Origin of the sequence: Acinetobacter sp. CE-15 (assembly GCF_051059255.1) — a bacterium.
GTDB classification, from domain to species: domain Bacteria; phylum Pseudomonadota; class Gammaproteobacteria; order Pseudomonadales; family Moraxellaceae; genus Acinetobacter; species Acinetobacter guillouiae.
Map to the genome: position 1 here is coordinate 4,496,941 of NZ_CP192737.1, position 164,294 is coordinate 4,661,234.

A 164,294-nucleotide genomic window follows, 5' to 3' on the forward strand; every position below is an offset into this window, starting at 1 on the left:
AACTCATACTTTCTATCCTGTAAATAAGTCGTCTGAACCCCAATTACATGAGATCTAAAAACCCCTTTGCGTACTGACTCTATAGACCCGTCATAAAGTCGTTGCTCAAGGTAAGGCTTATGAAGCCAAATTATAGATTGATCATTAGATTTATAATCCCAATCTATTCGAGAAACATTCGAGTTTGGTAAAAAACTCTTAATTACGAATCCAATTTCCTGCATTTTTAATTTTTCTAAACCAGAATGGGTCATAGGTAGTTTATCTAAAGCAAATATCTGACTAGAAAAAATAAGCACCCAAAAAAATAAATAAATTTTATTCATTTTTAACCTAAAGAATATTAAAAAACCTAAAGAATATTAGAAGTCAAGTTATATTAACGCTTAAAATTATATAATAAATTTTATTGAATTTCTTCCATTTAAAATTATTGAATCCCAACAAAAACTCAAACCATTTTTATGGAAAATTGCGTTACTTAAACTCTGCCATCCGAAATAAATTTAAACAATATAAATTAACACTCCTTTTAAATGATTAATTACTTCTTAATCAATCGCATAATTGATGGTCACGACAACACGCGCAATTTTATTAATGGTGGCTTTGTCATAAGCACCGCCATAATCGCTATCATCATCAGAACCACTTTCAGGTAAAATATAAAACGCACCCTGACTTGCAGAACGCATCGCACCGACTTTTACCCCACCCACTTTTGCAAACTCATTGGCACGGCTATGCGCATTTTTAGTTGCATTGGCGATCAATGACATTTTTATTTCTTCTAGATTCGACACCAAATACTGCGGTTTTTGCTCGATGGAGATGCCTTTTTCATCTAATAAATACGCATCTTTTGCGGCTTTCTCAATCTTTTGAATATCACGACTATTTATCACTAGTGATTGCATCGCAGTATAGCCTCTAAACTCGCGGGTAAATTTCCCCTCGCCTTGATTCACTTCTTCATAATAGGGTTGAGAACTTTTATTGCCCAGTTTCATTTCTGTTGCCTTAAACCCGTGCTCAATAAAGAAATCTTGTAGTGCTTTTATTTCTTGATCTAACAATTGATAGGCGGCTGAAACACTGTCTGATGCACGGCTGGTTTGCAGATGAATTTCCCAGCGTGCTAGATCCGCTTGTATGGGTTTTTCAGCCAACCCTTTGACCACTATTGAATTTTTTTCACCATTAAACTGCTTAAGTGCATAGCCCATGACACTTGCCGAAATAATGAATCCTAAACTTAGAATGAGTGCAAAGACCCATAAAGTTTTATATGTGATTGATTTATTTTCCATTATTGTAGTATCGCTAAAATTATTATAAATAAGTTATAGTAAGGATCCTACAACAAGTCAACCTACTTTGATCCTATAAACAATATTGCGTTATAGTTTGCGTCATCTATAAAGATTGATCACGCCTTATAAAAATCAAAATAATTCATCTAATCATCATATGAAATATACATGATCTGATTCAGCGCTTAAAATCACTGCTAAAGTGCATTTAAGCCATCTAAAATTGCTCTGAAACGAATGAATGAAATTTCAGTTTGGATCTTGTGGGCTTAAAATAACAAATTTAGCAATCATCTTATCGGTAATTTTATCTCTTACTATTTTGTAGTTCTATTTAGTTAATCTTACGCATCATACTCGGCGATATACCATAATGTTTTCTAAACTCACGTGAGAATTTCGACATATCATCAAATCCACACTGATAGGCAATTTGATTAATCTTATGCGTATGTTCATTGGTCTGTATCAACATCTTCTTGGCTAATTGCAGACGACTTTGCATCACATAACGGCCAAATGTGGTTTCGTCCTGTTGAAAAAGTTTACTGATATATCGCGAACTAATACGAAGATCTTGAGCAATATCATGAATACTAAGCCCACTATTGTCTAAGTGCTCCAAGATTAAATGCTTGACCTGTACGAGCATGCTGTGGCTACTGGATCGAGGCGTTTTATCTTTGATCTGATCGAGAACCACATAACGCAGTAAATCAAAAAATTTATGCAGTACAATCTGCTGAAGTTCAGTTGAAGCCTGCTCAGGGAACCAAAATAAATCATGTGCGTAATTTAATAATAAAATTTTCAGTGGATGCCCATCACCAAAAGCATGACCGCACAACTGGTCAGGTCGCCCAAAATACTGTTGAAATTGTTCACGAGGGAACATGAGAACCAGTTGATTGAATTGTCCATTCAAATACAAATCATACGGCTGCTGGGTATCATGAAAAATAAATTGCCCTTGGCTGAGACATTGTTCACGACCATGATATTGAACACCCATTTGACCTTCTATTAGGAAGATAAATAAAATCTCATCATGGTGACTATGTCTAATATTGGAGGCATGCCGTTCAACATGTTGACCATAGCCCTTGATTTCAACCAGTTGAATATTACCTATATGTTTTGCAGACAAAGCACCAAAAAAGCCATCCTGTACAGAAACATTACAGGTCAATGGTACAAATACTTGACTAATCGCATCCTGCCAATAGTCACGTTGCAGCTTATTTTTGACACGCCTTGTGTCATAGTTAAACATCATTGTCTCTCTTATTCTTAGACGCTTATACAATAAAGCTAATCCGTTTAGCATAATTTGTAAACCCTCAACTCAGCGCCCCCTAACTTTAAGATCAAGCAAAAATTATCTCTTTTAAATTTGGATTTTTAGTTCCGTATAGATCTATTTTTTGTTCCTGCTCAGCATACCCCCTGATCAATCTTTGGCTTTATAACCAAAAGTGCAATATTGCTTAGTTATTGAGAAAGGATCACTCATGAAAACTTCAATTAAAGTCGCTTGTGTACAAGCGGTTCCTGCATTTCTCGACTTACAAGGAAGCGTAGACAAAACCATCAAAATTATTGCCGAAGCAGCAGAAAAAGGGATTGAACTTATCGCCTTTCCAGAGACTTGGATTCCTGGTTACCCATGGTTTTTATGGTTAGATTCTCCCGCTGCAAATATGCCATGGGTATATCAATACCATCTCAACTCACTTGAGCTTAACAGTGACCAAGCCAAACAAATTGCGGATGCTGCAAAAAAATATAATATGCATGTGGTTTTAGGCTTGAGTGAGCGTGATCATGGCAGTCTGTATATTTCCCAATGGATTATTGATCATCATGGGGAAACCATCGCTGTTCGTCGAAAATTAAAAGCCACTCATGTAGAGCGGACTTTATTTGGTGAAGGTGATGGTAGTTCTCTGCAAGTCTATGACACTGCACTTGGTCGCATTGGGGCGCTGTGCTGCTGGGAACATTTACAGCCTTTAAACCGTTATGCAATGTATTCGCAGCACGAACAAATCCATATCGCAGCATGGCCTAGTTTTAGCTTATATACGGATATGACTGCCGCACTCGGTGCAGAAGTTAACAATGCGGCTTCACGTCTGTATGCAGCTGAAGGACAATGTTTTGTGCTTGCATCTTGTGCGATGGTTTCTCAGGAAATGATTGACGCTTTATGTAGCGATGACACAAAGAAACAGTTACTAAAAACTGGTGGCGGTGCATCACGAATTTATGGCCCTGATGGCGGTGATCTTGTCACTCCACTTGCCGAAGATGAAGAAGGTCTGTTAATCGCTGACATTGATCTTAATCATATTATTTTTGCCAAAAATGCTGCAGATCCTGTTGGGCATTATTCTCGTCCAGATGTTTTTCAATTGGTCTTTAATGCTCAACATAAACCCAACGTGATTTATTCAGCACCCGCTGTACGTTCCTCTATAGAGCCAACAAATGTAGATGTGACAGCAGAATTGGAGGTTGAAGGAGAATAAGTGAGGATTTGCTATTTTTGGTTGTGAAGGCGAACTCAATCTTGGTCAATTTTTAATTAAAGGAAGGTTCTATAAGGACCTTCTTTTAATAGAGGGCTCCTTGGCTATAAAATAATTTATTGTTTAAAATAAATTCTAAACCATGTCTCAAATAATAATTTCCTAAATTTTGATAACATTTTTCTATCAAATTAAATTATTTCTAATTAGCATCCCACTGTTGCGATGTATGTAAGACTCTTAAAATACGGACTGTATCTACAATGTCATACACCACAACATAATGTGGATGAACAACCAATTCTCTTGTTTCTTTCTTTTGTCCAATTCGTCCCATGAGATTATTATGGGCAAGTAAACTTACTTTCTCTCGAATTAACTCATCTAATTCAATTGCAGCAAGTGGATTCCTTTCATCAAGATAATCATAGATTCTCTCACGATCTAATTGTGCATCTACGGTCCAAAGAATATTCATTACTTTTTAGCAGTCAACCGTGCCAATGTTGCAGCTCGTTTTGCAGCAAATTTAGCTTCTACGTCCTCATGAGAAATCAGATTCCCCGCATTCGCCTGATCTAAGCCAATTTGTACTTGCTTTTGAAACCAGACATCATAAGATGCCGCTTCTTGTTGTTGCTTTACAAAATCGCGCATGAAATCACGTAATAATTGTGCTCCGCTACGATCCATATCTTTCGCAAAACTAGAAAACTCTTTCTTTAAAGACTCATCCACTCGGAATGTGAAAGTCGCTTCTGTCATAGTTTCAGCTCCAATGTGTTACATTTGAATTCAAATATAACACAAAGCAATATATGACGCACAAAAAACCTTTAGATGGATCTTGAAGTAAATGACTGCTTGATTCATAGATATTTAGCTATAAAAACGAACTAGTTGCCATTAAACAATTGGATATATTGGTTTGTGTAAATTACTACATCAATCAAATAGCACTGATTTATTTGAAACAAAGCCAGTATGATCCCTTAATGAGCCAAAGTTTTGATATATTCTTTCAAACCAAGGACAATTACTATTTTAGTCATGTTCCAAATACTCAGGATGAGCCATTGGAAGTTAGAGGGTTTTAACCAAACCAGTAAAAAAGCGATTCAATCTAGTATGTTCAAAAATATTGGGTAAAAAAAAGTCTATATGATTTTCAATTATACGAAAATTTGATTTTAAAAAATCGTGGGACATAAAAATCTCAAACAAAGCCGTTCTAGTAGGTTAACCCCTAGAGCGGCTTTAATTAAGACATTGATGCGAAAAGAAAAAATTAGCATTTCGCATAAACGGTATTATGTTATTTTTAGGAAAACTTAAAAATCCTATATCTTTATTAGTGAGTATTATTTCATTAAATTCAGTTCTTTAACCATAGATATTAAATCTTCCTCTAAATTATCATTTCTCCATCTCCACTCACATTCTTTTAAATGTAAATCAAAATATTTGGAAACCCCATTAAATTTAGACAAGCGGCATTCACAAAAAATCCAAAATAATTTAAGTTCCCTTGTATCAGATGAAAATGAAATAAATTTTGAATATTCCAAAGAAATTAAAAAAATGTAATTAATATTTTTATTAATAATTTTATTAGTGTTTTTTCTAAAAAAAAAATTAACATATGATATTCATCAATAGGAGTGAAATCTATAAAAATATTATTTTCTTTTTTATGAATGGATAATACCAATTTATGAAAATTTAAATTTGAATTGTCTCTGTATTCAAAACTAGATCTCTCTTTTTTTCTTTTTAAGTAAATTAAGTTTCTAAATTTATTATACCAATAATTTACAGTATTTCTATTTATTCTCGTTAGCTCTGCTGTTTTAGATGCAGTGTTATCTAGACAGAACATATTTATCAGCATTGTTATTTTTTGCGGACTTAGTCTCATTTTTAAAAACTCTTTATATAAAAGGAAGTCCTAATTTAATAACCTATTTTTCAACTAGATACATGCTTATATTGAAGCCAACTAGTCTAGGTCTGTTTTTTTTAAATTCTATTTCTTAGAAAATTATTATAAGTTTTTACTTCCAGAAAAATATATTTAAGGGCTAAAAATATTATTTATATAGTGTGTGAAAATTATTATTATGAGTTGCTGATTTTATATTTATAATGGCGAAAACCAATCATTACTTACAATGATAAGACACCATTATCTTATGAAAAAGTTACTTATGAAAAAGTCTAAAAACACTAAAAAATAAATATTGGATAGGCTTAAATATAATAATTTTTTAAAAAAGATCGATTAGGATCTTCATATGAGGTAATACCATGAATTCTGATACTAAAACAAATGTACAAAAACTTAATGCTGCCTGGAAAGAGGTAGTAACTAAAGCCCTCGGCCTAGATAGTTCGTTTAAACTAGCTCAGGGCAGTTTGGGTCTTCAAACCACCGACAGCAGCGGCCTATTCAGTATGGCTGATGCTATTCCACCCAACACAGATCTCTACGATGCAGGTAGCGTGGTAACGTTTTCTGGTAGTTACAAGATGCTCTTGCAAGCGCTCCTTGCTGAGCACGGCACAGATCTCGCTGCCTATCTCGGTGATAATTATATTAATTGGATCAATTACAGGAATGCTTACTTTACAGCAAACCCACTTAGCGAAGAGGCACAAGAGGTGGTCTTCAAGAAGTTCGCTAACCAACGCCTGGATCCTCAGAGTATCCCTGGAGCCCTTTCTGCATTCCAGAAACAGGCTCAGGCACCACTGAATTTAGCCTTAGATGCGGTCCGTAAAACATCAAATTACCAGCAATTCACCAGTACATCAGGCCAAATTACGACTTTGCCAATCTATGCCCCAACCCTTGACAATGCTAAGATTCAGCTCAATGAAGGGGCTGGCCCGTTCACGATCGACTTCAACTCGACTGAAACAGAGAAAACACTAACTCAAACCCAAATTGACGGCGCCGCAAGTGGATTCTGGAATATATTTGATGGTGGTGTGAAAGGAGACTTTGAGAAGCTAAATGCAAAAGCTGCTACTTCTGGTTTTACCATCCAAGGTCAAATTAACAAGATGGCAACACTTAGCGTTACTCGCGGTAATTGGTACTCAGATAATGAATACAAACGTGCCATCAATGCCAAAAATGATATGAGCATCTGGGATCCGCAAAGCAACGCAGGGAATTGGGATTCATTTTTCCAGCAGCCTGACGGTAGTCTTGCCCGTCGGGTAAGTCAGATAGTCCTAGTCAGCGATTACGAATTCACTGTTACGAGCAATGCAACATATAGTGATCAGGAATATCAACAGATTAAGACCTCAGCGACATTCGGTATTTGGCCATTTTTCTCTGCGAGTGCTTCAGCAACTCATACCACTGACGTACAACATTCCAGCTCTGGTAATTTAGTGACCACGTTCAAACTAAATAAAGGACTATTCCAAATTTGGGGAGTAACAGTCCAGGATGCTTCCTAAGCGCTTCTGCTTTGTACGTTAGTTAGTCATACCATTGTCGTTGTAGGGACTATTAAGCAACCAAGATTGAGCCCAGTTATCCATGATAAGGTAACTCTTATTAACCCAAACAATCCAAATGGTTAAAATTTCTAGGTTGGAAGGCTGTAAAAAGTAAAGTTTATGAAAAAGACAGCAGTGTTAGGCTTCCATCCAACAAGCTAGTCTATGCCATTCACGGCACTAGACTAGCAGAATAGATATATCGGTCTAGAGGCACGGACATTCATGTCTGTTGCGCTTCGTCTTAGGACCTATGTTTTAAAGGCTGCCGATTTATCTGCATTAATTTTATAAGGAATTAATTATGAAAATGAATATAAGATGTTATCCCATATTAATCATTTCAGTATTTTTTACATCATCTGTTTTTGCTGCAATTCCAAATTGTAGCAAACTACCAAGCTATATTAGAGAGTTTGATCGTAGTATGAGAGTCTGTGTAAAAGATACAAGTATGTGTGGTACAGGTAAGGAAAAAATCGTAACACAGATATTCTCAAATAATGAAGGTAAACTTCCAAAATTAAAAAGTCCTTTTAGTTACATAGAAGGAAAATATTTTGAACAAGGTGAATATGATAAATATAATAAATTTAGGGTGGTTGCTAAGGTAGATGGAAAAAATAATTTTTCAGAAAGATACTATACTTCTGATCATTATATAAATTTCTGTAAGCTTTAAACCTTATACCAACTATAGCAATAGGATAATGCTAATCTAAACTTTTTAAGCCATTGAAATAAAAGGACATAATCCAATTTAATTTTCGACCAAGAAAAGCAAAGTAAGTTATGTCCGTCTCTGAATTTAGGCTCTGTCACATTAAAAGTTTAAAGATAACAAGAGTGCGAGATAGTGCAGAAAAACTTCTAAATATTCATTAATTTTGCAATCTTAAAAAACTCTTATTCAAAATCCCAAACAATGGAATCCCCCCACTAATTTCAAATCCATTTAACATAAAGCCTCTTATACGAAGCCTACATCTGCCTTTAACTTATAGACCCCATCACATTCATACCAACTCAACTTCCCCCATATATTGTGTAACTAAAAATTACGCCCATCGAAAACCTAACTTCATCAATCTCAAACTCCCATCGCCCCCTAACCAATAGATTACTTAATCCTATTCAGCTCATTAAAACGACCTGCTAAACTGCCGCTAATGCATTTATAAAATCAGTCTGGTCATGATCGAAATTCACTCCAAACTCCCTGCTCAAGGCGTCACCATTTTTAGCATCATGACCGCTATGGCACATCGTCTTAACGCCCTTAACTTGTCACAAGGTTTCCCCGACTTTGACGCACCACCTGCATTACTACAAGCACTGAGCCAAGCCACATTAGACGGTTTTAACCAATACGCAGCTGGCGATGGTTTATTAGCGCTAAGAGAACAACTGGCTCAATTGTTTTTAAAACGGGATCAATTACAACTCGATCCCATAACCGAAATCACCATCACCCCGGGGGCAACGATCGGGATTTTTAGCGTAATACAAACCATCATCCACCAAGATGATGAAGTGATTATTTTTGATCCTAGCTATGATAGTTATGCTCCGAGCGTGCAATTGGTCGGTGGTAAAGCCATTCATATCCCACTCAATGCGCCTGAGTTTTCTGTAGATTGGAATCAAGTCAAATCTGCGATTACAGATAAAACCCGTATGGTCATTGTAAATACTCCACACAATCCAACTGGGGCGATTTGGTCTAAACAAGACTGGCTAAATTTAATTGAACTGATTCAAGATAAAAATATTATTGTGCTTTCAGACGAAGTCTATGAACATCTAATTTTTGACGGCGAAAAACATTATTCGGCATTGTCATTTCCAGAACTCAGAGATCGTAGTTTTGTGGTGGGTTCTTTTGGTAAGACCTTTCATGTGACAGGTTGGAAAACAGGTTATTGCATTGCGACACCAGAGCTCATGAAAGTATTCCGTCAAATTTATCAATTTGCCAACTTCTGTGGGGTAACCCCCGTGCAAATGGCACTTGCCAATTTTATGCAACAACATCCTGAACATATTGATGGCTTATCAAGCTTTTATCAGCAAAAGCGTAACCTGTTTATTTCAGGTATTGCGGATTCAAAATTCAGTTTAATCCCCTCTCAAGGCACATTCTTTCAAAATGTTGACTACAGCCAAATTCGCCCAGATTTAAATGATGTAGAGATGTGTAAATTCTTAGCGGAAGAACATAAAATTGTGGCGATTCCAGTTTCTGTTTTTTATAAGCAAGCCCCTGAAAACTTACGTTTAGTGCGTTTTTGTTTTGCCAAAAAGGAACAAACTTTAATTCAGGCCTGTGAAATTTTAAATCAAATTTAATCCCGATCCATACAGATCATCTCTGTAAAATTAAAGCCTGAGTTACTCAAATACTCAGGCTTTTTACCCAGCGTTTGTTATATTATCAATAAGATAAAGACACTCGAAATAGACAGTAGAATAAAAGATGCCAGCTCGTCCCGATATGCTTCACCAACCCAAATTCTGGAAGGTTTTTTTAATCTTCCTTGGCCCACTGATTCTAACCAATATTCTGCAAAATCTGTCTGGAACAATTAATACCATTTTTGTTGGGCAGATGCTCGGTGTAGAAGCGATTGCCGCGATTTCGGTATTTTTCCCGATTCTATTTTTATTGCTGGCTTTTGTGATTGGTCTATCTACAGGTGCAACTGTGCTGGTTGGGCAAGCGTGGGGCGCCAAAGATATCGAAAAAGTGCGTACCATTGTTGGCGCATTGTTATTTATGACCCTCATTGGTGGATCAATCATTGCCTTTTTAGGGGTGTTTTTTGCCAAAGAAATTCTATTGCTTTTGGGTATAGATCCCAAAATCATGCATCTTGCACTGCCCTATGTTCAATGGATGCTAATGAGTAGTCCTTTTCTATTCATCTACATCACCTACACCTCTATTTTACGTGGTGTGGGCGACAGTACCACACCCTTAATGGCTTCAAGTCTGACGATCATTGTGGGTGTGATTGTAACCCCAGCCTTGATTGGCGGTTATTTTGGTCTACCTAAGCTTGGCATTATTGCTCCAGCGATTGCCAGTGGATTAGGCTTTATTTCGACCTTAGCTTTCCTCTATATCTATTTAAATAAAAAAGATCATGCTTTAAGACCAGATTCAGCGTTAATCCAACATATCCGCTATCACCCACAATTTAGTCGCAGTATTTTGCGCTTGGGCGTGCCGACAGGTATTCAAATGGTGACCAACTCGGTCGCAGGTCTGGTGGTGATTGGACTGGTTAACCAACATGGTGCACATGCAACAGCGGCATATGGTGCAGTCAACCAAGTGCTCAACTATATCCAATTCCCTGCATTGTCGATTGCCATTGCAGGTTCCATCTTTGCGGCGCAAGCGATTGGTGCTGGGAAGTCTGAGCTGTTGGCAAAAGTGACGCGAACAGCGCTGCTGAGTAATATTGTGATTACAGGTTCATTGGTACTCTTGGCCTATATTTGTTCAAAATATTTGATGGCGTTGTTTATTACAGATCCATCAGTGATTGAATTGGGTCAACAATTATTATTTATCGTGCTGTGGTCGATTATATTTTTTGGTGCAAGTGCAATTTTTGCCTCAATCATGCGGGCTAGCGGAACCGTGACTGTTCCTATGATTTTTAATATTTTATCCATTCTGCTCATTGAAGTTCCATGTGCTTATTTATTTAGTCAGTGGTTTGGTTTACAAGGCATTTGGTATGCGCTTGCACTGACCTTTTTCAGTCTATGTCTCATGCAAGGTTTGTATTATCAATTTGTTTGGAAAAAGAAAACGATTGAGATCTTAATTTAAATGGATGGATGTTGAGTTCTCATTCAACAGATTATTTCGCAATGTCTAATTCGCGATGTCTAAAATGAAAAAAACCGTCAGCTTGACGGTTTTTTCATTTTATAAATCAATTATTTTGGTTCTAGCTTTTTACTAAACTTGGTCGCAAAACCTGTAATTTTTTGATATCCAGTCGGTAAAATACGCTGAATTAAATCCAAAGTTTTTGCATCATTTCCAATAAGCAAACGACGTTTGTCTTTTAGTACAGCATCCAACATCTGTTGAGCAGCATCTTCTGGTGGCATACGTAATAGTTTATTAAATGCTTTTGCTGATTTGTCAGGATTCATTCCCAAAGAACGTAAACTGTCATTCATACGCGCATCATTTGCAATATTGGTACGAATGCCGCCTGGGTGAACACATAGCGCTGATACACCACACTTTTCGATATCTAATTCTTGACGTAATGATTCAGTAAAACCACGTACCGCAAATTTAGATGCATTATATGCAGATTGAGTCGGTTGAGCGGTTAAACCAAACAAGCTCGAAATGTTGATGATATGCCCATCACCTGTTTTCTTGATATAAGGTAAAAATTCTTTTGTTCCGTATACAACGCCCCAGAAATTGATATCCATGATCCATTCTAGTTCGTCATAAGATGCACCTTCCACGGTAGAACCTAAAGCTACACCAGCATTGTTAAAAATCATGTTTACAGAACCATGATTTTGCACCGTATCCGCAGCCCAAGCTCGCATTTCTTCAACTTTGGCAACGTTCACTTTCTTCGAGGTCACACGAACATTATACGGTTTGACCAGTTCAACAGTTTCAGCTAAACCTTTTTCATTCACATCACTAATGGATAAATGACAACCTGCTTTTGCCAATAAAATAGCAAGTTGTTGTCCCATACCAGAGCCAGCACCAGTAATTGCAGCGACTTTGTTTTTAAAATTTTTCATTGTCTATCCTTTTTTAAACCCGCACAAAGCATTCAGAGTGATGTGCAGCTCACTTGCTCAATATAATTTTGACAATCATTATTGTCAATATTATATTATGATTTAGCCGATGTTTTTTTATACAAAAATTCTAGAATAGGTTTCAATGGCTTTTATTGCTAAAATAAGCGCTTCTTTGTGACAATCAAATATGACACGAGTAATTTTTTACAATGAATGAGCCACTTTCCACTGAAAAGAAAACTATAAATAAAGCTGCCAAAGAGCGTCAATTTAAAGGCATGTCCTTATCTGAGCGGAAACTTGCACGTCGAGAAAAGTTGATCGAAGCAGGGATTGAAGCTTATGGTACACATGGCTTTTTTTCTGTCACCGTCAAAGATATTTGTAATGAAGCCAAGCTAACTGAACGTTATTTTTATGAGTCCTTTAAAAAAAGTGAAGAACTGTTCCAAGTCATCTTTCTACAACTGATTGAACAATTACAACAAACCGTGATGCAAGGCGTCATGCAAGCAGCACCTGATCCTAAAAATATGATCCGTGGTGGCTTAACTGCAATCTTTACCATGTTAAAAAATGATCCACGTGTGGCGCGTATTATTTATATCGATGCCATGCTGGTTCAAGAGCTGCATAATCATGCCACGATCCATGAAACGATGGGCCGTTTTGACCGATTAATTCACTCCTTTGTCACCCTGATGATGCCGCATATTGAACGTAGTGAACAAGAAATTTCCTTGGTAGCCACAGGTTTAAATGGCTATGTGACTCAAATTGCGGTTCGCTGGGTCATGGGCGGATTTAAACAATCGCTTGAAGAAATTGTCTCAGCATGTGAAATTGTATTTATATCGCTGATTGATTCATTTTCATCTAAATAAGCTTTTTAGCCTGAATGACCCTGTCATAAAATCGTCACAAAACTATCAAATAGCGTATTTTTATGTTCAGTTTAAATAAATTTCTTTTCTCAAAATGGAACATTTATTTAAAAATGTCATGGATTATTCATCATATCGACGATTATTTGTCACATTTTTTTGCAAAAATTCGTCAACATCTTCTTTTTGCAATGATACTGTCATAATTAATCTTTGTAATAAGCCTGTCATAAATAAAAGACGGTACACCGTTCATACATAGGATATTGCGTTGTGAAAGATGACTATATATTAATCGTCGATGACGAACTTCCGATTCGAGAAATGATTCATACCTCATTGGATATGGCAGGTTTTCAATGCCTGCAAGCTGAAGATGCAAAACAAGCCCATCAAATGATTGTTGACCAACGACCATCTTTGATTTTACTCGATTGGATGATGCCTGGCGGTGTGAGCGGTGTAGACTTATGTCGTCGCTTAAAACGTGATGAAAACTTGGCAGAAATTCCAGTCATCATGTTGACAGCACGTGGCGAAGAAGACCATAAAGTTCAAGGTCTTGATGCTGGTGCAGACGACTATATGACCAAACCATTCTCTACCCGTGAATTGGTTTCGCGTATCAAAGCTGTCCTTCGTCGTGCCAATGCACTCAGTGGCGAAAAAACCATTGATGCCAATGGATTAATACTTGATCCAGTGAGCCAACGTGTTAGTTTTAGTGATAATATTTTAGAAATGGGTCCAACAGAATACCGCCTATTGGCATTCTTTATGACACATCCTGAACGTGCTTATACACGTGCCCAGTTACTTGATCAGGTCTGGGGTGGTAACGTGTATATTGAAGACCGTACCATAGACGTACACATCCGCCGCTTACGTAAAGTGCTTGAACCTTATGGTGCTGATCGCTACGTACAAACTGTACGTGGAACGGGTTATCGCTTCTCTACCCGTGCAGATGTTGCTTTAGGTTAAGCATTCTCAAGGTAAATAAATTTCTATGTATGAACCCTACCCCGTCCCAGATCTTGCACGAGAACATAAAAAATTCCGTTACAGTAGCTTGTGGGAATTTGCAAAACAAGATTTACGCCTGCTTGGTTTTTTACTCATCATTGGCGGATTTATTGGTTTAGGGATAGGGTATTTTTGGATTTGTATTTCCATTGGTTTTGCTGTTTTTTTTCTATTTCAATTACGCTCTTTATACTTGGTGAATGAGTGGATTTCAAATCGTCCTTACGACTCTCCACCCAATCTAGAAGGTATTTGGGGAGCGCTGCTTTTTAATGTTTATCGTGCTCAACGCCAAGAACGGGTTGTTCAAGCTGAAATGGTCGGATTGATTGACCGTGCGCAATCCTCACTGATTGCTTTAGCTGAAGCTGTGGTTTTAACGGATGAATTACATCAAATTGAATGGTGGAATCCTGCTGCTGAAAGACTGTTGGGCATTCAACCGCTAGATCGTGGTCGTAATATCTTGACCATTATCCGCCAGCCGAGCTTTATTGAATATTTTAATAATATCGACCAATCTCCAGATGGCATTAAAATAAAATCTTCGGTTTATGAGGAGCATTATGTACAGATTAAACTGACACGTTTTGGTAGTGAAAGTCGTTTGCTCGTCGCTTACGATGTCACACGTGTACATAATCTGGAACAAATGCGCAAAGACTTTGTTGACAATATTTCACATGAACTTCGTACTCCGCTAACTGTACTCAGTGGCTATATCGAAACCTTTACCGACCAAGAAGATTTAAATCCGCGCTGGAAACGTGCCTTTGAACAGATGCAATCGCAAACACGTCGAATGAATGCGTTGGTCAATGACTTACTCTTGCTTTCACGTTTGGAAGGCAATAAACAAGTTGCAAAAAATCAAATCATCGATATGCCAAATTTGATGAATCAGCTTTTTGATGATGCACAAGCCTACAATGTCGATTATGGCCATACTTTAAATTTAGATATCGACAGTCATTGTGACTTAATTGGCTCTGATGCAGAGCTTGCCAGTGCGTTTAGTAATTTAATCACCAATGCGATTAAATACACCCCTAAAGGTGGCACTGTTACAATCGGCTGGCATGATGACAGTGAACATGGTTATTTCACTGTTGAAGATACCGGGATCGGGATTGACCCAAAACATATTCCACGTTTAACCGAACGCTTTTATCGTGTAGACAGTGCACGAAGCCGCCAAACAGGTGGAACAGGTTTAGGGCTTGCCATTGTGAAGCATGTTTTAATGCAACATAATGCGTATTTAGAAATTGATTCTAAAGAAAATCGGGGGTCTATTTTTAGAGTGGTTTTCCCCAAAGAGCGCCTTGATTTTGCAGGTTAATATTTGATTTTTTGATTAATTCGAATGAAACTATTTCTAGATTGTGAGTTTAATGGCTTTGGCGGTGATTTAATTTCGCTGGCATTGGTTGATGAGAATAATCAACATTTTTATGAAGTTTTAGAATGCGCTGACCCAATTACTTGGGTTAAAGACCATGTCATGCCTCGTTTAAATCAAAAACCGATTTCATTAGCGCAATTTCAAAGTCACTTACAGATTTATTTATCTCAATATACAAGTCTTGAAATTGTGGCAGATTGGCCAGAAGACTTTGCCTTGTTTACCCGTAGTCTGGTACTTTCTGCAGGAAAATGTATCCGAACACCTCCGCTGACCATGCAGTTATGGATGCAGGATCCAATCGAAACCCATGTTGCCTCTGAAAACCCACACAATGCCTTAGCAGATGCACAGGCTTTAAAGCTGTCTTATTTCAATGCATCGAAATTAATCTAAAATCTATTCCAGATTTAGCCGCACATTTTTATCAGGTTGCTATTACATAGAAAGAACCACCAAATAGCTCACACTGCTTGTGTATTTACCATTGGAAAGATGCTTTGACTCGGCAAAAGTATATTTGGAAATTAATACTAAAAAATCGATGTCCAACTTTTAAAATCGTTTTCCTCAAAAAGCACTTATGCCATAACGAAAATCTATTCTTAGACGTGTGCTGTATGTCTTCATAATAAAATTCGAGATCAAGTTGAATAAATGACTTTAGATTATAAAAATAAATCCTACTTATATTAATGTTGACCAAGTCACACTAGTGAAATATATTGAGAAATATATCTGATTTTAAGCGTTATTTTATCATCGGCTATTTTTATAAAAATCTATTCATAAATATCAACAAATCAAAAATGGACATTACAATGAATAAATATAAATTTTCTATTGCAGCTGTTTTAGGATTATTACTAAGTGGCTGTGACACGACCATGGCAAAACTCTCTTACAACAATCTAACAGGGAAAACTGCAAATGAGATGATGAATACCACTCGTGAAGGAAAATACGGTCCAGTATGGGGAAAGCCTTATACGACTGGCGTTGACAAGGATGGAGGTCAATTATTTTTTTATTGGATACGTTCCGATATGGGAATAACAACCGAACAATGTGGACAAGGCATGGATCAAGGTGTTGTGATCCAATATATGTGTAGTTATTCCAATGTCTGGTGGAAGGAATGGAAGATTAAATTTGGACAAGACGGACGAGTCTCTGAATGGAAAGTCGTTTCTTTTAAGGCGGAAAAGAACCGCTTATAACAGGCTTACATCAAATCTTATTCGGCTTTGTGAGATTGACTCTGTTACTCAAAGTGATACAGAGTTAATCTCAATCAACCATTTGAAAAATATAATGATCCATTGATCTCTATTATATTTGATGTCCTAAAGCTTCACCCATCACCACAATAGAATTGGCTTTAAACTGTTCATCCCAAGTGATTTTATTCTGTTCAAACAATACAACTGCGGTTGAACCTAAATAAAAACGTCCAAGTTCAGCACCCTTTTCTAAGGCTAAATCATGCTGGTTTAACTCTAAACGCCCTGTTGGTTTTACTTTGCCAGTCGCCACAGTTTCAATTCCTGCCACGATCATTGCACCCACGAGAACAACCGCCATACGTCCCAATTCGGTATCAAACAAACATACCATACGCTCATTACGCGCAAATAAACCAGGAATATTCTCTGCTGTCGTTTGGTTTACTGAAAATAACTCACCAGGGATATACAAGGTTTCGGTCAACGTTCCTGCAAATGGCATATGGACACGGTGATAATCACGTGGTGACAAATAAACCGTGGCAAATTCACCATTGATAAATGGTGCAGCCAATTGCGGATCGCCAATCAGTTTGTCTACAGAAAAACTTTGGCCTTTGGCCTGAAAGACATCACCATCTTTAATTTTACCCAACTGAGAAATTGCACCATCTGCTGGAGAAACAATACTGGTCTGATCTGCGTCAATTTCTCGAACACCGTCTTTTAAGGCACGGGTAAAAAATTCATTGAATGATTTATATTTTAAAGCATCACTTTGCTCAGCAATAGAAAGGTCTATCCCGTACTGTGCTTTAAATGCTTGAATCGCTAAATTTTTAACAATTGGATTTTCACTGGCTGCAACTTTACCAACAACACGGCTGAGTTGCTGTTGCGGAATGACTTTTTGTGCTTGGATAAAAATTTGTTTTTTTAACGCTGATGTAAGACTCACGCAGGTGATTCTCCAGTAATAATTGGACTATCGAGGCGATTGCCCCACTCGCTCCACGCACCATCATAGGCTTGAATATTCCAATCCAATAACCGACCCAAGATATAAGCCAGACCAGAACGATGATGTGACTGACAATACACCACCACAGGCTGGTCAAATTGAAAGCCTAATTGTTCTAGACGTTGTTGCGTGCGTTCTAGAGGATGCAATTTTAAATGATTTTGACGATTAATTGCAGTACTCCATTCAAAATGTTGTGCACTTGGAATGTGACCGCCGCGTCGCGCTGCTAAACGCTGTCCTGTATATTCTTCTGAAGTTCGACAATCCCAAACTTGAATCGCTTGCTGTTCAACCTTTTGCAACAGTTTGGCATATTCAATTCGGTGTTGATCAAGATGTTGTAAATTGACAGTAACTAAGGGTTCAACTTTGCTAAAGCTTTCCGCTTCAGCCGAAGTCGGGTAGCCTGCTGCCAACCATGCATGAATTCCGCCATTGAGGAGGCTAGTATTATAAAAACCAAGGCAATGTAAATTCCAAATCAAACGCCCAGCCCAAGCACCACCTTCATCATCGTAGACCACAACATGATGTTCGGGAGAGATGTTTAAATACTCAATCAGCGCTTTTAAACCGTCCTCATCGGGCAATAACCCTGAAGCTTGTTCTTCCTGTCGAACCAACAGTTGTGGTTTAACATGTAAGGCATGTGGAATATGTAATTGATCATACACAGAGCTACGACTTAGATCGACAATACGAATTTTGTCATGCCCTAAAAATGGCACAAGTTGTTCCGCTTCTATGAGTAATTCGAAGTTAAAGGCTGATGTAGTCATACGTTTTTCTATTTTAAGACCTTGAGCACAAATGATCTTAGCACAGTGTTTTTTAGCAATATGCTGATTTTTCACATTCTTTTAGCAAAAATTCAGATATCAATTTTCACTGCTTCGACAACTTCAGGTATTTCAAAGACCTGTCGTAAGTAAGCCAAGAAAGTATCATTATCCGTCATGGTTTTTCCGGGACTATCTGAAATTTTCGCCACAGATTGACCATTACACTCCACCAGTTTTAACACAATATTGAGTGGCGTTTGCCCCATATCATTGGTCAAATTGGTACCAATACCAAAACTAACTTGAAAACGATCTTTAAAGTATTGATATAACGCCCACGCACGCTCAATATCTAATCCATCACTAAAGGTCAGCATCTTGGTTTTGGTATCAATTTTCAGTTTTCGGTAGTGCTGATAAGCTTTATCGCCCCATTCAAATGGGTCACCACTGTCATGACGTAAACCATCGAATAACTTGGCAAAATACAAATCAAAATCTTGTAAGAATGCATCCATACCAACCACATCGGTCAAGGCAATGCCCAGATCACCACGATACTCTTGTACCCAGGTTTCTAAAGCTGCTTTTTGAAAATCTCTTAAACGGACATCTAGCGCTTGGAATGCTTGTAGAAACTCATGCGCCATGGTTCCAATGGGATGAATATTTAATTCCTTTGCCAAAAGGACATTACTGGTACCTCTAAACACATTGGGTACAGCTGCATGGAAGGTCTGGATCACATGTCTTTGCCAATCTAGACTATAACGACGACGAGTACCAAAATCTGAGACTAAAAATGGAGGAGCCTGTGTGCCTTGTTGTTGTTCAAATTTCTTTAATAATTCAACTTTGGCGTATAGACGACGTTCACCTTCAACATAAATGTCATCATTACGAATCCGGCTAAAATAAAGTTCATTGACAATCGCCAGAACAAAAATTTCAAACATCATCGCCTGAACCATTGGGCCTTCAACCCAAATGTCTAAACGACCTTGTTCATCAATACCCGCTTTAATAAAACGGCGTTTGAGTTGGAATAATTCTAAATAGTCGACAAAATCACTTTTGATAAAACGCATACTGCGTAAATATTGCAATTCATCTTCTTGGAATTTGAGTAAGCAGAGATGATCAAGCTGCTCGTTCAAGTCATCCAGAATATCCGTCAGGGGATAAACCGTAGCATCTAGATTACGACAGCGAAAGTGATACACACTGTGCGTTTGAGGAAATTTATGTAGCACCACTTGTAACATGGTAAATTTATATAAATCTGTATCGAGCAAGGATTGGATGATTGGCGCCATATCTATTTTAATTTCGCTATGCTGTTTTTATTAAAGCATATTTTTCACTGAGATAACGTAATCATTTATAAGTGATGAACTATATTTTCAGTTAAGCTCAACAGAAATCTCAGCAGAATTATTTTTTCAATTTATCTACTCACATGATAATTTTATAAATTCTATTTTTATTCAAAAGCTTATCAATAGCTTCAACTTTTCACCAATAGCGTACTCGCATCATCTTGATGGGTTTTCCCTGTTAGAATAGCGCTATCGTATTTTAGTCTTATTGTTTATATGCGCGCATTATTACAAAGAGTGTTAGAAGCCAAAGTCGTTGTTGATGGTGAAACCACTGGCGAAATTCAAAAAGGAATTTTGGTTTTTCTAGGCTTAGCGAAGGAAGATAATTTTGAAAAAGGTCAAAAATTAATTGATAAAATTTTGAAATATCGTTTCTTTGATGATGAGCAAGGCAAAATGGGCTGGAACGTCAGCCAAGCCAATGGCGGGATTTTATTGGTCTCTCAATTCACCTTAATGGCACAAACGCAAAAAGGCTTGCGTCCAGACTTTGGGCCAGCCATGCCGCCCGCTGAAGCCCAGACACTGTATCAACAATTGGTTGATTATGCTCGATCACAATTTAAAAATGTTGAGACGGGTATTTTCGCAGCGGATATGAAAGTGCATTTGGTCAATGATGGGCCTGTGACCTTTAACTTAGAAGTTGAATAATTAAAAGCTGAATAATCAAAAGCTTGAGCTTAATGCCAATGTTTAAATCTTAAAAAGCCCGATCTGATCGGGCTTTTTAAGATTTTCGATTCGCTTAGCGTCCAATCTTCTCTTTTAAGAATTGGCGTGCCAATTTAATTTTGTCTTTTACTGGTTTTGGAACTTTTGGTGGAATCAGTTTAGCCACTTGGTTAAACCAGACCAACAAACTGAAATCGCCTTCCATTTTGATGCTGCCGTTTTGCATACCCGTCATAAAAGCCGTTGGATCGCCTTTTACCAAAGTTTTTACACCTTGCTCACTGTCAGCAAACTGTAAAACAAAATCAGCTTTTTGTTCAGCACCTGAAACTGTATCAATTTGACCATTGTTCACAATAATTTGGCGTGCCACGCCCAAGTCGGTACCAATCTGAATACGGAACTGACGGTCATGGGTCAATTCAATAAATTTTGGACTGATACGAGCCAATTGTTTCATACGAAGTGCTAAACCCAATACAAGCAAATCCAGTGGATCTGTACTTGCATCAACGATTGGTAACTTCACAACTGGAATTGCAGAAAGTTTCATGACATTTAAGCCTGTTGTTTTTTAAATTAGATTCGAATTTGCTCATCCTAGCATAACTTGTCATTGCGTAGACATGGCTTTCAGAGCAAAGTATAAACTGAAAAAAAGGTATACCATTATGATATACCTTGGAATGTCTAAATTGATTTTTTTCGTGTAATTAAAGTCACTATTGTTATCTTAGCGTTCATATTGACTGAAGTTTTCACTCAAAACTTATTCATCTTCATAGACTGGGGTATGTTCAATATATTGGCGATTTGCCAATGCTTTTTGTGCACGACTGTCTTCACGCAATAAGAGTGCAATCAATGCTGACATCGCCAACATAATCGCGGTTAAATAGCTATATGCGACCGAAATATCAAAGATGTTCTGTACACTATAACGCATTGCTTCCAAGGTGCCCCAGAAGATCATGCCTGCAAACATAAACCCTAACCAATGACGATAAGGGGAAAAGAAAACGGTAGCCAACGCTGCAGCAATTAGACCGAATCCAATCAATGTTGCAAATGTTGTTGATACCATAACAACCTCCGTCAAAATGATGCCTTATAAAAAAACCGTTTAAATAGGTGTTTCACAACAATTTCAAGCTTTATAATTTTTCTTAAATCACCTTATAGAAGCTTATGCTTTGCATTATGTATAGTTTTTAAGAGAAGGAAAGCGCTGTTTTCTGCTTAAACGACACACTTTGTCGCAACATTCATTTGTCATTACATTTTTTAAGAATCCTGTTTTTCTCACAATCTAATTACCATCAATCATGCAGTGTCATTACAAAAAAATACACACAGCTTTTAATCCCTGAAAAACTTTTTTTAAGTTCTAAAACGAATATTTTTATCAAGCTGTTTTATTGAGCGCGAATGGCAGCAAAGTGATTCATTTTCAAATAAAAAATAGCGACTTAAAGTCGCTATTTGTCATGATTCTGCAATATAACCCATGTCATTTAAGCACGGGACAAATCTTTATCATGGACGCCTAAAAGATAAAGCACACCATCTAGGCCTACACTTGAAATGGCTTGATTGGCATTTTGACGAACCACAGGTTTCGCACGGAATGCGACTCCGAGCCCTGCAATTGAAAGCATCGGCAAATCGTTTGCACCATCTCCAACCGCAATCGCTTGCTCCGGTGAAATCCCCATTTTCCCAGCCAACTCAGTTAACAAATACGCCTTGCGCGCACCATCAACGATATGGCCTTTAACCTCACCTGTCACAACACCATTTTCAACATCAAGGATATTGGCATGCACTTCATCAATGCCCAATTTTTCTTGTAGATATTCAGCAAAGTACTGAAAACCACCAGATAAAATCGCAGTTTTATAACCCAATGATTTCAGTGTCGAGATTAACCGCTCGGCACCTTCTGTCACGGTTAGTCGTTCAGCAATTTGAGGCAATACTTTGGCATCAAGGCCTTTAAGTAACGCAACGCGTGCACGGAAACTTTGTTGAAAATCCAACTCCCCTTGCATTGCACGTTCAGTGATTTCAGCGACTTTATCGCCCACCCCTGCTTCTTTAGCAAGTTCGTCAATCACTTCTTGCTCAATCAAAGTTGAGTCCATGTCGAAGCAGACTAAGCGACGATTACGGCGATAGGCATTGTCTTCCTGCACCGCGACATCAATATTTAATTCAGCAGAAAGCCGTAAACATGCGGCACGCATCGCCTGTGCATCCAGCATTTGCCCACTCAAACCGAATTGAACACATGAACGTTTCAGCCCATCTTGGTGTCCATTACGTTCGGGACGACCCGACAAGCGCGTCACTGTTTCAATGTTAAAACCTTGACTTGAAACAATATTGGTTACCGCTTGTAGATGTTCGGCTGTGAGCTCTGGTGCTAAAGCGGTCACGATATAACGTGTGCGCCCACCTTCACTCACCCATTGGTCATATTCTGCGCCTGAAATCGGCTTAAAACGAACAGTTAAACCAATATCATGTGCTAAAATAAGGATGTCTTTCATGGCTAAAGCTGTTGCAGTTTGATCGTTTGACGACACTACAATACCTAAAGTCAATTGATTATGGATGACCGCCTGTCCTACATCTAATATTTGCAAAGAATGTACGGACAACACTTGCATTAATCGAGTAAACTGATTGGGTTGGTCAGGTCCTAAAAATGAAATAAGAATGATTTCTCGCATGAATTGACTCGGGTCTGAGCTACAACAATTGGAAGAATCATAATCGAAATCGAAATTTTTTGCTTTGGAAGTTTACGTTGAATGCGCCAAGACAAGGGCTATTTGCTAGCCTACTTATTGTAAGTTTTGCATTTCATACCTTTTTATTGGTAGTTGCAACAACACATCAGTTAAATGAAAACCGTGCCAGCCAAGGCCAACTCATGACCAGCCAATTGGTCACGGACAGCCTATCTGAACTCGAACCCGCAAATACGGTGTCATTGGCGCTGTTGGCAAATCGCTATGCGACCAATCCAAGCGTGGCTTCGATTCGAATACTGGATGCTAAAAAACAAGTGCTGGCAACCAGTGGTATGGCAAAAACTCGTCAAGGTGAAGTTTTTGTTCGTGATGCATTACAGAACGAGAAAAAAGTCGGCACAATTGAAATTACCTTGATCAAGCCAAGTATTGGTGAAATTTTACGGACCCAATGGCTGGCTATTTTAGTGTCCTTATTAATTCATACCTTTTTATGGTTGGCCTACCGTGCCATCGCTCGCCCAACGCGCAGTGAATTTTTGGCTCGCATCAACAATGAAGCCCGTTTAAAACACGAGATTCAACAACTGACTGAAGCACTTGAAGCTGAGAAAGCCAACCGCACGATTGCGATTGCGCAAGCTCAACAACAAGCGCAAGCCAAAGCAAAACCTGAACCCAAAACGCCTGTAACCGCGACACTGGAAAATGACCAAGAGATTTTGGCACTGAATATTCAGTACTATGATCCAAAGCAACTGATGAATACGGTCAACCAGTCGGTTTCACTGCCTTATTTTAATTTATGTCAGATTTTTCTGAATAAAAGTATTGAACTTTGCGCACAGCATTTCAAATTGAATGCAAAAGATTTCACCATTCATCAAGAGTTTAATCAGAATGGCGCAATCCTGAGTATTGATGCTGAAACACCCAATGCAGCACAATCTATATTAATGGTTGGTTCGGTATTTCAATTATTGTCAGAAGTTCTGTATAAACGTTACCGTGAAGACAAACGCTTTGTGTTACAGACACGTTGTGCAGTCACCACCTCAGTAGAAGCGATGCAACTTGATGCATCTCAAGCGGCTGAGCGCTTGGTGAATCATTTAATTGCCAAAGAAATGGCATTGTATTTAAGCAATGATCAACTCAAGCATATTGGTGATTGTTATCAATTGGTTGCCTTACCAAATCCAACCAATGTGTTGACCCGTCACTCATTTATGATCAATGGTATGAATAATGACTGTGCTGAACTTGCACAAAATATTCGTACTGAGATTTTAAAAGGTAAGAAAAATACACCGAATTCTGAAGCAATCTCAGAGAATTAAATATTTACCATCTATTAACCCTCCTCTTTTTTAAAGTGCGAGGGTTTTTCTTTTATTACGCTCAATTTCCGATAAGTTAATCTTATTTTTTTCGAAATGAGTGTCTGATCTTTATACTAAATCACGATAAATCAATTTTCTTCTCTTTTCATTGCCCTACAAGCTTGTGTATAACTATCTATCTCAAAGGAAGATGATAAGCATAGGCAAAATACGTAAAAACACGTTAGACTATGCTCCGAATGTACTCAATGAAAATGTCATACGACAGAACAAAAAGGTGAAGGTTGATGCCGCTCAATACTGTTGAAGAGCTTGTAGCAGATATCCGTGCAGGTAAAATGGTTATCCTGATGGATGACGAAGATCGTGAAAATGAAGGCGATTTAGTCATTGCTGCAACACACGTACGCCCTGAAGACATCAACTTTATGATCACCCATGCTCGTGGTCTTGTATGCCTAACACTGAGTCGTGACCGCTGTAAGCAACTCGATCTACCATTAATGGTCGACCATAATGGCGCACAACACAGTACAAACTTCACGCTTTCTATTGAAGCGGCAAATGGTATTACCACTGGTATTTCTGCCGCAGAACGTGCCCATACCATTCAAACTGCCGTTGCAGCACATGCCAAACCTGCTGATATTGTACAACCTGGACATATCTTCCCATTGATGGCACAACCAGGTGGTGTATTACACCGTGCTGGACATACTGAAGCTGGCTGTGACTTATCTCGTTTAGCGGGTTTAGAGCCTGCGTCGGTGATTTGTGAAATTATCAATGAAGATGGCACGATGGCACGTCGTCCAGATCTTGAAGTATTTGCTGAGAAACATGGCTTAAAAATTGGTACAATTGCTGATCTGATTCATTATCGTATGACCAATGAACAAACCGTAGAACGTTTGGATCAACAAAGTATAGATACTGAATACGGTACCTTTGATTTATACCGTTACCGTGAAATTGGTAATCCAGACATTCATTTGGCTTTGGTCAAAGGTGAACCAAAACAAGGGGTGACGACTGTCCGTGTACATGGTTTCAATCCTGTACGTGATTTATTGAAACTCAATAAAAAAGATGGTGAGCCTGCTTGGAACCTTGATAAAGCACTCAAAACGATTGCCGACAGTGATCGAGGGGTTTTGGTCTGGATTGGTCAACGTCATCTATCTGACTTAGGCCCTGCTTTGGCAGAACTTGGTAAGCCAAAACCAACAAAATCAAATGCTGCACTTTCACAGCAATACCAAACAATTGGTGTTGGTGCACAAATTTTACGTGATCTTGGTGTTGAAAAGATGAAACTTCTTAGCTCACCATTACGTTTCAATGCATTATCAGGCTTTAATTTAGAAGTGGTGGAATACATCACTGCTGACCAAAAAACTGGTCAATAATTTTTAATCAGACTGCATTTATTGCTCAATTAGGTTTTTAGTCGGGAAATAAAAGCAGTCGGTACAACCACTTATCTGTTAAATTATCGAGGTTGCCATGGCGATTCGCCGAATTGAAGGTTTATTACATCTCGCGAGCGAAGACCGTTACGCGATTTTAGTTGGTCGTTTTAACAGCTTTGTTGTTGAACATTTATTAGAAGGTGCAATTGATACATTGCATCGTCATGGTGTAAGCGACGATAATATCACTGTCGTTCATGCACCGGGCGCATGGGAACTTCCAGTTGTGGCTAAAAAACTAGCAGCTTCTGGTAAATTCGATGCAGTGATTGCACTTGGCGCAGTGATTCGTGGTAGTACGCCACATTTCGACTTCGTTGCAGGTGAATGTGCCAAAGGTTTAGGTGTAGTTGGTTTAGATACTGGCTTACCTGTAATCAATGGTGTATTGACTACGGATAGTATTGAACAGGCGATTGAACGCTCTGGTACAAAAGCAGGTAATAAAGGTGGTGAAGCTGCCCTTACTGCTATTGAAATGGTTAACCTGTTAAAGGCAATTTAAAGCATGTCGCAAACACTCCAAGCTACTTATGCAGCAAAACGTAAAGCACGTCGCTTTGCTGTGCAAGGGATTTATGAATGGCAAATGAGCCACAACCCAGTGCATGAAATTGAAGCACGTACCCGTGTTGAAAACGCAATGCATAAAGTGGATCTCGGCTATTATCATGAGTTGCTCACAGCCGTGATCGCAAACCATGAAGCATTGGATGCTTTACTTGTTCCTGTTCTGGATCGTGAACTGAGTGCATTAGACGGTGTAGAACTTGCTACATTACGTTTAGGTGCATACGAACTCAAAGACCATCTTGAAGTCCCTTATCGAGTTGTACTCGATGAAGCCATTGAGCTGGCAAAACACTTTGGTGGTGCTGACAGTCATAAATACATCAATGGTGTATTAGATCGTTTAGCAACAAGCCTGCGTGAAGCAGAAAAGCAACAAAGCAAATAAGTTGTTTTTACATGGCTGAGTTTTCAATTATTGAGACCTATTTCAATCGTCAGCAGCAAACTGATGTTGATTTAGGCGTCGGTGACGACTCAGCTCTGCTCTCCCCACCTTTGAATCATCAATTGGTGATTTGCACAGATACCCTTGTCGCTGGTCGACATTTTCCCTTAGAAACCTCTCCACATGCCATTGGCTGGAAATCTGTTGCTGTCAATCTGTCAGATATTGCTGCAATGGGTGCGAAACCCCACAGTATTTTACTCGCATTGAGCCTATCCCAAATTGATCATGACTGGCTAAAACAATTTAGTCAGGGTTTATATGATTGTTGCGATCAATTTGGCGTACGTTTAATTGGTGGTGATACCACGCAAAGTCCACATCTCACCATTACCGTCACCGCACTGGGCTGGATTGAAACAGGCAAAGCCATTACCCGTTCTGGCGCACAAGTCGATGATTTAATTGTAGTCAGTGGCTCAATTGGTGATGCCGCTTTTGGGCTAAAACATTTAGGACATCCCCTACAACAACGTCTAGATTACCCAACACCGCGCTGCGAATTAGGCGCCATGTTAAAAGACTTGGCGTCCAGTATGATTGATGTTTCAGATGGGCTTGCTCAAGATCTCGGGCATATCTTAGATGCCTCTGGTGTCGGTGCAAAAATAAATTTAAATCAACTCCCGATTCAGCCAGCTTTAAGGCAACTCAGCGACAATGAGCAATGGAAATATGCTTTAGCGGGCGGAGATGATTATGAGTTATGCTTTACAATAACTATGCAAAATTATGCTAAACTTTTGCAATTAAAACCAAATGTAACCACTACAATCATCGGCCAAGTTACACAAAAATCTGGGATTGTATTTGAGAAAGATGGCTTAGACCATCCACTTCAACTTCAAGGGTACCAACACTTTGCATAAACCTCCGATTGTCTTTAAAAGTATGACATGGGCTGAACGCTTTATTGTGTTCTGCGGTGTGGGCTTTGGTTCAGGCTTAGCGCCTAAAGCACCAGGTACATTTGGCTCAGCGTTTGCGCTTTTGTTTATTCCGATTTGGCTTGCAATTGGTTTTTATGGCTCCATATTGGCCATCATAATCATGTCATTGGTCGGTATTTGGATTTGTGGGAAAACCGCAGAGATTATCCATGTGCATGATGATGGGCGTATTGTTTGGGATGAATTTGCTGGGCAATCAATCACGTTCCTGCCTTTGATTTATTTAGGGCAAATGAATTGGATTTGGGCACTGGTTGGATTTGCACTGTTCCGTTTATTTGATGTCTGGAAACCATGGCCTATTCGTGTCATTGACCAAAAAGTTGATGGTGGCTTTGGGATCATGCTTGACGATATTATTGCAGGCCTCTGGGCAGCAATATGTATCGTGATTTATTTATATTTTAAAATGGCTTAAGCCAGATCTGTTAGGTGTGATATGTCTACAACTGTGATCATTCTTGCTGCAGGTAAAGGAACACGTATGCGTTCTAGTTTACCCAAGGTACTCCAACCGTTAGCAGGACGCCCACTACTCGGTCATGTGATTGAAACAGCAAAACAATTACAAGCAAAAAATATCATTACAATCTTTGGTCACGGTGGTGATCTGGTTCAAAATGCATTTGCACATGAAAATATTCAATGGGTAGAGCAAACAGAACAACTTGGTACGGGTCATGCAGTTAAAGTGACTTTACCTGTTTTACCCCAAGACGGCATTTCTTTGATCCTTTCTGGTGATGTGCCTTGTGTACAACAAAGTACCCTACAACGTTTGCTTGATGTATCCAGTCAAACAGGCATCGGTTTAGTCACATTAACGCTTGAAGATTCTACAGGCTACGGTCGTATCGTACGTAAGGATGGAAAAATCCAAGCGATTGTTGAACATAAAGATGCTTCTGATGAACAACGTCAAATTAAAGAAATCAACACAGGTATTTACTGTGTCAGCAATACCAAATTACATGAATGGTTACCGAAACTCAGCAATGACAATGCTCAAGGCGAGTACTACCTGACCGATATCGTGGCAATGGCTTTAGCTGATGGTATGGAAATCGCATCCATTCAACCAGAATTGGCTTTTGAGGTTGAAGGCGTAAATGATCGCATTCAACTTGCAGCATTAGAGCGTGAATTTCAAAATTATCAAGCCAAATCACTGATGCAGCAAGGCGTGCATTTGATTGACCCTTCACGTTTTGATTTACGAGGTCAACTCACGGCGGGTACTGATGTTCGTATTGATATTAATGTGATTATTGAAGGTCAATGTACTTTCGGAAATGGCGTTGAAATTGGTGCAGGATGTATTATCAAAAACACCCAAATTGCGGCAGGAACCAAAGTTCAACCATATAGTGTTTTTGAAGATGCGGTAATTGGTGCAGATGTACACATTGGTCCTTTTGCACGACTACGTCCAGGCGCAAAATTGGCAGATGAAGTTCATATCGGTAACTTTGTTGAAGTGAAAAACTCTTCTGTTGGTCTAGGTTCAAAAGCCAATCATTTCACCTATTTAGGCGATGCAGAAATTGGTGCGGGTTCAAATATCGGTGCAGGTACAATTACCTGTAATTATGATGGTGCCAATAAACACAAAACCATCATTGGTGATAATGCCTTTATTGGAACCAACAACTCACTGGTTGCACCGATTAAAATTGGTCATGGCGCAACCACAGGTGCGGGTTCAGTGATTACCCATGATGTAGCAGACAACAGTCTTGCATTTGAACGTGCAAAACAAATTTCGAAAGAAAATTATCAACGTCCCCAAAAGGTCAAGAAATAAGAGGATATTATTATGTGCGGTATTGTTGGTGGCGTTGCTGAACGAAGCATTACAAATATTTTAATTGAAGGCCTAAAACGTCTTGAATATCGTGGTTATGACTCTGCGGGTGTTGCACTGGTTGATCAGGGGCAAATCTTACGTGAACGTCGTGTCGGTAAAGTTGCAAATTTAGAAGGTGCGGTTGCAGAGTCGAATATTTTAGGTTCTGTGGGTATTGCACACACACGTTGGGCAACCCATGGTAAACCAACTGAAAATAATGCCCATCCGCATATTTCTGGCCATGTTGCAGTGGTACATAACGGTATTATTGAAAACTACCAAGAGCTTAAAGATGATCTTGAAGCTTTGGGTTATGTGTTTACATCACAAACCGATACTGAAGTCGTTGCTCACTTAATTACTGAAGCACTGAAATCATCGCCAAATTTATTAAAAGCCGTTGAAGAAATCGTACCTCAACTGAAAGGCGCTTATGCACTGGGGATTGTGCATACCGATTACCCAGATGAATTAATTGCTGTTCGTGAAGGCTCACCTTTAGTCATTGGTGTCGGTATCGGTGAGAACTTTATTAGTTCAGACCAATTGGCACTATTGCCTGTGACCAACCGTTTTATCTATCTTGAAGAAGGTGATATTGCGCGTTTAACTCGTGAAACGATTGAAGTTTTTGTTAATGATCAATTGGTTGATCGTCCAGTGAAAGAACTGGATGCAACCGTGAGTAATGCCTCTAAAGGTGAGTATAAACACTACATGCTCAAAGAAATTTTTGAGCAACCTGAAGCAATTCAACAAACGATCTCTCAAGCTTTGAATGGCAATACACTACGAGAAGATTTCTTACAAAATGCAAACATAGATTTTAAAAATGTTCAGCAAATTCAGGTGCTTGCTTGTGGTACCAGCTACCATGCAGGAATGATTGCAAAATATTGGTTTGAACAGCTGATTGATCTGCCTTGCCAAGTCGAAATTGCCAGCGAGTTCCGTTATCGCTCGCCTGTGATTGTAGATAACACCTTGTATGTCTGTATTTCCCAATCAGGTGAAACTGCAGATACCTTGGCTGCATTACGTGATACACAAAAGCGTGCTAAAGCAAAAGGCTTAAATATCTACACCATGACGATTTGTAATGTCGCGACCTCGTCTATGGTTCGTGAAACAAATCATCATTTATTAACTCTGGCTGGTCCTGAAATTGGGGTCGCATCAACCAAAGCGTTCACCACACAGCTCGCAGCTTTGATGCTATTGACCCTTAAACTTGGTCAGGTTAAGCAAACCATTTCAGCTGAACGTCTTGATGAAATCACTTCTGCGCTGTGGCATATCCCTAAAGTCATTTTAGATACCTTACAAAATGATGCAGAAATTTTACGTTTGTCTGTTCTGTTTAAAGAGAAACAGCATTGCTTATTCTTGGGTCGCGGTACAGAATTCCCAATTGCGCTTGAAGGTGCATTAAAACTTAAAGAAATTTCATATATTCATGCTGAAGGTTATGCTGCAGGTGAATTGAAACATGGCCCACTGGCATTGGTCGACAATGATATGCCTGTGGTGATTCTTGCACCGAATGATGACATGCTGGATAAACTTAAATCCAATATGGAAGAAGTCCAAGCACGTGGTGGTGAACTGTTTGTTTTTGCAGATGAAAATAGCGGTATCGTGGCTAAAGATCGTCAACATGTTGTCTATGTTCCAACAGTAAATACTTGGTTAGCACCGATAGCTTACAGTATCCCAGTACAGTTACTGTCTTATCATGTTGCGGTATTACGTGGTACTGACGTAGACCAACCAAGAAACTTAGCAAAATCAGTTACGGTTGAATAATCAATCAGTTACTTATTGTAGTGTATGAAATAAATTAAGTTTCATACACATATCAATAGCTCAAGCAATCCACACAAAGCATGCGCTAAAATTGCATGAATGTGTGGATTTTTTTATGCCTGATTTTTATAGATCCATCAATTTAAAATAACCTCAACCAGAACAATCACCCTAAACTAAACTTGAACCAACAAGATCCTTTAGCGAAAAATAGCCTCCTTTTTTACTTCGCATTAAATTAAATAAACTCGAAAGTGAATCCAGTCCGTTTTAAAAACTTCATTCTGTTTTGTTAAACCTAAGTGCCTTATGACATCAGTTTTTTGAAATTTTGATTCACAATGCAATAAAAAATTAACATGAAGCTATTTGACAAAACAAACATATGAACATATATTCATATGTAAATAATCCAATTCAGAGGTCCTTATGGGACACAATCATAATCACCCCCATAATAGCCATAGTGATCACAACCACGCACATGTACCTGAAGCAACTACAGGAAATGAAAGAAAAATTCTGATTTCTTTCTTCATTATTTTCAGTTTTATGCTTGTTGAAGCTGCTGGGGGAATCATATCTGGTTCACTGGCACTGTTAGCTGATGCAGGCCATATGATGACGGATGCACTTGCATTAGGATTAGCATATGCAGCGTTTCGCTTTGGCCGTCGTACTGCGGATAAATCACGTACTTTCGGCTATATGCGCTTTGAAGTGATTGCAGGCCTGATCAATTCTCTAACCTTGTTTGGGATTGTTGGATGGATCGTCTATGAAGCCATTGTACGCTTTCAATCACCTCAACCCGTACTTGCAGGACCGATGTTTATTGTCGCAATTGTTGGTATGTTGGTGAATATCTTTGTTTTATGGTATCTCACACGAGATGATACGGATCATGTAAATATCAAAGGTGCAATTCTGCACGTGATGGGTGACTTATTGGGTTCTGTTGCTGCAATTATTGCTGCAATCGTCATCTGGTACTCAGGCTGGACACCGATTGATCCTATTTTATCTGTGCTTGTATCATTACTTGTATTGCGCAGTGCATGGTCTTTGTTTAAACAAACCATTCATATTTTGTTAGAAGGTGCGCCTGCCAATGCGAATACAACAGATATCACCACTCACTTATTAAAATCGGTTCAAGGCATTCAGAAAATTAGCCATATTCATGTATGGATGATTACTTCAGGAAGAGCAATGGCAACATTACATGTCCAACCTGAAGCAGGTGTTGATATCAAGACACTCACCGAACAAATTGAACATGAATTAAAAACCAAATTTGATATTGAACATCCAACTGTCGCGATTGATTGGCAAGGTGATAGCAGCTGTAGCCTTGAAAAACCGACAAAAATTGATCCTCATGCTGGACATAGTCATTAAGATCAATATGGATCAAGCACAAATCGCCACAAGGTCATTGATTGTTGCCTTGTGGCATCCACATTTTGAAATTCACTTTACTTTTAATAATCGATTTGAAAAATAGAAAATTTAACCACACTGCTCTTCTGCAATATGTTTTGCCATATCAGACAAAACATGGCTGACATGCGTATCAGCGATTTCATATAAGACTTGTTTGGCCTGACGCTCACTTTTCACCAAGCGTGCTGAACGTAATAAACGTAAATGATGACTAACCAAAGATTGCGACAAATCGAGTGCTTCACAGATATCGCCAACTGGGCTAGGTCCACGCATACAGAATAAAAGAATTCTGAGACGTGAGGCATCTCCTAAAAGTCGAAAAGTTTCAGCCAGAATAATAATCTCGTCTTGCGATATTTCTGTTGAGCCGTCTTTAAAAGTCATATATTAATCACAATCGTTGTTCATAATTTTTCATCATAAAAGATTCTACTCTTGTGCTTCTCATAAGGACAAGACTTAATCGCGATAAAGTATTTTTCTGGAGGTTCGGTTTTATCAAGCTTAAATAAAAAACCAATTCTTTATAAAGATTGGTTGAGTTGTAACTTCAGTTTCTTTCCACAAGCAATAATGGTTTTTCGATCGGCATCTATTGCGCCATAAGCAATCGCCATCACACGCATTTGCAGGGTAATATCATAATGCGGATAAGAGGCAGAGCGATGAAATAAACGGGCATCGATTTCCAACATTTGCGCAAAGTGATGTAATTCCTCCAGTGTATCTGCCATCAAATGACACCATTCTTGGCCTTTAAAAGGAACTTTTGCGCGATCGACATACACACTCATAACAAGATTCATTTTCCCTATTTCGGATTGATTATCCCATGAAACTCATCCATGATTGAATACAAATTCAAGGTATAGCAAAGCGTCATTTGATGACAACATATAATGAAAATTTATCCAGCCACGCCAATCCATCTCAAGCAACTCAATCAGTTTGCCTGCACCACATATCGTCAACATTTTGCTGATCTTTGGTCAGAACAAGGTCTACAAAACTTTCTCAATCAAAATTTTAGTTTAGAAAATTTGTCCGAATCTCTGCGAGATCCTGATCAAGTTTGGCTATTGCTTGAAAATGAACAAGCGCAAATTATTGGATATGCCAAGCTAAATCTCAATCAATATGAACCCCATCTAGATATTATTGGTGCAGAATTACAGAAAATTTACTTGCTTAAAGAGGCGGTTGGGAAAAATTTTGCATCTGCGCTTATGCAAAATGCGATTGATATTGCACGTGAACAGCAACAAGCTTCTGTATTTTTGGAAGTATTAACAACCAATACCCGTGCAAAAAAATTCTATCAAAATTTTGCTTTTACAGAGAAATTAAGCATCGACTTTAAAACAGATTTATATGATATTGGTATGGATTTAATGCAACTCGAATTAACCTCAAGATAATGAAAAAATATCTGATTAGTGCATGTCTTGTAGGTGAAAATGTTCGCTACGATGCCAAGAACTGCCTACAACACAAGCTTAAACAACTGCTAGACACTCAACAAGCCGTGGTGATTTGCCCTGAAGTTTCAGGCGGCTTAAGTACACCTCGGCAACCTGCTGAAATCGTAGGTGGTGATGGTTATCAGGTTTTAAGGGGACAAGCCAAAGTAAAAGACGCCAATGGTGATGATGTTTCAGCTGAATTTATTCTAGGTGCAGAAAAAACCCTAAAACTCGCCCAATACCATCAAGTGACACATATTATTTTAAAAGCCAACAGTCCTTCTTGTGGTTCACAAATGATTTATGATGGATCATTTTCAGGGCATAAAATATCAGGCAAAGGGGTTACTGCAGCCCTACTCGAACAACATGGCTTTAGCGTGCTCACTGAGGATGAATTTTTAAAACAGTTAGCGTATGAATAAGCACTATAAATAAAAAGAGAGCCAAAGCTCTCTAAATGAAACGTAAATTTTAAAATAGTATTATTGTTTATTTTCAGCCATTTTATCGGCTTTCGCTGCCCAATAGGTGGCTAAAACAGGTCCAGAAATATTATGCCATAAACTAAAAATAGCACTTGGCACTGCGGTTATTGGAGATGCAGCAAAATGTATCGCAGCTAAGGTCACACCTAAACCAGAATTTTGCATCCCCACTTCAATCGCAACAGCTTTGGAGTCAGGATAAGATAAGTTGAATAGACGACTTGCCCAATAGCCTAATAAAAAGCCTAAACCATTATGTAAAATCACCACACCCAAAATTAGCAAGCCCGATTGCAAAATTGAAGCCTTACTGGCTGCAATAATTGCTGCCACGATCACCACAATGGCAACCACAGAGATCAAAGGCATTACTTGAATATATTGCTCGGTCTTTTGTTTAAATAGGCTTCTTAAAATCACGCCCAAAATAATTGGAAAAATCACCACTTTAAGAATATCGATAAACATTGAACCCGCATCAATCGGAATCCACTGGCTGGCTAACACATAGAATATTGCAGGTGTCAAAATAGGCGCTAAAAACGTTGAAACAGATGTACATGTGACGGATAAAGCAGTATTTCCTTTGGCCATATAGGTGATGACATTGGATGCTGTCCCTCCAGGGCAACAGCCGACAAGGATTACCCCTACCGCAATTTCGGGTGGTAAATTAAAAACTTTACAGAGAAAGAATGCCACACTGGGCATCACCACAAAATGTGCAACGACACCGATCACAACTGCTTTGGGATTTGACAAGACATTCTTAAATTCGTCCACGGTCATGGTCATGCCCATTCCCAGCATGATAATCCCTAAAACCCATGGAATATATGCTTTCATCCAGACAAATGCTGCTGGAAAACATAAGGCAATAAAGGCAAATACCACAACCCACAGGGCAAAAGTTTTTTGTACAAACTGACTAAAACGTAAAATTGCTGACATTGTCCCTACCCAAGCAGATTGAGGATTTCGGCTTATCTTAAAGCAAGATGTTTTAAAGCAGTAATATTTCTCAAATGATGCAAGTCTTGGTACTTATACTTCGTTGAAAATATCTTTTGAGATCATGCGTTTTACACCGACAGCCAGCATTTCCTGCCATGCGTGTTGTAAAGAACCGTGTAAATCAATCGCTTTGGTCGCGTCCGAAATCACAAAGGCTTTAAAGCCTAACTTGGCAGCATCCATGGCCGTCCATGCGACGCAGAAATCTGTTGCAATCCCCACGATATACACCGTATCTATACCGCGTTCTTTAAGATAGCCCGCCAAGCCTGTAGTGGTTTTATGATCGGCTTCCATAAAGGCTGAATAGCTGTCAATTTGAGAACGAAAGCCTTTACGAATGATCAGTTGTGCAGTTGGTATGTTTAGATCAGGATGAAATTCAGCATCTTTACTCCCTTGTACACAGTGTGATGGCCACAATACTTGCGGGCCGTAATCTAACTGAATCAGGTCATAAGCTTTACTGTTGGGATGATTCTCAACAAATGAAATATGGTTTTCAGGGTGCCAATCTTGAGTCAATACAATATTGTCAAAATGTCGTGCCAATTGATTGATAGTTGGAATGATTTGCTCAGCATGGGCAACTTCTAAATTTCCCCCTGAAGTGAAACCATTTTGTACATCAACAACGATCAAGGCACTACGCTCAGATTGCAACATTTCCCTACCCTTATATTGGCCAAATGACTATTATTTTAATCGTAAAAATTTAAACACTCGATGGCTCAACATACAATATAACAGCGTACATTTGCGAGCGTCTTATCAAAATCAACCAAGAAATCATCTAGAACGGTTCGCTAGATTCTAAACGGCGAGACTCCGCCGCCCAATAGAAAATTGTTTTCTAGCGCGAATAGATTTTACCCAGCATTGGGATTAAAACTGCACGCTGTTCATGTTTGATAAAAAACTGAAAATAAAAAAAATTGCTTGGAAATGTGAGTGATTTGTTGCTTTTGTTAAAGAATTTCCAAGCTTTGACTAAAGCATATTGTTCTGACACGCTGAATCAGTCATAATTTGCATAAGCATTAGGCAATCTTTAAGATGATTGTTTCACGCTCAAATCAAAATACTGCAACCATCCCAATCCTTGTTTACTCAAACGCATGTGGATGGAAAAATAGGATATTTTTTTAAAATGACTCAGCAAGCACAGACCATTCAAGGCTCAATTGTCGCAATCGTCACCCCTATGTTTGAAGATGGCAGCGTAGATTGGAAGGGTCTCGAGAAGCTCGTTGAGTGGCACATAGAACAAGGCACTAATAGTATCGTTGCTGTTGGTACAACTGGCGAAGCATCTACTCTTAGCATGGCAGAACACACAGAAGTAATTAAAGAAATTATCCGTGTTGCCAATAAACGTATTCCAATTATTGCCGGTACTGGTGCAAACTCGACACACGAAGCGATTGAACTCACCAAAGAAGCCAAACAACTCGGCGCAGATGCCGCACTTTTAGTTACCCCTTATTATAACAAACCAACGCAAGAAGGTTTATTCCAACACTATAAGGCAGTTGCTGAAGCTGTTGATTTACCTATCATTCTTTACAACGTACCTGGTCGTACTGGTGTAGATCTGCACAACGACACCGCGATTCGTTTAGCAGATATTCCTCAAATCGTAGGAATTAAAGATGCGACTGGCGATGTTCCCCGTGGTAAAGAGCTGATTGATGGCTTAAAAGGCAAAAACATGGTGGTGTATTCAGGTGATGATGCGACTGCGAGTGAATTGATTCAGTTAGGCGCCCACGGCAATATTTCAGTGACAGCAAATATTGCACCAAAAATCATGAGCGAACTTTGTGCCGCTGCAATTGCAGGTGATGCTGCAACAGCGAAAAGCAAGGATGACCAAGTTGCAAAATTAAACAATATTCTATTTTGCGAATCGAACCCAATTCCAGTGAAATGGGCACTTCATGAAATGGAATTAATTGGTACTGGCATTCGCTTACCATTAACTCCCCTAGCAGAACAATACCGTGCACCACTGCGTGAAGAACTCAAAGCAGTGGGTCTCATTTAATAAGAGCTTAGTATTATGCAATTACGTTTAGGTTTAACTCTTGCCATTTCAGCTTTAAGCTTGGCGGGTTGTAGTTCCCTTGGAATCAGCAATGGTTCTTTAGATTATAAAAACACGACCACTGTAGAGCCACTTAGCTACCCTGAAGGTTCAACAGTTAGACCTGCAACGCCAATGTATCCAGCTCCTATTGTTGACCCTCTTGCACTTCAGCATGCACCAAAATTTGAAAATAAACGAGGCAACCGTTACGAAGTTCCTCGTCCAGATGTTGCTCAAATCAGTGCACCTGCTGATGAAGTTTCTGCATCAACTGAAAGTGTTGGTCGTCCTCAAATTTTAACTGATGGAAATGGCAATCCACTGATCAAAATTGATGGAAATTCTGCTACAATTTGGCAGTACGCACTTGCGACCCTCAGTAGCTTAAATCATAAGGTTATCGGCCAAAGCAAAAATGCCAATGAGGCAACTGTAAAAATCGATAATTCAACTTATGTATTGAAACTTAATTCTGTAGGTTCAAGTAACACACTTGCTGTGTTTAACGCCGATAATAGCTTTGCAGACAAAGAAAAAGCTGCAGAACTATTAACCCAGATTTACCAAAACTGGCCAGCCTAGTCGTTCTAGGCAATTTTTTTTTGCAAAAGGTTCCCCCATGTTAAAACAAACCTTGCTCTATACTGGTAAAGCGAAATCTGTTTATGAAACAGATAGCGCGGATCATCTAATTCTAGTTTTCCGTGACGATGCTTCTGCATTTAATGGCGAAAAAATAGAGCAACTAGACCGTAAAGGTAAGGTGAACAACCGTTTTAATGCCTTTATCATGGAAAAACTGGCTGCAGCTGGTATTGAAACACACTTCGAAAAACTTCTTTCTCCAACTGAAGTTTTAGTGAAAAAATTGCAAATGATCCCTGTTGAATGTGTAATGCGTAATTATGCTGCAGGTTCATTATGCCGTCGTTTGGGTGTTGAAGAAGGTTTAGAGCTTGTTCCACCAACATTTGAATTGTTCTTCAAAGATGACGCTTTAGGCGATCCTATGGTGAACGAGTCTCAAGCAATTGCATTGGGTTGGGCAAATGCTGAACAATTGGCGCAAATGAAAGAATTGACTCAAAAAGTCAATGTTGTGCTGAAAGACTTATTCGCTCAAGGCAACATGCTTCTTGTTGATTTTAAACTTGAATTTGGCGTGTTCCATGACCGTATCGTATTGGGTGACGAATTTTCTCCAGACGGTTGCCGTCTATGGGATAAAGACACCAAGAAAAAACTCGACAAAGACCGTTTCCGTCAAGGTTTAGGTGGTGTTGTTGAAGCTTATGAAGAAGTGGCTACACGCATTGGTGTAGATCTTTCAGATATCTAATTTTAGATACTGATTCTTCAGAAACCGAGCTTTTTAGCTCGGTTTCTTATTTTAAGATACTGATTTTTCTAATAGGTAATCATATAAATTTTCACCAGCTTTTTTCTGAAAGCGGTTTTCAAATAAAGGCACTAAAAACTCAGGATTAATTTGTGGGAAACTGATGTCCTCAAAATCTTCATCGGATGAGTCTGCATATTGAATAATGACAATAATTTCTTCACCCTGTTGGTTTTTTAATTTTCCTTGTGTTCTTAAATCTTGTAATGCTTGAATAATGGTCTTTTGATAGTGCGCTTGCAATTCGCTATATTGCTCATCTGTATAATCCTCTCCCAAGTCCTGATACAAAGCCGTGATTGCATCGTGAACACGATTATTGGCAGTACTTGAACAACTCCATTCTGAAATCCACCATGCTTCATAGACGTCTTCAAAGGTTTTTAATTGTTCTAATGTGCATCCTACATAAAAGAAACCACAGAAATCCTCAACCATTCCCAAACCAATAGCACATAAATGCTGATCTTGTGTAAGCTGCTGAATCTCAGCGAAAGCATCTTGAATGTCTTGGTAAATCACTGAATATAAATGGTCTTTATTCATCATCATGTTCTTATCATTCACAATTTCAATGCAGAGTTTACTATCAAAGCATAAATTCTGTATATAAACCATTCGCCTATGTTGGCATTTAGCATTCGTAAAAAATTGAGCAATCGACGACTTAAAAATACTGTAAATTATTTTTGAAAAAGCGTTGCGATGAAACTTTAAACATTAAAACTTGACCTTACAATTATGGTAAGGTTTATCTTAAGTTTAAGTCTTCTTAGAGCAGGGTGAGATATGGAATTTTATATTGAAAATATGACCTGTGGTGGTTGTGCACGTGGTGTAACCAAAGCAATTCAATCTGTAGATGAAAATGCCAAGGTGATTGCCGATCCACCAAGTCACAGTGTTAAAGTTGAAACAACAGCAACACAGCAACAAGTGGTTGATGCTTTATCAGAAGCGGGCTTTCCTCCACGCTAAGCTGATTGGATAAAGTGAAAAGGGCTATCAATTTAAGGTAGCCCTTTTGCATTAAAGCAAATATAAACTGATCAAACGGGGCTCTGTCATGGGATTTATACGTCTGTATAGCATTGATCAAACCCAGCTTTTGCTGATGTGAATTGTTGATCATCACTATATTCATCAACTTGATTCAATATCATCGCCTCATCACTGAGCCATTCAAAATCATACGCTTTATCAATAATTTCAAAAGATTGTGTATCAAACTTCCCATAAAACATCGCATGATAAAATCTAGATTTCTAAACTGAGAACACTTTAAATAACCATACACTTTGCAGATTTTATTCTATTTATATTTTTAAAAGTTGTTTTCTAAATAATCTCAAGCTCACTATGATCACAACAAACCGTTACAAAAAGAGCTACAAAATAGAGTTATGCGTACATTATCAAAACGATATTCATTAAGCCTGACCGCCAGCTTAGTTTTTACATTTCTGTATCCACATGCCTACGCTGCGGAACAGATTCCAGCCAATCAAGAAGTTAAAACACTTGATACCATTGTTGTCACAGGTACACGTTCGCTAAAACGTTCTAAAACAGATTCCTTACAACCGATTGATGTGATTAGTGCAGCGGAATTGACAGAACGTACAGGTTCAAGTGAGTTAGGTACGGCGCTGGCTAAAATTATCCCCTCGATTAACTTTCCTCGTCCAACCGTTGTCGATGGAACAGAACTCGTTCGCCCAGTGCAACTAAAAGGGCTTTCTCCTGATCAAGTTTTGGTCTTAGTGAATGGTAAACGTCGCCATACTGGGGCATTTATTAACCTTGGGGGTACCATTGGACGTGGTTCAGCACCGACCGATTTAAATGCCATTCCGATTTCTGCCATCAGCCGTATTGAAGTACTTAGAGAAGGTGCGTCTGCTCGCTATGGTTCAGATGCAATTGCTGGTGTCGTCAACATTATCTTAAAGTCTGATCCTAAAACAGGTGATGCAGGTATTCGCTACGGTATTTATAACAAAGGTGATGGTGAACAAAAACAATCCTATGTCTCTGGCGGTACTCAACTGGGCAATTATGGTTATGCCATTTTTTCTGGTGAATGGCAGGACAATGAAGCAACCAATCGCGCAGGTTTAGACCTTCGTGATCCAAACGCCACTACATACGGACAAAGAACTTTCCGTTTTGGTGATCCAAAATCTGATGAGGTAAAAGCTTCTGTTAATGCTGGTTTTGACCTCAGTGATACTGTTGAATTATATGGTTTTTCAACCTATAGCCATCGTAATGCAGAAACTGCTGGATTCTATCGTTTGAGTAATGCCTCGAACAATGTACCTGCATTATTTCCAAATGGTTATTTACCGCTGATTCGCGGTCAATTAGATGACTTTAGTGCTGTTGCAGGCTTACGTGGGGAAGTCGCAGACTGGCGCTATGATGTTTCAGCCAATTATGGCTTAAACCAATATGATGTAAATACAAAAACCATCAATGTCGATCTATACAAAGATACAGGTTCAACACCAAATTCATTCCATAATGGACAGTTAAAGAATACCCAAGCTGTTTATAATATTGATTTGTTAAAAGAATTTGAGATCTCTGCTTTTGCAAGTCCATTAAATGTCGCGTTTGGTGCTCAATATTTAAACCAACAATATCAAATCAAAGCAGGCAATCCTGCCTCTTATTATAAAAGTGGTTCTTCAGGTTTATCAGGCTTTCGCCAAGCAGATGCTGGGAAATGGACACGTGACAGTTATGCAGGATATCTCGATTTAGAAACAGATATTACCCAAAAACTTTCAGCATCTACAGCCTATCGTTATGAGAAATATGATGACTTTGGGGACACCAATAATGCATCTCTTTCGTTACGCTATAAGCTTTTACCTCAAATTGCGGTACGTGGCTCAGTTTCTACAGGCTTTCGAGCACCGAGTCTAGCACAACAATATTTCACTCAAACCTCTTCGCAATTGGTCAATGGACAGTTTGTTGAGGCTGGAACATTTCCAAGTTCTTCACAAGTTGCACAATTGCTCGGTGCAGAAGACTTAAAAGCTGAAAAATCAAAGAACTATAGTCTTGGCTTGGTATTTACCCCAACTAAAAACCTATATGTAACTTTGGATGCCTACCAAATTGATATTGATGACCGTATTAGCTTATCTTCAAATATCAATGCCAGCAGCCCCACTGTTCGCGCTTATTTGGTGTCTAAAGGGATTACCGATACCAATTTCAGCACGGTTCGTTTCTTTAATAATGCCAGTAATACCCGCACTCGTGGTGTAGATTTAGTTGCCAATTACCAATGGCAAAACTTGCCTTATGGCGAGTTAACCACATCTTTGGCTTATAATTTTAATCGCAATAAAGTCACCGATGTCGATAAAAACCCTGAGATTTTAAATGCCTTGGGTGTCAACCTCACCCGTTTAGACCGTCGTGAACAATATGGTTTATTGGCTGGAAGCACACCTGAACATAAATTCAGTTTAGCCAACGATTATAAAATTGGAAATTTTGGTATCAATACCAATATCACACGTTATGGAAGCTTCGAAACTTACAGTAACTCAGGTGCTGCCAGTGATCAAAAATTTTCTGCAAAATGGCTGTTGGATTTAGCACTGACATACCAATTAAACAATTGGAAATTTACTGTTGGGGGAGACAACATTACCAATGTTTATCCTGATAAAGATGTTTATGACATCAACAAACCTACTGGCGGAAGTTTGCAATACAGCCAGTTCTCACCGTTTGGCTTTAATGGCGCATTTTATTACGGCAAAATTAATTATAAGTGGTAGAGGTTAAAGTTAACCAAGGGCTTCAAACCGAGTTGAATGACTCGGTTTTTTTATGTGTATCGTTATTGGGTATATCCTCAACCTGTTGAGAAACGCATAGACTAGAATATAATTTTTCTTCATTCATAATTTTAATTAAATCAATTTGCGTAGACGCTACCTAACTTTTCAGAGATGAACAGAGACGAGTGACAAAATCTCCTGTTGGATCAGCGAGTATCGTTAAGCTTGGATTGCTGATGAACTTTTTTTAAGAAACTTATATACTCAAAACAAACGATATTCAGATTTAATCCAACATGATAAAAACAATTTATGCTGTCATTTTATTCTTGATCATTTTAAATCCTGCACAGGCGGAAGAGTTAAACTGTCAGCAAGATTATCCTAAAATTATTGCGCCTGACTTAGATCAATTAGGACAAGATTTAAAGAAAAATGATTATTCATTTATGCAACAAAAAACCCATCCATCTCTGATCAATTATGTTGGTGGTGCAGAAGCTTATCAACAGCTGCTTAAATACGCTCAAAATCTGCTTACCAAATCACAGGTAGAAATTGTCAATGTACAATCAAAGCCGCCACTTTATAGCTATATCGTAGATCGTGAAGAAATTTGCTTTGTACCCAAAACCATCACCATGAAAGTTGCAGGTCAAATTCAAGCGGCATCACCCTCATTTATGGTCGCCATTCGTTCACTACAATCACATCAATGGACCTATCTGGACGGTGCAGGACTAAAGAATAATCCTCAGATCCTGTTTACACTTTTTCCAAATTTCCCCAAAGATGTAAAACTCCCATTTCAAACAGATACCATAAAATAAGCTATTGGATGATGACCTTTATCGGGGCTGAAAAGATTTGATAGAAGTTTTGTGCATCAATCTGATATTTATAACCTGCCAAAACATATGCAGTGCCCTTTTCAGAGAAACTCAACTGACCATTTTTAATCTCATGTTTTGCAGAACCTGATAAAACGACAAAATTACTGAGTTGTTGATTGAGTTTCACGCCATCTTGCTGAACCAATTGCGCATTGAGTAATACCGGCTGTTCAGCTTTTACTTTGACATTTTTGGGTGCTTGAATATCAACGATGTATTTTGCATAAAGTTGCGCAGAATTTGTGGTTATCCCGTAGGTCCCTGCAATATATAATTTTTTAAATGTTTCATCATTCAATGCCCAAGGCCAAAAACTGATTCCACGGTGCTTGGTCGTTTCTAAAAGATTGATCAAATCAGCACGATAAGCAGGGTTATACGTTGAATTATATTTCTGAACATCGGTATTGATTTGTTTGGCCGCAATTAAAGTATTGCGACTATTGGGCATACTTCCAACCAATAACCCTCGTGGTATCTCAGACAATTGTGACTGTGCACGCGCAACTTGATCTGCATTAAATGAGGTCGTGACGACTTGATTTTCAACTTGGTACTTTTTAATTTCATCCTGCATTTTTGCAACCAATGCTGGATTGGCACTTTTCATTTCGATCATTAGTACAAAGTTTGGATTGTGCTTAAATGTAGTGAAATATTCTGCAAGGGTCGGTATTGGATAAGCTTTGTTTTTAGATTTTAATTGCTGAACCTGCGCAAGGCTCATTTCTTCAATTTTACCTGTTGAACGCGTAGTGCGATCCACTGTTGCATCATGCATCACCACAAGATGCTGATCTTTGGTTAAATAAATATCGTTTTCAACAATATCTGCACCCAAAGCAACTGCATGTTTTGCACTTTCTAAGGTATTTTCATCTTCTAAACTAGGTACACCACGATGCCCAATAATAAAGGGTTTACGCAATAAAGTGTTTTTTGGAAATTGTTTTAAGACACTAGCAAATAGCGTACTTTGCGTTGTAATAATCCCATTCACACCTGAAGTCAAAATACTGGCAACATCCTGCGGATCATGTGCTGGTGTATCAACCCACACTGTCATTAAATGACGTTGAATAAAGCTGACACTCGATTTGTTGGCAAGGCGATGCGGAAGAACCACGATGCGTGCATAGGCCTGATTAGTACGACGCATAATTTCAGAAAGACTTGCATGGCTGTCCTTTAAATTTTCGCGACTTAAATCTAATGCTGTGCGAAGCGTAGGTACAATTTGATGCGCAGACTTGAGTAAATCATCACTTTTCGACAATACAGTAATATCGCTCATATCGTTAGATTTAGAGAGTAATTTTAAGGCTTCAATACTTTTGGGATCTTTGATTTCTAAAACAGGAATGGTATTGCGCTGTGGATTGGATAAATATTGTTGTAATGTTTCAATCACCTGCCCTGTCTGATCAAGCAAGTTTAAATTGGCATCTAATTGATAATATAACTGATTGGTTGAATTTAATGGACTGCTGGTATTTTTAACTTTTTGAATCAGCGTCGGTGCCAAACCAACATTAGTTTGAATTTCTTGTACTTGAGTGACTTTATTGGCTAAGTCTGGCAATGCACTGGTTTGTTCAGAGACTTGAATATTTTTAACTTTTAAGACTAGGCCTGTTGCTGAAAGCCCGATGCCGCCTTTGGCAGATCCTTGGTCAAGTTCTACGTCCTGCATTAACTGGTGGTTTAAATAGTGTTGTACGCGTTGCCCAGAGACCACAATGCTGGCTTTATACCATTGATTTGCTTTGATGTTCTCCGAAAATGCTTTCGTTTCAGAGACGTCCCATTGCCCATTACTTTTATGCCGACCAAACTCCGTACCATTTTTTGCAGTGGTGTCTGTTCTGAGGGTAAATTGATAATAACTGCTGGGAATCACCCCCTGAGTTTCTGTGACATCATAAATCACACTGCCCCAACGTGAGTTATTGACAGCTTGGTCTAAAGTAAATTCGAGATCAATGCGATAGTTTTGTTGTTTTTCAAGATTTTGCGGTAATAAAATTGAGGTCGGACTGACTGAATTTGCTCGACCATCAATATGAAGTATCCCATTTTCAACATAGACGTTGCCGGCATTGTTGCCAGGAATACGCCAGCCTTGAGGGATTGTTTTTTGCTGAACAAAACTTTGTTGATAAAGTGTTTTAAGCGACTGCGAAGCAAGTTTAGGCTGATTTTGGGTCGAAATTTTACTTGCTAGTTCAGCATGGCTCAACATCGACAAAGAAATTAAAACAGCAAAAGATAAAACGGATAATTTCATAAAATTTCTAAACCATTTAGAAGCACTTTGCTCAAGCGTATTTCTAAAATGATGTCAGCCTAATTTAAATTTTGCCGATATTTTAAACCTTTATATAAAATAGAACATCTATTTAAAAGATGCCTAAGCAAATAAACTTCTCAACTACTGTTGCTGCTGTTCTTGTTGCCAACGACGTTGCTGTAAACGCTCACCTTCAACTTCACGCTTATTACGAGCAGACTCATATAATTTTGTGCCTTTCAATTCAGGTGGTAAATATTCCTGTAGCACAAAATTTTCAGGGTAGTTATGAGGATAAAGATAATCCACACCATAGCCTTGTTGTTTCATAAGCTTGGTCGGTGCATTACGTAAATGGAGTGGCACAGGTAGGTTGGACGTTTTTTCTGCAAGTTCTAAGGCTTTATTGATCGCCAAATAAGTGCTGTTACTCTTTGCACTGGTTGCCAGATAAACTGCGCATTGGCCTAAAATAATTCGACACTCAGGCATGCCTATCGCTTGAACCGAGCGGAAACATTCGCCCGCTAAAAGCAAGGCATTTGGATTTGAGTTTCCAATATCTTCTGAAGCAGCGATCAACATACGACGAGCGATAAAAACCGGATCTTCACCGCCTTTAAGCATACGTGCCATCCAATACAACGCTGCATCAGGATCACTACCTCGAATAGATTTAATAAACGCAGACACAAGATCATAATGCTGCTCACCTGATTTGTCATAGCGTGCAATATTCTGTTGCGCAACTTTGACCACGATCGCATTGGTCACAATATTTTCAATATCGGACTCAAAGGTACTGGCAATTAAATCGATTAAATTAAGTGCCTTACGTGCATCACCCGCAGCAAATTGAACCAATGCATCAAATTCTTCAATCTGGATATGGCGGTCTTTTAAAAATTTATCTTGTTGAATCGCGCGTAAAATGAGTTCTTGAATCGCCTCATTACTTAATCCATTTAAGGTATACACCTGACAACGAGACAGCAAAGCACTGTTGACTTCAAATGAAGGGTTTTCAGTGGTCGCACCGATCAGGGTAATTTTGCCTTTTTCAACCGCATTCAATAAGGCATCTTGTTGCGACTTATTAAAACGATGAATTTCATCAATAAACACCACCGGTGTTAATAAATCACCACTGTCAGCAATCACCTCACGGAGCTCTTTTACCCCTGTATTTAAGGCAGATAAGCTAATAAATGTACGATCGACTGCTTGAGCCAATAACAATGCGATGGTGGTTTTTCCAACACCAGGCGGCCCCCAAAAAATAATCGAGGGTAAATGCCCTTGATCAATCATTTGACGGAGTGGTGCTGCAACACCGAGTAAATGATCTTGCCCAATAATTTCAGACAAATCACGTGGACGTAAACGTTCTGGAAGCGGAATTTGAGTGTCTGACATACTGCTTTTTTAATTGATGAATGCTGTCCTTAGTCTACTATGGAAAATCATCAATATTGCACTTTCAGCTTTAAAATAATCGATTCTGCAAAACATCCATTAACGAGGCCTGAAATACTTGACCATGACTAAGATGTGGATAAAGCATTAATTTGCCATCTACGCCTTTACTGGCCAAATCTAAAACCAATTGACGGTTATTTTGAATCATATCCCGATCTGCATTTGGGCTGATTGGTCTCGTTGTAGACTGAATGATGTCACCTTCCATCACCCATAATTTTTTATTTTTTAATTGCTCAGGCGGGGCTTTTTCAACGGCTTTGAGTAATCGAGAATCTGCCCATGTGAGAGATGGACTGGCTGAAAAATAGTGTGAAAACTTATTATCTGTGCTTTGACTATTTAAAAGGGTATCTAAAACAAATAAACCAGCATAAGAATGTCCCCACAATGCGGTACGTTGCTTATCCAGTTTTACTTGCGTATTGACCCACGGCATAATTTTTTCAAACAGCACCTGTCTAAATTGTGCACTTCCGCCAGCCATACGTTCAGGATTGCGTGGGTCAGCCGCTACTTTTCCAGATTCATCAGCAGGTGTGTAGTCTACAGACCGTGAAGCGGACTCAAACGGTAACTGGGTTTGATAGCCTATAGCCACCAACACAGGGCTGTCTTGTTCGGATAGTTTTTTTAACAGTGACTCATCTAAACGCGCCATAGCAGAGTTGCCATCTAACATGTAAACAGCAGGTAAGATCTTATTTTTATTGATATGTTTAGGAATACCGACCCAAACTTTATAATGCCGTTGTTGATCTGCGGATTGAAAATTTTTTACTTGAAATTGATAATAACTGGAGCCTTGGTCCGCAATATTTGGCCCTAAAGCTTGCAAATCTGGTTTTGCATAAACATTGGAGTAAATACCGAAACTCAGGCTGATTGCACATAAACAGAATGTACTTTTTTTGAATAACCAAGATAAAGCAAACATTTTAAAAACACATCAAACTGGAGGGCTTGGTTATCATATTACTATTTGATAATGATTATCAATTCATAATTGATTCAAAGCATTTACCGCACCCATCTTACAATGTATTCATCGATTTCTTCTTCATTGACTTCTGTTTCGGAGATACAACGCCCAGCAGCAGATTTTCTGGCTTTAATCACATTGCTTCTTGAGCCTGTGATCAGATAGTGCCATGCCGGTAAATTTTTACCTTCATTCACCCGACGATAAGCACAACTTGAAGGCAACCAATGAATATTGGCTAATTTTTCAGGGCTTAATTGAATACAGTCGGGTACATAATCTAAACGATTAGGATAGTCAGAACATTGTGCTGTTTCACAATCGAGGAGTTTACAAGACACTTTGGTATAGGCTATTTCATGTGTGTCATCATCTTCTAATTTCACCAAACAGCACAACCCACAACCATCGCACAACGCTTCCCACTCGGTCGGATTTAACTCAGACAGTGTATAATTCTTCCAAAACTGGGGGCGGATCTCAAAGGTCATGGCATAACATTAAAGTTATTTAAGGCGAAATAATTATATCAGTATATAAGCAGAAATTAGAAAATTTAAAACAGAACAAACCTTTACATATTGCTTTATTAATCACACTTTTTAAACACAACTTCACAAGTCCCTTAGATTTTTCTGCCTATACTGAAAATACATAACAAAAATATGGAGATGAATCTTATGTTTCGTTGGGCAATTATTTTCGCTGTGATCGCCTTAATCGCAAGTTTATTTGGTTTTGGTGGTGTTGCGGGAATGTCTAAAGACTTCGCAGTCATTCTTCTCGTTGTCGCGGTAATCCTCGCGATTGTTGGTTTTATTTCGAGAGGAAAAGTTTAGCTTTTCCTGATCAATTTTCATGAAAGAGAAGAACCTTGGTTCTTCTCTTTTTCATTTGAAAACGACCTTTTTCATTCATAAATTTTCACATTTCTATTGTAAATATTCGAAATTTAGTCATTTGAATCTTATATATTTATGCTTTAATCAATCTCATTCTCGCCGATACACAAGGATTAACAGATGGCTCTTGCAATCAAAACTCGTGAAATTCAATACCAAGCAAAAGATGGAACAACTTTAATCGGTTATTTTGCTGCGCCTGAATCCGCACAACCAGTTGCAGGTGTGATTGTTGGTCCAGAATGGTGGGGCCGAAATGAGTATTCTGAACAACGTGCTCGAGAGTTGGCACAACATGGTTTTGCTGCGCTGGCAATTGATATGTATGGCGATAAAAAAACCACGGCTGTTGCGACTCAAGCCCATGAGTGGATGATGCAAACCTTCCAACATGAGCAAACCATTGTTGAGCGTTCAGCCGCGGCTTTGGCTGCTTTAGCAGCACAACCAGAAGTCGATGCAACGCGTTTGGCTGCGATTGGATTCTGTTATGGTGGTAAAGTGATATTAGATTTGGCACGCTCAGGTGCTGACTTAAAAGCTGCGATTACTTTCCATGCAAATTTATCTGCGCAAAAAGCAGCGGAAGCAGAAAAATTTAAAGCGCAAGTGTTAGTGCTACATGGTGAAAAAGACAGCATGGTGTCTTTGGCAGATGTCGAATCGTTTAAACAAGAAATGCAGCATGCTCAGGTAAAATCTGAAGTGATCATCCTCAAAGATGCTAAACATGGCTTTAGTAACCCACAAGCAGATGAAAAAGCAAAAGCCAATGGCGTAGATCTAGGTTATAACGCCGAAGCAGAAAAAGCAGGATTAGCAGCAATGTATGATTTATTAGATCGCACCTTGGCTTAACCTACTCTGGCTTAATTAAAATACGTTCTACGTCGATTAAGACAACAAAACGAGGGATTAGAAATGACTGAAAAAGTATGTCCTTATTGTGACTTTGAAGAATTTGATATCATTGATAAAAATGAATTTGGTGCAATTTTGCCTGAACATAACCCTTTGTCTAAAGGTCATTCAGTGATTATTCCTTTGCGCCATATTGCTTCTTTTTTTGAGGTTTCAGAGAAAGAACGTAAAAGCCTTTCCTCTTTATTGGAACTGGCACGTAACGAGCTTAAGATTCGCCATCAACCTGAAGGTTTCCATATCGCTTTTAATGATGGTCATGTGTTTGGTGAAGACCAAAGTGAACATTTCCATATTCACATTATCCCACGTTATAAAAACGAACCGCTTAAACTGGATAAGCGTTGGGGTATCATCAACGAAAACTAAGTTGTGGCTATAAACGCATTTGAAAAGACGCTTTGGCGTCTTTTTTTATGTAGATTACTGCTCAAGTTTAAGATAATTTTCCGCAATAAATTTATCTTGGTTATACTGAGCATCCAATTTTTACGCTAGATTGTTATGTCGCAATTTTCATTTTCAGATGCGCTATTGACTTGGTTTGATCAACACGGGCGCCATGATTTACCGTGGCAAGTGGCTGATGATCCATACAAAGTTTGGGTGTCTGAGATTATGTTGCAACAAACACAAGTCAAAACTGTACTACAATATTTTGATAAATTTATCCAACGTTTTCCGACTGTCGATGATTTGGGTAAAGCTTCATGGGATGATGTTGCCCCCTATTGGGCAGGATTAGGCTACTACGCCCGTGCGCGCAATTTGCATAAAGCAGCAGGCGTGGTCAGCCAGCAAGGGCATTTTCCACAAAGCTTAGAACAATGGGTGGAACTTTCAGGTATTGGTCGCTCTACTGGTGGCGCACTGATGTCGCTTGGCTTACGCCAATATGGCGTCATTATGGATGGCAATGTAAAACGTGTTTTGGCCCGTTTCTTTGCCATTGAAGATGACCTGAGTAAACCCATCCATGAACGAGCCATGTGGCAACTGGCGGAAAGCTTATGCCCAACTGAACGCAACCACGACTATACCCAAGCAATTATGGATTTGGGCGCAACCATTTGTACGCCCAAAAAGCCACTCTGCTTATACTGCCCTATGCAACAACATTGCCAAGCCCATCAACAAGGGCTAGAAACTGAACTGCCTTATAAGAAAGCTAAAAAGCCTGTTCCTGTTAGAACTGGCACAGTGTTATTAATTGAGTCAGATCAACAATGGTTATGGGAACAGCGTCCCAACAGTGGTTTATGGGGAGGCTTATGGAGTTTACCGATTTTTGAAAATGAGCTCGCGTTTCAACAGCTTTGTCAAAGTCTAAAACTTATTTCAACTGTTGAACCTGTCCAAATCTCGCATAGCTTTACCCATTTCACATGGATTTTAAATGCGCATATTGTTCGAGTTGAATCAGACCAAAAAGAATACCTCCAGGCTGAACTTGGGGGCGAATGGTTAACACCACAAAAAGCTACACAAATGGGCATCCCCACAGCCATGAAAAAATTGATCTCAGCAGTAAAAATATGACATAGTCAGACACGGGTATTCGAAGCATATTTCAATTTTAATTTGCCCTTTTGAAACTTGAAAAAAGGATTTCTCGTGTCACGTAGCATCCAATATTGCTTGATGGCCTTGCTTGCCATTATTTTAACTGCATGTACCACTGCACCTAAAAAGCCAAGCTCATCTAAGCCTCAGCTTCCACAAGCTCAAATTAACCGCCTAAAAGCAATGTCAATGCCAACCCGATTGGCAATTCCTGTAGATGGAGTAAAACCACAAAACCTCACAGATACTTGGGGTGCATCTCGCAGTGCTGGGCGAGCACATGAAGGAATTGACATCATGGCTTCACGTGGAACCAAAGTTTATAGTAGTACTGAAGGTGTGATTGCCAGCTTAAAGAGCAATAATCTGGGGGGTAAAGTGATTTGGCTCATCGGACCAGGTGGGGTTTATCACTATTATGCTCATCTAAACGATCACAAACGTGGTCTACAAGAAGGCGATTACGTTAAAAAAGGTCAGTTAATCGGCTATGTGGGCAATACGGGAAATGCACGACATACTGCACCGCATTTGCACTATGGACTATACTTAAGGGGTAAAGGCCAAGGTGCAGTCAACCCCTACCCTTATTTACGTTAATTTTAGATTGAATCAATTTAGGAATATTCCATGTCAGAAGCATTGCTTGAGCGTTTAGTTGAATTTGCAGAATCAGGCAATCAACAAAAAATTGCCCTCAATGGACAAAATCATCAAGGCTGGATTATGGAAATCACCGATGAAGCATTAATGATCAGTACTGGCTTTGCAGACAAAGCGGGTAAAGATATTTGGGTAAGTTTTAAAGATTTACAACATGCGCAACTTTCCTATTGGGACAACAAACAAGATCAATGGGTCGAATTTAAACTTTAGACAATTAAAACTTAAATCAATCAGAACAATGGTAGATCTTTTATGACAAATAAACGCTGTGGTTGGTGTTCAGATGATCCTCTTTATATTGAATATCATGATCAAGAGTGGGGTAAGTCCAATCGAGATGAACAGCATTTATTTGAAATGCTTTGCCTAGAGGGGCAACAAGCAGGTTTATCTTGGATTACTGTTTTAAAAAAGCGTGAAAGCTACCGCGCCCAATTTTTTAACCACCCGATTCAAACCATCGCCAATTTTACTGAACAAGAGCTTGCGCTAAAATGTCAGGATGCTGGGCTGATTCGCCATATTGGGAAATTAACGGCAATTCGTGACAATGCTATTGCATGGCAAAACATGAAAGCTCAAGAGATTGATATGGTGAACTGGTTATGGGATTTCGTCGACCAGCAAGTACAACTCAATGATGTCCCTGATTATAAATTAGCGCCAGCACAAACCGAAACCAGTCAAAAGCTTTCTAAAGCGTTAAAAAAGAATGGTTTTAAATTTGTTGGTCCAACCACTTGCTATGCCTTTATGCAAGCAGTGGGTATGATCAATGACCATGAAAATGATTGTATATCCCGCTAAAAGTTTAACTGAACAAACAGGAAGGATTCACATGTCAAATAATACGTTTCATGCTTATGCTGCCTTAGAGGCAGGTGCAGCACTTGTGCCCTATCAATTTGATGCAGGTGAATTACAGCCTCATCAGGTCGAAGTCAAAGTTGAATATTGCGGTTTATGCCATTCCGATGTTTCAGTGATTAACAATGAATGGGGAAATTCAGTTTTTCCAGTGGTTGGCGGTCATGAAATTATCGGTACCATCACTCAACTGGGTTCAGAGGCGAAAGGATTAAAAGTCGGTCAACGTGTTGGTATCGGCTGGACTGCGGAAAGTTGTCAGCACTGTGATCCATGTGTTAGTGGTCAACAAGTGCTTTGCACAGGGGGTTCAGTTGCAACTATCGTTGGTCATGCAGGCGGGTTTGCAGATAAGGTTCGTGCAGGTTGGCAGTGGATTATTCCTTTTCCTGAAGATTTAAATCCTGAAAGTGCTGGTCCTTTATTGTGTGGTGGTATCACTGTTTTTGACCCAATCTTAAAACATCAAATTCAAGCAGTTCACCATGTTGGTGTCATTGGGATTGGTGGTTTAGGTCATATGGCCATTAAAATACTCAAAGCGTGGGGTTGTGAGATCACTGCCTTTACATCAAGTTTGGACAAAACAGATGAACTTAAAGCAATGGGCGCAGACCATGTGGTCAATAGTCGCGATGCCAATGCGTTAAAAGCGCAACGTGGCAAATTTGATTTATTGCTGTGTACGGTAAATGTGAGTTTGGACTGGAAAGCATATCTCAATACACTGGCACCAAATGGCACAATTCATATGCTAGGTTTAGTCCTCGAACCGATGCCGATTCCTGCGGGCGCACTGATTGGCGGTGCAAAATCAGTGACCGGTTCACCAACAGGCTCCCCTTTTGCATTGCGTCAATTATTACAATTTGCCGCACGCAAAAACATTGCACCACAAATTGAAGTTTATCCAATGTCAAAAATTAATGAGGCTTTGGAGCGACTTCATTCTGGAAAAGCCCGTTATCGTATCGTATTAAAAGCGGATTTCTAATTTAAGTCTGACCATCCATCACGGTTTATCAAGAACCGTGAATGGAATAAGCCTGTCGTGGTATGCGTTTGCTCACAAATCAGTTTAAGCCACACTCTTGGCTAACAATTCACCCCTGACCCAATCTGCCAATAACATAATTGCATCCTGAATTTCCTGAGACAATTCATGCCCTGCATTTAAACGAATACAATTGTTATAACGGTGATCCTCACCAAAAATAATCCCTGGCACAATATTGATACTGTATTGCTGTGCATAGTAATACAACGCCAAGCTATCAATCTGCTCTGGGAACTGTAACCACAAGGCATAACTTCCCTGCGGTTGATTTAAACGGATCTCTACCCCATAAAAAGCATGTTGAATAAACTGTAAATATTGCGCAACTTGAGCCATCAACTTAGGGCGTAACTCACTCAAATGCTGACGATAGGCTCGGCTATAAATCAAATCAGCAAGACCCAATTGCAATGGTGTATTGACCGAAACATTTTGTAAAATCAACTTGGCATGTAAGTGCTGTAAACGTTGTGGCAAACAGAACCAACCGACCCGATAAGAGGTCGACAACGACTTGGAAACCGATCCGCAATAAACCACATAGCCCTGTTGATCCCAATATTTAATCGGTAAAGGGCGTTTGGCATTAAAGCTACATTCAGCATAAATATCATCTTCAATTACGTAACACTGATACTGCGCTGCCAGCTGTGCGATTTTTTCTTTCTCGGCATTAGTCAAACAGAAGCCTAAAGGGTTTTGAAAATTGGCCGTTAATAAACAGACTTTTGCAGCTGAGTTTTGCATCTCTTGTTCTAAACGATCCAGATCAAAACCTTCGGTATTGGCGGGGATTTCAATAATTTTTCGTTTGAGCAACGCCAACAATTGCAACTGACCATTATAGTTTGGTGTGGGCACAATCACACTGTCACCGATTTGGCTCAGGCTTTGAATCATCACAGACAATGCCGGCATACAACCATTGCTGATATAAATATCTTCTTTGGCAATATAAAAGCCATCTTCAGCCCAATGTGCTGACAAAGCCTCTCTTAACTGAAGGTGCCCTTGGCGGTCATTATATAAAAAGTCTTCTGGTTTACTGTGCTTTAAAGCACGTTGTATTGAACGGCGTAAGGCCTCTACAGGAACTAGATTAGGCGATAACTGAATCGAACCTAAATGGATCAGCTTATTATTGATTGCTGCTTCATGAATTTGAATTTGTAAGTCTAGATTTGAAACCTCACGTGCTCTCGACTTAAAATCAGGATGGTCAGGTACAGCAATCTGCGAGGCTTTTTGCTGCGATTGAACAAAATAGCCAGACTTTTCTTTGACATAAATCAAGCCTTGCGCTTCAAGCAATTCATAACAACTCTTTGCTGTATTCAGACTAATATTTTGCAATGCTGCAAATTTTCGCAAAGAACTGAGTCGTTGCCCAACGGCCAACTCACCACAATAAATTTTCTGTGCAATTTGTTGTGCTAATGTTTGATATTGAAACGCCATATCTGTACTCAAATTTTAATATTTGTTGTATCTGTATCTATAAAGTTAACAGATTTATGCTTCATTCACAGCCAATTTTTACAAACAAATTGATTTGAAAGGAGAAAAAAATGAGAACGATCGCTTTAATCAGTATTGTCTTTGGATTAACTGCTTGTCAGCCTCAGCAGGTCAATCAAGCTGCTCAGAAACAACATTTTGTATGTAAATCTTTGATTGAAGGCTTTTTAAAAACACAAAATTTAGCTGAGTATCAACTTGATCATCTAGAACCCACCCTACATCAGACTGCTGCTGTGCGAAACTACCGCTACCATACCAGTAGTGATCAACGGATGAAAATTAATATCCCAGTGCAAAAAGACTTGCAGTTCAAATGCCTTCAGACAGCAACTGATCATTTTGAAATCCAATTGGTCAATCCACAACAACCCAGTAGCCAAACTTTACTGAGTCTGGATTTACCACCACAAAAGACTATCGAAACTTTGACAGCTTTTGCGTTAAAAACTCAATAAATAAACGGACACGCTTTGGTAAATGTTCCTGTTGATAATACACCGCATGGATGTGTTGCTCATAAAGCTCTATTTGATCTTCAAATAGAGCGATCAAGCGTCCTTGCTTTATATCTTTTAAAATTTCAAACTCAGACAATCTCGCAATTCCATGCCCGCGTAAACACAGTTGGCGGACAGTTTCACCACTGGATGCTTTGATTTTTGGTTTGACAGTAAGCCTTTCTCCATTGACTCGAATCGGCCAAGTATTTAAACGGCTGACTTTGCTAAAGCCAATTTGCGTATGATTTAAAATATCTTGCGGTGTTGCTGGATAACCATGTGTGGCTAAATACTCAGGACTGGCAACGATATATAATCGGCTTTTACATAACAAACGTGCATGTAAGCTCGAATCATTAAGATCCCCAAAACGTATTGCAACATCTGTCTTATGTTCTAATAAATCGATGATCTGATCGTTACTGTTTAACTCTATTTCAATTTCAGGATACAACTGAGAAAACTCTTGCATCAACGGTGCAATCACATGCAATACAAAAGGTGTCGCGGAATCCACACGAATCAGCCCAGATGTATCACTGTCAGATTTTAATAAAGCATCTTCTGCTTCATTGAGGTCATGCACAATTTTTCGGGCTTTTGCTAAAAATAATTGCCCCTCTTGAGTCAACTTAAGTTTACGTGTTGTCCGCTCTATTAAGGTGACATTCAGTTTAGATTCAAGTCGTTGCAAGGCTCGACTTACACCTGAAGTGGTTTGTTCAAGATGCGTTGCAGCTGCAACAATCGAACCACTATCAACAATATTAATAAAAGCCTGTAATTCTTCGAGTGTAGATTTCATTGCTGTCAGCGCTCTGCTTATTGTTGATTTCTAGTCAACAATATTTTGCATATTCCTATATTTTTCCGCAACAATTAAAGTTGCAAAATACACCCAATCTCAGAAAATAAAGTGAAATCCAGCATGACAAACATCGTTCCTCAATTTGGTGTCGGTACTTTCCGTTTAACAGGACAAACTGTGATTGACTCGGTCAAAACAGCCTTAGACGTTGGTTATCGTGCTGTAGACACTGCTCAAATCTATGGCAACGAAGCAGAAGTCGGTCAGGCCATTGCTGAAAGCCATATCCATCGTGATGATTTATTTATCACAACAAAGATATGGACAGATCATTATCAAGCCGACAAACTTATTCCAAGTCTTAAAGACAGCTTACAGAAACTGGGTACTGATGCAGTCAACTTAACCTTGATTCACTGGCCAGCGCCAAGTCTCGGAATTTCTGTTGCAGAAATGATGCATAACCTGTTAGAAGCGAAAAAGCTGGGCCTAACTGAACATATTGGAATTTCAAACTTCAATATCGACTTATCGCAACAAGCCATTGCTGCTGTAGGGCTTGAAAATATTGCCACCAACCAAATTGAACTTAGCCCTTATTTGCAAAATGATAAGTTGGTGAATTTTTTACAGTCACAAAATATTGATGTGACCTCTTATATGACCTTGGCGTATGGCAAAGTTTTAAATGACCCAACATTAACTGAAATTGCCAAACAGCATCAGGCTTCTAGCGCTCAAATTGCATTGGCATGGGCATTGCAGAAAGGCTTTGCTGTCATTCCGTCATCGACTAAACGTGAAAACTTAATCGCCAACTTAAAAGCACAAGAGATTCAGCTATCTGCTGAAGAAATGCAATTAATCGCGCAATTGGAACGTAATGGCCGTGAGGTTGATCCTGAAAACTTAGCACCTCAGTGGGATGTTTAATTCACTGCTGGAGTAAAAGTGATTTAAAGCAGCGCAAATCTTGGCTCAGGCTTTGATTAGCAAAGTTGGGGTACTAAGTTTTACTTACTAGGCTTCAAAACAGGCTTTACCCCCTTTTGATCATGACTTAGATTGCTTCGCAAGATTATTTTCTTGCGAAGCTTTATTTTGTCACTTCATCAAAATAGCGGCTGAAAAGTAAATGACCATCCCAGTGATTGACTAAACGCTGTTACACCCCATCATTTTCAATATGCTGTATATTTGAGATTCCTCATGAAATTAAATTTTCCCTTACTCGCATTAGCGATTGGTGCTTTTGCAATAGGAACAACAGAATTTTCTCCTATGGGCTTTCTTCCCCAAATTGCAGAAAATTTGAATATTTCAATCCCTACCGCAGGTATGCTGATCACCGCGTATGCACTCGGTGTCATGATTGGTGCGCCGTTTATGACCTTATGGTTTGGACGGTTTCCACGACGTAAAGCGCTTATTTTAGCCATGATTATTTTTACCATTGGCAATATTCTTGCTGCAATTGCCCCCAATTACTGGGGCTTAATGGCCGCTCGAATCCTGACCAGTCTCAATCATGGGGTGTTTTTCGGGATTGGTTCCATTGTTGCAACAAGCGTCGTACCTAAAGACAAGCAAGCCAGTGCTGTTGCCACCATGTTTATGGGCCTCACCATTGCCAACATCGGTGGTGTTCCTTTAGCCACATGGGTTGGGCAGAATATTGGCTGGCGTATGTCATTTGCAGCAATCGCCTTACTCGGCGTGATTACTATGCTGTCACTATGGAAAGCCTTGCCTGAAGATAAAGCAAGTCAACGGCCTGATGTCAAAGCAGAATTAAAAGTGCTGACTCGGCTGCCTGTGGTTCTTGCATTGCTCACCACGGTGATGAGTGCAGGTGCAATGTTTACCCTCTATACCTATATTGCGCCTAGCCTACAAAACATCACCCATGCCAGCCCGATGTTTATTACCTTGATGCTGGTACTGATTGGAATTGGTTTTTCAATTGGTAATCACTTAGGTGGGAAATTTGCAGACTTGTCACTGACCAAAACATTGACCAGTTTCTTGCTGTTACTGATGGTGAGCATGTTGCTGTTCCCTATACTGGCTCAAACTCAAATTGGTGCAGCATTGGCACTGATTGTCTGGGGAGCAGCAGCCTTTGCAGTGGTCCCACCTTTACAGATGCGTGTCATGTCTGTTGCACATGAAGCACCTGGATTGGCATCCTCTGTGAATATTGGGGCATTTAATTTAGGCAATGCTTTAGGTGCAACAGCTGGTGGCGCAGTATTGAGTATGGGCATGAGTTATGCTGCGGTGTCTATTGCAGGTGCGGTACTCACAGCTTTAGGGCTAGTGCTGGTTTTTATTCAAATGAAAATGAATAAAGCACCTGTACAACAATATAGCCATTCAGCCTAGCGATTAACAATCGTGACAAAGACTGCAAGTAACCTTTCTTTCTACATCAATACCTTAAGAAAGGTTACTTTCAATAGTTAAATGGAAAGATCTGCTAAGCATTATTTTTTCGAATATAAAGTTGTTTCGTCAATAGGGTCTGCTTCAGGATTATTGATCAAACAACGTCTATTTTAAAATATCAGGCAAAGCTGCAAAGGGTTTATTCTTTGCCAATTCTGTTTTCATTTTCTGCAACATCTGATAAGGCTGCTGTTCGACCAAAATATTGGTTAAGCTTGCAGGAATAGAGCCTTCTGGATTGGCGTGTCCAGAGGTAATGACTTTGACTTTATTGGCACCCAGTTTTTGAAAGGTCCAATCACCTGAATAATCTTTTAAACGCACATAGTCAGGATTCAGTGCTTTACCTTGCTGAATCGCAGAATTTTTAATAAAAATACTGCCATTTGCATCTTTAGACATGGTTCCTTTAACCACCATGTCGCGATCTTTTAACGGAAAGGGAAAATCTAAAACCATATAAATGCTGAATTCACCTTTTTTATCATCGCGAGATAACACTTCAGCTTTGGCAACATTGGGGACCCATTTCGGTGAGTTTTTAACATCCAATACCAAAGCAACAGCACGATCAATCGGCACATCTAATGTTGTTTCAGCTTTATAAGACAACACAGAATTACTGGCATCCTTGTATGTCCATACCTGAATGTTATTTTTATTCAAACTCAATTTGGCATTGTTTGGTAAAGCAGCTTGTGTAGTCAGGCCAAAAGCACTGATTACACAAGCAAATAACATCACTGTTTTTTTCATTTTTGAATGTTCAAAATTTGACTAATTGTTTTAATTCTATCGCATCAGATTTTAAGCTTAAATATCATTTAAGCCTAAAACGTCTTTCATATCGTATTTTTTTGCATCTTTGCCGACAACCCAAGCGGCTGCACGTACAGCACCGGCAGCAAAATTCATACGATTCGTGGCTTTGTGTGTCACTTCTACACGCTCACCTTCGCCAATAAACATCACTGTATGTTCGCCCACAATATCACCACCACGAATCGTTTCAAAACCAATGGTTTCACGTTCACGTGGACCTGTATGCCCCTCACGACCATAGACAGCAACTTTCTTTAAATCACGACCCAGTGTGTCAGCAACAGCTTCACCCATCATCAGTGCAGTACCTGATGGTGCATCTACTTTATGACGGTGATGAGCTTCAATAATTTCAATATCCACAGTATCGCCAAATACTTTAGCTGCCAGCTCAAGTAATTTAATCGAAACATTCACACCCACTGAATAATTTGCCGCATAAACAATCGGTGTCTGAGTCGCAGATTGATTTAATAGCTCTTTTTGTTGATCCGAGAAACCAGTTGTACCAATCACCATTGCAACACCAGCAGCACTGCATAGTTTTAAATTATGTTCAGTGGCAACAGGCGCAGTAAAATCAATTACCACATCCACATCTTTGAGGATCTCTTCCAAGTTGCCAACCACTTTAATCCCCACAGCACCAATTCCTGCAAGCTCTCCTGCATCTGCACCAATTAATGTGCTTTCCGGGCGCTCTACTGCAGCAGCAAGTTGAAAACCTGCTTGTTGTACAGCTTGAATCAATGTACGGCCCATACGGCCACCTGCACCTACAATACCAATGCGTGGAGCTGCTGACATACGATCTTCCTAAATCTGAATTTGAAAATTTGGCTCTACTATAACAAAACTCGGTTCTAAGACGACGTTTCAATATAAAAAAATACTGTGATCTTTTTGCTTGCTTTGGGATCTGATGCGCTCATTGGTCCGGAATAGCCTGAACGAATAAATAGATTAATTTTATAAAATATATCGGTAAAACTTTGAAAAATTTACAACTTTTCAAATTTATTTCATCAAAATGCAAGAATCCCACAGCAGACTACATGCCACGAATGAAAAGAATATGGCTTATAAGGAGATCAATATGCATTCGAATAAAATGGCTTTCGCTCTAGTACTCGGCATGATGATGACAAATGTTTGGGCTGAATCAGCACCTACAACAACATCAGCAACAACTGAAGAAAAAACACTTGTTCAATCCAATAGCAGCACAGCATCTGAACCTCAAACAGAAGTTCGTGTTGAAGATATTGATGCACCAATCATCGAGTAATAAGTACCTATTTCTCAGCGGTTGAGGGTATGTCCAATATCTTCGACCTGTCTTTTTTAAAATAGCTCAATTCAATTGTAATCATCATCATAAAAATCAGGCTTTATCGCTAAACATTAACAGTTATATTATTTTTAAATCATCTAAAAACTGCTTGAAATGTATATTAAATTACAGCTAAAAATAACTAAAAAGTAAAAATTAAATTCTTCAGATCTATTAAACTAAAAGCGCTTGGATGCAATCATAAAAAGCAAATATCAAAGGAAATACCATGCAACTCAAAAAAATCATTTTAGGATTGGTGATGACAACAACTGTTTCACTCGTTTGGGCCGAAGACACAACGCCTACATCCACTCCTGCCCCAACATCGGAATCATCGACACCAGCAACACATCCCGCGGTGATACTCCCCCAAGATGATAATTCAATAGATGCGGCCCCAGATGACAACGAATTTGATTTATCACCATCAGATCAAGCATCAAAATAAAAAAACGGAGCAACAAGATCTGTTGCTCCGTTTTTACATCTTCAATGTTTAGCTTGCTAAATGAAAAGGTCTAAACTCAATTAGTCAAATAAACGATCGAAGAAAGATTTTTTCTTCGGTGACGATTTATTGTCATCACTTTCCATCGTGGCTTGAAGTTCTTTCAATAGCTCACGTTGGCGGCTGGTCAAATGTACAGGTGTTTCCACCACAATACGGCAAAGTAAGTCACCTTGCATACTGCTACGTACAGGTTTTACCCCTTTACCGCGTAGTCGGAACATTTTACCGGTTTGTGTACCTTCAGGCACTTTCAAACTGACACGGCCATCCAATGTTGGAATTTCAAGTTCTTTACCTAAAGCAGCATCTGCGATACTAACAGGTACATCCATATATAAGTCTGCACCATCACGTTGGAAGATATCGTGCTCACGCACTACGACTTCAACGTATAAATCACCAGATTGACCATCACGGATCGCTTCACCTTTACCTGTTAAGCGAACGCGATCACCATTATCAACACCTGCAGGAATAGTAACTTCAAGGGTCTGCTGACGATCTGATACACCTGAACCATGACATTTGCTGCATGGATTTTTAATAATTTTACCTTGTCCACGACAGGTACTACATGTCTGCTGAACAGAGAAGAAGCCCTGTTGCATACGCACTTGACCTGCACCATGGCAAGTCTTACAGGTTTCTACATCATTTGGATTTTTTGAACCTTTACCATCACACACATCACAAGGTGCTGGTGCAGTAAAGGTAATGGTTTTCTTAACGCCTCTCACCGCTTCTTCAAGCGTTAATTCCATAACATAACGCAGGTCGGAACCACGACGCGCACGTTGCTGACCACGGCCACCACCGCCAAAAGCGCCACCGAAGATGTCACCAAACTGACTGAAAATGTCTTCGGCACTGAAACCACCACCAAAGCCACCGCCGCCCATACCACCTTCAAAGGCGTTATGACCCATACGGTCGTACATGCTACGTTTTTCACCGTCAGAAAGAATTTCATATGCTTCCGCACATTCTTTAAACTTTTCTTCAGCTTCTGAGTTGTCAGGATTACGATCTGGATGATACTTCATCGCCAACTTACGGTAGGCTTTTTTAATTTCATCATCACTAGCGGTTTTAGCAACACCTAAAACCTCATAATAATCACGTTTAGCCATGATTGGCGATGCTCCACAAAATTTGATAATACTTCTATGCAGAGTAAATTGGGGGCGATGTTATTTTTTACAAGCGTGAAATGTGGTTTTTTTTAAAAAACAGCTTTTTTCTGTAAATATTTAGTAAAACCTTTGAGCCATATATTGAGTAAATATAACCATGCAATGGCACTAAATACCACACCAGCCACAGTGCACGCTTTTACCCAAATGAAACTGTCCCAATAGAAAAAGATTAACGGAATAAACCATAGCGCAGCAAAGGCTGCCAAAATCAAAAAAATGAGAGCATTGCGCATAATCCACAACGCTTGCGCATGTATCCATACCTCTGCATTATCTGCCACTGCTACTTTACGTGCTAACCAATACGCCAACACGGCTGTAATCACCGTAAACAATGCAAGAAACATAAACAAATAAGAGCTCGTAATAAATTTACGATGCTGTTCTGGATTTGTTTGCCCCATGGGTGTTTTTGACCTCAAATTTATTGCATACCGATTTACTTATTATGCAATAAAATTTCCTATGTTATTTTCTGTTAAAGATTAAGTGCTACTATATTGAAGTTTTCAATTTTTCGCACCTAATATTCTCAACAATTTATGTATTTTCTGTAGTTTTTTTAATCTTAAACCAAGTCGCATACAACGCTGGTAAGAAAAATAACGTTAAAAGTGTCGCAATAATTAAACCACCCATAATGGCCACTGCCATTGGCCCAAAGAAAATACTCCGAGAAAGCGGAATCATGGCCAATACCGCTGCCAAGGCGGTCAGAATAATGGGGCGGAATCGGCGAACTGTAGCATCCAAAATCGCATCCCATTGATTCTGCCCAGCTCGAATATCTTGTTCGATCTGATCAATCAGAATCAGTGAGTTACGCATAATCATTCCAGATAATGCAATGGTGCCTAGCATCGCCACAAAACCAAAAGGCTTATTGAATAAGAGCAGGAATAACACTACCCCAATTAAACCTAACGGCGCTGTCAAAAATACAATGAATGAACGCGAAATACTCTTTAACTGCAGCATCAGCAAAGTAAATACCACCGCAAGGAATAATGGCATCCCTGCATTTACAGAAGTTTGCCCTTTTGCCGACTCCTCTACCGCGCCACCAACTTCTAACAAATAACCACTTGGTAAGGTTGTACGAAGCTGATCCATTTTTTCAGCCAGCTCATTGACCACGGTTGCAGGCTGTAACTTGGTCCGAATATCTGCCCGTACAGTAATGGTCGGTAAACGATTGCGGTGCCAAATCAAACCATCTTCAAATTTATATTGAAGTGTAGCGATTTGCGCCAAAGGTACAGTGGTGCCTTTACTTGTTGGAACAGCAAGACTGGATAATGCTTCAACATTGACACGTTCAGCCTGATCACCGCGGATACGAACATCAATCAGCTCACGTTTTTCACGATATTGATTGATAATTGCACCCGATATCGAACTGTTTAAAAAATTCGCCAAATCTTCTGAGGTTACACCCATTTGACGGGCACGGTCTTGATCAATCACCAACGAAATGATTTTACTTTGCTCACCCCAGTCCAAATGAACATTTGCGGTATTTGGATTTTCGCCCACCAGTTGAGCAACTTTTTGCGCCTCCTGACGAACAATTGCAATGTCTTCACCCGATACACGAAATTGCAATGGATAGCCGACTGGAGGACCATTTTCTAATAAAGAGACACGGATACGTACCTGTGGCAATAATTGGCGAATTTGCGTATCTAAGGATTTACGAATTTCATCACGATCATCCAGTGACGATGCTAAAACCACAAATTGTGCAAAACTGGCTTGTGGCATCTGTTGATCTAAAGGCAGATAGAAACGTGGTGTACCTGTTCCTACATAAGCAACATAATTATCAATACCCTTTTGCTTAGATAAAAATGCCTCGACTTTCTTCACGGCATCTTCAGTTGCAGTCAGTGATGCGCCTTCTTCCAATTTTAAATCGACCAAAATTTCAGCACGGTTTGAAGACGGGAAAAATTGTTGGGGTACAAATTTAAACATCACCACAGACAGGACAAAAACCCCAACCGTAATTGAAATGACGGTTTTTCTATAAGTCACGCACCAATTCACCAACTTTCTAAAGCTTTGATAAAATTTAGATTGATATGGATCAAAATGCTCACCAGTATGATGAATCACGGGCTGAGGTTCTGGTTGCTTTCGTAATCTTGCGAGAAGACGCTGATACCACGGCGCTTTTTGTGGCACTTTGTTAAAATCTGGAAGTAACTTATCGCCTAGATAAGGAACAAAAACCACAGCAGCAATCCATGAAACAATTAAGGCAATGGTCACCACTTGGAAAATTGAACGAGTATATTCCCCTGTGCTTGATGCGGCTGTAGCAATAGGTAAAAAACCTGCTGCGGTAATTAATGTTCCTGTCAGCATCGGAAATGCGGTACTGGTCCATGCAAAACCAGCTGCCTTCATCCGGCTATAGCCCTGTTCCATTTTAATGGTCATCATTTCGACGGCAATAATGGCATCATCAACCAATAACCCTAAGGCCAGAATCAAGGCTCCTAGAGAAATCTTATGTAAGCCAACATCAAATAAATTCATGCCTGCAAAAGTCATCGCAAGCACCAGTGGAATCGAAAATGCCACCACCAAGCCGGTACGAAAACCCAGCGAAAAAAAGCTCACCAATAAAACGATAATGACTGCTTCTGCAAGAACTTTGACAAATTCATGAATACTGCGTTGAACAGCCACTGGCTGATCTGAAACTTTTTTCAGTTCCATACCTAAAGGCAGTGATTTTTGTAAGGTTTTAAATTCCGTTTCTAGGTTTTTACCCAATGCGATGATGTCACCACCTTTACGCATAGAAACCGCTAAACCAATCCCATTCTCGCCCATAAAACGCATGCGAGGTTGTGCAGGCTCACTAAATCCACGATAAACGTCAGCAACATCGCCCAGTTGAATGGTTCTATTTCCCACCAACAAGGGCATTTTTTTCAAATCATCGACACTTTTTAAAGCACCACTGACTCGCACTTGAATACGGTCAGTGCCTGTTTCAAAAAAGCCTGCACTGGTCACACTGTTTTGCTTTGCCAAGGCTTCTTGGATTGCAGTAACTGGTACGCCCATTTGCACGGCTTTGGTGTTGGAAAGCTCAATCCAGATTTTTTGATCTTGTAGCCCCACCAGATTGACTTTACTGACATCTTTGACCCGTTGTAAGCGAAGCTGTAAACGATCTGCATATTCTTTTAACGTTGCATAATCAAAATCTTTGCCTGTTAAGACATAGATATTCCCGAAGGTGTCACCAAACTCATCATTAAAGAACGGCCCCTGAACACCAGAAGGTAACTGTGTTTTGATATCGCCTACTTTTTTACGCACTTGATACCAAACATCTGGAATTTGGTTAGATTTTAATGAGTCTTTTGCCATAAACATGACCATAGACTCACCCGGACGCGAGTAAGCCATAATCTTGTCATAGAGCCCTGTGCTCATCAGTTCTTTTTCAATTTTATCGGTAACTTGTAAAGAAACCTCTTGAGCTGTTGCACCAGGCCAATAGGTTTGTACCACCATGACTTTAAAAGTAAAGGGTGGATCTTCACTCTGAGAGAGTTTTGAATAGGAAAATAGCCCGACAATACCCAATAGGATCATAAAATAAAGTACTAATCCTTTATTTTTGAGTGCCCATTCTGACAAGTTAAAGGCGTTAAATGGACTCATGATCATGCTCCTTTTTGAACAGTTACAGCACGATTTTCACGGTCTACCGGTTTTATTTTTTGCTTTTCACGAAGTAAATGTACCCCTCCTACAACCACCCATTGCCCAGGATTTAACCCTTTCACGACAGTAACACTGTCACGACCATAGCTGCCCAGAGTCACTGAAACTTTAGCAATCGTTTGGTCTGGATTCACCACCCAAATATAGGCTTGATTATTATTTGCTGAGACGCTAGATAAAGGCACACTCAATACATTTTGAATATTTTGATTAAAGAATACCCGCGCACTTTGCCCAAGTTGAATTGCGGACTGCCCTTCTTTTAAAGCCACTTTAACCATAAATGTACGTGATTGATCGGCTGCTGGAGAAATTTCTCGAACATAGGCAGCAAATTGATCTTGAGGTTTAGACCATAAAGTCACCCATGCATTTTGACCGACTTTAATCTCTGCAATGGCTTGTTCAGGTACACCTATCACCACTTCACGATCACCATCAATCGCCAGTTGGTACGCCGCCTGCCCTGCTGAAATCACTTGCCCAGTTTCAATATTACGTTGGGTAATCACCCCATTTTTATTGGCAATCAATTGGTTATAACCTGTTTGATTGGCGCTCACATCATAATTAGATTGGGCTTGTTTTAAACTTGCCTGGGCAGCATCATATTGATTTTTGACTGAATCATATTGTGAGCGACTCACAGCATTGATCGGTAAGAGCTGCTGAAAGCGTTTAAATTCATCTGCTGCAGCCTTGGCCGCAGATTGCGCACTTTCAAGTTGTGCTTTGGCTGAGTTCAATTGTAGCTGGGCATCTTTCACATCAAGCTTTGCTAAGACTTGCCCTACTTTGACACGAGCCCCAACATCGACATAGCGTTCTGTAATTTGTCCCCCGACACGGAATGCCAATGCTGTTTGCTGTCGGGCTTGAACATCCCCCGCATAACTTTTTTGATCTTCATGTGATGTTGCAGGCTGGGTGACCATCACCAAGGGAATTTGTTCCGCTTCAGGTGCTGGTTTGCTACACCCCACTATTGTTACACTACACAATACCAATAGGCTCGTGATCATTAAATTTAAACTACGCATAGGCAAGGCTCTTAATCAAATGCATTTTTTCGGGCAAAATAGAATGAGTATATTTATTTGCTCATTTTTTAATTAATATACTGTATGGTACAGTAATTGTGAATCGTGTATAGAGTAATTAACCTATTTTTTTTTGGAAATTATTGTGCAAACAACCGCTGGACGTCCAAAGGACTTAGAAAAACGGAAACACATTTTGGAAGCCGCCAAAAAGCTCTTTCTAAAATTGGGTTATCATGGTTCAAGCATGAACCAAATTGCCAAAGAAGCAGGCGTCACAAAGCTGACGGTATATAACCATTTTCAAGATAAAGAAACTTTATTTTGCTGTGCCATTGAAGCAACCTGTGAAGCGTCTATCGATGCTCGACCATTACGACTCAATCTTCAAAGTGATTTTTATGCGCATTTTTTTCAGGCGTGCGAGTTGGCACTCACTGTCATTAGCCTACCTGAAGCCATTAAACTTGAGCATTTGTTGTTAGAACTTGCCGCAGAGAAAAATCCTTTGGCTTTACAGTTTTATAATTCTTCCCATCAAAGAATGTGTGCAGTCTGGCAAGATTTTTTCCAACAAGCGGGCACGCTTAAATTTATTCAAGCAGATAACATTGAAAAACAAATCAACCTGATTCTGTCATTATTATTGGGTGTTCGACACCACGAGGTTTTATTGGGGATCCGCCAAATTCCTACGGAAGATGAAAAACAACAAATCATCACCGAAAGTATTGATTTATTTATGATGAAATATAAAGCCAACTGAAATTATTTAAAAACAAAATAATGCCCAATTGTTGTTTAAGGCATACTCAATGCATATCGCATAGGCTTGTTGATATCAAAAGGGCAAAAACTAAAGCTAAATATCCAAATTAAAATTAAGTCAAAGTCGACTTCTTGCACAGTCATTTACATACTTTTGTAGGGAGTCACTTGGATTGTGGTGGAATCACGTTATATTCGAGATAACAAGAACTGGAGAGTAACAAATGGTTCAACAAATTGATGCTCCGCTGCGTGAAGATGTACGCTTACTCGGAAACCTTTTAGGCGAAACGCTAAAGGAACATGCAGGACAAGATTTGTTTAATCAAATTGAACAAATTCGGGCTTTAGGTAAAGGCGCTCGAGATGGTCAAATTGAAGCAGAAAAACAACTTGAACAATTATTTTTAAATTTAAAAGATGATGAGATTCTGCCACTCACTCGCGCCTTTTCACACTTTCTAAATTTTGCCAATATTGCTGAACAATATCACGTTGTGCGTAGTCGTCGACAAAGTGAGTGCGATGAAAACTCACCATCACCCAATGTGCTGGATCATTTATTTAGCAAATTCAAAGATCAGCAAATTTCAGCAGAAACGCTCTATAAACAAATTTGTGAATTAAAAATTGAATTGGTTCTCACAGCGCATCCAACCGAAGTCAGTCGTCGTACTTTAATCCAAAAATATGATGGCATTAATCATTGCCTGTCTACTTTTGATCAGCAAAAACTGACACCTAAGCAACGTGCAGATGTGTTAACCGATTTAAAACAACTGATCTGTTCTGCATGGCAAACTGACGAAATCCGTCAGCATCGCCCAACCCCGATAGATGAAGCAAAATGGGGCTTTACCACGATTGAACAGACTTTGTGGAATGCGGTTCCAAAATTCATCCGTGAATTGGATGACCTCGTTCAGGACAATTGTGCAAAGGTTTTGCCTTTGGATATTTCTCCAATTCGTTTTGCATCTTGGATGGGGGGTGACCGTGATGGTAACCCGAACGTCACCCATAACATTACTCAAGAAGTTTTGTGGTTGTCACGCTGGAAAGCGGCTGACCTTTATGTGCGTGATATTGAAGATCTTCGTTGGGAACTCTCGATTGAAGCCTATTCCAATGAGCTACTTCAAGCTTTGGGTTATAGCCATCCTGAACCTTACCGCGAATATTTGCGTGCGACCCGTGAACGCCTCAAAGCAACCCGTCAATGGTTGGCAGATAAATTACGTGGTCAGCATTCAGATGTCGATCGCAGTTTAATCATTCGCCATAAAGATGAATTATTACAACCGTTATTACTTTGCTATCGTTCTCTAATGGCATGTAATTTACCTGAGATTGCCAATGGTAAATTGCTCGACTTTATCTATCGAGTAAATTGTTTTGGTATTGAGTTGCTTAAACTGGATATTCGCCAAGAGTCAGGTCGCCATCGCCAAGCTATCTCAGCAATTACCGAATACCTTGGTTTGGGTAATTTTGAGACATGGACAGAACAAGCGCGTCAAAATTTCTTATTGCAAGAATTACAAAGCAAACGCCCGTTATTGCCTAAACATTTAAATGAGCCTTCAGGTAGTCTGATTGAAAACCCTGATGTTCAAGAAGTCTTTGCAACCATGCGTACTTTGGCTGAACAACCCAAAGAAAGCTTAGGTGCTTATATCATCTCAATGGCTGAATATCCGAGTGATGTTTTGGCGGTATTGTTACTGCAAAAAGAAGCGGGAATTGAGCATCCATTACGCGTTGTTCCTTTATTTGAGACCTTGAAAGACTTGGATGGTGCGGCAAGTACCATGAGTACCCTGTTCAATATGCACTGGTATAAACAGCATATCCAAGCTAAGCACGAAGTCATGATTGGCTATTCGGATTCTGCCAAAGATGCTGGTTTTATGTCCGCAAACTGGGCCCAGTATCGTGCGCAAGAAGAGCTGACGGCAATTGCCAAACAACATGGCGTTCAACTGACCTTGTTTCATGGTCGTGGTGGTTCAATCAGTCGTGGTGGTGCACCAACCCAACAAGCATTATTTTCTCAACCGCCGGGCTCAATTTCAGGTGCAATCCGTGTGACTGAACAAGGTGAAATGATTCGCTTTAAATTTGGTCTAGAAGAAATTGCCTTACAAAATTTGGAAATTTATGCTGCTGCGACCTTAGAAGCGACATTATTACCACCACCTGTGCCAAAACAAGCATGGCGAGATTTGATGCACAGCATGACGGATTTATCTGTTCAGGTATATCGTCAGACCGTGCGTGAAAATCCTCATTTTGTTAAATATTTACGCACCGTCACCCCTGAGCTTGAGTTACAAATGTTGCCGCTTGGTTCACGCCCTGCGAAGCGTAAAGTCAGTGGTGGGATTGAATCTTTACGTGCCATTCCTTGGGTTTTTGCCTGGACCCAAATTCGTTTAATGCTTCCTGCTTGGCTGGGTACTGGCGCAGCGATCAACCAAGTGATTGATCAAGGTCAAAAAGCGGTATTGGATGAAATGTTAAAGGAATGGCCTTATTTCCAAACATTAATTGATATGTTGGAAATGGTCCTCTCTAAAGCTGACTCAAATATTGCACTGTATTATGAATCTCATCTTACCGATGATGAAGACTTAAAAGTACTTGGTGCTGAATTACGTCAACGCTTGCATGATGCAGTACAAACCCTGTTGGCGATGAAAGGTGAATCGCAGCTGTTAAGTTCCAATGATGTGCTTGATCAAGCCATGAAAGTACGTAAGCCGTATTTATTACCCTTGCATTTATTACAAGCCGAATTGATGAAACGTCGTCGTGCATACTTGGCTGAATGTCAGGCAGAACATACCCCTGTAGATCATGCACTGATGGTCAGTATTGCTGGTATTGCGGCAGGTTTACGTAATACGGGTTAAGTTCAAGTTTCTTTGAAGGGGTACATAGGTACCCCTTCAACTTAGTGACCCTCGATAAAGTCATTTCTTTGATTATGGATATAAGCAGAAAAGCATTGGTTTCTTGTTTGGAAGCAAATATTAAAACTGCTACTCATCCAAGTATCGACTTGACTTTGTTTATAGAAAATTTCTGCAATAGGATGAAGATAATAATTAAACCCATCTGCTTGTTGCTCAAAAGAACTATAACTTCGTGCTTTGCTATACAAGTTGTTTAAATCTTGCGTTATTTCCTGAATATTTTGGTTAAAAAACCAAACGATTACATCGTTATTTTGAAATTCACGAGTTCGATAAACGCCTGTTTCATCACATTCAACAGCAAAAATTTTTGCACCTGAATCACTAAAGCTTGAATAGAGCAATTTGGATGATTGGATTTGCTCATGCTGACCAACCTCCATTTCACGAATTTGTCTGGATATATTTAAACATTCTGGTAATTTTTTAAGATCAGATTCAGCATTATTAATAAAAAGTCTTATTGCTTTATCAATGACATACATTTCACCTGTTCCCGTGATAACACCACCATCCCACCCATACAACTTTACATCGTCATATTCCTCAAAATCATTGATATTTTTATCTTTTAATTGAATGTTTTTGTTATCTACAGCAACCACTACACCATCCTCAAGTTGTATAGCAATGATAAAAGTCATATTGTTCATTTTTGTAAGATATGCTAAACATATAATATCAACAAACTAATAAATGGTATAGTCATGGCTGGTGGTTCACAAATCATCATTTCAAAAAATGGCATAACAATTAAAACACCAAATGATTTTAAAGTTTTTGCCGGGCAACATCAGTTTAAAACGGGAAGTCGTGTTAAAGCTGAAATTCCAACACTTCCTATCTTAAAAGAAGAGACTCTATTTAGTAATAAATGGGATTTTTATGATCTTTTTTACCAGACTGATTTTTCTAATGTGAAATATAAACTCATCAATAATAAAAATAACACCTATGTTTCAGGGACACTGGATCAGCATGGACGAACTCAAAGACTAAGCTCGGACCATAATGATGACTACGATATTCTCATTGGTACAGAAGAAGATTGGACCGTGTCTGTAGATGATGGTCTTGACGATGAGGACGCGTTTGAATACCTATGCCGTTCACATGACCAGCATGATCAAGAGGTTTAATGATGGATTGCTTAGCAAATATTAAATTTCTTGATGCATTAGAACAACCTATTCAAGGATTAGTCCATCAACTTTGGGTGGGGTCTTCTCTTATATCTGATCATGTTACTCCTGCCAGTGGTGAATCTGTTTGGTTTAAGCGACCTATAGGCACGATGATTGATGTGAGGATCAGGAGTAGTACATCTGGGGAATATCAATCTAAAGTCAAAATACAGCTGGTTGGAGAAAAAACAATTTTTATTGTTCGTAGCCCAAAAGTTTTACTGAAAGGCGTGAATCTTTCTACAAAGGATGTGGCAACTGGTACTTATCTAAGATCAACCTATATTGTGGCTGAAGGTGATTATTTATCTCGAATAGCGAATGATAATCAAACAACGACATCAGAATTGATCAAAATAAATAATTTAAAAAGTGATACAGATATTCATCCTGGGCAAGTGCTAAAAATCCCTGTCAAAAAAACAGCAACTCCTGAAAATAAAACTAAGCCAGTAGAAACAAAGCCTCGTCAGCAAGAAAAAACCACGATCATTGTAGTTCAGTACAAAGATACATTAACTTTAATTGCAAAGCTTACAGCTAATATGGTCGATGAAATTAAAAAGCTTAATGGGCTAAGCGATGATCATCTCCGTGAGAACCAAAAGTTAAAAGTCTATGACCGAAAAGTAGGGCTCACTCAAGCAAAAGCTAAAATTGAGAGCAAGAAAGATAAGAAATCTACGCCACCAAAAGTAAAACAGAATGCTTCTCAAAACAAAGAAGAATCTCCTGTGGCTGAAGTGGAAGCATCTGATCCTGTCAATACTAGTGGCTTATTACCAGAGGCATGTGGAGGAGAAAAGCATTATAAAAGGACTTTAGCGCGAATTGCTGAGTTACATGCTACCTACCAACCCTATGTTATTGAATTGATAAATACAACATATGAACAGCTTGGCATCACTTGGGTTATTACAGATGGATACAGAAGTCCTGCTGCTCAAGGTTCTTTGTCTGGAGGTGTAACAAATGCAGGGCCATTACAAAGCTATCATCAATATGGTTTAGCTATAGATATTGTATCCGTGAGAGATAGTAAAATCACTTATCTTTCAGACGGCAAACAGTCTATAGCTGATAGTAAGGCATTAGGTTTAATTGGTGAGCAATTAGGCTTAGTATGGGGAGGTCGATTTAAAACAAAAAACGGGCCAGATTACCCACATTTTGAATTACATCCCAATGGAAAAACATGGCGTAACTTGAAACCACAGCTGTTAAAACTGGGTGTGAGTAATTATAAGAAATTAATTTTTTAAAAGGAGACACTCTTGCATATATTTTTTAGACTTTTGACTATAGTTTTCTTTCTTATAAGCACAAATGTCGAGGCAAAACAAAAACTCTATACTGGTGAAGAAATACCAAAAACTTATAAATTATTACAGTCAATCACAATACCCGCTATATATGAAAATGGAGTGGTACTTACTAAATATGCTAATTTTTATAAAGCAGAAGGTGGAGAATGTATTATTGTTTCTAGATTAGATAATGAATCTAACTTTGGTGGGTACGAGGATGTCATATATTTTAAAAAAAGAATAATGTTGCGTAGTTCAAAACAAAGTTTTTTTTCCATTTTTTTAGATGATGATGCAAAGATAAAATCTAAAAAAATCAAATATAGCGATTATTTAAATGGTAAAGAGGTACAACAAGGCCTAAAAGAAGATTTCATTTTATATCGGAAAAAAATGAATAAAAACACATTAAATCAATGTTAAGGATGATTAAGATCAAACTATTAATAATATTATTTAATTATGCTGACACTGACTAATGTTAATTTAGAAGCAACTTCACACAAATAAAATGCCTAATTCATCAACAATTGCAAAAAATCTCAATTTGAATGGAAAAAATTTAAGCAGTTACAAAATCCTGAATTATTCTTCTTTTTTATATTTATATTTTTTAATACTTTGATTTTACGAACTAACATCATTCAAATATTTGACCAAATGGTACAAAACATCAATTTTCCCTAATAAATGCAAGTGCTTAGTTTGACTAAAATGATTAAAACTCTCGAAAAGAAAGCGTATGATGTGTCCAATTTGTTTTTTGAGTGCTCAATTTATGTCCAACTGGTTTCCCAAATGGCGTCCTTATTCTGGCAGCATTGATGCAAGACCTGTCGGTACCAATGAGTATTTACCTCCTGCGCAAAGTGTCGTTTTAGGGATTCAACACGCATTTGCCATGTTTGGTGCAACTGTACTCGCACCCTTTTTAATGGGCTTTGACCCAAACCTTGCCATTTTAATGTCAGGGATTTGTACCATCTTATTCTTTATTGTTACGGGTGGTCGTGTTCCAAGTTACCTAGGTTCAAGCTTTGCCTTTATTGGGGTGGTGATTGCTGCAACTGGCTATGCTGCATCAGGTACAGGTACGCCAAATGCAAATTTAGCTGTTGCAGCTGGCGGGATCATGGCATGTGGTGTGTTGTATGCAATGTTCGGCTTGCTCGTCATGGCAACGGGGACCAAATGGATTGAAAAACTCATGCCACCAGTGGTGACTGGTGCAGTGGTCATGATCATTGGTTTAAACCTTGCGCCTGTTACGGTGAAAGGTGTCGCTGGCAATGACTTTAATATGTGGATGGCCTTGGTCACTGTACTGTGTATGGGTTCAATTGCTGTATTCACAAAAGGGCTATTACAACGCTTATTGCTCTTGGTTGGGTTGTTATTGGCTTATTTGATCTATTTCATTGTTGCAAATGTAATGGGAAATGGAACACCGATTAATTTCACGCCTATTCAACAAGCCGCATGGTTTGGTACACCCACTTTCCATTCACCTGTTTTTGATCTCAATGCAATGTTAATTATTGCCCCGATTGCTTTAATTTTAGTGGCAGAAAACTTGGGTCATATCAAAGCAGTCAGTGCCATGACTGGCGAAAACCTAGATCCACAAATTGGTAAAGCTTTTGTTGCAGATGGTATTGCAACCACGCTTTCTGGTGGTGTCGGCGCACCTGGTATGACCACCTATGGTGAAAATATTGGTGTAATGGCCGTTACGCGTGTTTATTCTACGATTGTTTTTGTCATTGCTGGTATTTTTGCAATTTTCTTAGGGTTTTCACCTAAATTTGGCGCAGTTATTCATACCATTCCAACGGCGATTTTAACAGGTGCTTCAATCGTGGTCTTTGGTTTAATTACCATTGCAGGTGCGAAGATTTGGATTGAAAATAAAGTCGATTTTTCTCAAAATAAAAACTTGATGGTTGCCGCAGTAACAATCATTTTAGGAACAGGTGACTTTGCCCTTCAATTTGGTGATTTCAACTTGGGTGGTATTGGTACTGCAACGTTTGCAGCATTGATTCTCAACTGGTTCTTTAGCTTAAAAGATAAATCATAATTATAAATTGAACCTATTTTAAGCAGCCAAAAGGCTGCTTTTTTTTATTTTATATAATGTGAGCATCTACCCACAAATAAACGTTTTTTATTTCTTGGAGCGAGGTCTTACTCGCTACATTTGGATGATCAAGTTCTTTTAACAAGTATTGAAACGCTGCTTTTTGTTCAGGATATACATCTATCGCTTGTGCCACAGTATCGTTTAAATTGCCTGGCCATCCTTCTATATTGTTCAATGTCAAAGGGAGCAGTCGTATTATCCGTTTAATTAAAGATTTTTTAAGGTTGATTAATTCTTTTGTGTTTGATCAGATGCATCTAATATACGTAAATAACCTTGTATATCTGCATCATAACCACTATTTATCGCCTTAATTACATCTCGATCAATCTGAACATCGTTAAAAAGCGCAGATAAATCTTCTCCATAAATGTGCTGACAAAAGAATTTGATCCATGCTCCCCAACTTTGTAGGGAATGCTCATTTAAAACCTCGTCTAGAAAACCAATATCGACATCAACTTTAGGCAGAAATGGGTGTAAAACCTTAAGATTTGCGCTTATTTCAGCAATCGTTTCATTTAAATTTTTAGGTTTATTTTTAAAAACAACACAAAGGTCTAAATCTGATTGACCGATAATTGCAATGCCTTGAGCGACACTGCCATAAACATAGATACTATGTAAATCTTCGGCAAAGCTGCGACTAAAAGCGTTAATCACCTCTTCTAGCACGGGCTGAAATGCTTTTTGAATCCTCATTGATTGAAACATTCATCCATTTTTAAATTTTCTCAAACCAACATCATACTGCTTATATAGCATTTATTTTGTATTTCAATATTAAAAAGCCCAACTGTAATCAATAGACAATTGGGCTTGGGCGATTTTATCATGGGTTCTTAATGATTATTTTATAGACTGACCAACAAGGTTTTCTGTTTATTCACGTTCTAAAAAAGTCTTTAAACAAGGAGAAAAAAACAAATTCCCTTGATACATTCCCCGCAAAGTTTTGCTCATCACCATCACCCACAACATCATCAAAATTGCAGCAAATGCTAAGCCTGTATCTACAATAAAACTGAGATGCAATTGGTGACCTAAACTCAATATTGCCAAGGTAAATACACCCAGTGGGAAAGTTAGCCCCCACCAACCGAGATTAAATGGTAGCTCGGTTGCCGCATGTTTGAGTGTGGTTAGAACTGCGATTGCAACCCACCACACACCAAAGCCAAGCAAAATAAAACTTGCCACAATCCCAGCATTTTGAAAGAACACACCTAAATTTTCTAACTGAATCAATGCCAAAACTTGAGGAGCCTGAGCACCTAGAACCAACAGTGCCAATGCACCTGTACCAATTGGCCCTAAAGCTAACCAGCTCGTAATTGCCAACTCTTTGCTCGGCAATTGATGTACAGCCAAACGTAACATCAGAATGGTGAGAATCCCAAAAGCAGGCAATACAGACATCCCCCACAGCATATAACTGGCGAATAAAATAGCCACTGCCTGTTGACTAGCATGCATATGCGCTAAAAGTAAGCCGCCTGATGTTGCTGCAACTTCACAGGCCACAATTGGCAATAACCACATTGCAGTCATTGTATGCAATTGATGATCTTGTTTATGGAACATACAAAATGGTACCAGCACCCCGATACCCACCGCTAAAACTACATCGACGTACCACAACAACTGCGCAATTTGGAACGCAACATCACCATACATAGGTATGCCATATTTTAAAAAGCCATTTAGTACCGTTGCCAACCCCATTGGAATTGCACCTAAAAAGAGTGCCATTGCGGGATGGGAAAAAATCTGCTTCGCTTCTTGAGGATAGATGAGCCAGCGTAAGACATACAGTATGATAAATACAGTAAACAATAGCGTGTTGAACTGCCATAAAATAGTTGCCAGCTGCCATAAAAAATCAGATGCAAACGGAAACTCAGGCAAGATCAGTGCAACAACCCCTGTTCCCATGGTCATGGTGAACCAGTTTGGCGTAAACTGTCGAATCACATCACCTGTTTGTTCAAGTTGGTAAAATGGCTTTTTCATCGCATCATCCTCATTTCAGCAGATAAATTGATTATAAAAGCACCTTTTAATAAATAAAATTGATTTAATTTAATAAAATGAATCAATTTTACTGATATAAAAGTATTCTCAGTCATTTTTTTCTGGATAAAAACACAACAACAAAGACGAAACTGTGAGATTATGGCAATATATAGTCCTTTCAAATTTTAAGCTTATTTTGAAACCATGCAGCTGTTACGTCTAAATGCCTTAGCACCAAATTTTCAATTGCCCCAAACCGCTGTGACGATTGGCAATTTTGATGGTGTCCATTTGGGACATCAGGCGATGGTTTCTCAACTCAAAGAAGTGGCTAAAGCCCAAAATTTAAAAACCTTGGTGATGATTTTTGAGCCGCAACCTTTAGAGTTTTTCAAAGGTTATGAAGCACCACCACGGATTTCATCACTCAGAGAAAAAGTAGAATATTTATCTGAATTGGGTGTCGATTATATTGCTATCGCTAAATTTGATAATCAATTCCGTAGCTTAAGTGCTGAAAACTTTGCGAGCCTGTTAAAAAACAAACTCAATGCACAAAGTTTGATCTTAGGTGATGATTTTCACTTCGGCAAAGACCGTCAAGGCAATAGTGAATTTTTAAAACAATATGGTTTTGATGTCACCAATCTCAATACCATTGAATTTAATGGCGAACGTGTCAGTTCAACCCGTATTCGCCAAGTTCTCCAAGCGGGTGACTTATCACTTGCAGCAAAATTATTGGGTCGCCCATACAGCATGATTGGTCGTGTGCAATATGGTGATCAAATTGGTCGTACTTTGAATTTTCCAACCATCAATGTTCGACTTGGCCGTCATAAACCCTGTTTAAGTGGTATTTATGCTGTCGATGTTATTTGCGAAAGCACCTCATTGACACAGAAAGTCAAAACTGAGAACCCCAATAAAATAGGTGTTGCTGGCTATCAAATAGATGCATTATTTGGTGCGGGCCATGTGGGAACACGCCCTGCAATCAAACAAGAACATCCAGAATGGCGATTAGAAGTACATTTTCCAAATGTTTCTGCTAATCTGTATGGTCTGTTAATGCGGGTCACTTTCCTCGACTATTTACATGGCGAATTAAATTACCCATCACTTGAAGCGCTTCAGGCGGGAATTGATGATGATGTCGAGCGTTTGCTTGAGTTTCGCAAAAACACCCCCAAATTTCCTTTTTAACTTAAACTTTTATTGTAAAACGCGTCAGCAATGGTGCTGATAATATTGGATGACAACTTGCATGAGCGATAAGCAAACTTCTGAAAATGCAGTGGATTATAAAGCCACGCTAAACCTACCAGGTACTGAATTTGCAATGAAAGCAAATCTCGCAGTACGTGAAGCAAAATGGTTAGAAGAGTGGTATGCCGACAACATTTATCAGCAGATTCGTGCTTCGCGTATTGGCAAGAAAAAATATATTCTGCATGACGGTCCTCCATATGCAAATGGTTCATTGCATTTAGGTCATGTCGTCAATAAAGTTTTAAAAGACATTATTGTTAAAAGTCGCACTTTAGATGATTTTGACGCACCTTATGTTCCAGGTTGGGACTGTCATGGTCTACCAATCGAGCTCAAAGTCGAAGAAAAAATCGGTAAAGTTGGCGTAAAAGTTGACGCATCGACTTTCCGTAAAGCCTGCCGTGAATATGCATATACCCAAGTCGAATTACAGAAAAAAGACTTTGTTCGTATGGGCGTGTTTGGAGATTGGGATAATCCATATCTCACCATGAACTTCAAACAAGAAGCAGATATTGTTCGCGCGCTCGGTGAAATTGCCAAAGCAGGCCATATCGAACCTGGTCTAAAACCAGTGAACTGGTGTATGGATTGTGGATCATCACTTGCTGAAGCAGAAGTGGAATATGAAGATAAAAAATCTGATGCAATTGATGTGGGTTTCGGTGTTGTAGATCTTGCTGATTTGTCTGCAAAAGTTGGTGTCAGCGTTAGTAATCCAACAGATATCGTGATTTGGACAACGACACCGTGGACATTACCCGCGAACCAAGCAGTTGCCTTACATGCAGATATTGCCTATCAATTGGTGGAAGTTCAGTCTGAGCGTGGCACACAAAACTTAATCTTAGCCAAAGATTTAGTTGAATCTGCATGTGAACGTTACAAACTTGAACAACCAAAAGTATTGGCTGACTTTGTTGGTGCGACGCTCGAAAACTTACAATTACAACATCCATTGATTGTAGATCGTCAAGTACCTGTAATTTTAGGTGAACATGTCATCGCAACCAGTGGTACAGGTGCTGTGCATACTGCACCTGGACATGGTGTGGACGATTATAAAGTTGGCTTAATCTATAACTTAAAAGTAGAAAACCCTGTAAGTGGTAATGGTGTATATTTACCGACTGCGCCTCTTTTTGCAGGCGAGCACATTTATAAAGCCAATCCAAAAATTATTGAAGCATTAACAGATGCTGGCAAACTCTGGGCGCATCTGCCAATTAAGCACAGTTACCCACATTGCTGGCGTCATAAAACACCAATCATCTTCCGTGCAACCCCACAGTGGTTTATCAGCATGGATGCGAATGGGTTACGCCAAGATGCTTTAAATGCGATTGAAAATGACATCGACTTTGTCCCTGATTGGGGTAAAAACCGTATCAAGTCAATGATTGAAGGCCGCCCAGACTGGTGTATCTCTCGTCAACGGACTTGGGGTGTGCCGATTCCATTCTTTGTACATAAAGACACCAATGAATTGCATCCTCGTACCGCAGAGCTCATTGAAGATGTGGCGAAGCTCATCGAAAAAGAAGGCATTGATGGTTGGTATAACCGTGAAGCCAAAGCATTTATCGGTGATGATGCTGAACAGTACAATGCTGTTCGTGACACACTCGATGTATGGTTTGACTCAGGTACAACGCACTATGCAGTATTGCGTGAACGTGCAGAACTGCAAGATCCTGCTGATTTATATCTTGAAGGTTCTGACCAACATCGTGGTTGGTTCCAGTCTTCATTGCTCACGTCGATTGCGATCCATAAACGCGCACCTTATAAAGCCCTGCTTACGCATGGTTTTACCGTGGATGAAAAAGGTCGTAAATTATCGAAATCATTGGGTAACTTTATCCCACTTGAAGACATCATCAAGCAGTTAGGTGCTGATGGTTTACGTTTATATGTTGCATCAAGCGATTATCGTTATGAAATTGCCGCAAGTAACGAAATCTTTAGCCGTGTAAGTGACAGCTATCGTCGTATTCGTAATACTTTACGTTTCTTATTGGCAAACTTGAACGGCTTTAAACCATCAACAGATGCGTTACCTGTAGACCAATTGATTGCATTGGATCAATACATCTTACAACGTGCAGCAGACGTACAGAAAACCATTCAACAAGCTTATGAAGATATGAACTTCCATGTCGTCACCAATGCTTTGACCAGTTTCTGTATCAATGATTTGGGTGGTTTCTATTTAGACATCATCAAAGACCGTCAATACACCACTAAAGCAGATTCAACAGCACGTCATTCTGCTCAAACTGCGTTGTATCATTTGGTTCAAGCCTTTGTTCGTTGGATGAGCCCTATCTTAAGCTTTACAGCACAAGAAGCGTGGCCATTGATTCCAGAACAAACTGAAAAATATGTATTTACTGCGCATTGGTATGATATTCCAGTGGCATCAAGCACCAACTTGATCTCTGAAGCAGATTGGCAAACCTTAATTGAAGTCAAATCTGCGGTTAATAAACAGATTGAGACAGCGCGTAATGCGAAATTGGTCGGTAGTAACCTGTCTGCTAAAGTTGAACTTTGGGCAAATACAGACCTACAAAACGTCTTGAAGCAATTGGGCGATGAGCTTCGTTTTGTCTTGATCACCTCTCAAGCAATTGTTTATGACTACGCTGAGCAAGGTGAAGCAACAGAGCTTGAAGGCCTACGTGTTAAAGTTTCTGCTGCTGAAGGCGAAAAATGTGCACGTTGCTGGCATGTCCTTCCAGATGTGAATACACATCATGCACATCCAGGGCTTTGTTCTCGTTGTATTATTAACCTTCCTACAGGTCAAGGTGAAGAGAGAAAATATGCCTAATCCGCAAAATAAAAAGGGCTTATTACAGTTTTATCCGCATAATTTGATGTGGCTTGGACTTTCTGTCCTTGCCATTATCATTGACCAATGGACAAAAAATATTGCAAGTGCAGAGCTGACTTATGCTCAACCTGTACCTGTACTGCCCTTCTTAAATTGGACATTACTGCATAATTACGGCGCAGCATTTAGCTTCTTGTCTGATGCGGGTGGTTGGCAGCATTATTTATTCACAGGCCTTGCAGGCGTTGTATCGATCATCTTTATTTTTTGGCTTATGCGTATGCCAAAAACCACGCTGATCTTACCTGCTGCAATCGCATTGATTCTTGGCGGCGCATTGGGGAATTTAATTGATCGTGTGACATTAGGTTATGTGGTCGATTTTATTCATTTGCATTACCAAGGCAGTAGTTTCCCTGCATTCAACATTGCCGATAGTGCGATCACTCTCGGTACGATTTTATTGTTAATTGATACCTTCTTTTTAGAAAAGCATCGTATTCAACGTGCGGAAGCGCAAAATGACTGAACAAATGATTAACCCCAATGACGAAACGCGTGTTGCGGATGGCTCAAAAGTAGAACTGCATTTTTCTGTTGCTATCGAAAGTGGTGTTGAAATTGATAACACACGTAGCCGTGAAGAGCCTGTAAGCTTAGTGATCGGGGATGGCAGTTTATTGCCAGGTTTTGAAAAAGCCTTATTTGGTCTTCGTGCAGGTGACCGTCGTACAGTTAGCCTTCCACCAGAAGATGCTTTCGGTCCGTGGAATTCTGAAAATGTGCAAAAATTCGATACAGTAAAATTCGAACAACGTCCTGTTGAAGGCCACATGATTGAGTTTGAAGACAAAGCCAAACAAAGTCTATTTGGCGTGGTTAAAACTGTCGGTGAAGATATCACTGAAGTGGATTTCAACCACCCACTCGCAGGTAAAAATATCACTTTTGAAGTAGAAATCTTCAAAGTTACCCCTGCGGGTCAACAAGGTGTGAAAATTATGTAAGCCTTTGCTTATATAATATTTAAAGCTCCTTCGGGAGCTTTTTTATTGATACAAATACCCACTTCAAAAAGGTCAAGACAAAGCAAAATCCACAGCAGCTTGCACATGGATCGATGTTGTATCGAACAGCGGAACAGAAAACTGAGTATCTCCAATGAGCATACAAATTTCTGTACATCCCAAAATAATGCCTTCAGCACCCTCTAATATTAGCTGCTCAACAATATGGATGTATTTTTGACGAGATTCTTCCTTGATCACACCTAAACACAATTCATCATAAATAATATTGTGAACCATCTGTCGATGCGCTTGGTTAGGCACCAGTACATTGATGCCTTGTTGTTCTAACCGATGCTTATAGAAGTCTTGTTCCATGGTAAATTGAGTACCTAACAAACCGACTTTGCCAATGTTCTGATTTAAAACGTCTTTTGCTGTTGCATCAGCGATATGAATAAATGGAACTGAGACCGAGCTTTCAATAGCAGAAGCAACTTTATGCATAGTATTGGTACACAGTAAGATCCCTTCTGCCCCTGCTTTCTCCAACTGAATTGCCTTCTCTGTTAAATACAGCGCTGCATCGTCCCATAAACCTTGACGCTGTAATATTTCTATCTCAGCGAAATCAACACTGATTAAAACAATTTTTGCAGAGTGTAATTTTCCTAATTTTTGTTGAACGCTTTTATTCAGCTGCTGATAGTACAAGTCTGTAGATTCCCAACTCATTCCACCTAATAAACCAATCGTTTTCACTTTTTTTTGCTCGCTTAGAATTTTCATCTTTTCTAGGGTATTTTGAGATTTCATAAATGGTTTGCGTTTTAGACTCAAATTGAGCAAGTCAGGCATATGATCAATATCGATCAAGTCACTTTTGTTTCAAGCCCATATATTTTCCAATACAAGCACTTTAAATATCCAGTGACTATTGTACGATATCGTCGTAATCAAGCCTTCATTCATAGTTTCAATTTAAATCTCGTCTTACTCATCGCTGAAACAATCTACACGATATCGCATATTTGTATGATTATTCAGCTATACTTTGATCTCATTTCAGCTCTTTATGATTCGCATGCGCCTAGACTTCTTCGATTTGCAACTGTTTATCAATATCGTGGACACAGGAAGCCTCACCAAAGGCGCAGAACGCTCGTCGATTTCACTACAGGCAGCCAGTGAACGTATTAAAAAACTCGAACAACAATATGCCACAAGCCTTTTTACCCGCCATGCCTCTGGGGTCAAACTCACAATTGCAGGTCAAACTTTTGCAGAACAGGCTTTACGTCTAATACAACAAAGTAAACAGCTTGAACAAGCGATGTCACCCTTTGCAAAAGGTCTAAGCACACAGATGACTTTGTGGTGTAATTCATCTGCACAAAGTGAATATCTGCCCTTATTACTTCCTCAGTATTTAGTTGAAAACCCACATATTCAGATTGATCTACAAGAAGCTGAAAGTAATGAAATTATTCAGACCCTTGAAAAAGGCAATGCAAAACTCGGCTTAATTTCGAGCTTTTTTAATGCACATCAATTACAGACTTTAACCTTTTCAGATGATCCGTTAGTGCTGATTTGTCCTTCAAATCATGAATTAAGCCAGCGAACACAACTTAGACTGGTCGATACACTGAACTATGCCTTTGTGGGTTTAATGCAATATCACTCTTTACAGCAGTCGATTGAAAACCAAGCCAAATTGCTCAATTGTGCAATTCAGTATCGTTTAAGATTGCCAAATTTTGCTGCGATCGCTCAAGTGGTTGCGAGTGGTGTCGGCATTGCCATTATGCCCAAACGGGCAGCAATGCGACTCAATCAACTCTATGCATTTGATCAAATTGAGCTGGTTGGAGAATGGGCAAAACGCCAACTACAATTGGCTGCTCAAAATTTTGATGAACTTCCAACAGCATATCAACACTTTGCCCAATTCTTAATTTCACAAAAATCGAAACTGATTTTAGTTTAAAGACTTAAGCACCACGCTGATATTGATTTTTAAAACTAACTAAATCGCTATCATCTGCTTTGATTTTTTCAGTTTACCCAATAGGGTCATAGCTTCACATTTGCGGAAAGCGCGATTACACGACCATTTGTCCTCAGACTAGATCACGCCAAATTGATGCAATACCGAATATAAGCCAAAAATCACCAAGCCACAGAAGAAAACTTTACGAAATTTTTGCTCTGGAATACGGTAACGAATTTTTGTTCCCACCCACATTCCTATTAACGCAGGTACTAAGGCAATAAGAGATAACTGATAATCAATTGGTGTATCTTCAACAGGGTTTTGATGTAAAAAAACGGCAAGGCACAGTGTTGAAACGGTAAAAGCTAAACCTAGAGATTGAACCAAATCATCACGCTTTAACTGCAAAGATTGTAAATAAGGGACCACAGGAATCACCACCACCCCCGTGGCAACAGTTAAAGCACCGCCTAAATATCCAATGATTGGGGAAAGCCATTTTTCATGCGGTGCAAGATTTGGCATACGTTTGGAAAATAAGCCATAGAGTCCATACAATGCCAGCATTCCCCCCAGTAATGCTTCACTATGAAAACCACCACTAGAGTGGCCTAAAGTGGGAAAAATACTCCAAATTGAACCGATAATAATCCCCAACAATAAGGGATAAAAACGGCGAACCAACCGCCATACATGACCTTCAGCAAACAATTGCCAAAAGTTGGTCACCATAGATGGAATGATCAATAAAGTTGCGGCTTGGAATGGGCTAATCACAAGGCTTAAAAGTCCCATTGAAACGGCAGGTAAGCCGAGACCAATTGTGCCTTTAATCATGCCTGCAATTGCAAATACACCAATTACAAATCCCATCATGTCGTTTTACCTCAATATTCTGAGACAATGCTACGCCAAAGCTTTGCTTTGAAATATCACTGTTTTTAGGATAGAGCCTCAAGCAATGATTGAGGCTTGATGTTGAGTGTTTTGGCTAAGTGTCTAAGAAAAGAATTTACGATCATTTTACGTTACTCAAGTAAGCAAGCTTTCTATAATTTTTTTACCCCATTTGGATCTATTCACAATGAATATGTCGCTTGCCAGTTCTACAAAAATATTCCCCACAGCACTGATCCTAGAAAATCAGGACATGCATGATTTCAACAAAGAAATTCAACAATATTTAGAAGATTATCCAGAGACCCAGTTTATTGATATCTGCTTACATGATCTCAATGGTCATCTTCGTGGTAAGCGTATTGAAGTAAATGCCCTCCACCAATTGCAGAAAGGTTGTTATTTTCCATTGTCTATTTATGCGATGAGCTTGGATGGTCAAGTGGTTGAAGAAAGTGGGCTGGGAAAATATATTGGTGAACCCGATCGCTTATGTATGCCCGTCTTGGGCAGTCTAAAGCCTTGTGCAGATCAACCCAATCAGCATGCCCAGCTGCTATTAACCATGAAATCCGATGATGGTTCAGATTGTGTGATTGAGCCTCGCAATATATTAAAAAGAATTTTATTGACACTGCATCAGATGCACTATTTTCCAATGATGGCCGGTGAAATCGAGTTTTATTTGTCTAAAAATATCCAAGATGCCCCGTTTTCTCCCCAATCTGATCCACTTTCTACCCAATGTTTCGATGTCGATACTCCGCATAATTTTCAAACTGTCATTCAACAAATTGAATTAGAAGCAAAACGACAAGATATTGATTTAACAGGTGTTGTAGCTGAAAGTGCTTCTGGACAATTTGAATTGAATATTCAGCACAGTGACAACATTTTAAAACTGTGTGATGACATCATGAGTATTAAACGAATGATTCGTCAAATTGCGATGCAACATGGTTTAAAAGCCAGTTTTATGGCAAAACCAAATATGGCTAAAGCAGGCAGTGGTATGCACTTTCATATGAGCATACGTAACCAATGGCAAGACAATCTTTTTAAAATAGATCAGTTGAAAAATCCAAATCCCATCATGCAGAACGTGATTGCAGGTTTACTTGACTTAATGCCCGCATCCATGGCTATTTTAGCACCCAATATTAACGCATTCCGCAGATTTCAACTTGGCAATCATGTTCCACTAGAAGCCAATTGGGGCTTCAATAATCGCAACGTTGCGATTCGTATCCCCTGTTCAGATCAGAACAATCAACGCTTGGAATATCGTGTTGCGGGTGCAGACGTCAACCCTTATTTGTGTGTTGCAACGATTCTGACGGGGGTACTGCATGGCTTACATGTAGCACTGGATTTACCTCAATCAATCCAACAAGTAAAAGTGATTAACTCACAGCATTTCTTACCCTCTCATCAGCTTGAAGCACTGCAATTATTTGAAAAACATGCAGTCTTTAAACAATATTTTGGTTCAGATTTCATCCAATTATGGTGTGCATGTAAAAAATTTGAATATCAATCTGTCATCAATAAAATCACAAATGCAGAATTGGAATGGGGCATATAAAGGGCTGATTCAAGAATGAAAATGCCTAAATCAAAATATAGTCAACTTGTCAAAAACGCATACACAAGAATATAATTTCTCTTAATTTATATTTTTAATTAAATCAATTAAATGGGGGAATAAATTGTTTGATTATAAAAAACGTTCATTGCCACATTTTGCTTTGAAAGTTTGAATAAGTTTGTGTAGGCGATGCCTAACTTTTCAGAGATGAAAAGTAACAAAAATCTTCTGTTGGATGAGAGGTACGTCCTGTACCTCCATCCAACGGCGATATCCATGTCGCCCCACGATAGGATAACCATCTATGATTCAAAAGTACAAAAAACGAATTGATAACCAATAGTTTCTAAGAGTTGATACAAGAACATAAGTTCATTTATGATCAATGACTTGATGCAAATCATTTATATGAATAATTAGGTGGTTTGGCTATAGTATGATGACCATAAATTGACAGTAATCAATAAAAAATCCCTTTTATATAAAAGGGATTTTAAGCAGCTTAGACTGAATTGCCTTAAAGCTGATTATGCTTTAAGTATTCAAATAAATAACAATTTAAAAATTATTTACATACGACTTTAAAAAATGCCAGATTAATTTCATCATCATCGATATTACTTGGATCTGAATCTTGTGGATCGCTATTGATCAATTGACCATTTTTTTTATAATCTTCAACTAAGGTGATATTTGTCGTACGATCAGCACATTGGTCTAAATTATGAGAAAGTGTATAGTCACCCTTTTTCATATCCAGTTCTTCACTGTCTGCATCAGCAACAAACTTAGCCCAATAATTAACCGTTTTGTCTTTTTTCACAATACGATCGGTATCTAGATAAAAACTGCCATCCTCATCTTTGACAATAAATTTCCAATTTTCTGCAAGTGCGTACTGACTCAACATTGTTGTAATGCAGATTAGAATAATTTTTTTCATACCGTTCTCTAAAATAAATATTTTTATGGGCAAAATTAAAATCACATCACCGTTATGGACGGATTTCTTTTAATTCTCTTTGGATAAAATGCTGGATCATTTCCCGATAGAGCATTTCCACCAAATCAGGGTTGGTGCCAACATCTATGGCTTTCTGACGTACTTTATTAATCACTTGTTGTACACGCTCTGGAGACTGTACGTCATCTACATTACGTTTAAATCGGACAGCTTGATCAACATAAAATTGGCGGGTTGCAATCAGTTCAATCAGCTCCTGATCCAACTGATCGATTCGATCACGTACTTGTTCTAATGATTCACATTTCTCTTTTTTAATCATCTGTTTTTTCTGCATCCTGTGCTTCTATATGATGTTGAGCGCGTTCCAACTCATTCTCGGCTTTATACTTCTGTTCTAACACATTACTAAAAATACTTTCAATCATCCAAACCCGATATAGGCTATTAAAAACGTAACGCTTTCCTTCAATACGCAATTCTAAAACAGGAAAATCAGGCTGATGTTTCTCTGCACATTGCTGATCATTGGCTATTAATAAAGCTTCAACGTCAATATCTGTTAGATTTTCAATCCCTAAATCATGTTGCATTTGCTGTAAATGCGGCTTGAATGATAAATCACGCCCCTTGGTCCAAACCGCCTGTAAAATGTCATACATCACATCTACACGTTGCTCTTCTGCTACGCTGTAATAAAGCTTTGCCATATTTAAGGTGCTTTCGGCAGTCGGACGACAGAACGGGGTAAATTTCACTTCTGAACGCTTGGAAAGACGGGTCGCCAAACTCCAGTCAAAAAAGTCCCGACCGTGATAACTCAGCGGAAATAGGTTCAACTGAATATTATAATAATTTGCGAGTTCTTCTTTGATATATGCCAATAATAACCAACTGATCGGGTCTTCTAAGGCAATATATAAATCAAGTTCAGGATGCATGGCCTGAATTTCAGCAAGCTCTTCTGCATCACTCATCAAATGCTCACGCCATTCAATGTGATTGATCAGAAAAATAGGGTTATCAATCAATAATTTTTGTTGTTTTAAACGACGAGTTAACCGTAATAAATCATCCACTGCATGATATTTACGTCCACCAAATTCAAAATAGCTTTCTAAAATTGGACTTTGACCAAACACACGTTCTGGAAAATTCTGTGGTTTTTGATGCTGACTGGCCATCACGAATAAAGTACGCAATTTGCCATACTGCTGCTGCCACAGCATATGAAATACATCTTCGAGTAAATAAAGAAAATTTTGACCGGTTAGCGGTGTATTTCTAAGAATTGTTTCCGCTTGTTGTAATGCTTCTTGAGTCGGTTGTTCTGGTTTTTCATCATCATAACTAAAGCGATGTTGATTGGCTAAGATTTTGGCGTCTTCTAAACTATAATTGCGCCATTCTTCTATGGTCATGCCATTGGGGGGTTCTGCTGCGGTATTGGAAATAATCACTTTAAGTGGCTTTAAATCATCACTTAAAAGATCTTCCAATTGGGTCAGTTGCTGTACAGCAAGATAGCTATACACATCATCTAAACGCAGATAAATACTCAGTCCCTGTTCCGTAGATAACACCTCTTGACGAATCGGCTTTTGGTAAAACCAACTCGATCGGATTGGATCAAACCAACGGCGTAACAGTGACATGCGTAGAGCCTCGAAATAAGCACTGAAAAATAAAAGAAAATCTGATTGAAACTCGCTCAAGCATACCATTCATTCACGGGTGATGCTGAGAAAATTAATTCTAACCAGTCATAACAAAACTTATAACAATTTGAATCTGAATGATCAATATCCCAAAACTCGATAAAATTTAAATCGTTAGGTCAATGCAATAAAAAGCACCCAATCCATGAGTGCTTTTATTTTGTTTGGGAATCTTATTTTAACGCTTAGATTTCACGCACCGCACCTTTCGACGCACTGGTGGTATGCATAGCATAAGCTTTTAATGCTTTTGAAACCTTACGTGGACGTTCTTCAGCTGGCTGCCAACCTTTTTGGTCTTGAACTTTACGGCGTGCAGCCAAGGTTGCATCATCAACAGCGAGATGAATTGTACGATTTGGAATATCGATTTCAATCAAATCGCCATCTTCAACCAATCCAATAACACCGCCCTCAGCAGCTTCTGGCGATACGTGACCAATGGAAAGACCTGAAGAACCACCAGAGAAACGACCATCTGTAAGTAAAGCACATTCTTTACCTAAGCCTTTCGATTTTAGATAGCTGGTTGGGTAAAGCATTTCTTGCATACCCGGACCACCACGCGGACCTTCATAACGGATGACAACCACATCACCAGCTTTGATTTCATGACCAAGAATTGAATCTACAGCAGCGTCTTGGCTTTCAAAGACACGAGCCGTACCATTAAATTTCAGGATCGAATCATCTACACCAGCAGTTTTTACAATACAACCATCTACAGCGATGTTTCCGTACAGTACAGCCAAGCCACCGTCTTTAGAGAATGCATGTTCAGCATTACGGATTACACCTTTTTCACGGTTACCATCTAAAGTTTGATAATAACGGTTTTGTGAAAATGCTGTTTGAGTCGGAACACCGCCTGGTGCTGAACGGAAGAACTCGTAAACCTCTGGATCTTCGGTACGAATAATATCCCATTTATCTAAGGCATCTTTCAACGTATTTTCATGTACGGTATAGACTGATGTATCCAATAGGCCAGCACGATCCAATTCACCTAGAATTGACATGATACCGCCTGCACGATGGACATCTTCCATATGGACATCTTGTTTTGCAGGGGCAACTTTACACAACACAGGCACTTTACGCGATAAACGATCAATATCGTCCATGGTAAAATCAACACCTGCTTCATGTGCCGCAGCCAATAAATGCAATACGGTATTGGTTGAACCACCCATTGCAATATCTAGCGTCATCGCATTTTCATAAGACGCTTTGGTCGCAATTGAACGCGGTAATATGGTGTAGTCATCTTGTTCATAATGGCGCTTTGCCAACTTAACAATCAATTGACCAGCTTTTTCAAATAATTTTTGACGATTTGCATGGGTTGCTAAAGTTGAACCATTACCCGGTAAAGATAAACCAAGGGCTTCTGTCAAACAGTTCATTGAGTTGGCTGTAAACATACCTGAACATGAACCACAAGTTGGGCAAGCTGAACGCTCATATTGTTTTACTTCTTCATCGGTAAAACTATCGTCAGCGGCAACCACCATCGCATCAACGAGATCAATCGCATGTTCTGTACCACGGATTTTAACTTTACCCGCTTCCATTGGACCGCCAGAAACAAATACCACAGGAATGTTCAGACGCATTGCCGCCATTAACATCCCTGGTGTGATTTTGTCGCAGTTAGAAATACACACCATGGCATCTGCACAATGCGCATTGACCATGTATTCAACAGAATCTGCAATCAAATCACGCGAAGGCAATGAATACAGCATGCCATCATGCCCCATTGCAATACCATCATCGACTGCAATCGTATTGAATTCTTTTGCCACACCACCCGCTGCTTGAATCTGTTCAGCAACCAGCTGACCTAAGTCTTTTAAATGCACATGACCAGGGACAAACTGAGTAAATGAGTTGACTACCGCAATAATCGGTTTACCAAAATCTTCATCTTTCATTCCTGTTGCACGCCATAAGCCACGTGCACCAGCCATATTTCTTCCATGTGTCGATGTTTTTGAACGATAGTCAGGCATTTGTATTTCCAACATTGTTTGAGCTTGAAATGAATATCAATTCACTCTGGCTAAATAAAACTGATGATATAGCAATAAATCAGTCGAAATATGAACACATCATACTATAACTTAGCATATAACCAATGATCTTGAGCATGATCTTTTTTTAAACAAGACGTGTCTATTGATATTCCAACAAGCTTTATAGATAAATAAAACATTAGAATTTAATATAACGCTATCGTGTTGGATAAAACACAAAACTTCTATGAATAATTTTTTATTTTTTAATAAAAAATATTTATCATTTAACAAAATTCACTAAATTTTATTTTATAAAAGGCATCAAAAAGAAGCCCGTTCATTCATTTTGCACAGATTATTTCTGTTTAATTAAAATGTTTTGTTGCTGATGTTTCTGCTGGGTTAACTTGGCAATCAATATTATTTGGTGATGTATGATTTATTCAAAATAAACCAGAACAGTAAATAATTTAAAACGCCCGATAAATTTCATCGGGCGTTGGTATGCAATAAGGTTCAATCTATTTGAAGAATAAACACCTTCTTTTAAACTGAAGGTATTTGATTATGCATTCAGTTTTACCAAGTGATGTTTACTCGGCGATTAGGTGCTAAACACTCAACCAATTGAATTTTTTTGTTCATTCCATTGCATTTCTGATACACATCCGTTTTATTTTCTGCTGAAAATTGAATTTGATCCGCAGGAATACCCTGTTGTTTCAATAAATCTACAACGGTATTGGCTCTCGCCGCTGATAAACGTTGGTTATACGGAAATGAACCTAAACGGTCGGTATAACCAGCAACAAAAATCTTGCTATTCCCATCAGTTTGCTTAATTTGATCAGCAATTTTGCTAATCACTTCAGGATTTTTTACCCCATTTTTATCTGAATGATCAAAATAGAATAAAACACTGGCTGATTGGCCTGTAGCGGATAGAGCCGTTTGTTCTGTCGCGGATTGGTTATTGATGCCCCAAGCCATCAGACCTTGGCATTGTTCACCTTTCCAATATAGATTTTCTGAACGGTAGTGCTTATCAAAGTCTATGCGTAACTGGCAACGTTTATATTGATTGGAACTCGGCTCTCGAACATCCAATACATAGTTCCAAGTTTTAACAGCAAAAAGGCCCTCAGAAAATTGTGGATTCCCCAAAACATGGCGAATCTGATCTTTGCTTAAACCTTTGTCTAAACGTGCCACGTCATCATATTCATAACGATTCACTTGCTTTAAATAACTGTCTTTTACTTCAGGAAAATGAATTTCTTGGGTATTTGATGTTTCAACTTCAGCAGCATGACTCAATGACATCACAAGACCACTGAATACACTGAACATAATTTTTTTGTTAAATGCTTTCATTTTTTCTCTCTTAAAAATTTGCGAAGAAAAAGGAAGACCGTTCGATCTTCCTTGTCTCGTGATTTAGTCAATTACACCACTGATACCGATACGAACACTTGGATCGCCTTGAGATGCTGCTGCAACACCACCTGTAATCGACCAACGTCCGTTGTCTGCAGTTTTACGTAAGGTCACACCTACCGCATTCTCACCACCATGGTATGCCGCACCTGCTGCATAGGTATATTTACCAGGAATATATGGTGCTGATTCAAGTGCCATTGCTGCTGCAATACCCGCATTGGCTTTTTTCTCTACATCATCAATCCGGTTATTGGTAATACGGAAAGCGTTGTCTAACTTGTTGCTGACATTGTCAATTTTGCTATTCAATGCTTGATCCGCTTGGTTCAATGCATCGATTGCACCACCGACATTGTTATACTTAGAGTCACCTACATTGTAAGTTGGCGCAGTGAAGCTACCCGTAATGTTGTCATAACCAGCACCACCGCCAAGATAATTCACAACTGCTTGGTTGGTGGTATTCAATTGGCTACCGTTGACTGCATCTTTTGATGTTGCATTGACTGCGCCATCTTTAACACCTGTCACAACACGGTTACCGTCTGTACCCGCCACACTCACACTTGTACCACCAGTATCTTTCGCAACTGTAACTGTTGCGTCTTTACCTGCTTGTTGAACTAAGCCGACAGTACCATTGTTAATATCATTTTTGATATTGCTGATATCCGTTGAGTTTTGATCAACTTGTTGCTGAACATTCCACAATTGACCGCCATTTACAGCATCTTTAGAACCTTGAGTGACTGCACCATCTTTTACATTGCTAATGGTTGTACCATTTGTACCACCACCAAGTGTGATCTTATCTTTTGATGCATCGTCATATTTAACGGCATTATTGGCAAGCTCATTGACATTGTTATTCACATTGCCAATTGCGCTATCTAACTGCCCTTTATTGACTGCATCTGTAGCATTTACAGCATTTGCCACGTTGGTAATTGTTTTATTACCCGCGTTAATACCTGCCACCGTTACACTTGGTCCACCGGCAATGGTTAATCCTGTGTTGTTTATCACAACCGCATTATTACCAATTGAGATTCCAGCATTATTGAGAACCGTATCACCTGCTTTCACAGAATCAACTGTTAAATCTTTTGCTGTTGATACTTCATAGTTGTCTGAACCATCAGCATTTTTGCTCTTATTCACAACAATATTCTGACCATTAGAAACAGTCGTTTTAGATGTTGTTGCCGCAGAGCCAATGGCTTTATCCAATGCTGTTAAAGCATCACCAACATTCGACTGATTACCTTGTGCAACATTATAGGTTGGCCCAGTAATGGTACCATCAGCATTGACCTTCGCATTACCGCCCAAACCATTTACAAGTGCGTTTTGAGTGGTAACAACTTGGTTACCAACAGCTTTTAACTGTGCTACGTTTACAGCATCAGCATCTGCGCTACCCGCTGCAACACCTGTAATTTGACGATAAATACCGCTTGCCGCATCACCAACAGCTACTGCACCAGTTGTTGATGTTGTATTGCTAATCGCTGTTTTGTCTGCACTTGTTGCAGCTGACAGCGCATAACCTGCAACACCTGCACCAGTTGTCGCCGCTGAGCCATTGCCTAACACAACTGAACCAGCAACTGTTTTGGTCACATTGTTTCCAAGTACAAACGTATCATCTGTAAGCACTTGGTTATTATTACCTACAGAATAACTGTTCGCACCATCAACAATGGTCGGGTCACCAATCGCACCAGAATGGTTGCCTTTCACTTTATTGCCCGTACCAATACTGATTGATTGTGTACCTAATGCCTCAGCACCTTGACCAATAGCAATGGATTGTTTGCCCTCAGCTTTTGTATTGTGACCTAATGCAACAGCACTATCTGCACCCGTTGCCACAATTGCATTTACACCAATCGCTGTAGAGTTTAAACCACCCGCACTTGAGTCATTGGTTGTACCTAAATCACCTTTCGACATATCGGCATTGGTATGGAAGAACTTAATACCATTAGTATTCATCTTCTGTACTGTTTGACCAATCGTCAAGCGATCTGTGGTTTCTTGACCTTGCTTATCGTAAGTTAAGAACAATGAATCTTGGTTCTTATTGTCAGGTTTTGTATTTACAACTTGATCAATAATATTCACTTTGTTGCCATTACCATCTACAACTTCAGTGATGTTTTTCGTGACAGCTTGCTTCAATTGCTCTTCAGTCGCTGCTCTACCTTTAGTCGCAAAATCACTTGCTCTTAAGTCAGTATTACTTAAGCCTTCGATTGTATTGCTGGCTTTATTTACAACAACATTACCTACAGTCACTTTGTCGAAGTTTACATCTTTCGCTGTTGCAACTTGATAGTTACTTGAACCATCTGCATTGGTACCAGCAGTCACTACAACATTGTCTCCTGCCGTAACTGTGGTCTTCGCTTTGGTTGCTGAATCTTTAATGCTGTTGATTGCACCATCAATTGTGTTTGAACCCGTGCCACCAATGTTGCTTGTCGTAATGATGCCAGTCGTTGCATCTCTCGTGGTCAAACCGCCAATTGCATTTTTCAGACTATTACCAACATCATACAATTGACTACCGTTGATCGCATCAGTTGATGTTGCGTTAATAGCGCCTGCTTTAACATTGGTGATTGTTGTTCCACCTGTACCTGCAAGGGTTACGCTATCGTAGTTTGCACTACCATCAGCATTCTTGTCGTACTTCACTGCAAACTTATCAGTTTCACCTTGCGATGCATTGAGAGTATTGATCGCTTTGTTAATGCTGGTTTCTGTGTTGCCACTACCATCTTTCACTGTCAACGCTGTGTTATCTAAACCTACAATCGTATTGCCTGAACCATCTTTAACTGAGATACCATCTTTACCGATCACTGTAGAACCATTTGTACCGTTGGTGCCATCATTCACTGTAATGCCAGTTAAGTTATTGAGGTTTTTATTTAACTCAATCGCAACTTGACCATTTGCAACCTTCGTAGTGATGTTGCTATCTGCACCAACAACTTCAACCGCTTCGCCTAGGTTCTTCTGAACTTTAGCGCCATCTGCTGCTTGTAATGCAAAGCCTTTACTGGTCGCTGCATTAGTCGCGTCAACAACTGCATTGTTCAAATCACCAGCGTTAACACCTTTACTCGCATTGGCCTCTTTAGTGTAGTCACCCGCACTCGCAACATTGTTTAAGCTTGTACCACCTGTTGTGGTGATCTTGCCTGTCGTTGCATCTTTAGTACTACTTGAAGCACTACCTGCTAATGTGATGTTGTTATAGTTTGCACTACCATCAGCATTCTTGTCGTACTTCACTGCAAACTTATCAGTTTCACCTTGCGATGCATTAAGAGTATTGATCGCTTTGTTAATGCTGGTTTCTGTGTTGCCACTACCATCTTTCACTGTCAACGCTGTGTTATCTACACCTACAATCGTATTGCCTGAACCATCTTTAACCGAGATACCATCTTTACCGATCACTGTAGAACCATTTGTACCATTGGTGCCATCGTTCACTGTAATGCCAGTTAAGTTATTGAGGTTTTTATTTAACTCAATCGCAACTTGACCATTTGCAACCTTCGTAGTGATGTTGCTATCTGCACCAACAACTTCAACCGCTTCGCCTAGGTTCTTCTGAACTTTAGCGCCATCTGCTGCTTGTAATGCAAAGCCTTTACTGGTCGCTGCATTAGTCGCGTCAACAACTGCATTGTTCAAATCACCAGCGTTAACACCTTTACTCGCATTGGCCTCTTTAGTGTAGTCACCCGCACTCGCAACATTGTTTAAGCTTGTACCACCTGTTGTGGTGATCTTGCCTGTCGTTGCATCTTTAGTACTACTTGAAGCACTACCTGCTAATGTGATGTTGTTATAGTTTGCACTACCATCAGCATTCTTGTCGTACTTCACTGCAAACTTATCAGTTTCACCTTGCGATGCATTAAGAGTATTGATCGCTTTGTTAATGCTGGTTTCTGTGTTGCCACTACCATCTTTCACTGTCAACGCTGTGTTATCTACACCTACAATCGTATTGCCTGAACCATCTTTAACCGAGATACCATCTTTACCGATCACTGTAGAACCATTTGTACCATTGGTTCCATCGTTCACTGTAATGCCAGTTAAGTTATTGAGGTTTTTATTTAACTCAATCGCAACTTGACCATTTGCAACCTTCGTAGTGATGTTGCTATCTGCACCAACAACTTCAACCGCTTCGCCTAGGTTCTTCTGAACTTTAGCGCCATCTGCTGCTTGTAATGCAAAGCCTTTACTAGTCGCTGCATTAGTTGCGTCAACAACTGCATTGTTCAAATCACCAGCGTTAACACCTTTGCTCGCATTGGCCTCTTTAGTGTAGTCACCCGCACTCGCAACATTGTTTAAGCTTGTACCACCTGTTGTGGTGATCTTGCCTGTCGTTGCATCTTTAGTACTACTTGAAGCACTACCTGCTAATGTGATGTTGTTATAGTTTGCACTGCCATCAGCATTCTTGTCGTACTTCACTGCAAACTTATCAGTTTCACCTTGCGATGCATTAAGACTATTGATCGCTTTGTTAATGCTGGTTTCTGTGTTGCCACTACCATCTTTCACTGTCAACGCTGTGTTATCTACACCTGCAATGGTATTGCCTGAGCCATCTTTAACCGAAATACCATCTTTACCGATCACTGTAGAACCATTTGTACCATTGATTCCATCGTTCACTGTAATGCTGGTTAAGTTCAAATCTTTACTTAAAGCAAACGCGACATTGTTACCTGTCTTGGTCGCTGTAAGGTTAGTATCCGCTGGAGTTGCTACACCAATATCAATCGTGTCACCCGCTTTAATCGCACCACTATTCTTACCGTTGGTTTGTAAGTTAAAGCCACCTTTTAAGGTCGTGATGTCAGATGTATTGGTCGCAATATTTGATGTATTCGTTGCGATATTCGACGTATTGGTTGCAATGTCTTTGCTATTCTGAGCTACATTCTGGTTTGTCGTATAAAGCTGACTGCCATTGATTGCATCTGTTGAGTTTGCAGAAACATCACCCGCTTTAACATTTGTCAGCGTTGTACCTGCCGCGCCACCGCCTAAAGTCACTTTATCTTTAGTTGTGGCGTTGTCGTATTTCACTGCCGAATTATCTGTTGCTGTTTGTTGTCCCGCCAAAGCGTCTAATTGACCTTTGTTTACAACATCTTTCGTATCAGTTCCTGCTTCTACACCACTGATCTTGTTGGTTGTTTTATCTATAACAACATTGCCAACCGTCACTTTATCCGCAGTTATACCAGCAGTGTTAATCACTGTGTTACCTGTAGTAATGCTGGTTAAGTTCAAGTCTTTGCTTAAAGCAAACGCAACATTGTTACCTGTCTTGGTTGCGGTAAGGTTGGTATCCGCTGGCGTAGCTACACCAATATCAACCGTGTCACCCGCTTTAATCGCACCACTATTCTTACCGTTAGTTTGTAAGTTAAAGCCACCTTTTAAGGTCGTGATGTCAGATGTATTCGTTGCGATATTCGACGTATTGGTTGCAATGTCTTTGCTATTCTGAGCTACATTCTGGTTTGTCGTATAAAGCTGACTACCATTGATTGCATCTGTTGAGTTTGCAGAAACATCACCCGCTTTAACATTTGTTAGCGTTGTACCTGCAGCACCACCGCCTAAAGTCACTTTATCTTTAGTTGTTGCGTTGTCGTATTTCACTGCCGAATTATCTGTTGCTGTTTGTTGTCCCGCCAAAGCGTCTAATTGACCTTTGTTTACAACATCTTTCGTATCAGTTCCTGCTTCTACACCACTGATCTTGTTGGTTGTTTTATCTATAACAACATTGCCAACCGTCACTTTATCCGCAGTTATACCAGCAGTGTTAATCACTGTGTTACCTGTAGTAATGCTGGTTAAGTTCAAGTCTTTGCTTAAAGCAAACGCAACATTGTTACCTGTCTTGGTTGCGGTAAGGTTGGTATCCGCTGGCGTAGCTACACCAATATCAACCGTGTCACCCGCTTTAATCGCACCACTATTCTTACCGTTAGTTTGTAAGTTAAAGCCACCTTTTAAGGTCGTGATGTCAGATGTATTCGTTGCGATATTCGACGTATTGGTTGCAATGTCTTTGCTATTCTGAGCTACATTCTGGTTTGTCGTATAAAGCTGACTACCATTGATTGCATCTGTTGAGTTTGCAGAAACATCACCCGCTTTAACATTTGTTAGCGTTGTACCTGCAGCACCACCGCCTAAAGTCACTTTATCTTTAGTTGTTGCGTTGTCGTATTTCACTGCCGAATTATCTGTTGCTGTTTGTTGTCCCGCCAAAGCGTCTAATTGACCTTTGTTTACAACATCTTTCGTATCAGTTCCTGCTTCTACACCACTGATCTTGTTGGTTGTTTTATCTATAACAACATTGCCAACCGTCACTTTATCCGCAGTTATACCAGCAGTGTTAATCACTGTGTTACCTGTAGTAATGCTGGTTAAGTTCAAGTCTTTGCTTAAAGCAAACGCAACATTGTTACCTGTCTTGGTTGCGGTAAGGTTGGTATCCGCTGGCGTAGCTACACCAATATCAACCGTGTCACCCGCTTTAATCGCACCACTATTCTTACCGTTAGTTTGTAAGTTAAAGCCACCTTTTAAGGTCGTGATGTCAGATGTATTCGTTGCGATATTCGACGTATTGGTTGCAATGTCTTTGCTATTCTGAGCTACATTCTGGTTTGTCGTATAAAGCTGACTACCATTGATTGCATCTGTTGAGTTTGCAGAAACATCACCCGCTTTAACATTTGTTAGCGTTGTACCTGCAGCACCACCGCCTAAAGTCACTTTATCTTTAGTTGTTGCGTTGTCGTATTTCACTGCCGAATTATCTGTTGCTGTTTGTTGTCCCGCCAAAGCGTCTAATTGACCTTTGTTTACAACATCTTTCGTATCAGTTCCTGCTTCTACACCACTGATCTTGTTGGTTGTTTTATCTATAACAACATTGCCAACTGTCACTTTATCCGCAGTTATACCAGCAGTGTTAATCACTGTATTACCTGTAGTAACGCTGGTTAAGTTCAAGTCTTTGCTTAAAGCAAACGCAACATTGTTACCTGTCTTGGTTGCGGTAAGGTTGGTATCCGCTGGCGTAGCTACACCAATATCAATCGTGTCACCCGCTTTAATCGCACCACTATTCTTACCGTTAGTTTGTAAGTTAAAACCACCTTTTAAGGTGCTGATATCAGACGTATTGGTCGTAATTTGATTACCTTGATTGGTAACAGTGGTATTTAACGTACTAATGTCTGATGTGTTTTTCGCAACATTTTGATTAGTCGTAAATAATTGACCACCATTCACAGCATCTGTTGATGCTGCTGTACTGATATCACCTGCCGCTACATTGGTAATCTTTTTACCACCTGCATTGATCCCAGTCGTTTTATCAACCACCACAGTACCAACAGTCACTTTATCTGCGGTTACACCAGCATTGTTAATCACTGTGTTACCTGTAGTAACGCTGGTTAAGTTCAAGTCTTTGCTTAAAGCAAACGCAACATTGTTACCTGTCTTGGTTGCGGTAAGGTTAGTATCTGCTGGCGTAGCTACACCAATATCGACCGTGTCACCCGCTTTAATCGCACCACTATTCTTACCGTTGGTTTGTAAATTAAAGCCACCTTTTAAGGTGCTGATATCAGATGTATTGGTTGCGATATTCGACGTATTGGTCGTAATTTGATTACCTTGATTGGTAACAGTGGTATTTAACGTACTAATGTCTGATGTGTTTTTCGCAACATTTTGATTAGTCGTAAATAATTGGCCACCATTCACAGCATCTGTTGATGCTGCTGTACTGATATCACCTGCTGCTACATTGGTAATCTTTTTACCACCTGCATTGATCCCAGTCGTTTTATCAACCACCACAGTACCAACAGTCACTTTATCTGCGGTTACACCAGCGTTGTTAATCACGGTATTACCTGTAGTAACGCTGGTTAAGTTCAAGTCTTTGCTTAAAGCAAACGCGACATTATTACCTGTCTTGGTTGCGGTAAGGTTAGTGTCCGCTGGTGTTGCTACACCAATATCAACCGTGTCACCCGCTTTAATCGCACCACTGTTCTTACCGTTAGTTTGTAAGTTAAAACCACCTTTTAATGTACTGATATCAGTACCTTGGTTGGTAACAGTTGTCGTCAAATTACTTACATTTTGATTAGTCGTAAATAATTGACCACCATTCACAGCATCTGTTGATGCTGCTGTACTGATATCACCGGCTGCAACGTTGGTAATCTTTTTACCACCCGCATTGATCCCAGTCGTTTTATCAACCACCACAGTACCAACAGTCACTTTATCCGCTGTTACACCAGCGTTGTTAATCACGGTATTACCTGTAGTAACGCTGGTTAAATTCAAATCTTTGCTTAAAGCAAACGCAACATTATTACCTGTCTTAGTCGCTGTAAGGTTGGTATCCGCTGGCGTAGCTACACCAATATCAACCGTGTCACCTGCTTTAATCGCACCACCGTTCTTACCGTTGGTTTGTAAATTAAAGCCACCTTTTAAGGTGCTGATATCAGATGTATTGGTTGCGATATTCGACGTATTGGTCGTAATTTGATTACCTTGATTGGTAACAGTGGTATTTAACGTACTAATGTCTGATGTGTTTTTCGCAACATTTTGATTAGTCGTAAATAATTGGCCACCATTCACAGCATCTGTTGATGCTGCTGTACTGATATCACCTGCCGCTACATTGGTAATCTTTTTACCACCTGCATTGATCCCAGTCGTTTTATCAACCACCACAGTACCAACAGTCACTTTATCTGCGGTTACACCAGCATTGTTAATCACTGTGTTACCTGTAGTAACGCTGGTTAAGTTCAAGTCTTTGCTTAAAGCAAACGCAACATTGTTACCTGTCTTGGTCGCGGTAAGGTTGGTATCTGATGGCGTAGCTACACCAATATCAACCGTGTCACCCGCTTTAATCGCACCACTACTCTTACCGTTAGTTTGTAAGTTAAAACCACCTTTTAAGGTGCTAATATCAGACGTATTCGTTGTGATTTGATTACCTTGATTCGTAACAGTTGTCGTCAAATTACTTACATTTTGATTCGTCGTAAATAATTGACCACCATTCACAGCATCTGTTGATGCTGCTGTACTGATATCACCTGCTGCTACATTGGTAATCTTTTTACCACCTGCATTGATCCCAGTCGTTTTATCAACCACCACAGTACCAACAGTCACTTTATCTGCGGTTACACCAGCATTGTTAATCACTGTGTTACCTGTAGTAACGCTGGTTAAGTTCAAGTCTTTGCTTAAAGCAAACGCAACATTGTTACCTGTCTTGGTTGCGGTAAGGTTAGTATCTGCTGGCGTAGCTACACCAATATCGACCGTGTCACCCGCTTTAATCGCACCACTGTTCTTACCATTACTTTGTAAGTTAAAACCACCTTTTAATGTACTGATATCAGTACCTTGGTTGGTAACAGTTGTCGTCAAATTACTTACGTTTTGATTGGTTGTAGTTAATTGACCAAAGTTAACGGCATCACCTGTTGCTGCCCCTGCAGCAACATTTGTAATTTTTTGACTGTTTAAATTTGCCCCACCATTTAAATTACTTATACCTGTAACAGTCTGAGTTCCACCTATCGTACTATTTCCTGTAACAGCACTTGCGCCATTTACCTGTAAACCTGTAGAAGTCACTGTTCCTGCAAAGTTGGGAGCATCCGCTATTTGTATTGCAATTGCACCGTTCTGATCTGTTACCGTTTTAACATTCGCACCGCTATAAGTACCAGCTGTTGTTGCTGTTCCACTAATTGCAATACTATCTCCAAGCTTACGATTAATATCTGTCGTATCGCCCGATTTTCTAGCATTTCCAGTGAATGTTATGGCTTTATTTGCTTGTGTGCTTACAGTATCAAGTTGACCTTTATTGACGGCTTGATCAGCTGTAGTGGCATTAGCAACATTATTAATCGTAGTGTTAGCTGCATTGATGCCACCACTCGTAACACTTGGACCGCCTGTAATTGTTAAGCCACTATTATCTAACTTACTATTTCCAGTCGTAACAGTTGTAAATGTTGGTGTTGCACTTGTAGCAACTGAATACGAGATTGAACCATCGGCAGCTGTTGTAGGCGTAACAACAATATTTGAACCACCTGTAACACTTCGTTGAGTCGCTTTAATTGCGTCATCAATTGTTGTTTTACCCGTTCCACCAATATTAGTTGGGGCGGTGTAAGTGTTAGTTACAGGATCATAAGCAGCATTTCCACCTAGAACATTTTTTAGATTTGTATGCGCATCATCATATGCTTTATCTAATTGTGCGACTGTAACCGCATCTGATGCAGCAGAACCGTCAGCTACATTCTGAATACGACGGTTGCCTGTTACAGTACCATTACCTACAGATACAGCCCCTACAGTAGGAGCAGTCTGTGATGTTAAAAATCCTGTTCCAGTAATAGCTGTCGTTGTAGAACCATTACCCAAAGCAACACTATTATCAATACTGGCTACCGCAGCAGTACCCAATGCAGTCGAGGCAAGACCTGTGGCTTGAGCACCATTCCCCAATGCAGTACTATTTGTGTTATTTGCAGTTGCAGCATTACCGAGTGCAGTCGAGTTAGCCCCTGTGGCTTGAGCACCAGGACCCACCCCTACAGCAAAAGAACCTGCCTGGGTATTTCTTCCCATAGCCACACCACCAACCGCAACACCACTATTTGCAGTTACTGTCGCTCCTCCACCAATCGCGATTGCATAGTTATTACCACCAGCATTAGAATTATCACCAATTGCAATCTGTGCGAATGTAGTCGTTTTTGCGCCATTACCTAAAGCGATCTGACCGCCTGTTCCTGCTGGATTGCCACTAGTAAGGTTACTATTACTCGCATTTGTACCAATCGCAATATTATTCAGAGATTCAGTACCAACAGCACCTGTAAAAGCATTTTTACCAATTGCAATCGTACCCGTATTAGTTGCCCTAGATTGACCACCAATAGCAATACTATCTGTACCAGTAGACTGTGCGCCTCTAGTGGCATTACCACCAATAGCCACAGAGCCACTACCAGAAGCGGTAACAGCATTTGCAACAGATACAACATTTCCTGAAGCAGTACCTGTAGCCGTTCCACCTAATGCTACAGCATTTTGTCCTGTTGACTGGCTGCCTTCACCAAGTGCAGTACTACCTACCCCTGTTGCTCGACTCTCTACACCCACAGCCGTGCCAAAAGCATTAGCTTGGCTATTATGACCGATAGCTGTTCCTGCATTACCTGTAACTTCTGAAAACGCTCCATATGCAGTTACAGCCGAAAGACCATTACCTTTAGCATTACAACCAGCAACAGTAGAGTATGTACCAGAACCATCCGTTGCCTGGCCACCAGTCGTTCCAGGATTTATAGTACCGACAATCCCATTAGAGCCAGTTATACAATTATTTGAATCTGTGTTTATAACATTCGCAGTTACATCGGATGAAAAAGTGATCATCAAGCTAACTGTTGCTGCCCCGACAATTCCCGTTACTTTAGATGACTTGGTTTTCCCTTTTGCCAATTCAGAAACTGCAACCCATGCCGACAAAGTCGCATTCCAAATCACTTTGTAGATCTTATTCATATTACTTTTCCTTTAGGAGGTGCATTACAGCCGCTGATTTCGCATCAATAACGCATATAAAATGTACAATTTTTTTTATTTAACAATTTACATACATTTAAAGCAATAGAAAAATTGAGATATATTTCACTTATTTTGTTTTTTTAAACACATGGTCTAAACTTTTAAATAAAAAGCAAAATAATCACACATTTTATAATTTTTATACCTATAAATCAGCAATTTATACACCAATCAAAAAACATTAAGATTTATTAAATACATATTGTTCTTAAATTGAGCATGTGACAAAATTTGTCACATTTAACAAAATAATGTGAGACTTAGTTTACATTTGACATATTGTTAAATTTCGATTAACTGCCTATGCTTATTCAGTTAACAATTTTTTATTGCGTAATAGGTCACAATAATTCTAGTTTAAATCTCTAAATCATCTGTTTGTTTAGATTAAGTTAAAAATAAGACCTATTTCTATCAATTTAAAGTGAAAAATTTTATATAAAAAAGTGATATTTATTTTAAAAATGAATGTTGGTTAATTTAGATTTACGCGAATTTTAAGAGTGCTGTAAAAGACATCTTCTGACTATTTCCAAACCAGATAGGTGATCAGAACAAAATATACAATTGATCGTATTTTATTTTTTACATAGAAAAACCCGTATTTTCATTTGAAAACGCCACCGTATAATCAGGTTTGCTATAATTCAATTTAAAATTTAATCTGAGCATAACCTTTGAAGATCATTTTTGCAGGTACACCCGAATTTGCAGCTTCTGCTTTAGCAGCACTCATTGAAACTGATCACGAAATTGTGGCTGTGTATACTCAACCCGACCGTAAATCAGGTCGTGGACAAAAAATGACAGCTTCAGCCGTGAAACAACTTGCACTCGCAAACAACTTACCCGTCTATCAACCTCTTCATTTCAAAGCATCGACAGACGAAGGCTTAGCGGCTCAACAAGAATTAGCAGCTTTGGGTGCAGATATAATGGTGGTTGCGGCTTATGGTTTAATTTTGCCTCAAGCCGTATTAGATACACCGCGCTATGGTTGTTTAAATATTCATGGTTCTTTGCTACCACGTTGGCGTGGTGCTGCTCCGATTCAGCGTGCCATTGCAACAGGTGACACTGAAACCGGAGTAACAATCATGAAAATGGCGGCTGGACTAGATACAGGTGATATGATCTTTAAAACAGTGTGCCCAATCACAGCGGAAGAAACCTCAGCGACTTTATATGACAAACTTGCGATCCAAGGCGCTGAAGCAATTTGTGTGGTATTAGAGTCAGAACAAAAATTACAACAATATTTAGATGCACGTGAAGTGCAAGATGAACAATTTACGGTATATGCACATAAACTCACAAAAGCTGAAGCGCAAATTGATTGGACTAAATCAGCAGTTGAACTTGATCGTAATATTCGGGCATTCAATCCTTGGCCAGTCGCATTTACACCAATAGATGAAAGCAATAATTTACGTGTGTGGAATTCTCAAATTTCAGACCTTACAGCCAATGGTGAAGCACCCGGAACCATTATCGAAATGAACAAACAAGGTGTACATGTGCTGTGTGGAGATGGTGTGATTTGTCTGACTAGCCTACAATGGCCAGGTGGCAAAGCCATTAACCCTGTACAAATTATACAAAGCCATAAACTTTCAGTAGGAAATATATTCGCATGAGCCAAATTCAATCATCTGCAAAAAATTTGAATTTGCGCGCACAAGTGGTCAAAACACTTTTAGCTGTTCAAAATGGACAGTCTTTGGCTTCCGTTTTAAACCAACATATCAATATTGTTTCTGAACGTGATCGTGGTTTATACCATGAGCTTACTTTGGGCTGTTTACGTCAGTGGTATTCTTTAAAAGCAATTACCTTACCCTTGCTCACAAAACCGTTAGACAATGAAGCACTTGAAAGTTGTTTATATTTGGGTTTATACCAGATTTTATGCACCCGTATTCCTGCACATGCGGCGATTTCAGAAACTGTCAATGCAGCGAAACAATTAGGTTTTGAACCGATGAGTGGTTTGGTCAATGCCATCCTTCGTCGTGTTTCACGTGAAACAACTGAGTTTCAAACGGCTTTGAATAATACCCATGGTTTACCAAGCTGGCTGTTCAAACGACTTAAAAAAGATTGGGCTGATCTACTCCCTGAAATCTGTCAAAATTTAAAACAAGTTGCCCCACTAACGCTGCGTGTCAATGAACGTCAAATTAGTCGTGATGAATATCTTGATATTTTAGATGAAGAACAGATTGATGCTCGTCCTTGTACACTTTCAGATGTTGGTATAGTTCTGGAACAAACGGGCAATATTACTCATTTACCTGGCTTTGAAGAAGGCGGGTTTTCTGTTCAAGATGAACATGCTCAATTGTGTGCAACACTGTTACCCAACTTAGATGACAAGGTCATTATCGATGCTTGTGCAGCACCGGGTGGTAAAGCAGCTCATATCTTAGAACGTTTCAATCCTAAAAAATTAATCGCACTTGATCATGATGCTAAACGCTTATTGCGTGTTTCAGAAAACTTGGAACGCCTTGAATTAAATGTTGATGCAACAGTTGAAATCATCACAGCAGATGCTACAACATGGGTGCCTAAAGAATTGGTCGATTGCATCGTATTGGATGCACCATGTTCTGCTATTGGTGTTCTACGTCGTCATCCTGATATTCGCTTATTGCGTCAATCTACAGATATTCAGCAAGTGGTCGATCTGCAAAAGCAAATTTTAAAGCATATGTGGCAGCAGCTTAAAGTTGGCGGAACACTACTTTATATTACCTGCTCAATTCTAAAAGTTGAAAATGAACAGCAGATGGTCGAATTTTTTGCTGAACATGCAGATGCTGAAGAAATCAAGATTGATGCAAACTGGGGAATAGAACAAATTCACGGTCGTCAATTGTTGCCTGAAGCGCATCATGGTGATGGTTTCTATTATTGCCGAATTCAGAAAATGGATTAAAAAATGCATTAAAAAAGCAGGCTAATTCGCCTGCTTTTTTTGACTCAAATTTAAAGGGTATGGTGATCTTTGACTTCTTCCAGAACGTCATCCAGTTCTTCAGGATTTTTCATCAAATGTAGGATCGATAAAATCAACCCACCCCATAAAAATACCATTGAAATAATCATCATCACGATTGCAGAAGTATTCATTTTGACGCTCCTATCGATCTTTCATTTTGCTAAGGACTAAAGCAATAACAGCACAGAAAATCACACTGCCCCAACCAAAGAACATCAACATACTAGAACTATAGGTATCGTATCCATTTTTAATCAAGCTAAAAACGGTCATAGATAAAGTGACCAGCAAAATTAAAGAAGTGATTACGGTTAAAGTGAAATCCCAACCTTTACCAAGCTGCACAGTTGAAATACGATTCACATGATCACGTAATTCCATCAATGCCGAACGTTTAAACCACGCTATCGAAATAATTGACAATAATGCACCGCCAATAATCCCAATATTATTGATAAAGTGATCGACGATATCTACCAGTTTAATCGAGTTCACGCTAGAGAATAAGAAAATTGAAACCAGTGCACTACCACCGCCAATGATGCTTACGGCTTTTTTACGTCCCCATTTTAGCTTGTCTTGCATCGCTGCAATCGGCACTTCAAGGATACTCACCATTGAAGAAATCCCTGCAACAAATAAAGAAGAGAAGAACAGTAAACCGAATAAATCCGCACCAGTCCCTAAACTTGAAATGATTTTAGGGAAAGCAATAAATGCCAAGCCGATACCACCACTGACCACTTGATCTACAGGCTTGCCTGCTGAAAATGCCATAAAGCCCAGTGCCGCGAAGATACCAATACCCGCAAGGATTTCAGTAGACGCATTGGCAAAACCAACGATAAGGCCCGAGCCTGTTAAATTGGTTTTTGGTTTAAGATACGAGGCATAAGTCACCATGATCCCAAAGCCAACAGAGAGTGAAAAGAACGTATGACCAAATGCTGCAAGCCATACTTTATAATCCCACATCGCTGCCCAGTTTGGTGTAAAGAAAGCATTTAAACCTTGAACTGCACCGGGTAAACGCAACGCTTGAATAACAAGAATCGTGAACAGAATAAACAGTAAAGGCATGAAAATTTTATTGGATAATTCAACCCCTTTTTTCACACCACCAAATAAGATGATCAACGTTAATGCCCAGATTCCTACAATTGGCCAAAATAAATGACCAACAAATTGAAAATCAAAACTTGTTGATTTTGAAGTTTGTAAATAGGTATTGAAGAAGAAGTTTTCAGGATCACTTCCCCACAATTGACCTACAGAAAAATAAACATAACTGCCAGCCCATGTCAGTACGCTGGCATAGTACAAACCAATAATGATACAGACACAGACTTGCCACCAACCTAAAGTTTCGCCCCCTTTAAATAAAGCACGATAAGCTTTAGGAGGTGAAGTATTACTTTTATGCCCTGTCGCATAGTCTAAAAATAACAGTGGCAAACCTGCCGTAATAAGTGCAATTAAATATGGAATTAAAAAAGCGCCACCACCGTTTTCATAAGCAATGTAAGGAAAGCGCCAAATATTACCTAAACCGACAGCCGATCCAACAGCTGCGATAATAAAACCTGATCGTGATGTCCAGTTTTCACGAGATTCTGTCATAAAACACCTAATTCTGTAGATGTCCTCAAATGCTGCTTTTTTTCATTGTGATCTGCGAGCAAAAGAAGTACCAATTTTAAATTTTGTTGTTTGAATAAAACAGCACCTTTTGGGTGCTTTGTTATTATTCCAAACCAGTAACTTTGCAAACTTCTCGGTTAAAGTGCATCAACAAAATTACTGTTTAATGTTGTAACAATACTCGTTTTGCAGCGCTTTTTCTGTAATTTGTGTCTATTTTCTCAGGTTTTTTTTACTTTTTATTGCACATGGTTAATTTTTAGCTATTTTGCTTAGAATCGCCTATTTCTAATTGACCGTCTTGGGTAAACGATAATGCCCAATGATTTTATATTCATGCAAAATGTCATTTTCACGTGTTCCAGAACCAATGTTATGAATAACCAAAGGTGTTTTTGACAACATTGTGGTTTTATTTGAAATGATACCAATGTGGGTTAAGCCTTTACCTAAATCCCATGCCACGATATCACCTGCTTGATACTTTTGATCATTCACTTGATAACCTTGACGCTGAAAATAGGTCATGATATTTGGAACCCGTCGATGATCAATATTTCGATCGGTTGCTTTTAAACCCCATTTTTGTGGATATTTTTTAAAATTGGCTTTCATATCTTCATGAATACGTTGTTGCAGATCTATACCTTGATGGCGTAAGGCGCGAATAACCACGTCTGTACATACACCTTTGATCAATGGAACATCACCCATTGGATAAGACAACTGAGTATAAGCAGGATCATAATAAAGTATTTTCAAAATCTGAGAGCGTGCATCATTTACCAGTTTTTCAGATTGAAATGCCCAAATTTGCACACTCTGTAAGCAAAGCAAAACCATTAAAAATAATGAATTGAAAAATTTTATTATCATTTTTTAACTCTATATAAAACTCAAAGAAATAAGGAGCCGTAGCCCCTTAGAATATTAACTTATTGTTTGATCACAAGTAAGCGCTCTTCCTGCATATCACCAATTGCTGACTGGATCCCCTCACGACCTAAACCCGAATCTTTCACGCCACCATATGGCATATTATCAACTCTGAAGGTGGGGATATCATTGATAATTACCCCGCCCACATGTAAATGATCCCATGCATAAAGCATCTTATTGAGATTTTGAGTATATACACCAGCTTGTAAACCAAAGCGACCTTGGTTAATCACTTCGATACCTTTCTCAAATGTTTTATATTTTTCTAAAATTGCCACAGGGCCAAATGCTTCATTTTGATAAATTTCAAGAGATTCATCGACATTTTCAAGCAAAGTTGGCTCGAATAAAACCCCTTTTAAAGTACCACCAATTAAGATTTTCGCACCCTTTTTCTCCGCTTTATCTACCCATTTTTTTAAACGAATCGCTTCTGCCTCTTTGATCATTGGGCCCACTATCGTGGTTTCTACATGTGGATCTGCCGCAGATACTTTTTTCAATTTTGCTAAGATTTTTTTTCTAAATTCTATATAAATATCAGCATGGACTAAAATTCGTTGCACACTAATACACACCTGTCCCGCATGACCATATGCACCACCAATTACTCGATCAATCAATGCATCACTTATTTCTGTATCAGGTTCAATTAAAACAGCTGCATTCCCCCCTAATTCGAGAGTTACTTTTTTGCGACCAGCACGTGCTTTCATATCCCAACCCACTTGATCAGAACCGGTAAAGCTGAGCAGCTTAAAGCGATCATCCGTCACTAACACATCAGCATGTTCTCGTGGGCAAGGCAAAATTGAAAATGCGCCTTTTGGTAAATCTGTTTCAGCCAAAATTTCTGCGATTTTTAATGCGGAAATTGGAGTCAAACTTGCTGGTTTTAATACAAATGGACAACCCGCTGCAATTGCTGGTGCAATTTTATGTGCTGTTAAATTCAAAGGAAAATTAAACGGACTGATCAGAGACACTGCACCAATCGGCACATGTTGTACCATTCCCCGATATGCAGAAGCCGCAGCCGTTACAGCCAAGGGCATTAAATGACCATCATTAATTGTGGAGACTGCATCTGCCGCTAGTTGGAAAGTATTAATCAGCCTTTCAACCTCAGCTGCTGCAGCAAGTTTAGGCTTTCCACCTTCGATAATTAAAATTTGGGTTAATTCTTCACGGAGCTCTTTAAAACGCTGAACACAATGTAACAGTATTTTTTGCTTCTGAAATGGCTTTAAAGCAGCCATTTCTTTCTCTGCTTTCACAGCTGCGTTGATGGCTTTTTCTAAAATTTTTGCGTCCGCTAAAGCCACTTTTGCATAAATTTTCCCCGAAAATTTATCATGAACTTCAAGCCATTGCCCTGATTTAATCGCTTTATTAGCGACATAAAGTGGGAATTCAATCACTGCTTGATCAATAGAATCACTCATCCTACACCCTCGATTTAATCTTTTTAATAATGCAAAATTTGATAAACCCCTATATCATGCCTTCAGTTGGTACAGTATTGAAATGTATTTAAGTAACAAAAATATAGGATGAAAAATCATTTCATCAAGAAGGACATATGAAATCTATTCAATTACCCTTATTTATCGCAACCCTAGGTCTAAGTTCATTTGCTCAAGCTGATTTTATTGGTTTAAAAGGTGATATTAGTTATTGGAGTATTGGTGGAGATTCTCAAATCAACCACAAAACATCCAGTCTATCCAACAAAACGGGGACAGATAATTTATTATTAGATCCTTATACTGGGCTAAACGCAAAACATGATTTAGATACCAAAGGCACGATTCAAGCCTCTGTTGCTTTTGAGCACCCGATTCCAATCATTCCCAATGTAAAATTAAAATATACCAAGTTAGATACTGAAACTGAGTCTAATAATGAGTTTGCTAAAACTAAAATTGATTTAGACCATACAGATCTTATTCTTTACTATGAAATCTTAGACAACATTGTAAAAGCTGATGTCGGTGTAGGGGCAACTAAACTCAACGGTACTGTAAAGCAATTTTCACAAAATGTTGATGTTGATGAATATGCACCAATCCTTTATGCAGAGGCTGGTGCAAAACTACCATTTACAGGTTTAAGTGCAAAAGCTGAGGCGACTTATACCAATGTCAATGATGTAAAAATCACGGACGCTCAGGCTGAAATTCAATATGATTTTGTTAAGTCTATTGTTTTAGATCTTGGTGCCAAAGTGGGTTATCGTGTTTTAAATATCGAACTCAGTGATTTAGATAACCGTGATATGAAGTTTAATTTTAAAGGGCCTTATATTGGTTTAAATGCCCATTTTTAATAGAAAATACCCGTTTATGATCATGTAAGCTTTTTCTTACATGGTCTGCCGAATTATGCGTATAGGCAGAACAGCTAAATTTTAATACTATAAACACATCAGGAAACAGGAAGTTTCCATTAAAACAAGAATAAGATAGGACAATAACGCAGGATAGCGAAAGGTACGACAGGAGTTATACCTCAGAACCAATACAAAAAACCTCAGGCATGGATGTCTGAGGTTTTTTATTTTGAATACACTAAAACAATTAAAGTAAAAAACTTACCACTTCATAAAAGCCATTCCTTCAATAGTATCCATTTGAATCAGTTCAGTTTGTTTTTGAACCAGTTTAACCGCTTCATGCAAACTTATTGTTTTTGTATAAGAGCCTTTTTGATCAGGAACAGGAATATCTGCATCTAATGAATAATCATCATTAACGATAAACTGTAAAGTACGATCATTTTTATCAACGATCCCTAAAAAGTTTTCTGGCCTGATTAACACAGATTGCATTAGTTCTATGATTTCATCGATAGATGCATACTGATTTTGAGTGGGTAAAACCTCTTCACCATCATAATCTGTAAAGAAAAATTGGAAAATCAACATATTATTAACTGTTTTTATCGTAATACTTTAATTTTTAGCATAAAGAAACGGCTGGTTCAATAGCTCGACTCTTTCTATATCCCTTACTTCAATAATGATCATGATGAGGAATACAGAAAATCAGTTCAGTTTCATCAATGCATAAGCTTAAGCAGTGATCAATTAGCTTAATATAACGAGATCTATTTCATTTCGCTAATAAACACCGCGCATAAAAAAACACCCCGCTCTCGTTAGAGATCGGGGTGTTTTAGATTTAAAAGCTGGCGATGACTTACTCTCACATGGGTAACCCCACACTACCATCAGCGCTAAGAGGTTTCACTTCTGAGTTCGGGAAGGGATCAGGTGGTTCACTCTTGCTATTGTCGCCAGCAAACTGTTATGGACTTGTTCGGGTCTTATTTAAATGCCTTACTTCGTACCAAATGAGTTTAACAGAACATTTGAGTTGAATAGTTTAACTAGCTTTACAACTAAATCAAGTATGTTTGATCTTTTATGAATCAAATGATGCTTCGTATACAACTGCTTGGGTGTTGTATAGTCAAGCCTCACGAGCAATTAGTATTGGTCAGCTTCATGCGTCACCGCACTTCCACATCCAACCTATCAACGTCGTAGTCTTCAACGGCTCTTTAGAGGACATAAAGTCCTAGGGAAATCTTATCTTGAGGTAGGCTTCCCGCTTAGATGCTTTCAGCGGTTATCCCTTCCGAACATAGCTACCCGGCGATGCGACTGGCGTCACAACCGGTACACCAGAGGTTCGTCCACTCTGGTCCTCTCGTACTAGGAGCAGATCCTCTCAAATTTCCAACGCCCACGGTAGATAGGGACCGAACTGTCTCACGACGTTCTAAACCCAGCTCGCGTACCTCTTTAAATGGCGAACAGCCATACCCTTGGGACCTGCTTCAGCCCCAGGATGAGATGAGCCGACATCGAGGTGCCAAACACCGCCGTCGATATGAACTCTTGGGCGGTATCAGCCTGTTATCCCCAGAGTACCTTTTATCCGTTGAGCGATGGCCCTTCCATACAGAACCACCGGATCACTAAGACCTACTTTCGTACCTGCTCGACTTGTGGGTCTCGCAGTTAAGCGCGCTTTTGCCTTTATACTCTACGCGTGATTTCCGACCACGCTGAGCGCACCTTCGTACTCCTCCGTTACTCTTTAGGAGGAGACCGCCCCAGTCAAACTACCCACCAGACATGGTCCTCGTCCCGGATAACGGGACAGAGTTAGAACCTCAATATTACCAGGGTGGTATTTCAAGGATGGCTCCATAGCAACTGGCGTCACTACTTCAAAGCCTCCCACCTATCCTACACAAGTAAGATCAAAGTTCAATGTCAAGCTGCAGTAAAGGTTCACGGGGTCTTTCCGTCTAGCCGCGGGTACACCGCATCTTCACGGCGATTTCGATTTCACTGAGCCTCTGCTGGAGACAGCGCCCCCATCATTATGCCATTCGTGCAGGTCGGAACTTACCCGACAAGGAATTTCGCTACCTTAGGACCGTTATAGTTACGGCCGCCGTTTACTGGGGCTTCGATCAAGAGCTTCGCTTACGCTAACCCCATCAATTAACCTTCCAGCACCGGGCAGGCATCACACCCTATACGTCCACTTTCGTGTTTGCAGAGTGCTATGTTTTTAATAAACAGTTGCAGGGGCCTGGTTTCTGTGGCTGCCAATAGCTCAAGGAGCAAGTCCTATCACCGTCAGCAGCGTACCTTCTCCCGAAGTTACGGTACCATTTTGCCTAGTTCCTTCAGCAGAGTTCTCTCAAGCGCTTTGGTCTACTCGACCTGACCACCTGTGTCGGTTTAGGGTACGATTCCTGTGTAACTGAAGCTTAGAGACTTTTCCTGGAAGCATAGTATCAGCCACTTCGCTAGTAAACTAGCTTGCTATCAGCTCTCAGCATAGAGCACCCCGGATTTGCCTAAGATGCATGCCTACTGCCTTTCACCTGGACAACCAACGCCAGGCTGACTTAACTTTCTCCGTCCTCTCATCGCATTACACAGAAGTATTGGAATATTAACCAATTTCCCATCGACTACGCCTCTCGGCCTCGCCTTAGGGGTCGACTCACCCAGCCCCGATTAACGTTGGACTGGAACCCTTGGTCTTTCAGCGAACGGGTTTTTCACCCGTTTTGTCGTTACTCACGTCAGCATTCGCACTTCTGATACCTCCAGCATACTTCTCAATACACCTTCATCGGCTTACAGAACGCTCCCCTACCACGTATACATAGTATACATCCGCAGCTTCGGCATATAGTTTTAGCCCCGTTACATCTTCCGCGCAGGCCGACTCGACTAGTGAGCTATTACGCTTTCTTTAAAGGGTGGCTGCTTCTAAGCCAACCTCCTAGCTGTCTATGCCTTCCCACATCGTTTCCCACTTAACTATAATTTGGGGGCCTTAGCTGGCGGTCTGGATTGTTTTCCTCTTGACTACGGACGTTAGCACCCGCAGTCTGTCTCCCGGATAGTACTCATAGGTATTCGGAGTTTGCATCGGTTTGGTAAGTCGGGATGACCCCCTAGCCGAAACAGTGCTCTACCCCCTATGGTATTCGTCCGAGGCGCTACCTAAATAGCTTTCGGGGAGAACCAGCTATCACCGAGTTTGATTAGCCTTTCACCCCTATCCACAAGTCATCCCCTGGCTTTTCAACGACAGTGGGTTCGGTCCTCCAGTTAGTGTTACCCAACCTTCAACCTGCTCATGGATAGATCACCCGGTTTCGGGTCTATACCCAGCAACTAAACGCCCTATTAAGACTCGATTTCTCTACGGCTCCCCTATGCGGTTAACCTTGCTACTGAATATAAGTCGCTGACCCATTATACAAAAGGTACGCAGTCACCGAACAAGTCGGCTCCCACTGCTTGTATGCATGCGGTTTCAGGATCTATTTCACTCCCCTCACAGGGGTTCTTTTCGCCTTTCCCTCACGGTACTGGTTCACTATCGGTCAGTCAGGAGTATTTAGCCTTGGAGGATGGTCCCCCCATATTCAGACAAGGTTTCACGTGCCTCGCCCTACTCGTCATCATTATATGTGCCCTTTCGTGTACGGGACTATCACCCTCTACGGTAGCACTTCCCAGAGCTTTCCGCTAAAACACATATAACTTAATGGGCTGATCCCCGTTCGCTCGCCGCTACTGAGGGAATCTCAATTGATTTCTTTTCCTAAGGGTACTGAGATGTTTCACTTCCCCTCGTTCGCCTCGCATGACTATGTATTCATCATGCGATACCTACCTTATGGTAAGTGGGTTTCCCCATTCAGAAATCTCCGGATCACAGGATATTTGCCGCCTCCCCGAAGCTTATCGCAGGCTATTACGTCTTTCATCGCCTCTGACTGCCAAGGCATCCACCACATGCACTTAATTACTTGACTATACAACCCCAAACAGTCGTTAATCCCTACAAGGAGGATCAACAATGTGAACTTAATCACTTCTATTTGTTGCCTGTGAATTTAATCACCATACAGCTTCAATTTAATTCATATACCAAAACGCTTGATTCAGTTTTATCGCTAGTGCTCATTTCATTCAACATTAACAATTACTTGCTAACATCAACTAAAACGAGTTTAAACAATTATTTCAACTCAAATATATTCTGTTAATGATTCACTACCGCCTCGTCAGCAAGTAGTTAACTGTGATAAATCACAGAACTTAATAAGCTATCGGCTTACTAAGTTCTGTAATCACTTAGTCTTTAATTAGTGGTGGAGACTAACGGAGTCGAACCGTTGACCTCCTGCGTGCAAAGCAGGCGCTCTACCAACTAAGCTAAGTCCCCAGCTTAAGATCTTAATATATCTGCTCTTCTGTGTTCAGTAGACTTGGTGGGTCTGACAAGACTTGAACTTGTGACCCCACGCTTATCAAGCGTGTGCTCTAACCAACTGAGCTACAGACCCTCAGATACATCAATGAAGAACAACTTGTTGTGGATTCTTACCAATCGTCAATCTTTCGTTAAGGAGGTGATCCAGCCGCAGGTTCCCCTACGGCTACCTTGTTACGACTTCACCCCAGTCATCGGCCACACCGTGGTAAGCGTCCTCCTTACGGTTAGACTACCTACTTCTGGTGCAACAAACTCCCATGGTGTGACGGGCGGTGTGTACAAGGCCCGGGAACGTATTCACCGCGGCATTCTGATCCGCGATTACTAGCGATTCCGACTTCATGGAGTCGAGTTGCAGACTCCAATCCGGACTACGATCGGCTTTTTGAGATTAGCATCCTATCGCTAGGTAGCAACCCTTTGTACCGACCATTGTAGCACGTGTGTAGCCCTGGTCGTAAGGGCCATGATGACTTGACGTCGTCCCCGCCTTCCTCCAGTTTGTCACTGGCAGTATCCTTAAAGTTCCCACCCGAAGTGCTGGCAAATAAGGAAAAGGGTTGCGCTCGTTGCGGGACTTAACCCAACATCTCACGACACGAGCTGACGACAGCCATGCAGCACCTGTATGTAAGTTCCCGAAGGCACCAATCCATCTCTGGAAAGTTCTTACTATGTCAAGACCAGGTAAGGTTCTTCGCGTTGCATCGAATTAAACCACATGCTCCACCGCTTGTGCGGGCCCCCGTCAATTCATTTGAGTTTTAGTCTTGCGACCGTACTCCCCAGGCGGTCTACTTATCGCGTTAGCTGCGCCACTAAAGCCTCAAAGGCCCCAACGGCTAGTAGACATCGTTTACGGCATGGACTACCAGGGTATCTAATCCTGTTTGCTCCCCATGCTTTCGTACCTCAGCGTCAGTATTAGGCCAGATGGCTGCCTTCGCCATCGGTATTCCTCCAGATCTCTACGCATTTCACCGCTACACCTGGAATTCTACCATCCTCTCCCATACTCTAGCTTCCCAGTATCGAATGCAATTCCCAAGTTAAGCTCGGGGATTTCACATCCGACTTAAAAAGCCGCCTACGCACGCTTTACGCCCAGTAAATCCGATTAACGCTCGCACCCTCTGTATTACCGCGGCTGCTGGCACAGAGTTAGCCGGTGCTTATTCTGCGAGTAACGTCCACTCACTGTAGGTATTAACTACAGGAGCCTCCTCCTCGCTTAAAGTGCTTTACAACCATAAGGCCTTCTTCACACACGCGGCATGGCTGGATCAGGGTTCCCCCCATTGTCCAATATTCCCCACTGCTGCCTCCCGTAGGAGTCTGGGCCGTGTCTCAGTCCCAGTGTGGCGGATCATCCTCTCAGACCCGCTACAGATCGTCGCCTTGGTAGGCCTTTACCCCACCAACTAGCTAATCCGACTTAGGCTCATCTATTAACGCAAGGTCACAAGTGATCCCCTGCTTTCCCCCGTAGGGCGTATGCGGTATTAGCATCCCTTTCGAGATGTTGTCCCCCATTAATAGGCAGATTCCTAAGTATTACTCACCCGTCCGCCGCTAGGTCAATCACCGAAGCAATCTCCCCCGCTCGACTTGCATGTGTTAAGCCTGCCGCCAGCGTTCAATCTGAGCCATGATCAAACTCTTCAGTTAAAAATCATTAGTGACTTAAGGTCACAATTCTGGCTCATCAATGTACTGACAAATTCTCTCAAATAAACTTCGAGTAATTTAAACCAATCAATCAATGATAATATTTCGATCAATCAATCAGTAAAAATCCACACAAGTTGTTCTTCATATTCTCTTAATGATCTTCTCAATGCTTCGTCAGCATCAAGCTAGGTCGGCTATACTACTCTCTATCTCTAAAAAGTCAATCAATAATGTTAATTATTTTTTCTAACAAACCCAACCCTAACATCATCTTAAAATCTCAATTCGAAATCTTAACAACTTAATCAAGTGCCTGATTTATCAGAAGTTTTATTTAACATCACCGCCGATGGATGTGCATTCTACAGCATTCCCTAACCAACACAACCCCTTTTTTTAAACTTTTTTATCGGATGTGCGTTTTTTCCTCAAAATCAGCATTTTTTTATGCTTTTTATCTATTTTTTAAGCATTTTTCATTATTTTTTTCATATTAAAGTTATTTTTATGCTTTGTTTTCCACTCTCGAATCACAAAATCTAAGCATTATTCAACTGAATTAGGATTCAAAAAGAAAAACCGCATCAATTTGATGCGGTAAATCCTATACTTTGTGCACTTTTATATTTTGCAGTCATTTCATCTGTTAAATGCTGCAAAATAGAATCCACATTTTCAAAAGGATGAAAACAGGACTGTCGTACAATCACCGCAAAGTCTCCAGCACTTAAACGATCTAAAGATTGCAGTTTTACTTTTATATCAGCCTCATGAACATCAAGTTTGAGTTGTGTACAGACATTTTCCAATAAAGCCAAACGCTGTGCATAATTTAAAAAATCAAAATGCATTTTAAAATCGAAACGGCGTAACGCAGCTTGGTCAAGTTCATCAAAGCGATTGGTTGTCGCCACCACGATGCCATTAAAGCTTTCCATTTGAACCAAAAACTCATTTACCTGCGAAACTTCCCAAGAGCGGGTTGCTTGGCGGCGATCTTGTAATAAACCATCTACTTCATCCAGCAATAAAATTGCCTGTAAGTCTTCGGCTTCATGAAACGCTTTAGCAAGGTTCTGTTCTGTTTCACCAACCCAAGCAGAAATTAAGTCTGAACCACGCTTAATCAGTAAAGGTCGATTGATGGTTTCAGATAACCATCGTGCAAATGCAGTTTTACCTGTTCCTGATGCTCCGTATAGACATAAACGGCCAAAACCATGTTGCTGGATACCTGATGCGATCTCCGCAAGATTCGCCTTACAGTTGATATAGTTCAGATCATAGAACTTGGGCAACGCATTACTATCTTGCAATTTAATGCCTTGATGACCCTGTGCTTTTAAGGTATTGGACACCAATTTGGTCATGCTTTCCTGTACCACTAAATGTGCATTGTGCATTTGAGCCGCTTTGGCAACACGATAACTACGGCGTAAAATTGCTGGAGATAATTGCTCAATATTGGCCAAGGCTTCCTGATACAAAGGATTAAGTTCTTGACCACAATGTTGTTCGATAAAGCTTCTGCGTTGCTTTTTAGGTGGCACTTTAATTTCAAGCACCATATCAAAACGGCGTATAAACGCAGGATCGAGCTGATCAGAATTAGACACCCAAATCGTTGGTGTACGATTTTGCTCTAAAATACGATTGACCCAAGCCTTACGACTTTGCGCAGTGCTTTTCATCCCCACGCCATTTTCGGTGTCATTAAACACATCCTCAACTTCATCAAACATCAATAAAGCAGATTGACTGTCGAAAATGCACTGCGCTGCACGATACGCACATAAACGCCCTGTGGCTGAAATTGCATCACCATCTTCATCTTCACAGGAGATTTCAAAAAGTTGCACCGCCATTTCATCTGCAAGGGTCTTACACAGTTGTGTCTTTCCTGTGCCTGAACTGCCATAAAGGAAGATATTTACACCCTGTTGCTTACTCATTTTGACTTGCTTTAAGTAAGCTAGGAGTAAAGTCAATTCAGTGTGTAAATGAGGATAATCCTCTAAGGTTAATTCAGCAGGCTGACTTTTATTAATGGTTCCAACAAACAAATCCATCACATCATTGGTTTTCACCAATAACTTATCGGCCAATTGGTTTGACACCAGATTCAATTTCCCACGTAAATAATTACGATAGTGTTGTTGAACACTGATTAAGCCACTGCGATGTAAACGCCCTTGTACAGACAAAGCCTGCCGAATTGCTTCATAAGGTAAATCTAAAACCACAGCCAAAGCACGTATGGTTTTAGACGCAGTCAATTCACCGATGGTATCCGCAATATCATCTAGAAGTTGTTCACTGTTTAACATCACAATAAAGCCTAAAATCGTACTTTCAACAGCATTTAAATCCAGTAATTGCTGTATTAACTTCAGGTTATATTGCAACTCAGCATTGAACTGAAAATTATCTAATAAATTTTGCTGTTGGCTATTTTTATGCAAATGGTTGAGTTCCTGATAAGCAGCTTGCTCATCGAACTTATCTGCAAGTAATGCTTCAGAAAAACCTAACTTTTTTGCAATCCATTGATGACTAAAGCAATGATCAGAAATAAATTCTTTTGCACCGCCTAACTCGACCAAAAATCGAAAAGCCCAAAGTTTTACAATCGGAGAAATTTCAGCAAAATCCGCTACGTCAACCTGATGCATATTTTGTGCAAAAGGTTGATTAATATATTCGTTCATATATTCACTTTTTTCTTTTCATGACTAAGGCTAAACTTTTTTCAATTTGCATTTTCTGCAAGCAAAGTCATCCCTCAGAACATGTATATTCTTTAAAATAAGGTTTATTTTCGTTTAATTTAAACGATTAAAAATGTATAGGGTCTATTCAAAGCCCAAAATGAGAAATACGTTAAACAACATGATTTTTCTCCCGAATATTGAATTTAACAGCTGATTCAAATCACATTTTAAGCACCCTGCTTAAAATGATGGGTTCAATCAAGATATTATGGTTATCCTGCAACCAGTCAGTGGTTGTAAACAATCTTGTCAAAAGGCAACGTTACAAGATCAAATTGAGGCAAGTGAAAAGAAAATTAGCTTTGTCATTGTGATTATTTAAGCCATCGTGGCTAAATTTTGGCTCATTTTAAAGTTAAGCATAGATTTTTGCAATTATTTATTCATCACCAACATAGGATTTGTCAGTTTTCATCAATGAACCAACGAAAAAAATCCCGCCGAAGCGGGATTTTGATTGTCTGTTTCAGTTTATTTTGCTTTATCGATAAATAGCTGGGTACTGTATTCAGCCGTTGCTAATTTATTAATTTTCTTTTGACCTGTCTGACCAGCCAAACCTTGGGCATATTTAAGGAAAGCCTCAGCATAGTCTAAACCAACATTCACACGGCGCTCACCAGTAATGGTTTTCAAGGTGGTATAGTAGTCACCACCATTGGCAAGAAAATCAATCGTGATCGCTTTGTAAGTCTTATTGAGATCTAGATTTTCATATTGCCCAGATGCATTACGTACTTGTATTTGGTTAAGACGCTGGCCTTTGTCTTTGGTAAAGTCAACATTCCAACGCATACCACCGGTATATGGGTAGCTACCCGTATTATTCTGGGTAATCACACCATCTATTGCATCCTCTAAGGTGGCTTTAACTTCAGCACCCGTCAGATCTAAACGCAACAATGTATTCTTGAACGGTAAGACATTATAAATTTTACCAACTGTCACATCCCCTAAAGCAACATCTTCACGGACACCACCACCATTTTGGAATGAGATATCAGCGCCAAAGAAGGTCTTTCCTTGTTGTAAAAACGCTTCAGCAATGATTTGTTGAATATCTCCACCATGTTGATCGACATGGGTATTCTTATTACAGATATCGCCGAGTGTTGAACGATTTACATCACGTTGTGTACCAGGGACTCGACGTGAACAGAGATTATCTGTGGCTTGACCTACGATTTCCTGAGCAAATTTTTTCTTTTGCTCTTGATACGGTTTTAAAACATCCAAGGTCTTTTGTAGTGGTGCTACAACAGTAAATGGAACCTGATCTGTTTTAAATTGCGTCAGTATTGCTTGTTTTTCTGTTTCGGTGACTGCTTTTGCGTCTTTGGCGGTACGGGTAAAGTTATTGCCAATAAGTACATGTGGTGTCCCACTACAGCTTTCGACATTCCCGTTTTTGTCAAACTTCACATTTAAATCACCCACGATATAACTGTACTGCCAAGCTTGCGCAACGCAGACCAATTGACCATCTTTGTTTCTCAGCTGTGTTGGATAAGCACCTTCTGGTGTCATGCCATATTTTTTAAGACTGTCAGGACCCAATAATGTATGTGAATCACCCCCAATAATCACATCAACATCGGTAAGTGATTTTGCCAACTGTTGGTCTAAGTCGTATCCCACATGGGTTTGAAGAATAATATTTTTAATGCCTTGCGCTTTATATTGATTAATTTCTTTTTGCGCTGTTTCAATTTCATCTGCAAACAATGTATCAGCATTCGGTTGCGAAGAGTTTTTGGTTTTCTTGGCAACCGTTAAACCAATGATTGCAAATTTCACCCCTTCTTTTTCAAACACTTGTGACTTCAAAATGCGGTTGGTTTTATACAGTGGTGATGATGCACCAAAACTGACATTGGCCGTTAAAATTTGGGTTTTGTCTTTACAAGAACTTTGATCCAAGAAACCAATAAATTTCTTTAATCCATCATCTTTAGAATCAAACTCATGGTTACCCGGCGTAAATGTATCAAAACAAACGGTGTTCATTGCATCTGCGTCTGCTTTCCCATCCGTTAAGTTATAGTACAAATCGCCAGTGATCGCATCACCTGCATGTATTTTTAAAGCATTTTTCTTTTCTACTGCAAGTTGGTTAATTAAGCTGGCAACACGTGCAAATCCACCGCTTGCAACACTAAACTCTTCATCCCCTGTCCCTACATTGCTTTTAAATTTAATGCTTTCTTCATCTAAATGTGAATGATGGTCATTAATATGCAAGATATTCAGTTCTAAAGCTTTTGCCTCAACTGGTTTTTCAGTATTTGAATGATCATTATCATCATTACAAGCAACCAACAGCGTAGACAGCACACTCAGCAAAATGATTTGCTTTTTATTATTAATCAACATGATATTTCCAACAAGCAATAAATATTTATGGCCTAGTATGTTGATCATTTGTTTAATTTTGATGAATAATTAAACATTATTGCTCAGTAACAAGGTTTCATCAGAGCTTGAATATTCAAATTGTTTTGTGAACACCGACAAACACAGCATACCGATACTTTTAACAACAGCTCATTTTATGATTTTTCTTTAATGTATTTTTTAAATATTGAAGTTTCAAAAAGTTGTATTCAAATTTAGTTGTTTCAAAAATAAAAAACCAATCAAATTTGATTGGTTTTTATAACAAGTTAAACCTTAATCTGCTTGATAAAAAGGTTTATCACCCATCAAAGTGGCTCGATTCATAACACGGTGCTGAGGACGGTAATCATCAACAGCATAGTGGAAGGTACAACGATTATCCCAAAATGCCACATCATTGGCCTGCCACGACCAACGCACTACAAACTCTGGTTTCTGAATATGTTCAAACAACATTTTCAAGACAGCATCGCTTTCTTTGGCTTCGAGTTCATTGATTCGTGTGGTAAACCCTTCACTCACAAATAAAGCTTTACGACCTGTGACAGGATGAGTGCGAATCACAGGGTGGCTAATCGGAGGATGTTTTTTCTTAGCCTGTTCTAGCTTTTCTAATTCGGCAGGATCACCACCAAAACGATCTACTGGAAATGAACGTGCAATATCATGTGTTGCAGTTAAACCAGATAACATCGCTTGCATCGGCTTGGATAATGCTTCAAACGCCGCTGTTCCACTTGACCAAAGTGTATCTCCACCCCATGCTGGGACTTTTTTTGCACTTAAAATTGCGCCCATTGCTGGTGCTTCAAGAAAAGTCACATCGGTATGCCACAATGCATTATCCCGTAAATCATTTAATTCCGTATCTAAAACCATGATTTCTGGTTGTTCTGGAATATTTGGGTAAATTGGGTGGATGTGTAACTGACCAAATTGACGCGCCAAAGCTGCATGTTGCTGTGCAGTCATCGGCTGATTTCTGAAAAAGATCACCTGATGTTTCAATAAAGCTGCTTCAATCAAAGCCTTTTGTTCAGGTGTTAAAGGCTGATTGAAATTCACACCTTCAATCAGCGCACCAATCGTTGGATTTAATGGGGTAACTTTAAAAATATTTGAAACAACAGCGTTCATTTCTTCCTCGATCATCTCACGATATATAAAATGTATCATTAAAACGTTAAAACTAAATATAGCGTCACGCTATCGAACAATGTAGCGAAAATAACTTACTGAGATTGCTTATCCCAAGGGACCAATTTTCTTTGCAAACGACGTAAACCAATTTCCAGAATAAAGGCAATCACAGCGATAATTAAAATCCCGACAATCACCACATCTGTAGCCAAAAGCTGTGAAGATGATTGCACCATAAAGCCCAAACCTTCAGAAGCACCAACCAACTCTGCTGCCACCAAAGTCGACCATCCCACACCAAGACCAATACGGATACCAGTTAAAATGCTCGGTAAAGAGCTTGGTAAAACCACATGTTTAATAATTTGCATTGGGCTTGCACCCAAAGACTGTGCAGCACGAATTTTGGCTTGGTCGACTGAGCGGACACCAGTTGCTGTTGCGATAACAATCGGTGCAAAAATTGCCAGATAAATCAGTAGCACCTTGGACAACTCACCAATACCACACCAAATTACAATCAAGGGTAAATACGCCAGTGGTGGAATCGGACGATAAAACTCAATGATGGGATCTAAAATACCCCGCACAATTTTATTGCGACCAATCGCAATCCCCACAGGAATCGCAGTGATAACCGCAGCAATCAACGCCGTGCCGATACGACCCAAACTTGCGCCAATATGACTCCACAAGCTAATACTCATATAGCCATTGCTGAACAAATCATTGAAACGCTGCAACACGGCGGTTGGTGATGGTAAGAATAAAGCATCAATCCAGCCTAAAGTGGTGACCAGCCACCAAATTGCAATCAAAGTAATGATCGTGATACTACTGATCAAAGTAATATTGACTTCACGTGGAACCTTCACCGCCACAGTCTGAGATTCAACTGTACGAGGGATCAATTTAGGGTCTAATTGTGCTGTCATTACTCCACCTTTTCCACTTGAGCTTGGTCGCTCTGAGCAACATGGTATTGATCCTGATTATTTTGAATGAATACACAACTCAACACATGCTCTCGCATTTCAATAAACTTGGGATCTGATTTAATACTTCGTGCTGGCTCGCCATTGGCATAGCGTTTAGCAAAATCCAACTCCAGCTTTTCCACAATTCGCCCAGGATTTGGTGCAAGAATAATCAGATCTGTAGCCAGAAAAACAGCTTCTTCAATGTCATGGGTAATTAAGAAAGTAGGTTTGGACGTACTCTTCCAAACATCTAATAATAAGCACTGCATTTGTTCACGAATAAACGCATCCAAAGCACCAAAAGGCTCATCCATCAATAATATTTTAGGGTCAGAAGCCAAAGCACGCGCTAAACCAACCCGTTGACGTTGCCCGCCTGAAAGTTCCCAGATATGGCGTTGCCCAAAGCCTTCTAAATTCACCAATTTAAGTAATGCTTGTGCACGGTTTTGACGTGTTTTTTTATCAACCCCTGCAAGCTCTAAACCAAAAGCAATATTGTCTTCTACATTCTGCCAAGGCAATAAAACATCATCTTGGAACACCACACCACGGTCTCGGCTAGGTGCAATGATTACTTCACCATCCAGTTTTAAAGTGCCTGCTTGTGGCTGAGTAAATCCAGCAATCAAATTTAATAAGGTTGTTTTACCACTGCCTGAAGCACCTAATGCAACCATCAGTTGCTCAGAGCCCAGCTGAAATGACACATCTTTCAGTACCGGTTGTTCAGTACCCGGATACTGTGCTTGTACATGTTCTACAGTCAATACAGCCATGATGAATACTTCCGATCTCTATTTCGATGTTTGAATAAAACGCGTGTTAATAAACTGTTGATAATTTGGAGAAACCTTTCTCACCAAACCTTGTGCTTTTAAAAAGTTCACTGAGTTGACAATATTTTGTGTAGTCCGCCCACCAAGGTATTGAGTGCTTAATTGCGCCTGACGATCTGGATAGGCGGCACCAGCAAGAAGCGCTGGCACATCTTGAGCATCTACGCCGGTAATTTTGGCAATTTTTTGCACTTCAGCTGAATTGGCCGTCCAACGACTTTTATTCTGGTTATAAGATTGGTAATAGTTCAGTGTCACTGTAGAAAACTTTGTTAAGACCTCAGGATGCTTCTGTGCAAAATCTTTACGTACCACCCAAACTTCAAATGTAGGCGAACCCCATTGCCCAACCTGCCCTGCATCCGTCATAACCTTGCCAGTTTTCTTAATATTAGCAAGTGCAGGTGACCAGACAAAAGCTGCATCTATATCGCCTCTGCGCCATGCTGCATTAATTTCAGCTGGTTTTAGGTTCAACAACCGTATTTGATTGGTTTTAATATTCCAATGCTGCAAAGCCCCCAATAAACTGTAATGGGAAGTCGAAGCAAATGGGGTGGCCACCTTTTTCCCAATCAAGTCTTGAGGACTATTAATGCCTGAACCATTTCTCACCACCAAGGCTTCCGCACTTTTCAGATCAGTAGAAATTAAAAACACCTCTATGGGTAAATTATTGGCAACAGCTGCCCCTAACGGACTTGAACCAATCAGTGCGATATCTACAGAACCAGAAGCCAATGCAGTTAAAACCTCTGCACCACTATTAAATAAGCGCCAATCCAGTTTTTCCCCAATCACTTTGTCATATACACCATCAGCCTGTGCAACTTTGGCAGGTTCTATGTTGGTTTGATAACCAATGACGATAGGGCGAGCATTTGCCAAACCACTATAGCTATATAAACTTATAGCTGAGCAAAGCAAAATCAGTTGCTGAAATTTCATGATCAATGTATGGACTAGAATAAATAAAAAGAGATGGGAATCAGGCTCATGGTAAGGTTTTTTTGTATATTATTAAAAATACGTTTTTTAGATTTACTTATATGTTTTATTGATTAACAAAACTTGAAATCTATTTTATTTTTCTAGATCGATCAAAATTAACAAGATTTTAATTAAGCCACTAAACCCACACCAATAAACAAAACAACATCACAATAATATTTTATTAAGATAAATAAATCACATTAATTAAGCTATTCAATGGTTTATTCATCGGAAATAGAGTAAAAACTCTATTTTTATTCAAATAAAATTACTATATTTAGTATAAATAAAACGCGTTTTAAGTATAAGGATATAACATGAAAAAGGAATTTCTTGCCCTTACTACAATCGTATTATTAGGAATATCAAGCACCTCTCAAGCTAAACAAGAAATCTGTGTTTTTGATTTATTAGGGAAAGCTGGTGAATCCTATAAAATGATGGAAGAGTGGGCACTCGCTGCAAAAACATGGCATACCGATGTCCAGCTGATTGCTTACCAAAATGAAGAGCTTGCTGATAAAGATTTTAAAAATGGTAAATGTGATGCGGCCTATATCACCACAATGCGTGCACGCCAATACAATAAATTCGCCGGATCGATTGACGCGTTGGGTGGTGTTCCCACCAATGCCATTGCGCTCAAGGCGATTACCTTTGTCTTGGATAAGCGCAATGTAAAACGCTTAAAAACCACGATAGACAATGAAGAAATAGAAATTGGTGGGATCGGTCAAATCGGCCCTGCCTATATCTTTGTAAATGATCGAGCCATCAATACCATTGAAAAAGGTAAAGGCAAGAAATTCGCAGTATTGGCGTATGATAAAGCGCAAATTGCAATGGTTGAACGTGTCGGGGCAATTCCTGTTCCGTCCGATATTTCCAATTTTATTAAGAAGTTTAATACCGGTGAAGTACCAATGGTGGGTGCACCAGCCTATGCCTTTAAACCCTTAGAAATGGAAAAAGGGCTTGGCTCTAAAGGTGCATTAATCAATTTCCCAGTGCTCAATGTCACTGCTGATCTGGTGTTTAGATCTCAGAAATTCCCAGCTACTTTTGGCAATGACTCTAGAACCTGGTTTATTAAGCAGCTTCCGCGTCAATTCAGTATGGTCAAACGTTTAGAAGAAGGCATCCCAGCCAAATATCGTTTGAATTTAAGTAAAGCCGATACTGAAAAATATCAAAAGCTGTTACGAGATGGACGTATGGATTTAACCCGACAAGGTATTTACGATCCGACCATGATGTCAGTACTTAAACGGGCGCGTTGTACTGTAGATCGAACCAACTTTGAATGTTCATTGGCGGGTGAATAAGGTCTGATCAAAATTTCTGCTGTCAAAGCTTACGTATAAATCACGTGAGCTTTAAACTAGATACGGCGCAATTGCTTAGCTTGGTTTTTTGCGCCGATTGCTGTGACACATCTCGCAACGTCCCTGACTACACCTTAACCCTGCGTGATAAGGCCGAATCTCGCTTGCAAAGAAACTCTCGAAGAAGTATCTGATAGTCTGGATGTGCAGCTTCTCGCACTGATGCACGTTCAGCCAGCGCCGTGCGCCAAGCTTTTGTCTTGGGTAGATCATCAAAAAAGTGAAAATCACCGAGGCGATCAAATACATCGAAGTAGCGAAATACTGGACCAAATACAGCATCCACTAGGCTGAAGTGTTCTCCAGCAAACCAAGGCCCGTTGACGAGTTCCGCCTCAATCTGTACCAGTTGTGCACGAATCAACTCGGCTTGCACATCCAGTGCCGTATCATTTTTGGCATTGTAGAAGGCGCCAATGCTGTTGAGCATTGATGAACCGAACGCCATCCATGCGCGATGTTGGGCACGGATCAAGGCATCGTTGGGATGTAAACGTGGTGTCAATGTATCTTCTAAATATTCGCAGATCACGGCCGACTCGAAAATCCGCACATCATCGACCAACAGTACGGGTGTCTTGCCCAAAGGTGAGCACGCTTTGAACCAGTCTGGTTTGTTTGCCAAATCTACATCACGACGTTCGAAACAGACTCCTTTCTCCTTGAGCACAATCACAGCACGTTGCACATATGGGCACAGCACATGGCTGACCAAGATAAGATGGGGGCTCATTGTGTGTTCCTCCATTCAACATTACTCAGTAAGAAACAATCACTGCACCACAACACGGCTATCCACTTAATACTTAAATGGATATGTAGCAATGCACTACTATAGAGAGCGCAAGAAGTTGTATTTGCCATAAAAACTTCCAATTTACCAATGCATAGATTTCATCATATGATTGCAATATCACAATAAAAATAGGCAAATAAGAAAGCAATGATTGCAAAATCGCAATACAAACTAGAAGCTCGTGATCTAGAAATCATTCTGGCTTTGGTACGAACGGCTAATCTTGCGAGAGCTGGTGAACGATTAAACGTCGATGCTTCAACGATTTTTCGTGCAATTCGTCGTATCGAACGTGGCTTAGGGCATCCGTTATTTGAACGCTCACGGGCAGGATATTTACCATCTGAACAAGCACAATTACTGGCCGAACATGCCGAGCAAGTGGAAACACAGTTAGAGCAAGCCCGTTCCGCCATACAACTCACACCAGAGCAGGTATCCGGTACAGTGCGCATCGCCACCACAGATACCCTCCTACATGGTTTGCTCGCGCCCGCACTACACAAACTCGCGAATATTCATCCCTTGTTGGAGTATGAGTTGCATACTGGCAATGAACTAACGAGCCTGACGCGACGTGAAGCCGACATTGCAGTGCGCGCAACCAACACTCCCCCACTCCATCTCGTAGGCAAACACATCGCTCCAATCCGAATGGCGTTATATGGCAGTAATCGTATCGAGTACGATCAACAAGTTGAGGCTGCCGTCGACTGGATCGTCCCTGACGATGGCTTACCTGAGCATCCTTCGGTAATCTGGCGCAAACGTCATCATCCCAAAGCCGTACTCCGTTATCGCGTTAACAGTATTCTCACAGTCATGGAGTTGGTGGCCGCTGGTATGGGTGTAGGAGTACTGCCGGTATTTCTTACCCAGCAACGCAGAGATCTGATCGCTTTGACCGACACCCTCGATGAATGCCAGACTGAATTGTGGCTTCTCACACATCCCGAGTCAAAGCATCTACTGCGAGTGTCCACAGTATTTCGGCATCTGAGCAAGACATTGAATCTATAATGCATAGCCGTTGCCGACGATATTCGTCTGTTTATTCTGCTCAATGTTGGCGCAGCTAAAAATGGCTTTATTTTATCAACCAAGAACTTATTGTTTGGATTCTAATTTATTTGTCATCGTGCTTAAATTATTGATAAAAAATCAGGCAATGGAGGCATCCATAAATTGCCTGATTTTTTATTTTAAAATTTACTGAGCTGAAGGTTGTTCAACTAAACTTGGGTCATTGGTTGCTTGAGCAGGTTGTGATTGCTGAATCGTCGCATCGCCCTCAACAGCAGTACCTTGTTGAGTCGGATCTACAGTCGCAGTTTGTGCCGATTGCTGTTGATCTGCAGAACCCATTGGTGCTGATTGGGTTGTTTCAGGTGCTTGGGTTGTTTCACTTGATGTACACGCCGTACTCATGACCGCAACACCAGCCAATAGCATAAAAATAAGACCTGATTTTTTCATCATAAATTCCTTTATCACTCTATCAAAAAACGGCAACACAGGACTGCGTTGTCGTGCTGACTATGATTGCTATTTTTTCTGCAAACTTCGTTGAAGCTTGGTTAGACTTTTAAGGTGTTGCCGTATAAGTTATGCAAAGTTTATTAAATCAATGATTTAGGTTGACCGATTTTATTTTTCATTATACTTGTTTCATTTCGCTGGATTTTTTGATGGTATTCAATGTGGTTAGGCAAAAGTCAGCCTGATAAAAGATATACTTTTACCATAAAAGTTTCGCATTACTTACATTGTTAATGGCTTTTAACAAGACAAAAAAAAGCTTACCCAAGAAGATTGGATAAGCTATGAAAACATTGTTCAAACTAAAAAAGAAACTACAGCCATAGAATCTATGGAGCATGATAATTAAATTATTGCTTTTTCGCAAAGCCTTATTTTCAATAAGTTTAATCGGTTTTACATATGAATTAAGTATTTTAATCTATTCATTCAATTTTAATTTTTGAATTTACTCATCATTTTTGAGCAATAACCGCATCAATTCCCCATAAATTTAAATTTTTAATCTAAAAAAATAATCATTGATTTGATGATTATTCCAACAAAAATATCTTTAAATTTTGGGATTTCTCTCGTAGATCCGCTTTTTTCACTGAATTTCATTAAATAATGTCTAAAACTGCTTGAATTTTAGCGGCTCGCCCACATTTCTTATTCATTAATGAATTAAACGATCATGGCAGTTCAAAAATGAACACAGTGCAAAACTGCTGCCGATAAGGACTGTACATGTTTAAGAACCCATTTAAACGGAGTAAATCAATGGCAACTGAGCAGAATCAAGAAGCCCAAGATATTCAAAACGAGCAAGCCGAACAGCAAACTCAGGCTGAAAATGAACAGGTTGAAGTTACCGTTGAAGCTTTACAGGCTCAAATCAGTCATCTTGAAGAGAGCTTAAAACTCGAAAAAGCACGTACTGCAAATGCAGTTTATGAAGCACAAAAAAGTGTAGAACGTATTCAACGTGATGCTGAAAAGCATAAAGACATCGTGTTAGAAAAGTTTGCGAAAGAATTATTAAATTCTGTCGACAACCTTGAGCGTGCGATTCTCGCAGGTGGTGATGAAGAAACACCTGTACTCGAAGGCGTAAAACTGACCTTGAAATCACTTCTCACCACTTTAGAAAAATTCGGTGTTGTTGAAGCAGACACAACCAATGGTTTTAACGCGGACTTACATCAAGCTGTCGGGATCGACCCAAATGCACAAGCCAACCAAATTGGCACAGTTTTGCAAAAAGGCTACACCTTAAATGGTCGACTACTTCGCCCTGCAATGGTGATGGTTGGTCAATAAGCGTAATAAATAGGAGCTTTTTAAAAATATTTTCATGAATTTTCACAAATCATGACTTGAAAATTTTTGAATGGCTCTCATATCGGATAACAAGAAAATCCCTTTTAACTCCCCTTTGCAAAAAGAGGAAACAAGGGATTCAAAAGAATTTAGAGGAATTTGATTTATGGCTAAAATTATTGGTATTGACTTAGGTACAACGAATTCATGTGTTGCTGTACTTGAAGGCGATAAAGTTAAAGTAATTGAAAATGCTGAAGGTACACGTACAACACCTTCTATCGTTGCATATAAAGATGGCGAAATTCTTGTGGGTCAATCTGCTAAACGTCAAGCAGTGACTAACCCTAAGAATACATTATTCGCAATCAAGCGTTTAATTGGTCGTAAGTATCAAGACCAAGCAGTACAAAAAGATATCGGTATTGCACCATTCAAAATCATCAAAGCTGATAATGGTGATGCTTGGGTTGAAGTAAACGACAAAAAACTTGCACCGCAACAGATCTCTGCAGAAATTTTGAAAAAAATGAAAAAAACTGCGGAAGATTATTTAGGTGAAACAGTAACAGAAGCTGTTATTACTGTTCCTGCTTACTTCAATGATGCACAACGTCAAGCAACAAAAGATGCTGGTCGTATTGCTGGTCTAGAAGTTAAACGTATCATTAACGAACCAACTGCTGCTGCACTTGCGTTCGGTATGGACAAAAAAGAAGGCGACCGTAAAGTTGCTGTATATGACTTAGGTGGTGGTACATTTGACGTATCAATCATTGAAATCGCTGACTTAGATGGCGACCAACAAATCGAAGTATTGTCAACCAATGGTGATACATTCCTTGGTGGTGAAGACTTTGATAATGCATTGATCGACTATTTGGTTGAAGAGTTCAAGAAAGAGCAAAACTTCAACTTGAAACAAGATCCACTTGCATTACAACGTTTAAAAGAAGCAGCTGAAAAAGCTAAAATTGAGCTTTCTTCATCTAATTCGACTGAAATTAACTTGCCATACATCACTGCGGATGCAACTGGTCCTAAACACTTAGTGATGAATGTAACACGTGCCAAACTAGAAGGTTTAGTTGCTGATTTAGTTGCGCGTACAATTGAGCCTTGCCGTATCGCACTTAAAGATGCAGGTCTTTCGACTTCTGACATCTCTGACGTGATCTTGGTTGGTGGTCAATCACGTATGCCAATGGTTCAACAGAAAGTACAAGAGTTCTTCGGTAAAGAACCTCGTAAAGATGTGAACCCGGATGAAGCTGTTGCGATTGGTGCGGCAATTCAAGGTGCGGTATTGTCTGGTGACAAAACTGACGTACTTTTACTTGACGTAACACCATTAACACTTGGTATCGAAACCATGGGTGGCGTATTAACTGCAATTATTGAGAAAAACACCACGATTCCTGCGAAGAAATCTCAAGTGTTCTCTACAGCAGCAGATAACCAACCAGCGGTAGATATTTCAGTTTACCAAGGTGAACGTAAAATGGCTCAACAAAACAAATTGTTGGGTAACTTCCAATTAGGCGACATTCCGCCTGCGCCACGTGGTGTGCCACAAATTGAAGTATCGTTCGACATCAATGCTGATGGTATCTTAAAAGTATCAGCAAAAGACAAGAGCACTGGTAAAGAACAATCGATCCAGATCAAAGCAAACTCTGGTTTGTCTGATGCTGAAATCGAAGCAATGATCAAAGATGCTGAAGCAAATGCTGAAGAAGATCGTAAGTTTGAAGAGCTTGCAAAAGCACGTAACGAAGCTGATGCTTTAGTTGCTTCTGCAAACAAAGCTGTGAAAGATCTTGGCGAACAAGTCACTGCTGATGAAAAAACTGCAATTGAAGCAGCCGTTTCTGAGTTAGAAGTGACTGCAAAAGAAAATGATGTTGATGCGATTAAAGCAAAAACTGAAGCTTTACAAAACATCATTATGCCGATCACTCAACGTGCTTATGAAGCAGCTCAAGGTCAAGGCGGCGCTGAAGGCTTCGATCCTAACCAATTCGGTGGTGATGCAGGTCAACAACAGCAAAAAGCTGATGATGGCGTTGTAGATGCTGAATTCACTGAAGTTAAAGATGACAAAAAATAATTTGTCACTTTAATCTTAGAAAACCGCTCAAGAGATTGAGCGGTTTTTTTATATGATCTATTTTTATCCGTAAAGCTATGGAGTCACTTTTGTTTATCTCTGATATCTCTAAAAAAACTGGACTCTCTATCCATACCCTTCGTTATTATGAACAAATAGGCTTGCTGAAAAATATCCATCGTAATCAATCCGGACGACGTGTATATACCAAACTTGATCTGGAATGGCTTGAATGGGTAAAACGCTTAAAATCAACAGGCATGCCTTTAGAAAAAATGCAAGATTTTGCCCAATTTCGACTACAAGGAGAGCAAACCTTAAAACAAAGACAAGCTCTTCTTATTGCGCATTCTGCTCAATTAAAACAAGAAATTCAAAGACTCAAGCAAGAACAAAGTATTGTTGACTATAAAATTGAAATATATGCACAAAAAATGCTTGAGCTAGAGTGAACTCGAGCAGTTAATATTTTTGACTTACGATTTGAGTTAGGAGTAGAGAATGTTAAGTTCAGGTTTTTACATCACCGCAGAATTAAAAATTAAAGATAAAGACAGAATCTTAGAAACCCGTGAAGCCTTACAAGCATTATGTAAGCTCACTCTTCAACAAGAACCGGGATGTAGCTTATTTCAACTGCATCAATGCCAACAAGAGCCAACTCGTTTACTACTTTGGGAACGCTTCGACTCAGAACAGGCTTACCATGCGCATTTTAAACAGCCCTATACACAACACTACCTTTCCAAAGATTTAACCGAAGTGGTGCAACATTTCGTCAGTGATATTGTGCTATAAAAAAGCTCGAAAAATCACTCCAGTCATCGAGTGGTTTTTCTTATTGATCAATTGCCAATCTTCACTAAATCTTTTATCTTAATTATCACAATAATAATGAGTCAAATGATGAAAAACTCTCCTGCTGTATCCAATACAGTGTATTACAGCTTGATCATAGCGCAATTTATATTGCCTATCATTGCAGCAGTCATCGATATTTACAGTACTGAACCCGAGTTAGAACTTCTGGATAAAACACTCTACCAAGACCCGCAAGCTTGGGAATTGGGAGTGATGTCGATCGCAGGTTTAATCATCCTCATCATCACATTTGGTTTATGTTTAAAAAAAGAATGGGCAAGAAAAGCTTATCTCTATACATTTTTCCCAATATTTCTGATTTATTTTATGCCCTTTATGCACTGGATTTACATGACCAGTTATGCAGCGATATTTAACGATCTGGCCTTTGTTTGTTCTGGAATTTTATTGATGATTTTAGTGACTCCATCACTATATCGACCTATTTTTGAACACGATTAATCATGTATAAAACGCTTGCCATCAGCATTGGCTTATATCTCTTTTTAGAGATTCTATGTCATGGTTTTGCATTTTTTGCAGGTAAAATAGTGAGTAAAGCGGATAAACAAAAGCTCAATCATCCTTTGCACCTTGAATTTACACGGCAAACTTTTTATCGCACCATGTTACTGGTCAGCATTATATTAATGAGCCATTTTTATACTGAAATTGCCTATTTTGAGCAGAATGCTTGGATTCGTTTGACATTGAGTATCAGCATTATTTTACTCATCCTATTTATACTCTGGTGGCTAAATGCTTTTATTCTGCGCCAAGTGGTTTTAAAGCAACAACAATCTGTCACTCCGGTATTTAAACAGAAAATCAGCTATATCATGTTGCATCCCTTACAATTCAAAGCTTTATATATCAGCCCTGACTATTTAAAAAGATCTGTTTGGATGAATCGATTACTCAGTGTTTTTGCTTTTATTCTCTTATTTATTGATATCCAAGTCCTGTTTAACGTTTAAATCAACTGATTATGTGAATGAACCTTCCATCGCGATGCCCAAACTCAGCGTTGCATTCATATTGCTGCTTTCCATCTAAAGCTGACTGCTAAAAACATCATCAATTGAAATCAATATTTGTATTGATCACGCAAGCTTTACTTGCTTAAGCATTTGCGATTCTTATATTTTCAGATAAATTATCCACAACAACAATTATTTTTAAATCAATCATGCGTTTTTGGATTCTAGTCTGTGTAATTGCCTTTACTGCTTATTTTGCGATACAGCGCATGATGTATCCGCAATTGAATCATAATTCTGCCATTGATCGTATCACGCATCCTTTAGATACTCGCTTACGTTATCGTATTGGCGAGATAGATCCACGTTTTCATGTTAGTAAACAGCAGGTGCAAAATTTGGCACAACAAGCCACGGATATTTGGCATCAAGGGACCATGAAAAGTCTCTTTGTTTATGATGATCATGCCAAACTGACGATTAACTTAATTTATGACGAACGCCAAGCGGAATCTAGCGCTAGAAACCAAGAGTTGCGTATTTTGCAAAATACCCAACAATATACACAAAGTGAAAAGCAAAAAATTCAGCAACTTCACGCTGAATTAGATCGCACCAATGGTGAGCTTGATCTGCAAAAAACCAATTATCAACGTAAAGTTGACCAGTATAATCAGCTGATCAATACCCTTAATCAATCCCATCAAAATTTAGATGCCACAGCAAGATTGCAGTTAGATCAGCAGAAAAATCAACTGATCATCGAGCAGAACCAACTCAAACAACAGTTAGATATTTATAATCAAAAAGTCTATGAGTTAAATCGCCAAGTTGAACAACTCAACGCTGTCAATCAACAATACAATCAATCTGTGGATCACTTTAATAGTCGTTTCCAACCGCGCCAATTTGATAAAGGCGTATTCGATGGTAAAACCATTAATATCTATGAATTTACATCGGACGAAGATTTACGTGTCACGATTGCACATGAGCTTGGGCATGCTTTGGGCTTAGCGCACAATAATGATCCTAAAGCACTCATGTACCCAATGATGAAAGAACAAGATTTGAAAAATTTTAGATTAACCACAGCGGATTTAGCCATGCTAAACTCAAGACAACGATAAGCAAAATTTAGCGATGATTATCAATTTTAAATCCATAATTTATTTATGTATTTAAATCAGTTTTATGCAAAATCATGTTATTGTGAATCCCTGAAGCAATAAATTGAGGAGATGACTGTGAGCTATTATCATATTATTTTAGAAGTAAATGATCATATCAGCACGATTGAGCAAACTCGTGATATTGAAATTTTTGATATTACTGAACTTCAACCTTATCTCCATTCGATTCTGCTGCCTTATTTCAACGAACAGATCATTGAACTAGAAGACGACAATGTCGAGTTTAAAGATGTTCTACACCTTGAAATTAAACAGACCTTATTGCCAATTCAACATTTAATTGAAGAAGAACAAAAACAGTTACCTAGTGATACCGACGTAACCATTACAGCCTATGAAATTTTTAATGATCGTGATCATACACAGGATGTTACCGCTGTTATTTTAGATGTCCTAGAAGCGGTCAAAATTGATCCTTTCGCAATTGAATAATCCACATAAAAAAAGGTCTGCTTATGCAGACCTTTTAAATGAGATCAAATATTTATTGCATCATATTCTTTGCAGCTTCATTTCTAAAAGCTTTTAAAATCTGTTGGCCTGCTCGACCTGTTGGGCTCAACCCTAACTTCACTTGTTCTTGCTGAATAGCCTGACGCGTTTTATCGCCAATCAAGCCATCTGCATCGCCAATCGCATAGCCTTTTTTCAATAAGTAATTTTGAATTTCTCGACGTTCTGTACGAGATGTTCCTGCATCGTCAGTTGGCCATGCGGTTTGAAAACTGCCCTTGCCTTGTAAACGATCAGACAAATGTGCAATTGCCAGTGCATAACTTTCCGCAGCATTATACGAATAAATTGCATCAAAGTTTTTAAACACCAAGAATGCTGGACCATTTGCACCCGCAGGCATCATTAAACCGGCCTGAGCGCCTTCCGATAAATTGCCTTGAATGATTGGAGTACCGTCAACACGAGTAAAACCACGATTTACCCAAGTGCTCAACGATTTTTTATTACGACGACTTTCACCACCTACAGAGGCGCCAGCTGGAATTTTTACTTCAAAGCCCCACGGCATTCCCGTTTGCCAGCCACGTTTTTTCAAAAAGTTTGCTGTTGATGCCAAAGCATCCGAAGTACTTGAAACCAAGTCACGTCGACCATCACCATCAAAATCTACGGCCAACTCTTCATACGTTGAAGGCATAAATTGAGTATGACCAAATGCCCCTGCCCATGAACCTTTTAACTGTTCTTCGCGTAAATCACCTCGTTGTAAAATACGCATTGTGGCAAAGAATTCACCTCGGAAATAACCTTGTCGACGCCCTTCACAACTTAAAGTTCCCAACGCTTGTAATAAAGGATATTTTCCTGAAATGTCACCAAAATTACTTTCCACGCCCCAAACAGCAACAACCGTTTCTGCTGGAACGCCGTAAGCTGCTGAGACACGGTTTAAAACTTCACGATGCTGAGCCAGCATTTGACGGCCTTTCTCTACCCGCTCTTCATCGACCAAACCTGAAAGATAATCCCAAATCGGTGTTGAAAACTCAGGTTGATAATCCAGTTTGCTGATGACTGAATAATCAGGCGTTAGATTTTGCGTATAACGATCAAAGGTTGTGCCACTAACACCTGAACTGATTGCTTGCGAACGTAAATTTGCAATACAGCTTTGAAAATTAGAATTGGGTGTATAGCTTGTATTCGGTGTTGTTGTGATTGGTGAGCTAGATACAGCCTGACCGTTAATGATTAATTCAGCATTGGCATGCGATGCTGCCAACAAAACAGATCCACAAATCAAAGTTAAATGACGCATAATATCCACAAAATGGTTTTAAATTTAAATTATGTGAATACCATAGCAGTCTGTGAATAAAATGACAGATGTAAAAACGTAAATTTTGAATTCATTTTTCGATTTTAAATTCATAACCCACAGTTCACTGTTTTGAATTTAAATATAGTTATCCACACCCCAGCAAACTTATCATTTTTTAAATTCAAAACTTTCACACAAATTTGAATTCAAAAAACATCATTATTTTAGCAACCTTAGCTTTAAATTTAAAATTCCACTCAATCCCATAAAAACTCGCTCAAGTGTTTATTTTTATCCACAATTTGGATTTTGGATTGGTGAATCAAAACTTATCCACAGTCGTTATTTTCACTTCGAGCAAGCAAAAGTTTAAATTTAAAGTTTTAAATTCAAAAAACACCTTCAAGTTAATTTAAATTCAAAGTGGATAACTTTTTGGGTTTTGCTGTTAATACTTTTGAATTCAAATGTTCTAAACCCTTTAAATTTGAACTTTGAATTTAAAAATAGATGCTTGTTTTTCTGTTTATTGAAGCTGTTTTTATCATCATTCTTGTTTTTATATCCCCAGAAAATGATCCATTTTTGGGTCATTGCTTAACGATAAAATAGGGGGAGCGTCATGATACAGAACAGCAGAGTAGAAAAAAGCGGGCAAGAGTTTGACCGCTTTTTTTACATACAAAATCAAGCTTAAATGTTCATATCTTCGCTTAATGACAATGGATTCGGTAAAATCTTCGCCAATTGACGACATAAAGTCGTTAATTCAGCAGCATCATTTGGCATCAGGGTGATATGACCAATTTTACGACCTTCACGTTCTGTTTTATTATAAAGGTGTAAATGTGCACCTTTTAACGCTAAAACATCTTCGGATTTAGGATGTTGCCCAATGATATTTACCATCACTGTTGGTCGAACCACTTCGGTTGAACCCAGTGGTAAACCTGCCACAGCGCGAATGTGATTTTCAAATTGCGAACATACTGCGCCTTCAATTGACCAATGCCCAGAGTTATGCACACGTGGTGCCATCTCATTGGCATATAAGCCTTTTTCAGTCACAAACAATTCAAGTGTTAACACACCAACATAGTTCAAATGGTTTAACAATCGGGTGATGTATTCCTGCGCAACGGGCTGTAAATCAGCACTGTTTGGAGCAGGAACTATTGAATGCGAGAGAATACCATTGTGATGATGATTTTCAGCCAAAGGCCAAGTTTTTACATCACCATCAATACCACGCACCGCAATAATTGATACTTCACGAGAAAAAATCACAAAACTTTCAGCGATTAATGATCCTGCTGGTCCTAACTCAGCCCATGCCTGATCAATTTGATCGACTGAACGCAGTACAAATTGACCTTTACCATCATAACCACCTGTCGCAGTTTTAAGTACGATTGGTAAGCCTAATTCACTCACTGCAAGCTTAAGCGTCTCCAATGAATCGACTGCTTTATACGGCGCAACAGGAATTTCCAGCTCATCAAATAAAGCTTTTTCAGAAAGGCGATGTTGTGCGATTGCTAAAGCTTGGCGTGGCGGATACAGATCTTTTTGCTTGGTTAATACATCAACATCAATCAATGGCGTATTTTCAAATTCCAGACTAAAAACATCTGCACTGGCAATAAAATCTTGTAACCCATTTTCAGCTTTAGTGCTAAAAACGTGTCCTAATATTGCAGATGGACAATCCGCATCAGCTTCAAAAAATGTGCATTGGATATTTAATGGGAGCGCAGCTTGCGCCATCATACGGCCGAGTTGACCACCACCAAAGATACCGATGGTTTTATTCATAACCTGTGTCCCGTTTTTAAGCTTGACCCGGAATATTTTTACTTGCCACTTTATCGGTTTGAGCGGCACGGAAATCTGCAACATTTTTTGCAATTTCAGGGCGAGTTAAACCTAAAATTTGAGCGGCCATGATTGCTGCATTGGTTGCACCAGCAGGGCCAATTGCCAATGTGCCAACTGCAATACCTGCAGGCATTTGTACAATAGACAACAAAGAATCAACGCCATTTAAAATTGAAGATTTCACAGGAACACCCAATACAGGCAAATCTGTTTTTGCTGCGCACATTCCTGGTAAATGTGCTGCACCACCAGCACCAGCAATAATCACCTGAATACCACGTTCACGTGCTGTTTCAGCATATTCAAATAAGCGGTCTGGCGTACGATGCGCAGAAACTACTTCGGCTTCAAAAGGAACACCAAGCTGTTTCAGCATATTGGCAGTGTTTTCGAGAGTTGCCCAGTCTGATTGAGAACCCATAATAATTCCAACGAGAGGAGCGTCTTGTACAGCGGCCGCATTCATTGCATATATTCCATAAACGAATGTAAGGAAGTTTAAATACTGGTGATCAGTGTTTAAATGAATATCAAGAAGCTCGCTATTATAGACTGATTTTTCATCTCACGAAAATTTAACAGACGTAGGAAGTCAATTTTTTTTAAGGGAACAACCTAAAAGCCGTTTGATTTGAGAATAAATATGATCTCGAACTCATAAGCAGCAGGAAAATTGCTAAAGATTGGGACATGAGATGAATATGCTGTCTGAGTGAAATCCGTTTTAATTCACATCATCACAGCTCATCTACTGGCTTCTAAACACAAAAAACACGCATCCCATCAAACATAAACCCGCCCATAAATAATCTAATTTAAATGGTTGTTTAAACAAGAAAATCATAAATGGAACAAACACCAACAGTGTGACCACTTCTTGGGTGATTTTCATTTGCCCCAACGACCAACCATGTTGTGCCAATAGACGTGTTGCGGGAATCATAAAGCTGTATTCAAGTAAGGCAATGATCCAACCAAACAAGATCGCTTGCCACAGAGGTGCATCATGTAAGAATTTTAAATGCCCATACCAAGCCAAGGTCATAAAACAGTTGGAGATAATTAGTAATAAAAGGGGGAGAGATAAAGCCATATTGATACCAATTAAATTATCAAGATATATTTTTGAACATTCAATGTCTGAACATTAAAGCGCTAAGGCAATATTTTTACGTTTTTTGAAATAATAAATGAGCGAGCCTATTTCCAAAGTACCAAACAACAATACAGTATCGAATACTTGTTTCAATAGCGATTGATCATCATAAAATGAGCTTAATAGACCAATTAAAGCAACCCAAATGAGATGAAAAATTAATCCATTTTTTAATTTGTGATCTTTTGAGTCTTTTGTATTGAGGTATCCCATCCAAATAAACGCAAAATATTGGAAGAAGATTAAAATTACAGCTGCGACCATTAAAGGTATGGATATTATTTTTGCAATGCCTGCTATCAAAGCAGAAACAATAAGCAAAAAAATAAAATACGCGATATTTTTTAATCAGCAGAAAGATAAAATCATGTATATCCATTTTTAATAGATAATTCAGAGTGTTCAATCGATATTAGCATTGATAGAAGAATAAAAATACCAAGTGAGAGTTCATTATTTTCAATAAAAACCCACCTTTAAAATCGTAACAAGAAAAACTATCTTTTCGCCTTAACCCTTGCTATCGTTGCTTTCAAATCAAATGAAACGGCTACACCACAACAACAAAGTGATGTGTCTATAAAAGCACTGGAGTTAACACGAATGCATCTGCATATTTTGGGTATTTGCGGCACCTTTATGGGTTCATTGGCGCTATTGGCGCGTGATTTAGGACATAAGGTCACCGGTTCAGATGCGAACGTTTATCCACCGATGTCGACCCAACTCGAAAATGCTGGCATTACCTTAATGCAAGGCTATGACCGTAGTCATTTACAACCACATCCAGATCTTGTCATTGTAGGCAATGCAATGAAGCGTGGTATAGATGCGGTGGAATATATGCTCAATGAAGGTTTAGCATATATTTCAGGTCCACAATTCCTTGCTGACCATGTTTTGCAAGGTAAACATGTGCTTGGTGTTGCAGGTACCCATGGTAAAACCACAACAACAACAATGCTGGCTTGGGTACTGGATCAAGCAGGTTTAAATCCAGGCTTTTTAATTGGTGGTGTACCTTTAGGCTTTAGTGAAAGCGCACGTTTAGGTGGTGGAAAATATTTCTGTGTAGAAGCAGATGAATATGACTCTGCTTTTTTTGATAAACGCTCTAAGTTCGTACATTACCATCCAAAAACTGCGATTTTAAATAATCTTGAATTTGACCATGCCGATATTTTTGATGATCTAGCAGCGATTCAAAAACAGTTCCATCATTTGGTTCGTACTATTCCAAGTGAAGGTCGTATCATTGCCCCAATTAGCGAAACCAATATTGATGAAGTATTGCAAATGGGTTGTTGGACACCTGTCGTAAGGACTTCACTTGACGCCAATAACAGTGCTGAAGTTTATGCTGAACAGCTTTCTACGGATGGTTCACATTTTAAAGTGCTTCAACACGGCGTAGTAAAAGGTGAAGTGAAGTGGAATATGACAGGTCAACACAGTGTTGCCAATGCTTTGGCAACCATTGCAGCAGCTGAACATGTCGGCGTTTCAATTGAAACAGCATGTGAAGCCTTATCGAATTTTGGTGGTGTGAAACGCCGAATGGAATTACTTGATACGGTGAATGGTATTGAGATATATGATGACTTTGCCCACCACCCAACTGCGATTGATACAACGCTTGATGGTGCACGTAAACGTTTAGGTGAGCGTAAGCTTTGGGCGATTATTGAACCACGTTCAAACACCATGCGTATGGGCAGCCATAAAGATGGCTTAGCATATTCTGCACGTCTTGCAGATGAAGTGATGTGGTATCAACCTGAAGGTCTGGACTGGGATTTACAGCCTGTCATTGACGCTGCAACCAATAAAGCCGTTGTGGCTCGTACACTGGATGACATTATCAGTACCGTTGTTACACAAGCAGGTGAGGGCGATGCTGTGGTGATTATGTCCAATGGTGGTTTTGGTGGATTACATCAAAAATTGATTGCAGCATTAAAAGCAAAATAAGTCGAAATAAAGTGTAGAAGACCCACAAAATTTTGTGGGTTTTTTTTATTGATTTACTGAGGGTGTACTTTCAATAAGTTTAAAATCCTTAAGCTTGACCCAACCTTCAACCAGATCATCTTCTATATTTTGATTTGGATCATTAAATATCACATAAACCCAGTGTTGTTTTTTTCTGTCTTTATAGATTGAATAAGCCGTGACATTATCATTTTGAAGCACAAAAGTATCATTCATCTTACAGATGTTTTTGGGCGCTGAATAAAAATAAATACGATGTTTAGATTTGCCTAACAACTCCCAACGTGGCTGTATTTCTTGCTCTTTTTTATAGGTTTGTAAATTTAATTCAAAACAACTCATTGCTAAACTGAACGATGAACTGCTCAATAACAATACAGTGATTATCATTTTTTTAAACATGTTTAATCTTCTAACCGAATCTGAATCTGAACGGCCCAATCAATGAGCATTGGGCACACAATAAAGCTAAGCTTTCACATCAACAAAACTTTTATCACGTCTAAACATGACTTCGACATAGGAACAAGTGGGTACAATTTTAAGCTGCTTTTCACGTGTAAACTCAACCAAAGTATCCAACAACTGACGCGCAATTCCTTGACCACGCAAGGAGTCATCTACCCAAGTATGGTTCGCAATGATCTGATGCTCACCATGCCATAAATAACTGATCTCAGCAATTCGCTTACCTTGTTCATTATCAAAGTAAAATTCACCTTTTTGTTGATTATCTACATGTTGGAATTGCATATATTCTTTCTCATGGATGTTCTATAACACAATCCCACTGTAGCAAAGCAAACTTAAGATTTCAAAACATCATGAATCGATTGATCTTTATCAAATACTGATTTTGAAAAAGGGCAGAGTGGAATAATTTTCACATTCTTTGAGCGAGCCATCTCTACAACTTGATCTAATAATTTTCGACCTACACTTTGACCACGCAATTCATCTTCTACAAGTGTATGGTCAATAATCAACATATTTTCACCCGCCCATGTGTATGCCATTTCAGCCAAATGGTGACCTTCTTCACCAATATAAAATTCACCTTTTTTACCATCATCTTTATGTCTGATTTCTAACATTTTATTTACTCTTATATACGTTTAAATTTATAGGCCTATTCAAAATGCCATAACTATATTTGAATTATTGTTAAATTTTGTCTGACAGTTTTATTTTTGATACAACAAACTTAGCTTAACTTTATCCACAATTCAGCCTAAAATTTAGCACTAACCTCTTTTAATATTGACCATGTCTGCCTTATCTCCCCAAACTCCAGCACCACAATCTGCCCCCAGTGAATCCCAGCAATGGATCAGTGTGATTAGCCTTGCTTTCGCAGCATTTATTTTCAATACCACAGAATTCGTTCCTGTTGCTTTGCTGAGTGACATTGGAAAAAGCTTTGCGATGCCTGCAACTGATGTTGGCATCATGATTACTCTATATGCATGGGTTGTTGCACCCATTTCATTGCCGATCATGTTATTGACCAAAAATATTGAACGGCGCTTTTTACTGATCATCTTATTTATGGTTTTTGTGGTCAGTCATGCATTATCTTATTTTGCATGGAGTTTCGATGTACTCTTGATCAGTCGAATTGGTATCGCATTTTCTCATGCTTTATTTTGGTCAATCACTGCATCACTGGCAGTGCGAGTCGCACCCAAAGGTAAAGAATTTCAAGCTTTGGGGCTATTGGCCACAGGTACGGCATTGGCGATGGTTTTAGGTATTCCATTTGGACGAATGATTGGTGAATCTTATGGTTGGCGTAATACTTTTGCTTTGATTGCAATTGGTGCGGCTATAGTTTGCGTCATCTTAGCCAAAACATTACCACGCTTACCAAGCGTCAATTCAGGTTCTCTGAGTAGTTTAAAGGTATTTTTAAAACGCCCAAGCCTGATGATTGTTTTTGCTCTGACCATTATTGTGATTACCGCACAATTTACCGCATACAGTTATATCGAACCTTTTGCTCTGAATGTTGCGCATTTTAGCTCGACACAGACCACAACCTTATTATTAATCTATGGCGCAGCGGGTTTCTTTGGCTCTTATTTATTTGGTAAATTTGCCAAAAAATATCCCAAACTTCCGATACCGTTAAGTAGTGCGATATTGGCTGTTTCGATGTTATTGTTGACTTCACTGAGTACTGATTTTACCAGTTTTAGTCTACTGAGTTTATTTTGGGGCATGGCGATTATTTGCTTTAGCTTAGCTCAACAAGCCAAAACATTGGCTTTAGCTTCTGATGCCACTGATGTCGCGATGGCGATTTATTCAGGACTTTACAATGTGGGTATTGGTGGCGGCGCTTTGCTTGGTGGCATAGTGACTACCAATTATGGGCTCAACCATATTGGCATCGTTGGCGGTATAATCGCTGTTCTTGGGACCCTGTTAGCTTTAGTGCTTGTACAACGTAAAGATTTTATTCAAAAAATATAAATATCTTTTTACAAGTTTTAAAGTGACATGCTGAGTTAAAAACTTTAATTTGATAAAAGTTAACTTGGCTTTAAGGTCAAAAAAGACATCGTGCGAACAGTCAAGGTGTATGTAGGTATCAAGGAGCAATTCGATGGCATTGACCGCCTCACCCAAGGAAAAACCGAACACTTCAGAAAAGCCTAGAGTCTTGACCCAATCTGAGATCACAGCATTACGGCAAGACATGAAGCAGTCAATTGCGTGGGCACAAGCTGAACTGCGCCGTCGACACAAGTATCCCAATTAACCCAGTGCGGACGTAAAGTCCCATATAGGCAATAACTGCAATGCAACCAATCATTTTATTTAAATTATTAACCACCACACTGCATCGGCAGTGTGGACGTATACATTTAAAATAAAATGTAGAAACCAACCCTGCCAATGAGCGGGGTTATTTTTTGCTCCGTGATTTGGTCAATATTTACGGAGAAACTCATGTCTGAGTATCACAATAAGCAAGCCTTACTCGTTATTGATCTACAAAATGGTCTATTTCATGCACAGCATCCACCATTTCAAGCTGATCAATTGTTGAAAAACATCAATCAGCTCATTGAATATGCGCGTGTTAAACACATTCCGATTTTTGCGATACGTCATGTTGGTGTAGCAGGCACAGGACTCGCACCAAATAGTCCAATGACTCAACTGATCGCTGAATTAAATATTGATCCCAATACAGATTACCTCTTAGAAAAAACACGGCCAAATTGCTTTTTCCAAACAGATTTAGCACAACAATTAGGGTCTTTAAATGTTGAAGAAGTGATCATCTGTGGTTTAAAAACTGAATTTTGTATCGATAGCACAAGCCGTGCGGCAAAAGACTTAAATTATAAAGTGACATTAATTTCAGATGCGCACAGCACAGTAGATTCAAAGGTTCTCAATGCTGACCGTATTATTCAGCATCATAATTCAACGCTCAATCAAGCTTTTGTTGCGCTAAAAACCAGCGCTGAATTTTGTACATAAAACAAGCCACATAAAAATACATTCAAAATTTGCACATTTTAAATAAATATGCGATTCTGACTAGATATTAAGAAATGAAAAATTTCTTACACAGTATATTGAACAAGGGGAGTAGCCTCCTTTATCAGAATATCGTCATTACGCTTTGAAAAAAGCCGGTATCTGAGCATTTGAGATTGATGTACATAACTCAAATGTAGGCAAGACCTTGATCATGTTGACACAGATGTTTAATCATCTGGCAACAGGTCAAGGTTTTTTTATGCCTGATTGCCAGATTCGGAGAGTTTTATGGAAACTATTGGCAATCCATGGCTGTATCTAGCGTTCTTCGCTATTGTTATTGTCATGCTACTGATCGACTTTTTAGGCTTTAAACAAAAAGAAGGGCAAGAAGTCAAAATTAAAACTGCTGCCTACTGGAGCATTGCATGGGTCAGTGTTGCAGCGTTATTTGGTGGTGGTTTATGGCTGTATTTACAACAAACCGCGGGTGTTTCTATTGCCAATAGCAAAGTCATGGAATACTTTGCAGGTTATCTACTTGAAAAATCATTAGCGATCGACAATGTCTTTGTCTGGTTGATGATCTTTGCTGCATTTGCGATTCCACAAGGCTTACAACGTAAAATTCTGCTCTATGGTGTATTAGGTGCAATTATTTTACGTACTATCTTTATTTTTATTGGCGCATGGTTCGTTCAAGAATTCTCTTGGGTACTTTATCTCTTTGGTGCTTTCTTGGTTTATACAGGCTATAAATTCCTTAAAGGACAGGATGAAGAAGAAACCAATATCGAAGATATGGCTATTCTCAAGTGGTTGCGTAAACACATGCGAATCACCCCAAAATTAGAAGGTGCTCAATTCTTTGTTCGTCAAAATGGTGTGTTGTGGGCAACCCCGTTATTCCTTGTCTTAATTTTAGTTGAAGCTTCAGATGTAATTTTCGCGGTCGATTCTATTCCAGCGATTTTTGCGGTGACCAGTGATCCATTTATTGTATTAACTGCGAATTTAATGGCGATCTTAGGTCTACGTGCAATGTTCTTCTTATTGTCGGGTGCCGCGTCTAAAATGCATTACTTGCCTTATGGCCTAGGCATCATCTTAGTCTTCATTGGCTTTAAAATGTTAATGCTGGATGTCTTCCATATGCCGATTTGGATTTCGTTAGGTTTTATTGTGATTGTCTTAGCAATTACCGCTTGGCTCTCTATTCGCCATAGCAAAAAGCACCATGAAACAACCTTATAAACACTAGATCAAGCCTTCCAATTGGAAGGCTTTTTTATGATCAACAATAATACTCAACGATTTAAATTGTATGGTCAGTATTGAAATGAAATCTTTATCCATCAGCCTAGTCATCTGTTGTAATAGCCATCTGTTGTCTTGGAGTATGATCTTCACTATGGTTTGATTGATTTAAATCCTGATCCTCTAATCATCCACAACAAGCAGCTTTTCCCATCTGGTCAAAAACTGTTTAGCCTGAATCCGTGCTAAAAAAACTGGATAACTGACCAAACGTTTATTCCATCTCAATTTTAATTCAAACAAATCATTTAGCCCAAACGGCGCAATGATTTCGATATCATCATTTTCAAGTAAACGTACTGCAATTGCAGCTGCCGTTTCGACCCATACGGATAAATCATCGAATAAGGATTGGTATTGAGAGATAGAGCGTCCATCATCTGTTTTATACCACAAATGCACATAGGCTTGATTGACCACATCCCATTTATTATTGGGAAATTTTTGCTTTAACAATTCAGCCAAACGTTGCTCTTTAAGGCCTTGTTGATCATTTAAATCATAGAAAATCACATCGATTTCAATCTGATCAAATCCATAATCCTGATGATGTAAAATAGACCAAACCAAGTTACGAATTACACCTGCACTCAAATATGCATGTGTATGAATATCTCGCAAATACTGTAACCGGAGCATCAATTCAGGACATGAATAGATAAGCTGTTTTAACTGTCGGGTATGATCCATTGTTGTCTTATTTCACCATTTTCCAAGACTGTAGTGATTGTTGCTATCAAGATAAACTTACAATATAGAATATGCCTTTAGCCGCTAATTTTAGTTATATTTCGATAAAAACGTCACTGTGCTAAAACAATAAAAAATAACGTTATTCAATTTTTTAGAATGCTTTCACGCAAAACTGCATACAGCACCTGATACAAATTTCAGGTACAATCAATCGAAAAAAGGATAAATTGCAGGTTCTACATGTCTTGTGTTGTACAGAAAACAGCGGTTCGTGGGCGTTTTCTTGATATTAAAAATACCGTTTCTCAAGCAGCTCAAATATTAGATCAAGTTCGTTATATCGAAGATGGTTTACTGATCACAGAGCAAGGCAAAATCACATGGTTTGGCCCTTGGGAAGATGCACAGTCTCACCTGACAGATGATATTCAAATTGATCACTACCCAGAACAACTGATTGTGCCTGGTTTTATTGACACCCATATTCATTTTCCGCAAACAGAAATGGTGGGTGCATATGGTGAACAACTTTTAGAGTGGTTAAATACCTATACTTTTCCAACTGAAATTCAGTTTGCAGATAAAAACTATGCCGACAAAATCGCACAGTTTTTTGTCCAAGAATTACTTAAAAATGGCACCACGACAGCACTGGTTTTTTGTACGGTACACCCCCAATCAGTCGATGCCTTATTTGAAGCGGCAGAACAGCATCAGATGCGTTTAATCGCAGGTAAAGTCATGATGGATCGTCATGCACCTGAAGCACTCACAGATACTGCTGAAAGCGCATATATTGACTCTAAAGCACTGATTGAAAAATGGCATGATAAAGGTCGTAACCTATATGCCATTACTCCGCGTTTTGCACCAACCTCTACACCTGAGCAATTGGCAAAAGCAGGGCAGTTAAAAGCAGAGTATCCAACGGTATATGTGCATACCCATCTTAGTGAAAATAAAAATGAAATTGCATGGGTCAAAGACTTATTCCCAGAGCAGAAAGGTTATCTGGATGTCTATCACCACTATGGTTTAACAGGAGAGCGTTCTGTTTTCGCACATTGTGTTCATTTAGAGGAGCATGAGTGGGATTGCATGCATGCAACTGATTCAGCAATTGCATTTTGCCCGACATCAAACTTATTTTTGGGAAGTGGTTTATTCCCATTAAAAAAATCCTGGGAAAAACAGGTCAAAGTCGGCTTAGGAACTGATATTGGTGCAGGAACAGCCTTTTGCCAATTACAAACCCTCAATGAAGCCTACAAAGTGCAACAACTCCAAGGTGATAAACTTTCGGCGATGGAAGCGCTTTACCATGCAACGCTTGGTGGAGCGAAAGCGTTACATTTGGATGCGCAATTGGGCAATTTCAATATCGGTAAAGAAGCCGATTTTGTTGTGCTAGATTTAAAAGCAACGGCGCTACAACAACTGCGTCAGGAACGTGCTAAAAACATAGACGATGCATTATTTGCCTTATTTACCATGGGAGATGATCGCAATATTCAAGCCACCTATATTTATGGACAAAAAGCCTATGAGCAAAACCAAACAAAAACCGCGTAAATCAAAGAAAAAACTGATTTTGATTGGTACAGTTTTTGTGATTTGTGCATTCGTTTTAAAACGTGATGCACATTGATCATTTCGGCTTAAATTAGGGCATTTACATTTTCAAATGTCAAAAAAGATGCATCTTGATCTGATATGTTTTAAAATTATGTCATCTTTTAGGGTGTTGCTAGTCAACACCTTTTTTAATTTTAGAATTTGATGTTTAGGTTTTTAGGTATTTCCCATGACTATTGAAATGAAAGTGATGATTTCTGCTGAAGAAATTCATGCAAAAGTTCAGGAACTTGGTAAAAAAATTGATGCACATTATGCCAATAGCAATAAAGAGCTTGTCTTAATTGGTTTATTGCGTGGTTCAGTGATTTTTATGGCTGATTTATGTCGTGCAATCAGCAAGACTCACGAACTCGATTTTATGACCGTTTCAAGCTATGGTGGCAGTACAACATCTTCTCGTGATGTCAGAATCCTCAAAGATTTAGACGGCGAAATTCGCGGTAAAGATATCTTAGTCGTGGAAGATATTATTGACTCTGGCAATACCTTAAGCAAAGTATTGGAAATTTTAAGCACACGTCATCCCAACTCGATCGAGCTGTGTACTTTAGTCAGCAAACCGTCTCGCCGTGAAATTGATTTAGATGTGAAATTTCTGGGCTTTGAAGTTGAAGATAAATTCATTGTGGGCTATGGCTTAGACTACGATCAAAAATACCGTCATATTCCGTTTATCGGGGAAATTGGTCTTTAATTGAGACCTCACCACATCATTTTAACTAAAATGAGTTAAGCGACTTCGGTCGCTTTTTTTATTTTTTTAGCTTTCATAGTGAACAAAAATGCAACAACTTGTAGCAAATAAGCGCTTTTACTTCACTAGAGAATATTTGATTATTAAACTAATTCGATGCAGTAACTCACGACAAAATAAAGAAAAAGGAGAAAGATTATGATGTCACTGATTAGTGCAATTGTGATTGGTTTTATTGCTGGTTTAATTGCACGTGCAATTCACCCAGGTGATGACAAAGCTGGCTTCATTGTAACAACAGCACTCGGTATTGTAGGTTCATTGGTTGCAACCTATGGAGGTCAATTACTCGGCCTATATCCAAAAGGTGCATCAGCTGGATTTATTGCCTCAGTCATTGGTGCAATAGTGGTACTCTTTATCTATAACATGATTGCCAAACGTACTTAAATTTTCTCCTCAATATAAAAGCACCCTCGATGGGTGCTTTTTTACGCTGTCAGCATTCTAAGTGCTGTTTATAATCCAAAATTTTTCCATATTTTCTCAATTTCTTCGGCAGGGTAGGCACCCATGACCTTATAACCATTTGAGAAAATAATTGCAGGTGTTCCATGCAAACCTAATTTTTTACCCAATTCTAAATTACGTTCGATTGGCGTTGCACAATTTGCTGGTGCAGTTGGTTTGATCCCATTTTGAATTAAATTTTTCCATGCATATTCTTTATTTGCAGAACACCATACTTGCTTAGATGGCAAAATCGATTGTGCTTTGATGGAATAGATAAATGTATAAATTGTCACATCATTGAGCTTGGCTAAATTCCCTTCAAGCGTCTTGCAATATGGGCAATTTGGGTCAGAAAAGATTGCAAGCTGACGCTTACCATTCCCCCTGACTGTTTTTACCGCATCATTCAAAGGTAATGCTTTAAAATCTATCGTATTTTCTTTAACTGCTAAATCTTTGGTTAAATTATGCTGATCTTTCAAACGAATCATTGAACCAATAAATAAATGCTGGGCATCCTCATTGAGATAAACAATTTGATTATCCAAGGTCCCACTATATAAACCCTGCATTTCTGTTGTTTGCAGATTATTAATTTTTACATTGGGGTACTGCTGCACTAATTTTGCTTTCACAGTCTCAACACTGGCAAAACCAGCTGTACAAAAAGCCAGACTTAAGCTCAATGCGATAAATTGCTTTAACATAAATCGATAAAATCAAAATAAATATTGAGATGCATTAAAGCATAATTCATCAACTGACTTGTTTAAAAACTGTGATTGATCCTTATCTCTGTTTGCAATGGTTCTCTACCAATCACAGCACATTGAACTGTTAAAAAAGCTGTACTTTATTCTTGCTCAGGTTTCACGTGAAACCCAACTAAACATCGCCGTTTTGTTGATTTCAACAGAAATATGCACCAATTGTTTATGAATAGATAAAGCGTGGCGTATCTGATCTGCATTTAAATTTTTATCATTGGATTCAAGCGCCAAAATCACTGAAAATTTGCCTTTAGCCACTTTCCACACATGAATATCGGTTATTTGGGCTTCAACATTTAGATGCTCAATCACTTCACGTACGTCTTCAACTATAGGATGATCCATTTCCGCATCTAACAATGTTTGCGCCGTTTCTTTGATTAAACCATATGACCAACGCCCGACTAAAATGGCCCCAACAATCCCCAATACAGCATCTAAAAAATCCCACCCCAAATACTTTGCAGCAAAAAGAGCAATAATCGCCAAGACAGAGGTCAGTGCATCTGCAACCACATGTAAAAACGCAGCTTTTTGATTTAAATCATGTCCATGATGGTCATTATGCGTATGTGAATGATGGTGATGGTCAGCATGATCGTGTAATAACCATGCACAAACCAAATTGACCAATAAGCCTAAAATAGCAATCAAAATCGCTTCATTATAATGAATCTGTACAGGATGGAATAAACGCACTAGCGACTGGAAGGCCATAAATAAGGCCACCACCATCAATAGAATTGCACTGCTATAGCCAGCAAGAATTTCAATTTTCCATGTGCCAAAACTAAAACGAGAATCCTGCGCATAATAACGAGCAGCTCGATAAGCAGCATAAGCCAAACCTAATGCCAGCATATGCGAACTCATATGCCAACCATCTGCGAGTAAGGCCATGGAATTAAAAATCCAGCCTCCCGCAATCTCAAAAATCATCATCAATCCAGTCAAAATGGTCGCCCATAAGATTTTCTTTTGTGCTAAAGGATTACCTTGATCAAATTGATGGCTATGCTTTCGCTGAATGGTTTTGAATTGCATGAGGCATGATCCTATATACTCTCCCTGAGTATATAATTTCAATTTAAAATATACTATAAGGGAGTATATAAAATAGCGGATTAATTTATGAGTCATTTACATCAAGATAAAAAAGTCCTCAATCGTGTGAAACGACTAAAAGGACAAATTCATGCGATTGAAGAAGCTTTGAATGATCAAAGCAGCTCATGTATCAGCGTTTTACAGCAAGTTGCGGCAATTAAAGGTGCCGTGAATGGTTTAATGAATGAATTGATTGAGCAGCATTTAACTGAGCATGTGATTAAAGACACTCAAGCCGTAGATGAAGCTGAATTACAAGAATTTTTAAAGCTGCTAAAACGCTATTCATAACTCAATTCACAGTCATCTATGCTTGAATGTTCAAGTTTCCATTGACCCTTTACTGATTAAGTTTTAATCTTTCCATACTCAATTCCTTCCATGCCGAACTTTGTATTGAACAGGTTTGGCATTTTTATCTGCAAAACATTTGCATTTGAAGTCCTATATTTATGAATCAACAATCATGGCGTTCATTTTTAATGATCAGCCTAGCCTTATGTATTGGTACGATTGGTACAGCGCTTGCTAGCCCCTTATATCCAATTTATCAACAACTTTGGCAATTACTCCCAAGCCAGATCACCTATATTTTCGTGGCCTATATGTTTGGTTGCTTAACCACATTATTATTTTTAGGACGTAGCAGTAATAGTTTTGGTTTTATTCGTACCTTACAAATCGGGCTATTGTTTGCTGTGGTTGGCTTAACACTGTCGGTGTTTGCATCAACCACCTATTTGCTTGGATTTGGGCGCTTTATCATTGGTATTGCCTCTGGATTGATCAGCACCTCCGCAATGTTAGGTTTAATTTATACCATTCCTGACTCACATAAACAGAATGCCGCACAGTTAAGTTCAATTATTACCGTCATTGGTTTTGGACTGGGCCCGTTTATTGGTGGTGCAATCGCACAATTTTCTGATCGTCCACTTATCACACCTTATTTACCCGTAATTGTTGCAGCAATCATCAGTTTGCTGAGTTTATTTACGATTAAAACCATGAGATTTGAAAGGCAGCCATTTTCTATTGCACCCCACTTACAACTGCCAGAAACTCAATTTAAAAAACTGTTTTATATCGCCAGCTTTACCGCATTCTGTGCTTTTGGCTCATTTAGTTTATTTGCCTCATTGGCACCCTCCTTTATTCGAGATGTGATTCCTTGGCATGGACCATTGGTCAGTGGTGCGACCATTGCCAGTATCTTAATGGTTTCTGCGATCGTCCAATTTATCGCAAAGTCATTTGATATGCATAAAGCATTGAATACTGGCTTAGTCTTATTGATTTCCAGCTATATTATTTTATCGATCTGTATGACCATGCATTGGAGTTTCTTATTCTTTTTGAGTGTGGTTTTGGTTGGAATGGGGCATGGTTTAACGTTACTGAGTGCTTTTGCATTGATTCACCACATGACCAATGTTGAAAATCGGGCAGCTGTGGTTTCCACTTATTTGTTTATTGCTTATTTTGGCACCATTGTGCCGATCATTAGCGCAGGCTTTTTATCTGATCATTTCGGTTTAATGGTTGGTGTTTTAGGCTTTTGTGCAGGAATTGGTATCTTATGTATTTATTTATTGATCAGTCATTTAAAAATTAAAGCTTGATCAAACATCTAGGCGCTGTGCGCCTAGATGTTGGTTAAAAGCAATTATTGAATAATTTCAATTTTAACCACTTCTATATCTGTGGGTTTATAACGATGGGTATCCACTTCCCCCACAACTTTAACTTTGGTACCTGGTTTTAACTTTTTTAAATCGATAAGATCGTCATCCACTTCGATCCCAATAGTGCCCGTGCTGTCTTTTAGCTCATAATGTTCATGTTTTATTTGACGAACAATTGTCCCCGTCAAGGTGACAGCTGTTTCATCATTGGCACGTATTGCTTGTCCAATGGTGATCTTGTTTTTGGCAGCTTCTTGAATAATCACATGATCATCTTTACCCGCCCAAACATTTGATGTCATCACTAAAACAGCAATCGCAAGCAATAAAGGAGTTTTTTTCATAAAAAGAAGCCTTTGTTGAATATGTAATTGATCTTACAGTAAACAATTCTAAGATTGATGTAAATTCAGCTTACAAAAGCACAACTTTTCATCAAAAAAAGCGGACTAATGTCCGCTTTTAAGCTGTTAGAGTAAAGGATTATTTTCCAATACAGAACGAGCCAAAAATTACCCCTAACAGATCATCTGCACTAAAATCGCCTGTGATCTCAGCTAAGGCATTCTGTGCTAAACGTAACGATTCAGCGACCAGTTCACCCGCATGATAGACCTCAAGTTGTTCATGTGCTTCTGCAAGATAGTGCTGAGTGCGCTTCATTGCGTCTAAATGGCGTGTACGTGCAATAAAGGTATCTTCTTCAGGATGGAAGCCAGCATGCGCTGTAATCGCATCTATAAGCGCTTGTACGCCCATTTCCTGTTTGGCCGACACACTAATATGGCGAAAACCTTGAAAATCGCTTAATTCGGGTGACTGCGCAGTTAAATCACATTTGTTACCAATCAACATCAAGCGTTTAGTTTCTAAATGATCTTCAAAATAGCGCTGAGCCAATGCTAAAGGATTTTCACCTTGGCTGAGGTCATAAACCAAAAGTAATAAATCCGCTTGCTCAATTTCTTTGATTGCTCGGCGAATGCCTTCTTTTTCGACCACATCACCTGTCTCACGTAAGCCCGCAGTATCGGTCAGTGTGATGGGTAAGCCATTTAAAGTAATTTTCTCATGCAGTACATCACGCGTCGTTCCTGCGATATCCGTAACAATGGCACGGTCATTTCCCGCCAAGGCATTCAATAACGAAGATTTACCCGCATTTGGCTTACCTGCGATCACCACTTGCAGACCTTCACGTAATAATTGCCCCTGACGCGCAGAGTGTTGTACAGCAGAGACTGAAGCCTGCACATCTTCAAGCAGATGAAGAATTTTTCCATCTGCCAAAAAGTCGATTTCCTCTTCAGGAAAATCAATCGCCGCTTCAACATGCAAACGTAAATGAATCAGTTTTTCCAACACGGTATTCACTTTATTGGAAAATGCACCTTGCAAAGAACGTACTGCAGAACGCGCAGCGGCTTGTGAAGTCGCATCAATTAAATCTGCAATCGCTTCAGCTTGAACCAAGTCCATTTTGCCATTTTCAAAGGCTCGCATGGAAAACTCGCCTGCTTTGGCGGCAATAGCACCCAGCTCGAACAATCGTGCAAGAAGTGCATTTTGAATTACAGGACCACCATGTCCCTGCAATTCCACCACATCTTCACCAGTAAACGAGTTTGGATTTGGAAAGCAAATTGCTAGGCCCTCATCCATCACCTCACCTTTTTCATCAAAAAACTGACGAAAACCAGCAAAGCGCGCTTGGGGAAGCGCTTTTTGAGTTAAAGCTTGTGCAATCGCATAAGCTTTAGGACCAGATAGACGAATCACACCTACACCACCACGTCCAGGTGGAGTCGCAATTGCTGCAATTGTGGTTTGGCTTACAGGGTTGCTCATCTAAATTACTCAAACTTTGACAATAAAAAAATCCGCCTAAGATTACCATCTTAAGCGGATTTTTTCAGCTATTGCTTAATCTATGAAGATTAAACTACTTCGCTTGCGACTTTGGCTTTAGCAACATTTTTGTTGATAAACCATTGTTGCAGAATCGTGATCGAGTTGTTCACAATCCAGTATAAAACCAAGCCAGAAGGGAAGAACAGCATAAATACTGTAAACATGATCGGCATGATTTTGAAGACTTTAGCTTGCATTGGATCAGTAGGTTGTGGGTTCAACATTTGTTGAACAAACATCGTTACACCCATGATCAACGGCAAAATAAACCAAGGATCCATCGCAGATAAATCTTGAATCCAAAGCATCCATGGTGCATGACGAAGCTCTACAGATTCCATCAATACCCAATACAATGCTAAGAAGATTGGCATTTGCAACAGCAATGGTAAACAACCTGCAAGTGGATTGACTTGCTCACGTTTGTAAAGCGCCATCATTTCTTGTGAGAAACGCATGCGGTCTTCACCAAACTCTTCTTTCATGCGTTGCATTTCAGGTGCAATCACACGCATTTTCGCCATAGAACGATAGCTCTTAGACGACAATGGCCAAAGAATAAGCTTAACCAATACAGTCAACAAGATAATTGACCAGCCCCAGTTACCCACAAGATTATGGAAGAACTGTAAGCCAGCAAATAATAATTTTGCAATTGGCCATAACCAACCATAGTCTACAGTTTGGTTTAAACCAACAGCCAAGTCTTTTAATTCAGATTGAATTTTTGGACCTGAGTAGAACGTTGCATCAATGCTCATTGCTTTTCCAGCTGGAACATTGATGGTTGGAGAAGTAAATCCGATGATATTCATACCATCTGCAGATTTACGAGATTCCAATTTTGCTGTGTATTCTTGACCGCCAAAATGACCAGGCATCCAAGCACTTACAAAATAATGCTGAACAATCGCAACCCATCCACCTTTTGCTTCAGTGTTGAGTTTTTCATCGGTAAAGTTTGCAAATTTTAGCTTGTTATAATGCTCATCAGGTGTACCCCAAGCGCCACCCAAATATGTTCCAAGTGTAAAAATCCCTTGAGAGGTTTTTCCTGGATCATCTGAGTTATCACGCTTAATTTGACCAAACATTTGTCCTTGCCAATTTTGCGCACTACGGTTGACAACCTGATAGCTTACATCGATTGGATATTGACCTTGTTTAAAGGTAAATGTTTTGATGATTTCAACGCCATCTGCTGTTTTAAATACCATTGGTACAGCTAAAACTTGCGATGTCTTGCCATCTTTGTCTTTGGCTGCTTTGGCATCTGCAATAGTATAAGCAGTTTTTTCAAACGCATAGTTTGGACGATCTGGCTTACTGTCCGGACCATTCAATCCAATTAACCCAGATTGCGCAACATAGGTACGTTTTGCATCACTTTCAAGCATAACAAAAGGCTGATCACTGTCTTTGCTCTTGTCATGATTCAGTAATTCAATACGAACAATATCACCACCTTTAGGACTAATCCAAAGATGATAAAGGTCAGTTTGTACTGAAATCAATTGTTGATTTGCTGTGGCTGGTGCAGCTGTATTCTGTTGTGCAGCAGCTATATTTGCTTGTGGAACATCGCTAGTGGCCGCAGTTGCTTGACCTTTTGGCAGATCGGCAGACACATCATGCGCTACAACAGCCTGCGGTGTCGCAGCCTTTGATGTATTGTCATGACCATAGTCTTTTTGCCAAGCCAAAATGAGCAAATATGCGGTGACTAACATGGCCCCAAGGATTGCAAACCTGGCCCATTGTTGCATATCTATTACCCCAAGTGGTTAGAGTGATTTTGGTTCAATAAACGTTCACGCAAGGGTACAGGAACATGAAGCGTTTGAGAATCTATTTGCTGAAATGAAATAAAACGAATTGTTTTTTTTGGCACAGGATCATAACCATACCCACCCCAAGGATGACAACGACACACGCGTTTGGTCGCTAACCAGCTACCTTTTAATGCGCCGTGCGTATGGATCGCTTCTAACGAATATTGAGAACAAGTCGGAATATAACGACAACGAGGTCCAATGAGAGGACTAATCGCAATTTGATAGAAACGAATCAACCAATGCAATAAACGAATCATTGGTATCCTCTATTTTTGAGGGGAAGATTGAGCTATTTTATGGTGCTTTTTAACAATGCGCTGCAATTTCAACCAAGCAAATTGTAATTGCTGAAAAAGCTCAGCATTTGGAACTGCTTCTATACCAACTTTAGGCATCACCACAATATCCAATAAATCTATATTTTGCTGGTTTAAGCGAAAACTTTCACGCGTTAAACGTTTTATTCGATTTCTTTCATGCGCACGGCGCACTTTCTTCTTTGCAACAACAATACCCAAACGGCTTTTAGGCTGTTCGGTGACTTTTGCTAAGAATATAAAATGGGGTTGATGCACTTTAAAAAGCGCACCATCAAATACATCTTTGTAATCAGCAGCGCAGTGGATTCTCACCTCTGGACTGAAACTATAAAGAGACATAACACCCAAGTCGTCTATCAACTGTCTAAAAAATTAAACAGTTAAACTATGACGGCCTTTTGCACGACGGCGAGCTAATACTTGACGACCAGCCTTAGTAGCCATACGAGCACGGAAACCATGAACACGCTTGCGCTTTAATTCAGATGGTTGGAATGTACGTTTCATATCGAAACTCCAAAATTGATCTTTTCTAAAGGTTCGCGATTGTATTGTGCATTCTTTATTCTGTCAATAAATATACACATTTCTTTTATATAGACGCTTTATTTTTACCCAGACAACAACTTTATATAGATTAAATTGAATAAATTATTAAAAATATATATTCACAGCATAACTTATTCTTTTATAATGCAAATAAGAGTTACACACAGATATATCCTCAAAGTTATCCATAGGCTGATTCACAATTTAAATTTAATTTCTCAATTTTAAATTTAAAAATCGTGTTGTTTTGAATTTAAATTCATAACTTAAGCTTTATCCACAGAAATCCTGATCCTTATAAATAAATTCAAATTTAAAATTTATATTTATTATTATTAGGGAGCATTTTTTCTGTGGAAAACCGCTTTTTTAAGATAAATAATAATAACTTACCCTGTGAGTATCCATGTTTCTATTAATTTGATGGATTGTGGATAACTTTCTGTGATAATTTATCCACAGCTTGTGGAAAACCTTATCCACAACTGCTTTGAATTTGAATTTATTTACAGAAGGTTGCTTTTTTGAGCGAATTAGATTGAATTAACCATGACAGATGTGGATAACTTGGTTAGAATGGCGACCCCTTCACCTACAGGGTAGGGGTAAATAGTCTTTTTTGAATTTAAAATTGAATGAAGGGGTTTCAC

At 39.3% G+C, this 164,294-nt stretch carries 146 protein-coding genes, 2 tRNA genes, 3 rRNA genes and 1 pseudogene (1 of these 152 running past the window's edge); 76 read left to right on the plus strand and 76 right to left on the minus strand.

The window, feature by feature from the left end:
* From ACQ7EO_RS20765 to ACQ7EO_RS20775, 3 genes are all read right to left on the minus strand, one after another.
* On the minus strand, nucleotides 1–326 hold the start of the coding sequence (locus tag ACQ7EO_RS20765) for a hypothetical protein (protein WP_239046675.1). It extends 364 nt beyond the left edge of the window; only the first 326 of its 690 coding nucleotides appear in the window; the start codon lies at nucleotides 324–326; its stop codon lies off the left edge, out of view.
* 225 nt (nucleotides 327–551) lie between these two features.
* Nucleotides 552–1,310 (minus strand): SIMPL domain-containing protein, encoded by a 759-nt coding sequence (locus ACQ7EO_RS20770; protein ID WP_034611176.1) that lies wholly within the window; start codon nucleotides 1,308–1,310, stop codon nucleotides 552–554.
* Nucleotides 1,311–1,647: 337 nt separating this feature from the next.
* Nucleotides 1,648–2,589, minus strand: coding sequence for an AraC family transcriptional regulator (locus ACQ7EO_RS20775; RefSeq protein WP_434278609.1), 942 nt, complete (start codon nucleotides 2,587–2,589; stop codon nucleotides 1,648–1,650).
* Between the two features lie 235 nt (nucleotides 2,590–2,824).
* Between ACQ7EO_RS20775 and ACQ7EO_RS20780 the strand changes: the two genes are divergently transcribed.
* On the plus strand, nucleotides 2,825–3,844 hold the full coding sequence (locus ACQ7EO_RS20780; RefSeq protein WP_434278610.1) for a carbon-nitrogen hydrolase family protein: 1,020 nt from the start codon (nucleotides 2,825–2,827) through the stop codon (nucleotides 3,842–3,844).
* 202 nt (nucleotides 3,845–4,046) lie between these two features.
* Here ACQ7EO_RS20780 and ACQ7EO_RS20785 read toward each other — a convergent pair whose 3' ends face one another.
* The 3 genes from ACQ7EO_RS20785 to ACQ7EO_RS20795 all read right to left on the minus strand — a co-directional run bounded on the left by ACQ7EO_RS20785 (nucleotide 4,047) and on the right by ACQ7EO_RS20795 (nucleotide 5,762).
* Nucleotides 4,047–4,322 (minus strand): type II toxin-antitoxin system RelE/ParE family toxin, encoded by a 276-nt coding sequence (locus ACQ7EO_RS20785; protein ID WP_056517109.1) that lies wholly within the window; start codon nucleotides 4,320–4,322, stop codon nucleotides 4,047–4,049.
* Nucleotides 4,322–4,609, minus strand: a complete 288-nt coding sequence (locus tag ACQ7EO_RS20790) for a CopG family ribbon-helix-helix protein (protein WP_244014623.1) — start codon at nucleotides 4,607–4,609, stop codon at nucleotides 4,322–4,324. The genes ACQ7EO_RS20785 and ACQ7EO_RS20790 overlap by 1 nt, the downstream gene beginning before the upstream one ends.
* Nucleotides 4,610–5,417: 808 nt before the next feature.
* Nucleotides 5,418–5,762 carry a helix-turn-helix domain-containing protein gene (locus ACQ7EO_RS20795; RefSeq protein ID WP_434278611.1) on the minus strand — a complete coding sequence of 115 codons (345 nt, stop codon included), beginning with the start codon at nucleotides 5,760–5,762 and terminating at the stop codon, nucleotides 5,418–5,420.
* Nucleotides 5,763–6,151: 389 nt separating this feature from the next.
* On the opposite strand from ACQ7EO_RS20795, the gene ACQ7EO_RS20800 reads away from it, so the two are divergent.
* From ACQ7EO_RS20800 to ACQ7EO_RS20815, 4 genes are all read left to right on the plus strand, one after another.
* Nucleotides 6,152–7,318 (plus strand): hypothetical protein, encoded by a 1,167-nt coding sequence (locus tag ACQ7EO_RS20800; RefSeq protein ID WP_244014621.1) that lies wholly within the window; start codon nucleotides 6,152–6,154, stop codon nucleotides 7,316–7,318.
* A gap of 346 nt (nucleotides 7,319–7,664) precedes the next feature.
* The gene (locus tag ACQ7EO_RS20805) at nucleotides 7,665–8,042 is read left to right on the plus strand and encodes a hypothetical protein (RefSeq protein WP_434278612.1); all 378 of its coding nucleotides are present in this window, start codon (nucleotides 7,665–7,667) and stop codon (nucleotides 8,040–8,042) included.
* 512 nt (nucleotides 8,043–8,554) lie between these two features.
* Nucleotides 8,555–9,709: a methionine aminotransferase gene (locus ACQ7EO_RS20810; RefSeq protein ID WP_434278613.1), complete on the plus strand. Its 1,155-nt coding sequence runs from the start codon at nucleotides 8,555–8,557 to the stop codon at nucleotides 9,707–9,709.
* Between the two features lie 127 nt (nucleotides 9,710–9,836).
* Entirely contained in the window at nucleotides 9,837–11,204 is a 1,368-nt protein-coding gene (locus ACQ7EO_RS20815; protein WP_004718718.1) for an MATE family efflux transporter, read from the plus strand.
* Between the two features lie 110 nt (nucleotides 11,205–11,314).
* On the opposite strand, the gene ACQ7EO_RS20820 is transcribed toward ACQ7EO_RS20815, so the two are convergent.
* On the minus strand, nucleotides 11,315–12,160 hold the full coding sequence (locus tag ACQ7EO_RS20820; protein ID WP_004818325.1) for an SDR family NAD(P)-dependent oxidoreductase: 846 nt from the start codon (nucleotides 12,158–12,160) through the stop codon (nucleotides 11,315–11,317).
* A gap of 212 nt (nucleotides 12,161–12,372) precedes the next feature.
* Between ACQ7EO_RS20820 and ACQ7EO_RS20825 the strand changes: the two genes are divergently transcribed.
* From ACQ7EO_RS20825 to ACQ7EO_RS20845, 5 genes are all read left to right on the plus strand, one after another.
* Nucleotides 12,373–13,047 carry a TetR/AcrR family transcriptional regulator gene (locus ACQ7EO_RS20825; protein WP_004718721.1) on the plus strand — a complete coding sequence of 225 codons (675 nt, stop codon included), beginning with the start codon at nucleotides 12,373–12,375 and terminating at the stop codon, nucleotides 13,045–13,047.
* A 273-nt stretch (nucleotides 13,048–13,320) separates the two neighbouring features.
* On the plus strand, nucleotides 13,321–14,031 hold the full coding sequence (gene phoB, locus ACQ7EO_RS20830; protein WP_004718724.1) for a phosphate regulon transcriptional regulator PhoB: 711 nt from the start codon (nucleotides 13,321–13,323) through the stop codon (nucleotides 14,029–14,031).
* A 25-nt stretch (nucleotides 14,032–14,056) separates the two neighbouring features.
* Nucleotides 14,057–15,415, plus strand: coding sequence for a phosphate regulon sensor histidine kinase PhoR (phoR, locus tag ACQ7EO_RS20835; RefSeq protein WP_004718725.1), 1,359 nt, complete (start codon nucleotides 14,057–14,059; stop codon nucleotides 15,413–15,415).
* A 24-nt stretch (nucleotides 15,416–15,439) separates the two neighbouring features.
* Nucleotides 15,440–15,874, plus strand: coding sequence for a hypothetical protein (locus tag ACQ7EO_RS20840; protein ID WP_434278614.1), 435 nt, complete (start codon nucleotides 15,440–15,442; stop codon nucleotides 15,872–15,874).
* A 425-nt stretch (nucleotides 15,875–16,299) separates the two neighbouring features.
* Nucleotides 16,300–16,698: a hypothetical protein gene (locus ACQ7EO_RS20845; protein ID WP_034611157.1), complete on the plus strand. Its 399-nt coding sequence runs from the start codon at nucleotides 16,300–16,302 to the stop codon at nucleotides 16,696–16,698.
* 112 nt (nucleotides 16,699–16,810) lie between these two features.
* Here ACQ7EO_RS20845 and asd read toward each other — a convergent pair whose 3' ends face one another.
* The 3 genes from asd to pncB form a co-directional block, all read right to left on the minus strand.
* On the minus strand, nucleotides 16,811–17,662 hold the full coding sequence (gene asd, locus ACQ7EO_RS20850) for an archaetidylserine decarboxylase (protein WP_004718731.1): 852 nt from the start codon (nucleotides 17,660–17,662) through the stop codon (nucleotides 16,811–16,813).
* Entirely contained in the window at nucleotides 17,659–18,507 is an 849-nt protein-coding gene (locus ACQ7EO_RS20855; RefSeq protein ID WP_035371610.1) for a sulfurtransferase, read from the minus strand. Before ACQ7EO_RS20855 ends, asd begins: the two co-directional genes overlap by 4 nt.
* Before the next feature lie 92 nt (nucleotides 18,508–18,599).
* Nucleotides 18,600–19,826: a nicotinate phosphoribosyltransferase gene (gene pncB, locus ACQ7EO_RS20860; RefSeq protein WP_434278615.1), complete on the minus strand. Its 1,227-nt coding sequence runs from the start codon at nucleotides 19,824–19,826 to the stop codon at nucleotides 18,600–18,602.
* Between the two features lie 279 nt (nucleotides 19,827–20,105).
* Between pncB and dtd the strand changes: the two genes are divergently transcribed.
* Complete coding sequence (gene dtd / locus ACQ7EO_RS20865; protein ID WP_434278616.1) at nucleotides 20,106–20,546, plus strand: D-aminoacyl-tRNA deacylase; 441 nt, start codon at nucleotides 20,106–20,108, stop codon at nucleotides 20,544–20,546.
* A gap of 94 nt (nucleotides 20,547–20,640) precedes the next feature.
* Here the strand turns inward: dtd and ACQ7EO_RS20870 are convergent, their stop codons facing one another.
* The 3 genes from ACQ7EO_RS20870 to serB form a co-directional block, all read right to left on the minus strand.
* Nucleotides 20,641–21,120, minus strand: coding sequence for an SCP-2 sterol transfer family protein (locus tag ACQ7EO_RS20870; protein WP_434278617.1), 480 nt, complete (start codon nucleotides 21,118–21,120; stop codon nucleotides 20,641–20,643).
* Between the two features lie 216 nt (nucleotides 21,121–21,336).
* Nucleotides 21,337–21,651: a ciprofloxacin tolerance protein AciT gene (gene aciT, locus ACQ7EO_RS20875; RefSeq protein WP_004818318.1), complete on the minus strand. Its 315-nt coding sequence runs from the start codon at nucleotides 21,649–21,651 to the stop codon at nucleotides 21,337–21,339.
* Nucleotides 21,652–22,081: 430 nt separating this feature from the next.
* Complete coding sequence (serB, locus tag ACQ7EO_RS20880; protein WP_434278618.1) at nucleotides 22,082–23,302, minus strand: phosphoserine phosphatase SerB; 1,221 nt, start codon at nucleotides 23,300–23,302, stop codon at nucleotides 22,082–22,084.
* 77 nt (nucleotides 23,303–23,379) lie between these two features.
* Between serB and ACQ7EO_RS20885 the strand changes: the two genes are divergently transcribed.
* The 9 genes from ACQ7EO_RS20885 to ACQ7EO_RS20925 all read left to right on the plus strand — a co-directional run bounded on the left by ACQ7EO_RS20885 (nucleotide 23,380) and on the right by ACQ7EO_RS20925 (nucleotide 33,165).
* Nucleotides 23,380–24,666 carry a hypothetical protein gene (locus ACQ7EO_RS20885; protein ID WP_004818317.1) on the plus strand — a complete coding sequence of 429 codons (1,287 nt, stop codon included), beginning with the start codon at nucleotides 23,380–23,382 and terminating at the stop codon, nucleotides 24,664–24,666.
* A 290-nt stretch (nucleotides 24,667–24,956) separates the two neighbouring features.
* Nucleotides 24,957–26,078, plus strand: a complete 1,122-nt coding sequence (gene ribBA, locus ACQ7EO_RS20890; protein WP_004818315.1) for a bifunctional 3,4-dihydroxy-2-butanone-4-phosphate synthase/GTP cyclohydrolase II — start codon at nucleotides 24,957–24,959, stop codon at nucleotides 26,076–26,078.
* A gap of 97 nt (nucleotides 26,079–26,175) precedes the next feature.
* Entirely contained in the window at nucleotides 26,176–26,646 is a 471-nt protein-coding gene (ribH, locus tag ACQ7EO_RS20895; RefSeq protein WP_004718750.1) for a 6,7-dimethyl-8-ribityllumazine synthase, read from the plus strand.
* 3 nt (nucleotides 26,647–26,649) lie between these two features.
* Complete coding sequence (nusB, locus tag ACQ7EO_RS20900) at nucleotides 26,650–27,099, plus strand: transcription antitermination factor NusB (RefSeq protein WP_004718751.1); 450 nt, start codon at nucleotides 26,650–26,652, stop codon at nucleotides 27,097–27,099.
* A gap of 11 nt (nucleotides 27,100–27,110) precedes the next feature.
* On the plus strand, nucleotides 27,111–28,028 hold the full coding sequence (thiL, locus tag ACQ7EO_RS20905; protein ID WP_004818314.1) for a thiamine-phosphate kinase: 918 nt from the start codon (nucleotides 27,111–27,113) through the stop codon (nucleotides 28,026–28,028).
* A gap of 22 nt (nucleotides 28,029–28,050) precedes the next feature.
* Nucleotides 28,051–28,527, plus strand: coding sequence for a phosphatidylglycerophosphatase A family protein (locus tag ACQ7EO_RS20910; protein WP_016539097.1), 477 nt, complete (start codon nucleotides 28,051–28,053; stop codon nucleotides 28,525–28,527).
* A gap of 21 nt (nucleotides 28,528–28,548) precedes the next feature.
* Entirely contained in the window at nucleotides 28,549–29,913 is a 1,365-nt protein-coding gene (gene glmU, locus ACQ7EO_RS20915; protein ID WP_244014593.1) for a bifunctional UDP-N-acetylglucosamine diphosphorylase/glucosamine-1-phosphate N-acetyltransferase GlmU, read from the plus strand.
* A 12-nt stretch (nucleotides 29,914–29,925) separates the two neighbouring features.
* Nucleotides 29,926–31,764 carry a glutamine--fructose-6-phosphate transaminase (isomerizing) gene (gene glmS, locus ACQ7EO_RS20920; protein WP_434278619.1) on the plus strand — a complete coding sequence of 613 codons (1,839 nt, stop codon included), beginning with the start codon at nucleotides 29,926–29,928 and terminating at the stop codon, nucleotides 31,762–31,764.
* Nucleotides 31,765–32,193: 429 nt separating this feature from the next.
* Nucleotides 32,194–33,165 (plus strand): cation diffusion facilitator family transporter, encoded by a 972-nt coding sequence (locus ACQ7EO_RS20925; protein WP_004718779.1) that lies wholly within the window; start codon nucleotides 32,194–32,196, stop codon nucleotides 33,163–33,165.
* 111 nt (nucleotides 33,166–33,276) lie between these two features.
* On the opposite strand, the gene ACQ7EO_RS20930 is transcribed toward ACQ7EO_RS20925, so the two are convergent.
* Nucleotides 33,277–33,597, minus strand: a complete 321-nt coding sequence (locus ACQ7EO_RS20930; protein WP_004718782.1) for an ArsR/SmtB family transcription factor — start codon at nucleotides 33,595–33,597, stop codon at nucleotides 33,277–33,279.
* A gap of 140 nt (nucleotides 33,598–33,737) precedes the next feature.
* Nucleotides 33,738–34,007 (minus strand): DUF4031 domain-containing protein, encoded by a 270-nt coding sequence (locus tag ACQ7EO_RS20935; protein ID WP_004718783.1) that lies wholly within the window; start codon nucleotides 34,005–34,007, stop codon nucleotides 33,738–33,740.
* Between the two features lie 105 nt (nucleotides 34,008–34,112).
* Between ACQ7EO_RS20935 and ACQ7EO_RS20940 the strand changes: the two genes are divergently transcribed.
* Nucleotides 34,113–34,631, plus strand: a complete 519-nt coding sequence (locus tag ACQ7EO_RS20940; protein WP_434278620.1) for a GNAT family N-acetyltransferase — start codon at nucleotides 34,113–34,115, stop codon at nucleotides 34,629–34,631.
* Nucleotides 34,631–35,101, plus strand: a complete 471-nt coding sequence (locus ACQ7EO_RS20945; RefSeq protein WP_034611128.1) for a DUF523 domain-containing protein — start codon at nucleotides 34,631–34,633, stop codon at nucleotides 35,099–35,101. Before ACQ7EO_RS20940 ends, ACQ7EO_RS20945 begins: the two co-directional genes overlap by 1 nt.
* A 60-nt stretch (nucleotides 35,102–35,161) precedes the next feature.
* Here the strand turns inward: ACQ7EO_RS20945 and ACQ7EO_RS20950 are convergent, their stop codons facing one another.
* Together ACQ7EO_RS20950 and pncA are read right to left on the minus strand one after the other, a co-directional pair.
* Nucleotides 35,162–36,115, minus strand: a complete 954-nt coding sequence (locus tag ACQ7EO_RS20950; RefSeq protein WP_004718792.1) for a bile acid:sodium symporter family protein — start codon at nucleotides 36,113–36,115, stop codon at nucleotides 35,162–35,164.
* A gap of 93 nt (nucleotides 36,116–36,208) precedes the next feature.
* Nucleotides 36,209–36,844 carry a bifunctional nicotinamidase/pyrazinamidase gene (gene pncA / locus ACQ7EO_RS20955; RefSeq protein ID WP_434278621.1) on the minus strand — a complete coding sequence of 212 codons (636 nt, stop codon included), beginning with the start codon at nucleotides 36,842–36,844 and terminating at the stop codon, nucleotides 36,209–36,211.
* Nucleotides 36,845–37,328: 484 nt separating this feature from the next.
* On the opposite strand from pncA, the gene dapA reads away from it, so the two are divergent.
* The 3 genes from dapA to purC are packed head-to-tail and all read left to right on the plus strand — an operon-like array spanning nucleotide 37,329 to nucleotide 39,606.
* Nucleotides 37,329–38,225, plus strand: coding sequence for a 4-hydroxy-tetrahydrodipicolinate synthase (dapA, locus tag ACQ7EO_RS20960; RefSeq protein WP_004718795.1), 897 nt, complete (start codon nucleotides 37,329–37,331; stop codon nucleotides 38,223–38,225).
* Nucleotides 38,226–38,240: 15 nt separating this feature from the next.
* The gene (locus ACQ7EO_RS20965; RefSeq protein ID WP_004718797.1) at nucleotides 38,241–38,849 is read left to right on the plus strand and encodes a hypothetical protein; all 609 of its coding nucleotides are present in this window, start codon (nucleotides 38,241–38,243) and stop codon (nucleotides 38,847–38,849) included.
* A gap of 37 nt (nucleotides 38,850–38,886) precedes the next feature.
* Complete coding sequence (gene purC, locus ACQ7EO_RS20970; protein ID WP_004818291.1) at nucleotides 38,887–39,606, plus strand: phosphoribosylaminoimidazolesuccinocarboxamide synthase; 720 nt, start codon at nucleotides 38,887–38,889, stop codon at nucleotides 39,604–39,606.
* A 51-nt stretch (nucleotides 39,607–39,657) separates the two neighbouring features.
* Here purC and ACQ7EO_RS20975 read toward each other — a convergent pair whose 3' ends face one another.
* Complete coding sequence (locus tag ACQ7EO_RS20975) at nucleotides 39,658–40,218, minus strand: DUF4303 domain-containing protein (protein WP_434278622.1); 561 nt, start codon at nucleotides 40,216–40,218, stop codon at nucleotides 39,658–39,660.
* Nucleotides 40,219–40,455: 237 nt separating this feature from the next.
* Here ACQ7EO_RS20975 and ACQ7EO_RS20980 point away from each other — a divergent pair, with 237 nt between their 5' ends.
* From ACQ7EO_RS20980 to ACQ7EO_RS20990, 3 genes are all read left to right on the plus strand, one after another.
* On the plus strand, nucleotides 40,456–40,644 hold the full coding sequence (locus ACQ7EO_RS20980) for a heavy-metal-associated domain-containing protein (RefSeq protein WP_004818287.1): 189 nt from the start codon (nucleotides 40,456–40,458) through the stop codon (nucleotides 40,642–40,644).
* A gap of 425 nt (nucleotides 40,645–41,069) precedes the next feature.
* A complete protein-coding gene (locus ACQ7EO_RS20985) occupies nucleotides 41,070–43,472 on the plus strand; it encodes a TonB-dependent receptor plug domain-containing protein (RefSeq protein WP_434278623.1) in 2,403 nt (800 codons plus the stop codon).
* A gap of 299 nt (nucleotides 43,473–43,771) precedes the next feature.
* Nucleotides 43,772–44,305 (plus strand): hypothetical protein, encoded by a 534-nt coding sequence (locus tag ACQ7EO_RS20990; RefSeq protein WP_434278624.1) that lies wholly within the window; start codon nucleotides 43,772–43,774, stop codon nucleotides 44,303–44,305.
* A 1-nt stretch (nucleotide 44,306) separates the two neighbouring features.
* On the opposite strand, the gene ACQ7EO_RS20995 is transcribed toward ACQ7EO_RS20990, so the two are convergent.
* From ACQ7EO_RS20995 to ACQ7EO_RS21010, 4 genes are all read right to left on the minus strand, one after another.
* Nucleotides 44,307–46,655, minus strand: coding sequence for a glycerophosphodiester phosphodiesterase family protein (locus ACQ7EO_RS20995; protein WP_434278625.1), 2,349 nt, complete (start codon nucleotides 46,653–46,655; stop codon nucleotides 44,307–44,309).
* A 144-nt stretch (nucleotides 46,656–46,799) separates the two neighbouring features.
* Entirely contained in the window at nucleotides 46,800–48,074 is a 1,275-nt protein-coding gene (locus ACQ7EO_RS21000; RefSeq protein ID WP_034614710.1) for a replication-associated recombination protein A, read from the minus strand.
* 70 nt (nucleotides 48,075–48,144) lie between these two features.
* Nucleotides 48,145–49,074: an alpha/beta hydrolase gene (locus ACQ7EO_RS21005; RefSeq protein WP_434278626.1), complete on the minus strand. Its 930-nt coding sequence runs from the start codon at nucleotides 49,072–49,074 to the stop codon at nucleotides 48,145–48,147.
* 83 nt (nucleotides 49,075–49,157) lie between these two features.
* On the minus strand, nucleotides 49,158–49,610 hold the full coding sequence (locus ACQ7EO_RS21010) for a YcgN family cysteine cluster protein (RefSeq protein WP_154130164.1): 453 nt from the start codon (nucleotides 49,608–49,610) through the stop codon (nucleotides 49,158–49,160).
* A 189-nt stretch (nucleotides 49,611–49,799) separates the two neighbouring features.
* On the opposite strand from ACQ7EO_RS21010, the gene ACQ7EO_RS21015 reads away from it, so the two are divergent.
* From ACQ7EO_RS21015 to ahr, 8 genes are all read left to right on the plus strand, one after another.
* Nucleotides 49,800–49,958 (plus strand): DUF1328 domain-containing protein, encoded by a 159-nt coding sequence (locus tag ACQ7EO_RS21015; RefSeq protein ID WP_004718815.1) that lies wholly within the window; start codon nucleotides 49,800–49,802, stop codon nucleotides 49,956–49,958.
* Between the two features lie 183 nt (nucleotides 49,959–50,141).
* A complete protein-coding gene (locus ACQ7EO_RS21020) occupies nucleotides 50,142–50,879 on the plus strand; it encodes a dienelactone hydrolase family protein (protein WP_096732481.1) in 738 nt (245 codons plus the stop codon).
* A 63-nt stretch (nucleotides 50,880–50,942) separates the two neighbouring features.
* On the plus strand, nucleotides 50,943–51,311 hold the full coding sequence (locus ACQ7EO_RS21025; protein ID WP_004718818.1) for an HIT family protein: 369 nt from the start codon (nucleotides 50,943–50,945) through the stop codon (nucleotides 51,309–51,311).
* Nucleotides 51,312–51,446: 135 nt separating this feature from the next.
* Nucleotides 51,447–52,481: an A/G-specific adenine glycosylase gene (gene mutY / locus ACQ7EO_RS21030; protein WP_004718819.1), complete on the plus strand. Its 1,035-nt coding sequence runs from the start codon at nucleotides 51,447–51,449 to the stop codon at nucleotides 52,479–52,481.
* Nucleotides 52,482–52,556: 75 nt separating this feature from the next.
* Nucleotides 52,557–53,105, plus strand: a complete 549-nt coding sequence (locus tag ACQ7EO_RS21035; RefSeq protein WP_004718822.1) for a M23 family metallopeptidase — start codon at nucleotides 52,557–52,559, stop codon at nucleotides 53,103–53,105.
* A 30-nt stretch (nucleotides 53,106–53,135) separates the two neighbouring features.
* The gene (locus tag ACQ7EO_RS21040; protein ID WP_004818256.1) at nucleotides 53,136–53,381 is read left to right on the plus strand and encodes a hypothetical protein; all 246 of its coding nucleotides are present in this window, start codon (nucleotides 53,136–53,138) and stop codon (nucleotides 53,379–53,381) included.
* A gap of 42 nt (nucleotides 53,382–53,423) precedes the next feature.
* Nucleotides 53,424–53,978 carry a DNA-3-methyladenine glycosylase I gene (locus ACQ7EO_RS21045; RefSeq protein ID WP_434278627.1) on the plus strand — a complete coding sequence of 185 codons (555 nt, stop codon included), beginning with the start codon at nucleotides 53,424–53,426 and terminating at the stop codon, nucleotides 53,976–53,978.
* A 31-nt stretch (nucleotides 53,979–54,009) separates the two neighbouring features.
* A complete protein-coding gene (gene ahr / locus ACQ7EO_RS21050) occupies nucleotides 54,010–55,032 on the plus strand; it encodes an NADPH-dependent aldehyde reductase Ahr (RefSeq protein ID WP_034614740.1) in 1,023 nt (340 codons plus the stop codon).
* Between the two features lie 84 nt (nucleotides 55,033–55,116).
* Here the strand turns inward: ahr and ACQ7EO_RS21055 are convergent, their stop codons facing one another.
* Nucleotides 55,117–56,553: a PLP-dependent aminotransferase family protein gene (locus tag ACQ7EO_RS21055; RefSeq protein WP_434278628.1), complete on the minus strand. Its 1,437-nt coding sequence runs from the start codon at nucleotides 56,551–56,553 to the stop codon at nucleotides 55,117–55,119.
* A gap of 110 nt (nucleotides 56,554–56,663) precedes the next feature.
* Between ACQ7EO_RS21055 and ACQ7EO_RS21060 the strand changes: the two genes are divergently transcribed.
* Nucleotides 56,664–57,071: a hypothetical protein gene (locus ACQ7EO_RS21060; RefSeq protein ID WP_034614694.1), complete on the plus strand. Its 408-nt coding sequence runs from the start codon at nucleotides 56,664–56,666 to the stop codon at nucleotides 57,069–57,071.
* On the opposite strand, the gene ACQ7EO_RS21065 is transcribed toward ACQ7EO_RS21060, so the two are convergent.
* On the minus strand, nucleotides 57,031–57,921 hold the full coding sequence (locus ACQ7EO_RS21065) for a LysR family transcriptional regulator (RefSeq protein ID WP_434278629.1): 891 nt from the start codon (nucleotides 57,919–57,921) through the stop codon (nucleotides 57,031–57,033). The genes ACQ7EO_RS21060 and ACQ7EO_RS21065 overlap by 41 nt on opposite strands.
* 123 nt (nucleotides 57,922–58,044) lie before the next feature.
* Between ACQ7EO_RS21065 and dkgB the strand changes: the two genes are divergently transcribed.
* Nucleotides 58,045–58,857 (plus strand): 2,5-didehydrogluconate reductase DkgB, encoded by an 813-nt coding sequence (gene dkgB / locus ACQ7EO_RS21070; protein ID WP_154130161.1) that lies wholly within the window; start codon nucleotides 58,045–58,047, stop codon nucleotides 58,855–58,857.
* A gap of 276 nt (nucleotides 58,858–59,133) precedes the next feature.
* Nucleotides 59,134–60,309 carry an MFS transporter gene (locus ACQ7EO_RS21075; protein ID WP_004818249.1) on the plus strand — a complete coding sequence of 392 codons (1,176 nt, stop codon included), beginning with the start codon at nucleotides 59,134–59,136 and terminating at the stop codon, nucleotides 60,307–60,309.
* Between the two features lie 168 nt (nucleotides 60,310–60,477).
* Here ACQ7EO_RS21075 and ACQ7EO_RS21080 read toward each other — a convergent pair whose 3' ends face one another.
* Together ACQ7EO_RS21080 and dapB are read right to left on the minus strand one after the other, a co-directional pair.
* A complete protein-coding gene (locus ACQ7EO_RS21080; RefSeq protein ID WP_244014566.1) occupies nucleotides 60,478–61,128 on the minus strand; it encodes an START domain-containing protein in 651 nt (216 codons plus the stop codon).
* Nucleotides 61,129–61,185: 57 nt separating this feature from the next.
* The gene (gene dapB, locus ACQ7EO_RS21085; protein ID WP_004718838.1) at nucleotides 61,186–62,001 is read right to left on the minus strand and encodes a 4-hydroxy-tetrahydrodipicolinate reductase; all 816 of its coding nucleotides are present in this window, start codon (nucleotides 61,999–62,001) and stop codon (nucleotides 61,186–61,188) included.
* A gap of 289 nt (nucleotides 62,002–62,290) precedes the next feature.
* On the opposite strand from dapB, the gene ACQ7EO_RS21090 reads away from it, so the two are divergent.
* Together ACQ7EO_RS21090 and ACQ7EO_RS21095 are read left to right on the plus strand one after the other, a co-directional pair.
* Nucleotides 62,291–62,482, plus strand: a complete 192-nt coding sequence (locus ACQ7EO_RS21090; RefSeq protein ID WP_096732466.1) for a hypothetical protein — start codon at nucleotides 62,291–62,293, stop codon at nucleotides 62,480–62,482.
* A gap of 307 nt (nucleotides 62,483–62,789) precedes the next feature.
* A complete protein-coding gene (locus tag ACQ7EO_RS21095) occupies nucleotides 62,790–62,978 on the plus strand; it encodes a hypothetical protein (RefSeq protein WP_411171944.1) in 189 nt (62 codons plus the stop codon).
* A gap of 80 nt (nucleotides 62,979–63,058) precedes the next feature.
* Here the strand turns inward: ACQ7EO_RS21095 and dnaJ are convergent, their stop codons facing one another.
* The 4 genes from dnaJ to ACQ7EO_RS21115 all read right to left on the minus strand — a co-directional run bounded on the left by dnaJ (nucleotide 63,059) and on the right by ACQ7EO_RS21115 (nucleotide 69,027).
* Nucleotides 63,059–64,171, minus strand: a complete 1,113-nt coding sequence (dnaJ, locus tag ACQ7EO_RS21100) for a molecular chaperone DnaJ (protein WP_004718844.1) — start codon at nucleotides 64,169–64,171, stop codon at nucleotides 63,059–63,061.
* A 92-nt stretch (nucleotides 64,172–64,263) separates the two neighbouring features.
* Nucleotides 64,264–64,641, minus strand: a complete 378-nt coding sequence (locus ACQ7EO_RS21105; protein WP_004818242.1) for a hypothetical protein — start codon at nucleotides 64,639–64,641, stop codon at nucleotides 64,264–64,266.
* Nucleotides 64,642–64,777: 136 nt separating this feature from the next.
* Complete coding sequence (locus ACQ7EO_RS21110; protein ID WP_151801881.1) at nucleotides 64,778–67,924, minus strand: efflux RND transporter permease subunit; 3,147 nt, start codon at nucleotides 67,922–67,924, stop codon at nucleotides 64,778–64,780.
* A 2-nt stretch (nucleotides 67,925–67,926) separates the two neighbouring features.
* The gene (locus ACQ7EO_RS21115) at nucleotides 67,927–69,027 is read right to left on the minus strand and encodes an efflux RND transporter periplasmic adaptor subunit (RefSeq protein ID WP_434278630.1); all 1,101 of its coding nucleotides are present in this window, start codon (nucleotides 69,025–69,027) and stop codon (nucleotides 67,927–67,929) included.
* Nucleotides 69,028–69,172: 145 nt separating this feature from the next.
* Here ACQ7EO_RS21115 and ACQ7EO_RS21120 point away from each other — a divergent pair, with 145 nt between their 5' ends.
* Both ACQ7EO_RS21120 and ppc read left to right on the plus strand, forming a co-directional pair.
* Entirely contained in the window at nucleotides 69,173–69,793 is a 621-nt protein-coding gene (locus tag ACQ7EO_RS21120; RefSeq protein ID WP_004818238.1) for a TetR/AcrR family transcriptional regulator, read from the plus strand.
* A gap of 226 nt (nucleotides 69,794–70,019) precedes the next feature.
* The gene (gene ppc, locus ACQ7EO_RS21125) at nucleotides 70,020–72,710 is read left to right on the plus strand and encodes a phosphoenolpyruvate carboxylase (RefSeq protein WP_056517013.1); all 2,691 of its coding nucleotides are present in this window, start codon (nucleotides 70,020–70,022) and stop codon (nucleotides 72,708–72,710) included.
* A 41-nt stretch (nucleotides 72,711–72,751) separates the two neighbouring features.
* On the opposite strand, the gene ACQ7EO_RS21130 is transcribed toward ppc, so the two are convergent.
* Nucleotides 72,752–73,417 carry a hypothetical protein gene (locus ACQ7EO_RS21130; protein WP_171287931.1) on the minus strand — a complete coding sequence of 222 codons (666 nt, stop codon included), beginning with the start codon at nucleotides 73,415–73,417 and terminating at the stop codon, nucleotides 72,752–72,754.
* A gap of 63 nt (nucleotides 73,418–73,480) precedes the next feature.
* Here ACQ7EO_RS21130 and ACQ7EO_RS21135 point away from each other — a divergent pair, with 63 nt between their 5' ends.
* The 4 genes from ACQ7EO_RS21135 to ACQ7EO_RS21150 all read left to right on the plus strand — a co-directional run bounded on the left by ACQ7EO_RS21135 (nucleotide 73,481) and on the right by ACQ7EO_RS21150 (nucleotide 77,344).
* Complete coding sequence (locus ACQ7EO_RS21135; RefSeq protein ID WP_004718858.1) at nucleotides 73,481–73,912, plus strand: hypothetical protein; 432 nt, start codon at nucleotides 73,481–73,483, stop codon at nucleotides 73,910–73,912.
* A gap of 2 nt (nucleotides 73,913–73,914) precedes the next feature.
* Nucleotides 73,915–75,219 carry a LysM peptidoglycan-binding domain-containing protein gene (locus ACQ7EO_RS21140; RefSeq protein WP_434279648.1) on the plus strand — a complete coding sequence of 435 codons (1,305 nt, stop codon included), beginning with the start codon at nucleotides 73,915–73,917 and terminating at the stop codon, nucleotides 75,217–75,219.
* Between the two features lie 12 nt (nucleotides 75,220–75,231).
* On the plus strand, nucleotides 75,232–75,687 hold the full coding sequence (locus ACQ7EO_RS21145; RefSeq protein WP_434278631.1) for a hypothetical protein: 456 nt from the start codon (nucleotides 75,232–75,234) through the stop codon (nucleotides 75,685–75,687).
* A 355-nt stretch (nucleotides 75,688–76,042) separates the two neighbouring features.
* Nucleotides 76,043–77,344 (plus strand): solute carrier family 23 protein, encoded by a 1,302-nt coding sequence (locus ACQ7EO_RS21150; protein ID WP_004718863.1) that lies wholly within the window; start codon nucleotides 76,043–76,045, stop codon nucleotides 77,342–77,344.
* Between the two features lie 49 nt (nucleotides 77,345–77,393).
* Here the strand turns inward: ACQ7EO_RS21150 and ACQ7EO_RS21155 are convergent.
* A pseudogene (locus ACQ7EO_RS21155) lies at nucleotides 77,394–78,109 on the minus strand (nucleotidyltransferase domain-containing protein).
* A gap of 180 nt (nucleotides 78,110–78,289) precedes the next feature.
* Nucleotides 78,290–79,420 (minus strand): TDT family transporter, encoded by a 1,131-nt coding sequence (locus ACQ7EO_RS21160; protein WP_151957664.1) that lies wholly within the window; start codon nucleotides 79,418–79,420, stop codon nucleotides 78,290–78,292.
* Nucleotides 79,421–79,627: 207 nt separating this feature from the next.
* On the opposite strand from ACQ7EO_RS21160, the gene ribF reads away from it, so the two are divergent.
* From ribF to ACQ7EO_RS21180, 4 genes are all read left to right on the plus strand, one after another.
* Nucleotides 79,628–80,629, plus strand: a complete 1,002-nt coding sequence (gene ribF, locus ACQ7EO_RS21165; protein ID WP_333664689.1) for a riboflavin biosynthesis protein RibF — start codon at nucleotides 79,628–79,630, stop codon at nucleotides 80,627–80,629.
* A 61-nt stretch (nucleotides 80,630–80,690) separates the two neighbouring features.
* A complete protein-coding gene (gene ileS / locus ACQ7EO_RS21170) occupies nucleotides 80,691–83,531 on the plus strand; it encodes an isoleucine--tRNA ligase (RefSeq protein WP_004718871.1) in 2,841 nt (946 codons plus the stop codon).
* Nucleotides 83,524–84,063, plus strand: a complete 540-nt coding sequence (gene lspA, locus ACQ7EO_RS21175) for a signal peptidase II (protein ID WP_004718873.1) — start codon at nucleotides 83,524–83,526, stop codon at nucleotides 84,061–84,063. Before ileS ends, lspA begins: the two co-directional genes overlap by 8 nt.
* On the plus strand, nucleotides 84,056–84,541 hold the full coding sequence (locus ACQ7EO_RS21180; RefSeq protein ID WP_004818226.1) for an FKBP-type peptidyl-prolyl cis-trans isomerase: 486 nt from the start codon (nucleotides 84,056–84,058) through the stop codon (nucleotides 84,539–84,541). The genes lspA and ACQ7EO_RS21180 overlap by 8 nt, the downstream gene beginning before the upstream one ends.
* A 72-nt stretch (nucleotides 84,542–84,613) precedes the next feature.
* Here the strand turns inward: ACQ7EO_RS21180 and ACQ7EO_RS21185 are convergent, their stop codons facing one another.
* Nucleotides 84,614–85,303 carry an aspartate/glutamate racemase family protein gene (locus ACQ7EO_RS21185; RefSeq protein WP_434279649.1) on the minus strand — a complete coding sequence of 230 codons (690 nt, stop codon included), beginning with the start codon at nucleotides 85,301–85,303 and terminating at the stop codon, nucleotides 84,614–84,616.
* Between the two features lie 322 nt (nucleotides 85,304–85,625).
* Between ACQ7EO_RS21185 and ACQ7EO_RS21190 the strand changes: the two genes are divergently transcribed.
* Nucleotides 85,626–86,531: a LysR family transcriptional regulator gene (locus tag ACQ7EO_RS21190; protein ID WP_262084758.1), complete on the plus strand. Its 906-nt coding sequence runs from the start codon at nucleotides 85,626–85,628 to the stop codon at nucleotides 86,529–86,531.
* A gap of 138 nt (nucleotides 86,532–86,669) precedes the next feature.
* Here ACQ7EO_RS21190 and ACQ7EO_RS21195 read toward each other — a convergent pair whose 3' ends face one another.
* On the minus strand, nucleotides 86,670–87,413 hold the full coding sequence (locus tag ACQ7EO_RS21195) for a sulfite exporter TauE/SafE family protein (protein ID WP_004818219.1): 744 nt from the start codon (nucleotides 87,411–87,413) through the stop codon (nucleotides 86,670–86,672).
* A 208-nt stretch (nucleotides 87,414–87,621) separates the two neighbouring features.
* On the opposite strand from ACQ7EO_RS21195, the gene ACQ7EO_RS21200 reads away from it, so the two are divergent.
* On the plus strand, nucleotides 87,622–89,019 hold the full coding sequence (locus ACQ7EO_RS21200) for a glutamine synthetase family protein (RefSeq protein WP_434278632.1): 1,398 nt from the start codon (nucleotides 87,622–87,624) through the stop codon (nucleotides 89,017–89,019).
* Nucleotides 89,020–89,587: 568 nt separating this feature from the next.
* On the opposite strand, the gene ACQ7EO_RS21205 is transcribed toward ACQ7EO_RS21200, so the two are convergent.
* The 6 genes from ACQ7EO_RS21205 to ACQ7EO_RS21230 all read right to left on the minus strand — a co-directional run bounded on the left by ACQ7EO_RS21205 (nucleotide 89,588) and on the right by ACQ7EO_RS21230 (nucleotide 106,883).
* Nucleotides 89,588–89,965: a surface-adhesin E family protein gene (locus ACQ7EO_RS21205; protein ID WP_004818217.1), complete on the minus strand. Its 378-nt coding sequence runs from the start codon at nucleotides 89,963–89,965 to the stop codon at nucleotides 89,588–89,590.
* A gap of 52 nt (nucleotides 89,966–90,017) precedes the next feature.
* Nucleotides 90,018–90,308 carry a chorismate mutase gene (locus ACQ7EO_RS21210; RefSeq protein WP_016539541.1) on the minus strand — a complete coding sequence of 97 codons (291 nt, stop codon included), beginning with the start codon at nucleotides 90,306–90,308 and terminating at the stop codon, nucleotides 90,018–90,020.
* A complete protein-coding gene (locus ACQ7EO_RS21215; RefSeq protein WP_434278633.1) occupies nucleotides 90,301–91,641 on the minus strand; it encodes a hypothetical protein in 1,341 nt (446 codons plus the stop codon). The genes ACQ7EO_RS21210 and ACQ7EO_RS21215 overlap by 8 nt, the downstream gene beginning before the upstream one ends.
* A gap of 248 nt (nucleotides 91,642–91,889) precedes the next feature.
* Nucleotides 91,890–93,719, minus strand: coding sequence for a dihydroxy-acid dehydratase (gene ilvD, locus ACQ7EO_RS21220; RefSeq protein WP_239046713.1), 1,830 nt, complete (start codon nucleotides 93,717–93,719; stop codon nucleotides 91,890–91,892).
* Nucleotides 93,720–94,304: 585 nt separating this feature from the next.
* A complete protein-coding gene (gene tpgA, locus ACQ7EO_RS21225; protein ID WP_275059681.1) occupies nucleotides 94,305–95,099 on the minus strand; it encodes a trimeric autotransporter adhesin/peptidogylcan-associated protein TpgA in 795 nt (264 codons plus the stop codon).
* A gap of 63 nt (nucleotides 95,100–95,162) precedes the next feature.
* Nucleotides 95,163–106,883: an ESPR-type extended signal peptide-containing protein gene (locus ACQ7EO_RS21230; RefSeq protein WP_434278634.1), complete on the minus strand. Its 11,721-nt coding sequence runs from the start codon at nucleotides 106,881–106,883 to the stop codon at nucleotides 95,163–95,165.
* 740 nt (nucleotides 106,884–107,623) lie between these two features.
* Here ACQ7EO_RS21230 and fmt point away from each other — a divergent pair.
* Both fmt and rsmB read left to right on the plus strand, forming a co-directional pair.
* On the plus strand, nucleotides 107,624–108,583 hold the full coding sequence (fmt, locus tag ACQ7EO_RS21235) for a methionyl-tRNA formyltransferase (RefSeq protein ID WP_434278635.1): 960 nt from the start codon (nucleotides 107,624–107,626) through the stop codon (nucleotides 108,581–108,583).
* Nucleotides 108,580–109,887 carry a 16S rRNA (cytosine(967)-C(5))-methyltransferase RsmB gene (rsmB, locus tag ACQ7EO_RS21240; protein WP_434278636.1) on the plus strand — a complete coding sequence of 436 codons (1,308 nt, stop codon included), beginning with the start codon at nucleotides 108,580–108,582 and terminating at the stop codon, nucleotides 109,885–109,887. The genes fmt and rsmB overlap by 4 nt, the downstream gene beginning before the upstream one ends.
* Before the next feature lie 50 nt (nucleotides 109,888–109,937).
* Here the strand turns inward: rsmB and ACQ7EO_RS21245 are convergent, their stop codons facing one another.
* The 4 genes from ACQ7EO_RS21245 to ACQ7EO_RS21260 form a co-directional block, all read right to left on the minus strand.
* A complete protein-coding gene (locus tag ACQ7EO_RS21245; RefSeq protein ID WP_004818200.1) occupies nucleotides 109,938–110,081 on the minus strand; it encodes a methionine/alanine import family NSS transporter small subunit in 144 nt (47 codons plus the stop codon).
* A gap of 10 nt (nucleotides 110,082–110,091) precedes the next feature.
* Nucleotides 110,092–111,570, minus strand: coding sequence for a sodium-dependent transporter (locus tag ACQ7EO_RS21250; RefSeq protein WP_034618072.1), 1,479 nt, complete (start codon nucleotides 111,568–111,570; stop codon nucleotides 110,092–110,094).
* A gap of 309 nt (nucleotides 111,571–111,879) precedes the next feature.
* Nucleotides 111,880–112,467 carry a DUF1287 domain-containing protein gene (locus ACQ7EO_RS21255; RefSeq protein ID WP_434278637.1) on the minus strand — a complete coding sequence of 196 codons (588 nt, stop codon included), beginning with the start codon at nucleotides 112,465–112,467 and terminating at the stop codon, nucleotides 111,880–111,882.
* A 59-nt stretch (nucleotides 112,468–112,526) separates the two neighbouring features.
* Nucleotides 112,527–113,975, minus strand: a complete 1,449-nt coding sequence (locus tag ACQ7EO_RS21260) for an aldehyde dehydrogenase family protein (RefSeq protein ID WP_434278638.1) — start codon at nucleotides 113,973–113,975, stop codon at nucleotides 112,527–112,529.
* A gap of 137 nt (nucleotides 113,976–114,112) precedes the next feature.
* Between ACQ7EO_RS21260 and ACQ7EO_RS21265 the strand changes: the two genes are divergently transcribed.
* Nucleotides 114,113–114,859: a TIGR04219 family outer membrane beta-barrel protein gene (locus ACQ7EO_RS21265; protein WP_004718904.1), complete on the plus strand. Its 747-nt coding sequence runs from the start codon at nucleotides 114,113–114,115 to the stop codon at nucleotides 114,857–114,859.
* 264 nt (nucleotides 114,860–115,123) lie between these two features.
* On the opposite strand, the gene ACQ7EO_RS21270 is transcribed toward ACQ7EO_RS21265, so the two are convergent.
* From ACQ7EO_RS21270 to tauA, 12 genes are all read right to left on the minus strand, one after another.
* Nucleotides 115,124–115,456, minus strand: a complete 333-nt coding sequence (locus tag ACQ7EO_RS21270) for a hypothetical protein (RefSeq protein ID WP_434278639.1) — start codon at nucleotides 115,454–115,456, stop codon at nucleotides 115,124–115,126.
* A 261-nt stretch (nucleotides 115,457–115,717) separates the two neighbouring features.
* Nucleotides 115,718–115,832: ribosomal RNA gene (gene rrf / locus ACQ7EO_RS21275) — 5S ribosomal RNA — on the minus strand.
* A gap of 167 nt (nucleotides 115,833–115,999) precedes the next feature.
* A 23S ribosomal RNA gene (locus ACQ7EO_RS21280) occupies nucleotides 116,000–118,890 on the minus strand.
* Nucleotides 118,891–119,227: 337 nt separating this feature from the next.
* Nucleotides 119,228–119,303 (minus strand) — tRNA-Ala (locus ACQ7EO_RS21285).
* A 44-nt stretch (nucleotides 119,304–119,347) separates the two neighbouring features.
* A tRNA-Ile gene (locus ACQ7EO_RS21290) sits at nucleotides 119,348–119,424 on the minus strand.
* 59 nt (nucleotides 119,425–119,483) lie between these two features.
* Nucleotides 119,484–121,022, minus strand: a 16S ribosomal RNA gene (locus tag ACQ7EO_RS21295).
* Together the 16S, 23S and 5S rRNA genes with 2 tRNA genes alongside form the textbook arrangement of a ribosomal RNA operon.
* A gap of 587 nt (nucleotides 121,023–121,609) precedes the next feature.
* Entirely contained in the window at nucleotides 121,610–123,733 is a 2,124-nt protein-coding gene (locus tag ACQ7EO_RS21300; RefSeq protein WP_434278640.1) for an AAA family ATPase, read from the minus strand.
* Nucleotides 123,734–124,267: 534 nt separating this feature from the next.
* Complete coding sequence (locus ACQ7EO_RS21305; RefSeq protein ID WP_096735439.1) at nucleotides 124,268–126,169, minus strand: 5'-nucleotidase C-terminal domain-containing protein; 1,902 nt, start codon at nucleotides 126,167–126,169, stop codon at nucleotides 124,268–124,270.
* Nucleotides 126,170–126,466: 297 nt separating this feature from the next.
* Nucleotides 126,467–127,330 (minus strand): taurine dioxygenase, encoded by an 864-nt coding sequence (tauD, locus tag ACQ7EO_RS21310; protein ID WP_004719027.1) that lies wholly within the window; start codon nucleotides 127,328–127,330, stop codon nucleotides 126,467–126,469.
* A gap of 95 nt (nucleotides 127,331–127,425) precedes the next feature.
* On the minus strand, nucleotides 127,426–128,268 hold the full coding sequence (tauC, locus tag ACQ7EO_RS21315; protein WP_004818127.1) for a taurine ABC transporter permease TauC: 843 nt from the start codon (nucleotides 128,266–128,268) through the stop codon (nucleotides 127,426–127,428).
* Complete coding sequence (gene tauB, locus ACQ7EO_RS21320; protein WP_434278641.1) at nucleotides 128,268–129,092, minus strand: taurine ABC transporter ATP-binding subunit; 825 nt, start codon at nucleotides 129,090–129,092, stop codon at nucleotides 128,268–128,270. The genes tauC and tauB overlap by 1 nt, the downstream gene beginning before the upstream one ends.
* Nucleotides 129,093–129,110: 18 nt before the next feature.
* A complete protein-coding gene (gene tauA / locus ACQ7EO_RS21325; RefSeq protein WP_034613263.1) occupies nucleotides 129,111–130,100 on the minus strand; it encodes a taurine ABC transporter substrate-binding protein in 990 nt (329 codons plus the stop codon).
* 362 nt (nucleotides 130,101–130,462) lie between these two features.
* On the opposite strand from tauA, the gene ACQ7EO_RS21330 reads away from it, so the two are divergent.
* A complete protein-coding gene (locus ACQ7EO_RS21330; RefSeq protein WP_209828952.1) occupies nucleotides 130,463–131,470 on the plus strand; it encodes a putative solute-binding protein in 1,008 nt (335 codons plus the stop codon).
* 127 nt (nucleotides 131,471–131,597) lie between these two features.
* On the opposite strand, the gene ACQ7EO_RS21335 is transcribed toward ACQ7EO_RS21330, so the two are convergent.
* A complete protein-coding gene (locus tag ACQ7EO_RS21335; protein WP_434278642.1) occupies nucleotides 131,598–132,263 on the minus strand; it encodes a glutathione S-transferase family protein in 666 nt (221 codons plus the stop codon).
* A 210-nt stretch (nucleotides 132,264–132,473) separates the two neighbouring features.
* On the opposite strand from ACQ7EO_RS21335, the gene ACQ7EO_RS21340 reads away from it, so the two are divergent.
* Nucleotides 132,474–133,346 carry a LysR family transcriptional regulator gene (locus ACQ7EO_RS21340; protein WP_434278643.1) on the plus strand — a complete coding sequence of 291 codons (873 nt, stop codon included), beginning with the start codon at nucleotides 132,474–132,476 and terminating at the stop codon, nucleotides 133,344–133,346.
* A gap of 189 nt (nucleotides 133,347–133,535) precedes the next feature.
* Here the strand turns inward: ACQ7EO_RS21340 and ACQ7EO_RS21345 are convergent, their stop codons facing one another.
* Nucleotides 133,536–133,802: a hypothetical protein gene (locus ACQ7EO_RS21345; protein ID WP_004818138.1), complete on the minus strand. Its 267-nt coding sequence runs from the start codon at nucleotides 133,800–133,802 to the stop codon at nucleotides 133,536–133,538.
* A gap of 825 nt (nucleotides 133,803–134,627) precedes the next feature.
* Between ACQ7EO_RS21345 and grpE the strand changes: the two genes are divergently transcribed.
* The 8 genes from grpE to ACQ7EO_RS21385 all read left to right on the plus strand — a co-directional run bounded on the left by grpE (nucleotide 134,628) and on the right by ACQ7EO_RS21385 (nucleotide 140,743).
* Nucleotides 134,628–135,167, plus strand: a complete 540-nt coding sequence (gene grpE, locus ACQ7EO_RS21350; RefSeq protein ID WP_004719014.1) for a nucleotide exchange factor GrpE — start codon at nucleotides 134,628–134,630, stop codon at nucleotides 135,165–135,167.
* A gap of 166 nt (nucleotides 135,168–135,333) precedes the next feature.
* Nucleotides 135,334–137,277 carry a molecular chaperone DnaK gene (dnaK, locus tag ACQ7EO_RS21355; RefSeq protein WP_004719012.1) on the plus strand — a complete coding sequence of 648 codons (1,944 nt, stop codon included), beginning with the start codon at nucleotides 135,334–135,336 and terminating at the stop codon, nucleotides 137,275–137,277.
* An 89-nt stretch (nucleotides 137,278–137,366) separates the two neighbouring features.
* Nucleotides 137,367–137,729, plus strand: coding sequence for a MerR family transcriptional regulator (locus tag ACQ7EO_RS21360; protein WP_209828958.1), 363 nt, complete (start codon nucleotides 137,367–137,369; stop codon nucleotides 137,727–137,729).
* A 49-nt stretch (nucleotides 137,730–137,778) separates the two neighbouring features.
* Nucleotides 137,779–138,075: a putative quinol monooxygenase gene (locus tag ACQ7EO_RS21365; protein WP_056515471.1), complete on the plus strand. Its 297-nt coding sequence runs from the start codon at nucleotides 137,779–137,781 to the stop codon at nucleotides 138,073–138,075.
* 108 nt (nucleotides 138,076–138,183) lie between these two features.
* Complete coding sequence (locus tag ACQ7EO_RS21370; RefSeq protein ID WP_004719005.1) at nucleotides 138,184–138,600, plus strand: hypothetical protein; 417 nt, start codon at nucleotides 138,184–138,186, stop codon at nucleotides 138,598–138,600.
* Between the two features lie 2 nt (nucleotides 138,601–138,602).
* Complete coding sequence (locus ACQ7EO_RS21375) at nucleotides 138,603–139,115, plus strand: hypothetical protein (protein WP_434278644.1); 513 nt, start codon at nucleotides 138,603–138,605, stop codon at nucleotides 139,113–139,115.
* A 212-nt stretch (nucleotides 139,116–139,327) separates the two neighbouring features.
* On the plus strand, nucleotides 139,328–140,248 hold the full coding sequence (locus ACQ7EO_RS21380) for a matrixin family metalloprotease (protein WP_434278645.1): 921 nt from the start codon (nucleotides 139,328–139,330) through the stop codon (nucleotides 140,246–140,248).
* Nucleotides 140,249–140,359: 111 nt separating this feature from the next.
* Entirely contained in the window at nucleotides 140,360–140,743 is a 384-nt protein-coding gene (locus ACQ7EO_RS21385) for a hypothetical protein (RefSeq protein ID WP_154130490.1), read from the plus strand.
* Between the two features lie 52 nt (nucleotides 140,744–140,795).
* Here the strand turns inward: ACQ7EO_RS21385 and ACQ7EO_RS21390 are convergent, their stop codons facing one another.
* The 5 genes from ACQ7EO_RS21390 to ACQ7EO_RS21410 form a co-directional block, all read right to left on the minus strand.
* The gene (locus ACQ7EO_RS21390) at nucleotides 140,796–142,085 is read right to left on the minus strand and encodes a lytic murein transglycosylase (RefSeq protein ID WP_244014508.1); all 1,290 of its coding nucleotides are present in this window, start codon (nucleotides 142,083–142,085) and stop codon (nucleotides 140,796–140,798) included.
* Between the two features lie 696 nt (nucleotides 142,086–142,781).
* Nucleotides 142,782–143,903, minus strand: coding sequence for a 5-(carboxyamino)imidazole ribonucleotide synthase (locus ACQ7EO_RS21395; RefSeq protein WP_004718994.1), 1,122 nt, complete (start codon nucleotides 143,901–143,903; stop codon nucleotides 142,782–142,784).
* Nucleotides 143,904–143,919: 16 nt separating this feature from the next.
* On the minus strand, nucleotides 143,920–144,432 hold the full coding sequence (purE, locus tag ACQ7EO_RS21400) for a 5-(carboxyamino)imidazole ribonucleotide mutase (RefSeq protein ID WP_004718991.1): 513 nt from the start codon (nucleotides 144,430–144,432) through the stop codon (nucleotides 143,920–143,922).
* Nucleotides 144,433–144,714: 282 nt separating this feature from the next.
* Nucleotides 144,715–145,059: a DMT family protein gene (locus ACQ7EO_RS21405; protein WP_034613299.1), complete on the minus strand. Its 345-nt coding sequence runs from the start codon at nucleotides 145,057–145,059 to the stop codon at nucleotides 144,715–144,717.
* Between the two features lie 54 nt (nucleotides 145,060–145,113).
* Nucleotides 145,114–145,443, minus strand: a complete 330-nt coding sequence (locus tag ACQ7EO_RS21410; protein ID WP_434278646.1) for a hypothetical protein — start codon at nucleotides 145,441–145,443, stop codon at nucleotides 145,114–145,116.
* Between the two features lie 282 nt (nucleotides 145,444–145,725).
* Between ACQ7EO_RS21410 and mpl the strand changes: the two genes are divergently transcribed.
* The gene (mpl, locus tag ACQ7EO_RS21415; protein ID WP_209828971.1) at nucleotides 145,726–147,093 is read left to right on the plus strand and encodes a UDP-N-acetylmuramate:L-alanyl-gamma-D-glutamyl-meso-diaminopimelate ligase; all 1,368 of its coding nucleotides are present in this window, start codon (nucleotides 145,726–145,728) and stop codon (nucleotides 147,091–147,093) included.
* A gap of 45 nt (nucleotides 147,094–147,138) precedes the next feature.
* On the opposite strand, the gene ACQ7EO_RS21420 is transcribed toward mpl, so the two are convergent.
* The 3 genes from ACQ7EO_RS21420 to ACQ7EO_RS21430 all read right to left on the minus strand — a co-directional run bounded on the left by ACQ7EO_RS21420 (nucleotide 147,139) and on the right by ACQ7EO_RS21430 (nucleotide 148,208).
* On the minus strand, nucleotides 147,139–147,516 hold the full coding sequence (locus tag ACQ7EO_RS21420; RefSeq protein ID WP_004818156.1) for a hypothetical protein: 378 nt from the start codon (nucleotides 147,514–147,516) through the stop codon (nucleotides 147,139–147,141).
* A 66-nt stretch (nucleotides 147,517–147,582) separates the two neighbouring features.
* Nucleotides 147,583–147,867, minus strand: coding sequence for a GNAT family N-acetyltransferase (locus ACQ7EO_RS21425; protein ID WP_434278647.1), 285 nt, complete (start codon nucleotides 147,865–147,867; stop codon nucleotides 147,583–147,585).
* 53 nt (nucleotides 147,868–147,920) lie between these two features.
* A complete protein-coding gene (locus tag ACQ7EO_RS21430) occupies nucleotides 147,921–148,208 on the minus strand; it encodes a GNAT family N-acetyltransferase (protein WP_004818159.1) in 288 nt (95 codons plus the stop codon).
* A gap of 172 nt (nucleotides 148,209–148,380) precedes the next feature.
* On the opposite strand from ACQ7EO_RS21430, the gene ACQ7EO_RS21435 reads away from it, so the two are divergent.
* From ACQ7EO_RS21435 to ACQ7EO_RS21450, 4 genes are all read left to right on the plus strand, one after another.
* Entirely contained in the window at nucleotides 148,381–149,589 is a 1,209-nt protein-coding gene (locus tag ACQ7EO_RS21435) for a sugar transporter (RefSeq protein WP_434278648.1), read from the plus strand.
* Nucleotides 149,590–149,722: 133 nt separating this feature from the next.
* A complete protein-coding gene (locus ACQ7EO_RS21440; RefSeq protein ID WP_244014520.1) occupies nucleotides 149,723–149,878 on the plus strand; it encodes a hypothetical protein in 156 nt (51 codons plus the stop codon).
* A gap of 191 nt (nucleotides 149,879–150,069) precedes the next feature.
* Nucleotides 150,070–150,609, plus strand: coding sequence for a cysteine hydrolase family protein (locus tag ACQ7EO_RS21445; protein WP_270386136.1), 540 nt, complete (start codon nucleotides 150,070–150,072; stop codon nucleotides 150,607–150,609).
* Between the two features lie 291 nt (nucleotides 150,610–150,900).
* Nucleotides 150,901–151,866, plus strand: coding sequence for a TerC family protein (locus ACQ7EO_RS21450; protein WP_004718969.1), 966 nt, complete (start codon nucleotides 150,901–150,903; stop codon nucleotides 151,864–151,866).
* Nucleotides 151,867–152,052: 186 nt separating this feature from the next.
* Here ACQ7EO_RS21450 and ACQ7EO_RS21455 read toward each other — a convergent pair whose 3' ends face one another.
* A complete protein-coding gene (locus ACQ7EO_RS21455) occupies nucleotides 152,053–152,619 on the minus strand; it encodes a nucleotidyltransferase family protein (RefSeq protein ID WP_434278649.1) in 567 nt (188 codons plus the stop codon).
* 243 nt (nucleotides 152,620–152,862) lie between these two features.
* Here ACQ7EO_RS21455 and guaD point away from each other — a divergent pair, with 243 nt between their 5' ends.
* The 3 genes from guaD (at nucleotide 152,863) to ACQ7EO_RS21470 (ending at nucleotide 155,404) form a co-directional block, all read left to right on the plus strand.
* A complete protein-coding gene (gene guaD / locus ACQ7EO_RS21460; RefSeq protein WP_270386134.1) occupies nucleotides 152,863–154,194 on the plus strand; it encodes a guanine deaminase in 1,332 nt (443 codons plus the stop codon).
* A 232-nt stretch (nucleotides 154,195–154,426) separates the two neighbouring features.
* Nucleotides 154,427–154,954, plus strand: a complete 528-nt coding sequence (gene hpt / locus ACQ7EO_RS21465) for a hypoxanthine phosphoribosyltransferase (protein WP_434278650.1) — start codon at nucleotides 154,427–154,429, stop codon at nucleotides 154,952–154,954.
* A 198-nt stretch (nucleotides 154,955–155,152) separates the two neighbouring features.
* Nucleotides 155,153–155,404: a GlsB/YeaQ/YmgE family stress response membrane protein gene (locus ACQ7EO_RS21470; RefSeq protein ID WP_004718955.1), complete on the plus strand. Its 252-nt coding sequence runs from the start codon at nucleotides 155,153–155,155 to the stop codon at nucleotides 155,402–155,404.
* 68 nt (nucleotides 155,405–155,472) lie between these two features.
* Here the strand turns inward: ACQ7EO_RS21470 and ACQ7EO_RS21475 are convergent, their stop codons facing one another.
* Both ACQ7EO_RS21475 and dmeF read right to left on the minus strand, forming a co-directional pair.
* Nucleotides 155,473–156,174: a DsbC family protein gene (locus ACQ7EO_RS21475; RefSeq protein WP_315078581.1), complete on the minus strand. Its 702-nt coding sequence runs from the start codon at nucleotides 156,172–156,174 to the stop codon at nucleotides 155,473–155,475.
* 156 nt (nucleotides 156,175–156,330) lie between these two features.
* The gene (gene dmeF, locus ACQ7EO_RS21480; protein WP_434278651.1) at nucleotides 156,331–157,281 is read right to left on the minus strand and encodes a CDF family Co(II)/Ni(II) efflux transporter DmeF; all 951 of its coding nucleotides are present in this window, start codon (nucleotides 157,279–157,281) and stop codon (nucleotides 156,331–156,333) included.
* An 87-nt stretch (nucleotides 157,282–157,368) separates the two neighbouring features.
* Between dmeF and ACQ7EO_RS21485 the strand changes: the two genes are divergently transcribed.
* Nucleotides 157,369–157,635, plus strand: a complete 267-nt coding sequence (locus ACQ7EO_RS21485; protein WP_004818177.1) for a metal/formaldehyde-sensitive transcriptional repressor — start codon at nucleotides 157,369–157,371, stop codon at nucleotides 157,633–157,635.
* 161 nt (nucleotides 157,636–157,796) lie between these two features.
* On the plus strand, nucleotides 157,797–158,966 hold the full coding sequence (locus tag ACQ7EO_RS21490) for an MFS transporter (protein ID WP_434278652.1): 1,170 nt from the start codon (nucleotides 157,797–157,799) through the stop codon (nucleotides 158,964–158,966).
* Nucleotides 158,967–159,010: 44 nt separating this feature from the next.
* Here the strand turns inward: ACQ7EO_RS21490 and ACQ7EO_RS21495 are convergent, their stop codons facing one another.
* The 6 genes from ACQ7EO_RS21495 to rpmH form a co-directional block, all read right to left on the minus strand.
* Complete coding sequence (locus tag ACQ7EO_RS21495) at nucleotides 159,011–159,373, minus strand: NirD/YgiW/YdeI family stress tolerance protein (RefSeq protein ID WP_004818181.1); 363 nt, start codon at nucleotides 159,371–159,373, stop codon at nucleotides 159,011–159,013.
* A gap of 139 nt (nucleotides 159,374–159,512) precedes the next feature.
* Complete coding sequence (gene mnmE, locus ACQ7EO_RS21500; RefSeq protein ID WP_034613331.1) at nucleotides 159,513–160,877, minus strand: tRNA uridine-5-carboxymethylaminomethyl(34) synthesis GTPase MnmE; 1,365 nt, start codon at nucleotides 160,875–160,877, stop codon at nucleotides 159,513–159,515.
* Between the two features lie 89 nt (nucleotides 160,878–160,966).
* Nucleotides 160,967–162,706, minus strand: coding sequence for a membrane protein insertase YidC (gene yidC / locus ACQ7EO_RS21505; protein WP_004718941.1), 1,740 nt, complete (start codon nucleotides 162,704–162,706; stop codon nucleotides 160,967–160,969).
* A 5-nt stretch (nucleotides 162,707–162,711) separates the two neighbouring features.
* Nucleotides 162,712–163,032 carry a membrane protein insertion efficiency factor YidD gene (yidD, locus tag ACQ7EO_RS21510; protein ID WP_004718939.1) on the minus strand — a complete coding sequence of 107 codons (321 nt, stop codon included), beginning with the start codon at nucleotides 163,030–163,032 and terminating at the stop codon, nucleotides 162,712–162,714.
* A 9-nt stretch (nucleotides 163,033–163,041) separates the two neighbouring features.
* Nucleotides 163,042–163,434, minus strand: coding sequence for a ribonuclease P protein component (gene rnpA / locus ACQ7EO_RS21515; RefSeq protein WP_004718937.1), 393 nt, complete (start codon nucleotides 163,432–163,434; stop codon nucleotides 163,042–163,044).
* A 33-nt stretch (nucleotides 163,435–163,467) separates the two neighbouring features.
* The gene (rpmH, locus tag ACQ7EO_RS21520; RefSeq protein ID WP_000831329.1) at nucleotides 163,468–163,602 is read right to left on the minus strand and encodes a 50S ribosomal protein L34; all 135 of its coding nucleotides are present in this window, start codon (nucleotides 163,600–163,602) and stop codon (nucleotides 163,468–163,470) included.
* Nucleotides 163,603–164,294 lie beyond the last annotated feature (692 nt).

Bases quoted from the DNA above. Each gene is read 5' to 3' on its own strand.
- ACQ7EO_RS20770 (WP_034611176.1), bottom strand. From the start codon at position 1,310: ATGGAAAATAAATCAATCACATATAAAACTTTATGGGTCTTTGCACTC.
- ACQ7EO_RS20775 (WP_434278609.1), bottom strand. From the start codon at position 2,589: ATGATGTTTAACTATGACACAAGGCGTGTCAAAAATAAGCTGCAACGT.
- ACQ7EO_RS20780 (WP_434278610.1), top strand. From the start codon at position 2,825: ATGAAAACTTCAATTAAAGTCGCTTGTGTACAAGCGGTTCCTGCATTT.
- ACQ7EO_RS20785 (WP_056517109.1), bottom strand. From the start codon at position 4,322: ATGAATATTCTTTGGACCGTAGATGCACAATTAGATCGTGAGAGAATC.
- ACQ7EO_RS20790 (WP_244014623.1), bottom strand. From the start codon at position 4,609: ATGACAGAAGCGACTTTCACATTCCGAGTGGATGAGTCTTTAAAGAAA.
- ACQ7EO_RS20795 (WP_434278611.1), bottom strand. From the start codon at position 5,762: ATGAGACTAAGTCCGCAAAAAATAACAATGCTGATAAATATGTTCTGT.
- ACQ7EO_RS20800 (WP_244014621.1), top strand. From the start codon at position 6,152: ATGAATTCTGATACTAAAACAAATGTACAAAAACTTAATGCTGCCTGG.
- ACQ7EO_RS20805 (WP_434278612.1), top strand. From the start codon at position 7,665: ATGAAAATGAATATAAGATGTTATCCCATATTAATCATTTCAGTATTT.
- ACQ7EO_RS20810 (WP_434278613.1), top strand. From the start codon at position 8,555: ATGATCGAAATTCACTCCAAACTCCCTGCTCAAGGCGTCACCATTTTT.
- ACQ7EO_RS20815 (WP_004718718.1), top strand. From the start codon at position 9,837: ATGCCAGCTCGTCCCGATATGCTTCACCAACCCAAATTCTGGAAGGTT.
- ACQ7EO_RS20820 (WP_004818325.1), bottom strand. From the start codon at position 12,160: ATGAAAAATTTTAAAAACAAAGTCGCTGCAATTACTGGTGCTGGCTCT.
- ACQ7EO_RS20825 (WP_004718721.1), top strand. From the start codon at position 12,373: ATGAATGAGCCACTTTCCACTGAAAAGAAAACTATAAATAAAGCTGCC.
- phoR (WP_004718725.1), top strand. From the start codon at position 14,057: ATGTATGAACCCTACCCCGTCCCAGATCTTGCACGAGAACATAAAAAA.
- ACQ7EO_RS20840 (WP_434278614.1), top strand. From the start codon at position 15,440: ATGAAACTATTTCTAGATTGTGAGTTTAATGGCTTTGGCGGTGATTTA.
- ACQ7EO_RS20845 (WP_034611157.1), top strand. From the start codon at position 16,300: ATGAATAAATATAAATTTTCTATTGCAGCTGTTTTAGGATTATTACTA.
- ACQ7EO_RS20855 (WP_035371610.1), bottom strand. From the start codon at position 18,507: ATGACTACATCAGCCTTTAACTTCGAATTACTCATAGAAGCGGAACAA.
- pncB (WP_434278615.1), bottom strand. From the start codon at position 19,826: ATGGCGCCAATCATCCAATCCTTGCTCGATACAGATTTATATAAATTT.
- dtd (WP_434278616.1), top strand. From the start codon at position 20,106: ATGCGCGCATTATTACAAAGAGTGTTAGAAGCCAAAGTCGTTGTTGAT.
- ACQ7EO_RS20870 (WP_434278617.1), bottom strand. From the start codon at position 21,120: ATGAAACTTTCTGCAATTCCAGTTGTGAAGTTACCAATCGTTGATGCA.
- aciT (WP_004818318.1), bottom strand. From the start codon at position 21,651: ATGGTATCAACAACATTTGCAACATTGATTGGATTCGGTCTAATTGCT.
- serB (WP_434278618.1), bottom strand. From the start codon at position 23,302: ATGCGAGAAATCATTCTTATTTCATTTTTAGGACCTGACCAACCCAAT.
- ribBA (WP_004818315.1), top strand. From the start codon at position 24,957: ATGCCGCTCAATACTGTTGAAGAGCTTGTAGCAGATATCCGTGCAGGT.
- ribH (WP_004718750.1), top strand. From the start codon at position 26,176: ATGGCGATTCGCCGAATTGAAGGTTTATTACATCTCGCGAGCGAAGAC.
- nusB (WP_004718751.1), top strand. From the start codon at position 26,650: ATGTCGCAAACACTCCAAGCTACTTATGCAGCAAAACGTAAAGCACGT.
- thiL (WP_004818314.1), top strand. From the start codon at position 27,111: ATGGCTGAGTTTTCAATTATTGAGACCTATTTCAATCGTCAGCAGCAA.
- ACQ7EO_RS20910 (WP_016539097.1), top strand. From the start codon at position 28,051: ATGACATGGGCTGAACGCTTTATTGTGTTCTGCGGTGTGGGCTTTGGT.
- glmU (WP_244014593.1), top strand. From the start codon at position 28,549: ATGTCTACAACTGTGATCATTCTTGCTGCAGGTAAAGGAACACGTATG.
- glmS (WP_434278619.1), top strand. From the start codon at position 29,926: ATGTGCGGTATTGTTGGTGGCGTTGCTGAACGAAGCATTACAAATATT.
- ACQ7EO_RS20925 (WP_004718779.1), top strand. From the start codon at position 32,194: ATGGGACACAATCATAATCACCCCCATAATAGCCATAGTGATCACAAC.
- ACQ7EO_RS20930 (WP_004718782.1), bottom strand. From the start codon at position 33,597: ATGACTTTTAAAGACGGCTCAACAGAAATATCGCAAGACGAGATTATT.
- ACQ7EO_RS20935 (WP_004718783.1), bottom strand. From the start codon at position 34,007: ATGAGTGTGTATGTCGATCGCGCAAAAGTTCCTTTTAAAGGCCAAGAA.
- ACQ7EO_RS20940 (WP_434278620.1), top strand. From the start codon at position 34,113: ATGAAAATTTATCCAGCCACGCCAATCCATCTCAAGCAACTCAATCAG.
- ACQ7EO_RS20945 (WP_034611128.1), top strand. From the start codon at position 34,631: ATGAAAAAATATCTGATTAGTGCATGTCTTGTAGGTGAAAATGTTCGC.
- ACQ7EO_RS20950 (WP_004718792.1), bottom strand. From the start codon at position 36,115: ATGTCAGCAATTTTACGTTTTAGTCAGTTTGTACAAAAAACTTTTGCC.
- pncA (WP_434278621.1), bottom strand. From the start codon at position 36,844: ATGTTGCAATCTGAGCGTAGTGCCTTGATCGTTGTTGATGTACAAAAT.
- dapA (WP_004718795.1), top strand. From the start codon at position 37,329: ATGACTCAGCAAGCACAGACCATTCAAGGCTCAATTGTCGCAATCGTC.
- ACQ7EO_RS20965 (WP_004718797.1), top strand. From the start codon at position 38,241: ATGCAATTACGTTTAGGTTTAACTCTTGCCATTTCAGCTTTAAGCTTG.
- purC (WP_004818291.1), top strand. From the start codon at position 38,887: ATGTTAAAACAAACCTTGCTCTATACTGGTAAAGCGAAATCTGTTTAT.
- ACQ7EO_RS20975 (WP_434278622.1), bottom strand. From the start codon at position 40,218: ATGATGATGAATAAAGACCATTTATATTCAGTGATTTACCAAGACATT.
- ACQ7EO_RS20980 (WP_004818287.1), top strand. From the start codon at position 40,456: ATGGAATTTTATATTGAAAATATGACCTGTGGTGGTTGTGCACGTGGT.
- ACQ7EO_RS20985 (WP_434278623.1), top strand. From the start codon at position 41,070: ATGCGTACATTATCAAAACGATATTCATTAAGCCTGACCGCCAGCTTA.
- ACQ7EO_RS20990 (WP_434278624.1), top strand. From the start codon at position 43,772: ATGATAAAAACAATTTATGCTGTCATTTTATTCTTGATCATTTTAAAT.
- ACQ7EO_RS20995 (WP_434278625.1), bottom strand. From the start codon at position 46,655: ATGAAATTATCCGTTTTATCTTTTGCTGTTTTAATTTCTTTGTCGATG.
- ACQ7EO_RS21000 (WP_034614710.1), bottom strand. From the start codon at position 48,074: ATGTCAGACACTCAAATTCCGCTTCCAGAACGTTTACGTCCACGTGAT.
- ACQ7EO_RS21005 (WP_434278626.1), bottom strand. From the start codon at position 49,074: ATGTTTGCTTTATCTTGGTTATTCAAAAAAAGTACATTCTGTTTATGT.
- ACQ7EO_RS21010 (WP_154130164.1), bottom strand. From the start codon at position 49,610: ATGACCTTTGAGATCCGCCCCCAGTTTTGGAAGAATTATACACTGTCT.
- ACQ7EO_RS21015 (WP_004718815.1), top strand. From the start codon at position 49,800: ATGTTTCGTTGGGCAATTATTTTCGCTGTGATCGCCTTAATCGCAAGT.
- ACQ7EO_RS21020 (WP_096732481.1), top strand. From the start codon at position 50,142: ATGGCTCTTGCAATCAAAACTCGTGAAATTCAATACCAAGCAAAAGAT.
- ACQ7EO_RS21025 (WP_004718818.1), top strand. From the start codon at position 50,943: ATGACTGAAAAAGTATGTCCTTATTGTGACTTTGAAGAATTTGATATC.
- mutY (WP_004718819.1), top strand. From the start codon at position 51,447: ATGTCGCAATTTTCATTTTCAGATGCGCTATTGACTTGGTTTGATCAA.
- ACQ7EO_RS21040 (WP_004818256.1), top strand. From the start codon at position 53,136: ATGTCAGAAGCATTGCTTGAGCGTTTAGTTGAATTTGCAGAATCAGGC.
- ACQ7EO_RS21045 (WP_434278627.1), top strand. From the start codon at position 53,424: ATGACAAATAAACGCTGTGGTTGGTGTTCAGATGATCCTCTTTATATT.
- ahr (WP_034614740.1), top strand. From the start codon at position 54,010: ATGTCAAATAATACGTTTCATGCTTATGCTGCCTTAGAGGCAGGTGCA.
- ACQ7EO_RS21055 (WP_434278628.1), bottom strand. From the start codon at position 56,553: ATGGCGTTTCAATATCAAACATTAGCACAACAAATTGCACAGAAAATT.
- ACQ7EO_RS21060 (WP_034614694.1), top strand. From the start codon at position 56,664: ATGAGAACGATCGCTTTAATCAGTATTGTCTTTGGATTAACTGCTTGT.
- ACQ7EO_RS21065 (WP_434278629.1), bottom strand. From the start codon at position 57,921: ATGAAATCTACACTCGAAGAATTACAGGCTTTTATTAATATTGTTGAT.
- dkgB (WP_154130161.1), top strand. From the start codon at position 58,045: ATGACAAACATCGTTCCTCAATTTGGTGTCGGTACTTTCCGTTTAACA.
- ACQ7EO_RS21075 (WP_004818249.1), top strand. From the start codon at position 59,134: ATGAAATTAAATTTTCCCTTACTCGCATTAGCGATTGGTGCTTTTGCA.
- ACQ7EO_RS21080 (WP_244014566.1), bottom strand. From the start codon at position 61,128: ATGAAAAAAACAGTGATGTTATTTGCTTGTGTAATCAGTGCTTTTGGC.
- dapB (WP_004718838.1), bottom strand. From the start codon at position 62,001: ATGTCAGCAGCTCCACGCATTGGTATTGTAGGTGCAGGTGGCCGTATG.
- ACQ7EO_RS21090 (WP_096732466.1), top strand. From the start codon at position 62,291: ATGCATTCGAATAAAATGGCTTTCGCTCTAGTACTCGGCATGATGATG.
- ACQ7EO_RS21095 (WP_411171944.1), top strand. From the start codon at position 62,790: ATGACAACAACTGTTTCACTCGTTTGGGCCGAAGACACAACGCCTACA.
- dnaJ (WP_004718844.1), bottom strand. From the start codon at position 64,171: ATGGCTAAACGTGATTATTATGAGGTTTTAGGTGTTGCTAAAACCGCT.
- ACQ7EO_RS21105 (WP_004818242.1), bottom strand. From the start codon at position 64,641: ATGGGGCAAACAAATCCAGAACAGCATCGTAAATTTATTACGAGCTCT.
- ACQ7EO_RS21110 (WP_151801881.1), bottom strand. From the start codon at position 67,924: ATGAGTCCATTTAACGCCTTTAACTTGTCAGAATGGGCACTCAAAAAT.
- ACQ7EO_RS21115 (WP_434278630.1), bottom strand. From the start codon at position 69,027: ATGCGTAGTTTAAATTTAATGATCACGAGCCTATTGGTATTGTGTAGT.
- ppc (WP_056517013.1), top strand. From the start codon at position 70,020: ATGGTTCAACAAATTGATGCTCCGCTGCGTGAAGATGTACGCTTACTC.
- ACQ7EO_RS21130 (WP_171287931.1), bottom strand. From the start codon at position 73,417: ATGACTTTTATCATTGCTATACAACTTGAGGATGGTGTAGTGGTTGCT.
- ACQ7EO_RS21135 (WP_004718858.1), top strand. From the start codon at position 73,481: ATGGCTGGTGGTTCACAAATCATCATTTCAAAAAATGGCATAACAATT.
- ACQ7EO_RS21140 (WP_434279648.1), top strand. From the start codon at position 73,915: ATGGATTGCTTAGCAAATATTAAATTTCTTGATGCATTAGAACAACCT.
- ACQ7EO_RS21150 (WP_004718863.1), top strand. From the start codon at position 76,043: ATGTCCAACTGGTTTCCCAAATGGCGTCCTTATTCTGGCAGCATTGAT.
- ACQ7EO_RS21160 (WP_151957664.1), bottom strand. From the start codon at position 79,420: ATGAAAAAGCCATTTTACCAACTTGAACAAACAGGTGATGTGATTCGA.
- ribF (WP_333664689.1), top strand. From the start codon at position 79,628: ATGCAGCTGTTACGTCTAAATGCCTTAGCACCAAATTTTCAATTGCCC.
- ileS (WP_004718871.1), top strand. From the start codon at position 80,691: ATGAGCGATAAGCAAACTTCTGAAAATGCAGTGGATTATAAAGCCACG.
- lspA (WP_004718873.1), top strand. From the start codon at position 83,524: ATGCCTAATCCGCAAAATAAAAAGGGCTTATTACAGTTTTATCCGCAT.
- ACQ7EO_RS21180 (WP_004818226.1), top strand. From the start codon at position 84,056: ATGACTGAACAAATGATTAACCCCAATGACGAAACGCGTGTTGCGGAT.
- ACQ7EO_RS21190 (WP_262084758.1), top strand. From the start codon at position 85,626: ATGCGCCTAGACTTCTTCGATTTGCAACTGTTTATCAATATCGTGGAC.
- ACQ7EO_RS21195 (WP_004818219.1), bottom strand. From the start codon at position 87,413: ATGATGGGATTTGTAATTGGTGTATTTGCAATTGCAGGCATGATTAAA.
- ACQ7EO_RS21200 (WP_434278632.1), top strand. From the start codon at position 87,622: ATGAATATGTCGCTTGCCAGTTCTACAAAAATATTCCCCACAGCACTG.
- ACQ7EO_RS21205 (WP_004818217.1), bottom strand. From the start codon at position 89,965: ATGAAAAAAATTATTCTAATCTGCATTACAACAATGTTGAGTCAGTAC.
- ACQ7EO_RS21210 (WP_016539541.1), bottom strand. From the start codon at position 90,308: ATGATTAAAAAAGAGAAATGTGAATCATTAGAACAAGTACGTGATCGA.
- ACQ7EO_RS21215 (WP_434278633.1), bottom strand. From the start codon at position 91,641: ATGTCACTGTTACGCCGTTGGTTTGATCCAATCCGATCGAGTTGGTTT.
- ilvD (WP_239046713.1), bottom strand. From the start codon at position 93,719: ATGCCTGACTATCGTTCAAAAACATCGACACATGGAAGAAATATGGCT.
- tpgA (WP_275059681.1), bottom strand. From the start codon at position 95,099: ATGAAAGCATTTAACAAAAAAATTATGTTCAGTGTATTCAGTGGTCTT.
- ACQ7EO_RS21230 (WP_434278634.1), bottom strand. From the start codon at position 106,883: ATGAATAAGATCTACAAAGTGATTTGGAATGCGACTTTGTCGGCATGG.
- rsmB (WP_434278636.1), top strand. From the start codon at position 108,580: ATGAGCCAAATTCAATCATCTGCAAAAAATTTGAATTTGCGCGCACAA.
- ACQ7EO_RS21245 (WP_004818200.1), bottom strand. From the start codon at position 110,081: ATGAATACTTCTGCAATCGTGATGATGATTATTTCAATGGTATTTTTA.
- ACQ7EO_RS21250 (WP_034618072.1), bottom strand. From the start codon at position 111,570: ATGACAGAATCTCGTGAAAACTGGACATCACGATCAGGTTTTATTATC.
- ACQ7EO_RS21255 (WP_434278637.1), bottom strand. From the start codon at position 112,467: ATGATAATAAAATTTTTCAATTCATTATTTTTAATGGTTTTGCTTTGC.
- ACQ7EO_RS21260 (WP_434278638.1), bottom strand. From the start codon at position 113,975: ATGAGTGATTCTATTGATCAAGCAGTGATTGAATTCCCACTTTATGTC.
- ACQ7EO_RS21265 (WP_004718904.1), top strand. From the start codon at position 114,113: ATGAAATCTATTCAATTACCCTTATTTATCGCAACCCTAGGTCTAAGT.
- ACQ7EO_RS21270 (WP_434278639.1), bottom strand. From the start codon at position 115,456: ATGTTGATTTTCCAATTTTTCTTTACAGATTATGATGGTGAAGAGGTT.
- ACQ7EO_RS21300 (WP_434278640.1), bottom strand. From the start codon at position 123,733: ATGAACGAATATATTAATCAACCTTTTGCACAAAATATGCATCAGGTT.
- ACQ7EO_RS21305 (WP_096735439.1), bottom strand. From the start codon at position 126,169: ATGTTGATTAATAATAAAAAGCAAATCATTTTGCTGAGTGTGCTGTCT.
- tauD (WP_004719027.1), bottom strand. From the start codon at position 127,330: ATGAACGCTGTTGTTTCAAATATTTTTAAAGTTACCCCATTAAATCCA.
- tauC (WP_004818127.1), bottom strand. From the start codon at position 128,268: ATGACAGCACAATTAGACCCTAAATTGATCCCTCGTACAGTTGAATCT.
- tauB (WP_434278641.1), bottom strand. From the start codon at position 129,092: ATGGCTGTATTGACTGTAGAACATGTACAAGCACAGTATCCGGGTACT.
- tauA (WP_034613263.1), bottom strand. From the start codon at position 130,100: ATGAAATTTCAGCAACTGATTTTGCTTTGCTCAGCTATAAGTTTATAT.
- ACQ7EO_RS21330 (WP_209828952.1), top strand. From the start codon at position 130,463: ATGAAAAAGGAATTTCTTGCCCTTACTACAATCGTATTATTAGGAATA.
- ACQ7EO_RS21335 (WP_434278642.1), bottom strand. From the start codon at position 132,263: ATGAGCCCCCATCTTATCTTGGTCAGCCATGTGCTGTGCCCATATGTG.
- ACQ7EO_RS21340 (WP_434278643.1), top strand. From the start codon at position 132,474: ATGATTGCAAAATCGCAATACAAACTAGAAGCTCGTGATCTAGAAATC.
- ACQ7EO_RS21345 (WP_004818138.1), bottom strand. From the start codon at position 133,802: ATGAAAAAATCAGGTCTTATTTTTATGCTATTGGCTGGTGTTGCGGTC.
- grpE (WP_004719014.1), top strand. From the start codon at position 134,628: ATGGCAACTGAGCAGAATCAAGAAGCCCAAGATATTCAAAACGAGCAA.
- dnaK (WP_004719012.1), top strand. From the start codon at position 135,334: ATGGCTAAAATTATTGGTATTGACTTAGGTACAACGAATTCATGTGTT.
- ACQ7EO_RS21365 (WP_056515471.1), top strand. From the start codon at position 137,779: ATGTTAAGTTCAGGTTTTTACATCACCGCAGAATTAAAAATTAAAGAT.
- ACQ7EO_RS21370 (WP_004719005.1), top strand. From the start codon at position 138,184: ATGAAAAACTCTCCTGCTGTATCCAATACAGTGTATTACAGCTTGATC.
- ACQ7EO_RS21375 (WP_434278644.1), top strand. From the start codon at position 138,603: ATGTATAAAACGCTTGCCATCAGCATTGGCTTATATCTCTTTTTAGAG.
- ACQ7EO_RS21380 (WP_434278645.1), top strand. From the start codon at position 139,328: ATGCGTTTTTGGATTCTAGTCTGTGTAATTGCCTTTACTGCTTATTTT.
- ACQ7EO_RS21385 (WP_154130490.1), top strand. From the start codon at position 140,360: ATGACTGTGAGCTATTATCATATTATTTTAGAAGTAAATGATCATATC.
- ACQ7EO_RS21390 (WP_244014508.1), bottom strand. From the start codon at position 142,085: ATGCGTCATTTAACTTTGATTTGTGGATCTGTTTTGTTGGCAGCATCG.
- ACQ7EO_RS21395 (WP_004718994.1), bottom strand. From the start codon at position 143,903: ATGAATAAAACCATCGGTATCTTTGGTGGTGGTCAACTCGGCCGTATG.
- purE (WP_004718991.1), bottom strand. From the start codon at position 144,432: ATGAATGCGGCCGCTGTACAAGACGCTCCTCTCGTTGGAATTATTATG.
- ACQ7EO_RS21405 (WP_034613299.1), bottom strand. From the start codon at position 145,059: ATGGCTTTATCTCTCCCCCTTTTATTACTAATTATCTCCAACTGTTTT.
- mpl (WP_209828971.1), top strand. From the start codon at position 145,726: ATGCATCTGCATATTTTGGGTATTTGCGGCACCTTTATGGGTTCATTG.
- ACQ7EO_RS21420 (WP_004818156.1), bottom strand. From the start codon at position 147,516: ATGTTTAAAAAAATGATAATCACTGTATTGTTATTGAGCAGTTCATCG.
- ACQ7EO_RS21425 (WP_434278647.1), bottom strand. From the start codon at position 147,867: ATGCAATTCCAACATGTAGATAATCAACAAAAAGGTGAATTTTACTTT.
- ACQ7EO_RS21430 (WP_004818159.1), bottom strand. From the start codon at position 148,208: ATGTTAGAAATCAGACATAAAGATGATGGTAAAAAAGGTGAATTTTAT.
- ACQ7EO_RS21435 (WP_434278648.1), top strand. From the start codon at position 148,381: ATGTCTGCCTTATCTCCCCAAACTCCAGCACCACAATCTGCCCCCAGT.
- ACQ7EO_RS21440 (WP_244014520.1), top strand. From the start codon at position 149,723: ATGGCATTGACCGCCTCACCCAAGGAAAAACCGAACACTTCAGAAAAG.
- ACQ7EO_RS21445 (WP_270386136.1), top strand. From the start codon at position 150,070: ATGTCTGAGTATCACAATAAGCAAGCCTTACTCGTTATTGATCTACAA.
- ACQ7EO_RS21450 (WP_004718969.1), top strand. From the start codon at position 150,901: ATGGAAACTATTGGCAATCCATGGCTGTATCTAGCGTTCTTCGCTATT.
- ACQ7EO_RS21455 (WP_434278649.1), bottom strand. From the start codon at position 152,619: ATGGATCATACCCGACAGTTAAAACAGCTTATCTATTCATGTCCTGAA.
- guaD (WP_270386134.1), top strand. From the start codon at position 152,863: ATGTCTTGTGTTGTACAGAAAACAGCGGTTCGTGGGCGTTTTCTTGAT.
- hpt (WP_434278650.1), top strand. From the start codon at position 154,427: ATGACTATTGAAATGAAAGTGATGATTTCTGCTGAAGAAATTCATGCA.
- ACQ7EO_RS21470 (WP_004718955.1), top strand. From the start codon at position 155,153: ATGATGTCACTGATTAGTGCAATTGTGATTGGTTTTATTGCTGGTTTA.
- ACQ7EO_RS21475 (WP_315078581.1), bottom strand. From the start codon at position 156,174: ATGTTAAAGCAATTTATCGCATTGAGCTTAAGTCTGGCTTTTTGTACA.
- dmeF (WP_434278651.1), bottom strand. From the start codon at position 157,281: ATGCAATTCAAAACCATTCAGCGAAAGCATAGCCATCAATTTGATCAA.
- ACQ7EO_RS21485 (WP_004818177.1), top strand. From the start codon at position 157,369: ATGAGTCATTTACATCAAGATAAAAAAGTCCTCAATCGTGTGAAACGA.
- ACQ7EO_RS21490 (WP_434278652.1), top strand. From the start codon at position 157,797: ATGAATCAACAATCATGGCGTTCATTTTTAATGATCAGCCTAGCCTTA.
- ACQ7EO_RS21495 (WP_004818181.1), bottom strand. From the start codon at position 159,373: ATGAAAAAAACTCCTTTATTGCTTGCGATTGCTGTTTTAGTGATGACA.
- mnmE (WP_034613331.1), bottom strand. From the start codon at position 160,877: ATGAGCAACCCTGTAAGCCAAACCACAATTGCAGCAATTGCGACTCCA.
- yidC (WP_004718941.1), bottom strand. From the start codon at position 162,706: ATGCAACAATGGGCCAGGTTTGCAATCCTTGGGGCCATGTTAGTCACC.
- yidD (WP_004718939.1), bottom strand. From the start codon at position 163,032: ATGATTCGTTTATTGCATTGGTTGATTCGTTTCTATCAAATTGCGATT.
- rnpA (WP_004718937.1), bottom strand. From the start codon at position 163,434: ATGTCTCTTTATAGTTTCAGTCCAGAGGTGAGAATCCACTGCGCTGCT.
- rpmH (WP_000831329.1), bottom strand. From the start codon at position 163,602: ATGAAACGTACATTCCAACCATCTGAATTAAAGCGCAAGCGTGTTCAT.